This window comes from Pseudoduganella sp. HUAS MS19, from assembly GCF_053615455.1.
The window spans coordinates 1,807,761-2,038,446 of sequence record NZ_CM132133.1; the positions used below are offsets into that span (position 1 = coordinate 1,807,761).

General features: G+C 61.2%; 207 protein-coding genes and 1 other RNA gene (2 of these 208 only partly in view). 105 read left to right on the top strand and 103 right to left on the bottom strand.

Annotated features, from left to right (window positions below):
- The 3 genes from ACWBU6_RS08320 to ACWBU6_RS08330 form a co-directional block, all read right to left on the bottom strand.
- A protein-coding gene (locus ACWBU6_RS08320; RefSeq protein ID WP_452648343.1) for a TonB-dependent receptor crosses the window boundary here: on the bottom strand, positions 1-1,157 show its beginning. 1,639 nt of this gene lie to the left of the window's left edge; the window shows 1,157 of its 2,796 coding nt (coding positions 1-1,157); its start codon is at positions 1,155-1,157; its stop codon lies off the left edge, out of view.
- 182 nt (positions 1,158-1,339) lie between these two features.
- Positions 1,340-4,231 (bottom strand): TonB-dependent receptor, encoded by a 2,892-nt coding sequence (locus tag ACWBU6_RS08325; RefSeq protein ID WP_452648344.1) that lies wholly within the window; start codon positions 4,229-4,231, stop codon positions 1,340-1,342.
- Positions 4,232-4,629: 398 nt separating this feature from the next.
- Complete coding sequence (locus ACWBU6_RS08330; RefSeq protein ID WP_452648345.1) at positions 4,630-7,398, bottom strand: TonB-dependent receptor; 2,769 nt, start codon at positions 7,396-7,398, stop codon at positions 4,630-4,632.
- A gap of 240 nt (positions 7,399-7,638) precedes the next feature.
- On the opposite strand from ACWBU6_RS08330, the gene ACWBU6_RS08335 reads away from it, so the two are divergent.
- The 14 genes from ACWBU6_RS08335 (at position 7,639) to ACWBU6_RS08400 (ending at position 26,107) form a co-directional block, all read left to right on the top strand.
- The gene (locus ACWBU6_RS08335; protein ID WP_452648346.1) at positions 7,639-8,574 is read left to right on the top strand and encodes an ABC transporter permease; all 936 of its coding nucleotides are present in this window, start codon (positions 7,639-7,641) and stop codon (positions 8,572-8,574) included.
- 9 nt (positions 8,575-8,583) lie between these two features.
- A complete protein-coding gene (locus ACWBU6_RS08340; RefSeq protein WP_452648347.1) occupies positions 8,584-9,603 on the top strand; it encodes an ABC transporter permease in 1,020 nt (339 codons plus the stop codon).
- Position 9,604: 1 nt separating this feature from the next.
- Positions 9,605-11,278 (top strand): ABC transporter ATP-binding protein, encoded by a 1,674-nt coding sequence (locus ACWBU6_RS08345; protein WP_452648348.1) that lies wholly within the window; start codon positions 9,605-9,607, stop codon positions 11,276-11,278.
- A gap of 70 nt (positions 11,279-11,348) precedes the next feature.
- Positions 11,349-13,565: a response regulator gene (locus tag ACWBU6_RS08350; RefSeq protein WP_452648349.1), complete on the top strand. Its 2,217-nt coding sequence runs from the start codon at positions 11,349-11,351 to the stop codon at positions 13,563-13,565.
- A 29-nt stretch (positions 13,566-13,594) separates the two neighbouring features.
- Positions 13,595-14,584, top strand: a complete 990-nt coding sequence (locus ACWBU6_RS08355; RefSeq protein ID WP_452648350.1) for a VTT domain-containing protein — start codon at positions 13,595-13,597, stop codon at positions 14,582-14,584.
- Between the two features lie 211 nt (positions 14,585-14,795).
- Complete coding sequence (locus ACWBU6_RS08360; protein ID WP_452648351.1) at positions 14,796-15,806, top strand: glucokinase; 1,011 nt, start codon at positions 14,796-14,798, stop codon at positions 15,804-15,806.
- A 178-nt stretch (positions 15,807-15,984) separates the two neighbouring features.
- The gene (gene scpB / locus ACWBU6_RS08365) at positions 15,985-16,719 is read left to right on the top strand and encodes an SMC-Scp complex subunit ScpB (RefSeq protein ID WP_452648352.1); all 735 of its coding nucleotides are present in this window, start codon (positions 15,985-15,987) and stop codon (positions 16,717-16,719) included.
- Positions 16,706-18,730, top strand: a complete 2,025-nt coding sequence (gene rluB / locus ACWBU6_RS08370; RefSeq protein ID WP_452648353.1) for a 23S rRNA pseudouridine(2605) synthase RluB — start codon at positions 16,706-16,708, stop codon at positions 18,728-18,730. The genes scpB and rluB overlap by 14 nt, the downstream gene beginning before the upstream one ends.
- Positions 18,731-19,059: 329 nt before the next feature.
- Positions 19,060-19,548, top strand: a complete 489-nt coding sequence (gene rimP, locus ACWBU6_RS08375) for a ribosome maturation factor RimP (protein WP_130315189.1) — start codon at positions 19,060-19,062, stop codon at positions 19,546-19,548.
- Entirely contained in the window at positions 19,545-21,110 is a 1,566-nt protein-coding gene (nusA, locus tag ACWBU6_RS08380; protein ID WP_452648354.1) for a transcription termination factor NusA, read from the top strand. Before rimP ends, nusA begins: the two co-directional genes overlap by 4 nt.
- A 50-nt stretch (positions 21,111-21,160) precedes the next feature.
- Positions 21,161-24,052 (top strand): translation initiation factor IF-2, encoded by a 2,892-nt coding sequence (infB, locus tag ACWBU6_RS08385; RefSeq protein WP_452648355.1) that lies wholly within the window; start codon positions 21,161-21,163, stop codon positions 24,050-24,052.
- 209 nt (positions 24,053-24,261) lie between these two features.
- The gene (rbfA, locus tag ACWBU6_RS08390) at positions 24,262-24,663 is read left to right on the top strand and encodes a 30S ribosome-binding factor RbfA (RefSeq protein ID WP_130315186.1); all 402 of its coding nucleotides are present in this window, start codon (positions 24,262-24,264) and stop codon (positions 24,661-24,663) included.
- Entirely contained in the window at positions 24,660-25,595 is a 936-nt protein-coding gene (gene truB / locus ACWBU6_RS08395; protein ID WP_452648356.1) for a tRNA pseudouridine(55) synthase TruB, read from the top strand. Before rbfA ends, truB begins: the two co-directional genes overlap by 4 nt.
- A 38-nt stretch (positions 25,596-25,633) precedes the next feature.
- On the top strand, positions 25,634-26,107 hold the full coding sequence (locus ACWBU6_RS08400) for a hypothetical protein (protein ID WP_452648357.1): 474 nt from the start codon (positions 25,634-25,636) through the stop codon (positions 26,105-26,107).
- A gap of 21 nt (positions 26,108-26,128) precedes the next feature.
- Here the strand turns inward: ACWBU6_RS08400 and ACWBU6_RS08405 are convergent, their stop codons facing one another.
- Positions 26,129-26,509, bottom strand: coding sequence for a hypothetical protein (locus tag ACWBU6_RS08405; RefSeq protein ID WP_452648358.1), 381 nt, complete (start codon positions 26,507-26,509; stop codon positions 26,129-26,131).
- Positions 26,510-26,784: 275 nt separating this feature from the next.
- Between ACWBU6_RS08405 and ACWBU6_RS08410 the strand changes: the two genes are divergently transcribed.
- From ACWBU6_RS08410 to ACWBU6_RS08420, 3 genes are read left to right on the top strand one after another with little or no spacing between them, the layout of a single operon-like run.
- Complete coding sequence (locus ACWBU6_RS08410; protein ID WP_452648359.1) at positions 26,785-28,761, top strand: M13 family metallopeptidase; 1,977 nt, start codon at positions 26,785-26,787, stop codon at positions 28,759-28,761.
- Between the two features lie 16 nt (positions 28,762-28,777).
- Positions 28,778-29,875, top strand: coding sequence for a sensor histidine kinase (locus ACWBU6_RS08415; protein WP_452648360.1), 1,098 nt, complete (start codon positions 28,778-28,780; stop codon positions 29,873-29,875).
- Positions 29,872-30,591, top strand: a complete 720-nt coding sequence (locus ACWBU6_RS08420) for a LytR/AlgR family response regulator transcription factor (protein WP_452648361.1) — start codon at positions 29,872-29,874, stop codon at positions 30,589-30,591. The genes ACWBU6_RS08415 and ACWBU6_RS08420 overlap by 4 nt, the downstream gene beginning before the upstream one ends.
- Before the next feature lie 88 nt (positions 30,592-30,679).
- Here ACWBU6_RS08420 and ACWBU6_RS08425 read toward each other — a convergent pair whose 3' ends face one another.
- Positions 30,680-31,654 carry a GGDEF domain-containing protein gene (locus ACWBU6_RS08425; protein ID WP_452648362.1) on the bottom strand — a complete coding sequence of 325 codons (975 nt, stop codon included), beginning with the start codon at positions 31,652-31,654 and terminating at the stop codon, positions 30,680-30,682.
- 66 nt (positions 31,655-31,720) lie between these two features.
- Here ACWBU6_RS08425 and ACWBU6_RS08430 point away from each other — a divergent pair, with 66 nt between their 5' ends.
- The gene (locus tag ACWBU6_RS08430) at positions 31,721-32,494 is read left to right on the top strand and encodes a helical backbone metal receptor (protein WP_452648363.1); all 774 of its coding nucleotides are present in this window, start codon (positions 31,721-31,723) and stop codon (positions 32,492-32,494) included.
- Positions 32,495-32,497: 3 nt separating this feature from the next.
- Here the strand turns inward: ACWBU6_RS08430 and ACWBU6_RS08435 are convergent, their stop codons facing one another.
- From ACWBU6_RS08435 to ACWBU6_RS08450, 4 genes are all read right to left on the bottom strand, one after another.
- Positions 32,498-32,854, bottom strand: coding sequence for an HPF/RaiA family ribosome-associated protein (locus ACWBU6_RS08435; protein ID WP_452648364.1), 357 nt, complete (start codon positions 32,852-32,854; stop codon positions 32,498-32,500).
- 54 nt (positions 32,855-32,908) lie between these two features.
- Positions 32,909-33,553: a DUF1345 domain-containing protein gene (locus tag ACWBU6_RS08440; protein WP_452648365.1), complete on the bottom strand. Its 645-nt coding sequence runs from the start codon at positions 33,551-33,553 to the stop codon at positions 32,909-32,911.
- Between the two features lie 13 nt (positions 33,554-33,566).
- Complete coding sequence (locus ACWBU6_RS08445) at positions 33,567-34,790, bottom strand: MFS transporter (RefSeq protein WP_452648366.1); 1,224 nt, start codon at positions 34,788-34,790, stop codon at positions 33,567-33,569.
- Positions 34,791-34,854: 64 nt separating this feature from the next.
- Entirely contained in the window at positions 34,855-35,880 is a 1,026-nt protein-coding gene (locus ACWBU6_RS08450) for a CDP-6-deoxy-delta-3,4-glucoseen reductase (RefSeq protein ID WP_452648367.1), read from the bottom strand.
- Between the two features lie 12 nt (positions 35,881-35,892).
- On the opposite strand from ACWBU6_RS08450, the gene ACWBU6_RS08455 reads away from it, so the two are divergent.
- Positions 35,893-36,777, top strand: coding sequence for an SDR family oxidoreductase (locus ACWBU6_RS08455; RefSeq protein ID WP_452648368.1), 885 nt, complete (start codon positions 35,893-35,895; stop codon positions 36,775-36,777).
- Positions 36,778-37,259: 482 nt separating this feature from the next.
- Positions 37,260-37,502 carry a hypothetical protein gene (locus ACWBU6_RS08460; protein WP_130315086.1) on the top strand — a complete coding sequence of 81 codons (243 nt, stop codon included), beginning with the start codon at positions 37,260-37,262 and terminating at the stop codon, positions 37,500-37,502.
- Positions 37,503-37,578: 76 nt separating this feature from the next.
- Here ACWBU6_RS08460 and ACWBU6_RS08465 read toward each other — a convergent pair whose 3' ends face one another.
- The 3 genes from ACWBU6_RS08465 to ACWBU6_RS08475 form a co-directional block, all read right to left on the bottom strand.
- Positions 37,579-38,781, bottom strand: a complete 1,203-nt coding sequence (locus ACWBU6_RS08465; RefSeq protein WP_452648369.1) for a glycine-rich domain-containing protein-like — start codon at positions 38,779-38,781, stop codon at positions 37,579-37,581.
- Positions 38,782-39,118: 337 nt separating this feature from the next.
- Positions 39,119-40,903 carry a CHASE domain-containing protein gene (locus ACWBU6_RS08470; RefSeq protein WP_452648370.1) on the bottom strand — a complete coding sequence of 595 codons (1,785 nt, stop codon included), beginning with the start codon at positions 40,901-40,903 and terminating at the stop codon, positions 39,119-39,121.
- Positions 40,904-41,025: 122 nt separating this feature from the next.
- On the bottom strand, positions 41,026-42,786 hold the full coding sequence (locus ACWBU6_RS08475) for a glutamine--tRNA ligase/YqeY domain fusion protein (protein ID WP_452648371.1): 1,761 nt from the start codon (positions 42,784-42,786) through the stop codon (positions 41,026-41,028).
- Between the two features lie 195 nt (positions 42,787-42,981).
- Here ACWBU6_RS08475 and ACWBU6_RS08480 point away from each other — a divergent pair, with 195 nt between their 5' ends.
- The 4 genes from ACWBU6_RS08480 to ACWBU6_RS08495 are packed head-to-tail and all read left to right on the top strand — an operon-like array spanning position 42,982 to position 45,449.
- Positions 42,982-43,275, top strand: a complete 294-nt coding sequence (locus ACWBU6_RS08480; protein ID WP_426170185.1) for a DnaJ domain-containing protein — start codon at positions 42,982-42,984, stop codon at positions 43,273-43,275.
- 22 nt (positions 43,276-43,297) lie between these two features.
- A complete protein-coding gene (locus ACWBU6_RS08485; protein WP_452648372.1) occupies positions 43,298-43,798 on the top strand; it encodes a hypothetical protein in 501 nt (166 codons plus the stop codon).
- Positions 43,799-43,800: 2 nt separating this feature from the next.
- Positions 43,801-44,577: a hypothetical protein gene (locus tag ACWBU6_RS08490; RefSeq protein ID WP_130315081.1), complete on the top strand. Its 777-nt coding sequence runs from the start codon at positions 43,801-43,803 to the stop codon at positions 44,575-44,577.
- The gene (locus ACWBU6_RS08495) at positions 44,577-45,449 is read left to right on the top strand and encodes a hypothetical protein (protein WP_452648373.1); all 873 of its coding nucleotides are present in this window, start codon (positions 44,577-44,579) and stop codon (positions 45,447-45,449) included. Before ACWBU6_RS08490 ends, ACWBU6_RS08495 begins: the two co-directional genes overlap by 1 nt.
- Positions 45,450-45,570: 121 nt before the next feature.
- Here the strand turns inward: ACWBU6_RS08495 and ACWBU6_RS08500 are convergent, their stop codons facing one another.
- Positions 45,571-46,461, bottom strand: coding sequence for a LysR family transcriptional regulator (locus ACWBU6_RS08500; RefSeq protein ID WP_452648374.1), 891 nt, complete (start codon positions 46,459-46,461; stop codon positions 45,571-45,573).
- A 76-nt stretch (positions 46,462-46,537) separates the two neighbouring features.
- Here ACWBU6_RS08500 and ACWBU6_RS08505 point away from each other — a divergent pair, with 76 nt between their 5' ends.
- Positions 46,538-47,737 carry an MFS transporter gene (locus ACWBU6_RS08505; protein ID WP_452648375.1) on the top strand — a complete coding sequence of 400 codons (1,200 nt, stop codon included), beginning with the start codon at positions 46,538-46,540 and terminating at the stop codon, positions 47,735-47,737.
- A gap of 73 nt (positions 47,738-47,810) precedes the next feature.
- Entirely contained in the window at positions 47,811-48,140 is a 330-nt protein-coding gene (locus ACWBU6_RS08510; RefSeq protein WP_130315077.1) for a hypothetical protein, read from the top strand.
- 152 nt (positions 48,141-48,292) lie between these two features.
- Here ACWBU6_RS08510 and ACWBU6_RS08515 read toward each other — a convergent pair whose 3' ends face one another.
- Positions 48,293-49,519: a CaiB/BaiF CoA transferase family protein gene (locus tag ACWBU6_RS08515; RefSeq protein ID WP_452648376.1), complete on the bottom strand. Its 1,227-nt coding sequence runs from the start codon at positions 49,517-49,519 to the stop codon at positions 48,293-48,295.
- 69 nt (positions 49,520-49,588) lie between these two features.
- On the opposite strand from ACWBU6_RS08515, the gene ugpQ reads away from it, so the two are divergent.
- From ugpQ to ACWBU6_RS08545, 6 genes are all read left to right on the top strand, one after another.
- Positions 49,589-50,341: a glycerophosphodiester phosphodiesterase gene (gene ugpQ, locus ACWBU6_RS08520; RefSeq protein WP_452648377.1), complete on the top strand. Its 753-nt coding sequence runs from the start codon at positions 49,589-49,591 to the stop codon at positions 50,339-50,341.
- Between the two features lie 168 nt (positions 50,342-50,509).
- Positions 50,510-53,122 (top strand): alanine--tRNA ligase, encoded by a 2,613-nt coding sequence (gene alaS / locus ACWBU6_RS08525; protein ID WP_452648378.1) that lies wholly within the window; start codon positions 50,510-50,512, stop codon positions 53,120-53,122.
- A gap of 189 nt (positions 53,123-53,311) precedes the next feature.
- Positions 53,312-53,539, top strand: coding sequence for a sulfurtransferase TusA family protein (locus tag ACWBU6_RS08530; protein WP_090443023.1), 228 nt, complete (start codon positions 53,312-53,314; stop codon positions 53,537-53,539).
- Between the two features lie 147 nt (positions 53,540-53,686).
- Positions 53,687-54,436, top strand: coding sequence for an electron transfer flavoprotein subunit beta/FixA family protein (locus ACWBU6_RS08535; protein ID WP_452648379.1), 750 nt, complete (start codon positions 53,687-53,689; stop codon positions 54,434-54,436).
- Positions 54,437-54,520: 84 nt separating this feature from the next.
- Positions 54,521-55,450, top strand: coding sequence for an electron transfer flavoprotein subunit alpha/FixB family protein (locus ACWBU6_RS08540; RefSeq protein ID WP_452648380.1), 930 nt, complete (start codon positions 54,521-54,523; stop codon positions 55,448-55,450).
- Between the two features lie 123 nt (positions 55,451-55,573).
- Complete coding sequence (locus tag ACWBU6_RS08545; protein WP_452648381.1) at positions 55,574-57,364, top strand: acyl-CoA dehydrogenase; 1,791 nt, start codon at positions 55,574-55,576, stop codon at positions 57,362-57,364.
- Here ACWBU6_RS08545 and ACWBU6_RS08550 read toward each other — a convergent pair.
- From ACWBU6_RS08550 to ACWBU6_RS08565, 4 genes are all read right to left on the bottom strand, one after another.
- Positions 57,361-58,425 (bottom strand): bifunctional transcriptional activator/DNA repair enzyme AdaA, encoded by a 1,065-nt coding sequence (locus tag ACWBU6_RS08550; protein ID WP_452648382.1) that lies wholly within the window; start codon positions 58,423-58,425, stop codon positions 57,361-57,363. The genes ACWBU6_RS08545 and ACWBU6_RS08550 overlap by 4 nt on opposite strands.
- Positions 58,412-59,161: an isocitrate lyase/PEP mutase family protein gene (locus tag ACWBU6_RS08555; RefSeq protein ID WP_452648383.1), complete on the bottom strand. Its 750-nt coding sequence runs from the start codon at positions 59,159-59,161 to the stop codon at positions 58,412-58,414. The genes ACWBU6_RS08550 and ACWBU6_RS08555 overlap by 14 nt, the downstream gene beginning before the upstream one ends.
- 93 nt (positions 59,162-59,254) lie before the next feature.
- The gene (locus tag ACWBU6_RS08560) at positions 59,255-60,184 is read right to left on the bottom strand and encodes a polysaccharide deacetylase family protein (protein WP_452648384.1); all 930 of its coding nucleotides are present in this window, start codon (positions 60,182-60,184) and stop codon (positions 59,255-59,257) included.
- The gene (locus tag ACWBU6_RS08565) at positions 60,181-61,170 is read right to left on the bottom strand and encodes a proline dehydrogenase family protein (protein WP_452648385.1); all 990 of its coding nucleotides are present in this window, start codon (positions 61,168-61,170) and stop codon (positions 60,181-60,183) included. Before ACWBU6_RS08565 ends, ACWBU6_RS08560 begins: the two co-directional genes overlap by 4 nt.
- Positions 61,171-61,230: 60 nt before the next feature.
- On the opposite strand from ACWBU6_RS08565, the gene ACWBU6_RS08570 reads away from it, so the two are divergent.
- On the top strand, positions 61,231-61,851 hold the full coding sequence (locus ACWBU6_RS08570) for a LysE family translocator (RefSeq protein ID WP_452648386.1): 621 nt from the start codon (positions 61,231-61,233) through the stop codon (positions 61,849-61,851).
- Between the two features lie 94 nt (positions 61,852-61,945).
- On the opposite strand, the gene ACWBU6_RS08575 is transcribed toward ACWBU6_RS08570, so the two are convergent.
- Together ACWBU6_RS08575 and ACWBU6_RS08580 are read right to left on the bottom strand one after the other, a co-directional pair.
- Positions 61,946-62,359: a glycine zipper 2TM domain-containing protein gene (locus ACWBU6_RS08575; RefSeq protein ID WP_452648387.1), complete on the bottom strand. Its 414-nt coding sequence runs from the start codon at positions 62,357-62,359 to the stop codon at positions 61,946-61,948.
- 202 nt (positions 62,360-62,561) lie between these two features.
- Positions 62,562-62,978, bottom strand: a complete 417-nt coding sequence (locus ACWBU6_RS08580; protein ID WP_452648388.1) for a hypothetical protein — start codon at positions 62,976-62,978, stop codon at positions 62,562-62,564.
- A 186-nt stretch (positions 62,979-63,164) separates the two neighbouring features.
- Between ACWBU6_RS08580 and rpsP the strand changes: the two genes are divergently transcribed.
- From rpsP to rplS, 4 genes are all read left to right on the top strand, one after another.
- Positions 63,165-63,410 (top strand): 30S ribosomal protein S16, encoded by a 246-nt coding sequence (gene rpsP, locus ACWBU6_RS08585; protein ID WP_057261569.1) that lies wholly within the window; start codon positions 63,165-63,167, stop codon positions 63,408-63,410.
- 15 nt (positions 63,411-63,425) lie between these two features.
- On the top strand, positions 63,426-63,968 hold the full coding sequence (gene rimM / locus ACWBU6_RS08590; RefSeq protein WP_452648389.1) for a ribosome maturation factor RimM: 543 nt from the start codon (positions 63,426-63,428) through the stop codon (positions 63,966-63,968).
- A gap of 14 nt (positions 63,969-63,982) precedes the next feature.
- A complete protein-coding gene (trmD, locus tag ACWBU6_RS08595; RefSeq protein WP_452648390.1) occupies positions 63,983-64,729 on the top strand; it encodes a tRNA (guanosine(37)-N1)-methyltransferase TrmD in 747 nt (248 codons plus the stop codon).
- A gap of 106 nt (positions 64,730-64,835) precedes the next feature.
- Positions 64,836-65,213, top strand: a complete 378-nt coding sequence (rplS, locus tag ACWBU6_RS08600; protein WP_452648391.1) for a 50S ribosomal protein L19 — start codon at positions 64,836-64,838, stop codon at positions 65,211-65,213.
- Positions 65,214-65,262: 49 nt separating this feature from the next.
- Here the strand turns inward: rplS and ACWBU6_RS08605 are convergent, their stop codons facing one another.
- Positions 65,263-65,406, bottom strand: a complete 144-nt coding sequence (locus ACWBU6_RS08605) for a hypothetical protein (RefSeq protein WP_452648392.1) — start codon at positions 65,404-65,406, stop codon at positions 65,263-65,265.
- A 160-nt stretch (positions 65,407-65,566) separates the two neighbouring features.
- Here ACWBU6_RS08605 and ACWBU6_RS08610 point away from each other — a divergent pair, with 160 nt between their 5' ends.
- The 6 genes from ACWBU6_RS08610 (at position 65,567) to ACWBU6_RS08635 (ending at position 76,993) form a co-directional block, all read left to right on the top strand.
- Entirely contained in the window at positions 65,567-66,229 is a 663-nt protein-coding gene (locus ACWBU6_RS08610) for a CoA pyrophosphatase (RefSeq protein WP_452648393.1), read from the top strand.
- Positions 66,230-66,273: 44 nt separating this feature from the next.
- Positions 66,274-67,233, top strand: a complete 960-nt coding sequence (locus ACWBU6_RS08615) for a CobD/CbiB family protein (protein WP_452648394.1) — start codon at positions 66,274-66,276, stop codon at positions 67,231-67,233.
- 82 nt (positions 67,234-67,315) lie between these two features.
- Positions 67,316-67,621, top strand: coding sequence for a DUF3579 domain-containing protein (locus ACWBU6_RS08620; protein WP_452648395.1), 306 nt, complete (start codon positions 67,316-67,318; stop codon positions 67,619-67,621).
- Positions 67,622-67,661: 40 nt separating this feature from the next.
- A complete protein-coding gene (locus ACWBU6_RS08625; protein WP_452648396.1) occupies positions 67,662-70,355 on the top strand; it encodes a M16 family metallopeptidase in 2,694 nt (897 codons plus the stop codon).
- Positions 70,356-70,364: 9 nt separating this feature from the next.
- Complete coding sequence (locus ACWBU6_RS08630; RefSeq protein ID WP_452648397.1) at positions 70,365-71,531, top strand: M48 family metalloprotease; 1,167 nt, start codon at positions 70,365-70,367, stop codon at positions 71,529-71,531.
- Positions 71,528-76,993, top strand: coding sequence for an AAA domain-containing protein (locus tag ACWBU6_RS08635; RefSeq protein ID WP_452648398.1), 5,466 nt, complete (start codon positions 71,528-71,530; stop codon positions 76,991-76,993). Before ACWBU6_RS08630 ends, ACWBU6_RS08635 begins: the two co-directional genes overlap by 4 nt.
- Positions 76,994-76,998: 5 nt before the next feature.
- Here ACWBU6_RS08635 and ACWBU6_RS08640 read toward each other — a convergent pair whose 3' ends face one another.
- Entirely contained in the window at positions 76,999-77,739 is a 741-nt protein-coding gene (locus tag ACWBU6_RS08640) for a GntR family transcriptional regulator (protein ID WP_452648399.1), read from the bottom strand.
- A gap of 278 nt (positions 77,740-78,017) precedes the next feature.
- On the opposite strand from ACWBU6_RS08640, the gene ACWBU6_RS08645 reads away from it, so the two are divergent.
- From ACWBU6_RS08645 to ACWBU6_RS08660, 4 genes are read left to right on the top strand one after another with little or no spacing between them, the layout of a single operon-like run.
- Entirely contained in the window at positions 78,018-80,789 is a 2,772-nt protein-coding gene (locus ACWBU6_RS08645; RefSeq protein ID WP_452648400.1) for a TonB-dependent receptor, read from the top strand.
- Positions 80,790-80,848: 59 nt separating this feature from the next.
- Complete coding sequence (locus tag ACWBU6_RS08650; protein WP_452648401.1) at positions 80,849-81,652, top strand: cupin-like domain-containing protein; 804 nt, start codon at positions 80,849-80,851, stop codon at positions 81,650-81,652.
- Entirely contained in the window at positions 81,649-82,629 is a 981-nt protein-coding gene (locus ACWBU6_RS08655; protein WP_452648402.1) for a glycosyl hydrolase, read from the top strand. Before ACWBU6_RS08650 ends, ACWBU6_RS08655 begins: the two co-directional genes overlap by 4 nt.
- Positions 82,626-83,696 carry an acyltransferase family protein gene (locus ACWBU6_RS08660; protein ID WP_452648403.1) on the top strand — a complete coding sequence of 357 codons (1,071 nt, stop codon included), beginning with the start codon at positions 82,626-82,628 and terminating at the stop codon, positions 83,694-83,696. Before ACWBU6_RS08655 ends, ACWBU6_RS08660 begins: the two co-directional genes overlap by 4 nt.
- Here the strand turns inward: ACWBU6_RS08660 and ACWBU6_RS08665 are convergent.
- The 13 genes from ACWBU6_RS08665 to tssK all read right to left on the bottom strand — a co-directional run bounded on the left by ACWBU6_RS08665 (position 83,686) and on the right by tssK (position 97,414).
- The gene (locus ACWBU6_RS08665) at positions 83,686-84,780 is read right to left on the bottom strand and encodes a M949_RS01915 family surface polysaccharide biosynthesis protein (protein ID WP_452648404.1); all 1,095 of its coding nucleotides are present in this window, start codon (positions 84,778-84,780) and stop codon (positions 83,686-83,688) included. The genes ACWBU6_RS08660 and ACWBU6_RS08665 overlap by 11 nt on opposite strands.
- The gene (locus tag ACWBU6_RS08670) at positions 84,773-85,549 is read right to left on the bottom strand and encodes a hypothetical protein (RefSeq protein WP_452648405.1); all 777 of its coding nucleotides are present in this window, start codon (positions 85,547-85,549) and stop codon (positions 84,773-84,775) included. The genes ACWBU6_RS08665 and ACWBU6_RS08670 overlap by 8 nt, the downstream gene beginning before the upstream one ends.
- A 61-nt stretch (positions 85,550-85,610) precedes the next feature.
- Positions 85,611-86,698 (bottom strand): IS3 family transposase gene (locus ACWBU6_RS08675; RefSeq protein ID WP_452644703.1). Its coding sequence is split into 2 segments (ribosomal slippage): positions 85,611-86,446 and positions 86,446-86,698, totalling 1,089 coding nucleotides; the frame shifts between segments, so codons are not numbered across the junction.
- Between the two features lie 50 nt (positions 86,699-86,748).
- Positions 86,749-87,147: a hypothetical protein gene (locus ACWBU6_RS08680; RefSeq protein ID WP_452648406.1), complete on the bottom strand. Its 399-nt coding sequence runs from the start codon at positions 87,145-87,147 to the stop codon at positions 86,749-86,751.
- 38 nt (positions 87,148-87,185) lie between these two features.
- The gene (locus tag ACWBU6_RS08685) at positions 87,186-88,049 is read right to left on the bottom strand and encodes a hypothetical protein (protein ID WP_452648407.1); all 864 of its coding nucleotides are present in this window, start codon (positions 88,047-88,049) and stop codon (positions 87,186-87,188) included.
- A 1-nt stretch (position 88,050) separates the two neighbouring features.
- Complete coding sequence (locus ACWBU6_RS08690; protein WP_452648408.1) at positions 88,051-88,542, bottom strand: hypothetical protein; 492 nt, start codon at positions 88,540-88,542, stop codon at positions 88,051-88,053.
- 147 nt (positions 88,543-88,689) lie between these two features.
- Complete coding sequence (locus tag ACWBU6_RS08695) at positions 88,690-89,436, bottom strand: hypothetical protein (protein ID WP_452648409.1); 747 nt, start codon at positions 89,434-89,436, stop codon at positions 88,690-88,692.
- Positions 89,433-90,077 carry a M949_RS01915 family surface polysaccharide biosynthesis protein gene (locus tag ACWBU6_RS08700; protein ID WP_452648410.1) on the bottom strand — a complete coding sequence of 215 codons (645 nt, stop codon included), beginning with the start codon at positions 90,075-90,077 and terminating at the stop codon, positions 89,433-89,435. The genes ACWBU6_RS08695 and ACWBU6_RS08700 overlap by 4 nt, the downstream gene beginning before the upstream one ends.
- Before the next feature lie 8 nt (positions 90,078-90,085).
- Positions 90,086-91,804 carry a LysM peptidoglycan-binding domain-containing protein gene (locus tag ACWBU6_RS08705; protein ID WP_452648411.1) on the bottom strand — a complete coding sequence of 573 codons (1,719 nt, stop codon included), beginning with the start codon at positions 91,802-91,804 and terminating at the stop codon, positions 90,086-90,088.
- Between the two features lie 10 nt (positions 91,805-91,814).
- Positions 91,815-92,354, bottom strand: coding sequence for a hypothetical protein (locus ACWBU6_RS08710; protein ID WP_452648412.1), 540 nt, complete (start codon positions 92,352-92,354; stop codon positions 91,815-91,817).
- Entirely contained in the window at positions 92,351-95,302 is a 2,952-nt protein-coding gene (locus tag ACWBU6_RS08715) for a type VI secretion system Vgr family protein (protein ID WP_452648413.1), read from the bottom strand. The genes ACWBU6_RS08710 and ACWBU6_RS08715 overlap by 4 nt, the downstream gene beginning before the upstream one ends.
- Positions 95,302-96,060 (bottom strand): type IVB secretion system protein IcmH/DotU, encoded by a 759-nt coding sequence (gene icmH / locus ACWBU6_RS08720; protein WP_452648414.1) that lies wholly within the window; start codon positions 96,058-96,060, stop codon positions 95,302-95,304. The genes ACWBU6_RS08715 and icmH overlap by 1 nt, the downstream gene beginning before the upstream one ends.
- A 13-nt stretch (positions 96,061-96,073) precedes the next feature.
- Positions 96,074-97,414, bottom strand: a complete 1,341-nt coding sequence (gene tssK, locus ACWBU6_RS08725; protein ID WP_452648415.1) for a type VI secretion system baseplate subunit TssK — start codon at positions 97,412-97,414, stop codon at positions 96,074-96,076.
- Between the two features lie 279 nt (positions 97,415-97,693).
- Here tssK and ACWBU6_RS08730 point away from each other — a divergent pair, with 279 nt between their 5' ends.
- Genes ACWBU6_RS08730 through tssH form a run of 8 tightly spaced genes read left to right on the top strand, consistent with a single transcriptional unit; the run spans position 97,694 to position 106,870 of the window.
- Entirely contained in the window at positions 97,694-98,230 is a 537-nt protein-coding gene (locus tag ACWBU6_RS08730; protein WP_452648416.1) for a tetratricopeptide repeat protein, read from the top strand.
- A 26-nt stretch (positions 98,231-98,256) separates the two neighbouring features.
- On the top strand, positions 98,257-98,760 hold the full coding sequence (gene tssB, locus ACWBU6_RS08735; RefSeq protein ID WP_452648417.1) for a type VI secretion system contractile sheath small subunit: 504 nt from the start codon (positions 98,257-98,259) through the stop codon (positions 98,758-98,760).
- A 1-nt stretch (position 98,761) separates the two neighbouring features.
- Positions 98,762-100,243, top strand: coding sequence for a type VI secretion system contractile sheath large subunit (tssC, locus tag ACWBU6_RS08740; protein ID WP_452648418.1), 1,482 nt, complete (start codon positions 98,762-98,764; stop codon positions 100,241-100,243).
- A 30-nt stretch (positions 100,244-100,273) separates the two neighbouring features.
- Positions 100,274-100,765, top strand: coding sequence for an Hcp family type VI secretion system effector (locus ACWBU6_RS08745; RefSeq protein WP_452648419.1), 492 nt, complete (start codon positions 100,274-100,276; stop codon positions 100,763-100,765).
- 41 nt (positions 100,766-100,806) lie between these two features.
- The gene (gene tssE / locus ACWBU6_RS08750) at positions 100,807-101,268 is read left to right on the top strand and encodes a type VI secretion system baseplate subunit TssE (protein WP_229204772.1); all 462 of its coding nucleotides are present in this window, start codon (positions 100,807-100,809) and stop codon (positions 101,266-101,268) included.
- A gap of 1 nt (position 101,269) precedes the next feature.
- Positions 101,270-103,114, top strand: coding sequence for a type VI secretion system baseplate subunit TssF (tssF, locus tag ACWBU6_RS08755; protein ID WP_452648420.1), 1,845 nt, complete (start codon positions 101,270-101,272; stop codon positions 103,112-103,114).
- Positions 103,078-104,169 carry a type VI secretion system baseplate subunit TssG gene (gene tssG, locus ACWBU6_RS08760; RefSeq protein ID WP_452648421.1) on the top strand — a complete coding sequence of 364 codons (1,092 nt, stop codon included), beginning with the start codon at positions 103,078-103,080 and terminating at the stop codon, positions 104,167-104,169. Before tssF ends, tssG begins: the two co-directional genes overlap by 37 nt.
- A 10-nt stretch (positions 104,170-104,179) precedes the next feature.
- Entirely contained in the window at positions 104,180-106,870 is a 2,691-nt protein-coding gene (gene tssH / locus ACWBU6_RS08765; RefSeq protein ID WP_452648422.1) for a type VI secretion system ATPase TssH, read from the top strand.
- On the opposite strand, the gene tssA is transcribed toward tssH, so the two are convergent.
- From tssA to ACWBU6_RS08800, 7 genes are read right to left on the bottom strand one after another with little or no spacing between them, the layout of a single operon-like run.
- Entirely contained in the window at positions 106,871-107,911 is a 1,041-nt protein-coding gene (tssA, locus tag ACWBU6_RS08770) for a type VI secretion system protein TssA (RefSeq protein WP_452648423.1), read from the bottom strand.
- A 14-nt stretch (positions 107,912-107,925) separates the two neighbouring features.
- Complete coding sequence (locus tag ACWBU6_RS08775) at positions 107,926-108,675, bottom strand: OmpA family protein (protein ID WP_452648424.1); 750 nt, start codon at positions 108,673-108,675, stop codon at positions 107,926-107,928.
- 1 nt (position 108,676) lies between these two features.
- Positions 108,677-109,654 (bottom strand): type VI secretion system-associated protein TagF, encoded by a 978-nt coding sequence (tagF, locus tag ACWBU6_RS08780; protein ID WP_452648425.1) that lies wholly within the window; start codon positions 109,652-109,654, stop codon positions 108,677-108,679.
- Positions 109,651-113,496 carry a type VI secretion system membrane subunit TssM gene (tssM, locus tag ACWBU6_RS08785; RefSeq protein ID WP_452649546.1) on the bottom strand — a complete coding sequence of 1,282 codons (3,846 nt, stop codon included), beginning with the start codon at positions 113,494-113,496 and terminating at the stop codon, positions 109,651-109,653. The genes tagF and tssM overlap by 4 nt, the downstream gene beginning before the upstream one ends.
- A gap of 21 nt (positions 113,497-113,517) precedes the next feature.
- Complete coding sequence (locus ACWBU6_RS08790; RefSeq protein WP_452648426.1) at positions 113,518-114,912, bottom strand: hypothetical protein; 1,395 nt, start codon at positions 114,910-114,912, stop codon at positions 113,518-113,520.
- 19 nt (positions 114,913-114,931) lie between these two features.
- Positions 114,932-115,195 (bottom strand): PAAR domain-containing protein, encoded by a 264-nt coding sequence (locus ACWBU6_RS08795; RefSeq protein WP_452648427.1) that lies wholly within the window; start codon positions 115,193-115,195, stop codon positions 114,932-114,934.
- A 9-nt stretch (positions 115,196-115,204) separates the two neighbouring features.
- The gene (locus ACWBU6_RS08800; RefSeq protein ID WP_452648428.1) at positions 115,205-116,044 is read right to left on the bottom strand and encodes a M15 family metallopeptidase; all 840 of its coding nucleotides are present in this window, start codon (positions 116,042-116,044) and stop codon (positions 115,205-115,207) included.
- Between the two features lie 380 nt (positions 116,045-116,424).
- Here ACWBU6_RS08800 and ACWBU6_RS08805 point away from each other — a divergent pair, with 380 nt between their 5' ends.
- On the top strand, positions 116,425-117,048 hold the full coding sequence (locus ACWBU6_RS08805; protein ID WP_452648429.1) for a hypothetical protein: 624 nt from the start codon (positions 116,425-116,427) through the stop codon (positions 117,046-117,048).
- A 37-nt stretch (positions 117,049-117,085) separates the two neighbouring features.
- Here the strand turns inward: ACWBU6_RS08805 and ACWBU6_RS08810 are convergent, their stop codons facing one another.
- From ACWBU6_RS08810 to ACWBU6_RS08920, 23 genes are all read right to left on the bottom strand, one after another.
- Positions 117,086-118,837 carry a hypothetical protein gene (locus ACWBU6_RS08810; protein WP_452648430.1) on the bottom strand — a complete coding sequence of 584 codons (1,752 nt, stop codon included), beginning with the start codon at positions 118,835-118,837 and terminating at the stop codon, positions 117,086-117,088.
- 445 nt (positions 118,838-119,282) lie between these two features.
- Entirely contained in the window at positions 119,283-119,663 is a 381-nt protein-coding gene (locus tag ACWBU6_RS08815; protein ID WP_452648431.1) for a hypothetical protein, read from the bottom strand.
- Positions 119,664-119,740: 77 nt separating this feature from the next.
- The gene (locus ACWBU6_RS08820; RefSeq protein ID WP_452648432.1) at positions 119,741-120,217 is read right to left on the bottom strand and encodes a hypothetical protein; all 477 of its coding nucleotides are present in this window, start codon (positions 120,215-120,217) and stop codon (positions 119,741-119,743) included.
- A gap of 898 nt (positions 120,218-121,115) precedes the next feature.
- Positions 121,116-121,655, bottom strand: a complete 540-nt coding sequence (locus tag ACWBU6_RS08825) for a hypothetical protein (RefSeq protein ID WP_452648433.1) — start codon at positions 121,653-121,655, stop codon at positions 121,116-121,118.
- A gap of 498 nt (positions 121,656-122,153) precedes the next feature.
- The gene (locus ACWBU6_RS08830) at positions 122,154-122,624 is read right to left on the bottom strand and encodes a hypothetical protein (protein WP_452648434.1); all 471 of its coding nucleotides are present in this window, start codon (positions 122,622-122,624) and stop codon (positions 122,154-122,156) included.
- 642 nt (positions 122,625-123,266) lie between these two features.
- Positions 123,267-123,743 (bottom strand): hypothetical protein, encoded by a 477-nt coding sequence (locus ACWBU6_RS08835; protein ID WP_452648435.1) that lies wholly within the window; start codon positions 123,741-123,743, stop codon positions 123,267-123,269.
- A 13-nt stretch (positions 123,744-123,756) separates the two neighbouring features.
- Positions 123,757-125,796, bottom strand: coding sequence for a LysM peptidoglycan-binding domain-containing protein (locus ACWBU6_RS08840; protein ID WP_452648436.1), 2,040 nt, complete (start codon positions 125,794-125,796; stop codon positions 123,757-123,759).
- 23 nt (positions 125,797-125,819) lie between these two features.
- Entirely contained in the window at positions 125,820-128,912 is a 3,093-nt protein-coding gene (locus ACWBU6_RS08845) for a type VI secretion system Vgr family protein (protein WP_452648437.1), read from the bottom strand.
- Positions 128,913-129,013: 101 nt separating this feature from the next.
- Positions 129,014-129,532 (bottom strand): hypothetical protein, encoded by a 519-nt coding sequence (locus tag ACWBU6_RS08850; protein ID WP_452648438.1) that lies wholly within the window; start codon positions 129,530-129,532, stop codon positions 129,014-129,016.
- Between the two features lie 13 nt (positions 129,533-129,545).
- Complete coding sequence (locus ACWBU6_RS08855) at positions 129,546-129,968, bottom strand: PoNe immunity protein domain-containing protein (RefSeq protein WP_452648439.1); 423 nt, start codon at positions 129,966-129,968, stop codon at positions 129,546-129,548.
- A gap of 95 nt (positions 129,969-130,063) precedes the next feature.
- A complete protein-coding gene (locus ACWBU6_RS08860) occupies positions 130,064-131,239 on the bottom strand; it encodes a PoNe immunity protein domain-containing protein (protein ID WP_452648440.1) in 1,176 nt (391 codons plus the stop codon).
- 164 nt (positions 131,240-131,403) lie between these two features.
- Entirely contained in the window at positions 131,404-132,696 is a 1,293-nt protein-coding gene (locus ACWBU6_RS08865) for a tetratricopeptide repeat protein (RefSeq protein WP_452648441.1), read from the bottom strand.
- A gap of 95 nt (positions 132,697-132,791) precedes the next feature.
- Positions 132,792-133,889, bottom strand: coding sequence for an ABC transporter ATP-binding protein (locus ACWBU6_RS08870; protein ID WP_452648442.1), 1,098 nt, complete (start codon positions 133,887-133,889; stop codon positions 132,792-132,794).
- 3 nt (positions 133,890-133,892) lie between these two features.
- Complete coding sequence (locus ACWBU6_RS08875) at positions 133,893-135,182, bottom strand: MFS transporter (protein WP_452648443.1); 1,290 nt, start codon at positions 135,180-135,182, stop codon at positions 133,893-133,895.
- 15 nt (positions 135,183-135,197) lie between these two features.
- The gene (locus ACWBU6_RS08880; protein ID WP_452648444.1) at positions 135,198-136,685 is read right to left on the bottom strand and encodes a glycoside hydrolase family 3 protein; all 1,488 of its coding nucleotides are present in this window, start codon (positions 136,683-136,685) and stop codon (positions 135,198-135,200) included.
- A complete protein-coding gene (locus ACWBU6_RS08885; protein WP_452648445.1) occupies positions 136,682-137,485 on the bottom strand; it encodes a carbohydrate ABC transporter permease in 804 nt (267 codons plus the stop codon). The genes ACWBU6_RS08880 and ACWBU6_RS08885 overlap by 4 nt, the downstream gene beginning before the upstream one ends.
- On the bottom strand, positions 137,482-138,321 hold the full coding sequence (locus ACWBU6_RS08890) for a carbohydrate ABC transporter permease (protein ID WP_452648446.1): 840 nt from the start codon (positions 138,319-138,321) through the stop codon (positions 137,482-137,484). Before ACWBU6_RS08890 ends, ACWBU6_RS08885 begins: the two co-directional genes overlap by 4 nt.
- Positions 138,318-139,652, bottom strand: a complete 1,335-nt coding sequence (locus tag ACWBU6_RS08895) for an ABC transporter substrate-binding protein (protein ID WP_452648447.1) — start codon at positions 139,650-139,652, stop codon at positions 138,318-138,320. Before ACWBU6_RS08895 ends, ACWBU6_RS08890 begins: the two co-directional genes overlap by 4 nt.
- A gap of 19 nt (positions 139,653-139,671) precedes the next feature.
- The gene (locus ACWBU6_RS08900; RefSeq protein WP_452648448.1) at positions 139,672-140,685 is read right to left on the bottom strand and encodes an SIS domain-containing protein; all 1,014 of its coding nucleotides are present in this window, start codon (positions 140,683-140,685) and stop codon (positions 139,672-139,674) included.
- Positions 140,675-141,787: an N-acetylglucosamine-6-phosphate deacetylase gene (nagA, locus tag ACWBU6_RS08905; protein ID WP_452648449.1), complete on the bottom strand. Its 1,113-nt coding sequence runs from the start codon at positions 141,785-141,787 to the stop codon at positions 140,675-140,677. The genes ACWBU6_RS08900 and nagA overlap by 11 nt, the downstream gene beginning before the upstream one ends.
- Positions 141,784-142,461: a GntR family transcriptional regulator gene (locus ACWBU6_RS08910; RefSeq protein WP_452649547.1), complete on the bottom strand. Its 678-nt coding sequence runs from the start codon at positions 142,459-142,461 to the stop codon at positions 141,784-141,786. Before ACWBU6_RS08910 ends, nagA begins: the two co-directional genes overlap by 4 nt.
- Before the next feature lie 60 nt (positions 142,462-142,521).
- Positions 142,522-143,391 carry a BadF/BadG/BcrA/BcrD ATPase family protein gene (locus tag ACWBU6_RS08915; RefSeq protein ID WP_452648450.1) on the bottom strand — a complete coding sequence of 290 codons (870 nt, stop codon included), beginning with the start codon at positions 143,389-143,391 and terminating at the stop codon, positions 142,522-142,524.
- Between the two features lie 286 nt (positions 143,392-143,677).
- Positions 143,678-145,042, bottom strand: coding sequence for a GIN domain-containing protein (locus tag ACWBU6_RS08920; RefSeq protein ID WP_452648451.1), 1,365 nt, complete (start codon positions 145,040-145,042; stop codon positions 143,678-143,680).
- 193 nt (positions 145,043-145,235) lie between these two features.
- Here ACWBU6_RS08920 and ACWBU6_RS08925 point away from each other — a divergent pair, with 193 nt between their 5' ends.
- From ACWBU6_RS08925 to bufB, 8 genes are all read left to right on the top strand, one after another.
- Positions 145,236-145,421 carry a hypothetical protein gene (locus ACWBU6_RS08925; RefSeq protein WP_057261510.1) on the top strand — a complete coding sequence of 62 codons (186 nt, stop codon included), beginning with the start codon at positions 145,236-145,238 and terminating at the stop codon, positions 145,419-145,421.
- 12 nt (positions 145,422-145,433) lie between these two features.
- Positions 145,434-145,901 carry a hypothetical protein gene (locus tag ACWBU6_RS08930; RefSeq protein ID WP_452648452.1) on the top strand — a complete coding sequence of 156 codons (468 nt, stop codon included), beginning with the start codon at positions 145,434-145,436 and terminating at the stop codon, positions 145,899-145,901.
- A 9-nt stretch (positions 145,902-145,910) separates the two neighbouring features.
- Positions 145,911-147,578 carry an AAA family ATPase gene (locus ACWBU6_RS08935; protein ID WP_452648453.1) on the top strand — a complete coding sequence of 556 codons (1,668 nt, stop codon included), beginning with the start codon at positions 145,911-145,913 and terminating at the stop codon, positions 147,576-147,578.
- A gap of 1 nt (position 147,579) precedes the next feature.
- Positions 147,580-148,398, top strand: coding sequence for a general secretion pathway protein GspB (locus ACWBU6_RS08940; protein WP_452648454.1), 819 nt, complete (start codon positions 147,580-147,582; stop codon positions 148,396-148,398).
- A complete protein-coding gene (gene mobB, locus ACWBU6_RS08945) occupies positions 148,395-148,916 on the top strand; it encodes a molybdopterin-guanine dinucleotide biosynthesis protein B (protein WP_452648455.1) in 522 nt (173 codons plus the stop codon). The genes ACWBU6_RS08940 and mobB overlap by 4 nt, the downstream gene beginning before the upstream one ends.
- A gap of 61 nt (positions 148,917-148,977) precedes the next feature.
- The gene (locus tag ACWBU6_RS08950) at positions 148,978-149,169 is read left to right on the top strand and encodes a YjfB family protein (RefSeq protein WP_452648456.1); all 192 of its coding nucleotides are present in this window, start codon (positions 148,978-148,980) and stop codon (positions 149,167-149,169) included.
- Positions 149,170-149,268: 99 nt separating this feature from the next.
- Entirely contained in the window at positions 149,269-149,532 is a 264-nt protein-coding gene (locus ACWBU6_RS08955; protein WP_452648457.1) for a BufA1 family periplasmic bufferin-type metallophore, read from the top strand.
- Positions 149,533-149,535: 3 nt separating this feature from the next.
- Positions 149,536-151,161 (top strand): MNIO family bufferin maturase, encoded by a 1,626-nt coding sequence (gene bufB, locus ACWBU6_RS08960; RefSeq protein WP_452648458.1) that lies wholly within the window; start codon positions 149,536-149,538, stop codon positions 151,159-151,161.
- Here bufB and ACWBU6_RS08965 read toward each other — a convergent pair.
- From ACWBU6_RS08965 to fumC, 3 genes are read right to left on the bottom strand one after another with little or no spacing between them, the layout of a single operon-like run.
- The gene (locus tag ACWBU6_RS08965) at positions 151,141-151,428 is read right to left on the bottom strand and encodes a DUF883 family protein (RefSeq protein ID WP_452648459.1); all 288 of its coding nucleotides are present in this window, start codon (positions 151,426-151,428) and stop codon (positions 151,141-151,143) included. The two genes, bufB and ACWBU6_RS08965, sit on opposite strands and share 21 nt — an antisense overlap.
- A gap of 25 nt (positions 151,429-151,453) precedes the next feature.
- Complete coding sequence (locus ACWBU6_RS08970) at positions 151,454-151,684, bottom strand: RNA-binding S4 domain-containing protein (protein WP_452648460.1); 231 nt, start codon at positions 151,682-151,684, stop codon at positions 151,454-151,456.
- A gap of 53 nt (positions 151,685-151,737) precedes the next feature.
- Positions 151,738-153,135: a class II fumarate hydratase gene (fumC, locus tag ACWBU6_RS08975; protein ID WP_452648461.1), complete on the bottom strand. Its 1,398-nt coding sequence runs from the start codon at positions 153,133-153,135 to the stop codon at positions 151,738-151,740.
- A gap of 141 nt (positions 153,136-153,276) precedes the next feature.
- On the opposite strand from fumC, the gene ACWBU6_RS08980 reads away from it, so the two are divergent.
- Complete coding sequence (locus tag ACWBU6_RS08980; protein WP_452648462.1) at positions 153,277-154,515, top strand: type IV pilus assembly protein FimV; 1,239 nt, start codon at positions 153,277-153,279, stop codon at positions 154,513-154,515.
- A 388-nt stretch (positions 154,516-154,903) separates the two neighbouring features.
- On the opposite strand, the gene ACWBU6_RS08985 is transcribed toward ACWBU6_RS08980, so the two are convergent.
- Both ACWBU6_RS08985 and ACWBU6_RS08990 read right to left on the bottom strand, forming a co-directional pair.
- A complete protein-coding gene (locus ACWBU6_RS08985; RefSeq protein WP_452648463.1) occupies positions 154,904-155,170 on the bottom strand; it encodes a flagellar protein FliT in 267 nt (88 codons plus the stop codon).
- 162 nt (positions 155,171-155,332) lie between these two features.
- Complete coding sequence (locus ACWBU6_RS08990) at positions 155,333-156,148, bottom strand: HDOD domain-containing protein (RefSeq protein WP_452648464.1); 816 nt, start codon at positions 156,146-156,148, stop codon at positions 155,333-155,335.
- Positions 156,149-156,382: 234 nt separating this feature from the next.
- Between ACWBU6_RS08990 and ACWBU6_RS08995 the strand changes: the two genes are divergently transcribed.
- The 3 genes from ACWBU6_RS08995 to ACWBU6_RS09005 all read left to right on the top strand — a co-directional run bounded on the left by ACWBU6_RS08995 (position 156,383) and on the right by ACWBU6_RS09005 (position 159,344).
- Positions 156,383-158,434 carry a M13 family metallopeptidase gene (locus ACWBU6_RS08995; RefSeq protein WP_452648465.1) on the top strand — a complete coding sequence of 684 codons (2,052 nt, stop codon included), beginning with the start codon at positions 156,383-156,385 and terminating at the stop codon, positions 158,432-158,434.
- 9 nt (positions 158,435-158,443) lie between these two features.
- Positions 158,444-159,058 (top strand): class I SAM-dependent methyltransferase, encoded by a 615-nt coding sequence (locus tag ACWBU6_RS09000; RefSeq protein WP_452648466.1) that lies wholly within the window; start codon positions 158,444-158,446, stop codon positions 159,056-159,058.
- A 79-nt stretch (positions 159,059-159,137) separates the two neighbouring features.
- Positions 159,138-159,344 (top strand): CsbD family protein, encoded by a 207-nt coding sequence (locus tag ACWBU6_RS09005; protein ID WP_055936965.1) that lies wholly within the window; start codon positions 159,138-159,140, stop codon positions 159,342-159,344.
- An 85-nt stretch (positions 159,345-159,429) separates the two neighbouring features.
- On the opposite strand, the gene ACWBU6_RS09010 is transcribed toward ACWBU6_RS09005, so the two are convergent.
- The 3 genes from ACWBU6_RS09010 to ACWBU6_RS09020 all read right to left on the bottom strand — a co-directional run bounded on the left by ACWBU6_RS09010 (position 159,430) and on the right by ACWBU6_RS09020 (position 163,931).
- A complete protein-coding gene (locus tag ACWBU6_RS09010) occupies positions 159,430-160,092 on the bottom strand; it encodes a glutathione S-transferase family protein (RefSeq protein ID WP_452648467.1) in 663 nt (220 codons plus the stop codon).
- A 174-nt stretch (positions 160,093-160,266) separates the two neighbouring features.
- Positions 160,267-162,483 carry a DPP IV N-terminal domain-containing protein gene (locus ACWBU6_RS09015; RefSeq protein ID WP_452648468.1) on the bottom strand — a complete coding sequence of 739 codons (2,217 nt, stop codon included), beginning with the start codon at positions 162,481-162,483 and terminating at the stop codon, positions 160,267-160,269.
- An 80-nt stretch (positions 162,484-162,563) separates the two neighbouring features.
- Positions 162,564-163,931 (bottom strand): MATE family efflux transporter, encoded by a 1,368-nt coding sequence (locus ACWBU6_RS09020; protein WP_452648469.1) that lies wholly within the window; start codon positions 163,929-163,931, stop codon positions 162,564-162,566.
- Between the two features lie 97 nt (positions 163,932-164,028).
- On the opposite strand from ACWBU6_RS09020, the gene ACWBU6_RS09025 reads away from it, so the two are divergent.
- From ACWBU6_RS09025 to ACWBU6_RS09035, 3 genes are all read left to right on the top strand, one after another.
- A complete protein-coding gene (locus tag ACWBU6_RS09025) occupies positions 164,029-164,706 on the top strand; it encodes a beta/gamma crystallin-related protein (RefSeq protein ID WP_452648470.1) in 678 nt (225 codons plus the stop codon).
- 235 nt (positions 164,707-164,941) lie between these two features.
- Entirely contained in the window at positions 164,942-165,808 is an 867-nt protein-coding gene (locus tag ACWBU6_RS09030; protein WP_452648471.1) for a DnaJ C-terminal domain-containing protein, read from the top strand.
- Between the two features lie 3 nt (positions 165,809-165,811).
- Positions 165,812-166,123 carry a chaperone modulator CbpM gene (locus ACWBU6_RS09035; protein ID WP_452648472.1) on the top strand — a complete coding sequence of 104 codons (312 nt, stop codon included), beginning with the start codon at positions 165,812-165,814 and terminating at the stop codon, positions 166,121-166,123.
- 11 nt (positions 166,124-166,134) lie between these two features.
- Here the strand turns inward: ACWBU6_RS09035 and ACWBU6_RS09040 are convergent, their stop codons facing one another.
- Together ACWBU6_RS09040 and ACWBU6_RS09045 are read right to left on the bottom strand one after the other, a co-directional pair.
- Positions 166,135-166,422, bottom strand: a complete 288-nt coding sequence (locus ACWBU6_RS09040; protein WP_452648473.1) for a hypothetical protein — start codon at positions 166,420-166,422, stop codon at positions 166,135-166,137.
- Positions 166,423-166,514: 92 nt separating this feature from the next.
- Entirely contained in the window at positions 166,515-167,432 is a 918-nt protein-coding gene (locus ACWBU6_RS09045; protein WP_452648474.1) for a LysR family transcriptional regulator, read from the bottom strand.
- A gap of 100 nt (positions 167,433-167,532) precedes the next feature.
- Here ACWBU6_RS09045 and ACWBU6_RS09050 point away from each other — a divergent pair, with 100 nt between their 5' ends.
- From ACWBU6_RS09050 to pncB, 3 genes are all read left to right on the top strand, one after another.
- Positions 167,533-168,147 (top strand): FMN-dependent NADH-azoreductase, encoded by a 615-nt coding sequence (locus ACWBU6_RS09050; RefSeq protein ID WP_452648475.1) that lies wholly within the window; start codon positions 167,533-167,535, stop codon positions 168,145-168,147.
- Between the two features lie 138 nt (positions 168,148-168,285).
- Positions 168,286-169,116 carry a cysteine hydrolase gene (locus ACWBU6_RS09055; protein ID WP_452648476.1) on the top strand — a complete coding sequence of 277 codons (831 nt, stop codon included), beginning with the start codon at positions 168,286-168,288 and terminating at the stop codon, positions 169,114-169,116.
- Positions 169,116-170,306, top strand: coding sequence for a nicotinate phosphoribosyltransferase (pncB, locus tag ACWBU6_RS09060; protein WP_452648477.1), 1,191 nt, complete (start codon positions 169,116-169,118; stop codon positions 170,304-170,306). The genes ACWBU6_RS09055 and pncB overlap by 1 nt, the downstream gene beginning before the upstream one ends.
- A gap of 18 nt (positions 170,307-170,324) precedes the next feature.
- On the opposite strand, the gene ACWBU6_RS09065 is transcribed toward pncB, so the two are convergent.
- The 6 genes from ACWBU6_RS09065 to ACWBU6_RS09090 form a co-directional block, all read right to left on the bottom strand.
- The gene (locus tag ACWBU6_RS09065) at positions 170,325-170,624 is read right to left on the bottom strand and encodes a hypothetical protein (RefSeq protein ID WP_452648478.1); all 300 of its coding nucleotides are present in this window, start codon (positions 170,622-170,624) and stop codon (positions 170,325-170,327) included.
- A 56-nt stretch (positions 170,625-170,680) separates the two neighbouring features.
- Positions 170,681-171,112 (bottom strand): DUF4440 domain-containing protein, encoded by a 432-nt coding sequence (locus ACWBU6_RS09070; protein ID WP_452648479.1) that lies wholly within the window; start codon positions 171,110-171,112, stop codon positions 170,681-170,683.
- Positions 171,112-171,411 carry an antibiotic biosynthesis monooxygenase family protein gene (locus tag ACWBU6_RS09075; RefSeq protein ID WP_452648480.1) on the bottom strand — a complete coding sequence of 100 codons (300 nt, stop codon included), beginning with the start codon at positions 171,409-171,411 and terminating at the stop codon, positions 171,112-171,114. The genes ACWBU6_RS09070 and ACWBU6_RS09075 overlap by 1 nt, the downstream gene beginning before the upstream one ends.
- 48 nt (positions 171,412-171,459) lie before the next feature.
- Positions 171,460-173,547: a TonB-dependent receptor gene (locus tag ACWBU6_RS09080; RefSeq protein ID WP_452648481.1), complete on the bottom strand. Its 2,088-nt coding sequence runs from the start codon at positions 173,545-173,547 to the stop codon at positions 171,460-171,462.
- A gap of 101 nt (positions 173,548-173,648) precedes the next feature.
- The gene (locus tag ACWBU6_RS09085; protein ID WP_452648482.1) at positions 173,649-173,927 is read right to left on the bottom strand and encodes a hypothetical protein; all 279 of its coding nucleotides are present in this window, start codon (positions 173,925-173,927) and stop codon (positions 173,649-173,651) included.
- A gap of 58 nt (positions 173,928-173,985) precedes the next feature.
- On the bottom strand, positions 173,986-174,618 hold the full coding sequence (locus ACWBU6_RS09090; protein ID WP_452648483.1) for a hypothetical protein: 633 nt from the start codon (positions 174,616-174,618) through the stop codon (positions 173,986-173,988).
- A gap of 231 nt (positions 174,619-174,849) precedes the next feature.
- Here ACWBU6_RS09090 and ACWBU6_RS09095 point away from each other — a divergent pair, with 231 nt between their 5' ends.
- The gene (locus ACWBU6_RS09095) at positions 174,850-175,134 is read left to right on the top strand and encodes a HigA family addiction module antitoxin (RefSeq protein ID WP_452648484.1); all 285 of its coding nucleotides are present in this window, start codon (positions 174,850-174,852) and stop codon (positions 175,132-175,134) included.
- Here ACWBU6_RS09095 and ACWBU6_RS09100 read toward each other — a convergent pair.
- Positions 175,114-175,359 carry a hypothetical protein gene (locus tag ACWBU6_RS09100; RefSeq protein WP_452648485.1) on the bottom strand — a complete coding sequence of 82 codons (246 nt, stop codon included), beginning with the start codon at positions 175,357-175,359 and terminating at the stop codon, positions 175,114-175,116. The genes ACWBU6_RS09095 and ACWBU6_RS09100 overlap by 21 nt on opposite strands.
- Before the next feature lie 115 nt (positions 175,360-175,474).
- Entirely contained in the window at positions 175,475-175,828 is a 354-nt protein-coding gene (locus ACWBU6_RS09105) for a gamma-glutamylcyclotransferase family protein (protein ID WP_452648486.1), read from the bottom strand.
- An 84-nt stretch (positions 175,829-175,912) separates the two neighbouring features.
- On the opposite strand from ACWBU6_RS09105, the gene ACWBU6_RS09110 reads away from it, so the two are divergent.
- Positions 175,913-177,058 (top strand): hypothetical protein, encoded by a 1,146-nt coding sequence (locus ACWBU6_RS09110; protein WP_452648487.1) that lies wholly within the window; start codon positions 175,913-175,915, stop codon positions 177,056-177,058.
- Here the strand turns inward: ACWBU6_RS09110 and ACWBU6_RS09115 are convergent.
- From ACWBU6_RS09115 to ACWBU6_RS09130, 4 genes are all read right to left on the bottom strand, one after another.
- Positions 177,031-177,465: a hypothetical protein gene (locus tag ACWBU6_RS09115; RefSeq protein ID WP_452648488.1), complete on the bottom strand. Its 435-nt coding sequence runs from the start codon at positions 177,463-177,465 to the stop codon at positions 177,031-177,033. The two genes, ACWBU6_RS09110 and ACWBU6_RS09115, sit on opposite strands and share 28 nt — an antisense overlap.
- A gap of 208 nt (positions 177,466-177,673) precedes the next feature.
- The gene (locus ACWBU6_RS09120; protein ID WP_452648489.1) at positions 177,674-178,099 is read right to left on the bottom strand and encodes a hypothetical protein; all 426 of its coding nucleotides are present in this window, start codon (positions 178,097-178,099) and stop codon (positions 177,674-177,676) included.
- On the bottom strand, positions 178,096-178,275 hold the full coding sequence (locus ACWBU6_RS09125) for a hypothetical protein (RefSeq protein WP_452648490.1): 180 nt from the start codon (positions 178,273-178,275) through the stop codon (positions 178,096-178,098). The genes ACWBU6_RS09120 and ACWBU6_RS09125 overlap by 4 nt, the downstream gene beginning before the upstream one ends.
- Positions 178,276-178,424: 149 nt before the next feature.
- The gene (locus ACWBU6_RS09130; protein ID WP_452648491.1) at positions 178,425-179,120 is read right to left on the bottom strand and encodes an XRE family transcriptional regulator; all 696 of its coding nucleotides are present in this window, start codon (positions 179,118-179,120) and stop codon (positions 178,425-178,427) included.
- A 112-nt stretch (positions 179,121-179,232) separates the two neighbouring features.
- Here ACWBU6_RS09130 and ACWBU6_RS09135 point away from each other — a divergent pair, with 112 nt between their 5' ends.
- The 21 genes from ACWBU6_RS09135 (at position 179,233) to istB (ACWBU6_RS09235) (ending at position 200,717) form a co-directional block, all read left to right on the top strand.
- Complete coding sequence (locus ACWBU6_RS09135) at positions 179,233-179,463, top strand: hypothetical protein (RefSeq protein WP_452648492.1); 231 nt, start codon at positions 179,233-179,235, stop codon at positions 179,461-179,463.
- The gene (locus tag ACWBU6_RS09140; RefSeq protein ID WP_452648493.1) at positions 179,460-180,452 is read left to right on the top strand and encodes a YdaU family protein; all 993 of its coding nucleotides are present in this window, start codon (positions 179,460-179,462) and stop codon (positions 180,450-180,452) included. The genes ACWBU6_RS09135 and ACWBU6_RS09140 overlap by 4 nt, the downstream gene beginning before the upstream one ends.
- Positions 180,453-180,468: 16 nt before the next feature.
- Positions 180,469-181,101: a hypothetical protein gene (locus ACWBU6_RS09145; protein ID WP_452648494.1), complete on the top strand. Its 633-nt coding sequence runs from the start codon at positions 180,469-180,471 to the stop codon at positions 181,099-181,101.
- A 28-nt stretch (positions 181,102-181,129) separates the two neighbouring features.
- The gene (locus tag ACWBU6_RS09150) at positions 181,130-181,711 is read left to right on the top strand and encodes a hypothetical protein (RefSeq protein WP_452648495.1); all 582 of its coding nucleotides are present in this window, start codon (positions 181,130-181,132) and stop codon (positions 181,709-181,711) included.
- Between the two features lie 191 nt (positions 181,712-181,902).
- Entirely contained in the window at positions 181,903-182,262 is a 360-nt protein-coding gene (locus ACWBU6_RS09155) for a hypothetical protein (protein ID WP_452648496.1), read from the top strand.
- 56 nt (positions 182,263-182,318) lie between these two features.
- Positions 182,319-182,510 (top strand): hypothetical protein, encoded by a 192-nt coding sequence (locus tag ACWBU6_RS09160; RefSeq protein ID WP_452648497.1) that lies wholly within the window; start codon positions 182,319-182,321, stop codon positions 182,508-182,510.
- Entirely contained in the window at positions 182,491-183,423 is a 933-nt protein-coding gene (locus tag ACWBU6_RS09165; RefSeq protein ID WP_452648498.1) for a phage tail tube protein, read from the top strand. Before ACWBU6_RS09160 ends, ACWBU6_RS09165 begins: the two co-directional genes overlap by 20 nt.
- 69 nt (positions 183,424-183,492) lie before the next feature.
- A complete protein-coding gene (locus ACWBU6_RS09170) occupies positions 183,493-183,819 on the top strand; it encodes a hypothetical protein (protein WP_452648499.1) in 327 nt (108 codons plus the stop codon).
- Between the two features lie 98 nt (positions 183,820-183,917).
- Positions 183,918-184,199: a DUF1799 domain-containing protein gene (locus ACWBU6_RS09175; RefSeq protein ID WP_452648500.1), complete on the top strand. Its 282-nt coding sequence runs from the start codon at positions 183,918-183,920 to the stop codon at positions 184,197-184,199.
- A 48-nt stretch (positions 184,200-184,247) separates the two neighbouring features.
- Positions 184,248-188,699 carry a hypothetical protein gene (locus ACWBU6_RS09180; RefSeq protein ID WP_452648501.1) on the top strand — a complete coding sequence of 1,484 codons (4,452 nt, stop codon included), beginning with the start codon at positions 184,248-184,250 and terminating at the stop codon, positions 188,697-188,699.
- 53 nt (positions 188,700-188,752) lie between these two features.
- The gene (locus tag ACWBU6_RS09185; protein ID WP_452648502.1) at positions 188,753-190,159 is read left to right on the top strand and encodes a hypothetical protein; all 1,407 of its coding nucleotides are present in this window, start codon (positions 188,753-188,755) and stop codon (positions 190,157-190,159) included.
- A complete protein-coding gene (locus tag ACWBU6_RS09190) occupies positions 190,159-191,709 on the top strand; it encodes a hypothetical protein (protein WP_452648503.1) in 1,551 nt (516 codons plus the stop codon). Before ACWBU6_RS09185 ends, ACWBU6_RS09190 begins: the two co-directional genes overlap by 1 nt.
- Before the next feature lie 304 nt (positions 191,710-192,013).
- Positions 192,014-192,688 (top strand): hypothetical protein, encoded by a 675-nt coding sequence (locus ACWBU6_RS09195; RefSeq protein WP_452648504.1) that lies wholly within the window; start codon positions 192,014-192,016, stop codon positions 192,686-192,688.
- Positions 192,689-192,697: 9 nt separating this feature from the next.
- Complete coding sequence (locus ACWBU6_RS09200) at positions 192,698-193,333, top strand: DUF4376 domain-containing protein (protein ID WP_452648505.1); 636 nt, start codon at positions 192,698-192,700, stop codon at positions 193,331-193,333.
- Entirely contained in the window at positions 193,330-195,396 is a 2,067-nt protein-coding gene (locus ACWBU6_RS09205) for a phage head spike fiber domain-containing protein (RefSeq protein WP_452648506.1), read from the top strand. Before ACWBU6_RS09200 ends, ACWBU6_RS09205 begins: the two co-directional genes overlap by 4 nt.
- A gap of 105 nt (positions 195,397-195,501) precedes the next feature.
- Positions 195,502-195,927, top strand: coding sequence for a hypothetical protein (locus tag ACWBU6_RS09210; RefSeq protein ID WP_452648507.1), 426 nt, complete (start codon positions 195,502-195,504; stop codon positions 195,925-195,927).
- Positions 195,927-196,394: a glycoside hydrolase family 73 protein gene (locus tag ACWBU6_RS09215; protein ID WP_452648508.1), complete on the top strand. Its 468-nt coding sequence runs from the start codon at positions 195,927-195,929 to the stop codon at positions 196,392-196,394. Before ACWBU6_RS09210 ends, ACWBU6_RS09215 begins: the two co-directional genes overlap by 1 nt.
- Entirely contained in the window at positions 196,391-196,915 is a 525-nt protein-coding gene (locus ACWBU6_RS09220; RefSeq protein ID WP_452648509.1) for a hypothetical protein, read from the top strand. Before ACWBU6_RS09215 ends, ACWBU6_RS09220 begins: the two co-directional genes overlap by 4 nt.
- Positions 196,916-197,034: 119 nt before the next feature.
- Positions 197,035-197,547 carry a molybdopterin-dependent oxidoreductase gene (locus ACWBU6_RS09225; RefSeq protein ID WP_452648510.1) on the top strand — a complete coding sequence of 171 codons (513 nt, stop codon included), beginning with the start codon at positions 197,035-197,037 and terminating at the stop codon, positions 197,545-197,547.
- 871 nt (positions 197,548-198,418) lie between these two features.
- Positions 198,419-199,930 carry an IS21 family transposase gene (gene istA / locus ACWBU6_RS09230; protein ID WP_452644063.1) on the top strand — a complete coding sequence of 504 codons (1,512 nt, stop codon included), beginning with the start codon at positions 198,419-198,421 and terminating at the stop codon, positions 199,928-199,930.
- Complete coding sequence (gene istB / locus ACWBU6_RS09235; protein ID WP_452648511.1) at positions 199,923-200,717, top strand: IS21-like element helper ATPase IstB; 795 nt, start codon at positions 199,923-199,925, stop codon at positions 200,715-200,717. Before istA (ACWBU6_RS09230) ends, istB (ACWBU6_RS09235) begins: the two co-directional genes overlap by 8 nt.
- A 539-nt stretch (positions 200,718-201,256) precedes the next feature.
- Here the strand turns inward: istB (ACWBU6_RS09235) and ACWBU6_RS09240 are convergent.
- The 12 genes from ACWBU6_RS09240 to ompA all read right to left on the bottom strand — a co-directional run bounded on the left by ACWBU6_RS09240 (position 201,257) and on the right by ompA (position 214,933).
- Positions 201,257-201,649, bottom strand: a complete 393-nt coding sequence (locus ACWBU6_RS09240; protein ID WP_452648512.1) for an Imm10 family immunity protein — start codon at positions 201,647-201,649, stop codon at positions 201,257-201,259.
- Between the two features lie 26 nt (positions 201,650-201,675).
- Positions 201,676-202,122 (bottom strand): hypothetical protein, encoded by a 447-nt coding sequence (locus ACWBU6_RS09245; RefSeq protein ID WP_452648513.1) that lies wholly within the window; start codon positions 202,120-202,122, stop codon positions 201,676-201,678.
- Position 202,123: 1 nt separating this feature from the next.
- Positions 202,124-207,085 carry an RHS repeat-associated core domain-containing protein gene (locus tag ACWBU6_RS09250; RefSeq protein ID WP_452648514.1) on the bottom strand — a complete coding sequence of 1,654 codons (4,962 nt, stop codon included), beginning with the start codon at positions 207,083-207,085 and terminating at the stop codon, positions 202,124-202,126.
- Positions 207,086-207,103: 18 nt separating this feature from the next.
- Positions 207,104-207,412 (bottom strand): hypothetical protein, encoded by a 309-nt coding sequence (locus tag ACWBU6_RS09255; RefSeq protein WP_452648515.1) that lies wholly within the window; start codon positions 207,410-207,412, stop codon positions 207,104-207,106.
- Positions 207,413-207,637: 225 nt separating this feature from the next.
- On the bottom strand, positions 207,638-208,432 hold the full coding sequence (istB, locus tag ACWBU6_RS09260) for an IS21-like element helper ATPase IstB (protein WP_452644064.1): 795 nt from the start codon (positions 208,430-208,432) through the stop codon (positions 207,638-207,640).
- Positions 208,425-209,936 carry an IS21 family transposase gene (istA, locus tag ACWBU6_RS09265; RefSeq protein ID WP_452644063.1) on the bottom strand — a complete coding sequence of 504 codons (1,512 nt, stop codon included), beginning with the start codon at positions 209,934-209,936 and terminating at the stop codon, positions 208,425-208,427. Before istA (ACWBU6_RS09265) ends, istB (ACWBU6_RS09260) begins: the two co-directional genes overlap by 8 nt.
- A gap of 82 nt (positions 209,937-210,018) precedes the next feature.
- Positions 210,019-210,978 carry a tyrosine-type recombinase/integrase gene (locus tag ACWBU6_RS09270; protein ID WP_452648516.1) on the bottom strand — a complete coding sequence of 320 codons (960 nt, stop codon included), beginning with the start codon at positions 210,976-210,978 and terminating at the stop codon, positions 210,019-210,021.
- Between the two features lie 178 nt (positions 210,979-211,156).
- Positions 211,157-211,517: a transfer-messenger RNA gene (ssrA, locus tag ACWBU6_RS09275) on the bottom strand.
- Between the two features lie 41 nt (positions 211,518-211,558).
- Positions 211,559-212,533 (bottom strand): hypothetical protein, encoded by a 975-nt coding sequence (locus ACWBU6_RS09280; RefSeq protein ID WP_452648517.1) that lies wholly within the window; start codon positions 212,531-212,533, stop codon positions 211,559-211,561.
- A gap of 86 nt (positions 212,534-212,619) precedes the next feature.
- Complete coding sequence (locus ACWBU6_RS09285) at positions 212,620-213,312, bottom strand: HAD family hydrolase (protein ID WP_452648518.1); 693 nt, start codon at positions 213,310-213,312, stop codon at positions 212,620-212,622.
- Positions 213,313-213,358: 46 nt separating this feature from the next.
- Positions 213,359-214,054 (bottom strand): bifunctional 2-polyprenyl-6-hydroxyphenol methylase/3-demethylubiquinol 3-O-methyltransferase UbiG, encoded by a 696-nt coding sequence (gene ubiG / locus ACWBU6_RS09290; RefSeq protein WP_452648519.1) that lies wholly within the window; start codon positions 214,052-214,054, stop codon positions 213,359-213,361.
- Between the two features lie 156 nt (positions 214,055-214,210).
- On the bottom strand, positions 214,211-214,933 hold the full coding sequence (gene ompA, locus ACWBU6_RS09295; protein WP_452648520.1) for an outer membrane protein OmpA: 723 nt from the start codon (positions 214,931-214,933) through the stop codon (positions 214,211-214,213).
- A gap of 263 nt (positions 214,934-215,196) precedes the next feature.
- Between ompA and gyrA the strand changes: the two genes are divergently transcribed.
- From gyrA to aroA, 8 genes are all read left to right on the top strand, one after another.
- Positions 215,197-217,818 (top strand): DNA gyrase subunit A, encoded by a 2,622-nt coding sequence (gene gyrA / locus ACWBU6_RS09300; RefSeq protein ID WP_452648521.1) that lies wholly within the window; start codon positions 215,197-215,199, stop codon positions 217,816-217,818.
- A gap of 86 nt (positions 217,819-217,904) precedes the next feature.
- Entirely contained in the window at positions 217,905-218,435 is a 531-nt protein-coding gene (locus tag ACWBU6_RS09305; RefSeq protein WP_452648522.1) for a DUF2059 domain-containing protein, read from the top strand.
- Positions 218,436-218,444: 9 nt separating this feature from the next.
- A complete protein-coding gene (locus ACWBU6_RS09310) occupies positions 218,445-218,951 on the top strand; it encodes a DUF2059 domain-containing protein (RefSeq protein ID WP_452648523.1) in 507 nt (168 codons plus the stop codon).
- Between the two features lie 19 nt (positions 218,952-218,970).
- Positions 218,971-220,053, top strand: coding sequence for a 3-phosphoserine/phosphohydroxythreonine transaminase (serC, locus tag ACWBU6_RS09315; RefSeq protein WP_452648524.1), 1,083 nt, complete (start codon positions 218,971-218,973; stop codon positions 220,051-220,053).
- A complete protein-coding gene (gene pheA / locus ACWBU6_RS09320) occupies positions 220,053-221,126 on the top strand; it encodes a prephenate dehydratase (protein WP_452648525.1) in 1,074 nt (357 codons plus the stop codon). Before serC ends, pheA begins: the two co-directional genes overlap by 1 nt.
- Positions 221,127-221,147: 21 nt before the next feature.
- Complete coding sequence (hisC, locus tag ACWBU6_RS09325; RefSeq protein WP_452648526.1) at positions 221,148-222,266, top strand: histidinol-phosphate transaminase; 1,119 nt, start codon at positions 221,148-221,150, stop codon at positions 222,264-222,266.
- Entirely contained in the window at positions 222,259-223,230 is a 972-nt protein-coding gene (locus ACWBU6_RS09330; RefSeq protein ID WP_452648527.1) for a prephenate dehydrogenase, read from the top strand. The genes hisC and ACWBU6_RS09330 overlap by 8 nt, the downstream gene beginning before the upstream one ends.
- 9 nt (positions 223,231-223,239) lie before the next feature.
- Positions 223,240-224,571, top strand: coding sequence for a 3-phosphoshikimate 1-carboxyvinyltransferase (gene aroA / locus ACWBU6_RS09335; RefSeq protein ID WP_452648528.1), 1,332 nt, complete (start codon positions 223,240-223,242; stop codon positions 224,569-224,571).
- Between the two features lie 9 nt (positions 224,572-224,580).
- On the opposite strand, the gene ACWBU6_RS09340 is transcribed toward aroA, so the two are convergent.
- The 4 genes in view from ACWBU6_RS09340 to ACWBU6_RS09355 are tightly spaced (at most 1 nt apart) and all read right to left on the bottom strand, a layout consistent with a single transcriptional unit that may run on beyond the window.
- Complete coding sequence (locus ACWBU6_RS09340; protein WP_452648529.1) at positions 224,581-226,248, bottom strand: S41 family peptidase; 1,668 nt, start codon at positions 226,246-226,248, stop codon at positions 224,581-224,583.
- Entirely contained in the window at positions 226,245-228,407 is a 2,163-nt protein-coding gene (locus ACWBU6_RS09345) for a peptidase domain-containing ABC transporter (RefSeq protein WP_452648530.1), read from the bottom strand. The genes ACWBU6_RS09340 and ACWBU6_RS09345 overlap by 4 nt, the downstream gene beginning before the upstream one ends.
- The gene (locus tag ACWBU6_RS09350; protein ID WP_452648531.1) at positions 228,404-229,681 is read right to left on the bottom strand and encodes an HlyD family secretion protein; all 1,278 of its coding nucleotides are present in this window, start codon (positions 229,679-229,681) and stop codon (positions 228,404-228,406) included. The genes ACWBU6_RS09345 and ACWBU6_RS09350 overlap by 4 nt, the downstream gene beginning before the upstream one ends.
- A gap of 1 nt (position 229,682) precedes the next feature.
- Positions 229,683-230,686 carry the 3' portion of a JmjC domain-containing protein gene (locus ACWBU6_RS09355; protein WP_452648532.1) on the bottom strand. 178 nt of this gene lie beyond the right edge of the window, so the window shows 1,004 of its 1,182 coding nt (coding positions 179-1,182); the start codon falls outside the window, past its right edge; the stop codon is at positions 229,683-229,685.

A 230,686-nucleotide genomic window follows, 5' to 3' on the forward strand; every position in this document is an offset into this window, starting at 1 on the left:
ACCACCGAGGTGGCGCCGGCATCCTGTTCGGCGCTCAGGTGCGGCTGGATGTACTTGTTATACAGTGCCGAGCCTTTGGCGATCGAGAAGTCGGCCGGGTAAGGGGCAATCGAAGCGACGATCTTCGCTTCGGTGTAGGCCAGGTCATAGAAACCTTTAAAGCCGGAGTTGCCCAACTTGACGCTGCCGGAAGAGAACAGGGCGTCGCGCTGCGATTCCGGGTTGATCTCGATGGTCGAGGCGCTGTCGAAGTAGCAGTTGCCGTCGCCATAGAAGTCGGCGTTGACCGCGGCGCACTTGCCGCCATGGGCCAGGGCATACGGGTTCAGGTTGACGGTCTTTTCCACCGGCAGGCCGGTATCCGGGTCAATCTCGCTGGAGTTGTAAGTCACGCCGGCATTGGCGGGCAGCGAACGCGAGGAGCCGTTGATGAACTGCAGCTGTTTGCCGTTGGCCGGGTCGGTGAAGTTGATGATGCCGGTCCGGGCGAAGCTGCGCTGGGAAGCCTTGAGCTGTTTTTGCTCGTCGTGGCTGACCGAGAAGAACACGCTGTAGCCGTCTTCATCGATGTCGCCGAAGCCCTTGCTGAGGGAGATGGCGTTGCTGGCGCCACCGCTTTGCTCGGGGCGCGAATACTTGGCATTGAACTCCCAGTCGGTTGCCCCCTTTTTCAGGATGAAGTTGACCACGCCGGCGATGGCATCGGCGCCGTACAGCGCGGAGGCGCCGTCGGTCAGCACTTCGACGCGCTCGATGGCCGACAGCGGAATCGAGTTCAGGTCGATGGTGGTGCCGGAATTGGCCGGGGCGACGCGGCGGCCGTTCAGCAGCACCAGGGTGTAGGCCGCGCCGATGTCGTGGATGGATGCGGTGGTCACGCCGCCGCCGCCGCCGCCGACCGAGTCGGCTGCGACAGAAAAGCCCTGCATGGCCGGCAGTTGCTGGATGAAGTCGGTCACAGTGGAGACGCCGGACTTCTTGATGTCTTTCTGGCTGAACGACTGCACCGGCAGCGAGGATTCGGCTGCAATGCGCTTGATGCTGGAACCGGTAATTTCGACGCGCTGCATCGGCGCTTCCGGGGCGGCTTCCTGGGCCTGGGCGGCGCCGCCGAGGGCCAGGCTGCCGGCGAACATCAGGCGCAGGGAGCGCGACATGGCTTTCTCAATGATCATTGATGAATGTCTCAGTAATAAAATAATGGGACCAGCATCAAACCATCGGCGCAGTGCTTTAGCAATGGATGTTTGATAAGTGAAACAAACGAAACATTAGGCGACAATAAAAAAACCCCGCCGGCTTGCGCGAGCGGGGAGCGGGAGTAGTGCTAAAAGCGGGGTTATTTGAACTTGTAGCTGGCGGTGAGGTAGAAAGTACGGCCCAGCGGATCGGTGTAGCGGCCGTCGTAGCCCACCTGGTTGCCGCCGCCAGTGTCGCGGATCGACAGCGGGGGCTCCTTGTCCAGCAGGTTACGGATACCGCCTGTAACCGACCAGTTCTGGTTGAAGTTGTACTTCGACTGCCAGTCGAGGGTGTAATACTCCTTGACCTTGCGTCCTTTCAGGTCGACGTAACCACCCAGGGTGCCGTCGTCGTTGACCGAGCGCACGCGGCCGTCGTCTGCCGAGTATTCCTTGTCGGCATAGCCGGAACGGTAGTTCACGGTCAGCGAATTGGCCCACTGCTCGCTCGATTTCAGCGAGAACACCAAACGCGAGATCCAGCGGAAAGTCACGTCGTCGTAAGAGTCGAAGCGTGCAATGCTGCTTTCCGTCGACAGGCTGCCGTCTGCTTCAGGCACGGTCTTCTCGGCCTTCAGCATATACGTCGCGGTCCAGTTGGTGGTCAGCTTGCCGATCGGGGTATTGGTGCGCAGGGTTGCGTCCAGGTCGATACCGCGATAGCGCGAGCTGGCCAGGTTCAGCGGCGACTGGGTCATCACCAGCACCTTCGATTTCTGGATCGGGTCGAAGTAGATGCTGGCGTACCTGTCGGCCAGGGCCGGGGTGCGGAACAACATGTCCTGCGACAGGTTCTGGATCTGGTTCTTCAAGCGCACGTCCCAGACGTCCACGCCCAGCGACAGTGCATCCATTGGTTCAAGGCGGATGCCAATCGTTGCCTGTTTCGAGGTTTCCGGCTTCAGCGCATCGGCGCCGGTGCTTGGGTTACCCACGGTCAGCAGGCCGTATTCCTGCACGCCGCGGCAGTACGCGAAGCGCGGATCGGTGGCGTTCTTGATCGGGCAGTCGAAGAAGTTCGAGGAGCCGCCGTTCTTCAGCGGGTCCGAAATATCGTTCATGGTCGGCGCCTTGAAGCCGGTGCCGTAGGAGCCGCGCAGCATCACTTCCTTCGAGGGCTGCCAGCGGGCGGACAGCTTGAAGGTGGTCTTGGAGACGTCCTTGCCCTGCTTGCCGGCCGCTGCCGGGTTGCCGTTCACGTCGTAGCTGGTATTGCGCTTTTCGACGGCGTCGTAGCTGTCGTAACGCGCCGAAGCGGTCACGTCCAGGCCTTTGATCACAGGCATTTGCAGTTCGCCGAATGCACCCCAGTTGTTGCGCTTGGCGTCCAGGGCTTGCGAGCCGGTGCCGCCGCCGATCACGGTGTCGGTCCAGCCCGGGTTGCCAGGGCCGGGGCCTTGCAGGATGCGGCTTGGCGCATCGTTGTAGCGCTGGATGGTGTAGTCGGTACCCAGGCCCAGGGCTGCATTGCCGCCAGGCATGGCGAACACTTCACGCGAAGCGTGGGCGCTCAGCACGTCCAGCTTGGACTTGATGGTCGACAGGTTCTCATGCAGGACTGCCGGCGCCAGGATGGAGGCGGCATTCGGGTCGAACACGTAAGGATTGTAGGCACCGGATTGCACCAGGGCTTCGAACTTGTCGCCGCTCATGTAACCGCCGGCAGCTTTGTCGGTCTGCTTGTTCTCGGAGTGCGTGTACGTTGCGTTCAGGTCCCAGCCGGCGAATTCGGTGTCCAGGCCCAGCGACAGGTGCAGCGCCTTGGTGCCCCAGTCGTCAGTACGGCCGCCAGCATCGCGGGCGCGGTAGTACAGGTAGGCGTCGGTAACCTTGGTCGGGTCGACGCCTTGCGCTGCCAGCAGTGGCTCAACCGACTTCTTGTACGGCACGATGTAGACCGGGCTGACGGTCAGCACGCCGGATTCCGGATCGGTGCTCATGGTGGTCAGCGGCTGTGCCGGTGCTGCGTAGCGGGCGGTGCTCGTGAACTTGGAGTAGACAAACTCGCCGCTCAGGCGGGTCTTTTCGGAGATCTTCAACTGGCCGGAGGTGAACAGGCTGTCGCGCTTCAGTTCCGGCAGCAGTTCTACGGTTGCCGCGTAGTCGTAACGGCAAACGCCGCCGCGCTCGAACGTATTCGGGCCATTGCACTTGCCGGTGTTGACCAGGTCAGGGGTGAAGGTAGCGTTGTTGCCATCGCTGTCGTACACGTCGGCAACTGCCGGGATCGAATTGATCGAATTTTGCCAGGTGGCGTACTGTTTGCCATTGTGGCCGAATTTGACCACGCCGGAGTTGGCGAATGGACGCTGGCTGGCGTTCAGTGCCTTGCTCTGGTCATGGCTGTAAGCCAGCATGACATTGAAGCCATCGGCATCGTAGTTGCCGAAGCCCTTGGTGATCGACACGTTGGAGCTCTGGCCGCCGTCATGCTGCGGGCGGTTGTAGGTGGCGTCGATGCTCAGTTCGTTCTGGTTCTTCTTCAGGATGAAGTTGACGACGCCGGCGATGGCGTCCGAGCCGTACAGGGTGGAAGCGCCGTCGGTCAGGATCTCTACTTTCTCGACTGCCGAAAGGGGAATCGATGCCAGGTTGACCGCGCTGCCGGTGCCGTACGGCGCCATGCGCTTGCCGTTCAACAGCACCAGGGTGTAGTCGGTGCCGATCGAGTGAATGGAGGCGCTTTGCACGCCGCCGCCGCCGCCGTTGATGGACGCGGACGAGGTGATCATGCCTTGCATCGATGGCAGCAGGGCGACCAGGTCGGCCACGTTTTTCACGCCGGTCTGATCGATGTCCTTGCGGCTCAGGGTCTGGATTGGCAGGGCGCCCTCCTGGGCGATGCGCTTGATCGACGAACCGGTAATTTCAACGCGCTGCATGGTGGTGTCTGTTTGCTGGGCGAATACGGGCGCACAGACTCCGGCTGCCAGCAGGCCGCTGGCGCAAGCCACCCGGACTGCGTACGACAGGATGCTCTCTTTCATCATGATTCTTGGTTCTCCCTGAAGGTAACTGTTCTTTGCATTTGCGCAAAACCTAGCAATAGGCTGTTCGTACTTTCTTGCAAGTGTTCTTGGCTTGCAATCTTTTTGAAACAGAACGTCACAACCTGTTACGAAATCGCAACAACAGGACTTTCGTTTACCTAGGCTAGATGAATGGAGAAGGCGGCAGTTTGATGGAAGTAGGGCGAAGTTGCGCGAGGCTTGTCGCGTAAAACGAAAGTCTTTTGCTAATGTATCTTTCGTTTTGTAACTATTTTGAAACAAGCGACTTGTGTACACAAGCCGGACAGCCCGCCGCTTGCGGGCGGCGACGGAAGGAGCCGCCGGATAAAAAAAAACGGCACCGAAGTGCCGTTTTTGCCTCCGACAATCCAGCCGATTTAGAAGAACTTGTACTGGGCGCCCAGCTTGAAGTAGCGGCCAATGGCGCCGGAAGCGTCCATCGGGTTATAGCTCATGCCGCCATAGGTCAGCGGATCCAGTGGAGCGATCTTGTCGGTCACGTTGTTGATCGATGCGAACACGGTGAACTGCTTGTTCACGTTGTAGCGCGCCGACAGGTCCAGGGTGGTGAACGAGGCGATCTTGCAATCCTTGGTGCCTGGCTGGCCATTCGCCAGGTTGGAGGCGCACAGGTCGCCGGCGAACAGGACGTTGTCCATGCTGTCGCGGTAGTTGACGATACCGGCGAGGTTCAGGTCGCGGTAGTCCCACGATGCATTCAGGTTCATCTTGTTCTTAGGCGTACCGGCACAGTTCGAGGTATCGCAGTTGCCGTGGGTGCCGTTGAACTGGTACACGGTGGTTGCGGACTCGTGACGCTTCCACGACGCGGTGTGGGTCCAGACGAAGCCCAGGGTTGCGCGGCCGTAGTCGCCCAGGCGGATGCGTTGCTTGATGTCGAGGTCCACGCCGCTCACTTCGGTGAAGCTGGAGTTGCGGTATGGCGCCTGGGTCAGCACCAGGGTGCCGGTGCCAGGGATGGCGACGCCGTTGACGATCAGGTTGTTGTCGTTGCGGATGGCGGTCGGCAGGGCCGCCGCTTCGTTGTATGGCAGCGGGTTGATCTCGTCGCTGCGCTTGATCTTCCACGCGTCCAGCGCCAGGCTGGTGCCGTCGAACGGATCCCACACGATGCCCAGGGTCGAGCCCTTGGAGGTTTCCGGTTTGAGCGAAGCGCTGCCGACCTTCACGGCCGCCACCGGGATCGCGCAATCGGTGGCGGTGGCGCCGCCGGCCGCCGGGGTGCCGCCCGGGCAACGCACCGGATCGCGCACGGTCGAGGTACCGGTCGATTGCGACAGCGGCGAGCCTTCAGCCGGGCCAGGGGCGCGGAAGCCCTCGGTGTAGGTGCCGCGCAGGGCGAAGGACTTGACCGGGGTCCACTTGAAGCCGGCTTTCGGGGTGGTGGACTTGAAGTTGTCGTACTTGTCGTAACGTACGGCAGCGCTCAGTTCCAAGCCTTTCAGCACCGGCGCGACCAGTTCGGCAAACACTGCCGATACCTTGTTGTCGCCGAAGGCCGCGACGTAGGAAGAGTTGATGGAGCCGTCGATGGAACCGGATAGCGATGGGTTTTCCAGCTTTTCGCGGCGGTGCTCCGCGCCGAGCGCCAGGCCCAGGTTGCCGCCTGGCAGGGCGAATAGTTCACGCGAAGCATGGAAGTCGATCACGTCCAGCTTGGTGGTCGAATCCGAAGTTGCGCTGGTGACCATGGCAGCGTACAGCGAGGCCGGGTTCCTCGACGCTTCCGCACCGATGTAATACGGGAAGTACTGCGAGGTCGGGTCGCTCAGCGCCGCACGCACCACGTTCATGTTCAGCATATTGCTGTAGTCCAGGTGCAGCTTGGACTTGGAGTGGGTCAGGCCGCCGTCGTAATCCCAGCCGGCCAACGTGCCCTTGACGCCGACCACAAAGCGGGTGAATTCGTTGTTGGCCGAACGGGTGCTTGGGCCGACGTCGAACGCAGAGTAGCGGATGCGGGTCGCCACGCCGTACGGGTTCTGCGGGTGGGTGGCCGCCATCAGCGGCAGGTTGCCGTAGTTGATGAAGCCGAGTGGATTGGTCGTATTGGGCGGGAAGGCCACGGTCGGCGTGACCGATGGCGGGACCAGGGTGAAGGCAGTGTCGCGCTTGGAGTAGCCGGCTTCGGCATACAGCTGCATGCTGTCGTTCACCTGCCAGGTGCCGCGGGTATACAGGTTGACCGATTCGATCTCCGGCTGCATGTCGCGGAACTGGTCCTGGTGCCACAGGCAGCCGCCGTTGGCGCCGGTCTGGTCCGCGGTCTGCGACAGTGCGGCGCAGCCTGGCAGGCTGCTGTAGGCGGTGGTGGCAGGATTGCGGATCGAGCCGGCCGGGTTCGGCTGGGCGCTGTTCAGGCCGGCGATATAGCCGCTGGCGAACTGGGTGCCGACCGGGAAGCCGTATGGGCGCAGGTCGCCCTTGCCGATATGGCCGCGGTCGCGGCGGTCGCTGTTCTTGATGCGGTCGGAATCGAAGAACTCGGCATTGACGACCCAGTTGTACTTGTTGTCGTCCAGGTTGCCCAGGCCGTAGGTGATGGAGGCCTTGTTCTGCTTGCCGTCGTCGTAGCGCGACCAGCCGGTATCGCCTTTCAGCTGCAGGCCTTCGAAGTCCTTGCGCAAGATGATGTTGACCACACCGGCGATCGCGTCTGCGCCGTAGGTGGAGGACGCGCCGTCTTTCAGGATCTCGATGCGCTCGACGATCTGCATCGGCACCGTGGACAGGTCGGTGAAGCTCTTCTGGCCGTCGTCGGCACGCGCGAACGGCGCCATGCGGCGGCCGTTCAGCAGTACCAGGGTCGAGGTCGCACCCAGGCCGCGCAAGGAGATCGCAGTGGAGCCTGCGGCGAAGCCGTTGCCGAAGCCGGTCGGCAGCGAGCCGGCGCCGTCCACGGTCAGGGTCTGCAGGTATTCGGCGACAGTTGACTTGCCGGACTTCATCAGGTCTTCCTTGCTGATGACCTGGATTGGCGATGCGGTTTCCTGGGTCGCGCGTTTGATGCTCGAACCGGTTACTTCCACGCGCTGCATTGGTGCCGGTGCTTCCTGGGCGAAGGCCGGGGCGGCCATGGTGGCGAGCATGCCGCCGGCGCAAACGAGCCGGACGGAACGAGCCATGATTTTTTCCATCATGTTGCTATCTCCAATCATATGCAATAAAAAGACGAGCTACAGCTATTGACTACTGCTTCGGCGCTCCCATTCGAAGGTGCCATCATGTGATTCCCTCGCGGAAAGATAAGAGCATTTGGGCTAACATTGCGTCAATTAGAAATTGGTACCCGATACATATTTACGAAAAAGCGTCTCATTTATGAAACGTTGCTACGTGAACCACTTATAGAACGCTTGCAAGGGATGATTTCATATTCGATACGCCGCATCTGGCAAATGGTGCCGACCTTGCTGGGCGTGGTGTTGCTCGTGTTTTTGCTGTTCAACTGGGTGGGCGGCGACCCGGCTTTTATTCTCGCGGGCAAGATGTCCGACGCTGCCGGCATCGAGAATATCCGCCGCCAGCTCGGCGTCGACCAGCCTTGGTATGTGCAACTGGGGATCTTCCTGAAGCAGGTCGCGACCTTTGACTTTGGCCAGAGCTGGGCCACGGGGGAGGCGGTGGCCGACATCATCACGTCCCGCCTGGGGCCGTCGCTGGCGGTGCTGGTGCCGCTGACCTTGCTGGAAACCGTGCTTGGCATTGCGTTGGCGTTGGCGCTGGCCTTTGTGCGCGGCTCGCTGACCGACCGTGCCGTGATGCTCGCCTGCACGATGGGCATGTCGATTTCCATCCTGGTCTACATTATCGTGTTCCAGTACTGGCTGGCGTATAAGGCGGGCTGGTTCCCGGTCCAAGGCTGGGGCGCCGGCTTGCAGGAAAACCTGCGTTACGCGGCCCTGCCGGTCCTGATCGGGCTGGCCGTCTCGCTGGCGCCCACCTTGCGCCTGTACCGCAGCTTCGTGCTGGAGGAGGCGGGGCAGGACTATGTGCGCACTGCGCGTGCCAAGGGCCTGCCCGAACGGCGCGTGATGTGGGTGCATGTGCTGCGCAATGCGGCGATCCCGATCATTACCCATGTGATGGCGAGCCTGCCGGCGATGCTGATCGGGGCTTTCCTGCTGGAGCGCTTTTTCGGTATCCCCGGCATCGGGCGCGAAGTGATCCTGGCGGTGGAGCGCTCCGATTTTCCCGTCATCAAGGCAATTACCGTCTACGTTGCCGTGGCCACCATGGTGTTCAACCTGCTGACCGATTTGCTGTACCAGGCTGTCGATCCGCGCGTTCAGCTCAAGTAAGGACAATGCATGCACGCAGTTCATGATTCGGCCGGCCTGTGGACGCTGGCGTGGCGCCGCCTGCGGGCCGACCGGCTCGCCATGGTGGCGCTGGCCGTGGTGGCAGCTTTCCTGCTCCTGCTTGCCGCTTCCGCCAGCGGCATGGTGGCCGCAGACTGGGAAGAGGAGGTCGCGGTGAACTACGCGCCGCCGACGTTTGCCGCGCCGCGCGCCCTGCAGGCGCCGGGCAACATCCATGCCGCCGCGCCGGTCATCCCGCCCGCCAACGAATTCGACCCGCTGGCCGACGACTTGCGCGAACTGCGCGCCACACTGGGCAAGGCGGTGGCCGAACCGGCCGCCGGGCGGGCGCAGAGCCTGCCGTTCGGCGCCGACAAATGGGGCCACGACATCATCCGGAAAACCATCAAGGGCGGCGAGACATCCATCGTGGTGGGTCTGGCCGCGGCCACGCTGGCGGTCGGGCTGGGCACGCTGCTGGGCGCCGTTTCCGGCTTTTACGGCGGCATGGTGGACGATCTCTGCAACTGGTTCTACAACGTGTTCACCTCGATCCCTTCGATTCTCATGATACTGGCCGTGGCCGCGGTGCTGCAGCAGAAAGGCGTGCTGACCATTGTCCTGATCCTGGGGCTGACCGGCTGGACCGGCCCTTACCGCCTGATCCGCGCCGAGTACATCAAGCACAAGGCGCGCGAATACGTGATGGCGGCCGATGCCATCGGCGCCTCGGCCTGGCGCAAGATGTTCAGCCACATTTTCCCCAACGTCAGCCATGTGGCGCTGGTGCAGCTATCGATCCTGGCGGTCGGTTTCATCAAGGCCGAAGTGATCCTGTCCTTCCTCGGTTTCGGCGTGCCGGTCGGCGTGGTGAGCTGGGGCTCGATGCTGAACGAAGCCCAGAATGAACTGATCCTTGGCAAATGGTGGCAACTGACGGCGGCCGCCGGCGCCATGGCCCTGCTGGTGAACGCCTTCTCCCTGTTTGCCGATGCACTGCGCGACGCGCTCGACCCCAAGGTGAAATGACATGCTGCTACAGGTCCGCAACTTGCGAATCCGCTTCCGCACCGACAAGAAAAATACGGTCGAAGCGGTAAAAGGCATTTCCTTCGACATTCCGCATCACCGCACGGTGGCCCTGGTAGGCGAATCGGGCAGCGGAAAATCGGTTACTTCGCTGGCCGTCATGGGCCTGTTGCCGCCACAGACGACGCTGATCGATGAACGAAGCAGCGTCCTGTTCGAAGGCCGCGAAGTGCTGCACCAGCCGGCCGCCCGGCGCCGTGCCATGTGCGGCAAGGATATCGCGATGATCTTCCAGGAGCCGATGTCCTCGCTCAATCCGGTGTTCACGGTCGGCGCCCAGATCGGCGAAGTATTGCGCTTGCACATGGGGATGGACAGGCGCAGCGCCCGTGCCCGTACGCTCGAATTGCTGGAGGAAGTCGGCATCCCCGACCCGGCGGCCAGGATCGACGCCTACCCGGGCCAGTTGTCGGGCGGCCAGCAGCAACGCGTGATGATCGCCATGGCCATTGCCTGCAGGCCAAGGCTGCTGATCGCCGACGAGCCGACCACAGCGCTGGACGTGACGGTCCAGAAGCAGATCATGGAACTGATTGCCGGCCTGCAGAGAAAGCACCAGATGTCGGTGCTGTTCATCACCCACGACCTGGGACTGGTGGCGGAAACCGCAGATGACGTGATCGTGATGCGCCACGGCGAAGTGCGGGAGACGGGGGCTGCGCGCGCGGTGTTCGCCGAACCGAAAGACTTGTACACGCGCGCATTGCTGCACTGCCGGCCATCGCTCGATGCGCGCCCGCTGCGTCTGCCGGTGATCCAGGACTACATGGAAGGGCGCCTTGGCGCTGCCGGACAGCAGCCGCAGCGCGTGCGCGGCAGCGCGCCGGATGACGCGGTCGTGCTCGATGTGCGGGATCTGAAAAAGAGCTTCTGGCTGCGCGAAGGCCTGTTCGGCAAGCGCGAATTCCAGGCGGTCAAGGGCGTGTCGTTCAAGCTGGCGCGCGGCAAGACGCTGGGCGTGGTCGGCGAATCGGGCAGCGGCAAGTCCACCGTCGGCCTGACCCTGCTGCGCCTGCACCAGGCCAGCGGCGGCAGCGCCCTGTTCGAAGGACGCGACCTGCTGGCCATGAGCGCGAAGGAATTCCAGCCGTTCAAGCGCCGTATCCAGATCATTTTCCAGAATCCGTATGCTTCGCTGAACCCGCGCTTCACGGTGGGACAGATCCTGCTGGAGCCGATGCGGCTGCACACGATAGGCGCCAATGACGAACAGCGCACACAGTTGGCGCTGGCGCTGCTGGAGCGGGTAGGGCTGCCGCAGCAGGCCTACCATCGCTATCCGCACGAGTTCTCCGGCGGCCAGCGGCAGCGCGTTGCCATTGCGCGCTGCCTGACCATGAAGCCGGAAATCCTGGTGTGCGACGAATCGGTATCGGCGCTGGACGTGTCGGTACAGGCACAAGTGCTGAACCTGCTGCAGGACCTGCAGGACGAACTTGGCCTGTCCTATATCTTCATTTCGCACGACCTGTCCGTGGTGAAGTACATTTCCGACCAGGTGATGGTGATGCGCCAGGGCGAGGTGGTGGAAATGGCCGATTCGGATGAGTTGTACCGCAATCCGCAGCATTCTTATACGCGCTCCTTGCTGGCGGCGATTCCGCGGGCGGCTTGATCGGCCCTTGTAAAGCTGGCAAACTGGTTATCCGCGCCGCACACCGTGGCGCACCGGCCGGAGCAGGTCTTTGCGTTCGAACAAAGTTGCCTCCATCGCATTACTGGTCAGCGTGGCGTTGACGACCATCGTCAGCGCCGTGCTGCTGGTGTTTGCCGCTTATTCCTACTCTTCCGAGAGCAGCAAGCGCTGGCAGGAGTTGCAGCGCGTGCTGAATATCAGCGCCGACCAGCTTGCGCTGGGCGTGGCCATGCCGGCCTGGAATTTCGACGACAAGCAGGTGTTGTCCATCATGCGCGCCAGCATGAACCAGCGCGACTTGCATGCCATTGTGTTGTACGGCACCGGCAGCAAGCGTGAGCAGGTAGTGCAGCGCGGCGCCGGCGACAAGCTGGAAACCAGCCTGCCGCTGTCAACCACGCCGGACATGCTGGTGGCCCAGCGCCCGATCGTGGCCGATGGCGCCACGATCGGCACCGTCAAAGTCTTTGCAACCCCGGCCTATTTGCGACAGGACCTGCAGGACCAGCGCCGTGCCAACCTGATGGCAATCCTGGTGCTGGCAGCGGTGCTGGTCACCAGCATGTATGGCCTGCTGTGGTTCCTGATCCTGCGGCCGCTGAAGGCGGTCGGCCAGTACGTCATGGGCGACACGCCGCAAAAGGCCTGGTTTTACGGCGAGCTGCGCACCCTGAAGGAATCCATCCACAAGATGTGGGAGCTGCTCGATAGCCGCTACCGCTCCATGCGCGAAAGTGAGGAGCGCCTGAGCGTCGCCACCCGCGCCGCCTGCATCGGCATCTGGGACTGGGATGTGCCGCATGATGAACTGATGCAGGACGATGAGATCATGCGCCAGTATGGGCTGGGGACGCGGCTTGGCGGCGGCAACTACAAGGCCTGGCTGGAGCGCGTGGTGCCGGAAGACCGCGAGCGGGCGCGCCGCGAAGTGGCGGCCGCGCTGAACGGCGAACGAGATTTTTCGCTGCAGTTCCGCATCCGCCGGCCCGACGGTACGCTGCGCCACCTGCGTTCCATGGCGCGCTCTTTCCGCGACCTGCAAGGCAAGGTGGTGCGCATGGTCGGCGTCAGCATCGACGTGACCGAGGCCATGGAGACCGAGCACGAACTGCGGCGCCATCGCAGCCACCTGGAGGAACTGGTGAGCGAGCGCACGGCAGCGCTTTCGGTCGCAGTGACGGAAGCGCAGGCGGCCGGCCGCGCCAAGAGCGTGTTCCTGTCGACCATGAGCCATGAATTGCGCACACCCCTGAATTCGGTGATTGGCTTCTCGCGCCTGATGGCGCATTCGACCACCATGTCGGCCGATGAAAAGCGTAATATGGCGATCATCCACCGCTCCGGCCAGCATTTGCTGGCGCTGATCAACGATATTCTTGAGCTGTCCAGGATCGAGGCGGGCGGCGTCAGCCTGCATCGGGAAGCAGTCGATGTGGCGCAGATGCTGCGCGATGTGTGCGATATGGTGGCGGAGCGTGCGGCGCAGGCCGGGGTCGGGCTGAAGCTCGAATGCGGTGCCCTGCCGCGCGCATTGACAATGGATGGCGCCAAGGTGCGCCATGTGCTGCTTAACCTTGTTGCCAGTGCGCTCAAGTATGTGCGCGATGGAGTGGTCACGCTGTCCCTGCGCCCGACGGTCTTGCCCGGCGGGCGGCACGGATTGGCCTTTGCCGTGCATGCCGGCATAGCCGGCATTCCTGAAGATCCCGGCCTTGGCCTGGCCATTTCGCGCCAGTATGTGCGCATCATGGGCGGTGAGCTGGAGAGGGAGGCGCAGCCGGGCGAAGGTACGGTATTCCGCTTCACCATCGAGGCTGAAGAAGCCGATTCCGGCGCGCCGCTGGCGCGCCTGCCGCAACTGGCGCCGATGCACCAGGGCCGGCGCATCCTGGTGGTCGATGATGGCGTCGACGGCCGCCACCTGCTGCGCAGCATGCTGGTGCCGGCCGGTTTCGATGTGCACGAGGCGTCGGATGGGGTGGAAGCACTGGACGCGATCGCCGCAACCCAGCCGGAACTGGTGCTGATGGAGTGGCGCATGCCTGTGCTGGACGGGCTGGAAGCGACGCGCCGCCTGCGCGCCGACCACGGCTTGCCGCAGCCGCGCGTGGTGCTGATGACGGCGTCGGCTTTCGGCGGCGAGCGGCAACAGGCGCAGGCGGCCGGCGCCGACGACTTCCTGCATAAGCCGGTGGAACAGGACAAGCTGTTCCGGATGCTGCAGCAACAGCTCTCCCTGCAGTATGTGGAGGGGGCCCTGCCATAGCCCCCGTTTTGCGCTACCATAGACGAACTATGGCTAACCTAATTACCTTGTTGCAGCAGTATGGTGTCCTGATCGTCTTTGTCGTGGTGCTGGTCGAACAGATGGGGTTGCCAATCCCTGCCTATCCGGTGCTGATCGTGGCCGGTGCCCTGGCCGTCGATAACAGCCATAGCGCGCCATTTCCCGTGGTACTCGGGGTTGCCATGCTGGCATGCCTGCTCAGCGATTTCTTCTGGTTCCGTGCCGGGCGCCGCTTTGGCAAGCGCATCCTCAAGCTGCTGTGCAAGATCTCGCTGTCGCCGGACTATTGTGTCAGCCAGACGGAAGACAATTTCCGCAAATGGGGACCGAAGTCGATGGTGGTGGCCAAGTTCATCCCGGGCTTTAACACCATTGCGCCGCCCATGGCCGGGGCGCTGGGCACGGGCGTGCCGACTTTTCTCGGCTTCAGCCTGCTGGGCGGTTTGCTGTGGAGTGCGACCGGCCTGCTGATCGGCGCCTACTTCCATGCCGATGTCGACAAGGTGCTGGAAGTGCTGTCGACCATGGGTTCGACCGCGCTGACCGTGCTGGCCGTCCTGCTTGGCTTGTTCGTGCTGGCCAAGTTCATCGAGCGCCGCCGCTTCCAGAAGGCGATGCAGACCGAACGCATCAGCATCGCGGAGCTGAAAGAGCTGCTCGATTCGGGCGGCGACCCGGTCATGGTGGATGCCCGCAGCGCCACTGCGCAATTGCTCGACCCGCCGGTGCCGGGCGCCTTGCTGGTGGGGGCGAGCGACCCGCTGGCGGTAATCAAGGCCTTGCCGAAAGACCGCCACATCATCGTCTATTGCAGCTGCCCCAACGATGTTACCGCCGCCAAGGTGGCCAAACAGCTCCATTCCCACGGCTACAAGCGCGCCAAGCCTTTGCACGGCGGACTGGAAGCCTGGAATACCGCTTTCCGCAGCGCGAGCGAATCTGCCGTGATCGCAGAACAGGCGCCGGACGGCTTCACTCCTGCAGATTCCCGCCATTAATCATTGAAGGCAACCCGCCGCGCGCCCTGCCAGGCGGGATGGCGCGCGCCCGTTTCTCGGGTGGTGGAGTAGTCATACTACTGCATGGATATCTCGCAATGTAGCATTTCAACCTTGGTTTTATGGTTTTTGTACTCAAACTACAAAGAATTCCTTGCGCATCGGCTAACAAATCCCTTAGCATTAAGGCTCAACTTAACTGCTTGCGCCCATGACCGTCCAGACCACCTCCGCAACGCCTGCCATCTTCCCAAGCCCGCGCCTGCTGGCCGATGTCGGCGGTACCAATGCCCGGTTTGCGCTGGAACTGGCGCCCGGCAGGATCGAGAATATCCATGTGCTGTCCGGTGCGGCCTATGCCACCCTGGCCGATGCGCTGAAGGCTTACCTGGCCTTGCCGGATGTTGCGGCGGCCGCCGGCCTGGGCGTGCGCCATGGTGCGATTGCAATCGCCAATCCGGTCAATGGCGATTTCGTCAAGATGACCAACCACCACTGGGAGTTTTCGATCGAGGCGCTGCGCCTGGAAGTCGGCTTCGAGGTGCTGGTGGTGGCCAACGACTTCACCGCGCTGGCGCGTTCGCTGCCGCTGCTGGCGGACGAGCAGAAGCGCCAGGTCGGCGGCGGCACGCCGCAAGCCGGTGCGCCGCTGGGTCTGATCGGCGCCGGCACCGGCCTGGGCGTGTCGGGCCTGATCCCATCGGCGTCGGGCTGGACCGCGCTGCTGAGCGAGGGGGGCCACGTCAGCTTCCCGCCGATGAATCCGGAAGAGGTCGCGATCCTGCAGTACGCCTGGACCGAATTTCCGCATGTCTCGGCGGAGCGCTTGCTGTCCGGCGTCGGCATAGAACTGATCTACCGCGCGCTGGTGGCCCAGCGCGGCCATGAGGAACCGGTGCTGTCGGCGCCGGAAATTGCGCGCCGCGCGCTGTCGGGGGAATGCCCGCTGTGCGACGACGTGGTCGAGCACTTCTGCACCATGCTTGGCACCATCGCCGGCAATCTCGGTGTGACACTGGGCGCGACGGGCGGCATCTATATTGGCGGCGGCATCGTGCCGCGCCTGGGCCAGCGCTTCGATCGCTCCGGCTTTCGCGCGCGCTTCGAGGAAAAAGGGCGCTTCAACAAGTACCTGGCCGCGATTCCTACCTATGTGATTACTGCCGAGTACCCTGCCTTTGTTGGTGTTTCGGCAATCCTGGCCGAGCGCCTCGCGGACTGAGCGAAACAGGCTTTTACACTTCTCTCCGGTTTTATCAGGTACAATTGCCCAAGTTGGATGAAGCGGCGCCTGTCGCCCGCCTTGTTTTCGCCCTGAAAACGCTCTCCACCTGAGACTCTCGCCCCGGCGCGTAGCGGTCCGGCGCCTTCTTACATAGTTACACAACCAAATGTAGTGTATGGATAATGCAGAGGCTAAGAAAGTCCTCGAAGCTGCGCTGCTATGCGCCCGTGAACCCTTATCGATCCACAGCCTGAAAAAGCTGTACGTCGAAACCGACGACCAGGGCAATCCGCTCGGCGCCGGTGTTGGCGCCGATACGATCAAGGAATTGTTGGAAGAGTTGCGTCAGGATTGGCAGGGGCGCGGCATTGAGGTGGTCAGCCTGTCCAGCGGCTGGCGCTTCCAGAGCCGGCCGGAAATGAAGATGTACCTGGACCGCCTGAATCCGGAAAAACCGCAGAAGTATTCGCGCGCCACGCTGGAAACGCTGGCCATCATTGCTTACCGCCAGCCGGTTACCCGCGGCGATATCGAAGAAATCCGCGGCGTGGCGGTGAACTCGCAGACGATCAAGATGCTGGAAGACCGCGGCTGGGTCGACACTGTCGGTTACCGCGATGTACTGGGCCGCCCGGCTTTGCTGGGCACCACGAAACAGTTCCTGGACGACCTGGGACTGGAATCGTTGTCGCAACTGCCGCCGCTGCAGCAGATTAGCGATACGCAGAATGAAAATCCGCTGGAAGTACTGGAGGCCCGCCTGACGGAGAACTTCGAGAAGGCGGCGCAGGAAGCACAAGCAGCAGAAGAAGAGAAAGAGGCGACGCCGGACGTGGCGCCGTCTGTAACAGACGACCCGGCGCCCGATAACGTCGAGCCCTTAGCAGAAACGAATAATGAACAAGCCTGATAACACCCCAGAGACCGGTACCCCGGCAGCCGCCGACACCGCACCCGCCAAACCGAAGCGCCGTACCAAGGCCCAGATCGAGGCCGATAATGCTGCGGCATTGGCGGCCGGCGAGACGCCGAAGCCCAAGCGCCGTACCAAGGCTGCTGCCGAAGCTGCAGCCGTAGCGGTCGAACAGCCTGCTGCAGGCGCCGAAGCGGCTCCGGCCAAGAAGCCGCGCGCCCGGAAGGCTGCGGCGACGGAAGCTGCGCCGGCGGTGGAGGCGGCTCCGGCATCGGCGGCATCGGCGCCAGTGGATGCTGCGCAAGGCGGCGAGGGTGGTGAAGGCCAGGGTAAGGATCGCGGCCGCGCGCCGCGCGGCCCGCGCCAGATGCGCGAGCAGCGCGCGCTACGCCAGGCTGAGAAGGCGGCGGTGGCTGCAGCTGTCGCGGCCGAATCGGCAGGCGCGCCGGCTGAAGACGCGGCTTCGGCTGCGGCCTCGGGCGGTGAGGCCGGTGAGGGTGCGAGCCCTTGGCCAGCCGCTGTCCCGGCTGAAAAGCGCCACGATAAGCATGGCAAGCACAAGGGCAAGAAGGGCAAGCACGGCAAGCAGGCGCATGGCGAAGGCCAAGGCCCGCAAGCCGAGGTCGGCCAGGGCCAGGGCGGCCAAAATAAGGCCGTCCAGGGCAAACAGCGCGTGCCGGGCGCCTTCGGCAACAAGATGAAGGCCAAGGACAAGTCGTCCGAAGCCGATGCAGTGTTCTCCTTCGTGACCTCCGACGCCTTCGACCGCGACGAAGGCGGTTCCGGCAAGCCGGTCAAGGCACGCCGCGACCTGACGGCGGAAGATGACGCGCCGAAGCTGCACAAAGTGCTGGCGGAAGCGGGCATGGGCTCCCGTCGCGATATGGAAGAGCTGATTATTGCCGGCCGCGTGTCGGTCAACGGCGAGCCGGCCCATATCGGCCAGCGCATCCTGCCGACCGATGCGGTGCGCATCAACGGCAAGCTGGTGCAGCGCAAGGTTTCCAAGAAGCCGCCGCGCGTACTGGTCTATCACAAGCCGGCCGGCGAGATCGTGTCGCACGACGACCCGGATGGCCGCCCATCGGTATTCGACCGCCTGCCGACCATGAAAACCGGCAAATGGCTGGCCGTCGGCCGCCTGGACTTCAATACCGAAGGCTTGCTGCTGTTTACCACCTCCGGTGACCTGGCCAACCGCCTGATGCACCCGCGTTACAACATCGACCGCGAATACGCTGTGCGTACCCTGGGCGAGCTGGAAGAGGGCATGCGCCAGAAACTGCTGGCCGGCGTCGAGCTGGAAGATGGCATGGCGCAGTTCACCAAGATCGCCGATGGTGGCGGTGAAGGCGTCAACAAATGGTACCGCGTGGTGATCGGCGAAGGCCGCAACCGCGAGGTGCGCCGCATGTTCGAGGCGATCGGCCTGACCGTGTCGCGCCTGATCCGTACCCGTTATGGTGCGCTGACCCTGCCTAGCAACCTGAAGCGTGGCCGCTGGGAGGAGATGGAAGAAAACTCCGTGCGCGACCTGCTGTCGGCAGTCGGCTTCAAGAAGGAAGGCGGCGCCGGTGCCGGCGAAGGCAAGAAGCCGCAGGGTGGCCCGGGTCAAGGCCAGGGCAAGCGTGAGCGCGAGCCGAATGGCAACCGCATGGATGTGAGCAACAAGAACGCCGACCCGTTCCCGCAGGCGCCGCGTGGTGGCCGCAACCAGGGCCAGGGTGCGTTTTATGGCGCACCGCGTCATGGTGGCGCTGGCGGATTCGCTGGCTTTGGCGACCAGCAGCCGGGCGGCCATGGCCGGGGCAACGCCGGCGGTGCCGGCGGTAAGGGTAAGGGCAAGGGGAAGGGTCAGGGCGGTCCGCGCCAGCCGGATCCGCTGATGACTACCTTTGGTTTTGCCGGCCAGGGCCATGGCCATGGCCAGGGGCAGCAGCGCCGCGGCGGCCACCAGCCGCGCGGCGGGGCGTCCGACCACGGCATGCCGCGCCGGCGTAAGGGCTGATTAGTGCCGGAAACCGGTGAGCCGGATCGAACCCGCAGGGTCTGACACCCGGCCTGTAGCCGCCGCGTAACGGGTGTCCGACCCCGAGGGTCAGACCCGGGTGCCGGTTCGCAGGTGTTGGTTTTAACGCAGCTTGCTATTGTTACACCTGCTCCCGATGTGGTATGCGGCATTGCAGCGAAGTCAATAAGGCGCTATAATGAGCAGCCTAGTTAAAGTTCTTCGCAGGTATTTTTGCCGAGAGTGCTTTCATCTGGCTGCAGTAACGAAAGATGGGCAGTTGCCCATTTTTTTTTGGTTGAATCGTTTTAAGTATCTGGAGATTTCTTTTGCAACTGCCTGAATTGATTGAAAAAACCGTCGCTGGCCTTGGCTACGACCTGGTCGATTTCGAACGGGCCGAACGCGGACTGCTGCGGGTTTATATCGACTTCACGGCGGAAGATGCAGAAGAGAAGGGCCCGATCACGGTTGAAGACTGCGCCACGGTGAGCCACCAATTGTCGCACGTGCTGACGGTCGAGAACGTTCCCTACGAACGCCTCGAAATCTCGTCGCCCGGCCTGGACCGTCCGCTGCGCAAGTTCAGCGACTTCGTCCGCTTTGCCGGCAGCGAAGCCATCGTCAAGCTGCGCATGGCCATTCCAGGCACTGCGAATCGCAAGTCCTACCAGGGCATCCTGACGGAGCCTGAAGGCGATCAACTGGGTATTGAATTTGAAGGTAAAGAAGGTCCGGCGGTGCTGAATTTCACGCTCGCGGACATTGATAAGGCACGCTTGGTGCCGCAGGTGAATTTTGGGAGCCGCAAAGCATGAGTCGCGAAGTATTGTTATTGGTTGATGCGCTGGCGCGCGAAAAGAACGTCGACAAGGAAGTCGTGTTCGGCGCGCTCGAGTTCGCACTGGCGCAAGCCACGAAGAAGCGCTATGAAGGCGAAGTGGATATTCGCGTTTCGATCGACCGTGAAAGCGGCGAGTTCGAGTCGTTCCGCCGTTGGCACGTAGTGCCGGACGAAGCCGGCCTGCAGCTGCCAGACCAGGAAGTGCTGCTGTTCGAAGCGAAAGAGCAGATCCCTGACATCGAAGTCGACGAATACATCGAAGAGCCGATCGAATCCGTGGAATTCGGCCGCCGCTTCGCCCAGGACACCAAGCAAGTGGTCCTGCAGCGCGTGCGCGATGCTGAACGCGAACAGATCCTGCAGGACTTCCTGGAGCGCGGCGACGCGCTGGTCACCGGCACCATCAAGCGCATGGAGCGCGGCGATGCGATCGTCGAATCCGGCAAGATCGAAGCGCGCCTGCCACGCGACCAGATGATCCCGAAAGAGAACCTGCGTATTGGCGATCGCGTACGTGCCTACATCCTGCGCGTTGACCGCAATATGCGCGGCCCGCAAGTGATCCTGTCGCGCACCGCGCCAGAGTTCATCATGAAGCTGTTCGAACTGGAAGTGCCAGAGATCGAACAGGGCATGCTGGAGATCAAATCCGCTGCGCGCGACGCCGGCGTCCGCGCCAAGATCGCCGTGCACACCAACGACAAGCGCATCGACCCGATCGGTACCTGCGTCGGCATGCGCGGTTCGCGCGTGCAGGCCGTGACCGGCGAACTGGGCGGCGAGCGCGTAGACATCGTGCTGTGGTCGGAAGATCCTGCGCAATTCGTGATCGGCGCGCTGGCTCCTGCCAACGTGTCCTCGATCATGGTTGACGAAGACAAGCACGCGATGGACGTGGTGGTCGACGAAGAAAACCTGGCAATCGCGATCGGCCGCTCCGGCCAGAACGTGCGCCTGGCTTCCGAGCTGACCGGCTGGAAGATCAACATCATGACCGCGGAAGAATCGGCCGACAAGCTGGCCGCCGAAACCGCAGCCGTGCGTGCACTGTTCATGGAAAAGCTGGATGTGGACCAGGAAGTGGCCGACATCCTGGTGGAAGAAGGTTTCAGCAGCCTGGAAGAAATCGCCTACGTGCCGATCTCCGAGATGCTGGACATCGAAGCGTTCGACGAAGACACCGTCAACGAACTGCGTACCCGTGCCCGCGACGCCCTGGTGACCGAAGCCATCGCTTCGGAAGAAGGCCTGGAAGGCATGGAAGAGTCGCTGGTTGGCCTGGAAGGCATGGACCGCATCACCGCGGGCAAGCTGGGCCTCGCAGGCATCAAGACCCTGGCGCAATTCGCCGGTCTGGCTTACGACGAATTCGGCGCCATCCTGGCCCTGTCGACCGACCGCGCACGTGAACTGATTTCGAATGAGTTTGAGAATGTGACCGACGATGAAATGAAGCTGGTCGACGGTAAGTACGATGATCGCGCCAAGGCCCTGCAAGCCAAGGCTTGGGCGTCGTCCGAAGCCGCAAAGGCCTGAGTAGTAAAGCAGCTTTAATTATCATCGAGACACATAGAAAAGAGGACTGAATGGCGAGTAACAACGTAGCCCAATTTGCCACCGAACTGAAGATGCCTGCAGATTTGCTGCTGTCGCAGCTGCGTTCTGCTGGCGTCGACAAGAGTTCGGCGTCAGATCCATTGTCAAAAGATGATAAGGACAAGCTGCTGGAACACCTGCGCCGTACCCACGGCGCAGGCGCAGAGCCGGGCGAAAAGAAAAAGATCACCCTGACTCGTAAAGAGACCACGGAGATCAAGCAGGCCGATGCCTCCGGCAAGGCCCGCACCATCCAGGTCGAAGTGCGCAAGAAGCGCACCTTCGTGCAGCGCGACGACCTGACCACCGCGGCAGCAGCCAAGCCGGCCGCCCCGGTGATCGACGCCGCCGAACAGGCGCGCCGTGAAGAAGAAGCCCGCCGCCAGGCCGAGCTGATCGCCCGCCAGGAAGCGGAACTGAAAGAAAAACAGGAGCGCCTGGCCAAGCTCGACGAGGAAAAGGCTGCACAAGCCAAAGCCGCCGAAGAGGAAGCCAAGCGCGTAGCGGAAGAGCAAGCCAAGAAAGCTGCAGCCGACAAGGCCGCCGCCGAGAAAGCCGCTGCCGCCGCTGCAGCCGGCGCCGCGCAGAAAGCCGCCGCCGAAGAAGAAGAGAAGAAGCGCCTGGCCGAAGCCGAAGAATCGAAGCGCAAGCACGAAATCGCCGCCAAGGAAGCCGCCGAGCGCGCCGAAGCGACCGAACGTGCCCGTAAGGCAGTTGCCGACGAAGTGGCCCAGATCAAGCTGATGATGAGCCAGCCGCGCCGCGTGATGAAGGCTCCAGAGCCGGCACCGGCAGCTGCTGCCGCCAAGCCGAAGGTTGCCGAAGGCACCCTGCACAAGCCAGCCGACAAGAAGCCTGCCGCTACCGCCGCAGCGCCAGCCGGCGAGAAGAAGGACGACAAGAAGGGCGGCGACAAGAAGTCCATCAAGTCGGCCAACGTGGCCTCGACTTGGCAGGATGAAAAGCGCCGTGGCGCCCCAGGCGGCGGTGCAGGCAAAGGCCGCGGTGGCAACACCGGCGCCAATGCAGGCGGCCGCGATGGCTGGCGCGCTGGCGGCAAGGGCGGTCGCCGCGGCGGCCACCATGAAGATCGCGAAACGAACTTCCAGCAGCCGACCGAAGCGATCATCCATGACGTGCACGTGCCGGAAACCATCACCGTGGCCGAACTGGCACACAAGATGGCAGTCAAGGCATCCGAGGTGATCAAGCAGCTGATGAAGCTGGGCCAGATGTGCACCATCAACCAGGTGCTGGACCAGGAAACCGCGATGATCGTGGTGGAAGAGATGGGCCACAAGGCCTTCGCTGCCGCTGTCGACGATCCGGAAGCGCTGCTGGCCGACCAGGGCGAACACGCCGAGTACGAAGCAACCCCGCGCGCACCAGTGGTGACCGTGATGGGCCACGTCGACCACGGTAAAACCTCCCTGCTGGACTACATCCGCCGCGCCAAGGTCGCGTCGGGCGAAGCCGGCGGCATTACCCAGCACATCGGTGCATACCACGTGGACACCCCGCGCGGCACCATCACCTTCCTGGATACCCCAGGTCACGAGGCCTTCACGGCAATGCGTGCCCGCGGTGCGAAAGCAACCGACATCGTCATCCTGGTGGTGGCAGCCGACGACGGCGTGATGCCGCAGACGAAGGAAGCTATCTCCCACGCCAAGGCAGCAGGCGTGCCGCTGGTTGTGGCGATCAACAAGATCGACAAACCGGGTGGCAACGTTGACCGCGTGACCCAGGAACTGGTGGCCGAGCAAGTGGTGCCGGAAGAATACGGTGGCGATTCGCCATTCGTGCCGGTATCGGCGAAGACCGGCCAGGGCATCGACGACCTGCTGGAGCAAGTGCTGCTGCAAGCGGAAGTGCTGGAACTGAAAGCACCGGTCGAAGCGCCTGCGCGCGGCCTGGTGGTGGAAGCCCGCCTGGACAAGGGCCGCGGTCCTGTGGCCACCATCCTGGTGCAGTCGGGTACCCTGAAGCGCGGCGACGTCGTGCTGGCAGGTTCGTCCTTCGGCCGCGTTCGTGCGATGCTGGACGAAAACGGCAAGGCCATTTCGGAAGCCGGTCCTTCGATCCCGGTCGAGATCCAGGGCCTGACCGAAGTGCCGGCCGCCGGTGAAGAAGCCATGGTCATGGCAGACGAGCGTAAAGCCCGTGAGATCGGCCTGTTCCGTCAAGGTAAGTTCCGCGACGTGAAACTGGCGAAGCAGCAGGCCGCGAAGCTGGAGAACATGTTCGACCAGATGGCCGAAGGCGAAGTGAAGAACCTGCCGCTGATCATCAAGACCGACGTGCAGGGTTCGCAGGAAGCGCTGGTCGGCTCGCTGCAGAAGCTGTCGACCTCCGAGGTGCGGGTACAGATCGTGCACGCAGCGGTGGGTGGCATCTCGGAATCGGACGTCAACCTGGCGACCGCTTCCAAGGCAGTCATCATCGGCTTCAACGCCCGTGCCGATGCACAGGCGCGCAAGCTGGCCGAGACCAACGGCGTCGACATCCGCTACTACAACATCATTTACGATGCGATCGAAGAGGTCAAAGCGGCGATGTCGGGCATGCTGGCGCCGGAGAAGCGCGAGCACGTCACCGGCCAGGTCGAGATTCGCCAAGTCATCCACGTTTCCAAGGTCGGCGCGATTGCGGGCTGCCTGGTTACCGACGGTGTGGTCAAGCGTTCGTCTTCCGTCCGCCTGCTGCGCAACAACATCGTGGTGTGGACCGGCGAGATCGACTCGCTCAAGCGCTTCAAGGACGATGCGAAGGAAGTTCGCGCCGGCCTGGAGTGCGGCCTGAACCTGAAGGGCTACAACGACATCGAAGTTGGCGACCAGCTCGAAGTGTTCGAAGTGCAGGAGATCGCCCGTACCCTGTAACAGCAGGACGGCGCGATACACGGCGGGTGCTTCCCGCCTCGCGAGAGCGGGGCAGGGCACCCGCCTTTTAGTTTGTTAGAACCGGTAAACCAGCCGGGCGGCCGTCCCGCCTGACCCGCAGGGTCAGACACTCGGCGCGCAACTGCGGCGTGTCAGGTGTCCGACCCTGCAGGTCAGACACCGGGTTACCGGTTTAAAAAGGAATCATCATGGCAAAACACAGCAAATCCATCCCCCAGCGCGGCCTGCGCGTGGCGGATCAAATCCAGAAAGACCTGTCCGAGCTGATCGCCTTCGAAGTGAAGGACCCGCGCGTGGGCATGATCACCCTGTCCGAAGTGCAGCTGACCCCCGACTATGCGCACGCCAAGGTCTTCTTCACCACCCTGAAGGACGACCCTGAGTCGATCAAGAACACCCTGGCCGGCCTGGCCGCCGCCGCCGGCTACCTGCGCAACCAGTTGGGCAAGCGCCTGCACATCCACACGCTGCCGCAGCTGCACTTCCTGCACGACATGTCCGCCTCGCGCGGCATGGCAATGTCGGCCCTGATCGACAAGGCCAACGCCAGCCGCGCCGCCGATTACGACGAGAACGCAGACGAAGAATGACCGAAGCACGTGTAAAGCGCGTGCGCGATGCCGTAGACGGCGTGCTGCTGCTCGATAAGCCGGTAGGCCTGTCCAGCAACGACGCCCTGATCAAGGCCAAGCGCTTCATGAACGCGAAAAAAGCCGGCCACACCGGCACGCTCGACCCCTTCGCCACCGGCCTGCTGCCGCTGTGCTTCGGCGAAGCGACCAAGTTCTCGCAAGACCTGCTGGAAGCCGACAAGACCTACCTGGCTACCGTGCACCTGGGCGTGCGTACCGACACCGGCGACACCGAAGGCCAGGTGCTGGAAGCGCGCGAGGTGTCGGCCACGCAAGCCGAGATCGAAGCCGTGATGGCCCGCTTCCGCGGTCCGATCAAGCAAGTGCCGCCGATGTACTCCGCTTTGAAGCGCGACGGCAAGCCGCTGTACGAGTATGCCCGCGAAGGCGTAACGCTGGAGCGCGAAGCCCGCGACGTGGTAATCCACAAGCTCGAGCTGGTGGCGTACGAGGCGCCATTCCTGAAGATCGAAGTCACCTGCAGCAAAGGCACCTACATCCGCGTGCTGGGCGAAGACATTGGCGCAGCGCTCGGTTGCGGCGCCCACCTGAACGCCCTGCGCCGCACGCAAGTCGGCGCGCTCACCACCGACAAGATGGTCACGCTGGAAGACCTGGCCGCGCACGCGGCACCGCGTGAGCTGCTGGCGCCAGTGGACGCGCTGCTGTCCTCCTTCCCGCGCATCGTGCTGAACGCCGACCTCGCGAAGCGCTTCCTGCACGGCCAACGCCTGCCGCTCGGCAAAGAGCCGAACATCGCAGTGCCGACGCCATACGAAGGCCGCGTGCGCATCTACGCCGACGACGGCCGGCTGTTAGGCACCGGCATCTTCGGCGAATACGCCATCCTCGCCCCCGAGCGTTTGATCGCTGCAGCCAGCGGCAACTAAGCGTAGCAAGGCGGCATCTTGGGCACGTATGTCTATTTTTGGCGAAGCTTGAGGAACTTTCCGTACGAGGGGCTGATGCCCTCAAGGCGAGCGATCATGATGACGCTTACCTAATCGACTGCATCGTGCACGAATACTGGAGCTTCTGCGACATCACCGATCGTCATGGGGATAAAGACATTACCCCTAAAGAGCATAAGTTATACCGTTATGCGCAAGAGCTCTCGGCGGTGCTTCCGACTGCGAGCGATGAACTGTGCCGTTATTATAAAAGGCTGTTTGCGGGCAACTCCTTGGCCGAATGTGATGGCCATTCTTATCGATCGGTCGATGGCGTCTTTTACTGGTCATGGCTGTTGCCGCACGAAGTCGAGGACTTCCATGACAAGCTGCAGAACTATGCGGGCTTCCTTGATAGCAACGACGATTGGCCTGCTGGCGTACGTTGGGTACTTGAAGCACTTGGGCGCGCGAAAGCAACAGGAAGCAGCCTGCTAGTATCCATTGCCTGACCGCGATGCAAGCTGAAGGACTCATACGCGAAACACGTTGGCAAGTGTCGGTGCATCGCACAGATTTCTGGTCCATATCGCAAGCTCGTCCAGGGACGACTCACGAATTCTTTTCAATGCCTCACCGGGAAGTTTGCCGAAACGGACGGTAAGCACGCGTTCCACCGTTTGGCGCTGCCCGTCCAGCACGCCTTCGCGCGCTCTGTCGCGGATCTTCTCGGCAAAACCTGGCATCAGTTCCATGGCAATGTCCATGTTGCTCCTCCTTCTGTCCATCGCATGCATTTGATCTTGGAACTGGGATTGAAGTTCCATTGGTAGTTCAATTATTTGATTGAGCAGGCCCAGCAACAGCCATGTTGTCCGGCGGGACCAGTCTGAATGCTGAAAGACCGCTTGCATGGCGCGGCACTCCAGGGATTGCCAGGCTGAGGACAGCGCAAGTGTATTTCTTGCAGGCGACGGAGGTGGCTGAACATGCGGCGTTCGAAATTGCTGTCGTAGCGATGCTGCACCTCGATGTAGGATTAGCTTGTCGCCGTCCTTTGCAGCTAGCCGTACGACGTGGCGCCGCGTTTTTGACCACCCATCCCCACGCATCGCCGTTCGGCACCTTATTTTCCGCGCCGACTGGTTCGGCCCGAGAATGAATCATCCATTCATTCGAAAGGCCCACCATGAAACTGATGAAGCTTGCCAGCCTGACTGCGCTGGTTTTTCTCAGCTCCCACGCAGCTTCGGCTGCGCCGCGTATCCAGGACAACTTGTACCGCGCCGTCAACGGGGCGTGGTTAGAAGCCACCGTCATTCCCGCGAACCGCTCGGAGTCGTATGGCGCAGAATTGCCCGACATCGTAGATCAGCGCGTCCGCAGTATCGTCGAGGAGCTGTCCTCCAAGCCGCAACGTGCCGGCAGCATTGAACGTAAGATCGGCAGCTATTACGCGTCATACCTCGATACTGTGCGCATCGAGAAAGCCGGCTTGGCGCCGCTGCGCCCCCTGCTGGCCGAGATCGATGCAATCGGCAATCGCCGCCAGCTGGCGCAATGGATGGGGCGCGTGCAGGGGCGCATCGAGACGCCGCTGTGGCTGTGGGGTGGCTTTGCCGACTTCAAGGACCCGACGCTGAATCGCGTCATGCTATGGCAGGGCGGGCTTGGCATGCCGAGCCGTGATTACTACCTGACGCCGGACGGGCCGATGGCGACGGCGCGAACAGCTTACCAGGGTTATCTTGCCAAACTGGCGGCATTGGCGGGCCAACCGCGGCCCGTCGCGATGGCGTCGCGCGTGGTTGCGCTTGAGCGGCGAATCGCTGCAGTCCAGCTGCCGCTGGCGCAAGCGCGCGATCCGGCGCTGATGTACAACCCGATGAACGCTCAGGAGCTGATGCGCCACGCGCCGGGCATCGATTGGCCGGCATTCATGCAAGCCGCCAGCATGCCTGCGGACGAACGCGTGACGGTGGCGCAGCTTGCAGCGGCCAAGGCGATCGCCGAGCTGCTTGCCGAAGTATCCCTGGATGACTGGAAGATGTATTTCAAGCTGCGTAGCCTGGACGAGGCGGGGCCGGTACTGCCGAAGGCTTTCCGCGACGCGCGCTTCGCTTTCAGGGGAAAGGTGCTTGGTGGCTTGAGCGCGGAGGCGCCGCGTGTCGAAGCCGCGGTCATCGAAATCAGTTCGGCCTTGAGCGAGCCATTAAGCAAAGCGTACGTCGAACGTCATTTCCCCGCCGCGCATAAGGCCCGCGTCGGTGCCATGGTAGAACATCTGCTCAGCGCCTATCGCGAAGTCATCGTCGAAAGCAGCTGGATGTCGGCGGCGACACGTGAGCAGGCCTTGCTCAAGCTATCCAAATACACGGCCAAGATCGGCCATCCGGACCAGTGGCGCGACTATTCCGCGCTTGAGGTGCGCGACGGCGACGCGCTTGGCAATCGTCATCGTGCGCGCCGTTTCGAATGGGAGTTCAAGGCGGCGCAGGCAGGCAAACCAATGGACCGTAAAGCTTGGGCCATGTCCCCAATTACCGTCAACGCCTTCTATGATCCAATGCTTAACGAAATCAACCTGCCCGCTGGATTGCTGCAGGCGCCATTGTTCGATATGGCGGCCGACGATGCGGCAAACTACGGCGGTATCGGCGTCCAGATCGCCCATGAAATCAGCCATGGTTTCGACACGATGGGCGCGCAGTTCGATGGCGATGGCGTCATGCGCAACTGGTGGACCGATGCCGACCGGAGAGCCTTCGAGGAGATCGGGCAGCGCTTGCAGGCGCAGTATTCCCGCTACGAGGTACTGCCGGGAAAATTTGTCAATGGCGCCATGACGCTGTCGGAGAATATGGCCGACCTGACCGGCTTGCAGGTGGCGTTCCGGGCCTTTCAGCTTGCGTCGGCCGGCAAAGCCGTTCCGCTGGTGGATGGCTATAGCGGTGAGCAGCGCTTCTTCCTGAACTATGCGAAAAGCTGGCGCAAAAAGGCGCGCGACGAACGGGTGCTGCAGTTGCTGGCGTCCGACCCCCATGCGCCTAACGAATTCCGCAGCAACGGGCCGGCGGTGAACTTCGATGCATTCCACCATGCGTTCGACACCAAGCCGGGCGATGCCATGTTCAAGCCGGCGAGCGAACGCATTCGGGCGTGGTGAGATAGAATCCTGGCCCATGCCCCCACACCATTTTTTCCCGCGCGACAGGCAGTTCTGGATCTTCCACGGCAGCGCGCTCGCCCTCGGCTTTGTGGTGACGGCATTGATGATCTATTTCACCGGCTACCGCGTCGTCAGCAAGCTGTCGGCAAGCGCGGTGTGGATGCCTGTGTACACGGTGGTGGTGCTGTGTTTTCGCTGGATTTACCAGCAACGCGCCTGGAAGCGACTGTCGATGGGACGCCTTGTCATGATCGCCGTCGGTTACAGCGCCGTGGCGGGCATCGCGATGGCGCTCCTGATCGTGTCGCTTGTTGCTCCGCCGTTCATCGGTGAGGTGCGCGCCCAGTACCACGCGCTCGGGATGTCTTTCGACCCGTGGCGATATTACTTCGACTCGTTCGTTGAACAAGCGGTACAAAGCCAACTCTTTGTCTGCATCTGGTGTTTTATCTATACCAGCGTCACCTCGATGCGTCACATCCGGGAAACCGAATTGCATACCTTGCGCCTGCAGAATGGCTTGAAGGAGGCTCAGCTAAGCAGCTTGTCGAACCAGTTGAATCCTCATTTCCTGTTCAACGCCTTGAACAACATCCGTTTTATGATGCATGAGGACGCGCAGCTTGCGGACCGCATGATGACCTCTCTTTCGGAAATCCTGCGCTATTCGCTGGAAAGCAGCCGGCACGACAAGGTGAGCTTGCGCCGCGAACTGGCGATCATCCACCAGTACGTGGACATCGTAAAGATCCACTTGGAGGAGCGGATTGATTTCACGATCCGCATACCAGCCGAATTGCAGGGAATGTTAGTGCCGCCGATGGTGCTGCAGATGCTGGTTGAGAATGGCGTCAAGCATGGGCTTGAGAAGCTTCAGCGCGGAGGAAGACTGTCGGTAGAGCTGGCCGAACGTGAAGATTGCCTGGTGTTCGAGGTGTGTAACGACGCGCCGCATCAGGCGCCCGGCAAGGCGCACGGCATTGGCATCGGTCTGCAAAATATCGAGCGGCGTTTGCAGCTGCTGTATGGCGAGCTGGCGGCGATGCTGGTGGAACCCGGTGCCGGCGAGTTCAAAGTGACTGTGACCTTACCAAAGGAGTATGCACATTGAAAGCGGTTGTAGTAGAAGATTCGCGTCTCGCGCGTGAGGGACTGGTGCGCATGCTGCAGGCCTTTCCAGAAATCGACGTCATTGGGCAGGCGGACCATCCAGGCACGGCGCTGGCCTTGATGCAGGAGTTGCGGCCGGAAGTCGTTTTCCTCGACATCCATATGCCCGGCGCCACCGGCTTCGACCTGCTGGAGCAGCTCGATTATGTGCCGCGCGTGATCTTCACGACCGCATATTCGGAGCATGCCATCCGTTCCTTCGATTTCCATACCGTGGATTACCTGCTCAAACCGATCAGCATGGAGCGCCTGGCGGTTGCCATCGGCAAGCTGACGGGAGACCCTGGAGCAGTGGAGGCGGACGAGGCGCAAAAGCCGGAACTGGAGTTCAACAGCAAGGTTTTCATCAAGGATGGCGACCGTTGCCACCTGGTGTCGCTCGATTCAATTCATTACATCGAGAGCTGCAAGAACTACGTACAAGTGTTCTTTGGCGATAAGCGGGCCTACGTCAAGAAGTCGCTGAACAGCCTTGAGGCGCGCCTGCCCAGGAAATTCTTCTTCCGCGCCAATCGCCAGCACATCGTCAACCTGCAGTCCATTGTGCGCATCGAAGAATCGATGAATCTGGGCTACGACGTGACGCTGACGGGCGGCAAAGTGCTGGAAATCTCGCGCCGCAATGCCGCAGAGCTGAAAGAATTGCTGAGTTTCTAAAAAAGTCGGGGTCAGCTCCGGCAATCGGACACGGGCTCAGCCGCGAGCGGCTGAGCCCGTGTCCGATTGCCGGAGCTGACCCCGACTTTCACTTTGCGACTTCGACGCGGTTGCGGCCGGATTCCTTGGCGCGGTAGAGGGCCGCGTCGGCAGTGGCGATGAGGGCGGTTTCGTCGTGGACGGCGCCAAGGGCGGCGACGCCGAAGGAACTGGTGATGTGCGGCAGCGGTTGCCGCATGTCGCTGAAGACGATGGCTTCGCGCATGCGCTGGCACAGGCGGGCGGCGACTGCTTCGGCCACCTGCACATTCGTGTCGGGCAGGACCACCATCATTTCTTCCCCACCGTAGCGGACCGCGAAGTCGGTCGGGCGCAGGGCGCCGGTCAGCACTTGCGCCGCGGTGCGCAGGGCTTCGTCGCCTTGCAGGTGGCCGTGGCTGTCGTTGAATTTCTTGAAATGGTCGATGTCGAGCATGATCAGCGACAGTGGCTGGCCGGTAGCCTGGGCGCTGGCGATCAGTTGCGGCAGGAAGTCGTTCAGCCAGGCGCGGTTGTACAAGCCGGTCAGGCCGTCCACCATCGAAAGCTGCCGATAGAACTCGCCAAGCTTTTGCCGGCGCCGCAATTGCGCGTTGGCGGCGCGGATGCGGAAGGACAGCATGCGCAGCAGGTTGCGGGCGACGCCGTTGGCGGCATCGATCAGCTCCCACGCGAGGTCCGCTTCGATCACCAGCAATTGACTTTGCTCCAGCGCGGTAATCGTGGCCTGGTTGGCTTCTTCGTCGAGCACGGCCTGTTCGCCGACACTCTCGCCGGGCAGGACCTTACTGATGGTGCTGCCATCGGACATGCCGGTGCTCATATCCGCCGCCACCGACAAGGCGCCGCGCAATACGATATAGAGGCGGGCGCGTTGCGGGTCTGCGACCACCTCGCCTTGTTCAACCTGCACAACCGGGCAGTTTTTCAACAACGGTGCGATGCGCAGGCTGTCGGCGCCGCGGAACAGTTGCAAGGCCTGGATCTGGTAAGCGGATGCGCCGAAGGTGCCAATCGGTTTCAAGATGAACTTTCTTACTACGGTATCAACAGGTGTTAATGATAGCCTAAGTGTGGTTCAATATCGCCCATGACTTTTACCGACATCCTCGGCCAGCAACATGCGGCCGCTCCAAACGCGCGCATCGTGTCGCTGGTGCCTTCGATTACCGAGCTTCTTTGTGACCTGGGACTGGCGCCGCAACTGGTGGGCCGTACCGGTTTTTGCATCCATCCTGCGCAGGTGGTGCGCGATATACCGAAGGTGGGCGGCACCAAGGACGTGAACATCGAGAAGATCCGCAAGCTGGCTCCCACCCACCTGGTGGTAAACATCGACGAAAACGAAAAGCCTACGGTCGACAAGCTGGCGGAATTCGTGCCGAACATCGTGGTCACCCATCCAATCGAACCGCGCGATAACCTGGCGCTGGTGCAGTTGATGGGTGGCGTGTTCTGCGCGCAGGAGCGGGCGCATGCCTGGTGCAGCGAGTTCGAACGCGAGCTGGCGCAAGTGCGGGCGGGCCGTCCGCAGCGCGTGCTGTACTGCATCTGGAAAGACCCGTGGATGACCGTGTCGCGCGATACTTATATCGCCCGCATGCTGGCGCTGATCGGCTGGTCGATTCCCGGGATCGGCGACGTGCGCTATCCGAGCTTCCAATGGAGCGATGCGCTGGTGCAGGATGTGGACCAGGTGCTGCTATCGTCCGAGCCTTACCGCTTCACTGAAGAACACGTGGATGCGCTGGAGCGTCAGATCGGCAAGCCGGTGCAGTTGGTCGATGGGGAGATGATGTCCTGGTACGGCAGCCGTGCCCTGCAAGGTATCCGATACCTGAAAGGCCTGGCCGCCGCGGGCTAGGGATTATTCCTCAGCCTCTTCGAAGTTGGGCTGGGAGGTGTGGCGTTTGCTATCGTTCAGGCGGCCCAATGCGCTTTCGATAGCCCGTTGCAGCTTGTCTGCTGCGCCGTTGATGGATTGATGCAGGGTTGCGTCGTGGTCGGTGACGGCAATCGGCTGGTAGCCGTTGACGCGTGCCTCGATCATGCAGCGGATATCTCCGTCGGAGGACTTCTGTGCATTGCCTTCGCTGAGGTGGACGTCGACGCGTCCGATGTGCTCGCCGAACCGGTGGAGTGCAGTCCTGACCACTTCCTTCACATGGTCATCCAGGCCTGCAGTACGTTCGATGGTTTTGTCGGTGTTCACACTGATTTGCATATGCTGCTCCCGTTTGTTAACCAAAACGTGTTGCCACGCGATTTCATCTTACTCCTACATTAGCGAAGCCGCCATATTCACAAATAAACCCAGGATAAGAAGATTGAAGAAGAAGCTCAGTACGGATTGGCCGAGCACCAGCCTGCGCATGGCGGACGATTGCACCGAAACGTCCGAGGTCTGGGCGGCGACCGCGATCGTGAACGAGAAGTACAGGAAGTCCCAGTAGTCCGGCTGGGTCTCGCCGCCGGGGAAGGTGAGAGGACGCTGGCGTCCCTGCGCGTTGTAATACAGGTGGGCGTAGTGGAAGCAGAACAGGGTGCCGACCAGGAACCATGAACCCACCAGCGTCAGCACCACGAAGGCGTAATGCAGCCCGCGTTCGCTGGCAGGCATGACGCGCAGGCTGGCCAGTTCGCTGCTGATGGCGATGATACTGGCGACCGTGGCGACTACCAGGCTGGCGAGGATGGTCGCAGCGCGTTCATCCTGCCGTGCGGCGATGCGCTTTACTTCGCGGTGGTCGGCGCGCATCATCATCCAGCCCACCGTGACCAGGTAGGTCCAGACCGCAATGTCCCATGCCGACAGCACGCGCACCAGCAGTGTCCAGTGCGAAGGCAGGAACGCCCCGGCCAGTGCGCCGACTGCGATGGCGGCGCTTAGGTGAGGGCGGCTGCGTACGATGTGGTAGCTCATGCGGCCAATCTTACTACTTGTCGTGATGGGGGAAACGGTCCATGCGCGACAGGATAGGGAAGCGCCAGGCCCAGATGGCCGTCACGGCCAGCGTGGCGACGCCGCCGAAGATCACGGCGCGTGTAAGCCCGAGCCAGCCGGCGGTGACGCCGGATTCGAATTCACCCAGTTCGTTGGATGCGCCGATAAAGACGGCATTCACGGCGCTGACCCGGCCCCGGATCTCGTCCGGCGTTTCGAACTGTACCAGCAGGTGGCGCACGTAGACGCTGATCATGTCGCCCGCTCCGAGCACCAGCAGGCAGGCGAGGGCGATGATGAAACTGTCGGTGAAGCCTACGATGACGGTACACACTCCGAAGACCGCGACGCCGCCGAACATCCATGCGCCAACGCGGCGTGTGATCGGCCAGAATGCCAGCGCAATGGAGGTGATTGCCGCGCCGGCACCGGGGGCGGTGCGCAGCAGGCCAAGGCCGGTAGGGCCGACGTGCAGCACGTCGTGCGCCAGTGCAGGCAGCAGGGCGGTCACGCCGCCAAACAGCACGGCGAACAGGTCGAGCGAAATTGCGCCCAGCATGATCGGGCGCGACCAGACAAAGCGCAGGCCTTCCAGCACGCTGTGCCAGGTGGCCGGTTCTTTGCGCGTGGCCTGCGGGGCAGGGCGGGTGAGTGTCATCAGTACCACGGCCAGCAGCAGCATGAGCGAGGTGACGGTGTACACCGTGCCGGGACCATAAATATAGAGCAGGCCGCCCAGCGTCGGGCCAAGAATTACGGCAACCTGGAAAGTGGAGCTGGAGAGGGCCACGGCGCGGCTGAAATCCTCGGTCGGCACCATGTTCACCAGCACCGCCTGGGTGGCGGGACTCATGAATGCGCGGGCGCTGCCATACAGCACCAGCACGGCGAAGATCGGCCACACGGCGCTGAAGCCGCTGTGCGTGTAGCCAAGCAGCGCCAGCCCGCACACTAGTTGCGCGCCGAGGCAGGTGGCGATGATGTTGCGGCGGTTATAGCGGTCGGCGGCATGGCCGGCGTACAGGATCAGCAGCAGGAAGGGCGCGAATTGTGCCAGGCCGATCATGCCCAGATAGTACAGGTTTTTGGTCTGTGCATAGACTTGCCAGCCAATGGCGACGTTCTGCATTTGCACGGCGATGGTGCCGAGCAGGCGGGCTGACAGGTAGAAGGCGAAGTTGCGGTGGCGGAGGACGGAGAAGCCGTTGGATGGCATACGTTTGCGTGCTTGGGAACCGTGGAGCGCCGCGCGCCCCACGGCACGCAGCGCAGGGAATGGCTTAAGGTTGCTGGAGGTCGGCTTCGGAAGTGAAGGCGTCCGCGTAGAACTCTTCTTCCGGCAGCTTGCAATCCTTGACGAAATCGCGTTTGGCCGATTCAACGACGATCGGGGCGCCGCAGGCATAGACCTGGTAGCCCGACATGTCCGGCAGGTCGTCGATGACGGCCTGGTGGACGAAACCGGTGCGGCCGCTCCAGTTCTCTTCCGGCAGGGCGTCGGAAACGACCGGCACATATTTGAAGTTCGGCAGTTCTTCCGCCCATTGGCGGCACAGCGCGTCCATGTACAGGTCCTGCGGGCGGCGACCACCCCAATACAACGTCATCGGGCGGCTGGAACCGCTGGCGCGTTCATGTTCGACGATCGCCTTGATGGGCGCAAAACCGGTGCCCGACGCCAGCAGTACCATCGGCTTGTCGGAATCGTCGCGCACGAAGAAAGTGCCCAGCGGGCCTTCAAAGCGCAGGATGTCGCGCTCTTTCATGGTGCTGAACACCTGGTCGGTAAACAGGCCGCCCGGCATGTGGCGGATGTGCAGGGTGATTGCACCGCCTTCCGGTGCGGTGGCTATCGAGTAGGCACGGCGCTTGCCGTCGCGCAGCAGGAATTCGATGTACTGGCCGGCCTTGTACTGGAAGGTTTCGTTGGCTGGCAATTGCAGCGTCAGTACCATGACGTCCGGCGCCATTTTTTCCAGCGCATTGACGCGGGTCGGCATTTTCTTGATCGGGAATTCGCCGCTGCCTACCACTTCGCGTGCTTGCAGCACCAGGTCCGAATGCGGAATCGCGCAGCAGAACAGGGACATGCCGGCCGCTTCTTCTTCCTCACTCAGCGCGCGGCGCTGGTGCGCCTTGTGGCTGACGGCGCCGGAGACGACCTTGCCTTTGCAGGAGCTGCAGGCGCCATTCTTGCAGCCGTACGGCAGGCCGACACCGGCGCGCATGGCGGCGGCCAATACGGTTTCGTCGTCTTCGCAGGTGAATTGGTGGCCGCTGGGCTGAACAGTAATTTGGAAAGACATACAATCTTGAAAATGGAAATCAGTAAAAAATTCAACAAGCCGCGCCTGCTGGTCATTGGTTGCGGCGATGTGGGCATGCGTTTGCTGCCCTTGGTGCGCGCCCATTACCGCGTATTTGCCGTGACCAGCCAGCGCGAGCGCTTTGCCGAGTTGCGTGCGGCGGGTGCGGTGCCGGTGCTGGCCAACCTGGACCAGCCCGCATCGCTGCGTCGCCTGGCCGGGCTGGCGCACCAGATCGTGCACCTGGCTCCGCCGCCGGGCGAGGGCGTGCTGGATCGGCGCACCCGCAATGTGACAGCCATTTTACCTGACCGGGCGCAAGTGGTTTATGTGAGCACCACCGGTGTGTACGGCGACCTGGGTGGGCGCTGGGCCGATGAGACGCAGGCAGTTGCGCCGCGCAATGCGCGGGCCTTGCGGCGGGTCGATGCGGAACAGGTGATGCGGGCCTGGGCGCGCCGTGCGCAGGGGCGGCTGTCCATCTTGCGCGTGCCGGGCATTTACGCGGAAGACCGGCTGCCGCTCAAACGCCTGGAGCAGGGCACGCCCGCGCTGCGGGTGGAAGATGATGTTTATACCAACCATATCCACGCCGACGACCTCGCACGTGTTGTTTTGGCGGCGCTGCGCAAAGGAATTTGTAACCGTGTGTATCACGCAGTGGATGACACGGAGCTGAAAATGGGGGACTATTTCGACATGGTGGCCGATCATTTCGGCTTGCCGCGCCCGCCCCGCCTGGAGCGTGCTGCGCTGGCGCAGGCCGTGGCGCCAACCCTTTTGTCCTTCATGTCCGAGTCGCGCCGACTGGCGAACCGGCGCTTGAAGGAGGAATTGCAGGTTCGGCTGCTGTATCCGGATGTCGCAGCTGCCTTGAGATGCATCAAGCGCCCGTGATGCTGCCGGCGCTATCTTGTGCCAATGTCTGCCAAGGAGGCGCCATGTACAGCCATCCCACCAAGGAGCAAGTCCGTGCTTACCTGGCCCAGCGGGGCCATGCCCATCTTCCCCCGCCCTCGCCTGAGGAAATCAGGCGCCGCCTCGACTGGCGTTCGGAGTACACTCCCATGCCAGCGGCCCTGATGTACCTTCCTCCCGCACTGGTCTGGATCACCTTTGCCTGGCTTTGTTTGCCATTTACTTTAGCAACAAACGTCCAGAAGTAGTCTTTTTGTTAAACTATTTGAATTCCTAGCACAGCTTTGTGCGCTAGAATCTATCAAAATCCCACACCATTAAGCGAACGGCAATAAAACGGTGTATGATACCGTCCGTGTGCCGAAAATTGCGTCAATAACGGCTTTTTCTGGCGCTCTTTGTCGAAAATTCCGCCAATAATTTTGTTGCGACCACGCGACATATTGAAAAAGTACCTAGTCATGAGCTCTCTGAAAGAAATTACTGCATCGTCGACCTACAATCCGAACCGTGTTCTGGACGCCATCATCGAAAAGCTGCAACTGAAAAATGACGCGGCCCTGTCCCGCGCGCTGGAAGTTGCTCCACCAGTGATCAGCAAGATCCGTCACAACACCTTGCCGATCGGTGCAACCATCCTGATCCGCATGCATGAAATCAGCGATTTCAGCATTCGTGAATTGCGCGAACTGATGGCGCATTAAGCATTCATTCGGACGTAAAAGAACGGCCGCACCTGCTTGCAGGTGCGGCCGTTTTCATTGCTGCACTCAGTCAGGCTCAGGCGGCTGCCAGGCGAGGGCGGGCGGTGTAGAACAGCGATTGCGATGCCGCCTGGGCTTCGGCACTGACACGGCCGGAGTAGGCGGTTTGGGCGCCGGCTGCGACACGGCCGGAGTAGGCGGTCTGGGCTTCAGCGGCGACACGGCCGGAGTATGCCGTTTTCGCTTCTGCCGCTACACGGCCCGAGTATGCAGTCTTTGCTTCGGCTGCCACGCGGCCCGAGTAGGCCACTTGCGGTGCGGCCTCGGCTGCCACGCGGCCGGAGTAGGCAACTTGCGGCGCAGCTTCGGCTGCTACGCGGCCCGAGTAGGCAACCGCAACACGGCCGGAGTAGGCGACTTTTGGCGCGGCTTCGGCGGCGACCCGGCCCGAGTACGCTACTTGAGGCGCGGCCTCCACTGCGACGCGGCCGGAGTAGGCGACCTTCGGCGCGGCCTCGGCGGCAACACGACCGGAATAGGCGACTTTTGGCGCAGCTTCGGCAGCGACCCGGCCCGAGTACGCTACTTGGGGCGCGGCCTCCACGGCGACGCGGCCGGAGTAGGCGACCTTCGGCGCGGCCTCGGCGGCAACACGGCCGGAGTAGGCCACTTGCGGTGCGGCTTCCGCGGCAACACGGCCGGAGTAGGCCACTTGCGGTGCGGCTTCCGCGGCAACGCGGCCGGAGTAGGCCACTTGCGGTGCGGCTTCCGCGGCCACGCGACCGGAGTACGCGACCTCCCGGCCGGCTTCGTCGGCAACGCGGCCCGAATAAGCTACCTGGGCGCCATCTGCAACAGCTTCGGCAGCAACACGGCCCGAGTAGGCAACCGCGCTACGGAAATAGTCTTCGCCGAAGGTTTCCTCATACAGTTCCTTCATGCGATTGCCGACGCGCTCATGCGCTTCCTCATCGTCTTCGCCGCGCAGGCCGATGTATGGGAAGTGATGCAGGTAATAGCCGAACACATTCTCGCAGTCGATGAAGTACTTCATCGTATCGAGGATGTGGTAGTGCCAGAAAATGTCCACGTCCATCAGCGGAGCAGTCTGCTCGTTGGGGAACGTTTTCATCAGGTACAGGAAGCGCCGATATTCGAATTCAACAGCGTTGACCTTTTCCAGCGACCAGCCTTCGCCAGATTCCACGTGCATCAGTTTCACCTTGATAGGTTCCAGGTCGAGGTCGGCAATAGCCTTGAAGCTTTCAGCAGAAATCATGAGTGACAATCCCTTTAAAAGTAAGCGAATTTAAAACTGTCTGAGAGAGAGGAGACGCCGTTCTTGGGGGCTGGAGTTGTGGTGCCAGGCATCTGAGGCGTTCGGAGTTGGGAACGCGTGTTGATGTAGATCAACTAGCTCAAGTATAGACAGAGCCCCCGCCAATGCAAGTAACAATTGATGCGTGCGCGGTATAAACAACACAGGATAAGATCCTTTCAAATCAATAGCTTGTCGCGCAGTCAAATGTTACAAATGCATTTTTGCTGAGCTGCGGAAAGGGAGTTTGATTTGGATCAACATCGGCAGGTAAATTCCTACCGAGTGGTAAAAATGCCTAAGCGCTGAGGCGCATATCGTCGGTCGGGGCGACGCGATAGCCGACGGGCACCGCAATGCTGACCGTGGTGCCGCCGTGGGGAAGGCTGTTGATCGAGCAGTTCCCGCCGAGCAGGCTGATACGCTCCTCGATCCCGACCAGGCCGAAAGAGCCGGCCTTGTGCCGGTTGGCAGTATTGATGCCGATGCCGTTGTCGCTGATGGTCATGCGCAGCATGCCATGCGACTGGTGCAGTTCGATCCGCACCACGGTGGCCGCCGCATGCTGGTGGATATTGCTCAGCGATTCCTGCAGCACGCGGAAGAAAGCGGTCGCGCAATGGTCGTCCACGCCGTGGTCGGCCACCGCGTCTTCAATGAACTCGCATTTGATGCCGGAGCGGAGGCGAAACTGCGCGATCTGCCATTCCACTGCTGCCGACAAGCCCAGGTCCAGCACGTTTGGCCGCAAGTCGTTAATGATCTGGCGAACGCTGCGGATGGTGTTGTCGATCTGGTGCAGCGTGGCGCGCGCCCTGGCGTGCAAGCGTGGGTGGGACTTTTCGGTGCGCGTGGCAAGGATGTCGGCTTCGATCCGCAAGGCCAGCAGGTTCTGGCCCAGGTCATCATGGATCTCGCGCGCGATGCGCTTGCGTTCTTCTTCCTTGATGTGGTCTGCATGCGCGGCAAGGCGCCGCAGGCGATGGTGCGACAATTGCAGGCGCGCCTGGCTGTCGCGCAATTCGCGCGTCATGGCGCGCGCCATCTTCACGGCACGGCGGCGCGAAGAGGCCAGCGTGACGAACAATGCATAAATCAGCACGCTCGCGCCGAAGCCCATGCTGCCAGCCAGCGCGGGCAGGAACTGGTCGAAGTTTGAATACAGCTCGCGTTTGGGTACGCTGAACTGGGCGTACCAGGTGCGGCCATGGAACTGCACCGGCAACTCGGTGGAGAAATGATCCCGGCTCGCGCTGGGCATGCTGGGCTGGCTGTCAAATAGCAGGGTGGGCGGCTTGCCGATGCTGCTGCTATCACGCAGCGTCACGCGCACCGCACGCACCGGCATTTCACCCAGTGCTGCACCGACCAGGCGCGGCACACTGAAGCCCAGGCCGACCGAACCGATACAGGCCGCGCGCCGTTCTGCGATGGTGGTGACCGGCATCTCATTCCGGTAAATCGGAATGCGCATCGCCATGCCAATGTGACTGGGGGCGCTGCGCAGGGGGATCGGTTGCCCTGAGCTGCTCATGGCGCCCTGGTCGCGCGCGGTGAACAGCGCGTCGGCCACGCCGGGGCGGGCCGCGATGTCCAGGCCGTAGCGGTCAGCGAAACCCTCCAGCGGCTCGATCAGGGTCAGCACCGCATATTCACGCCGCTGGCCGGCGGGGTGGAGCTGATAGGGAGGATACAGGCTGCCGGCAAGCTGGCGCTGGCGGGCTTCCGCTGCCGGGCGCTGGGCGTCTGTGTAGTATTCGGCGAAATTGATGTTGTCTATGGCCGGGTAGTTGTGTTCCAGGTCCAACCCCTGCACATAGCGGTGAAAGGATTCGCGGGTTACTTCGCCGCCGGCCTGGAAGTAGCTGGCGGCGGCGCGCAAGACATCGGTGTAGGCCTTGATGCTGGCATTGATATTGAACTGGATATTGCGGGCCTGGTTCTGGAAGCGGCTGCGTGCTTCGCTATCGACGGAGCGGTTTGCCACCGTATACAGGCCGATGCCCACGCCCAGCGACAGCACGATGCCCAGCCACCACAAGGGTTTGGCGGGAGAAAACAGGCTGAGCTGTAGGCGTGTCATTGCCCGACTATAAGAATTTCCATGCTTCAAGGTCAAGTTGCAAAAACACCACTTTGATTGAAATCAAACTAACAATAAAAAACCGCCCGAAGGCGGCTTTTTTGACACAGTTTTTTGCGAGTTTATTTCGCCCAGCTATCTTTCAAGGTAACGATGCGGTTGAAGACAGGCTTGCCTGGTTGCGACAGCACGCGGTCGGCTACGAAGTAACCGTGGCGCTCGAACTGGAAGCGCTGCTCGGCGGCGGCGTCCTTCAGGCCCGGCTCCAGGTAGGCTTTCACCACTTCCAGTGCTTTCGGGTTCAGGAACTCCTTGAAATCCTTGCCGCCGGCGTCCGGCTTTTCTTCGGTGAACAGGCGATCGTAGAGGCGCACTTCCGCTTCCAGGGCCGCTTCCGCGCTGACCCAGGTGATGTTGCCTTTTACCTTATAGGTATCGGCGCCCGGGGTGCCGGATTTGGAATCTTCGAAGTACTTCACGCGCACGGCGGTGACCTTGCCGTTTTCATCCTTGTCGTAGCCGGTGCATTCAGCCACGAAGCCGTACTTCAGGCGCACGCGGGCGCCCGGCTGGTCGCCAACCGGAGGAGTGAAGCGGAAGTAGCCTTTGGCCGGCACTTCCATGAAGTCTTCTTCTTCGATCCACAGTTCGCGGGTGAACGGGAAGGTGCGGTGGCCCAGTTCCGGGTGGTGCGGGTGGACCGGGGATGTGCATTCGACCGACTGGCCCTCAGGGAAGTTCTCGACGATCAGCTTCAGCGGGCGCAGCACGGCGATGGCGCGTGGCGCTTTCGGATCCAGGTCTTCACGCACGGCGCCTTCCAGCACGCCGAAGTCGATCCAGCCGTCGGATTTGGTCACGCCGGTGCGTTCGCACATCAGCTGGATGCCTTCCGGGGTGAAACCGCGGCGGCGCATGCCGGCCATGGTCGGCAGGCGCGGGTCGTCCCAGCCGTCCACGATGCCTTCTTCCACCATCTGGCGCAGCTTGCGCTTGGAGGTGACGATATAGGTCAGGTTCAGGCGCGCGAATTCGTACTGGTGCGGCACCGGTTTCTTGAAAAAGCCACCTTCGGACAGGGTTTCCAGCAGCCAGTCGTAGAACGGGCGGTGGTCCTGGAATTCCAGGGTGCAGATCGAATGGGTGATGTTTTCCAGCGCGTCCGAAATGGGGTGCGTGTAGTCGTACATCGGGTAGATGCACCAGTCGTCGCCCGTGCGATGGTGGTGCGCGTGGCGGATACGGTAGATTGCCGGGTCGCGCATATTCATGTTTGGCGAGGACATGGCGTCTTCGCTGATCTTGGCGCGCAGTATGTGCTCACCATCTTTGAATTTGCCGGCCTTCATGTCGCGGAACAGCTGCAGGTTTTCGTCCACCGAACGGTTGCGGAACGGCGAGTTGGTGCCCGGGGTGGTGAAGTTGCCGCGGTTGGCTGCCATATCGGCGGCGCTCTGGCTGTCCACGTAAGCCTTGCCGACCTTGATCAGGTATTCGGCCATTTCATACAGCTTGCCGAAGTAATCGGAGGCGTAATACAGGTGGTCGCCGGCGCCGACCGGGCCTTTGTAGTTCCAGTCGAAACCGAGCCAGCGCACGCTGTCGATGATGGAGTCGACGTATTCCTGTTCTTCTTTTTCAGGGTTGGTGTCGTCGAAACGCAAGTGGCAGCGGCCGCCGTAATCGCGCGCCAGGCCGAAGTTGGTGTAGATGGACTTGGCGTGGCCGACGTGCAGGTAGCCGTTTGGCTCCGGCGGGAAGCGGGTAATGACCGGCGGCAGGCCTTCGCGGGTATGCGCGCCGGAGGCCAGGTCGGCTTCAACGATATTGCGCAGGAAGTTCGGCGCTGGGGCCGGGGCAGCAGTTTTTTTGTCGTTGCTCATGTATGTTCGTGGTTTAAAACCGGTAAACCCGGGCCAGACCCAAGGATCCGACCCGATCTGCGCCGCCGCCAGCGGCTTTGGTTAGGCGGGGTCTGACCCCGGTTTACCGGTTTTAGCGGTGAAGTTCAGCGTAAACAGGGCATTTTATAGGATAATTCGTCCTTACGCGTTTAAAAACCGGCCCGGAGTTGCAATATGGAAAATTTATATAATGTGCTCGGTGTCGCGCCCAATGCCTCTGACGAGGAAATCAAGAAGGTCTATCGTTCCCTGGCCATGCGCTTCCACCCGGACCGCAACCAGGAACCGGGCGCTGATGCCCGCTTCAAGGCCATCGTCAAAGCTTACGAAGTGTTGTCCGATCCCGAAAAACGGGAAGAGTACAACCAGAGTGTGCACCACCGCATCATCATCGACCCGGAAGCGGAAGCCTACCAACAGTGGCGTTCCATCTTCAGCGTCAACGGCGTGACGATCCCCGCCGCCTGAATCAACGGAAAGACAGCAGCAAATGAGAAAAGTACACCCAGAGTTCGCCTACCAGGCGCGCGAACTGGAAGGGCAGATCGAGGGCATCCTCGGCGATCCGCCTGACCATAAGAACTACAAGAAGATGGTCGAAGCCCTGCGCACCGAATACCTGAACGGCGGCGGCATCGACGATTTGAACATGATGGCTTTCGCCCTGGTCGATGTGATCGAATTCCACGACCCGAAGGCAGCGTTTGCCGACGCCGAAGACTTCGAATACGGCGACCCGGCCCGCGTGTTCGGCGCCGCCACCTGCCCGAAGGCGGAAGGCTTGCTGGAAGCGCTGGAAGAGAACCACCCGGATCTGGCACGCCAGGCCATCATCACCGCGCTGCTGCACAAGCACCCGCGCATGTGGGACGACGAGGACACTTCGCTCGACCGCCTGGCGGAGGGCGACGATGGCGATGATGAAGACGATTACTCGGACGAAGTGGTCAGCGACGACTTCTCCGGCATCTTTGACCAGCAGGAGGATTGAGCATGTCCGACAAGAATCTGCCAGCAATTCGCAAGCAGGTCACCGAACTCGTTCTGGCCGGCTCCCTGGAGCACGCCGAACGGGCCTTTGCCGAAGCAGCCGATACCCATGGCGACCTGGCCGTGGTGGAGGTGCTGCAGGAGCTGCCGCCGCACGTGACGGCGCTGCACATGTCCGGTTTCGACGGCGGCAAAATGTCGCTGGCGACCCTGCTGGTGCCGCCCAAGCAATGGGCCGAAAGCCTGGCCTACATCGCCGCCACCTGGCCGGACGATATGATCGAAGACGACCCTGAGCGCATCGCCGAATCGCTGTTCGCGCACATGCACGGTGTAATCTTCGGCACCGAAGACGAGGAGCGCCGCGCCGAGCTGCTGAAGGAAGCCTCGGCTACCGACTGGGGCTGCACCGCTTTCGCGATCCTGTTCTCGCTGGCGCCGAAAGAGGTGCTGGAGGTCGCGGGCGAAGTGATCTCGAAGGGCGCTTACCTGACCGGCCAGACATCGTCGGACAACGACATCGTGCCGATCGCTGTCGCCCTGGCGCAAGCCAATGAAGACGGCTGGGACCGCGCCCTGTTCGAACTATTCCCGGAATTCCGCCATAGCGCCGACCTGGCCGACGCGGAATTCAGCGACGATCCGGACGAAGAGCCTGAGCACCTGCAGCGCTCCACCAAGGAGCTGCTGTACCGCCTGCGCAAGCAAGTGCCGACCACCCGCAGTGGCACTGGCCGCGAACGCGCCCGCCGCTCGATCGGTACGGGGATCTTCGGCTGATGCTGCCCGCACTCGTCAAAGAAAGCCTGCCGCGACTGACCCGCGCCATCAAGCTGCTGCCTGGCGACGACCGCGAAGAGGCGGCCGTCATCCTGGCCGAAGAACTGAGCGGCATCACGGCCATGGTCGCGGACAAGTTCACCAACAACCGTACTGCGGAAGGCATCCAGAAGGCGGTCAACCTGACCGTCGGCGGCGTGTCGCTTGGCCTGGAGCAGGTGCTGACCGTCGATTCCGACGAGCTGGCACTGGACTTCCTGGTGGAGCAGGGCGCGGAGCTGGCCTTCCAGGCGGGTTTCCGCCAGTTGAAGGACCTGGCCGCCATGCCGGAAGATACGCTGATCGGTGAGTACGACAACGACCCGATGTATGCGCAGCGCCGCCTGCGCGACCTGTTCTTCGACATCTGCTTTACCGAGCCGGGCGCCAACTGGGATGGCCCGTCCAAATACCAGACCCAGCTGAAGCAAAGGCAGGAAGTACAGGCCGTGGTGCGCCTGGCGAACTGGCTGCGCCGCCATAACCAGGAAGGCGCGATCAAAGACCCGGACCTGAATGCGGAAGGCGTGATCGCGCTGGCGATCATCTTCGCAGTGGAAGGCGGCGGCCGCATCGTCGCCCGCACCGGCCAGAAGGAGTTCGAGCGTTTCGTCAAGGCTGTGCGCAAGGCCAAGCCGGATTACGCAGCGGGCTGGGAAGCGCTGGTTGCAGCAGTGCCCGAGCAACATCGTGCCGTGCTGCTGAACCGCATCGACCTGTATCGCCGCACCTGCACCGTACTGCAGAAGCTGCCTGGACGCTTCGCCATGAAGACGCTGTGGACTGAGCTGGAAAACTACGCCGGCTCAGAGCTCAACGCCGATTACGACTAAAACCGGAAAACCCATGTCTGACCCACAGGGTCAGACACTGTACGGCCTCCCGGTCAGCCCTTTAGAGTGCACCAGTGGCAGCCGGGCAGACGGTGTCTGACCCTATGGGTCGGACACCGGTTTACTGGTTTTCTTCAAGCGCCACCCGCACAAACGCCTCCACCAGCGCTCCACCATCGCCCCGTCGCTGCGCCAGTTGCAGCGAAGTGACCGCCCCCGCATCATCCAGCGGCCGGAAAACCACGCCCTCCAGATGCATCGATTGGAACGGCGACGGCAGCACCGACACCCCGATCCCCGCCGCAACCAGCCCGATAATGGTCGCCGCCTCGCCCGCCTCCATCGCCACTTGCGGCACGAACCCCGCCGTCCGGCACATGCCCAGGATAGTGTGGTTGATGCCCACGCCCGACTCCTTCGGATACATCACCCAGGGAAGCTCCGCCAGGTCGGCCACCTTGACCTTGCGCTTACGCGCCAGCGGCGCATCGCCGGCAAGCACCAGCATCAGCGGGTCGCGGCGCAAGGTGGTCAACTCCAGTTGCTCCGGCAACGCCACCTCCGGCGGCCGCACGAAGCCAAGATCGAGCTTGCGCGCCTCAAGCGCTTCGATCTGGGGCAGCGTGGCCATTTCATGCAAGGTAAGCGCCACATCCGGATAAAGCTGGCGGTAACGGCGAATCGTTCGTGCAAACAGCGGTGTGAAAGGCGTGGAGAACGTAAAGCCCACGCGCAGTTCTCCCGCTTGCCCGCGCTGCGCCCGGCGCGCCCTTTCCGCCGCGTGCTCAGAGTGCGCCAGGATCGCCCGCGCATCTTCGAGAAACAGCTTGCCCGCCTCAGTCAATCGCACCCAGCGCTTGCTGCGCTCGAACAGCCGCGCACCCACTTCCGCTTCCAGCGCCTGGATTTGCTGCGACAGCGGAGGCTGGCCGATATGCAGCCGCTCGGCCGCGCGAGTGAAGCTCAGCTCCTCGGCCACAGCCACGAAATAGCGCAGGTGACGCAATTCCATAATATGTTGAAGCGATTAATAACGCCTCAAATATATATTGGACAGTAATACAGGGCAATCCTAAGATCAATTCATCATGAAAGCCCTCCGCCACCCCACCAACCGCGCCATGTTCTTTGGCGGCTTCTCCTGTTTCGCATTGTTGTACTGCGTACAACCGCTGATGCCGCTTCTGTCTCGCGAGTTCGCGCTGACGCCGGCGCAGAGCAGCCTGTCCTTGTCATTGGCGACAGCCGCTATGGCAGTTTCGCTGCTTGCATCGAGCGCCATCTCCGACCGTTTCGGCCGCAAGCCTTTGATGGTTGGCGCGCTGGCCGTCGCCGCCCTGATGACGCTGCTGTGTGCTCTCGCAGCCGGCTATGACCAGTTGCTCGCCGCACGCGTCTTGCTGGGCGTCGCGCTGGGCGGCATGCCGGCTGTCGCCATGGCCTACCTCGCTGAAGAGATCGAGCCTGGGTCCCTGGGGCTGTCGATGGGGCTCTACATCAGCGGCAGCGCATTTGGCGGCATGGTCGGGCGCATGGTGGCTTCCGTGCTGAGCGACTTTTTCTCCTGGCGCATGGCATTGGTGGCGATGGGCGTGGCTGGCGTGCTGGCGGCCGCCGAGTTCTGGCGCAGCCTGCCGGCATCGCGCCGCTTTCAGCCTTCATCCGGAGGCTGGCGCGCGTTGCCGGAACATGCGCGCCGTCACTTGAGCGACGACGGCCTGCCATGGCTGTTCGCACTGGCTTTCCTGTTGATGGGCTGCATGGTCAGCGCCTACAACTACATCAGCTACCGCCTGCTGGCGACGCCGTTCGAGCTGCGCCAGAGTGTGGTCGGCGGCATCTCGCTACTCTACCTGCTTGGAATTTTCAGTTCGGTCTGGGCCGGCAAGCTGGCTGACCGTTATGGCCGCAAGGGCGTGCTGTACCTGGTGCTGAGCCTGATGCAGGCAGGCATTGTACTTACCTTGTCGAGCAGGCTGCCGCTGGTGATCGCCGGGCTGGCCCTGTTCACATTTGCCTTTTTCGCGGCGCACTCGATGACCAGCAGCTGGGTTGGCCGGCGCGCCCGCGGGGCGGCCCTGGCATCGGCGCTGTACCTGTTCTTCTATTACCTTGGATCCAGCGTGGTTGGCTGGGCGGCGGGGATATTGTGGGGACGGGCAGGGTGGGCTGGCGTGGTCGGATTGCTGGGATGTTGTCTGCTTGGCGCCGTAGCGATTGCAATCCACCTGCGCCGCTTGACGCCCATTGCACCAATGTTGAGCCAGATCAAAGCTGAGGCAGGGTGATTGAACCGCCGGGTGCGAATGTTCTCCAAGTCCGACCGGCACGCTGGGTGCCGTTTTGAGCGAGGAGATCATCATGATGCACGATCGAGAAATCCGTATCAGGCTCAGCAACATCCAAATGGCCGTCAGCCAGGCCGCGCAAGCCCTATCGGCCGAGCGCCACCTGACCGGCGAGCTGCGCGACACGATCCAGAAGCTGGATCGGCGCTCCGACGACATCAGCGAAATGCTGGTGAGTGAAGACTACGCCAACGTACCCAAGTTGGTGGACGACATGGAGATGCTCGGCGCCCGGGCCCGCCGCGTCTGCGCCAGCGAGCGCATGCAAGTAACGCCCGAGATGAAGGCCGCAGTCAACTTCATGCACCGCGAACTATTCGACTTCAAACAGCACCTGCATTGAAAGACGCACCAGCCGAGCCCGTGTCACCCCATGGGGTCACACCCGAAGTGTGACACGGGCTCATCGTTTAGTACGGCCGGGTTCGTGTCACACTCGGGGTGTGCACACTCGGGGTGTGACCCCAAGGTGTGACACGGGCTCGGCCGTGTCGGTTACAGGATGCCTTTGCTGCGGAGCTCGGCGATGTCGGCGTCGCTGCGGCCGAGAATTTCGCGCAGCACTTCGTCGGTGTGTTGCCCAAGCAGGGGCGGAGCCAGGTCGGTTTCGGCCGGGCTGGCGCTCAGGCGCATTGGGTTGCGGACCAGTTTCACTTTGCCGGCGGTCGGGTGGGCGGTTTCGACCATCATGCCGCGTGCTTGCACTTGCGGGTTCTTGAATACGTCATGCAGGTCGTTGATCGGGCCGCAGGGAACGCCGACTGCCTCCAGTTTTTCGATCCACCAGTCGCGAGGCTGCGACTTCACCATTTCGGCCAGGATCGGTACCAGTTCGTCGCGGTTCTTCACGCGCAGCGGATTGGTGGCGTAGCTTTCGTGGAAAGCCAAGTCGGCACGGCCGCCCACTTCCACAAACTTCTGGTATTGGCCATCGTTGCCGGTAGCGACGATGATGTAGCCGTCGGCGCAGGCGAAGGTCTGGTATGGGACGATATTGGCGTGGGCGTTGCCCCAGCGCTTGGGTGCTTTGCCGCTATTTAGGTAGTTCGATCCCATATTGGCCAGCATCGCTACCTGCACGTCCAGCAGCGCCATGTCGATGTACTGGCCTTCGCCGGTGCGGTCGCGGTGGGTGAGGGCGGCCAGGATGGCGATGGTGGAGTACATGCCGGTCATCAGGTCGGTCAGCGCCACGCCTGCTTTCTGCGGGCCGCCGCCCGGCAGGTCGTCGCGCTCGCCTGTCACGGACATCAAGCCGCCCATGCCCTGGATCAGGAAGTCGTAGCCGGCGCGGTGCGCATAGGGTCCGTCCTGGCCAAAGCCGGTGACGGAGCAGTACACCAGGTCCGGCTTTACCAATTTCAGCGACTCATAGTCCAGGCCATATTTTTTCAGCTGGCCGACTTTGTAGTTTTCCAGGACGACGTCGGCGTGCTTCGCCAGTTCACGGATCAGGGCCTGGCCCTCCGGCTTGGAAATATCGCAGGTCACCGAGCGCTTGCCGCGGTTGGCGGACAGGTAGTAGGCTGCTTCTGTAGTGTCGGCGCCGGAGGCATCCTTGGCGTAGGGAGGTCCCCAAGCGCGTGTATCGTCGCCGCTGCCGGGACGCTCGATCTTGATCACGTCCGCGCCAAGGTCGGCCAGGTTCTGCGAACACCACGGGCCGGCCAGCACGCGGCTCAGATCCAGTACGCGAATGTGTCCAAGGGCCTTCGGGGTCATGTTGTCTTCTTCCTACTGTTTTCAGGGAGCGTTAGCTTAACGCATCCAACCGTGTTAGTGTCTTAATCCATGTGGCCCTACCCAAAAATCGTTGCGCATCGCGGAGGCGGTACGCTGGCTCCGGAAAACACGGTCGCCGGCCTGCGGGCCGGCCTGGCTTATGGTTTTCGCGCGGTGGAATTCGACGTCATGCTGTCATCTGATGGCATCGGCGTGGTGATGCACGACCCGCATTTCGGGCGCACGGTGTACGGCGATGGCTATGTCCCCAACTTCACGGCGGCGGAATTGGCGAAGATGGATGCCGGCCGCTGGTTTGGTCCGGAGTTCCGCGGCGAGCCGGTGCCGCTATTTCTGGAGTGGGTCGACTACTGCAAAGAGCACAAGATCTGGATGAATATCGAGATCAAGCCGGCAGAGGGGCATGACCAGGCGACCGGTCGCTGGGTGGCGCAAACGGCGCGTGCCCGTTTTGCTGCGGAAGTGGCGGCGGGCGATCCGGCGCAAATGCCTTTGCTGTCGTCCTTCAGCATGTCCGCTTTGGCGGCGGCGCGCGATGCGGCCCCTGAGCTGCCACGTGCTTGCCTTTTCGATAAGATTCCTGCCGATTGGCTCGAAACAGCGCGCGAACTTGAGGCCGTGGCGATCCACACCAACCACAAATACCTTTCAGCGGAACAGGCGCGGGCAGTGAAGGCAGCGGGCTATGGCCTGTTTTGCTACACCATCAATACGCCGGAGCGCGCGCGGGAGATTCTTTCCCTGGGCGTGGACGGCTTCTGCACTGACCGCATCGACCTGATTGGGCCGGACTTCACCTGAAAACCGGTAAACCAGTGCCAGACCCGCAGGGCCTGGCACTTTTCGTTTATGCGGCTCTGGTGCTGCGGGTGTCCGACCCTATGGGTCTGACATCGGTTTACCGGTTTTTATCCATCTGTTCACGTATAATCAACCCTTTGCACCAGCCTGCAACCTACCTTTTACGACATGAAATCTGCTGAAATTCGCGAAAAGTTCCTGAAATTCTTCGAATCCAAGGGCCATACGATTGTCCGTTCCAGCCCGCTGGTGCCAGGCAACGACCCGACCCTGCTGCTGACCAACTCCGGCATGGTGCAGTTCAAGGATGTGTTCCTGGGCCAGGACGTGCGCCCGTATTCCCGTGCCACCACCGTGCAGCGCTGCGTGCGCGCCGGCGGCAAGCACAATGACCTGGAAAACGTCGGCTACACCGCCCGTCACCACACCTTCTTCGAGATGCTGGGCAATTTCAGCTTCGGCGATTATTTCAAGCGCGATGCGATCCAGTACGCCTGGGAGCTGCTGACCAAGGTCTATGGTCTGCCGCCGGAAAAGCTGACCGTCACCGTCTACATCGAGGACGACGAAGCCTACGACATCTGGGCCAACGAAATCGGCGTGCCGAAGGAGCGCATCATCCGTATCGGCGATAACAAGGGATCGCGCTACGCTTCGGATAACTTCTGGCAGATGGCAGACACGGGCCCATGCGGTCCTTGCACCGAGATCTTCTACGACCACGGCGCCGACATCTGGGGCGGCCCTCCAGGCTCGGCCGAGGAAGATGGCGACCGCTTCATCGAGATCTGGAACCTGGTGTTCATGCAGTTCAACCGCGACGAGGCAGGCGTGATGCACAAGCTGCCGAAGCCTTGCGTCGATACCGGCATGGGCATGGAACGCCTGGCCGCTGTCCTGCAGCACGTGCATTCGAACTACGAGATCGATTCCTTCCAGGCCCTGATCAAGGCTGCCGCCCGCGAGACCGGCGCGACCGACCTGGAAAACAAATCGCTGCGCGTGATCGCTGACCACATCCGTGCTGCTGCTTTCATGATCGTCGACGGCATCATTCCTGGCCCTGAAGGCCATGGCTACGTCCTGCGCCGCATCATCCGCCGCGCGCTGCGCCACGGCCATAAGCTGGGCCAGACCAAGGCCTTCTTCTACAAACTGGTGGAAGACCTGAATACCGAAATGGGCGTTGCCTATCCTGAGCTGGCTGAAGCCAAAGGCCGCGTGGCCCAGGTGCTGAAGGCGGAAGAAGAGCGATTCGGCGAAACCCTGGAAAACGGTATGAAGATCCTGGAAGCCCAGCTGGCCAAGGATCCGAAGAACCTGGACGGCGCTACCGCCTTCACCCTGTACGACACCTACGGCTTCCCACTTGACCTGACCGCCGACATCTGCCGCGAACGCGAAGTGACGCTGGATGAAGAGGGCTTCAATGTGGCGATGACGCTGCAAAAGCAGAAGGCGCGCGAGGGCGGCAAATTCAAGAAGATGGCTGCCAATGTCGAATACTCCGGCGAGAAGAACAAGTTCGTCGGCTACGACCAGCTGCAGCACAACTCGAAAGTGATCGCCCTGTACGCCAACGGTGCACCGGTGCAGGAACTGAAAGCAGGCGAGCAGGGCATCGTCGTCCTCGACACCACCCCGTTCTACGCAGAATCCGGCGGCCAGGTGGGCGACCAGGGCCTGATCCAGTCCGCCGGCGCCAAATTCGAAGTGGAAGACACGCTGAAGATCCAGGCTGACGTGTTCGGCCACCACGGCGTGCTGGCATCCGGTTCGCTGAAGGTTGGCGACGCTGTCGGCGCGGAAGTGGACCAGCATGCGCGTGGCCGCACCATCCGTAACCACTCGGCGACCCACCTGATGCACAAGGCCCTGCGCGAAGTGCTGGGTTCCCACGTGGCGCAGAAAGGCTCGCTGGTCGATCCGGACAAGGCACGTTTCGACTTCTCCCACACCCAACCGATGACCGCCGAGGAAATCGCCAAGGTGGAAGCGATTGTCAACGCCGAGATTCTGGCTAACGCAGCGACCCAGTCGCACCACATGTCCTTCGACGACGCCGTGAAGCACGGCGCGATGGCGCTGTTCGGCGAGAAGTACGGCGACGAAGTGCGCGTGATGGACATCGGCTCCTCCAAAGAGCTGTGCGGCGGCGTGCACGTTCATCGCACCGGCGATATCGGCCTGTTCAAGATCGTGTCGGAAGGCGGTGTTGCTGCCGGCGTCCGCCGCGTGGAAGCCGTGACCGGCGAAGGTGCGCTGGCGCTGGTGCAGGGCATGGCCCGCAAGCTGAACGAGGCCGCCGCTGCGCTGAAGTCGAACCCTGAAGAACTGACCTCCAAGATCACCGCCGTGCAGGACCAGGTGAAGTCGCTGGAAAAAGAACTGGCTGCGCTGAAGTCGAAACTGGCTTCCGGCCAGGGCGACGAGCTGGTGACCAAGGCTGTCGACGTCAAGGGCCTGAAAGTCCTGGCTGCAAGCATGGAAGGCGCCGACGTTACCGCGCTGCGCGAAACCATGGACAAGCTGAAGGACAAGCTGAAGTCTGCCGCCATCGTGCTGGCTTCCGTCAATGACGGCAAGGTGAGCCTGATCGCCGGCGTGACCGCCGACGCGATCGCGAAGGTCAAGGCGGGCGAACTGGTCAACTTCGTTGCACAGCAAGTGGGCGGCAAGGGTGGTGGCCGGCCTGACATGGCGCAGGCTGGCGGCACCAATCCGGACGCACTGCCAGGCGCGCTCGGTGGCGTTGCAGCATGGGTGGAGTCGCGTATCTAAGAGCTGGTGTGGGCCCGCGCCTCCTAGGGCGGGCCTTTCCGACACTGCAATGTCGTTGTGATTTTGCAACGCAATATTAACTATTTTGGTGCAGTGCGTCAGACGCCCATTTTTGGAGTAGTATGTCGGAACCAGTAGTACAGAAGCGAGATATTGATGAGCGAAACTCTTACTCTCGAGTCCGAGACCATGGAATTTCATAAGGACCTCGACGCGCGCGGCCTGAATTGCCCGCTGCCTATCCTCAAAGCCAAGAAAGCCTTGGCGGAATTGGAAAGCGGCCAGGTATTGCGTATTGTGGCGACCGATCCAGGGTCAGTGCGTGACTTCCAGGCCTTTGCCAAGCAAACTGGCAATGCACTCTTGTCCCATGTCCAGCAGGGCACTGAATTTACGTTTTTGATGCGCCGCAAGTAAAAACTGCGGTATGCTACCGGTTGCTGATTTTCGGCGCCGGATTGTACTTAAAAAACGCACGACCGTGCTTTTATTCGATAAGTGATATCGAATTCCAATATAATCTAGCCCACTAATTTTACTTATCTCTTTTTCAAAGGCACACCTATGAAAGTCCTGGTACCTGTCAAGCGCGTCGTCGACTTCAACGTGAAAGTGCGCGTCAAATCCGACGGCACTGGCGTAGATATCGCCAACGTCAAAATGTCGATGAACCCGTTCGACGAGATCGCACTGGAAGAAGCGACCCGCTTGAAAGAAGCTGGCAAAGTAACCGAAGTGGTTGCAGTGTCCGCCGGCGTGACCCAGTGCCAGGAAACCCTGCGCACCGGCATGGCGATCGGCGCCGACCGCGGCATACTGATCGAAACCGCCGTGGACCTGGAGCCGCTGGCTGTGGCCAAGCTGCTGAAGGCCGTTGCCGACAAAGAGCAACCGCAACTGATCATCCTGGGCAAGCAGGCAATCGACGACGACTCCAACCAGGTTGGCCAGATGCTGGCAGCCCTGCTGGGCTGGCCGCAAGCGACCTTCGCATCGAAGGTTGAGCTGGGCGACGGCAAAGTCACCGTGACCCGCGAAGTGGACGGCGGCCTGGAAACCCTGGCACTGCAACTGCCAGCCATCGTGACCACCGACCTGCGCCTGAACGAGCCGCGTTACGTGACCCTGCCTAACATCATGAAGGCGAAGAAGAAGCCGCTGGATACCGTCAAGCCGGAAGACCTGGGCGTCGACGTGACCCCACGCCTGAAAACCCTGAAAGTGGCCGAGCCTGCCAAGCGTTCCGCTGGTATCAAAGTGCCTGACGTAGCGACCCTGGTGTCCAAGCTGCGCACCGAAGCTAAAGTCATCTAATTATTTGCTAAAACCGGAACTGCAGGTGTCTGACCCGTTGGGTCGGACACCGGCCTGCCGGTTTTCACTCAAGGAAAAAATATCATGGTCGCACTCGTAATCGCAGAACACGACAACGCATCCCTGAAGGGCAGCACCCTCCACACCGTTACCGCCGCCGCCAAGTGCGCAGGCGAAGTGCACGTGCTGGTTGCTGGCTCCAATGCCGGCGCCGCAGCTGCCGCCGCCGCCAAGATCGCCGGCGTCACCAAAGTGCTGCACGCTGACGCAGCCCACTTCGCCGACGGCCTGGCCGAAAACGTCTCCGAGCAGATCCTGGCGATCGCTGGCGGTTACACCCACATCCTGGCTCCGGCAACCGCCTATGGCAAAAACATCCTGCCACGCGTTGCAGCAAAACTGGACGTGGCACAGATCTCCGAAATCACCAAAGTTGACGCGCCTGACACCTTTGAGCGCCCAATCTACGCCGGCAACGCGATCGCCTACGTGCAATCGTCGGACAAAGTAAAAGTCATCACCGTCCGCACCACCGGTTTCGACGCTGCTGCCGAAGGCGGTTCCGCTGCTGTGGAAACCGTGGCTGCGGCCGCCGATTTCGGCAAGTCCGCTTTCGTTGGCCGCGAGCTGGCCAAGTCGGACCGTCCGGAACTGACCGCTGCCAAGATCATCGTTTCCGGTGGCCGCGGCATGGGCTCCGCTGACGCCTTCAAGATCCTGGAACCGCTGGCCGACAAGCTCAACGCCGCCATGGGCGCATCGCGCGCTGCAGTGGACGCAGGCTTCGTGCCGAACGACTGGCAGGTTGGCCAGACCGGCAAGATCGTTGCTCCTTCCCTGTACATCGCTGTCGGTATCTCCGGCGCGATCCAGCACTTGGCTGGCATGAAGGATTCCAAGGTCATCGTCGCTGTGAACAAAGACCCTGAAGCCCCGATCTTCTCCGTTGCCGATTACGGCATCGTGGGCGACCTGTTCGAGGTTGTTCCTCAACTGGTCAAGGAACTGGGTTAAAACCGGTAAAACAGTGTCAGATCCATGGGGTCTGGCACTGGCCCGCGACGGCCGCCTGATCGGGGTCTGACCCTGTGGGTCAGACCCCGTTTTACTGGTTTCTGGAGATTTGTGGAGATATAAATGAGCTATCAAGCCCCAATGAAAGACATGCTGTTCGTGATGAACGAACTGGCGAACCTGGCTGGCGTATCCGCACTGCCAGGCTGTGAAGATGCAAACGCGGAAACCGCGGAAGCCGTACTGGAAGAGAACGCGAAGTTCGTGAGCGGCGTGATCGCCCCGCTCAACCACGCGGCAGACAAAGAGCCAAGCTCCTGGGCAGATGGCAAGGTGACCACCTCCAAAGGCTTCAAGGAAGCCTTCAAGCAGTTCGCTGAAGCTGGCTGGCAGGGCCTGCAGCACCCGACGGAGTTCGGCGGCCAGGGCTTGCCGAAGCTGATCGGCACCCCCTGCGTGGAAATGCTGCACGGCTCGAACCTGTCGTTCGCGCTGGTCGCATTGCTGTCCGATGGCGCGATCGAAGCGCTGCTCACCGCCGGTTCCGACGAGCAGAAGGCGACCTACCTGGAGCCTCTGGTGACCGGCAAGTGGACCGGCACCATGAACCTGACCGAACCGCAGGCAGGCTCCGACCTGGCCGCCGTGCGCACCCGCGCCGTGCCGCAGGGCGACGGCACCTACAAGATTTTCGGCACCAAGATCTTCATCACCTACGGTGAGCACGACATGGCCGAGAACATCATCCACCTGGTGCTGGCACGTACTCCCGATGCGCCTCCAGGCGTGAAGGGTATCTCGCTGTTCATCGTGCCTAAGTTCATGGTCAACGCCGATGGTTCGCTGGGCGAGCGCAACGACGCGCACTGCGTGTCGATCGAGCACAAGCTGGGCATCAAGGCATCCCCGACCGCCGTGCTGCAGTTCGGCGACAACGGCGGCGCTGTCGGCTATCTGGTGGGCGAGGAAAACCGCGGCCTGGAATACATGTTCATCATGATGAACGCAGCCCGCTTCGGCGTCGGCATGCAGGGCGTGGGTCTGGCGGAACGCGCTTACCAGCAAGCCGTAACCTTCGCCAAGGACCGTGTACAGTCGCGCGACCTGAACGGCTCGCCAGCCGGCGTGGCGATCATCAACCATCCGGACGTGCGCCGCATGCTGATGTCGATGCGCGCCCAGACCGAAGCAGCGCGTGCGCTGGCTTATGTGGCTGCCGGCATCCACGATGTGGCACACCACCATGCCGACGCAGAGGTGCGTGCCGCCAACCAGGCTGTATACGAGTACCTGGTGCCGATCGTGAAGGGCTGGTCGACCGAGATGTCCGAGAACGTGACCCGCGACGGCGTGCAAGTGCACGGCGGCATGGGCTTCATCGAGGAAACCGGCGCGGCGCAGCACTACCGCGATGCCAAGATCCTGACCATCTACGAAGGCACTACCGCGATCCAGGCCAATGACCTGATCGGCCGCAAGACGGTTCGCGACGGCGGTGCGCTGGCCAAGTCGATCATCGCGCAAGTGCGCGCGACCGCCGGAGAACTGGCTGGCGTGAACAGCCCTGACTTCGCTGCGATCCGCAGGCACCTGGTGCAAGGTGCGGACGACCTGGAAGCGGTGGTGGACTTCGTTGTCAACCACGCCAAGTCGGACATCAAGGGCGTGTTCTCCGGTTCCGTGCTGTATCTGAAGCTGGCCGGCATCGTGTTCGGCGGCTGGCAGATGGGCCGAGCCGCGCTGATCGCGCAGTCCAAGCTGTCGGCAGGCGAAGGCGATGCATCGTTCTACCACGCCAAGATCGTGACCGCGCGCTTCTTCGCCGACCACATCCTGTCCGGCTCCTCCGGCATGCGCGCCGCCATCGTTGATGGCAGCGCAGGTGTGCTGGGCCTGGACGTCGAGCAGTTCTAAGCTGAACTGGGGCGGCCTTCGCGCCGCCCTTCATGCGCAAGGAGCCATTCCTTGCGCGCCAATCCTCCGCCATATCCTGTCAGCGATCCATCCTTGCCGATAATCCTATGGCAGGGAATGATGATCGCAATGCGGTTTGCTCCGTTTGCTCCGGCCACGGCCCGCACCGAGTTGGGCGCCCCCAGGCGCGCTGCCAGGTCGGCGTAATGCGTCACTTCCCCGAACTTCATTCCACGCAGGGCATTCCAGACGCTGCGCTGGAAGTCGCTGCCCGGCGCATCGAGCGTCACGCTGAACTGCTGGCGTTTGCCATCGAAGTATTCGGCGATCTGGGTCTCTGCCTCCCGCGTATGCACGTTTTCGCCGGCCAGGATGCGGGCCTTGAATAGCCGTTGCAAGTCGCGGAACTCGGTTTCCAGCATGCGCCGGTCTGTGAACTCCAGTAAGCACACGCCATTCCCGCTGGCGCAAACGAACATTGGCCCCAGCGGCGTGGTAAAGCGGTGCAGTACGAGTTGCTGCGCGGCGTGGCTAGGCGCACTGCCGGTCATCTTCTTGTAGGTATAAGCGAAGCCGCTGAGCGATTCATAGCCGCTGTCGAGCGCCACGTCGGTCGTGCTGCGGCCTTCCTTGAGCTCCGTCATGGCCAGGTTGATGCGCAGCATGCGTTGATAAGCCTGGAAACTGAAGCCGTGGTGTTTCTGGAACCAGCGTCGTACCAGTTCGGGGCTGATGCCCAACTCGCGCAGTTCGGCATCCTGGATGCGCCGCTTGGGCTGCTCGCGCACCAGCGCGACCGCTCGGGCGACCTGCGGCGGCACGTCCGGCGCGTTCTCGGTCGGCCGGCATACCTTGCAGGGACGGAACCCCAGCGCCAGCGGTTCCTTGATGTCGGAAAAGAAGTCGACATTTTCCGCCTTCGGCTTGCGTGCACGGCAGGTGGGCAGGCAGAAAATGCCGGTGGTCCTGACTGCCGCATAAAAGGCGCCGACATGCTCGGGTGAGCGTGCGACCAGGGCCTGGTAGCAGCGCTGGATGTCGGCGGGATCAGTGAATTTCATCGGCAAAGAGGGCGGTGAAGGATTGCTGGTTGCGGATCGTCTCGAACATGGCATGCGCCTGGCGCGCCATGACACCGTGCACGAAGTTGCCCATGCTGATGCGGCGCACACCGAGTTTGGCCAGCGTGGCGAAATCGGGAAGGCCGGGCATGCACATCACGTTGACGGCGCAACCAATTGTACCTGTCAGTTCGCGGATGTCCGCGGGTGTCGTGATCCCAGGCACGAACAGGCCGTCGGCGCCGGCGGCCGCGTACAGGCGGCCGCGCGCAAGCGTCTCCTGCAGCGCGGCGTTGTGGCCGAGCAGGAAGGTGTCGGTACGGGCGTTGAGAAACAGGCGGGGAAAGGCCGGGCGCAGCGCGCGCAGCCGTTCGGCCAAATGCGCAGCAGGCAACAGTTCGCGGTGCCCGCCCAGCACTCGGCTGTCTTCGATATTGATGCCTGCCACGCCCAGTTCCGCCAACCGCGCGATATTGGCGATGACCGCATTATTGCTGTCGCCGTAGCCAGCTTCGATGTCGACGCTAAGTGGCAGTGCGGTGCTGGCAAGGATGCGGCGCACGATGTACAGCAACTCGTCGAAAGGCAACTGCTCGCCGTCCTGGTAGCCCAGCATGGCAGCGATTGCTGCACTGGAGGTGCCGATGGCTTTATAGCCCGCTGCTTCGGCGGCCTGCGCGCTGGACGCGTCCCAGGCGTTGGCCAGCAGCAGGGTAGGGGAAAAGAAGGGAGACATGAAATAGATTCCGGTTGCTGTGATGACAGGAGCTTAGCGAGGAGCCGGCCAGACCGGCAACCGAAAAACGGACGACTATTTTTCTGCCGGGTGTTACAGTCCCTTCTTCGCCAGCTCGGCGATCTCGTAATCGCCGTCATCGACCAGGCGTTCGCCGCCTGGCATTGAGCCCAGCCCCAGGATGCGTCCCAGCGACAGCAGCAAGCTCTGTCCCGCAGCTTTTCGCACCGGCTCCAACCTGTATATCGGATCGGAAAATGCCTCCGCCGGCGTGATGATCTTCCAGCCCATTTGCTCAAATTGCGTCAGCACGTCATCCAGCCATAAAGCGTTGAGCAGGTTGTGATGCAGCAGCAGCACTTGCGCGATCTCGCGCCCCTGCAGTTGCTGCGACAGCTCGCGGTATGCCAGCGCGCGTTGCTTCACGTGGGCCAGGTAAGCGGTGCGGATCGCGCTGACGTCGGCCTTCGGGTCTTTTTCCAGCGTCTGCTCCAGCTTCTCGTTCAGGCGCCAATCGCTGGTGTCCAGGCTCACTTGCGCATTGCGGTAGCCATGCTCGCGCAAAAACTTGCGCATGCCGTCGATCTTTTCCGGGGTATTGCCTTCGCGCAGATAGGTAAAGCGCAGCCATTTCTGGTAGCCGGGCTGGGTGCTGATCAGGCGGTCGCACTCCATTACCTGGCGCTGGTACTCGGCCAGCGTGACTTTTTCCAGGTCGGGATGGCTGACGGTATGGTTGCCAATCGCATGGCCGGCTTTGCTCCAGGCTTGCAGCAGGGGCAGGCCCTGCGGCGTGTTGGCGCCGTAGCCGGCGGTGACGAACAGTGCGGCCTGCACGCGGTGCCTTGCCAGCGCATCCAGTATGGCCTGATTGCGCTCTTGCGCAGACATGCGCGGCGTGTCGCCCGCGTTCGGGCCATCATCGATCGTAACCGCTACCGATTGCGCATGTGCGGCGCCAGACGTCAGCCCAGCGATGGCGGCAGCGGCAAACGTGGTGGCGGCAAGCCAGCGGCGCATCATGCTGCACCCAAGGCGTCTACGACCGCCTGGTAGACGCGGACAGGTTCTTCGGAAATGCGGTTCAATACGTACAAAAAGTAGTCCATTCCAAAGACCGCATACTCGCGCGTGGCAAATCCCGCGTCGCGCAGGTCGGCGATGTTCTGTTCGCCCAGGCCGATAAGGGACTCGAATTCGTAGGGGCCGCTGGCGATGCCCTCAGCGCGCACCATGGCCACCAGCTCGTCCTGGATAGCGCGGTCATGCGTGGCGATCGAGCATTTGTGGCCACTGCGCAGCAGCAGTGCCGCATAGCGGCGGTAGGCCGACGCCAGTTCGGGGCTGTTGCGGGCATAGGCAATGTCAACCGGTTCGAACATCGCACCCTTGACCAGGCGGATGCGGCCTGGGTGGCGCAGCAGCGCCGGCAAGTCGTTGGCAGTACGATGCAGTTTGGCAGGCACGGTAATGCCGACGTTCGTCAGGCCATCCTGATCATGCAGGCGGCTGTAAGTTTCGTAAATGCCGGACGTGCGGTCCGACGCCTCCATCGAGATCATGACTTCCTGCTCGATTTCCTGGGCCGCACGGGCGATGCGGCGCGCGTTGCGATAACCCAGTTCCGGATCGACCAGTGAGCCCACATGCGACAGGTCGAACGAGATCGAGCAGTCGAGGCGCTGCTCGCCAATGGCCTGCACCAGTTGCAGGAAAACGCCGGTCTCTGCGTTGGCGAAAGCCTCGTCGCGCACACTCTCGCCCATGTATTCAGCGGAAGCGCGGTGACCGTTCTGGTTGATCATGGCGGCGCGCACGACCACGTCCGCCACGGTGCTGCCTGCAACATAGCGCTTGGATACGCGCTCCATATAGGGGCGCAGCATCGGATCTTCGAGGAAGCGCGCCTTGGCAGCTTCATTGACGGCCAGTTCGCGCAAGGCGCTTGCGGCGCGATCGACCAGTGGCTGCCACTGAGGCGGGAAGTATGGCGTGGTATTGTCTGTCACGATGTCTCCTTGCGCGTTTTGACGTTGTATATTATCTAAAATTTCAATATGGAGCCGGCCATGGACGCTTCAACCCTCATGCTGTTCGTACCAGCTTGTTTTGCGCTGAACATGGCGCCGGGCCCGAACAACCTGCTCTCTGTCAGTAATGCTACGCGCTATGGCTTTCGCCGCTCATGCCTGGCGGGCGCCGGACGGCTGGTGGCCTTTGCGGGCATGATCGCGCTGGCCTCGGCCGGGCTGGCGGCGGTATTGCATACTTCGGAATTGCTGTTCTACGTGATCAAGACCTTCGGTGCGATCTATCTGTTCTACCTGGCGTGGCAGCTCTGGCACGCCGAGGCAGGCGGGCAAGCCGCTGGCGCAACGCCGGCGGCGGACTGGTGGCAGTTGGCGCGGCAGGAGTTCTTTGTGGCAGCGGGCAACCCGAAAGCGATCCTGATATTCACCGCATTCCTGCCGCAATTCGTCGATCCCGCGGGGGCGGTGGGCGCGCAGTTCTTCGTGCTCGGCGTCTTGTTTCTGCTGCTGGAAGTGGTGGCGCTGGCGGCTTATGCCTGGATGGGCGCCCGCATGCAGAAGTGGTTTGCGCAACCGCGCGGCAAGGTGGTGTTCAATCGGACTTGCGCCGGCTTGCTAGCCGGCGCGGGGGCGGGATTACTCTTTTCGCGACGGGCATGAAATTGCCCGCCTGATCATATGCGCCCAGGTTGAGAATCGCTTGCCCTGAGCGCTGCCGACGGTTGCGGCTTGCGCCGTAACGGGGTGAGCAGAATCAGATGCGGTTCAGGCCGCCGTTTTGGCGCTTGACGTGGTCGCCGTTGCGCAGGTTAGGATCATTCTTTAGTACGACGGTGCCGACCTTGCCGGTTTCGTACTTGACGGTCACGTGCCATTCCTTGACCTTGTTCATTTTGCCTTCGATCTTCTTGCCGGCATAGGCGCCGCCGGCGGCACCCGCCACGGTGGCAAGGGTCTTGCCGGTGCCGCCGCCTACTTGGTTGCCGAGCAGGCCGCCAGCGATACCGCCGGCAATCATGCCGGTCGCGCCGCCTTCGCCGTCTTTTTCAATGACCTTAACCGCCGTCACGGTGCCGCAATCGGCGCACACGTGCTTCTTCGGTTGCGCGTGGGCGCCGGTAACCGTTACGGCCAGGATTGCTGGCAAGAGGAATTTAATTACTTTCATTTGGTTCTCCAAAAGCGGTTGTGGTGCTAGGGAGTATAGGTCAATAGTTGCCGAATGGAATGGTAAATTGTGACAAGACGTTATCCGCACATGAGGCCGTGTCACACCTTGGGGTCACACCCCAAGGTGTGACACGGACTCAGGCGCAATGTGGCAGAGTTCGTGTCACATTTCGGGTGTGACCCCAGGGTGTGACACGGGCTCAGCCGTAGATGCCGCCGGTGTAGAGCAGGTCGTTCAGGCGGGCGATGGCGGCAATCAGGCCGAAGGCGCCGAACATCAGGGTGGTCACCAACACAACGGCCAGTGGCCAGCGCGAATTGGATTGCTTGCCTGAGCCGGCGTTGAATGCGGCGTCCCATTCTTCATCGGGCATCAGGCCCAGCACCAGGGCTTCGAGGATGGCAGCCAGGATGGACAGGGTCAGGGGCAGCAGCAGGAAGTAGGGATCGGCTTTCGGCCACACCGCAAACACGGCGGCGCAGCCAAGCAGGCTGGCGGCATGCAGCCAGCCCCATTTGTCGGCCAGGCCGCGCAGGTAGAAGCGGTGCAGGCCGATGCCGCCGGTGACGGCGGCAAGCAGGGTGGCGAAAGTTTTGTTCTTGTGTAAAACAGACATGATTGCTGCCGAAAAGTCCGAAAAACCGGCAGTATCGCACAACAAAGCTGTTGCCGCCGAGGCCAGTTCAGGGGATAATCCCGGATTGTCCAATTCCCCACCAATTTGATTAATCTTGCCGGTTGGAGTTAAAGCGCGCTATAATTTGCGGCTTTTTCCGACTCAGCACACTTTTTTGGAATTATTATGGTCGTTATTCGTTTAGCTCGTGGTGGCGCCAAGAAGCGTCCTTTCTACAACATCGTTGCAACCGATTCCCGCAATCGTCGTGACGGCCGTTTCGTAGAGCGTATCGGCTTCTTCAACCCAATGGCTACCGGCCAGGCAGAAACCTTCCGCGTTGCTGCTGACCGTCTGGCTTACTGGCAAGGCGTTGGCGCTCAGCTGTCCCCAGCTGTTGCCAAGCTGGTTGCTGGCCAGAAGGCTGCTTAATAGTAGCTTCAAGTTTTGAGCAGCAAGACCGCATCTGGGGCGCAAGCCCCGGCTGACCTGGTTCAGGTCGGCTTTGTTTCAGGTGCCTATGGCATCGCCGGCGGGGTCCGTGTCCGACCCTTCTCCACCGAAGCAGATGCGCTGCTGCATGCCACCACCTGGTGGCTCGACAAGCCAAGCCTGCGTGACGTTGAAGTCAAGCGGGCTAAGCTGCATGGTGGCGACGTCGTCACCCAGATCGTCGGGATGACGGACCGCGACGAAGCGGAAGCGCTGAAAGGTGCATCGGTGTTCGTGTCGCGTGCCGATTTCCCGCAGCTGGAAGAGGATGAATACTACTGGGGCGACCTGATCGGCCTGGCAGTTGAGAATCAACAGGGCGAAAGCCTTGGCACAGTCGCGGACATGATGAGCAATGGACCACAATCCATCCTGCGCGTCGAATACGAGGCTGAAGGTAAGGCGCAAGAGCGCCTGATCCCGTTTGTAAGCCAGTTTGTTATCAAGGTGGACAAGGACGCGAAGCAGATCATCGTGGACTGGGGCCTGGATTACTAATCCGGAACCGCACAATGCAATTCGACGTCATTACCCTGTTCCCCGAGATGTTTGCTGCCCTGACGCAGTCCGGCGTTACCCGCCGTGCGTTCGAGCAGAAGCGCTGGGGCCTGTCGTTGTGGAATCCGCGCGATTTCACCACTGACAATCACCGCACCGTGGATGACCGCCCTTACGGCGGCGGTCCGGGGATGGTGATGCTGGCCAAGCCGCTGGAGCAGACCATCGAGGCCGCTAAGCAGCGCCAGGTGGTTTCCGGCCTGCCGGCGCCGCGCGTGGTGTACATGTCGCCGCAAGGCAAACAGCTGACGCATGAACGGGTGATGCAGCTGAAGCAGGAACCCGGCCTCGTGATACTGTGCGGCCGCTACGAGGCGGTGGACCAGCGTTTGCTGGACCGCTGCGTCGATGAAGAAATCAGCCTCGGCGATTTCGTGCTGTCCGGCGGCGAGCTGCCTGCCATGGCCCTGATGGATGCCGTGGTGCGCCAACTGCCGGGCGTGCTGAATACCGATGCTTCCGCAGTCGAAGACTCGTTCGTCAACGGCTTGCTGGATTCGCCGCACTATACGCGGCCTGAGATTTACGAAGGCGAGGCGGTGCCACCCGTGCTTTTAGGCGGCAACCACGCCGAGATCGAGAAGTGGCGTCGTGAGCGCATGCTGGAAGCGACAGCGCGCAAGCGTCCCGACCTGCTGGTGAAGGCGCGCGAAGCCGGCCTGCTCTCGAAGAAGGATGAAAAGTTTTTGTCGGGTTTATAAAAATCCGTCGTAGTACCGTGGCAGGCATGTTGCCTGCCGTGTTTCAACCCCATCCTCTACCGGGCATCCTTGATCGCGCCGGCAAGATGGTAATAGGAGTCATACAATGAACCTGATCCAGCAACTGGAACAAGAAGAAATCGCTCGCCTGGGCAAGAACATCCCTGAGTTCGCACCTGGCGACACCGTGATCGTCAACGTAAACGTAGTCGAAGGCACCCGCAAGCGCGCCCAGGCTTACGAAGGCGTTGTTATCGCTCGTCGTAACCGCGGCCTGAACTCGAACTTCATCGTTCGTAAGATCTCGTCCGGCGAAGGCGTTGAACGTACCTTCCAGCTGTACTCCCCGCTGATCGCTTCGATCGAAGTGAAGCGTCGTGGTGACGTGCGCCGCGCCAAGCTGTACTACCTGCGTGAGCGTTCGGGCAAGTCCGCACGTATCAAGGAAAAGCTGCCAAACCGCAAAGCGGCTGCAGCAGAGTAATCCATACCCCGGTATTGGATTCGGAAAGGACGCTTTCGGGCGTCCTTTTTTATTTGAACACTTGCCTCAACGTTTCGGCTTCGAGGATGGCCTGGCTCCATGCTCCAAGCTGTTCCAGGTCCGCCGCGGCCAGCTTTTTCTTCACAGTCTTGGGTAGCGGGCCAAAGCGCCGAGTCAACAGGCCTTCCAGCAAGAGCGCTGCCCAGCGAAGTCAGTGCGGCCTTCCAAGGGGAGTCGTAATGGGCAGGCGGCGAGTGCGAAGGCATCGGTCAAGTCTAGGCCGCTGCAACGCGCGCACGTTGAGCCAGCGCAATACGCGTGTGCGCAGGAGGGCAGTTGGTACAATGCCGGGTATGGCCAAAACACCTTTCGACCCGACCCAGTTGCCGATTGAAGCGATCGCCGGCGAAGCGGCCGTGCTGCTGGAGCGCCTGGCACCGGATTGGCTGCGCCAGCGCTTCGCTGCGCCGCCCGAATGGACGCCCGAACCGTCCGAACCGCCACTTGGACTGCATCGCGGCGAGCCGACGCCGGCCGCGGTACTGGTGCCCCTGGTGCTGCGCGATGACGGCATCTACCTGCTGCTGACGATGCGCACGGCGCATTTGAACGACCACGCCGGGCAGGTGGCCTTTCCCGGCGGCCGCGCCGAACCGGCCGATGCCGATGCCGTCGACACCGCGCTGCGCGAAACGGAGGAGGAGATTGGCCTCGATCGCCGGCACATCGACGTCATCGGCACGCTGCCTTTGTACTACACGGGCACAGGCTACGCCGTGACGCCGGTAGTAGGCCTGGTGACGCCGCCGTTCGCGCTGAAGGCCGACCCGTTCGAAGTGGCGGAAATCTTCGAAGTGCCGTTCCAGTTCCTGATGGACGGCGCCAACCACCAGCGCCTGGCTGCCGAGCTGCCGAACGGGCGCCGCACGTTCTACGCGATGCCTTATCAGAATTATTTTATCTGGGGCGCAACGGCTGGCATGCTGCGCAACCTGTTTCATTTCTTGCGCGCATAAGCTATCGTAGCGGGCATTGTGGTACTGCTAATCAAAGGATTTAGATGACTTTTCTCTCCATTCTCGTGGCCTTGCTGTTTGAGCAACTGAAGCCCCTGCGAGCGGACAACCCGATCTGGGCGGAAATCAAGAGCCTGGCCGTGCGCATGGAGCAGTGGTTCAATGCCGGACACGCGAGCCATGGCCGCATTGGCTGGTTCCTCCTGATGGGCGTGCTGACGCTGCCCGCCGGCCTGGTGTACTGGCTGCTGCTGCGCTACAACCTGGTGCTGGCCGCCTTCGCCTGGAATGTGCTGATCGTCTACCTGACGCTGGGTTTCCGCCATTACAGCCATTACTTCACCTCGATCCAGCTTGCCCTGAACGCCGGCGACGAAAGCCAGGCGCGCGCGCTGCTGGCCGAGTGGTGCAAGATAGACACCGTCGGCATGGAAGTGACCGAAATCTCCCGCGTCGCCGTGGAAAAGGCGCTGATCACCACCCACCGCAATGTGTTCGGCGTGTTCTTCTGGTTCCTGATGCCGCTCGGTCCCTGCGGCGCCATCCTGTACCGCGTGTCCGAATACCTGGCCCGCGCCTGGAATGAACCTGAGCACATGCGACAGGAGGCCTTTGGCATCTTTGCCGCCAAGGCCTTCTACTGGATCGACTGGATTCCCGCCCGCCTGACTGCCGTGGCTTTCGCCGTTGTCGGCAATTTCGAGGATGCGATCTACGCCTGGCGCAATTTTGCCCATCGCTGGAAGGACGAGGCGATCGGCATCATCCTGTCGGCCGGCGGCGGCGCCATGGGCGTGCGCCTCGGCACGCCGAACGAAAACGCGGCCAAGATCATTCCATCCGATGCCGCCACCGTTGATATCAGCGACATGGAAGTGGACCAGTTGCCGGGCGACGAGCCGGGTGTGCGCGCCCTGCAAAGCACCGTCGGACTGGTGTGGCGCGCGTTGCTGCTGTGGATGATGTTGCTGCTGTTGCTGTCCGGGGCGGTGTGGCTCGGCTAAAATGAGCTGAACCCGGCACCCCGTTCAAGTCTTCTATAAGATATAATACTGGGGTTCCTTACAGCAACTGGGTTTCAGGTATATGGCCAGCGAGTTTTTCATTCTTGGGCTGACGACCGACGGCAAACAATTCCGTCCAAGCGACTGGGCGGAACGACTGGCCGGTGTCCTGTCGTGCTTCCGCCCGGAAGGCTCAGGCGGGCGCCACGCCCACCTGCAGTTCTCGCCCTATGTTACCCCGACCGTCGTGAATGGCATCAAGGCCGTCGTCGTCAACGAAGGCCTGCGCGAAATCCAGCCGATGGCTTACAACTTCGTTAAGGAGTTCGCCAAGGATAACCAGTTGCAGGTGGTCGAAGCCTGCCTGATACCTGACGAAAAGGCTTAAGTGTCGTAGGATAGGGTTTTGCCAACATGAGCAGAACCCTATGCAAATCAGATATGTCGCAGCACTGCTGCTGACCGCTTCTTCCGCTCTTGCCCAGAGCTTGCCCGCTGGCGTCGCCAAGGGTCCCTCCGTCGAAGGCATTACCGAGTACCGCCTGCCCAATGGACTCAAAGTCCTGCTATTCCCGGATGCGTCGAAACCGACGGTGACCGTCAACGTCACCTACCTGGTCGGATCGCGCCACGAGAACTATGGCGAGACCGGCATGGCGCACTTGCTGGAGCACCTGATGTTCAAGGGCGCGCCAAACCATCGCAATATTCCGCAACAGTTCTCCGAGCGCGGCATGGAGTACAACGGCACCACTTCGCTGGACCGCACCAATTACTACGAAGTCTTCCAGGCCAGCCCGGAGAACCTGAAATGGGCGCTGGGCATGGAAGCCGAACGCATGACCAAGTCCTTCATCGCGAAGAAAGACCTGGATTCGGAAATGACCGTCGTGCGCAACGAGTACGAGAGTGGCGAGAACAGTCCTTTCGAAGTGCTTTACAAGCGCATGGAAAGCATCGCCTACGACTGGCACAGCTACGGCCGCTCGACCATTGGCAACCGCAGCGATATCGAGAACGTCAAGATCGAGAACCTGCAAGCCTTCTACCGTACCTACTACCAGCCGGATAATGCGGTGCTGCTGGTGGCGGGCAAGTTCGACCCTTCGCAAACGCTGGCCTGGATCAGCAAGACCTTCGGCGCGATCCCTAAGCCGAAACGCAAGCTGCCGCAGTTCTGGACCGTGGAGCCGACGCAGGATGGCGAGCGCCAGTACGCGGTGCATCGCAAAGGCGATGTGCAGATCGTCCTGGTGGGCTACAAAATCCCGTCGGGCCTGCATAACGATGCCGATCCGCTGGCCTTCATGGGGCAGGTGCTGGGCGACACGCCAAACGGGCGCCTGCACAAGCAGCTGGTCGAAACGGGCAAGGCGGCCCAGGTGTTCGCCATGAGCCAGCCTGGATTTGCGCCAAGCCTGCAAATATTCGGCGCAGTGGTGAAGGTGGGCCAGCCGATCGCGCCGGTGCGCGATGAGTTGATCGCGGCGGTGGAGGGCTTTGCCAAAGCTCCGCCGACCGAAGAGGAGATGGAACGCACGCGGCGCGAATACAGCAACGCGATTGAAAAGGCGCTGAACAATCCGCAGCAGGTAGGCGTGGCCCTGAGCGAGCATATTGCGCTGGGCGACTGGCGCCTGCTGTTCCAGGGCCGTGACGGGCTGCCAACGATCACGTCGGCGCAGGTTGCGCAGGCGGCGGCGCGCTACATGAAGCGCGACAACCGCACCGTCGGTACCTTCATCCCGGATGATGCGCCGCAGCGTGCGGAAATCGGTACGGCGCCGACCGCGGCGGAACTGCTGAAGGATTACAAGGGCAAGGCAAACGCGCTCACTTCGGAGAACTTCGATCCGAGCCAGGACAACATCATGGCGCGTACGGAATTGAGGGAAGTCGGCGGCCTGAAACTGGCGCTGCTGCCGAAGAAGAATCGCGGCGAGACTGTGGCGGTCGACATGCGCCTGCACTGGGGCGACGAAAAGAACCAGTTCGGCAAACAGATCGTGGCGGCCGCGGCGGACCAGATGCTGGCGCGCGGAACCAGTAAGTATTCGCGCGCCCAGCTGGCCGATGCGATGTCGAAGCTGAAGATGTCCGGCAGCCTGTATCATTTTGAGACGACACGCGAGCACCTGTCGCCGGCGCTGCGCCTGGTGGCGCACGTGCTGAAGGAGGCTTCGTTCCCCGAGGCGGAATTCGAGCAGATGCGCCAGCAATGGATCGTCGGCATTGAAGCTTCGCGCAACGACCCGCAGGCAATGGCGGGCAGGAAGCTGGCCGAGTACTTCGACCACTGGCCGAAAGGCGACCCGCGCAGCGTGATGACGCTCGATGAACAAATCGAGGCGGTCAGGTCGATGAAGCTGGCAGACGTGAAGGCTTATCATGCCGCGTTCTATGGCGCCTCGCGCGGCGAGCTGTCGGTGGTCGGGGACTTCGACAAGGCGGAGCTGGTCAAGGTGGTTGGCGAGGAATTGGCGGGCTGGCACAGCAAGGCCGCTTATGCGCCGATCCTCGACAAACATACCGAAAAGGCCCCGACCCGCATCACGCTCGACGCGCCGGACAAGGAGAACGGCATGTTCGCCGCACGCCTCAACATTCCACTGCGCACGGACGATGCGGATTATCCTGCGCTGGAACTGGCGAACTACATCTTCGGCAATGGCGGCCTGAAATCGCGCCTGATGGACCGGATTCGCCAGAAGGAGGGCTTGTCCTACGGCGGCGGCTCCTCGCTCGATGCGGGCGACCTTGACGACGCGGGTGGTTTCACCGTTGAGGCAATTGCAGCGCCGCAGAATATGGTCAAGCTGGAAGCTGCCATCCGCCAGGAACTGGAACGCGCGGTGAAGGGCGGATTCACGGCTGCCGAAGTGGCAGGTGCCAAGTCGGGCCTGATGCAGCAGCGGGTGCAGAACCGCTCGAAGGACGACGTGGTGGCCGGCGCATGGTCGCACTTCCGCTACCTTGGCCGCACCTTCGTGTGGAGCAAGGACTATGAAGCGAAACTGAAGGCTTTGACCCCGCAGCAGGTGAGTGCGGCGTTCCGCAAGCATATCGATCCTGCGAAATTGTCCGTGGTGATCGCCAGCGATGTATCGAAGGCCAAGCGCTAAGGGGAAAGCATGGAGCTGCAGCCACTGGCCTATCACGTGAAGGTAGTCGACTACCTGCGCCGTCACGAACCCGACGTATGGCGCTGGGCCAGCGCGCGCCGCTCCGATACGGAGCATCGCGAATCGCTGCGCACGCTGCTGTTGCGCGACACTTACCGCATCGAGGAGCAAAGCCACGCCGGTGTTCACCAGATCCTGGCGCAAGCCATGGTCAGGCTTGGCATCCTGGCACCGGCCACGCTGTACCAGTCGCCCGGACAGGAAATGAATGCGGCGCTGGTGTTCGTGCCCGATGAGGTGCACATCGTCTTGCAGGGCCCTGTGCTGGAGCGCCTGTCGCAAGACGAATTGCTGGCGCTGTTCGGGCATGAGCTCGCGCATTACCTGCTCTGGTCGCAGGACGATGGCAGCTTCCTCATTGCCGACCGTATTCTCTCCGATGCGCTGGCGTCGCCCGGCGCCAGCGCGAGCCAGCGCGAAACTTTCCGCCGTTTTGCCCTGCATACGGAGCTGTTTGCCGACCGCGGCGGCGCCCTTGCAGCGGGAGCCGTGGGGCCGGCAGTATCGACGCTGGTAAAGGTGCAGACCGGGATCGGCACCGTCGATCCGGTTGCCTACCTGCGGCAGGCCAGCGAGGTCGAATCGAGCGAGGCCGGCGCAAGTATGGCGCACAGCCACCCGGAAACCTTCATCCGGGCCCGCGCACTGTCATTGTGGTGGGAAGGCGCCGCGGACCTGGATGACTGGATCGATTCGCGCATGCACGGCCGGCTGGCGCTGGCGCAACTGGACTTGCCTGGGCAGGTGCGCCTGCAGGAAATGACGCGCGGCTTCCTTGCCTATTTCCTGGCTGGCGAGTTGGCAAGCGACGCCGTGCTGGCGCAGGTGCGCATGCTGTTCCCTGACTGGAGCGAGGATGAAGCCGCGGTCGGGCCCGAAGCGTTTGGCGAAAACGCCGTCGACGGCGCGGTGCGCGATTACCTCAATGCACTCATGCTGGACCTGGCACTGGCTGATGCCGACCAACGCGAGCAAGCGCTGTTGCGCGCCGGCCAGGTGGCGCAGCGCTTGGGCAGCCTGGAAGGCCTGCGCCGCAACCTGCGCCGCGACGCCGGCTTCGGCAAACGAGAGCTGGACCGCTACAACCGTCTGCTGGACAAGGAGCTGAAAGAATGAGCGAGCGTGGCACGACGACGCGCACCGTGCGCCAACTGATCGAGGCGCAGCAAGGCGCGGCACTATCGACTGACGATGTGCTGGTGCTGCTGTTACCCCTGTTTAACCAGGTCGCCGCGCTGCACGCGCAAGGGAAGGTTGCAGCGCTCGATCCGGACAGCGTATTGGTCGGTGACGCCGGCGCCTTGTGCCTGCGCCAGGCAGGCGGCCAGGCGCCGCGCATGGACCTGGCCGCGGTCAACAGCGTGCAGCCGCATCCGGCGTCCGGCTTGAACATCGTCGGCGCGCTGGAGCAGCGGCATTCCGACGCCAAGGGGTTTGAAACCAGCAACCTGGAGGTTCAGCTGGACCTGGCTGCGGCCATCACGCGGCCGGTCCACCTGCCGGGGCCAGGCAGCTGGGAAAGCCTGGCCGGACATCACGACGAGATCAGCGACGTGTACATGCTTGGCATGCTGCTGGCCAGCCTGGCGTGCGGGCTGGACTTCCAGGACGAACATGACCTGCAGCAGTTTGCCGACGCGCGCCGCAACTTGTTCCTGCTGCATGACCGGCTGCATCCGGTTGTCGCCGCAGTCATTGTCGAGATGACGGAAGTGAACCGCCATGAACGCGCTACCGATGTGGCTGCGCTGGCGGCGCGCCTGCGCACCTGGCGCGACCAGCCGCAAGTGCTCGATGTGGCGCGTGCGCTGGCGGGCGCCAACGGTGCGGCACCGCGCCGCACGGCAGTGCTGCATCACTTGCGCGACCGCCTGTTCGACCTGTCGCGCCGCAACCGCCTGCTGTATTTCCGGCCGACGGCTGCCACCGTCAACCTGACTGTCGCCAGCGTGCCGCTGATGCTGCAGGTCGACAGCATCAGGGCAGAGCAGATCTGCACCTGGGGCGGCCCTTTCGCAGCCGAGCTGGCGGCGGGCAAGCCGGTGGCCCTGCAAAGCTGGCTGCGTTTCGACGACCAGCCGTACTTGCCGGCAGCCCTGGACCAGTTGATCAGCGAAACGCGGCGCGACCGTGCCGAATACGGTTTCAGCAACCTGCGTCTGGTGCTTGCCTTCCTGCGCTGGCACAACCTCAAGGACGCGCCGGACGAACGCATCACGACGCCACTGCTGTGGCTCCCGGTCGAACTGGTGAAACGAAAAGGGGTACGCGACCATTACGTCATACAGTGCAGCGGCGGCGAGGCGGAGTTCAATCCTGTGCTGCGACACCATTTGAACCAGCTTTACGGCATCCGGCTGGCGGAAACCGTGGACCTTGCACGCACTTCACTGGCGCAGGTGCATGCCGATATCCTGGCCCAGATCCGCCAGTCGGAACCGGCAGTCGAACTGCGCCTGGTCGAAAAAGCCTCCGTGCGCTTGGTTCGCCAGAAAGCCCTGCAGCGCTTGCAGCAGTACCAGCGCCGCCGTCCAACGGGCGCCGCCAGGCGCAGCGAAGGCTGGCTGCCGCCGTACAGCTATGCTGCCGACGACTACCGGCCGCTGGGCCGCGCGCTGTACGAACACTGGGTGCGCCCGAGTGAATTGCCGCAGCGGTTCGAGGCCGGCGCGGCGCCGTTGGCCGCGCCGCGCATGCCGCACATGGGCGAACCGGTGGTGGAGGATCGTGCCGGCTACATGCTGGAAGAAACGGAAGGCCACCGCTATGCATGGGACCTGGACCTGACCCAGGTAACGCTTGCCAATTTCAATTACCGCAAGATGTCGCTGGTGCGCGATTATGCCCAGCTGCTGGACGATCCGGCGCCGAACCCCTCGTTCGACCGCATCTTCTCGATCGAGCCGCGCGCGCTGGAGGGTGGCGTGCCGCCGCCATTGCCGCCCGTCGAACAATGGAACGTGGTAGCGGCTGACGCGACGCAAAACGCTGCCGTGCGGCTGGCGCGCACGCAGGGTAGCTTCATCATCCAGGGACCGCCCGGCACCGGCAAGTCCCAGACCATTACCAATCTGATCGCCGATTTCGCAGGCCGCGGCAAGCGCGTGCTGTTCGTGTGCGAGAAGCGGGCCGCGCTCGACGTGGTGTTCCATCGCCTGAAGCAGAGCGGGCTCGATTCCCTGTGCTGCCTGATCCACGACTCGCAGGCGGACAAGAAGGCCTTTATCGCAGACCTGCGCGGCTGCTATGAGAAATGGGTGGCGCAGCCGCCCGCCAGCGAGGCGTTGGCGGCGCGCCGTGCGCAGCTTACCGATGCCATGGCAGCGCAGCAGGCCGGCATCGACGCTTTTGAAGCGGCGTTGGCCGCTGCGCCGGCTGAACTGGGCGCCACGGTGCGCTCGCTGCTGCGACGCCTGGCGCAATCCCCGGCCGTGCCGGAAATCTCCCATGCATGGCGCGAGCGCCTGCCTGCGCTGGCATCGTGGGACCAACAACGTGACCTGGTGCAGCGCCTGCACCGCGCCATGCGCGAGCGCTTCGGCCTGGACAGCCTGGCTGCGCATCCGTTCTCGCACCTGGCGGGCTCCGTGCTCGCTGGCGAACACGCGTACGGCGGCGTGGAGAAACTATGCCATCAGGCAGAGGCCCTGCTTGACACGCTGGAGCCCTTTTTCACAGCGACGCTGCAGCAGGCGCTGCGCGATGCCACCGACAGCCAGTGGCTGCTGGATACCGGCATCGCAGGGCACCTGACCCTGCTCGACCACGCTTCGCCGCAGTACGCTGGCTTGATGACCGTGCGCAGCGCCCTGGCAGGCCACGTCCTGGCCCTGGCAACAGCGCAGGAGGCAACAGCAAACTGGCGTGACAAGCTGACCCCGTCCGACACGGCGGCGGCCCTCGAAACGGCAGTGCGCATGGAAGGCTCGGTGCTGCGCTGGCTGCAGCCGGCATGGTGGCGCATGCGCGGCGAAGTGCAGCGGCGCTATGATTTCAGCCGCCATGCCGTGCGCCCAAGCTACCGCCAAGTACTGGAAGCGTTGGCGGCGGAGCATGCTGCCCAGGCGCAGCTGGCTGCGTTTGCTGCGGCCAGCCAGCAGCAATACGGTGTGGGCGAGATGCAGGGTTTCCTGCATGCGCTGGATGAACTTGAACAGCGGCTCGCTTCGCCTGCCGGGCCGGGGCCGCTGCTGGCGCGGCTGCGCCTGTCGGCCGATCCTCTTGCTGCGGCACGCTCCGAAGCGGCTTTAAGGCAGCCATTGGCCAGCCTGGCGCATTGCGTTGCGCAAGGCCTGGTCCTGGACGCCGGCATGCCATTGGGTGAGATGGCCGAGCTGCTGCGGGACCTGCGCGAAGCGCTGGATGATTTGCCTGACATGCTGCCTTTGCTTCGCGCGGCACATGCCGCCGACCCGGCCTGTACCGAAGCACTGCAAGTCCTGGACTACGCGCCGCCAATCCTGGATGCGCTGGTAGCCGGCGAAGCATTCCGCCGCATGTTGCGGGCTGACCCGGTGCTCGCCGCTTTCAACGGCGCGGCACTGGCGCAAGCGGCAAATGCTGTGGCATCGCTGCAGCGCGAGTTGCTGGCACTGAATGCGCAGGTGGTGCAGGCCACGCAGCACGCGCGCTTCAGCGAGCACGTGCGGGTCTCGGCCACATCGGCGACCCAGCTGGATGATGATGCGAAGGCGTTCAAGAAGCAATATGCGGCCGGACGCCGTGAGCTGGAGCATGAGTTCGGCAAGAGCATGCGCCATCGTTCGATCCGCGACTTAAGCGACGACGAGACTGGCCTGGTGGTAAACGACCTGAAGCCGATATGGCTGATGAGTCCATTGTCGGTGTCGGACACGCTGCCCTTGTGCAAGGACTTGTTCGACGTGGTGATTTTCGACGAGGCCAGCCAGATACCGACCGAGGAAGCGGTGCCGGCGCTTTGCCGCGCACGCCAGGTGGTGGTAGTGGGCGATGAAATGCAGCTGCCGCCGACCAGTTTCTTCAGCGCGGGCGCGGGCGAAGGCGAAGACGAGATCATGGTGGAAGAGGGCGGTGAACGCATCGCCATCAACCTCGATGCGGACAGCCTGCTGAACCAGGCGGCGCGTAACCTGCCGGCGACTTTGCTGGCCTGGCACTACCGCAGCCGACACGAATCGCTGATCAGCTTCTCCAACGCCGCCTTCTATGAAGGGCGCCTGGTGACGATTCCCGATCGGGTGCTGGAACAGGAGTCCGAACTGGCGGCACCGCGTCGCTCCGACGATCCCGACGCCGGCTTTGCCGGGGTCGAAGCGCTGATGGCGCGCCCACTCAGCTTCCACCAAGTGGCAGACGGCCTTTATGCCGGGCGCCGTAACGAACCCGAGGCACGCTACATTGCGCATACCGTGCGTGAAATGCTGCGGCGCGAAACGGGAATGAGCCTGGGCATCGTGGCGTTCTCGGAGGCGCAGCAGGGGGCGATCGAATCCGCATTGGAGGCATTGGCGGAAGAAGATGCCGACTTTGCGATGCGCCTGGAGCGCGAGTTTGTGCGCGAAGACGATGACCAGTTCAATGGACTGTTCGTCAAGAACCTGGAGAATGTGCAGGGCGACGAACGCGATGTGATTATCTTGAGCATATGCTATGCGCCGGGCCCGGATGGAAAGATGCTGATGAATTTCGGTCCGATCAACCAGCGCGGCGGCGAAAAGCGCTTGAATGTGATCTTCAGCCGTGCGCGCCATCGGATGGCGGTGGTGTCGACCATCCATGCGGAAGCGATTACCAATGTTCACAACGACGGCGCGGCGGCGCTAAGAGCCTTCCTGCAGTTCGCACAGGCCAGCGCCACAGGCCGGTTCGAACGTGCGCAAGCGGTGCTGGGCGCGTTGAACCAGGGCGCGCGGCGCGCATTCAGCCGCGAAATCCCGCAGGACAGCATCCGGGATGCAATGGCTGCGGCCTTGCGAAAGCGTGGGCACCAGGTACACCTGGATGTCGGCCGCTCCCAGTTCCGCTGCGACCTGGCCGTCGCTGATGCAAAGGGCGCCGGTTATGCGCTCGCGATCCTGCTGGATAATCCCGGCGAAACGGTCAGCGACAGTGCAGAGCGCTATGTGTTCCGGCCCGGGGTGCTGCGCAGTTTCGGCTGGCGCGTGCTCGATATTCCAGGAAAGGACTGGCTGGATAATCCAGCCGCGGTACTGCTGCGTATCGAGGCCATGTTGTCGGCAGGGGAGGACCGGGCTTTGGACCAGGTGGTTGATCCGGTGCCGCCCGCGCCGCAGGCCTTGCCGGCCGCTGCAGTGGCAGCGGCGCCGGAGGCAGAAGCGGTGCACGGGGCTGATGCGGGCGAAGCGGCAATCGGCGCCGCAGCTGGTGGGCTGGTGCGCAGCCTGCATTTCGAACAGGGCGCTTCACGCAAGTTCTGGCGCGCTACGCTGCGCGGCCAGGAGCTGACCGTGTCCTATGGACGTATCGGCAGCAGCGGCCAGTCGCTGCTCAAGCAATTAGAAACACCGGAGCGGGCCATGCGGGAAATGGAGAAGCTGGTCGACGAAAAGCTGCGCAAGGGCTACGTCGAAGACTGAAACGCCTAAGGTGTCGAGAGTTCCGCGACGAAGTCATACATGTCGCCGCGGAAGATCGAACGGCAAAATTCCACCGCGCGGCCATCGCGCAGGAAGCCCAGGCGTTCGACGGCCAGTCCGGCATCGCCTTCCTTCGCCTGCAGCAGCTTGGCCTGTTCGCCCGTGAGCAAGAGGGCGGACAGGCGCTGCAGTGCGCGCACCGGACGGTGGCCGGCAGTCTCCAGCGCCTCATACATCGATACGTCCACCGACTCCAGCGACGGCAGCGCATCGGCCACGATGGTCGCATACTCCACGCACATCGGCACCTCGTCCGCAAAGCGGATGCGGTGGTACCGGTACACCGGCGCCCCCGGGCTTAGCCGCAGGCGCAGGGCTTCCTCCGGCGTCACGGTCCCTTCCGATTTCTTCAGCCAGACGCTGCGCGGCGTGCGTCCGCGCGAACGCATATCTTCCGAAAAGGAGGTCAGCTTGGCGAAGTTCTTTTCGATGCGGGTGTTGATGAAATTGCCGGAGCCGGGGCGCCGCACCAGCAAGCCTTCCTCCACCAGGCCGTCGATGGCCTTGCGCACCGTGATGCGGGAGATATTCAGGTCGGCTGCCAGCACGCGCTCGGCGGGCAGGGCCTCGTCGGGGCCAAACACGTGCAGGTCGATCGCTTCCCGCAACGCACGTTGCAGGAGCTGGTAAAGCGGCTGGCTGCTGGTCTGCACCAGGTCTTGCATGATCTGCGCGAGCGTTGCCATTTAGTCTCCCCTGTGTGCGGCTGATAATACCAAAAAAAGACCTTATGGCCAGCGGTATGCTGCCACTCGCACGCCGCTTGCCCTTGGGGTAGCGCTAACAGTGGGCCTTTCTAGGCAAAGTGGTATGTCTTTTCAGTACAACATGTGAAAAAAATATGAAAATTGGTAGTGATCTGGTATTCAATCGCGGTATATTGGCGCTCGATTGGTTTTGTAGTGGAGTAGCCTTTTAAAGCAGAGACCGGATCCGGCAAGGATCCACACCATTGGGGGAGTAAATGAAACACAATCAGGAAGCAGTCAAACCGCGTAACCTCACCGTGCTGACGCCGATCGCCGCTGCGACCGCGGTACTGGTACTGGGCCTGGCGGCGCCGGCCCATGCGCAGCAGCAGGACGCCAAGGAAGAAAACGTGGTGGTCGTTACTGGTATTCGTGGTTCGCTGCAGCAGTCGCTGTCGGTGAAGCGCAATGCCGCCGCCAACGTGGAGGTAATTACCGCCGAAGACGTGGGCAAGATGCCGGATAAGAACGTGGCCGACTCGCTGCAACGCCTGCCGGGCGTGAACATTTCCACTTCGGCTGCCGGCTCGGGCGGCTTCGACGAGAACGACCGCGTCAGCCTGCGCGGCACCGCGCCTTCGCTGACCCAGACCACCATCAATGGCCACAGCATTTCGTCGGGCGACTGGTTCGTGCTGGACCAGGTGGGCGGCGCTGTGGGCCGTACCGCTTCCTACTCCCTGCTGCCGTCCGAGATCGTGGGCCAGGTGGTGGTGCGCAAATCGCCGACCGCCGATCTGGTCGAAGGCGGCGCTGCCGGCACCGTGGACGTGATCACCCGCAAGCCGCTCGACTTCAAGGAGCCGCTGGTGCTGGAAGGTACCGTGCAGGCCGTGCACTCCACGCTGGCCGGCAAGACCGATCCGCAAATCTCCCTGCTGGCCAACTGGAAGAACGAGACCGGCACCCTGGGTGCCCTGGTGCAGTTGTTCTCCGAAAAGCGCAGCCTGCGCCGCGACGGCCAGGAGCTTCTGCAATGGAGCCAGATTTCCCCGACCAGCGACCTGGCCAAGGCCAAGCCAGACCTGGCGAACGTCTGGTACCCGCGCCTGATCGGCTCCTCCCTGTTCGAGCAGGAGCGTGAACGCAAAGGCGGCATGCTCAGCTTCCAGGTCAAGCCTAGCCGCGACTTCTCGCTGGAGGCTACTTATTTCAACTCCAAGCTCGAAGCGTCGAACTACAACCGCAATTACATGTCCGACATGAATGCCAACGGCACCATCGGCGGCAATGTCATTCCTGAGTCCTACACTGTACGCAACGGCACCCTGACTTCCGTAGTGTTCCCGAACAAGGGCACCGCTGCCGCTCCGCTGCGCTACGGTATCGTCGACGACATCGTGCGTGAGGGGGCCTTTGCCAAGACCCAGTTTGGCGACATCGCTGCCAAGTGGCGTCCGAATAACGACTGGACCATCAGCGGCTCGATCGGCAAGACCAAGGGTACCGGCGAGACGCCATCCCAAGGCGTGTACGAAGGTGACGTGAACAATTCGGGTGTGAGCTACCAGTTGAACGGGCTGGGTTCGCCAGCGACCGTGAAGTTCCCGAGCATCGACACGTCCAAGTTCACTGGCACCATCCTGGATTGGGTGTTTGGATACAGCCCTGCTACCACCAAGGACGAAGAAACCTATGGCCAGATGGATGCAGCGTTCAAGCTGGAGGCCGGCCCACTGCGTGAAATCAAGTTCGGCGTGCGCGGCACCAACCATAAGCGCAGCAACTTCGCTATTTCGCAAGGCCCGAACTGGGCCAACACCGAACCTGGCACCGCCAACACCAACCCGGCATGGAACGGCAACACTTACCCGAGCGACTTCGGTAAGGACCTGGGCGGCGACTTCCCGCGCAATGTGTGGGAACTGGATCGCTCCGTTTTGCAAGAGTGGGGCAACCTTCACTCCAATCGCAGCCCGGAACGCATCTACTATCCGGACATGTTCAACCTGACTGAAAAGACCAAGGCGGTCTACGCCATGGGTGAATTCGAAGGAGACATGTGGAGCGGCAATGCCGGGGTGCGTGTGGTGCGTACCGAAGGCGTATCGAACGGATACCAGATCCTGCCAAACCAGCTGCCAGGCGGTAACCTGCCGGCCTTCCCATGGGGCGGCTTCGTGCAGCAGACCCGGATCGAGAACAACGGCACCGAAATCCTGCCAAGCGCCAACCTGCGTGTTGACGTGAGTAAGGACGTGGTGGCGCGCTTCGGCATCTCGCGCACCATGACCCGTCCTGACTTCGGCGCCTTGGGCGGCACCGTGTCCCTGACCGACGAGACCCACACCGGCAACGGCGGCAATGCGGCACTGAAGCCAACCAAGTCGAACAACCTGGATGCGACCCTGCAGTGGTACTTCGCGCCGCGCGCCCTGGCATCGGTCGGCGTGTTTTATATGGGCCTGAAGGACTATGTAGGCTACGGCAGCAGCACCGGCACTTTTATCGACAGCCGCGCATCGCAGCAGACCGGCCAGCCGGTCTTCGCACAATACGTCATCACATCGCCTGTCAACGTCGACGCGAGCGTGAAGGGTATCGAGATGAACCTGCAGATGCCGCTCGGTTCGGGCTTCGGTTGGGATGCCAACGTGACGCTGGCGGACTCCAAGCAGAAGTTCGGTTCCTGCCCGGCGACCCAGACCTCTACTTCCTCTGATCCATGCGACATGCTGGGCGCGTCGAAGACCACTGCCAACATCGGCGCGTTCTATGAGAACGACAAGTTCAACGTGCGCGTGAGCTACGCATGGCGTTCGTCCTTCCTGGCAGCCCAGGACCGCGGCACCCCGCTGTACATGGATTCGATCGGTCAACTGTCGGCGTCGTTCAACTACCAGATCACGAAGAACCTGATCTTCACGCTCAGTGGCCAGAACCTGAACGATCCGATCCTGAAGAACTACGTCTACAATAAGGATCAGCCGGCACGCTTCTACGCCAACGGTGTGCAGTACTACGCAGGTTTGCGCTTCAAGTATTGATCTCTGGGCGCAAGACCGGAACCCCGCCACGGCGGGGTTTTTTCATGAGGGGGATGACGATGGATGCAGTACGCTTCCAGCAAGAGATGGTGGCCCGGCAGCGGCCAGCGGTGTTGCGTGGACTGGTGCGTGACTGGCCTGCCTTGCGGGCTTCACAGCAGGGACCGGAGGCGCTGTGCAGCTACCTGATGCAGTTCGACAGCGGGGCCGCCTGCGATGCGGTATTGATGCCGCCTGAAGCGCATGGCCGGCTGTTTTACTCGCCTGATATGCGTGGCTTTAATTTCGTGCGCAGCAAGCGAACGGTGTCGCAAGTGATCGAGCAGGTGGCGCGCTATTCGCAGTTTGAAAACGCGCCGGCGGTGGCGATGCAGAGTGCCCTGCTTGACGAATGCCTGCCGGGATTCGCGGCGGCAAATCAGCAGCCTTTGCTCGATGTGGCGGCCAGGCCGCGCCTCTGGCTGGGCAACGAAGTGGTGACGCCAGCACATTTTGATGAGTCCCATAACCTTGCTTGCGTAGTCAGCGGAAGACGGCGGTTCACCCTGTTTCCACCCGCGCAGGCAGCGAATCTCTATATCGGGCCGCTGGATTTTGCGCCGACGCCGACGCCCATCAGCCTGGTGGATTTTGGTGCGCCGGACTTCGTGCGCTTTCCGCACTTCCGCACCGCGCTCGAGCATGCATTCGTTGTCGACCTGGAGCCAGGCGATGCGCTCTATCTCCCCTCGTTCTGGTGGCACCACGTTGAATCAATCGGGGTGCTCAATGTGATGGTCAATTACTGGTGGAGCGCGCCGGCCGCTGCGGGGCTGGATAAAGCCTCGGTGCTGGCGCTGGCCACCGGGGGAAGTAACACATGAAACAACTTATCCCGACAGCGCTCCTGGTGGCTGTGGCCTGCGTTTCCGGAGCAGCTTTCGCGGCGCATCCAGGGCCGCGTGTGGCGTCCGGTCCATACCAGTTCTTCGGCATGGCGCCGGCCGGTACGGTGCCGCGCGCAAGTGCGACTGCGCCCGATGGCGGCGCGCTCGCTCCCGGTACTGTCCTGAGCTGGGCTTTCGCCAACGGCGAATGCGGAGAAGAGCTTTGGCCCGGCAGCGTTCCCGGGCAGGCTGTAGCGGACGCCAACGTCGCTGGTGCGTCAGCCGATTACATCATTTCAACGGGCGGGCAGGGTGGAGTGTTTACCTGTTCCAGCGATGCCGGTATGGAGCGCTTTGTGACGCGCTATATGTCGCAGCGCCTGGTGGGATTCGACTTCGACATCGAAGCCGAACAAAGCGCCGAGCAGATTGAATCGCTGGTCAAACGTGTGCGTTATGTGCAGCGCAAGTATCCTAAACTGCGCTACAGCTTCACCGTGGCGACGCACGCGGCTTCGGATGGCAGCAACCATAGCCTGAACAAGACCGGCGAGACGGTGCTCTCCATGTTGCGCCGCCATGGCGTGCGCGACTACGTCCTGAACTTGATGGTGATGGATTATGGCCCTGCTGCCACCAAGGTTTGCGTAGTGCGCGAGGGGCGTTGCGACATGGGCGCTTCCGCGCTCCAGGCGGCGCGCAATGTGGAGCGTAAGTACAAGGTTCCGATGGCGCAGATTGCGCTCACTCCTATGATCGGCGTGAACGACGTAGTTGAAAATGTCTTTACGCTGGATGATGCCCGGTTCACGGCAGACTCGGTTCGCCGTTTCGGCATGGCGGGCCTGCATTTCTGGTCGCTGGACCGCGACAAGCCATGCAAGCAGGCAGTGGCAGGCGCTGATGGGAATTGCAGCACAATGAAGAATGTGTCCGCAGCGGCCTACCACCGGGCGATGGCGGCCTCGCGATGAGGGCAGTTGCGGCCCGCTATCAGTCGCTTGACGTCCTGCGCGGCCTGACGGTTGCGCTCATGATTATCGTGAATACGCCGGGCAGCTGGAGTCACGTCTACGCGCCGCTCCTGCACGCGCCCTGGCACGGTTTCACGCCGACAGATTGGGTCTTCCCAAGCTTCCTGTTTGTGGTGGGCAATGCCTTGGCGTTCACGCTGCCGCGCTATGAGGACATGGGCGGCAGCGCGGTGCTGGCGAAGATCGCCAGACGCGCACTGACCATCATAGCCCTCGGCCTGCTGTTATGCCTTTTGCCGAAACTGGGCGGGACATTGAGCGAGATGCGCTTGCCCGGTGTGCTGCAGCGCATTGGCCTCTGCTTTGGCATGGCCGCGCTGGTGCTGCATTACCTGGGCGCGCGCGGCGCAATGGTGTTCAGTGCCGTCGCGCTGCTCGGACATTGGCTGGTCTTGGCACTGTTCGGCGATTATAGCCTGCAAGGCAATGCCGGGCGGACCATCGACCTGTGGGTGTTCGGCGCCAGCCACCTGTACAAAGGGGAGGGCATTCCCTTCGATCCCGAAGGCTTGCTTGGTACATTGCCTGCCACGGTGAATGTCATAGCCGGCTACTTCGCGGGCCGCTACTTGCGGGAGAATGGTGCGACCGCACGCGCGCTGGGGCTACTGGCCGCTGCCGGTGTCGCGCTGTCTGTGCTGGCGCTGTGCTGGGCACCTTTGCTGCCGATCAATAAGAAACTGTGGACTGGCAGCTACGTGCTGCTCTCGACCGGTATCGCGCTGCTCGTGCTCGCTGCGCTGGCATGGACTATCGAAGTACGCGGCGCGCGGCGCTGGACCTATTTCTTCGAGGTCTTCGGCAAGAACACACTGTTCATCTACATGCTGTCGCAAGTGGCGGTGATTGCACTGGACAAGACCGGCACATACACCCTGCTGGCGTCGGCCCTGGAGCCGGTTGGCAGCCCCGAAGCCGCGTCGCTGGCGTTTGCGTTGCTGTTCATGCTTGCCTGTTGGCTGGCCGGTTACTGGTTGGACAAGCGAAGAATCTACATCAAAGTGTAGGGTCCAGGAATTCGATACGATTGTTCTCGTAATCCCATTTGTCGTACGGCCCGGAGATGCGAACGCTTTCCGGATCAATGGAGTTTTGCTGCGCGCGTTCAAATCGCCTTGCCAGCGTTGCATCGCTTGGCGGGGCGTCGGTTGGCACGAACAAGTCGACCCCATATGGCGTCTTTCCATCGACGCTAGTCATGGCGATGGCTATCTCGCGGGATGTGGGGCTGAAGAACATGCGTATGACTGCAGTGTTCTTGTCTTGAAGGTAAACGCCATCATCGCGCCATTTCGCAAAGAAGTGATTGTCACACGGAGTCTTCGGTGCGTGCTTCCATTCACAGGCAAGTACGATTACCACGTGGCGGACGTCCAGCCTCTTGATCGAGATGCGCGCCTTGCTATACCCCCATTTGCCGGTTGAATCCCGAAGGATGTAGTTTCCTTCCATCGCCTGCAATGGCGATTGCCATGAGCCCTCGCTCGCGAAATGCTGGGAGGCTTTGTTCCACAGGTTGCCCAGGTGATTCAGGAAAGCCGCATTCATCGGCAGCAATAAGGCAGCGTCTGGCTTTCGCATTCCGCCACGTAGCGGCCTGCCGGGAGTATAAACCAGCGTCTGTCCCCGCATCGCATACTTGTCTTCACCTTGGCGCATGATGGCTTTGACTTCCGTCGGCTCCGAACCTGTTCCGCAGGACAGGCTATATGCGACAGTGATCTCGGCCTTGCCATCGTTGTTCAGGTCCGTGGCCGGGGCAGCAATAGGGAAGAACGTTGGCTTTGCGGCGGAACCAATTGGACACTCCGCACCATCGCGAATGACCCATTCACGCGCTCCGTTCTTGTCGAACGAAATGGCCGCAAGGTTGAAGGATTTTCCGGTGCCGCTTTTGGCCGCGACTATCTGTTCGGACAACATGAGCGTGTGGTCGCCATGAGCGTCGTCGTAGCGAACGAGCGAGATGACTTGTTCCCCAGGCGCCAGGCCAGCTTTGAGTATGGCCGGGACCTCAGTTGAAGGAAAAGGCGTGCTCGCCTCGCATAGATTGCAGCAGGCGAGCAGTAGAAGGATCCAGCGACTATTCATCAAATTCGAGTGTGGTCAAGTCGTGGGAAAGCGTGGCCGAAAGTCCGCAATAGAACACATTCAGCCTGCCGCCATCGTCAACCGCATAGACTGAGAAGTCAGCTGCGCCGCCCTTCAATTCATCGGGGGAGCGCTGCCACGGGCAACTCCTGAGATTCATCTTACCTATCTGCCGTGGCAGAGGGGGATTGATGTCGACGGAGTGCAAGTACATTGCGTACTCCCTTTCGCACTGACCAGGGTCGTTCGCACAGGGACGACGGGCCGCCGTGTTCAACAGGAGGATGCCGCGATCGCGGTATGGCTGCAGTTCCTCCGGAAGGATGCGGATATACTCCTCCATGCCGACCAGCTCCGGCGCTTCGTTTTCAGCCAGGTGTTCAAGAACCAGGGTCTTGCCATTGGCAGTCAGCGAAATGGTTCGATTCGTTTTGTCGTACTTGATGCCGGGCGTGGCAGCAAGCGCCAAGTCGATCACGTACTCCTTTTGGCATATTGACGCGGCTTGAAGGAATTCCGGGACAAGGATGATGCCCTTGTCTTCTATCCAAGCCACATAGGATGCGCCTTTCAAGTAGTACTCGCAATTATCAAGGAAGTCCTTCAGAGTGGTCTTGCTGTCACGCAGAAGCGCCGCGCTCATTTCTGCGTTCAGTCCTATGCGCCGCGTGTTGTAATCACGAACCTTCGGTGTTGTTCTTCCTGGAAAGCTCTTTTCGAAGAGCTCTGTCACCGAAACGACTTTTCCGTCCTTAGTCGAGAAGACCAATGGATCTTTCTCGAAATCCGGGGGTAATCCCCCCATTTTTGATGCGCGCCAGAAGTAGGGGTTAGTCGGCGAGAGCGAGCTTCTGTTTTGGTGTTATCCCGCCCAGGCCCATGTTGGGGCGCTCGTGATTGTAAGTCCAGAGCCAGCCGGTGGCAAAGTCCTGGATCTCGTCGAGCGATTCAAACAGGTGCTGCGCAAGCCAGTCGTAGCGTACGGTGCGGTTATAGCGCTCGATGTAAGCGTTCTGCTGCGGCTGTCCAGGCTGGATAAACGCAATCTCAATGCCATGCTTCTTTGCCCATTGCGCCGTAACGCCGCTTATGTACTCCGGGCCGTTATCACAGCGTATCGCTCGAGGCTTGCCACGCCACTCAATGACTTGGTCCAGCGCCCGCACAACGCGTTCCGATGGCAGCGAGAAGTCCACGTCGATAGCCAGTCCTTCTCGGTTGTAATCGTCGATCACGTTGAACAATCTGATACTGCGACCGTCGGCAAGTTGGTCATGCATGAAGTCCATCGACCAGGTCTGGTTGATGGCCGTCGGCACGGACAACGGCACTGGCTTTTCCCTCATGATGCGCTGTCGTGGCTTGATGCGCAGATTCAGCTCCAGCTCGCGATAGATTCGATACACACGCTTGTGGTTCCAGCCGAAGCCCTTCACGTTGCGCAGGAACAGGAAGCACAAACCGAAGCCCCAGTTGCGCTGGTTGTTCGTCAGGCGAACCAGCCAATCGGCTATGACCTCATTCTCGGCATTGAGCTTTGCTTGATAACGGTAGCAAGTCTGGCTGATGCCGAAGGCCACACAGGCGCTCTTGACGGTCATGCGGCCGGCTTCGACGTAGTGTCGTGCCATCTCACGTCGGCGAGATGGCTTCACCACTTTTTTGCCAGCGCCTCCGCAACAATCTCCGCCTTCAGGCGCTCCTCCGCGTACATCTTCTTCAACCGACGATTTTCCTCCTCCAGCTCCTTCATTCGGGCCATCAGGGAGGCGTCCATGCCGCCGAACTTGGAACGCCATTTGTAGAACGTGGCACTGCTCATGCCATGCTCGCGGCACAGCTCAGGAACTGGGGCACCGGCCTCGGCCTGCTTCAGGATGGCGATGATCTGGCTTTCAGTAAAACGGGACGTCTTCATGCGGTAGAACCTTCAATTTCAAAGTTAGAAAATTCTACTTCCTGCGGCGATCATTTGGTGGGGGGATTACCCGGGGATCCCGCGCAAACAGTTTCCCGCGCAAAGACAAAGCTGATGTACTTCCTTGTCAGCATGATCTTCTCGATTTTTGATTCATAGCCCCAGGGATTCCCATGGACGTAGCTATGACATTCGTCCGCGTCTCGCTTGAATTCCTTGACTGCCCGCGCTAACTCCTGGTTGATGGCTTTAATGGCGTCCTTGCCGATTCCCGCGGCTGCATCGAGTTGCACTTTTTGAATCAGGATCTCTTTCGTGACCCGCTTTCCGTCGATTCGCTTGACTGGCGACACCCGATACTTGACCGATGGTGAGACGGTGACGCCGGCTGAAGCGGATGAATGAAGGCAGCCCAGAATGGCCAGGGCAAAAGCAATTTTTGAGAGCATATCGGGTGTGGATGGATAAGCGGAAGGCGCGCGGACAACTAGTTGTTTTTCACGTTGTAGTCGACCATTCCATTTGGCTTTGGCGCCAGGTAGAGGCTGACGATTGCGTTCTCGTCGGAGGAGGAGCTTTTCCAGGAAATGTACTTGATCTTCGCTTCCTTTCCTGACTCGTTCCTCAGCGTGACCTTGCAGGTAGAGCCGGGATCGAGAGCAATGTTCTTGCATCCTGCTGCATCCAGGGTGATAGTTTCGTCTTCTACATACTCACGATCCCAATCGCGCAACCTAAGTGGGAGGTTTCCATTGTTTACCAGTTCCAGTTCAACGGTGCGGCGCTTCCCATGAACAAGATCAGCGACTTCGCCCGAGTTGGATTTTGGCTTTAGCAATTCTGCCCATGGCATATGGAACTTTCCGTAGATCTTTCGCTCAGGGGAGAGAGGGGAGGAGTCGTGGACCCAAGCCTCATACTTGCTATCGAACAGGCGAAGATCGATGGTCATATCGAAGTCGCCGGCGACGAACTTTCTCGGGTTGACGGCGAATGTTACAAGGTACTCGCGCGAGCCTGGACATGTAGGGGGGACCGAGACCGGCTCTGTGCAGGTAGCCAGCGAACACTCCTCTTTGAGCTGAATACTTCTTGGGCGGATGATCAACCTGTACTTGATTTTTGAAGTGATGAAGTCACCTCCATTCCTGTCACTGAAATCGAACGCACCAAGCTGGAGATCCGTAACAAACTTGTCGCCTTGTTCGGTGAGGAAGGTGGCGGTCTCTTTGTGTTTTTCGACGGTGCGGCAAATCTCTTGCTTCGAAAGCCCAGCGGAGACTGTGCTGCCACTTGCGGAAATCAAAAAGAGAACGACGGTGAGGCGCTGTGCCAGAGGCGATCTTTTCATGTCAGTTGGAAGGAGGATCCAGCGGCAGGTACATCAGTATTCTTTTAGAGGATCTGCAGACAAAGCCATCAAGCGGCCGGCCGGACTGCGTAACCGTAGTGGAGTATTTGCGGCAATCGGCCTGGCTGGAAAGGTTTGCTCTCGAGGTTTTGTTCTTTTGCAGGAGCTCGCGGAATTCCCGGGAGAGCCAGGGGCGCGCCGCTTCGGGAACAATGAAAATGTCTCCGGTTGGTTCTTTGAGGGGGCTGAACCAGTCTTCGTCCTGGTCTAGTTCCGCAACTAAAGTATGGAAGTCGGTTGGGCCGGGGATGGTCCAGCCAGTCGTCTCGGGGGTACCAAAGATATCCCAGCGGGCTGATTTAACTGCGGGCGGAATATTGATAATTGCGCGCAGCGCAGCTATGTCTTCCGACTTCGGTTTGGGGGCTTCGAAAGAGCAACCGCCAAACATCACGATGGTAGCGGCAACCAGAATTCGGATTAGGGTTTTCAATTCTGGATCTCGATGTGGTAGTTTTCGTACTTCGACCGGAGTGCAAGCGATGCATGGCTGGTTTGCTTCACAGTCGAATTCGCGTTCATTGAGAGGCGTTCTTTGGGAAAGCACGGACGGGTAAGTAACGCGAAAATCCCCTGGTCTTCATTGGCCCGTTTGCGAGAATTCAAATTGGCGAAAGTCCCTGGATAGTATGCCTGTCGGAGAGCCTTCGATCTCCGGGTAATTGCTGAACCTGACCGCCAGCCTGCCATCGAGGACCAAATATGGGGAGAAGGCTGTCTCGTTCCCCGAGCGGTCGGGAACAATCGAACGAGAGCAGCTCTCAACTTGTACCTTGCCGAGAACTTTGACTTTTGCACCGCTAATGCTCAGGGCATTCACAAACACCTCACCCCCTGACCCGCACTGGCCCATGCCATCGCCGCCGCTGCTGCGAACGACGGAATTGAACAGGACCACGTCGCGTGACAGGTAGGGCTGCAATGGCAAGGGCAGGAAGCGGATGTACTTTTCCATTCCGATCAACTCGGGGCCATAGTTCATATCGATTCGTTCGACTGCTTGTGTGCGTCCGTTGATGGAGATACTGACCGTGCGCGCTTTCGGCAGGTAGCCAATCTGTAGTACCTTTCCGGGCAGGCATAGTGAGGCTCCCGGACGAAGTGTGCTGGCGCCTGGCGGGCATCCGAAGTTCTCGTCACCGCTATCTCTCAGGTGTCCAACTCTCGGCATGCCTTCCCGAACAGCCCGATCTTGTGCTTTCTCATCAGTGGACGGTGCGGCAACAGCCAGGGTGACCGGCAAGATTGCCGCCATCAGAACCATCAGCGTTGATGTCAGCGCAAATAAACTTGGCAACGCGGGGAAGCTAGCTTGGTAACGCGTCATCCATCGTTCCGCTCGATATAGACTTGCTGCCAGACTTTATCCATATGGCGCTTGAAAACGGCTTTATCGCTTTCCTGCAGCGCTTTATCTGGTTTGTTCGTGCCGCCCATCGGATCCTGGCCCTTGAACTTGATCAGCGACTCGCCGCGGATGGCGTACTTCTGTTTGCCTTGGCGCAGGATCACCTTGACGACCGATGGATCGATGCCGCCGCCGCAGAAGGTCTTGTAAGCGACAGTGACTTCTGCCTTGCCGTCCTTGTCCAGGTCAGTGACGGTGGTTGCGTCGGCGAAGAACGAGGCCGCACTGTCGAGCCCGGGGCAATCAACGCCATCCTTGATGGTCCATGAAGGCGACCACTTGCCGGCCGCCTGGTCGAAGTAGGTTGCCACCAGTTCGATATGCTCGACGCGTCCGTTCTGCGAAGCAGTTGATTTTTCGGTCAGCAGAAGAATGTGTTCGCCGAGCGAGTCTTGAACCTTCTTGCCCAACACGACCTTGCCTTTGGTTTCAACCTGGAGCCGGGCAATCTCAGAGGCAGGGATGGTGGCGGAAGTCAGGTCGCTGGCCTGGCCGCTATGACAGGCCAGCACAAGCAGGGAGCAAGCGGAATAGGTGAGGGTGATGGCAAATCTGTTCATAGTCATGCTTATCGGGTCGCGTCGCCTTCTTTCTTGTGCAGCGAAATGCCAAAGGCCTTATTCAACTCAGCGCAGGTATGATTGGCCAAGCTCTTGCCGTCCTTGATTTCCTTCTTCGCGAATTCAGAGTATGCGAGCGGAACAAAGAAACGCAAACTTTTCTTGAACGGCGTGAAGTTGATCTGGTCGGACTGGTTGCCGCCAAGACAGGCATAACTGTCACCGTCCTTGGCGTAGACAAAGGAGACGTGGTGTGTACCCTGAAGCATGATCGCACCGTACACGGGTTCCTTGATCTCGACGAAAGTCGCATCCAGCGCCACGGCTCGGGCGCGGAACGAATTCTTCCATTTGGAGTATGCCGGCTGGGCGTTGATGAGGCAATACGAGACGAAGGAGGCACACCAGGCGTTGTCCTTGCCCTCCAGGGAGGTCAGGAAACCGCCCCCCGTCAGCTTGTGGTAATTGCTGGTCTTGGTAATGGTGCTTTCGGTCTTGCCAGCCCATTTCTTCGCTTCTGCAATTGCGACTGCCATCCACGGTGCGCGCTTTTGGTCGACCGGTATCAGGGCCAGCGGCGAGCCACTGCCTTCCTTGCTGCGTGCTGGCTCGGCAGGTTTGGCTGCGGGTTGCTGCGGCTGTTGCTGTTTCTTTGCTGGCGGCGCAGCCTTCTTGGGCGCCTGGGCCAGGGGCGTCGGCTTGGTGGCTCCTCCAGCCTTCGCCTGCTTTGCGGCCGCTTTTCCATGAATGGAGAGCTTATCGCCGGGGAAGATACGAGCGATATTCTTAATGTGCGGATTGTCGCGCTGGATTTCAGCGACAGTCGTTTCGAAGTCTTTGGCAATCCGGCCAGCGGTGTCACCGGGCTGGACTACATACAGCGTTGGCGTGCGTGCGGCTGGAGCGGCAGGGACCTTGGTTTCTGCCTTCTTCTTTACTTCCGTCGTGGCCGAAAAGATGTCCAGCGAATGGATCAACGCAAGGGTCTTCGACTCCTGCTCCATGATGAATTCATGGGCTTTTTTCCACTGGCCGTCAAGCGCGGTAAGGAAGACCTTGACCTGTTCGCCTGGAGTCAGGTGGACAATGGTGGGCACGCGGCCGCTCTTGTCCGTTTTGGTCTCATGGGTCTTGCCTGCGATTTCGACTTTGACTGGCAGGTCGGCCTTCGGCTTTGCGCCATCGGTGATCACGATATTGGTGGCCGGGACCAGCTTCTCCTTGCGCGTCTCCTTCTTGCCATGGAAGCCTTCGTGCTTCTCCATCGCGTCCATCATGCTTTCGAGCTGCGCGTCCGTCATGCTGGAGAGCTTGGTGGTCGTCGGCAGGCCGGTGTGCTTGGAGATGACAGCCGCGTACTTTTCCGGATCGTTGCTGTCGGTCTTGGGGGCATAGCCGTAAATGAGCTTGCCCTTGCCGTCATCGATACCGGTCAGCATGGTATAGATCGTGCGATCGTTATAACGGCTGCGCAGCAAAGCCTTCTTCTGCTTCCGGCCCTCTTCATAACTGGAAAAGATCAGAAACGACTTGTTGGTTTTGGTATCGCCGATGCCGATTGCGCCATAGATCAGCACTCCTTTTTTGCCGGGACGCAGGTTGCCTGGGTTGTTGAAGCGCCAGGCGACGGTGCCGCCACTGCGAAGCAGATGACTGCCATCGCCAGCGACATAATCCACGGTCAGGGTGTCGGCGTCGTACTTCGCGCTCAGGTACTCTTTCGTCATGATGGTGTTCTCAACGCGTTGGCTTCAGGAGCGCTTCCTTGGCGAGAATCTCCTCGACGCCATTTTTGACCTTGCCGTACGGGCGGGTAAACACCGGCTGCAGCGAATAAGCAGGTAGCTCCGGATTACTGCCATCGGTTTCGACGAACTTGTACCAGGTGGCGCTGGCAGTGCCTGCTTCGCTATACCCTTTGTCGGAGTTCCTGCTGGCGATGACGAAGAAGGTGCCTTCCTTGCGCGAGACGACGGTGGCGTCGGCCAGGAGTACATCGCCTCCGCTTGCACTTTCCCAGCTAAATTCCATGCCGCCGTTCTTTGGCATCAGCGGAACCTGGTTCCAGTCCTGGTCGCCGTTGGCCTTGAAATAGAAGCTGTAGCTGCGGTGGAAGGACGTGACGTCCTGGAAGCTGCCGACGACCAGGATCAGCTTGCCGGAACCGGTGGGCCACTCGTGCAGGCCTTGGCTCATTGGTACAACGTCTTTGGCGGCATATGCCGACATCGTCATGCTAAAGGCTAACAGGACGCCCAGGCAAAGGCGTTTGATCATTCATCATCTCCAATAGGGGTGCCCATCAGATGGGCGATCATGTCGGAGTCCAGGAACTGGACGTCATCGTCATGCGGCTGCGAGGAAAAGCTCACCAGCAGCGCGGGATTGTTGTGCATTTCCACGTAATGGTCGAAAGGCGTTGGCGGCACATCGGCCGCGGCGACATTCGGCTGCTCGCGCCAGGCATCGTCGCCGATCAGTAATTGCAGGTCTTCCTTCTTCGGGAAATCCTTGCGTGGTAAGCGGCCGTCCTTTGGCACTGTTCCTTCAGCAAGCACCTTGCCCTTGCTGTCCACCAGTTTGTAGGGCTGGTCGGTAATCCCCATCAAGTCACCCAGCTTGTCGCTGCCGGCAAAGGCAAAGCGCAAGCTGTGCGGGCCAGCGTCGGACTTGAATGCCTCCGGCATGGTGACCAGCCCGTTTGGCAAGGGGGGCAGCTCGGCCGCTGCGGACCCTGCGCCCTGGAAGTCATGCTTGGCTGCCTTGACGGTGAAATTTCCCGGGCAGGCGAAAGTGATGTTGCCGCCCTCGAGAACGATGGAGGACTGGCCGGCGTGCAGCACGATCTTCTTGTTGGCCTTGATCTCGATACCGTCGTTGACCGACAGGACCACGACTTCCTTGTCCGCCAGGATTTCCAATTCGCCGGTGTTGGCTTGCAGCGAGACGTCGCCATTGCCGGCGATGGCCTTGATACCACCTTCACGCGTGAACAGGGTGGCGGCGTTGCCGGCCACGCTGGAGTAGGTCTGGCCGGCTGTCAGGTGCAGGTCGGAACCGCTGGTCCAGTGCAGTTGCTCGCCGGCGAACAGCAGGGTGGAGGCGGGCGTGGCGAGGTTGATGCTGTCCACGCTGTCGATCACGGTAACGGCGCTGCCGAAGCGTTCCACCGGCTTGGCCGAATCGAGGTCGCGAGCGCCGTCCTGCGCACGCTGGGCGGTGTGGCCGTTGACCGCACCGGCGTATTTGCCGTCCTGTTTCGGGTCAAGCTGCTTGAGCATGTCCTGCTGCGCCTTGATGGCGTCGGCGCTGTACAAAGCGTGCTGCTGCGCGGCGGGCTTGGCCAGGCTGTCGGCCAGCTTCTGACTGGCGCGCAGGCGTTCCACCGCATCGTCCGCTTCGAGCTGGGTCGAACTGATGCCGCTGCCCTGCGCGCCGCGGCGGCTGGTGGTCAGCAGCAGGCCTTCGCCGGAGCGCAGTACGGCCCAGGCGTCGGTGCGCAGCTCGAAGCCGGTGCCGCGGTGCGCACCGCGCGTGGCCGAATCGGGCGCCTGGTGCACGATGTGGCCCAGGTTCAACTGGCTGGCCGCCGTGCTGCTGGCAAGGCGCATGCGCAATTGCTGGCTGGTGTCGTCCAGCACCCATTGGTTGTAGCCATCGCCGTCGAGGGCGTGGCTGTGGATGCCGGAGATGACGCCGGCGTGATTGGCACTGGAGTCGATGCCGGCCGAGAAAGGCGGCCGGTCGCTGCCGGTGTAGAGCTGGGCCACCACGACAGGGCGGTCGATATCGCCTTCAATGAAGTCGACCAGCACTTCAGTGCCGATGCGTGGCGTGAACTGGCTGCCGAAATTCGGGCCGGCCAGCGCTTCAGAGACGCGCACCCAGGTGCCGGAGCTGTCGTCGCCTGGCGCATTGCCTTTGGCGTCCGTATTGTGATTGGCGCCACCCGGATTGGCGCCAGGGCCGCGCTGCCATGGGAACTGGATACGGATCTGCTGTCCGCGTTGCGTGGTGTTGGCTGCATTGGGCAGGCCGACCACCAGCGCCGTTTGCGCGCCGAGCGCCGCACCCTGCACCCGCAGGGCAGTGGTCGGCGGCACCAGGGGCACGGCGGAACGCACGCAGGCGAAGCGGTTGCGATAGGTGCCGGGAGCAACGCCAGGGCCGGCTTTCAGCGATGGCGTGAAGTTGTTGCGCGCTTCGTGTTCCACCCACAACGTGGTGAACTCGTCGCCGTCGAAGCGTTCATGGCCAGTCAGCGCGAAGTTGCTGCCTGCGGCCAGGCGGCGTGCCGAGCCTTCTCCGGTAAACTGCTTGTTCGCCAGTTCGGCGGCCTGCAGCATCAGCAGGCTATGGCTGTCCGCTTCGCCGCTGGCGGTGTAGCTGCGCTCTTCGCTGCCGTCGTAGATGGACATCGATGGCAGTTCGCCGGCATCGAGGTTGCTGGTCTGTTCGGCTGCTGGCGCCGACACCTGCGCCGGGTCCCAGCTTGCGATGCTGATGGCGTTCGGCGCAATGGCGCGGCGGGCGGAGAACTGATCGATCGAGTCGTCCCGTTCCGTTGCGCGCACGCCGTGGAAGCGCAGGGCTTGCACGGCGGGGCGTTCCGCCTGGCTGTCGAAGACCACGACGCGGTGGCGCGACTGGCCGTCCCGCGTGGCTTCCTCGTTCTGGTCGTGTTCGAAGCGCCAGTTCAGGCCTTCGGATGCCAGAATGCGGCACAGGAACTCGAAATCGCTTTCGCGGTATTGGGTGGTGGTGGGGCGCGGCGCCAGCTCTTGCGTGACGTTGAAGTCGAGCCGCACCTGTGTGTAATCGGCCAGCAGTTCCTGCACGATGTCGCGCACGGACTTGTCCTGGAAGATGTAGTTGTCGCGGCGCAGCCGCAGCAGGGCCAGCGCCGGTTCCAGGCGCAGGCGGTAGCGTGCTACGCCACCGTCGGCGCCAAGCCAAGCGGCTTGCGTGCAGATGCCGTGCCAGGAACGGCGGCTGCCATCCGGCTGCAGCAAGCGCATGGTCAGTTCTTCGCCGATGAATTGCCCGAGATCGAGGCTGGTGGACGTGCTCAGTGCATCGATGTCGAAGCAGAACAGTTCATTCACGCCTTCGCGGCCGACCAGGCGTTCCGCCATCAGGCTTTCCGGCAAGCCGGATTCCTGGGCGCTGGAGAGCGTCAGCAGGCGGCCATGCTGGGCCAGGCCTGTCCCGAACAGCGACCGCATCACGGCAGTGTGATGGTGACGTGGGCCTGGCGCGGCGCCATGCGCACAACGTCGTTATAGGCGCTCACCTGCTTCGCCGTATGGCTGGAAAGCGAGGTGCGCAGGCCGATATATGCCAGCGCTGAAATCAGTGCGAACACGGAGCACAGCACCCACAGCGGCAGGTCGCTGCGCAGTTTGTGCATCACCTGGTCGGGGCGTTCGGCATGCGGCGCGAAGCCGGGACGGCGGCCCTTCATGTGGGCAATTTCATCGCCCAGGCGGCTGGTCAGGTAGCCGAGCTTTTCCGAGCCTTCCAGGATGTAGCGGCCCTGGAAGCCAAGCAGCAGGCACATATGGAACACTTCCAGCGCTTCCACATGCTCGCTGCTGCGGGTGCGCAGCGCATCGAGGCGGTTGAAGAAATTTTCACCTGCCAGTTGGTCGCCGAACATGGTCAGTTGCAGCGGCTTCAGTTCCCATGCGTCGCGGATGGAGAAGTGGGAGCGCAGGATGATTTCGTCGACTGCGGCGCAAAAAGCGTACTTGGCGGCGTCGATATCGTCCGCAGAAGCGTTCTTCTTGCGCGCATTGCGGCCGAAGTCGTCGAGGAAGCGCGCCATGCGTGACTGGAATTCCGTGTGGTCCTGCGGGGCGCTGCCGTTCTTCAGCATGAACAGGGCGTAGAAGCCGTCGTACATCAGGTCCAGCAGGGTGGCGTTGGCGGCCGGTGCGGCGATCGGTTCGGCGATAAGTGAAGGTGGGGCGATGGTGTTCATGTTCTACTCTGGTTCAGGAGTTCACGGCAATCAATTCGAGTCGCAATTCACGCATGCCGGAAGGGGCATAGATTTCAATAGACTGGGCCTGCAGCATGCGTTCGTACAGCGGACCTTTGGAGTCCAGCGTGAAGTAGCAGGTGTCCGGGCGTACCGGCACCGCAGCCGGAACCTGCGGCGCGTGCGTCAGGCGCACGCCCGGCATGGCCGACAGCACCAGCTTTTCGACATCGTCCGGCGCGCCGACCTTGAAGCGCAGCGGCACCACTTCCACCAGCTCCACGGCCGGCATTTCGGCGCCGACGGCGAGGTAGAAGGTGGTGTCATCGCTGATCTTGCCGGAATCGAGCATGCCGCGGTGGTGTGCCGGTTTCGGCTGCGACAGGGCGATGGCGAAGTAGCGCGAGGAAATCACGGTGTCGAGCAATTCGCGCACGATCATGTAAAGCTGCGAAAACGCCGGACCCGGATCGTCGTGGCGGTACGGCGGCAGGTCCGACAGCGACCAGCTGCGCGAATACGTCATCAGCGCGCCTGCCAGCGACAGGAGCTGTTCGTACAGGCGTTCCGGGTGCAGCTCCGGGTTATGGTAGTAGTGCGACAGCGATGCGAACGCAGTGCTGGCGGTGTGCAGCAGCCAGAACGTGGACATGTCGCCGCTGCGGAACTCGATGACGTTGCGGCTTGGTTCGCGGTGATGCCCGTACAGCGCATTGACCTTGGCCTGCAGCGCATCGAGCAGGCGGCGCAGTTGCAGGAACAGGGGCTGCGCGGTGCGGATGGTCAGGCTTGGCGGCACGAAGCCGGGATCGAGTTCAAAACCGCCGGTGGAGAGCCGGCGCAGGCGCAGCAGCGGCAGGCACACATAACCTTCGCGCGGTTCTGCGTCCGACACCAGGCGCAGCGATTTTTTCAGGAAGGCCAGCTCGGCCTGCGCTGCTTGGGTGTACAGGTCCGGCGTTTCGGCATTGGCCTGCGAAAAGCGGGCGCCGTTCGATGGCTGGCCAGCCTGCGCGAAGTTGCCGCCGAAATGCTTGAACACGGGCAGGGCGGCATACCAGGTCACGCTGTGCTGCGATTGTGCGAGCTGGCCCAGGTCGATCGCTTCCGGCAGGTTGTCATGGCCCGGCGCCTCGATCAATTCACCATCGGGCAACACCAGCGACAGGTCGAGCAGGCGCAGCGTGTTGTGCGCCAGGGCTTCCATGTCGATCGTCAGGCGGTCGACGCCCCACGCATACGGGTGTACGGCTTTTACGCTGCGATGCAAACGGTGCTCGTGATAGCGGTCCTGTTGCTGGAAATGCTGGGGGCGCAGAAATAAGCCTTCCCCCCATAACACCTTGCTGGCCATCAATGATCCTTCTGATAATTGTTTTCTGGTAAGTGCCAGAACAATAACACTTCCTGGGAAACCCTGTACACCAAGGCTCAATCGTGCGCGGGGGTGTGAATATTGGTGAGATTCAATTGTGCGTAGGTAATATTTTTTTTCTGCTAACGTTCGTCCGACGCAACTATTGTAAAAAAGCTATTTGTCCGTTCGATGAGGTTAGTTATGAAGAAAATCACTGTTATCTCCCGTGTTTTGTGCATCGCAGCAATCGCTGCTTCCCTGTCTGCTTGCCAGACCATGGATACCAAAGTCGCCGCTCCGGTAAAACCGAAGCTGGAAGACATGCTGGCCAGGGCTACCGAAGCCAAGGTGGCCGGTAAACAAGAGCAGGCCATCACCCTGTGGAAGGAAACCGCCAACGCCTACCCGGCCGATAAATCGCCTTGGGTCAACATCGCCCAGTCCCGCTATGACGCAGGGCAATATGGCGAAGCGATTGTGAGCGCCCAGGAGATCCTGGTGCGCGATCCGTCCGACCAGCTGGCCAATAGCATTATTGCGATTTCCGGCCTGCGCCTGTCCACCCGTGCATTGGGCGACCTGAGCCGCCAGAACAACCTGTCCGGTTCCATCCGCACCGAATCGCAGGACCTGGCCAAGCTGCTGCGCGAGAGCCTGGGCGAAACCGTGCTGGTGCCGACTGCCGAGAAGAAGCCGGCGAGCCGCAGCAATGCCGCCAACGCCGCTGCCAACGCCGTTCGCAACCGGGTCCAGTCGGCAAAACCGCCTGCTACGACCAATACCAGCGCCGACCCATTCGGCGCACTGAAATAACCACCAAGTCCAAAGAAGGAGAAGCCATGTCCAAAAGCGAAAGCGTCCAGAAGCGCCTGCAGAAAATCCGTCCGCCACGGGTCCAGATGACCTATGACGTGGAAATCGGCGACGCAATCGAAAACAAGGAACTGCCCTTTGTGATGGGGGTTGTCGGCGATTTCGGCGGCAATTCCGAGGTGGAGAAAAAACGCCTGAAGGATCGCAGCTTCGTCAACATTGACCGCGACAACTTCGACGAAGTGATGAAGGGCGTGGAACCGCGCGCCGCCTTCCGCGTGCCCAATGAGCTGGGCGGCGAAGGCCAGTTCGGCGTCGACCTGAAATTCAAGGCCATTTCCGACTTCCGTCCGGAGGCGGTGGTGGAGCAGGTGGAGCCGCTGCGCCAGCTGCTGGAAGCGCGTAACAAGCTGGCTGACCTGCGCAACAAGCTGGCCGGCAACGACAAGCTGGAAGACCTGCTGAACGACGTGCTGCGCAGCACGGAGAAGCTGGCCGAACTGGGCCAGAAGCCTGAACAAGGAGAATAAGATGTCGGCACAACTGAACGCCGCCGGTGCATTGGCCACCGCAGAAGTAAACTTGCTCGACCAGATCGTCGAGCAGAGCAAGGTCGCCAAATCGACCAGCGAGCACGCCCGTGCGAAAGACATCATTTCCGAACTGGCGCAGCAAGTGATGGCCGGCACCGTGGTGGTGTCGGACAACCTGGCCGCCACCATCGACGCCCGCGTGGCGGAGCTGGACCGCCTGATTTCCTCGCAGCTGTCGGTCATCATGCATGCGCCGGAATTCCAGAAGCTGGAAAGCAGCTGGACCGGCCTGCATTACCTGGTGAAGAACACCGCCACCAGCACCGGCCTGAAAATCAAGATGCTGAACGCGACCAAGAAGGAACTGGTCAAGGACTTCCAGGGCGCGCTCGAATTCGACCAGAGCTCCATGTTCAAGAAGGTCTACGAAGAAGAATTCGGCACCTTCGGTGGCGCTCCCTTCGGCGCCTTGCTGGGCGATTTCGAGATCACCCGCCAGCCGGAAGACATGTACTTCATCGAGCAGATGTCGCACGTGGCCGCTGCCGCCCACGCGCCTTTCATCAGCTCTGCTTCGCCTGAGCTGTTCGGCCTGGAAACCTACGCCGACCTTGGCAAGCCGCGCGACCTGTCGAAAGTCTTCGACACCGTGGAATACGCCAAGTGGAAGTCGTTCCGCGATTCCGAAGATTCGCGCTACGTCGGCCTGACCCTGCCGCGCTTCCTGGGCCGCCTGCCGTTCAATCCGGCCGACGGCGCCACGGTTGAAGGCTTCAACTACGTGGAAGACGTGGACGGCACCGACCATGAGAAGTACCTGTGGTGTAACGCCGCCTACGCCTTCGGCGTGCGCCTGACCCGTGCGTTCGAGGACTTCGGCTGGTGCGCCGCGATCCGCGGCGTGGAAGGCGGCGGCCTGGTGGAAGACCTGCCGACCCACACCTTCAAGACCGACGAAGGCGAAGTGGCGCTGAAATGCCCGACCGAAATCGCCATTACCGACCGCCGCGAGAAAGAGCTGAGCGACCTTGGCTTCATTTCGCTGGTGCATTGCAAGAATACCGACTACGCAGCCTTCTTCGGCGCGCAGTCCGCGCAGAAGGCGCGCAAGTACAACACCGACGCTGCCAACGCCAACGCCGTGCTGTCGGCCCAGCTCCAGTACATCTTTGCCGTATCGCGCATCGCCCACTACATGAAGGCCATGATGCGTGACAAGATCGGCAGCTTCGCTGCTGCTTCGAACGTCGAGGATTACCTGAACCGCTGGCTGACCCAGTACGTGCTGTTGGACGATAACGCCAGCCAGGAGCAAAAAGCGCAGTTCCCGCTGCGTGAAGCTAACGTGCAAGTGTCCGAAGTGCCTGGCCGTCCAGGCGTGTATCGCGCTGTGTCCTTCCTGCGTCCCCACTTCCAGCTCGACGAGCTGTCCGTTTCACTCCGTTTGGTCGCGGAGCTGCCGCAATCGACCAAGTCGTAATTTTTATTTTTCAACACAGAAAGGAATACCATGGCAATCGACGTTTACCTGCAAATCGACGGTATCAAAGGCGAGTCCACCGATACCGCCCACAAGGATTGGATCGAAGTCAAGTCCGTCCAGTGGGAAGTCCTGCAGCCAAAGTCGGCCACCGCATCTACTGGCGGCGGCCACACCGCGGAACGCACCGAGCACCGCGATATCGTAGTTTCCAAGCTGGCCGACCTGGCTTCGCCACTGCTGCTGCAGAATTGCTCCTCGGGCAAAACCCTGCCAAAAGCGAAAATCGAATTCATGCGTGCTGACGGTCAGGGTGACCGCGTCAAGTACTTCGAAATCGAACTGGAAAACGTGCTGATCTCCAGCGTGGCTCCAGAAGTTCGCCAGGGCGACATCCTGGGCGAAGACGTTTCGCTGAAATACTCCAAAGTGAAGTGGAAGTACACCCAGCAGAAAGTCAACGGCGGCACCGGCGGCAACACCTCCGGCGGCTGGGACTTGTCGACCAACAAAGTAGCTTAAGCGGGGACTGAATGACGGTAAGGGGATTTGCACCGGGGCTGATGGACCGGTTGCTCCAGCCTGGCGACGGCTCCGGCAGTGCGGCCGTCTACCGCATGTCGCTCGACGAGATGAAAGACTCCGTCGCGCGCGACCTGGAAGCATTGCTGAATACCCGGACCGTCATCCCTGAGCATCTGCTCAAACGCTTTCCGGAGTGCGGTCGTTCCATCGTCAGCTATGGGCTGAACGATTTCGCCGGCATGTCGCTGGCGAGCCCGGACGACCGCGCTGCCATTTGCCAGGGGCTGGAACGTGCCATCGCACGGCATGAACCGCGCCTGCGCAATGTACGGGCATCGCTTGAAATGCAAGAGGGCGGCATCGACCGCCTGAATTTCGCCATTACGGCACTGCTGGTGCTGCACGCAGCACAGGAACCGGTCAACTTCGACGCGGTCCTGACACCATCCAGCCTGCAATACACGATTAGCAAGGCACGCCGCGCGCTGCCGGGAGCATGATTTGGAAGAGTTACTGCCGTATTACGAGCGCGAACTGGGTTTCCTGCGGCGCTACGCACGCGAATTCGCCGAGCGCTATCCCAAGATTGCTGGCCGCCTGCTGATTGGCGGCGAGGTATGCGAAGACCCGCATATCGAACGCATGATCCAGTCTTTCGCGCTGCTCAATTCGCGCGTGTCGAAACGGCTGGACGACGATTATCCCGAATTTACCGAAGCACTGTTTGAGGTGCTTTACCCGCACTACCTGCGCCCGTTTCCGTCGTGCTCGATCGCACGCATGGATTACGCCGCCACCGCCGCCCAGTTGACGGCGGCCAGCGAGATCGCGCGCGGGACGGTGCTCAACACGCGGCCCGTCAATGGCGTGGCCTGCACTTTCCGCACCTCCTATCCGGTAACGGTGGCGCCCCTGGAACTGAGCCGCGCTTCGTTCACGGCCGCCCTGGCGGCGCCGGAAGCGGTGCAGTTGCCGCCCGGCGCCGGCGCCGGGCTGGCCATCACGATCGATTCGCTGTCCGAGCAGATCGGCCTGCCCGCGATGGGCGTTTCCAGCCTGCGCGTCTTCATCGATGGCGAACCTTCGTTCTGCGCGGCCATGCGCGATGCGCTGTTCATGCGCAGCGCCAAGGCGTGGGTGGAGTGCGACGGCAACGGACGCTGGCTGCCGCTGGCGCGCATTCCTGTCGCTGCCGCCGGCTTTGAGGAAGACGATGCGCTGATCGACTTTTCGGCGCGCTCGCACCAGGCTTACCGCCTGCTGACAGAATATTTCTGCTTCCCGGAGAAGTTCAATTTCTTCGATATCGACCTGGCGGCTCTGTGTGCGCTGCTGCCGATCGGCGCCAAGCGCCTGACGCTGCATATTGCAATGAGCGGACTGCGCCCTGATTCCCATGTGGCGCGCATGCTGTCGACGCTGACCACCAATAACCTGCTGCTGGGCTGTACGCCGGTGGTCAACCTGTTCCGCCAGCGCGGCGAACCGATTCGCATCTCGCATACCGCTGCCAGCTACCCGGTGCTGGCCGACGCGCGCCGCGCCTACGCCTACGAGGTGTATTCCATTGACGCGGTGCGCATGGTGCGCCAGACGCCGCAAGGCGAATCGGTCGTGGAATTCCGCCCGTTCTATTCGCTGCGCCACGGCGAAACGCCGGAAAAACATGGCCATTACTGGGTCATGCGGCGCGATGAACAGATGGCGCACAAGAGCCCCGGCTATGAAACCGAGATCACCGTTGTCGATATCGATTTCGACCCGGCGGAGGTGGAAACCGATACCCTGAGCCTGCAGCTGACCTGTACCAACCGCGACCTGCCGGCTTCCCTGGCCTATGGCCTGCGCGGCGGCGACCTGTTCCTGGAGGGTGGCTCCAGCGTGCGCAGCATCAGCTTCCTGCGCAAGCCGACGCCTTCCCAGCGCTTCGACCGCGGGCACGGGGCGCACTGGCGCCTGGTGTCGCACCTGTCGCTGAATCATTTGTCGCTGTCCGGCGGCGGCCTGGAGGCGTTCCAGGAAATGCTGGGGCTGTACGACCTGCCGCGTTCTGCCTCTACCCAGCGCCAGATCCGCGGACTGGAGTCGGTCGAATACAAGCCGGCCAACGCCTGGCTGGCGGGAAATCCGTTCGCCTGCGTGGTGCGCGGCATGGAAGTGCGCCTGACAATCGACGAGGAAGCTTTCGTCGGCAGCGGCATCCATGCTTTCGCCCAGGTGATTGAACGCTTCCTGGGCTTGTACGTGCATGCCAACAGCTTTACGCAACTGGTCGTCGTGGCCGAGAGGACTGGGGAGGAGCTGTTGCGATGCACACCGCGAAGCGGCGATTTGAGCCTGCTGTAATCGAGCGCCTGTTCGCCGAGCCGTACCGCTTCCAGTTCTTCCAGGCGGTGCGGATGGTGGAACTATGGCTGCGCCGCAACGGGATTACGCAGGAGGGCGCGATCGCGAACTTCATGCGCTTCCAGAACCCGGTGACGCTGCGCTTCCCGGCCAGCCAGCTCGAGACGCTGCACCCCGAGCCGCGCGAGATCCTGCCTACCGCGCCGGCGCTGGCGGATGCCCTGCAGAACAAGCAACTGCGCTACTTGCGCATGACGCCCAATTTCATGGGTTTCCTGGGCAGCTCGGGGGCCTTGCCGGCGCATTACACGGAATCCATCGCAGCGCACCAGTTGTATGCGAAGGACGAAGGGCCACGCGCCTTCCTCGATGCGTTTTCCACGCGTTCGCTGTCGCTGTTCTACGAGGCCTGGCGCAAGTACCGGCTGGAACTCAAGTACCAGGTCGACGGGCAGGACCGTTTCCTGCCGCTGCTGCTGGCGCTGGGCGGGCTTGGCAACAAGGGGCTGACGCAAAGGCTCTCGGGCCGCGAAGCCCAGGCTTCCGGTGCGGTACGCGACGAGTCGCTGGCCTACTTTGCCACGGCACTGCGCCAGCGCCCGGCCTCCGCGTCGACCATGGCGCGCGTGCTGGGCGAGTACTTCCGCGTGGACATTACTGCCACGCAGTTTGTCGGCTGCTGGTGCGAGGTGCCGGCGCAGCAGCAGACCGTGCTGGGCGGGCCACAGGGGCAGTTGGGCGCCACCGCCATGATTGGTTCGCGCGTCTGGCAGCGCGACTTGCGCATGCGCCTGACCATCGGGCCGCTGCGGCGCGCCGACTTCGACGCATTCCTGCCTGGCGGCAGCGCGGCGCGTGCGCTGGAAAAGCTGCTGTCGATGTTCACCGGCGTGACGCTGGAATACGAAATCTGCCTGGTATTGCGCGCCGAGGACGTCTGCGGGGCCTCGCTTGGGGCTGGCGCGCGGCTGGGCTGGGACAGTTTTATACCGGACGAGGGTGCAAGCGAAGACCGCACCGACGTCCGCTACTTCATCCATGGATTAACAATGTGAGGACCGCTCGATGAGCATCAACCTGAAAACCCTGATCGGGAAACTGAATGACACCTGCCGCAATGCGGCTACCCGCGCGGCCAGCATTTGCGTCGGCCTCGGCCAGTATGAAGTGGACCAGGAGCACCTGCTGCTGGCGCTGCTGGAGAATCCGCGCAGCGACATGGTGGCGCTGGCGCGCCACTTCGAAGTGGACACCAGCCGCCTGCAATCGGACTTGCAGGCCGAGATTGCGCGCTTTCGCAGCGGCAACGCACGCACCCCGGTGTTCTCGGCGCGCCTGCCGAAGCTGTTCGAGCATGCCTGGCTGATTGCCTCGCTCGACCTGCAGGCCGGCCAGCAAGTGTTCATCCGCAGCGGCCACTTGCTGCAGGCCATGCTGACCGATGCGGAGCTGTCCCAGCTGGCATACCGCAGCTCGGCCCTGTTCCACCGCTTTGAAGCGGACGATATCAAGCACCACCTGGACAAGCTGGCCGCCAATTCGGAAGAGGCCGAGGCGGCAGCCGCCACGCGCGCCGCCGGCGCGGGCGGCGAGGGCGCCCTGGGTGGCGATCCGGTCGGCGAAATGCAGCAGCCGGCGGGCAAGACCCCGGCGCTGGACCAGTTCACCACCAACCTCACCGAGCGCGCGCGTGCCGGCAAGGTTGATCCGGTGATCGGCCGCGACGCGGAAATTCGCCAGGCCATCGACATCCTAATGCGCCGCCGCCAGAACAACCCGATCCTGACCGGCGAGGCCGGTGTCGGCAAGACCGCCGTGGTGGAAGGGCTGGCCTTGCGTATCGCGCAGGGCGACGTGCCCGACGTGCTGAAAGGCGTGGCCATCCACACCCTGGATATGGGCCTGCTGCAGGCCGGCGCCAGCGTCAAGGGCGAGTTCGAGAACCGCCTGAAGAACGTGATCGACGAGGTGCGCAAGAGCCCGACGCCGATCATCCTGTTCATCGATGAGGCGCACACCATGATTGGCGCCGGCGGCCAGGCCGGCCAGAACGATGCGGCCAACCTGCTCAAGCCGGCACTGGCGCGCGGCGAACTGCGCACCATCGCGGCCACCACCTGGGGCGAATACAAGAAGTACTTCGAGAAGGATGCCGCGCTGGCGCGCCGTTTCCAGGTGATCAAGGTCGAGGAACCAAGCGAGGAACTAGCCTGCGCCATGCTGCGCGGCATGGCGCCGCTGATGGAGCAGCACTTCAATGTGCGCATCTTCGACGAAGCAATCACCGAAGCGGTGCGCCTGTCGCATCGCTACATCATGGGCCGCCAGTTGCCCGACAAGGCGATCAGCGTGCTCGATACCGCTTGCGCCAAGGTGGCGCTGGGCCAAAGTGCCACGCCGGCCCTGATTGAATCGCTGCAGCGCCGCCTGGAGCGCATGGCCGCTGAAACGAGCGCGCTGGAGCGCGAGCTTGCTGGCGGCGGCGCGCACCAGGAACGCCTGCAGGAGCTCGCTAGCCTCCGCTCCGCTGCCCAGGAGGAGCTGGCGGCGTTGCAAGCGCGCTGGGAGCAGGAAAAGGCCATCGCCGCCCAGATCGGCGAAGCGCGTGCCAACGTCGAGAAGGCTGCCGCCGGCCAGGCGGGCGACGACGCCGGCGGCGCCGCCAGCCAGGCACACGACATCCAGGCCCTGCTCAAGGAACTGCGTGCGCTGCAAGGCGAAGCGCCCATGGTGCCGGTGCAGGTCGACGGCAACGTGGTGGCGGAGATCGTCGCCGGCTGGACCGGCATCCCGCTTGGCAAGATGGTGAAAGACGAAATCCAGGCTGTGCTGAAACTGCGTCCGGCGCTGGAAGAGCGCGTGATCGGCCAGCCACATGCCATTGAAGCGGTGGCGCAGCGCGTGCGCACTGCGCGCGCCAACCTGGACGACCCGAACAAGCCGAAAGGCGTCTTCCTGTTCGTCGGCCCATCGGGCATCGGCAAGACCGAAACCGCATTGGCCCTGGCCGACGCGCTGTACGGCGGCGAGCGCAAGATGGTCACCATCAATATGAGCGAATACCAGGAAGCGCACAGCGTCTCCGGCCTGAAAGGCTCGCCGCCAGGCTATGTCGGCTACGGCGAAGGCGGCGTGCTGACCGAAGCGGTGCGACGCAACCCGTACAGCGTGGTGCTGCTGGACGAAGTGGAAAAGGCCCATCCGGACGTGCTGGAACTCTTCTTCCAGGTATTCGACAAGGGCGTGATGGATGACGCGGAAGGCCGCGAGATCGACTTCCGCAACACCATCATCATCCTGACTTCCAACGTCGGCTCGGCTACCATGATGCAGGCATGCCTGAACAAGGAAGCGGAAGAGATGCCGTCGCCCGAAGAGCTGGAAGCGGCAATCCGCCCGCAGCTGGTGAAAGCGTTCAAGCCGGCCTTCCTGGGCCGCCTGAAGGTGGTGCCGTACTACCCGCTGGGCGACGATGTGCTGGCCAGCATCATCACCCTCAAGCTGGACCGCATCGGCCAACGCGTGGCCGCCAATCACAAGGCGGCCTTCCATTACGACGAGACGCTGGTGGAAGCCGTGCTGGCGCGCTGCACCGAAGTCGATTCCGGCGCCCGCAATGTGGACAATATCCTGAATGGCACCCTGCTGCCTGAGATTGCGGAAGCGGTGCTGGCGAAGATGGCGGAGGGAAGTGCGATCGGCCGCATCGAAGTGGCGGCCGACCAGCAGGGCAATTTCAGCTACAGCGTAGTCTGATCAGTTGGACGAGGAGATGCCCAGCATCTCCTCGATATGCTGCAGCGAGCTGGAATCCTTCACCACGCTGCGCAGCCAGGTATGCAGGTCCTGTTCACCGGCGTCGGCAGCCTTGTCCGCGAAGTACGAGACAGGACTGTGCGGCTCGGTGCGGCGGAAGAAGCTGGCAATCTCGCGCAACTGCGTGATGGCCTGGGCGCGCGAGGTGACCGGCCCGCTGGCTTGCTGCACGACCCCGGCCACCGGCTGCGCGATGATGATCTGCTCGCCGACAGGCGCCACGCCCAGCGGCGTGCCGACCGTCGCTGGCAAGCCCGCATGCGATGGCATCGCATCGATCATCGCCTGCACGGCGTCGCGCGCTGCGGCAAAACCCGGGCTGTCATTGCCCAGGAATTCATCGGACACCTGTTCCAGTTCTTTCAAGGCATCCATGCAGTAACGCGCATCGGTCGCGAACTGTTCGCGAAAACGCGGCGAGTTGCGCGCGCGCGCGGTTTCCATATCGGCCAGCTTCGGCCAGTCCGGGTTGCGCGCATGCTCCGGCAGGCTGGCCTGCTTGCGTGCCATGTCGAAATCGATGGCGGAGAACGCGGTACCCTGGCCTTCGGTGAGCGGCATTTCGCGCAGCAGGGTAGGGGTGCGGCCCAGGATCCAGGCCAGGTTGCCCACGCGCTGCTCCATATCGTCGCCATCGGGCTCCGGATACAGGCCGTTGTTCCAGAATTCGCGGATCAGGCCAGCGAGCAGGCGGAACGATTCGCCCAGGCCCTGCATGCGGTGCTGCTTGGCCGCCGCTTCCGCCAGCCACACCGCCACCCGCAAGTCTTTGCTCTTTTCGCCCAGCAGGGTGCTGCAGCGCTTCACCACGAACGACCAGTCGGCCTCTTTCAGTTCGGTGACCCATTCGCCCTGCTCCAGCGATGGGTCGTCAAAACGGCGGGCCTGCGCGATGGCGTCGAAGTCGCTGGAAAAGGACAGGTCGTCGCCGGCCGGTTGTGCCGGCGAAATCGGCGCCAGCAAGGTGTCTGCGTTAAACATGGATATCTCCTCGGTTACTGCGCCATGCGGAATTCAATACGGCGGTTGCGTGCACGGCCCTCGACGGTGTCGTTGCTGGCGATCGGGCGATCCGGGCCGGAACCCGACGCCACCAGGGTTTCGGCTGGAATGCCCTTGCCGGCCAGGTAGTTGCGCACGGCTTCGGCGCGGGCCTGCGACAGGTTCTGGTTGCTGGTGCGCAGGCCGACATTGTCGGTGTGGCCGATGATCTCGACCTTCTGGCCTTTCAGCTTCAGCATGGCCGCGCCCATCTCGTCGAGGATGACCTTGCCGGTCGGGGTCAGCACGGCCTGGCCGCTCTCGAATTCGACGATACGGTTGGCCAGGGTGCGATCGAGCACACCCTGGTCGGCCGCCGAGACGCGCAGGCCGTTGGTGACGGTATAGGTCGGATTCAGGCGGGTGGCAAAGTCGCTGGCAATGCGCTGGCGCTGCGCTTCGTTGGCGACTTCGCCGCGCACGCTGACGGTGGTGCCGTCGATCTTGAGCTGGCCGCGGCTGACCTGCTTGAGGTCCGGCGTAATGAGCTTTTGCACATAGTCGTTCCAGTTGGCCGGGGTGGTGACCTGGCCGATGGTGATCTGGTCCAGCACCTTGTCGGCGCCATAGACTTCGCGCAGCTTGGCCAGCAAGGCGGTCTTGCTCGCTTCATCGGCCACGGTGCCGCTGGCGACAACCTGGCCGGGTACTTGCGCCTGCACCGCAAAGGCGGCGCACAGCAGGATGAGGGGGAGGTAACGCATATCAGTTTCCGATAAAGGAAGTGCGCAGCGAGTCGTGCGCAGATTTCAGGGAAAGTCCGGGATTGGCGAGGTAGGCCGACACCTTCTGGATCGCATAGTCTTCATTGACCTGGTCTTCGACCCATTCGACCTCGTCGAAGGCGATGTGGTGGCCTTCGCCCACTTGCGGGTCCATGATGCCCAGCAGGGTTTGCGGCGAAGCGCCGCTGAAACCAAGCACCAGCACAGGCTTGCTGTCGAGTCTGGTCACGAACAGCGACAGTTCGAAGTCGGCGCGCGCCAGGAACGGCGTGACCACGTGCATCCAGAACGCCGCCACCAGGTAGCGGTACATCGGGTCGGTGGGCAGCGGCAGCACCAGGCTCTTTTCCAGGCGGCTCGAGCTGCTTGCCATGACCGGCTGAAGCAGGATGCCCAGCGCCAGCAGCACCTGCCGCACGCTGCCGGTGAAGCCGGCCTGCGCCAGCATGGCATCAAGGCCACCGACAGTCTGCAGTTCGAGGAAGTCGGCGAATGCCGCATCGTAGGCGCTGGCACGGGTGTCCAGTTCCACGGTGTTGCCGTTCAATGCCTGCAAGGGCGCGGCCGCGTCCTCGGCGGACAAGACGCCGCCGCTCAGGTTTTCCAGGCGGTTCCACAGTCGCGTCAGTACCAGCGGGCTGTTGGCAGCGAAGGATGTCGGTTCGTCGACGTCGATGCTGCCCGCCATCAGGAAGGGGAAGCGGCGGCTGGACTGGTCGCTGCTGGCCGCGATATGGCCCGCGATCGCCGCGCGGCGGCGCGGCCCGAACAGGGCGAAGTGCAGCGGCTGCACGGCGTCGTACGTCAGCTTCCAGCGCGCGTCGGTGCTTAGCATGTCCATCGAGCGGGCCATCCAGTCGTCCATCATCTGCAGGATCTTCGGGTCGCTGCCGCCTTTTACAAAATCAGCGCGGCTTGGAATTTTGCCGAAGTAACCGATAGCAGCAGCGCGACTCATTGCGCACCTCCTGCTGCGGCGATCGCAGGCTCGCCACCGGCCGGCGCCGGGGTGCCGACCACGGTGTCAGGCAGGCGCAGCTTGCGGAAGCCCTGGCTGGCCTGGACCGGCGCGGCAACCGGAGCCTGCACGGAAGGCAGGATGCGCAGGTTGGCCGCGACAGTCACGCCGCCGTTGGTCCAGTTCAGCTCAAAGCTGCCATCCGGACGGCGCTTGCGCTGGGCCGCATCGATCATCTTCTTCAGGCCGAAGTGGCCGTTTTCCTCCAGTACGACCACCTTCCTGCCGTCCGGCGTGAAGGCGGTAATGCGCGAACCGGGCACGCCTTGAGGGTTAGGCCACACCATCGGCACCCAGGGCTGTTGCTGGCCTTTCCAGCGTACCGACTGGCCGTCGATCTCGATGGTGTATTCGCTGACACCGCTCACGGCCACGGTCTGCAGCTCGAAGCGGGTTTGCGCTTCCTCGCTGCTGGCGGCCTGGTTGGCGACGCCGTTGGCGCTGAGCGGAGCGATCCAGCCCGGGAAGGCGGTGGCGACGGAAGGCGACAGGGTAATGCCCATATTGGCCCAGGTCTTGGCGCTCAGCGAGTCGCCGCGCCGAACCACCAGAGGGCCGATGGTCGTGTTGAAGAACTTTGCCACCGCGCCTTCGGGGCCGAACACCTGGCCGATTTCGGCATTGCTTGCTTCCTGCCTCGATTCGGTTGCGAACGGGTACTTGGTCTGCAGGTCGCGGCGGAACGGCTCCAGCACCTGCGCCGCCCACACCTTATTGATCTCGGCTTCGGTCGGCTGCACGATAACTGCGAAAGTCTGCATCAGCGGGCGTACCAGCAGCGGACGGATAGCCTGTTTCTGCGGATCGCTCATGCTGACCAGCATTTGCTCGTCGACATATTTCAGGGCGTCGGCCAGTTCGGAGCCGCTGCCATCCAGCGTCTGCTGCATCAGCTGTTTGGCGCCGGGACCGGGGTCGCCCTGGTTGCGAATCAGGTTGAAGCGGGCGCGCAGTTTGCCAAGGCTGTCCATATAGCCGCGCATCAGTGAGGCATTGTTGTCCTTGACGACCACCAGTTGCGCCACGCCGGAGAATTCGCGGCCGACAGGACCGAGCGGCAGCGCTGCGCCTGGCTGGCCTTGCGGATTGGCCGGCAGGTTGATGTTCACTTGCGAAGGCTTCTGGCGCAGGATCGTTTCGCGGAACCAGTCGCCGATGCCGCGTTTGGCGCGCTGCACGCCGCTATCGAGCAGGGAAGGGTTGTCCCACGAGGTTTCCTGGTACACGGTGGTCATCAGCTTGGAGATCGGCGAGGTCACCGGATCGCCCAGGCGGTTCATGGCGGCCGCTGCCGCTTCAAAGCCGTTCAGGTCCTTGATTGCCACGCCCTGCAGGAACTTCTGCCATTCCTTGGCATAGTCGTTCTTGTACAGGTCGACCAGGGCTTTCTGGATCTGCTCAGGGCTGCCTTCCAGCGTCAGGTCGTCCTTGGCGGCGGTTTTCAGCACCCAGTCGGCGCTTTGCAGCTCGTGGTTGGCGGCGTCCTTGAAAGCGTCGCGCACATAGCCTTCCCAGGCCGCCCGGGTAAAGGCACCGGAAATCGAGTAGCTGCCCAGGACCAGTTCACGATCCTGGTCGCCCACGATGCGGGCCACGGTCATGGCAGGGAAGCGGGTTGCCGCACGGGCCTTGACGTCGGCGTAGACGCGTTCGCGCGCCGGCATGCCGCGCACCACGCCGCGCAGCGTATTGCGCGACTGGTCGACCAGGGCCAGGCGGTTGTCCACGGTTGGCCAGGACGGATCATTGATCTCGGACAGGTAGAAGGCGATCAGGCGTTCGGCGCTGCGGATCATCTGCTCGCGCGGCATGGCTCCGCGGTTCGATTCCAGCCATACGCGCCAGAAGCGGGTCAGCTGGTCGTTCAGGTGGCTCGCTTCGGCGCGCGATTTGTCGCCCAGCATCAGGTAGGTCTTCAGTGCGTTGTAGGCGTCTTCCACGTTTTCCGGCGAGGCATCCTTGAACTGCTGCGGCCCGGCAGCCGCGACAGCCGGCGCCGGCGTTGCCGCCGCGGTTGCGGAAGTGGCTGCAGTGGCGGTGGCCGTTGCCGCGCCTGCCGCTGCCGCCGGCGTTGCAGCGGCATTGCGCACCTGCGGTTGCAGGCGCTCGGCATTGGCATTGACTTCGCCGAGGAAGGTTTCCAGCGACTGGCCGACAGGTTTCAGCATTACTTCGCGTACGCCAGCGAAGTATTCCTCGCGCAGTTTGCGTTCGAGGTAAGCGCCCTGGTACAGGCCCAGGCTGACCGACAGCGGGCGGTTGTCGCGGAAGCGGTCCAGTTGCTCGATGCGGTCCTGCAGGATTTCCAGCGCTTCCAGTCGCGCCGCCAGGTCAGGGCGCTGCTTTTGCAGCTTGACCGCCTTATCCAGGTCGGCCTGTACATTGGCCACCAGGGTACGGTTGCCCATGTACGACCAGCTCCAGCCGCCCAGCAACAGGCCGCTCAGCGCCACTGCGCCGAAGAAGGCGGCATAGCGCATGCGTACCTTGGCCGGGCTGGCGTACTGCGCCACCAGGTTCTTGTCCGCAAAGATCACGTTACGGAACAGCTTGAGCAGGAAGTAGCCGTGCTGCTGCTCGCTGCCGTGGTGCTCTTCGCGTTGCAGGCTCAGGTCGAAGCGCTGCGCCACGCGGTGGGAGGTGGCGGAAACGCCTTCGCCTTCCTGCAGGGCGCTGGTGAAGTAGAAGCCGCGGAACACAGGCTTGAACTGGAATGGATTCTCTTCGAACAGCGTGGCGATAAAGGTGCGCAGCGGCGCCTTGACCGAGTTGAATTCCAGCGGGAAGGTGAACACGCCGGACGGCAGGCGCTCGCGCCATTGCAGGGCCATATTGGCCAGGCTCATTTCCTTCAGGCCTTCGTACAGCTCGTCGAAGCGAGCATCGAACTGGCGCAGCAGGTCTTCGTTCGGCTGGTTCTTGTGGTAGGGCAGGGTGGCGCCCCAGACGCGGTCGCGCTCACCGATTTCGGTGTCGTGGAAGAAGTCGGTGAAGCCGTTGATCAGGTCCGCCTTGGTGAAGACGATGTAGACCGGCGCATGCACTTCCAGTTTTTCGGTCAGTTCCTGCACGCGCTGGCGCAGGTTCTTGGCCAGTTCGATGGCAAATTCAGGGCGCTTGCCGGTCAGTTCGGCGATGCTGACGGCGATGATGATGCCGTTGATTGGCGCCTTCTTGCGGTACTTCTTCAGCAGGCCGAGGAAGCCGAACCATTCGGCGCGGTCTTCGTCGTTGACCGCATAGCGGCCGGCGGTATCGAGCAGGATGCCGTCGGTGGTGAAGAACCAGTCGCAGTTGCGGGTACCGCCCACGCCTTGCACGATGCGGCTGCCGGCCAACGGGAACTGCAGCCCGGAATTGGCAATTGCCGTGCTCTTGCCGGCGGCTGGGTTACCGATGATCATGTACCAGGGCAGCTCGTACAACGCTGCGCTGCCGGAGCGCAGGCCCAGCTTGGAGGTCTTGATGGTCTGGATCGCATCCAGCATGCGTTTGCGCAGGGCTTCCGTTTCGTGGCGCGGCGCCGGTTCGGCCTTGGACGGCGTGGCGGCGGTCTGCTGTTCCAGCATGCTGCCCAGCTGGGTGGCCGCGCGGCGCGCGCGGTAGCGGCGCCATGACCAGACCATTATGCCAAGCAGCAGGGCGGCTGCCAGTACGGCAAAGGCCAGGGTGTATGGCAATTCCAGCAATACCGCCGCTACCAGCAGGAATGCCGCGAAGGCAAGCCAGCCGTAGATCAGGAATGCGGTGCGCGAGGTCAGGATTTCCCGGATTCTGTGCATCATTTTTCTACTCTTGCAAGGTTAGCTAAGGGATGGCGCTTTACTTGCCGGGGCCGGGAGCGGGCCGACCAGCAAGGCGTAACGTTGGGTTGGGTCGCTGTTGGCCAGCGCCAGCGCGAGGCTGCCGCTGTCCATGGCCTGTGCGTGGGCCAGCGCAATGGCGGCCAGGGAGCCGACAGCACCCGTGTGGCCGCAGGCTGCGCCGACGCAGGCCAGCGAAGTGTTGGCGTCCAGGCCTGGGACAGTGGCCTCGACGCATTGCATCAGGTCCGACATCAGGGCGGCGCGGTGGTCGGTATCGGCGGCAACATAGGCGGGCTGCCCGCCTTTGGCCTGCGCCAAAGCCTGTTCGGCCAGTTCGCGCAGCGTTGCATCGGGCTTGGCGTGCAGTGCAAGCAGGCGCAATTCTTCGCCGCCTTCCTTCTGCGACTGCAGCAGGATACCTGCCGCGCCTTCCGCCGGCATGCGGCCATTCGGATTGCGCGGACCATACAGCTTGCCGTTGAGGGACAGTTGCTCGATGGCTTCGGCATCGATATCGGAGCCGCAGGCAAGCAGCAAGTTCAGTGCTGGCGCCTTGCTGTTCGCCGCCTGGACCGATACATCGCGCAGCGCGGCAAGCGTCGTTGCCGGGGCTGGCGCTATGGGGCTTGTGGAGGCATGTGCCGCCGCGGCAGGCTGGCGCACGAGCAGGCGCTCTTGCGGCCAGCCGGCTTCGATGACAGAGAGTTCCAGCCAGCGCGTAGCCAAGACCTGGGTGGTGGCCGGCCAGTCCGGGGGCAGCAGCGGGATCAGTTGCAGCACGCCCTCGCTGCCGGACTCGCTGGCCCGCGTGGCGAGGTTGGCTGCAATATCGGCGCCCAGCGCCATCGCGCGCAGGTGCTGCGCCGATGGCGTGCGCGGCGCAGGCTGCAGGGTGGACAGCCATTCCTCCAGCGGCCCCAGGGCAATGTCCGCGACGCGGCCGGCGAGCAGCGGGAAGCCTTGCATATCGGTGAGTTCAGGATCGAGGTCAAGGCGCGCTTCCCCCTCGGCGATGGCGGCCGCCAGTTCCGCCGGCGAATCTCCGTGCGCCATGCGCAGCGCGGTGCCTGCGACGGCAAACTGGGTCCATGATGCGGCCGCATCCGGCGTGCCCGCTGCGCCCTGAGCGCCGGCCGCCCCTTCCTGCCCGCCACTGGCTTGCAGTCCGGGTGCTGCTGGAGCTTGTGCGCCGCCAGCACCGGCGGTGGCTGCATCCGTGCCGGCAAACGTTTTGCGTGCCGCTACGAAACCCAGGATGAGCGTCAGCGGCATGACCAGCATGGCCAGCGCCAGATCGCCCGTGTCGGGCATGCGCGTAGTGCTGCGCCAGTACCATACCGCACCAATCCAGCAAAGAGCGAATACCCCAACTACCAGCAAGCTGCGTTTCATCCAATTCTGCATGCTTGCCTCACACTGCGTCCGTCGTATTCTGCTGGCTCGCGATCAGCGTAGCGCCGCAACTGGTCTTGTCGCCATGGCGCGCCACCGGCTTGCCATCGACGATCAGGGTCTGGTCGCCGCTGGTGATGGTGGTATCGCCATGCACCGGGCAGGAGACCTTGTGGCCCATGCAGGCGACCGGCTTGCCGCCGCTATCGCTTTGCTGCGAGGCTTCGACCACGGTACCGTTATGTGTCGTCTTATCGCCTAAAAGGATCAGTGCTCCCGGCATTTCCTACTCCTATTTCTTTCTCACGCCGTCCACACGCAACTCCGTATGGCCGAAATCCATCATCTTCCAGCGGCCGCCCCAGGTCAGACCCAGGCTTTCCGCTACTTCACCGAACAACTGGTAGCCGCGCATGGCCCACGGGTCCCGCTCCGAGATCACCAGCTTGCCGTCGCGCAGGAATGCGCAGTCGGCGGCCAGGCCATACTGGTGCCAGCTCTGGAAGGCCTTGGCATTGGTCACGTTGCTGCCTTGGGCCGCCAGCGCATCCTGGCGCTCAGGGCTGCGGTAGCCTTCCAGCAGCGCCATGTCATAGCCATGGCGCTCCTTCATGATGCGGAACGCCTGCAGCAAGCGCTGCGAATATTCCTTGTCCAGCAAGGCCCAGTCGCGGCTTGCCGACACCAGGTTAGGACGCACGACTTCCACCTCCGGCGTCATGAAAAGCACTGGCGGCAGGGCAGGTGGCGGCACCAGCTGCTCGCCCTGCAGCAACGCCGACACTTGCTGGTTCGCTTCGCGTACCGGTGCATCGAAGCCGCCCACCATGGTGCGGCTGCTCGCCATCCACGCTATTCCCGCCGGCAGCAGCATGATCACCAGCGCCGCAATCGCGGTCCATTTGTGCTCGCGCAGGAAGTCGCCACCCTGGCGCACAGCCATCGCCGATTCCGATCCCAGAGCGCCGGCCTGCTGACCGCTGCGGCGCGCGATGCTTTGCACCCGGCGCTGGAAGCGGCTGCCCACCAACTCCAGGCGGCGCGAGACGTAGGCCCGCCCGGCAGGGAACAGGACCATCCAGCTCAGCGCGCAAGCGAGCAAGAAATACAGCACAACGGCAACGAACACCACAATTGACCTCTGGAATCTAAATTACCAATTTGATAACATCGCGGGCGTGTGTCGCCTTAGCAATAAATTATTTGCGGGAAAGTATATCTTGAAGTTCTGATAATCCGCTTTTACCTTGATTTCAATCGTGCGCACCCCCGTTAAAGGGGGATGCCCTAGAGTGCGCACCTTTTCTCCAAGGATAAAGTATATTAATGATAACCTTTGCCAGGAGTAATCCATTGTCATCAAGCAACGAAACCCGGAAACCGGCAGGCCGTCCAAGCCTGCTTTCGGCTGAGCAGCAAAATGCTCTAGAGAATCAACCAGCTTCCCCGGCAGCAATCGAACCGCCGGCTGTGGAAGCACCGCGCCGCAAACACTGGTGGATAGCGGGCGGCGTGAGCGTGCTAGTCGTCGGCGTCGCCCTGGCGTTCCTGTCCCTCGGCGACAGCGAACCGGCGCCCGAAGCGCTGGCTGCAGCAGCCGCGCCGCTACCAGCACCGGCAACCCCGCCTGTCGCAGCACCGGCCGCTGCCAACGCAGTTGCGGCGGAGATTGTGCAACCTGGGGATAACTCGCCACTCGCCGCATTGAACGCGCCGTCGCCGCAAGCCGCGGCCATCATCGACGAAGCTTTGCCGCCGGTTGCCGCCAAGCCGAAGGAATCGTTGAAGCAGATGCTGGAGGGCGGCACGCCTGCCGCGGCCAAGCCAGCGGTAACCAGGACCGTGCGTAAGCCAGCGAAAGAAAAGCCGGCCAAGGAAGCGGAGCAGGGGGGCGCGCAGCCATCCGCGGAAGAGGAGAATGACCTGCAGTTGCTGGCAGCCCTGGTGGCCCACGCCAAATACGACACCTCGGCAAACGCCCGTACATCGCTGCCGAAGGCGCTCGAGCAATGCAAGAAGCAGGGCAAGCAGGACGCCGCCCGCTGCCGTATCCGCGTCTGCGAGGGACGCTGGAAGAAAAACGAATGCCGCGTCTATAGCCGCAGCAAGCTTGAAAAAACTGCGAAGGGCGCATGACTCCCGCCGCCGGCTGGCGCTGTCGCGCGCCAGCCACTTACTGGGCTGCTTTGCGTTTCTGCCCCTCCAGCCAACCCGCCGGCACCTTCGCAAGTAGTGGATCATCCTTCTTCAGGTTGGTCCACGTGGCACCGCCGTCGGCCGAGTAGATCAGCAAATTCGGATAGAGGTCGGAACTATCGAGAATGCCGGCGAGCCAGATTTGTTTGCTATCCACGACGTAGCTGCTCACCAGCGACGACAACCCATCCGGCAACTTCGCCTTCTTCCATTTCCTGCCATCCTTTGATGTCAAGAGAGTTTGTTCGATAGACCCGGTGATCCACCAGCCGCCACGCTTCGACTGGCCTAGTTCCACCAGCAAATCCGGATCGCCGAGCTTCGCAGCCAGGCTTACCTTGCAGGTTCGGGGATCGATAGAACGCACGTGATACCTGGTGCTCTGGCCATCACTTAAAAAGCTCGTCACCAGGGCGAGGATCTGGTCTTCCGATGCGGCCAGCTTGATATTCGCGACCTGCAAGGCCTCGAGCGGCGACCTGCCACGAGGAGCGCCAAGTCGTCGGTACGGCAACGTGCATTGGGTTTGATGATGGCGTATCTCATAACCTTGACTTGTCGGCGTCACGGAAAGGTCGTTTGGGTAAAGTACCCTGTTGAGAGTATCAGCCCTGAGTGGAACGGCGTGTTCGCCGGTCGCAGGATCAATGGCGGTACGTCCGGCGAGAATTCGGCCCGATTCGTCGAGTTGCAAGAGGGGCCAGGTATGCCCTCCCGGCAGCACCTCGATTCCTACCTGCGGTTTGCTCAGGATCATGATGTGATCCATGTCCTCGGCAAATGCGACGTTGCCCACCTTGTAGTGTTGCGTCGGCATTGCGCGACTTTCACTCTCATTATCGGGAGCGCTTGCGAGCAAGGACACCACCAGTATGGAAAAGCCGTTGTTGGCGCCTCGAACCACACCATCTGAGGGTAACGCCAGTGTCCCGTCAAATCCACATGCTGTTGCAGCGACCGCCTGCGGTTTCATCCAGCGCCTCTTGGGCTTTTCGATCGTCACGTGGGCCTGTTCCATTTTCAAGAAGGGCAGCGGAAACTCAAAGACTTCCGCCAGCACGGCCGTTTCCGCCGGCGACGCTCGACGGACTAACTCCTTCAGCTTTTCCGCATCGCCGCAATGCTGCTGCACCAGTCGCGAAAAATTGTCGGAATCAAGCAGCTCCATTCCAAACTTAGGCATTGCCGAATACGTGACCGTTCCAACTGTGGTCGATTCTGGCGCAATGCGCGCGCTCCAGCCGAAGGACACCTGGCTTTGCCAGTTGTCGATGCGGATGTTTTGCAGCAGTGGCAGCTTCTCGAGCATCTTCCAGTGGATATCGTTCGAGTAGATCGGGCTAATGCCAGCCTTGCGCAGGGTAGGGGTGATGTCCTGTCCGAGGAAGTAGGCGCGTCGAGCGCTCGTTACCCGCAATGGCTCGCCGTCCTGGAGCGCCTTCAGTTCGCGAAAAGTCTTGTCTGCATACTCCTCGCCCTCACCCAGGTAATCGAACAGTGGAGTCACTGCATAAAAGCCCGCGTGCTGGGGGCGTTTCGACGAGTTGTTCAATGAAACCGCCAGCTCAACCTCGTAGCCGTTCAAGCGAACTCGAACGCCTTCCAGCCTCGTCTCACCCAAATGGACACCCACCGTCAGTGGAACAGCATTCTCGAATTCGTAGGCGAAACCTGTGCTGACAAAGCAGGCGGAAATGATGAATGCCAGTGTAGATTTAAGTTGCTCCATACCTTGGTCTCCAAGTCATAGCCAAGGGCAGAGGTATTGCCACGCAAGGAAGGTATGTTTGCGCACTTTGTAACCCCGCCCGACTATTGCTTTCTGGGGTCGTAAATTTCCCCCACAATTCTGGCATCAAAACGATATCTTAGGTTGACATTGTCAGATTCAGGATCGATGACGATAAACACATTTGTTGGCCTATTTTCTTTCCATGGCAGCCAAGATCGATCAGATTCACTTCGCGGATCGTCCCGCATTGCAAATCCTATCGAATAAGTTTTTGAGTTCTTGCACACTGGGGCTACGTTGGCTAATACCATACAGCCTTCTGAGCAAGAATCTAATTCCAGTCTCGCCGGAGTTACAACCAAACGGTAATTGGTAGGAATGACATAAGAATCGCGCTTGGAATATCGGTAGGCAATACGACCGAAATCGATTGGCCCTTTACTCAGATTTCCGAACTGATCATTGTGATAGGTTTAACTAGCATGTTATTTTGATAATAATTCATTTGCGAAAATGCTGTGGCGTGCCATGACATCTCATGTCGGTAAATTTTCCCACGCCTTTCCTTTGAAATTGCATCGCACCCAGCCATCTTCGCTGTGGCCGAGGCAGGAGCAAAGCCGCCAGTTCCGACCGCGTAGTAAGTCAGGTTCTTGAATTCAGCAAGCGGCAACTTGTCGTTTTTAGCCTTGTAGACTTTCAAAGTTCCGTTCTGCGGAAAAATAGGCGTTTTGAGATCGAGGCCGAATAGGGTGTATGCCTGCGCGGCCGGTACTAGGGCCGCGGGCGCAAAGGCAATGGCTGATAAAGCTGCAATTTTCATTTGCTTAAGGTGGCGGAGATCTACGTAGAAGATTAAGAACCTCTCCACGGTCGTGATAGTAGCGCTAATAATCTCAACTAAATCGGTCGCTTGATCCTAGGCATCAACTTGCAGAATTCCTCCCATTGCGCAGACTCTGAAGCTTTTGCAGGTAGCTTGGTGTCGATTGTGTACTTTCGGCCACGAACTAGGTTCGTTAGGCGGGGACCCGCGATTTCGTCGTATACCATGATTCCATCAAAGCCATCATAGATATAGTCGTCGTACCGTTTGCGCATCAGCGTGTCCAGCTTGGCAATTGCACCCTTATCATTCTTTAGAATTCCCTTCTTAATAAGATCAATAGAAATCCAGCCCGGCAGACGGGTAAATGAAGCACTCGGTGATAGGCAGTCATCCTGTTCCGCCATTCGTTTGTTTATGATGGCTTCAAAATACTCATTCTGCGAGAGATTAACCCATATCACATGAGGGCCTGAGCGAGATCCCGCAACTGCTGGCAAGGCTAATAGAGAAAAAACGGCAATGGCCGAAAGTCTGGTGAAAAGGTTCATGTTGAAAATGTAGTGAAACACGAATTATCTCAGTCAATTATCCCAAAAGGCTTTTGTTGATATTTCAGCCTTTTTTATCAGTGCCGCCGTCCCCACCGTCGCCCACATGGACCTCATCAGGGACGTAATACGTCAGACCGGTAGCGCCGTCGCCCCCATTTTAGTAAAACTAGATTGGCCTAGTGATGGGAGGGACCAACCCACAGAAAATCCTCCAGGTAGCCTGCACGTTTACAGACTTATCCAAAGGAACCTTTGTAATCACTTTTCTACCACGTACAAAATTTGAGAGCTGCGGGTTGGGGTTCTCATTATAAACGATGATCCCGTCCAGGCCCTTTTCGGTATAGCCGGGATATTTTCGTCTTATTAAAGCATCTAACGAGGCTAGAGAGCGTTTATCGCCCTGGACGATTGCCTTGGTAATTAGTTCTCGCGATATCCAATCGGGAGCCGGGAAGATTTGCATGTCTGGCCTGGAGCATACTTCGCCCTCGGCCAATTTTTTATTTATTATGTGCTCAATACGTTCATTTCCGGATAAATTAACCCAAAGAAAGTAAGGGCCTCCGGCGAATCCGGCATAACTGGCCCTGCTGGCCATAAGTAGCGTTATGGTCAGCAGGAGTTTACCAGCGAATCTCATATTTTCTTCTCTATAATTAAGTTGCCGACGATTTTTTCTTCACGTTGACCTTTATTCCACATTCCTTGTTCAGTGTGGCGGGATCCACGTTGGGTAATTCTTTTGGCCCCTTTTCGTAGGTGTCCATGTAGATGGTTGGCATATAAAAAGCTAGATGTTTGCTTTTTGAGCGAATAGTGCGATTCTTTCCGTAGTCGCAGTCGCTATTGGAATTTATCTGCGATCCGATAGCTTCTCACTGATTGGGAGCGGCTATTTTTTTGATAACGGCTTTTCAGCATCAAATATTTCACCAACCATCCTCATTTCGAACTTGTACTCCAGATCCCTTAGGTCGCGATCTTTCGGATCGCCTATTTCGAAAATCGAAACAGCCTCATTCTCCTTCCACGGAAGCCACGACCGATCAGTAGCATTCAGTTTGCTATCAGTCATCGCATAGCTGATAGCGTAGGTTTTTGAGTTTTTACAGACGGGAGCAACTTCCTTGAGCAGAATGCAGGCCCCGGGGCAGTTTTCAATTCTAATTGGTGCCGGAGATATAATCATCTGATAATCCGTCGGTATAATGTAACGCTCGGTATGCGTGTACTTATATCCGTATCTGCCAAAATTAATCGGACCTTTGCTCATCTTTCCGCTAGGATCCAGTAGAAATGCGACTGGCTCTTTTTCTTTCGCCAGTACCTTGCAGATTTCGTTTTCTCGTGCTGTTGCGCTCTTAATGCACGCGGCGCCTGTAAGCGCTATAGCCACGATCGTGAAATACTTTTCGTGGTTTTTGGTGTTCATTTTTATTTTCCGGTAAGCTCAAGAATAAATGTGTTGTATCTGGCAATCAGGCCTTTGATCTGCAGATATGGCACTAAAGCGAGAAGCGAAGTAGCTTCCATCGTTTACTTGCAATCAATTATGCAGAACGGCTTCTCTCGATTCTTCAGCCTTTTTTTGTCAGTAGCTCCGTCGCCATCTGCGGCCATTTCAATGTCGTCTGGAACGTAGTACATCAAGGGTTTGACAGGATCCGAGAAGCGGGCGAAAGCCACTTCCTCGTAACCAAACCAGCGCGCGTTCTCTTTCTCTTGACGTTCGTCGCTGTATGCGAACTGCGGGGCGGGGGATGTGTGCAACAGTTCAGCTACGTGGCCTACATGGTCGCGGTGCACGTTAAGTGAACTGCAGAACCGTGAATTTCTTGCGGATATCGACTTTTGGAACTTTCCATTTTCCGACCTCCAAGGCTGATATTAAGCTCAATTCTGAATGCTGGCTTCATTAGTCATGCTTCAGTTAGAGGCCCGACCTGCCAACTGGTGGCACCATGCTGCAAAATAAATCCCATTGGGTTTGTTCACTTGAGTTCGGAGCCACTTTCTCGCTGATTACCTTTGGCCATACTAATGCTGCGGTCGAAAATTTCGGACCGTTGGTCTCATCGTAGGCAATTAGTCCGTCAAATCCATCAGAAATCAGGCTGCTGTGCGGCTTCTTGAGCTGTGTTTTCAGGTTTTTTAGTGATTTCTTATTCTTATCGACTATTGCACTTTTCACGAGATCCTTAGATATCCAGTTTGGTAATGAAACTATCACCAAACTCGGATAATCACAGTCGTTCCTAGATTCTATTCTCGATCCAATCGTTTTTTCAATAATTGTATTTTCGGATAAATTTACCCAGATAACATAGGGGCCTCCTGCTGAGCCCGCTCTTGCGTTTCCGATTGACAGGAAGACGGCGAGTGCAATAATGATATTTTTCAAGAATGTATATCTGCTGTTTTGGACTGACAGTGAATTAAGTTGATCAAAGTGTGCTCAAGTCCTCTTTTTTGTCCACGGTAACTCCTATTTCCGAATTTAGAGCCATCCAGTCAACACTCATAAGCTTTTCATTGGTTTTTTTATATTCGTCTTCTTAAATCGTCGGCAAATAAAACTCCAGATGATCATCTTTCGTCTTTATGCTCTTCCCGTCCTTAGTGTGCTTTAGTTTTAGCTGCTCTTTCTCTGTATAAGGTAGGAAGCTGATCTTACTGCCTTGATTGCCGCCTAAGACGCAAATTTTCTTATCATTATGTTTGTCTCGGCCATACACAAATCCAACGTGATGTCCATGCCCATCCTATCGAATAAGTTTTTGAGTTTTTGCGCACTGGGGCTACGTTGGCTAATACCATACAGCCTCCTGAGCAAGAATCTAATTCCAGTCTCGCCGGAGTTACAACCAAACGGTAATTGGTAGGAATGACATAAGAATCGCGCTTGGAATATCTGTAGGCAATACGACCGAAATCGATTGGCCCTTTACTCAGATTTCCGAACTGATCAATCAGACAGGCGGCCGGCCCTTTTTCTTTCTGAATCTTTGTGCACGCGATCCGATAGCTTTCTCAATACAGTTGCTTAAACTGGTCTAGTAATTGGTGGAACCATCAGGCAAAACGCACTCCATATGGCTTCATCGTTTGCGGATTTGCCCAGGCGGTCCTTCAGGATCACCTTTCTGCCTCGCACAAAATTCGAAAATTGTGGCATCGGATTTTCGCTATATAAAATAATGCCATCCAATCCTTGCATGGAATAATCTGGATGCTTTTTTCTTATCAAGGTATCCAATTTTGATATGGCCTTCTTATCACCGGCTACCATGGCCTTATTGATCAATTCTTGAGATATCCAATCTGGAGTATCGATGATCTGCATATCTGGCTTACTGCAATCTTCCTTTTCTGATATCTTTTTGTTGATTATCTCATCTATTTTTTTATTATTTGCGGAGTTGATGAATAGGAAGTAAGGCCCTCCTGCGAAGCCAGCGATACTATTGTTAGATACAAGAAAAATGGTTAAAAAGAAGGCGAATGTAAAGGGCGTTTTCATGTTATCTCTTGTTTTATCTTGTTGAGTTCTTGGATTTCTTGTTAATTTTTATATCGAATTCTTTGTTAACGGCATCTGGATCGACTTCAGGTAACTCTTTGGGGCTCTTTTGATAAGTCTCCATGTAAATAGTTGGCATGTAGAATGCGAGATGTTTCGTCTTTTTCCTTTTCACGTATTGCTTACCGTCTATCCCTACAGCGTTCTCCTGTTCAATTTCCTCTTTTTCGTGAAAGGGCGAGAAATTTATTTGTTGTGCTTGGTTGCCTCCAAGCACGCAAATCCTGTTCTTCGCTGAGCGACCGTACACGAATCCTACGTGCGTGCCGTAACCTCCTGGATTTGAGATGATGGCGATTGCGCCGTAAACTGGAGTATCGATCTTCGTGTACATTGGATTGGTTACCTCAATTATCTTGAATTTCGGTTTCCTGTTCTTTGTTGTGATCTCGTGCCCATCTTCAACTATTTTTTGCTTCATATGAACAACGCGAAAGCCGTTGGCACGGCTGGTATCAGGTCCTTGATCCGTATAACCTTGCTCGGATGGATTCCGGATCGGAAAGCCGGCCCGCATGAGGCACCAATTCGCAAATGCGGCACACCATGCTTCAGTATCCGCAGTCATATTGACCTGGTTAGTTTTCACTATTTTATGATAGTTTCTTTCCTTCTGGATTTCGCCTTCTGTAGCTCCTTTGAACCGCTTAGCCTCTGCAAGGGCGTATTTCATCCAAGGGACCGTCCCACTTTCTGGTGCAATCAAGGCAAGAGGTTCACCTTTACCTTCTTTCGAGCGGGCTAACGTTGTGTTTGCAATAGGAGGTGTTGGGTTTGGATCCGTTCGCTTTGCAGTGAACGTAGATTTCTCACGGTTCGACGCATTTACTTGCTTTTTCGGCGCTGTTTCCTCGAGTGGTGGAGTCTTAGCTGCGGGGAGCGTGAATGACTCATCCTTCGCTTTTTGATTAGGCTTCGTGCTTGCGCTTGGCTTTGTTGGCGTCGATGTGGGCGATGCTGCGGTCTCGGGATTTACCTTGGGAGCTGGGCCTGGTAGAGGCGCCTTCTTTTCTGTTTTAGGGGGCGTGGTGCCTGGGGGCGGCATGTTGATCCCTAGGATTTGACCCGGATGAATGGTGTCTGTTTTAAGTTGATTGTCCTGCTTGAGGCGCTGGACGGTAACATTGCGGTCTTTGAACTTCGCCGCGATATGGCCAAGGGTGTCTTTAGGCTTAACTTCATACAGAAATCCCTCGCTTTTGGAGACTGGGTTTTCCGGAGCTTTGACAGGTGCCGTCGTACCAAAGAACTCCGCCAACTTGTTTATTAAGGTGAAGCGCAGTCCTTTTTCAGGATGCAGGTCAGCTAGTTTCTTCAAGTTACCGTCGGCAGTCTTGTGAAGTATCTCAGCGGGTTTTTTGCCATGAACGATTGGTGGAAAGAGGCCAGCAGCGTTGGAGGTATAGGTGGACTCTTTCCCTTCGCTACGGACAATAATTTGCTCGCCTTGGACTGGTTGTGTTCCGTTGCCGGCCTGGATCTGCGTGATCGGGAACCACACTTCTTTACGAGTGTCTTTATCCTTATGATAGCCTTCTAGTTTTTCAATACCATCCATGAGACGGGCGAACTGTTTTTCATCCATGTGATCCAATCGGAACTCCTTGTTGAATCCAGTCTCATTGCAGAGGTCCCTAATGTACTTTTCGGTATCGTTGCCATCCGATGGAGGAGCAAAGTCGTAGACCATTTCTTTGATAGTCTTCCTGATATGTTTACGTTGGAGGCTGGCCTTGAGCTCGGCGCGTCCTGTCTCATAATCGGGAAAGATAAAAAAATGGAGTCTACTTTTCTCCGGCTTAGCGAAGCCAATAAAGTTCTTTGTCTTACGAGGTGCCGGCTTCCCATCTTTTATGGGCGATGCGAGATCTCCGGCGTTAGAGATACGCCATTGCAGTGATCCGCCTGAACGTATGAGTACGCGATTATCGTCGGTGATGAATTGGGCGATTTTTAATTTTGCGTTATACGAAGCCTTAATAAATCGAGTCATAGCTAGTGCAAGTACAAAGGAAATCAGGACGCTTCATTAATCAAAGCGAGGAGAACGGACTCGGGAAGGAATTCGTCATTATGGTGTTCTGTCGCTGCCACTATTTCGCGGTAGTAGCGATTCGACGCCAGAGCTTCGGTGTGGATTGGTTCATCGACTTCTGGAAGGTGTTGTTCTTCTTCGGTGGAATCATCAACATGTTCAAACACACGCTCGCTTGTGATCATTTTTTGCTCAACGAGCTCCGCACCTTGCGAATCGCCCAAGCGAAGCTTCAGCATCTGAGGACCATCCGTAGTCACGCGCGGCAGCCGGCCATTTTCAGCGACCGTACCCTCAGCAAGTACGTTCCCATCTTCGTCGAAGATCGCGAATGGTTCGCCAACCCATATCCCAGTTCCGAGCAGCTCGTCCGAGCCCATAGTAGCGAATCGAAGACTGTGTGGGCCTGCGGCGTCTAGGGCTGGCCATTCTTTTGGAACAGGCAATGCGGCAGGTGCCATGGTCATGTGCGCGGGGCCACCCAATTCCTTCATGCTGGCTTTGAATTCGATCTTCCCCGGTGCGGATAATTCAATGTTTCCATCTTCTATCCGAATTGCTGCTCCTTGTGTGGTTAGCAGAACGTGATTTCGCGCGCCAACAACTACTTCCTTGGTGGTGCTGCTTACCACGATATTCTTATCGGCCGTTAACGTTGTCGCGGCAGTGTGGCTTTGGCTGCTGAATTTGCCGCTCGCTGCATGCAGGTGCAGACCAGTTTCTTGGTTCGGCTTTTCTTTGGCGCTGGCTTTGCCGTAGGTGAACAGGCTGATGCCGCCGGCCGATGAATGCAGCAGGTTCGCTTGGGCGGCGAAGTTAATGTCCTGACTGGCGGTTACGCTGCTAGCAGTTTCGGAAGCAAGCAAAGCGTCAGCTGGCGTGGCCACGACGATGCCGGATGGGCTGTCGAGCTGCAATAGCGGGGCGTCGAAGGCTGGCGCGCCGCTGTTGCCGCATATGGAAAGGCTGTCGGCGGTGCGTTGCAAGCCTTCTGTTACGGGCAGCTTGTCGGCTTCCGCTTGCTTGGGCAAGTCGGCTTTGTGGGTCTTTGCCTGCTCGGATAGGGAAACTTGCAGTTGCTTCGCGCTTTGAACCTGATTTTGGGCGGAACGGGCATCCAGCACATTGCCGCTGGCACCGCGCGCCGCGTGCGTAGAGAGCAGCATGCCCTGGCCGGCGCGCAAGGCGAGCGCGTGTTCGGTTTTCAGTTCCGCGCCGAAGCCGACTGCATGCAGCCGCTGGTTGTCGCTCTGATGGCGCAGGTGGCCGAGGTTCAGTTCTGCGGTGCCCTGGTGCGGTTTGGCGTGGCGTTGCAGGGCCACGCGCGACTGGCCGGGCGAGTCGTCGAACACAAGCTGGCTGTAAGCGCCTGCGCCGGCCTGGCTGCTTTGCATGGCCTGGCTTTTCAGGCCGGACAAGGAAGCAGGGTGCGCGTGGCCGCCGGATTCGCCGGGGAACCATACCGGGGCGTTGCCTGTAGCTGCACCGGTGCCTGCGCCGATCCGGTTATGTTGGGCGTCGGCCTGGCCGTCGCCGTTGTACAGCGCGCCAATGACGACGGGGCGGTCGATGTCGCCCTCGAGGAAATCAACCAGTACCTCCTGCCCCACGCGCGGTAGCGCATTGCTGCCCCAGTTGGCGCCTGCGACAGGGGCCAGCGGCGTGGCGACGCGCACCCAAGTGCCGGCGCTGTCGTCGGCAGGAGCCCCAGTATCGCCCGCTTGCAACGATGGCGCCAGGCGGCTATGGCTGTTGTCGCCGCGCTGCCAATGGAACTGGACCTTGACGCGGTGGTCGCGGTCAGTGTGGATTGGCGCACCGGAAGGACCGACCACGATGGCGGTTTGCTGTCCCTGCACGGTGGGACGCTTCCAGGGCGCCGCGCTGCGGTAGGGCAGGGCAGCATCGATGGCGTCGATACGGTTGCGATAAAGCGGGCGCTCGGCGATGGCATTGCCGACCGCGTGACGGCGCTCTGCCAGGTCACGGTCGTTCAGTAACTGCAGCGCCGCCTGTCCCAGCTCGCGCTGGACGTTCGAGCGCATTTGTGCGGCCAGGTTGTTGTGCATCATGTGCAGCACGCGGGTGACAACGAAGTCGCCGCTGTCGCCCGTTACCGGCTCGCCTTGCAGGGCGAAGCGCGTGGCAGGCGCCATGGTGCGCACGGTACCTGCGCCGGTGAGGTTTTTGCGGGCCACATCGAGCGCCTGCAGGCGGCGTTCGGCCAGCCGCTGGCCGTGCTCGCGGCTGGCATAGGCGTAAGCTCCCGGTATTTCGCGCGCAGATAGTGAAATGCCGCTATCGTCGGCGCTACCGGCATTGGCTGCGCGCTGGTCCAGCGTGCGGTAATCCCAGCTTTGCAGCGAGACTTCGCCGGTCAGCAGGCTGGCCTGCATGCGCCAGCGGTCCATGCTGTCTTCACGCATGACAGCACCAGCCTGCGTGAAACGCACCGTTGCCTGGGCGTTCGGCTGGAAGGCGCCATTATGGTCGGCGATCACGAGTACGTGGCCGTCGCTGCGATGTTCAAAGTAATAGAACAGGCCTTCTTCGGCCATCAGGCGTTCGGCGAAGGCCCAGTCGCTTTCCTGGTATTGGGTGCACAGGCTGCGCTTGGGATAGGCGGAGCGGTCTGCCAGTTCGAACCGCCACTCTGGCACCAGTGTCCCCTGGCCTTGCCAGCTGCCCAATACTGCATCGAGAATGTCGCACACCGACAAGCCCTGGAAAACACGGCTGTCACGGTTTTGCGCAAGGAAGTCGGTCCATGGCCCCAACCGCACCGCGTAGCGCGCCAAGCCGCCGTTTGACCCGCTCAATTCGATTGCCGTGATATGACCGTGGAATGGGCGCAGCGCTGTCGGGCCGGCGGCAGTCACCAACTCCAGCAAGGCCGGTTGGCCAAGCAGGGATTTGAGCGGGATCTTGGCGTCGGCGGAGAGCGTTGAAATGTCGAAGACGAAAGGCTTGCCGATCGCTTCCTCTCCGCGCACGCATTCGACTAATAACTGCGCGGCGCCTTGCGGCGTGGTCAGCCGCAGCAGGCGTGTATCTTGGGTTAGACGGTCCAGCATTGGATTGCATTTTCGATAATTGCACGGACCGCCATTACAGCTTAGATGTTCTCTAGAAGCAAGAGAGTTTCAATCGAATCGCCATACTTGCAATGTGCAAGTTATCTGCGCAGTCGGGCCATGTCGGCGTCCATTGCTTTGTTCACGTCGCAGAATTTGCGCTGGCTTGTGAACTTGTTGACCTGCCGGAAGGACAAGGGAGGCGCCGATTCCGTCTCAGGATCATCATTTTCTTTCAGCTCCATGACCGTAAAAGTCACACTGCGATCGTCAGCCCACATGCCTTCCCGCTCAGCAAAGATCACGCGCAGGCCAGCCTTTGACTTGAAAGCGCGGAATCCGCTGAGGGCGCAGTCGGCGCCGGAATTCAGTTGGAGCGTAGGCACGAACCTCTCATCGATCTCAAATGGAATCTGCTCTGCCGGGCCCTTGTCATTGGCGCGGAAGAAGGTAATTGTGCGCAAGGTGTGATTACCCCGGTCGATATCCGTGTACAGCATTTTCAGTTCGATGCCGTTTGCCGAAATGCTCGTAATGTCGCGTTGTGGGGTGATAAATTGCTGCGCGTGCAGCGGCAAGCCAATGGCGAGCAGCAGCGCGCCAAGAAAGTGGGCTTTCAATTGGATCTCCGGTTTATGCGGCGCGCGAGCGTGCGAAGTCGGCCAGCTCGCGCGGGTAAAAGATGTCGTCGCGGTAGGACGTGTCGTCGATGCCGAGTACGAAGCTGATCGCCGCTGCTTCCAGTGCCCAATAGCCGAAGAACTGGAAGCCTTTCCTGTTAGTGCCGAAGTAGGGTTCGTCTTCGCTCATGTCGTACCATGATTGCATGTAACCGGCCATCATGGCGGGGCGCTTTTCGGGGGCTGCAGCGAAGATCGGCAGGGTTTGCGAGTAGGGCTTGCCGCGCGTGCATTTCTTCGGTGGCGCTGCGCGGCCGGCAACCCATGGTGCAACCAGTTGTTCCAGCAACGCGTCGCGGCGACGGTTGCCGTAGTCGAGGATAGGCATGATGCGGGCCAGCTTGTCCTGGTGGCCCAGCAGGATGGCGAAGCACACCAGCGACAGACCGGTGTGGTAGTCATCTCCTTGCAGGTCCAGCCAGTGCTTGTAGCAGTCCTCGTCCTCGTCGTCCTCCGGCGCTGTAAATGGCGTTAGGAAGCGCGCGTAGTTTTCCCAAAAGCTGAGAGCCAGCGGAAAAAAGTATTGAGGTCCTCCAGTGCGTGGCCGGCGCTGTAGCAGTTGCGCAGGTGATTCACGGACTCCCACGCCAGCCAGCTTGCACCGTCATAGTGCTCCGGGTCGGCGCAGTCGTAGCAGACCTTGTCGGTAAAGAGCACCAGGTTTTCTTCGTAGCTTCCATAGCGCATGCGGCTGGAGCGGCGCCGCTGTTCGAAGTCCGCAGGCGAGAGCTTCTTGTGCCGCCAGTACTCCGCCAGGTCGCCGACCGTCTCGGGCAGCGGCAGTTCCGCGCTCGCTTCAAGGGCTGGCGCGGCATAGACCGGCATTTTGCCGGCATTTGCCTGGCGTGCGAAGGCAGCCATGTCCGCCGGGTAGTAAGCAAGGTGACGATAGCTTGTATCGTCGATGCCAAGCACCAAGGTGATCGCGGCGGCTTCCCACGACCAGTAGCCGACGAACTGATAACCCGATTTGTGCAGGTCATAGTAGCTTTCCCGGCGGCTGGCTTCATACCATTCGGCGAGATACTGTGCCATCAGTGCCGGCCGCTCGGACGGCTGCGCGGCAAAGATCGGCAGCGCTTTCGAATAGGGCAGATTGCGGCGGCAGATGCCGACCGCAGCGTCGCGACCATCGACGCAGCAACTGAGCAAGCGCTCGATCAGTGCATCGCGCTTCTCATTGCGGTAATCGATCAATGGCACCAGGCGGTGCAGCACATCCTGCTTACCGAGCAGGATGCCAAGGCACACCATGGTCAGCGCCTGGTGGTATTCCGGGCCGGCGAGCGCCACGTGCGGCCATGGGGCTTCGCGATCGTTGCTGTCGTTATAGGCCTGGTTGTAGTGGGCGTAGGTTTCCCAGTGTTCGACCGCACGGTCGTAGAATGCTTGCAGTTGCGCGATATCGTGACCGCCGCTGTAGCAATTGACCAGGAATGCGCTTGCATCTGTCGCCAGGCGCTTGGTCGTGTTCATCAGGTTATAGAGCGGAATCGCCGAGATCATTTCCGGCGGTTGCTGCAGGCGTTCCTTCACATGCTCGAACGTGTCGAGCTGTTCCAGGAAGTTCTCTTCGTAGCCGTAATACCTAAGCAGGGGTTCGCGCAGGGACTGCTGAAAGTCGCTTTCTGACAGCGGGGCATGCATGGGTGTTGCTCTTTCTGTAACGGTGCGGACCGCCATTACAGCCTAGAATTTCGCGAACGGCAAGAGTGATTCAATTGAATCGGGGGGGGCAGGCAAAAAAAAGCGGGAATGGCCCTGAAGCCATTCCCGCTTTGTTGTATCGCTTAGACGTTCAGGCGATTTGCTTAGCCTTGCTTCTCGTCGTCGCCGGCAGTTGCTGGATATGGACGGTTGATCCACAGAATCCAGTAGCGGGCCAGGTCGGCACGGCCGTCGGCGCCTTGCACGGATTCCAGGATCTTGATGGCTTCATCCTTCTTGCCTGCCATCGCGTAGGAGTAGCCCAGGCGCAGCTTGGCGTCTTCCGCATTTTTCAGGCCGCCCTTGGCGATGCCGTCCTGGATCAGCTGGATGCCTTTGTCGTACTGGCCCATGGTCACGAAGGCGTAGCCCAGGTTAACCAGGCCGGTACCGTTCTTGGCTTTGCGGGCCGAAGATTCGGTGGAAGCGATGTTCTTCATATCGTCGGCAGCCTGGCGGTCCAGTTCGGACTTCAGCTTCTTGACCTTGGCGTTCTGGGTTACAGCGCCATTGGCGAGGCCAGCGTCCAGCACTGCCTTGCCTTCGATGAACTGGCCTTCGAGCTGGTCGACTTCGGCCAGTTCCAGGTAATCCTGTTCTTCCATCTTGGTGGTTGCCATTTTCTGCAGGCGGATGATGTCAGCCGAGAAGCGGGTGGAGTAGTTTTCCTTGCCGCGGGTGCGGTACAGCATATCCGACCAGTAGCGGTCGCGCGGATGCCAGCGCACCAGGCCTTCCAGCGCGGTCAGGTAGGTAGCCTTGTCTTTCAGGCGGTGCGAAGCGTCTGCCAGCATGTGCAGTTCTTCGCGGGTCATCGGCTGGTTGGCCTTGATGCTGTCGTTCAGCTTCTTCAGCAGATCGGCCTGCACGCCCTTGTGGTCGCCGGATTCGAAGCGGATCGCCATCACCTGGCGCGCCACTTTCGGGTCGCCGGTCATTTCACCGTACTTCTGCAGGTTTTCGATGGTCTTCGGGTAGTTCTTCTGTTCCTGATAGTAGCCTGCCAGCGCTTGGGTGAACTTGGCTTTCTCGTCTTTTTCCAGACGGCCGGAAGCCAGCACGTACTCCAGCATTTCAATCAGCTTCGCCTTGTCGTTCATGCCCAGCGCCGTCGCCAGGCGCATGCGGTTGATGAAGTACTGCTCGTAGCTGGACTTGTTGGGCATGGCGTCTGCCTGGTCCAGCAAGGCGTTCACTTCGCCAAACTTCTTGGCATCCAGCAGAGGGCCCAGGATTTTGCTGTCCAGGAACTTGACCATCTCTTTGCGCACAGTCTCTTGTGGAGCGGCGGCAGCCTGTTTGTCTTGCGCGTGTGCGGTCTGGACCAGCGCCGGGACGGCGCCCAGGCCAATAGCTGCCAGCAGCAGGCCGATACGTGCGAAACGGTGTTGGGTCATGGTAGGTGATCCTTCTTGTGGTTGAGGCAAACGTCTATTCTCCCATAATTTCGTCATGGGACCGTTTTTCTGAAGTAGACAATTGTAACGATTTCTTATGGCCGGCCGAAAGCCGCGCCATCGGCCGAAAACAGCATGCAGCGCTCCGGCGGCAGGAAGATCATGGCCGGCGCACCGGGCTCGGGCACCGGCCATTCCTGCGCCAGTTTCACCGCCAGCGCTTCCGGCATGCCGGGCAAGACAGCGTAAACAATCGATTGATCGCCAAGGTACTCCACATGGCTGATCGCTACAGCGGCCGCATTGTAAGCCTCTTGCCGCAATTGCAGGTGTTCCGGACGCACGCCAAGCATGACGCGGGCGCCGCGTTCCACGTTTCCGGGCAGGGCAGCCACTTCCACGAGGGCGCCGCCCGGCAGCAGTACCGCTACATGGGTGGCACCCAGGGCCATCACTTCGGCCGGGATGAAGTTCATGCGCGGCGCGCCGAGGAAACCGGCCACGAACAGGTTGGCCGGGCTGTTATACAGTTCCTGCGGCGTGCCGGCCTGCTCGATCCGGCCACCATTGAACACCACGATGCGTTGTCCCAGCGTCATGGCCTCCACCTGGTCGTGTGTGACGTAGATGGTGGTTGTGCCCAGCTCTTTGTGCAGGCGGCCGATTTCCAGCCGCATTTGCACCCGCAGGCCGGCATCCAGGTTGGACAACGGCTCGTCGAACAGGAATAGCTGCGGCTTGCGCACAATGGCACGGCCGATTGCCACGCGCTGGCGCTGGCCCCCGGACAGCTCTTTCGGCTTGCGTTCGAGCAGGTGGCCGATCTGCAGTGTGGCGGCAGTGCGTTCGACGGCCGCGCGCAACTCGCCGGATGGCGTGCCGGCCAGCTTCAGGCCGAAGGCCATGTTTTCGTATACCGTCATGTGCGGGTACAGCGCATAGGACTGGAACACCATCGCCAGCCCACGCTGGGCCGGCGGCACACTGTTGGCAAGCTTGCCGCCGATATGCAGTTCACCTCCGCTGATCTCTTCCAGGCCGGCAATCATGCGCAGCAGCGTCGACTTGCCGCAGCCGGACGGACCGACAAACACCGTGAATTCCCCGTCCGCGATATCCAGGTTAATGCCCTGGATTACCGGGGAATTGTCGCCATAGCGCTTGGCGATTTTGCGCAGCGAGACCGATGCCATGTATCAGGCCGCCTCGGGCACGGGGGCGCCCTTGCCTTGTTCGCGCGATTCCATCGGGATGAACTGCGACAGGATGGCAACCGGGAGGGCGGCGAGCAGAACCCACAGGAAGAAGCTCTTGTAGCCCAGCGCCATCTGGATATCGCCGCTGATCCAGCGGAACAGCACAAAGCCAAGCTGCATCACACCGGTGGAGAATGCATAGTGCGCCGTAGTGTACTTGCCGGGAGCGACCACCTGCATCATGTACAGGATCACGCCGACGAAGCCGAAACCATAACCGAACATCTCCACGCTGAGTGCGATGCCGATCAGGGTCAGGTCGGCCGGCAGCGCGTGCGACAGGTAATAGAACACCAGGTTCGGCAGGTTCATCGCCAGGATCAGGAACAGGATGGCGCGGCGCAGGCTAAGCCAGGAAGTGAAGTAGCCGCCGGCGATGGAGCCGATGATGAAGGCGATGGTGCCGCTGGTGCCGTACACGGCCCCGACTTCGGCGGTGCTAAGGCCAAGGCCCCCCGCTTCGCGCGCTTCGCGCAGGAACAGCGGACCGATGGTCTGCACCTGGGCTTCGCCGGCGCGGAACAGGATGATAAACAGGATTGAAACCCAGATGCCGGGCTTGCGGAAGTAGTCGACGATCACTTCCTTCAGCGTGCGCGACACGCCCGCCACGGTGTGGTCGTCCATGCGCGCATTGGGGCTGAGCGGCAGCGCCCAGAAGTTGTAGGTGCCCAGGGCGCACATGGTCAGGCCGATGATGCCGAAGATGACAGTCCACGCCGAAGTGACGCCCTGCGTCTTTTCCAGGTAGCCGGCCAGCGTCAGCAAGCCGCCTTGCGCCAGCAGGCGGCCGGCGTTGAAGAACGTCCCGGTCCAGCCGGCGTATTGCGCCTGCGCCTTCTTTGACAGGCTGGCGATGTACAAGCCGTCGCAGGAAATGTCGTGCGTGGCGGATGCGATCGATGCCAGGAACAGCACTGCCACGCTGGCGCTCAACCAGAACGGGAACTGCAGCGCCAGCGCGACCAGGCCAAGGCACACGCCGCCGAATAGCTGCAGGCTGACCACCACCAGCTTCTTGCTCGACGCCAGTTCGAGGAAGGGGCTCCACAAGGGCTTGAAGATCCAGGCGCCACCAAGGAAAGCCAGCCAGTGGCTGATCTCCGCGTTCGACATGTTCATGCTCTTCATCATCTGGCCGAAGACAAGGGCTATGGCGAAGTAGGGCAGACCCTGCGCCAGGTACAGCGTGGGGATCCACTTCAGCGGGTTGTGGCGTGCGGCGTCCATCTTGTCTCCTTAACTTCAAGCAAAGCCGGGAACCGGGCAGCGGCCGGTGGCTTCCAGGTCGCCTGACAGCCAGGCATTGATGGCTTCCAGCGCGGGTGCGGCAAAGCCGTAGGTCATCAGGGCGGGGGCTTGGATGTCGAGCGCCTGGTAGGGATTCCACAGCGCCAGGTGCAGGTCCGGCCTCCAGTTGTTGCGGGCATTGTCGCCGTAGCGCAGGCGGGAAGTGGAGGCCAGTACGGTGAAGCGCCCGTCCTGCGGTAGCGAGGACCAGGCGAAGGTATTGGCGTCGGCGAAGGTGACCAGCTCCACGTCGTACAGCTTGCCCAGGGAGGCGGCGACGGTGGCCGCCGGCACGCCGGCCTCGGACACGCCGTCGCTCACCACGTCCTGCCGCACCACCAGGCGCAGCTTGCCGCCCGCCGCCGGGCGTTGTGGATTGCCGCGTGCCGTCAGGGCACGGCGCCAGCCTTCGGCCATGATTGCGCGGTCGGCAGCATCTTCTTTATACGAGCGCTGCTGGCAAGGGTAAGCTTGCGCCAGTGCGTTCAGGCGCGCCAGGCGTTCATCGACGGCCGCCTGCGGCAGGGAGCCGTCGGCCAGGGCGGCGGCGATGGCATCCAGGGTTTCGTTCTGGGTTTCCGTGGTGCCAAGCGCCATCACCATATCGGCGCCGGCCAGCAGGGCGCGCACGGCGGCGTTGCCCACGCCATAGCGGCCGGCGATGGCGTGCATGTCCATGCCGTCGGTAATGATGATGCCCTTGTAGTTCCATTGCTTGCGCAGGATGCCGTCCAGGATGGCGGGCGACATGGTGGCCGGGTTGTCCGGATCGATCGCCGGGTAGACGATGTGGGCGGTCATCATGGCCGGCGCTACAGGCGCGGCGGCGCGGAACGGCGCCAGCTCCAGCGCGTCCAGCTCGGGCAGCGCCTTGTCGACGGTCGGCAGGTCGCGGTGGGAATCGACGTGAGTGTCGCCGTGGCCGGGGAAGTGCTTGACGCAGCACGCGACACCCTCGGCGTGGCTACCGGCCATCCAGGCCATGGCCAGTTCCACTGCGCGTGCCGGATCCGCGCCGAAGGAACGCTCGGCGATGACCGGATTGTTCGGATTGTTGTTCAGGTCCAGCACGGGCGCAAAGTTCCAGTTGAAGCCGAGCGACTTGGCAGCACGCGCCACGGCGGCGCCGGTGCGGTATGCCAGGTCGCTGTCGTCGGCGGCGCCTAGGCCCATGGCCGCTGGCGGCGCCGGCACCCAGGTCGAGCGCACCACGGCGCCGCCTTCCTGGTCGATGGCAATCAGCGCATTCGGACCCATTGCATCGCGCAGGTCGGCCGTCAGCCTGGCCAGTTGCACGGAGTCGGTCATATTGCCGCGAAACAGGCACACGCCGCGGATGCCGTTGGCGCGGATGAAATCGGCCGTTGCCTGCTCCAGCACCGTGCCGGGGAAGCGGATCATGATCAGTTGTCCCGCGATTTTGCGTAGTTCTTGTGTGCTCATTTGACTGCTCCGTCCATGCCGCGCATGAAGTAACGTTGGGTGAAAAGGAATGCCGCCAGTGTCGGCACGATGGTGATGATGGTACCTGCCGCGATGACGCGGGTGCTGCTGCCGAAGGTGCCGCGCAAATACAGCACGCCCACCGACAGCGGGAATTCGTCCGGCTTGCTCATGACGATCGACGGCCAGATGTATTCGTTCCAGGCCTCGACGGCGGTGAGAATGCCGACCGTCGCCAGCCAAGGTGCGATCAGCGGCAGCATGATCTTGGTGAAGATGATCCATTCCGAGGCGCCGTCGACGCGGGCGGCATCGACCAGGTCTTGCGGGATCTCCTCGAAGGCCTGTTTCAGCAACAGGATCGCGACTGCGTTCACCACGTTGGGCAGGATCACGCCGGAATAGGTATCGACCAGGCCCAGCTCAGTCACCGTGATGAAGTTGACCAGGAAATTGACCTCGGAAGGCAGGACCATGGTCGCGACGATCAGGCCGAACACCAGCTTCTTTCCCTTGAAATGCAGGCGCGCCAGCGGGTAGGCGGCCATGGAGCACAGCACCAGCTTCCACAGCACGGTGAAAACGGTGATCAGGATAGAGTTCTTCAGGAAAGACCAGATCGGGATGACGCGGAATACTTCCGCGAAGTTTTCCAGCGATGGCTGCTTCGGCCAGAAAGTCGGCGGGTAGGAGAAGATGTTGCCTTCGGTGGAAAGCGCCGTCACCAGCGTCCACCAGAAAGGAAAGACGCACAGCAGCGCGACGGCAGCCAGCAGCAGGTATTGTGCCGTTTTCTTCATCGGTGCTTCGGCTTCAGGTAGCGCAGGCAAAGCAGGGCGATGCCGATGCAGATCAGGGAGACGACGAAGCTGGCTGCCAGCGCACGCGGCAGCTTTAGGTGCTTCAGGCCCTGGTCGTAGGCGTAGTACAGGGCGGTGAAGGTGGAATTCATCGGGCCACCCTGCGTCAGCACGTCGACTTCCTGGTAGGCCTTCAGCGCGCCCAGAACGGAGAGGATGGTGCAAACCATGATGGTGGGGCGCAGCATCGGCACGGTGATGTGCCAGAAGCGTTGCCAGCGCGAGGCGCCGTCCAGGATGGCGGCTTCCTGCATTTCCTGCGGCACCGATTGCAGGGCGGCCAGGTACATCACCATATACCAGCCCAGGCCGCGCCACAGCGTGACGAACATGATCGCCGCCAGCGCAAAGGTATCGTCCTGCAGCCAGCCGATATTGGTGCCAAGGATGTAGTTCAGCGCGCCCTGTTCATGAAACATGAAGCCCCACATGATGCCGACCACCGAAACCGTGGTCACGACCGGCACGTAATAGGCAGCACGGAACATCCTGATGCCAGGCAGCTGGTTATTCACCATCACGGCCAGCGCAATGGCGCCCAGCTGCACGCAGGGAACGATCAGCAGGAACACCAGCGAGTTTTTCAGGCCGGTGACAAACATCTCGTTATTGAAGATATAGCGGAAGTTGTCGATGCCGACCCAATGCGTCGGCCGCACCAGCGAAAAATCGGTAAAGGCCAGCACCGACCCGAACAGTACCGGCCAGAATGCGAAGACGGCCAGCAGCGCCAGCGCCGGCGCCAGGAACAGCCAGGCCGCGAGCGAGCGCCTCATCGCGCATTCCCCTGTGAAATGTCCACCTTGGGGTCAGGAACGATGGCGGACATTCTTTGTGGAATGTCCACCATCGTTCCTGACCCCAAGGTGGACAATTTGCGATTCCAGATCGCGACGGCGGCGTCGAGCGCTTGCTGGATGTCCTCGCGCCCGGTAACGCCGGCTTCCACGGCCTTCACCAGCGCGCGGCGCAGTTCATCGTAATCTTCAATGCCGGCGACGTACATGGTGCGTGAGTATGGCATCGAGACCGCGCCTGCGGCGACCGCCTTCTCCGCCGCACCGGCATTCGGCGGCGCGGATGTGAAGAAGGGATCGTTGGCGGCGCGCGCCGATGCGGGAAATACGCTGGCCTGCCGCGCAAACGCAAGCTGGTTCGCGTCGTTGGTCAAAAAACGTGCAAACTTACCGATTCCCGGCAAATCCGCTGCCGGCACCGGCGCGGGAACGCCAAAGTGGATCAGCCACCCGCCATCGGCAATCCCGGTCGGCCCAAGCGGAGCGGGCGCCACATCGGTTACGGCGTACACCTCGCGGGCGTCGGCCTGGATGCGCTTCAAGGCCGTCGGCGGCGCCAGCAGCATACCCAGGCGCCCGCTCTTGTAGGCTTCCACGGCTGGCGGGAAATTGTCCTCAGCAAACAGGCCGTCCTTGAGCAGTCCGCCGGCGCGATAAGTCTCGGCCAATTTGCGAACTAACGCGACGTGCGCTGCGGAATTGAACACCGCGCGCCCTCCTGCCAGCACCGGCAAGCCTTGCTGCAGCATCAGTCCGTCAACCTTGGACAGGGCAGGGCAAAGTCCGGCCTTGCCGGTGCGCTGTGCGATCTGGCGCGCGAAGGCCAGTTGCTCGTCAAGATTGCGCGGCGCATGCGCGATGCCGGCCGCGCGGAAGATGTCGCGGTTATAGGCGATCACGGCGACATTGCTGTACATCGGGAAGCCGTAGATCTTGCCCGCGAACGACAGGTCGCGCAGGGCGCTTTGCAGATAGCGCCCGCGATCAGCGCCCAGCAGCGCATCGACAGGCGTCAGCAACCCGTCGCGCGCAAATTCCTCGGCCCACGGCACGTTCAGGTTGACCAGGGCCGGCGGCTTGCCAGCCACAATGCGCGTGACCAGCTTGGTCTGGATAATGTCCCACGGGAAGTCGACCCATTCCAGCTTGACGCCGGGATTGGCCGCTTCGTAGCGCTTCACCACGTCCTCGAAGTAGGGCGTAAAGCGCGGCTTCATGCTGAAGGTCCAGAATTCGATATGCTGCACCGGCGCTGCGTGCGCAACGCCGGCAACGGCCATCAATGCAGCAAGCAGGAGACTGTTCTTCATCGATGGCCGCGCGCGGGGATCAGTGGGTCTTGGTGACTTTGTTCAGGTGGCGCGGGCGATCGGGGTCCAGGCCGCGCGCTGCGGACAGCTTGGCCGCCATCACGTAAAACGCCTGGATCGCGACGATCGGATCGAGGTCCGGCGTCGCCGCCACCGGCAAGGTCAGGTCGCGCGTTGCGATGTCCTCCGGCGCGGCCAGCAATACGCGCGCACCGCGGCCGCGCATCTCTTCGGCCAGAGCCAGCAGGCCGGCCTGGGTCGGGCCGCGGGTTGCGAAGATCAGCAGCGGATAACCTTCTTCGATCAGCGCCATCGGGCCATGCTTGATCTCCGCGCCGGAGAAGGCTTCCGCCTGCAGCGCCGAGGTTTCCTTGAATTTCAGCGAAGCTTCCAGCGCGACAGGGAAGCTGATGCCACGGCCAACGACCATGATGTTGCGCGCCGGCGCCAGGACTTCAATCGCGGGCGACCAGTCGACGTTGCAGGCCGCGCGCAGCGCATCCGGCAGTGCAGCCAGGCCTTCCAGCAGTTCCGGGTCGTTCTGCCAGTGTGCAACGAGGCGCGCGCCGGCAACCAAGGACGTGATGAAGCTCTTGGTTGCAGCCACGCTTTGCTCCTTGCCTGCGCGCAGCGGCATGGCCCACTCGGCGGCATGCGCCAGGGGCGAATCCGCATCGTTGACCAGTGCCACCGTGGTGGCGCCGCCGTCGCGGAAGTAGCGGATCGGTTCCACCACATCAGGGCTCTGGCCCGACTGCGACACGGCGATGGTCAGCGTGTCGCGGGTAATCAGCGGCGACTTGTGCAGCGTCACCAGCGACATCGGCAGCGAGGCGACCACGCGGCCCAGGCGCGACATGATCAGGTAAGCAATGTAGTTGCAGGCATGGTCCGAGCTGCCGCGTGCCACGGTCAGCGCGGAGTTGAACGGAGTGCTCCTCAGTTTGCGGCCCAGTTCCGCGTAGCGGTCGGTGTCGTTCGCCAACTGCTGTTCCACGCAGTCGGCGGCAGACAGGGCTTCTTTAAGCATCATTGAGGTCACAACGTTCTCCTTCGATATAAACGGCTTTCAGTTTCAAGTCCCGGTCCATCACGACCAGGTCGGCATACGCGCCGCGTGCCAGGCGGCCGCGGTCCTGCAGGCCGAGGTAGTCGGCCGCATTGGTGGAAACTCGTTTGGAGGCGTCGGCCAGGTCGAGGCCCAGCCCGACCAGGTTGCGCAAGGCCTGGTCCAGCGTAAGCGTGGAGCCGGCCAGGGTGCCGTCGGGCAGGCGCACGCCGCCCATGCATTTATGGACGATGTGGCGGCCCAGCATGTACTCGCCATCGGGCATGCCGGTGGCAGCGGTGGAATCGGTCACGCAATACAGGCGCGGGATGGCGCGCAGCGCGCCCTTGATCGCACCCGGATGCACGTGCAGAAGATCGGGAATCAATTCCGCGAATTCGGCGTGCGCCAGCGCCGCGCCGACCATGCCGGGCTCGCGGTGGTGCAGGCCGCTCATCGCGTTGAACAAATGCGTGAAGCCGGTGGCGCCATGGTCCAGGGCTGCGACGCCCTCTTCATAAGAGCCGAGCGTGTGGCCGATCTGCACCCGGACGCCGTGATTGGCCAGGTCGCGCACCAGTTCCAGGTGGCCCGAAATTTCCGGCGCCACGGTGATCACGCGCATCGGCGCCAGCTTTTCCAGGCGGTGGACTTCTTCAACAGTGGCGGCGCGCGCGAAGTTCGGCTGCGCACCCAGCTTGCCGCTATTGATATACGGCCCTTCCAGGTGGGCGCCCAGCACGCGGGCCTCGCCCTTGCCGCGCTGGCGCGTGGCCTTGCCGATGGCTGCCAGCGCCACGTCGATGTCTTCCGGCGGGGCGGTCATGGTGGTCGCCAGCATCGAAGTCGTGCCGTGGCGCGCATGGATCGCGGCAATCTTATGTACCGCATCGCCGCCTTCCATCACGTCCTTGCCGGCGCCGCCGTGTACGTGCAGGTCGATGAAGCCAGGCAGGATATAGTCGTCGCTGTTCGATCCCGGATCGGCGCTGCCGCCCGCGACTTCCTCGATCCGCTCGCCGAAGGAAATCGTTCCGTTCAGCCAACCGGACGGTGTCAGGATATTACCTTTGATTGCCTCGTTCATCGACGCGACTCCGCTACAAATTCATAATAGTCACTCCGGCAGAAGGAGTGGGTAAGTTCTACCGCAGCGCCGCTTTCCAGGTAGCTCACGCGCGTAATGTGCAGCATGGCAGTGCCGGGTGAAATATTGGCCAGGCGCGCTTGCTCGGCATTGGCATTGATGGCACGGATGTGCTGCAAGGCACGCATCGGCACATTGCCGGTGGCTTCCAGGTAGCCGTACAGCGAGCCGTTCACCGTGCCGGGATCGGGCATGTACATGGCGGGGATGGTCGAGGTCTCGATGGCCATTACCACGTCGTCGGCAGTGCGCAGGCGCTTCAGGCGCGCCACGGGCATATTGGGCGACAGGCCGAGCGAGAGCAATTCCAGCGGCGCCGCCACCCCGATTTCGCGCTGCAGCCAGCGCGAGCCGGCGGTAAAGCCGCGCTGGCGCAGCTCTTCCGAGAAACTGGTCAGCCGCGATAGGGGCTGTTCCAGCTTGGGCGTGATATAGGTCCCGGAACCGCGGCGGCGCGTCAGCATGCCGCGTGCGCACAGCATGTCGATCGCTTTGCGCGCGGTCACCCGCGAGATATTGAGTATTTCCGACAGCACGCGTTCGGACGGCAGCGCTTCGTTGGCGCGCCAGTCGCCGCTTGCTATGCCATCGGACAGCTTGTTTGCCAACTGCATGTACAGAGGGGTGTCGCTGTCGGCGTCGGGCCGGAAATCGCTCAACTGGGATAGCACGGGCTACTCCTTCAAATGTTGTTGGATCAGGCGCAGGCCACCCGCGGCCGAATCGCCCTTGGGTGGAACAATCCGCTGCAGCAGGTCAGGCGGCAGGTAGGCACGCAGCGGCTCACCGAGCCCGCCGCACAGGGCGATCGGCAGCGTGCCGCTCGGGTCCAGGCCATGTGCAATGCGTGCCACTTGCCGGCCCGCTTCCGACAGGATGCCGCGCGCGGTTGCATCGCTCTCGGCAAACTGCAGGACGATGCGCGCCAGTTGCGCGAAGGCGGTCTGATTGGCGTTCGCCAGCCAGACCTGGATGCGGTCACGGCTGCCGCCGCAGGCATCGGCCACTGCCCGGGCGAAGGCGCTGCCAGGCACACGGCCGTCGACCACCTGCTGCACATGGTTGATCGCCTTCATGCCGATCCATGCGCCGCCAGCTTCGTCGCCGGATGGGAAGCCCCAGCCGCCCACTTCATGGCGTGAACCGTCGGCATTCAGGATCTCGCCCACGCTGCCTGTACCCAGCGCGATGATGGCGCCGGGCTGGCCTTCATGTGCGCCGAGCACCGTGGTGAAGGCATCGGTTTCCAGCGCCACAGCGGCAAAGCCAGGGTTGGCCGCCACGAAATTGGCGGCCCACTGTTTGTTATGCACGCCGGCCAGCCCCAGGCCGATCGCAATGCGTTCGCGCGCCGGCTGCGCCACGCCGGCAGCGGCAAAGGCGCGCGCCACGGCTTCCTCAACGGCGGCCCACGCATTCTTAATACCGTGCAGCAAGGCCGATGGACCGGCTTGGCCTTCGCCCAGCAATTGCCCGTCGGCACGCGCCAGGCGTACGCGTGTACCGCTGCCGCCGCCATCGACGCCTATCAGGAATTCGATCATTTTTTCAAGGGATGAAAAGAACTGTGGCGACTATATGAGGAGCACACCAGCTTGTCAACAGGTATTTAACTGGTATTGTTTAGGTCTGCGGCTAAACGCTTCATGAAAAGTTCAAGTGATTGAATTTAAAGGATAATTGTGCTGAATGGAATGGTATGCACTTTGGTATGGACTGTGGTGCCAAAGTTGCAATGCAGGCGTAAAAAAGCCCGGCGCGATGGCCGGGCAATAGGGAGAAAAAGCTAATCGCTGCCGGCGCCCCAGGCGTCAGCAGCGATGTCGTCAATCATTCAGTGTGGGCGCCGCGACGGTCGACCGTTACCACACGCTGTTTGTCGGAGATCAGTTGCTGGCCCTGTGCGGCGACTTTGCCTTCCACATTGACCGTCGCGTTGCCGGGGCCGCGCACATTGACTTCGGCCTGCTTGGCCAGCATGCCGCGCGCATCCAGGCTGCCGGGACCTGTGACCTGCGCGTTCAGGGTGCTGGTCCAGCCGCGCAGCTGCACGGCGCCTGGTCCGCTCATGGTGACCTTGACGTCCTTGCATTCAGGTTCGGCATGCAGGTCGCCCGAGCCGCGCACGTCGGCATCGAGCGAATCGCTTACCTTGCTCAGGTAAATGTTGCCGGGACCCTTGCTGCGGGCTATGGCCTTGGCCACCTTGAGCTGCTTGGCATCCAGGTCGCCCGAACCGCTGACATCGGCGCTCAGGGTGCCGCTGCTGCCGGACAGGTTCATACCGCCGGGACCGCTCAGGCTCACGCGCGTGTTCTGGGCTTGCAGGCCGCGTGCTTCCAGGTCGCCGGAGCCGTGCACTTCGGCGTCGAACTTCTTGATCTGGCCGTTCAGGCAGGCGCTGCCGGGGCCATTCAATATGGCGCTGACATTTTCCACCTGCATGCTGCAGGCTTCCAGGTCGCCAGAGCCGGAAATCTCCACCCGGAGGTCGCGGCTGCTGCCGCGCAGCTCGACCGAGCCCGGTCCGCTCATCGCAGCGTTCACTTTATTGGCGCGCACATCGCCCGCTTCCAGGTCGCCGGAACCGGACAAGACCGCATTTAAGTCGCCGGTAATGGCCGGTGCGCTGACGTCGCCAGGACCGGTCATGACCAGATTGAGGTTGGCGGTACGCATGCGGTGCAGGTGCATGTCGCCGCTGCCGCTGGCTTTGACGGTCAGTTCGGTGGCTGTGCCGGAGGCGCTGAAGTCGCCCGGGCCGGTGGCGATCAGTTTCAACTCGCTGCTGTCCACGCGTTCCAGTTCAACGTCGCCGCTGCCGCTATTGCTCAGCGCCTTCAAGCCGCTGGTGCTGATTTTCACGATCACCGGTTCGCGCTGCTTGCCGAAGCTGAACACCCAGTGGTTGCGGCGCAGCGGCCGCACGTGCAGGGTGTCGCCCTGGACCACCGTTTCAAGCTGCTCGACCTGGCGCTTCGGTCCGCTGACTTCGACCGCCGGTGCACCCTGGGCATTGATCAGTACCCTGTAAGGGCCGTCAATCTCAATGCGCGAGAAAGCCGTCACCGGGCGGTTTTCCCTGGTGGGGGAGAGATCGGCCTTCCTTTCGCTTTCCGAAGGGCTGGCATGCAGGGCCGTGGCGCCCAGCGCGATAAGGGAAGCAGCGGCGCCGCAGGTGATCAGCTTATTCATTTTGATTGTCACTGTTCAGGATTGGTGATGTTGGAACGATATGCCAAGCGGCGCCGCCGCCGGGCCGGAAAAAGACAGACGCGCAAAAACTGGGAGTCAACTGCATTTTTCCGATACTGAAATGCACACGGTACCAGCCAAAAAGTTGTGATTTCGCCTTGAAATGTCATAATGCTCGTCAGGAGAGACACTTATGATCAAGTACTTGGGAACCAAAAAGACCGACCAGGGTGGAACGGTATACGTGTTCCTGATCAATGGTTTGCAGAAGGAGGTCCGCGAGGGTTCCCTGAAGCAATATCCTGGCTGCTACGAAGCGTTGCCTCCCTCGGCCAAGGCCAAGATCAGTGCGAACCGCGCCTGGTTCCAGAAGTTGTAGGTGATGCCCGGAATGCGCTTCCTCGCAGCGGCAGGCTTGCTGGCTGCCAGTCTGGCGGCGCAGGCGGCGCCGCCTTCCCATTTTGGCGTTGTGCTGGGCAATGGCCTGCTGTGCCGCGACCAGACTTCGAATCGTTATTATTTCGACTACTTCAGCCAGTACTTCGGGCGGCCCTACAAGCGTGAGGGCGGGGCCTACTGGTTCCGCACCAATGATGCGATCCTGTGGGGCTTTCCCGTGCTGGAAGTGATCATCAGCGACGAAAGCTACCCGTACAGCTTTGTCGGCGCCGTCACCGATACCACGCCGGAGGAGCTGGAAAAGGCCATCCTCCGCCAGGACGGGCAAGCCTATGCGAAAATCGACACGTCGCGCTACCCCGTGCGGGAGTCCAAGCCGGGCAGCCGCATCGTCTATTTCAACACGCGCTCCAAGATATACTGCGCCAAATTCAAGCAACTGCCGCCCGCGCTGCGCTAGGCGCCCACCATGTACACGCAATACTTCAACCTCAAACAGCTGCCGTTTTCGATTGCCCCCGACCCGCGATACCTGTTCATGAGCGAACGGCACCGCGAGGCGCTGGCGCACCTCCTGTACGGCGTGGGGAGCGGCGGCGGCTTCGTGCTGCTGACCGGCGAGATCGGCGCCGGCAAGACCACGGTGTGCCGTTGCTTCATGGAGCAGATCCCGGCCGATTGCCGCCTGGCCTATATCTTCAATCCCAAACTGACAGTGGAAGAACTGCTGCAGACGGTGTGCGATGAATTCGGCGTGGCGCCGGAAGGCGCGAGCGTCAAGTCCTATGTGGATGCGGTCAACAGCTATCTGCTGGAATCGCACGCCGCGGGCCATCACAATGTGCTGGTCATCGACGAGGCCCAGAACCTGTCGGCCGATGTGCTGGAGCAGTTGCGCCTGCTGACCAACCTGGAAACGAGCGAACGCAAGCTGCTGCAGATCATCCTGATCGGACAGCCGGAACTGCGCCAGATGCTGGCGCGTCCGGAGCTGGAGCAACTGGCGCAGCGTGTCATTGCGCGTTACCACCTGGGGCCATTGTCCGAAGCGGAAGTGGGCAGCTATATCCGGCACCGGCTGGCGGTAGCTGGCGCTGGTGCGGTGGAGCTGTTCCCGCGCGGGCTGCTGCGGCGCATCCATCAAATGAGCAAAGGCGTGCCGCGCAGGATCAACCTGCTGTGCGACCGCGCACTGCTTGGCGCCTACGTCGAAAACCGCGCGCAGGTGAATGCCACCATCCTGCGCCGCGCGGCGGAGGAAGTGTTTGCCGGCGAGGCCGCACCAGCCAAGGCGCGGGCATGGCGGATGGCTGCCGCTGGTGTATTGGCCGGGGCCGCGCTGACAGCGGCTGCGGCGTGGCAAATGATGCCGTCCGGGCGCGCGCCAGCCGCTGCCTCGCAGGCTTCTGGCCGTGTGACCCAAGCGGCCGCGGTTCCTTCCGCGTATGCTGCTGCGCCGCAGGGCGCCGCTGCTTCCGCCCACGCGGCGGCCGCAGCGCCGCCGCCCGCAGCTTCGGGCTCGACGCCTGCCGCATTGCCAACGCCTGTGCCGACCTGGCTGACAATGGACGCCGCCCTGAACCAGCTGGCCGCGAAGTGGGAGGTGAAGCTTGCTGAGGGTGAGGGCTGCGATGAAGCAGCCAAGCGCAACCTGCGCTGCATGCAAACCAAAGGCGGCCTGGAGGAGATCCGCAAGCTTGACCGCCCCGTCATCATCAAGCTGCGCGACGGCCAATCCCTGCCGCGCAACGTCCTGTTGACCGCTATCGATAACAGGAACGCCACGCTGGTCGGAGCACGCGGTAGCGAAACGGTGCCGCTCGATGCCTTAGATGCCCGTTTTGACGGCAGCTTCACCACCTTCTGGCGCGCGCCGCGCTCCTGGCGCGAAGAAGTCAGGGAGGGCGACAAGGGCCCGGACGTCGATTGGCTGGCCCGCCGCCTGGCACAGATGAACGGGGTCAAGAAACCGCGTGAGAACCAGCCACTGGCCGGCGAAACTTTGCGATACTTGCGCGAGTTCCAGCTTGCCCAAGGCCTGAAGGCCGACGGCGTGGCAGGGCCACGAACTTTCATCCGCCTGTCGCAGCCGGGCAGGGAAACCGAGCCGCACCTGTTGGCCGAGGCGGGTAAATAATATGTCCTATATTCTCGAAGCACTGAAAAAAGCGCAGGCTGAACGCCAGATCGGCAGCACTCCGACCATCCATGCACCCACGCTGGCCAGCGCGCCGGTGGGGCAGGGCGCGCGCGGCAAGCGCGCGCCAGTGATCGTGGCGATGGTCCTGATGGCCGCCGCCATTGCCGGCCTCGCGACCATGCTGGTGCGCCAGCAGCCAGGCGCCAGCCAGCCGGCAGCCGCCATCGCACCGGCCGCGGTTGGCCAAGCCCCTGTTCCCGCGGCCGCCGCTCCTGCCCCGGTAGCCGCCGCCCCCGCCGCGAGCGTCGCCAACAACGCTGCGCCAGCGGCCACCGCTGCAGCGCCAAGCACAGCGCCGGCAGCAACCGGCCAGCCCATCCTCCCGCAACCGACAGCAACAACGGCGCAGGCCCGCGCGGCAGAAGCGCCAACGGCGCAACGAGGCAGCGTTTCCCAGCCGACTGGGCCACGCCCTGCCGGCGCCCGCGTCGCGGAAGCCCCTCAACCAGCCCCTCAAAAGCAGGCCGTAAACGCGACGCTCGGTGCAGGCATGGCGCCAGCCTCCCCGCCGCCCGCGCCGATGGAAGAACAAGTGCAATCCCTGCGCGAGCTCCCTGAGCCGATCCAGCGCGCCATTCCCCAGGTCACCCTTGGTGGCTACATGTACTCGAAAAACCCCGCCGATCGCCTGCTGCTGATCGACAAAGTCCTGCGCAAGGAAGGTGAAGAAGTCGCGCCCGGCCTGATCCTGGACAAACTCCAGCCCAAGCAAGCGATCTTCAGCTTCCGCGGCTACCGCTACCGGGTGCCGCTATGACCGGCAGGCAGAACGTCGTCGGCGTCACCGGCCCCTCGGGCAGCGGCAAAACCACTCTGGTCGAATACCTGGTCGCCGAGCTGGCTGGGCGTGGCTGGAAAGTCAACGTTATCAAGCACAGCCACCACGACTTCGAGCTCGAACCGCCGCGCAAGGACAGCGCCCGTTTCCGCCACGCCGGCGCGGCCGAAGTGATGATCGCTTCGCCTTATCGTTTCGCCATCATCCACGAATTGCGCGGAGCCGATGAGCCTGGCGCAGACGAACAACTGGCCCGCCTGCAGCCGGCCGACCTGACCCTGGTCGAAGGCTTCCATGCGTGGCAAATCGACAAGCTGGAGGTTTACCGCGCCATTGCCGGCCAGCCGCCGCGCTACCTGGACGACCACACCATCGTGGCCGTCGCTTCCGACCAGCCGGCCCCGGACGGCCTGCCGCCCCGTTTGCAATGGCTCGACCTGAACCGCCCAGACACTGTGCTGGCGTGGCTGATCAAAAAAATCCCGCGCCAAGCCTAAAGTTCGTCCATTCCCATCCGTAAATCAGGATAGATATATCTGGGAGTTTCAAATGGATGCAATGAGCATTGCAAAAGCAGCAACGACAATCGCCGAGACAAGCAATCGGGTCGAAGTCGGTTACGCCGTGATGAAAAAAGCAATGGACGTGCAAGCTTCCAGTGCCCAGGCCCTGATCGAAGCGATCCCGCCAGCACCCGCAGCCGCCAACCTGCCATCCCACCTCGGCCGGAACATCAATACCACTGCCTGAACGCAGGCTGCACCGCGCAAACCCGCCGCACCGGCATCGGTGCCAGCGGGTTTTTTTATGGTCTAATCGCACACCTGCAAACCTACTAAGGAGACCCGCATGAAAAACCGCCAAGCCCTGATCGCCGCCGCCCTGGCCACCGTCTGCGCCACCGCCAGCACTGTCGCATCCGCTGCCCAGGAAAAACCGGCGGAAAAGGAAAAGTGCTACGGCATCGCCAAAGCCGGCCAGAACGACTGCGCCACCGGCACCCACGGCTGCTCCAACCAGGCCAAGGCTGACAATATGGATAGCGAGTGGAAGTTCGTTGCCAAAGGCACTTGCGAAAAGGCCGGCGGCAAGACCACCCCGCCAGCCAAGTAAGCGATGACCCAGGCGGCCGCTGCTCGTGGCGTTGGCGTTGGATTGCGGGCACCGCATTACCGCCAGTTCCTCGAGCAGCGGCCACCCGCCGCCTGGCTCGAAGTCCATACTGAGAACTACCTCGACCAGGCTGGCGGCGACTTCCACGTATTGCAGGAACTAAGGCGCGACTATGCGATCAGCCTGCACGGCGTTGGCCTCGGTCTCGGTTCCGCACGCGGCTTCAGCGCCGACCACCTGGCGCGCGTCGCCAGCCTCGTACAACGCATCGAACCTGCACTCGTCTCCGAGCACCTGTGCTGGGCCGCCGTCTTCGACCGTCACCTGAACGACCTGCTTCCGCTGGCGCTGAACCACGCCGCGCTCGACTTGCTGGAAGAGCGGGTAGGGCGCATGCAGGACGCGCTTGGCCGCGCCATCCTGCTGGAAAATGTGTCCAGCTTCGTGCGCTTTGCCGACGACGCGATGAGCGAAGCCGAATTCCTGGCCATCCTTGCGCGCCGTTCCGGCTGCGGCCTGCTCCTGGACGTGAACAACCTTTACGTCAACCAGTGCAACCACGGGGAAGATGCGATGGCCGCGCTGGCTGCGATCGCGCCAGGTACGGTGGGTGAGATGCACCTCGCAGGGCACCTCGTCACGCCCGATGCCGTAGTCGACCACCATGGCACTGTCGTGGCCGATCCAGTCTGGCGCCTGTACGAAGCGGCGCTAAACCGCTTCGGCGCAGTCCCCACGCTGATCGAATGGGACACCGACGTCCCGCCGCTGGAAGTGCTGCTCGGCGAAGCCGGAAAAGCCGCCGCCATCGCCACCCGCTTCCCACCACCCGACGGCCGCCTTGGGGGCGGACAGTCCGGCGCGCCGCACGAAACCGTCCAATACCCGCGCGGCAGCCACGAATCGCTGGCCGCGCAACAGCAGTCATTTTCGGACGCCCTATTCCTGCCCGCCGCCGGAGCAACCCTGCAACTGCGGCAAGCCGAACGTTTCGCGCTGTACCGCGGCAACCTGGCTTCAACCTGGGCCAAGGCCCTTGCCGCAGCCTACCCCGTGACCGCGCAACTGGTCGGCGAGGAGTTTTTTGCCGCCCTGGCCCGCGAGTACGGCCGCGCCCACCCTTCCGACAGTGGAGACCTGAACCGCTTCGGCGCCCATTTCGCCGCCTTCCTGCGCAGCTTCCGGCACGTCAAAGACTTGCCTTACCTGCCAGACATGGCACGCCTGGAATGGCAACTGCACCGTATCCACTACGCCGCCCATGAACCCGCGCTGCAGCCACAGGACATCAACCCGCAAACTGTGGAGGGGCAACGCTTTTCCTGGCAGCTTACCGCCCAGCTATTTGAATCGGAATGGGCAGTCGTGCCGCTCTGGCTCGCGCACCAGGGCATGCCATTCCCGCACAAGATGGATGAAGCAAGCTGGGCGCTGCTCAGCCGTCCGCAATGGACAGCGCAGGTCACGCCGCTACAGGCGCCGGAACACGCGGCGCTGCAGGCACTAAAGGAAGGGGAAACATTGGGCGCCGCCCTCGACGCCGCCTTTGCGCTGGATCAAGACTTCAATGTCGCGGCCAGCCTCCAGCAATGGCTGCAGCAGCAAATCCTATTGAAACGCCCGCATTAACCTGTCCTCGCCGGACGCGTCACGGTACAGCAGATTGGCGCGGTGGGTGGCTTCGATCATGCGCAAGAGCTGCGCATCCTCGCACCGTTCCAGCTCCTCGTTGGCGGCTAGCAAAGCCTGGGCCAGCTTGGCCCGCGCCGCCTGATACAGCACGCTGGTGTAGTGATCGGTATTCTTGAGCAGCTCCTCGGCATTCTCGATGACCTGCCGCAGGTCGCCGATCAGTTGTTCCTGGGACTGCACTTGCTTCTCGTCGGGACCATTCATGGAGCTAACCCTCCGTGCGGTTCAATCAGGCCGCACCGCCCTCGGCATGAACGTCGATCTGCACGTCGCCCAGGCGCACCTTCTGGCCCGCCCGGATCTTCGCCGTCTTGCGCAACTCCTGTTTGCCGTCGACCTTGACATCGCCGCTAGCCACGATCTGCTTGCCGGCGCCGCCGCTGTCGCACAGGCCAACCACTTTCAGGAGCTGGTTCAGCTCGATGTACTCGCCTGTCAATTCGAAATCTACTTTCTGCATTTTAATCCTCTTTCTGTTGGGTTGGCACAGAGGTGTTGTATTCCTACCGGGCATTAACCTTTGCCGCCAGGCTTGGTCATTTCCAGCGGAACAATCCACGCATTGAACTGGCTTTCGTTCACAAAGCCAAGGGCTAACGCCGCTTCTTTCAGGGTAGTGCCCTCATGCTGTGCCTTCTTCGCAATTTGCGCGGCGCGATCATAACCGATATGCGGAGCCAGCGCGGTCACCAGCATCAGCGACCGTTCCATCAGCTCTTCGATGCGGCCGAGGTTTGGCTCGATGCCGTGGGCACAGTGTTCATCGAAGCTGCGCATGCCATCGGCCAGCAGGCGGGCGCTTTGCAGGAAGTTGTGGGCGATCAGCGGCTTGAACACGTTCAACTCGAAATTGCCGGACGAAGCGCCAATGGTAATCGCCACGTCGTTGCCGAACACCTGGCAGCACAGCATGGTCAGCGCTTCGCTCTGGGTCGGATTGACCTTGCCGGGCATGATTGAACTGCCCGGCTCATTCTCGGGAATGCTGATTTCGCCGAGGCCGGAACGCGGGCCGGAAGCCATCCAGCGCACATCGTTGGCCAGTTTCATGAGGGCCGTGGCGAGCGTCTTCAGCGCACCGTGGGCCGATACCAGGGCGTCGTGCCCCGCCAGCGCGGCGAATTTGTTGTCGGCGGTGCGGAATGGCAATTGCAGGCGGTTCGCCAGCTCGGCGGCAATACGCGTCGCGTACTCGGGATGAGAATTCAGGCCAGTACCGACCGCAGTGCCGCCGGCGGCCAGTTCCAGCATGGCGGGCAGGGTGGCTTCGATGGCTTTTTCGGCGTAGGCCAACTGGGCGACGTAACCGGAAAACTCCTGCCCCAGGGTCAATGGCGTGGCATCCTGCAGGTGGGTACGGCCGATCTTGACGATGCCTTCGAACGCCTGCGCCTTCTGCTGCAGCGTAGTGCGTAGTTGGCGCAGGGCCGGCAGCACCTTGTGCGCGACAGCCTGTGCCGCCGCCACATGCATGGCGGTAGGGAAGATGTCGTTCGACGACTGCCCCTTGTTGACGTCATCGTTCGGGTGCAGCTTGCGGCCCTCGCCGCGTGCGCCGCCCATCAGTTCGGAGGCGCGGTTGGCCAGCACCTCGTTCATATTCATGTTCGACTGGGTGCCGGAACCGGTCTGCCACACGGCCAGCGGGAATTCGCCCGGATGTTTGCCATCCAGGACTTCATCGGCAGCCTGCATGATGGCTGTGGCTTTGGCGCCATCGAGCACGCCAAGGTCGACGTTGACCTTGGCGGCAGCACGCTTCACGCTGGCGAGGGCGGCGATCAGTTCGGCCGGCATGCGTTCGCTGGAGATGCGGAAGTGCTCGAGCGAGCGCTGGGTCTGGGCGCCCCACAGCTGGCTGGCTGGCACTTCGATCGGACCAAAGCTGTCGCGCTCGGTTCTGCTGTTCATGTACGGCTCCCTGGTTGGAAAGTGATGTCTGGATTCTAACGCCAATGCTACTTACTCTGCCGAGGGCTACAAAATCGGGATATTCTGCCGTTAATTGAGTACGTCGAAGAAATAGGCCTGTCCTCCATGCTAAGCAAACGATTGACTACTCGTGCCCTTGCGTTGCCGCTGCTTGCCGCCGTCCTGTGCGGTTCGCTGCGCGCGGCAGAACTGGGGGAAATCAAGGTCAATTCCCACATTGGCCAGCAGCTTTCGGCGGATATCGAACTGGTGGACCTGACTGCGGCCGACCTGGCCGATATCCAGGCAAGACTGGCCAATCCGGACGTTTTCAAAGGAGCCAATGTAGCCATGCCGCCGGCGCTTGGGGGCCTGTACATTTCTGTCGCAAAGCGCGATAACAAACGCTTCCTGCACCTGACCACGCTGCAGCCGGTGAACGCAGACGCTTTGCATCTGTTCCTGGAGTTGAATAGTGGAGGCAGGCAGATCATCCGTGCGGCATCGCTCTGGCTGACGCCGGAGCCACCAGCCCAGCGCACCGCGCGGGTTGCTGCGATGCCGGCATCGGAGCCAATGCCGCCGCTCGTTGCGGCCGCGAAGCCGCCAGCGCCAGCGGCCGCGCCGCCCGTATCGGTTGATAGCGGCGAGGCAGGGTTGAACGAGGCTGCACGGCGCGCATTTGCGCATCGCCAGCAAGTCGCCATGGCGAACGCCAGGGAGCGAAGTGCAGATCCGGCGCCGCAAGCCGTATCTGCCACTGAAGCGAAAGTGGAGGCAGCCCGGAAAGCCGAGATGACGCCTTCTCCGCGCAAGTCGGCGGCGAAGCCTGCCGCCGCGGACGCAGCAGCGCCAGCTGCAATGGCCGCGCCCACGCCGGCCGGCCCCACGCCCCGTGCGCCCGCGGTTGCCGCCGCGTCCACGCTGTCTTGCGCTCCCGCGAAGCAAGTGGAAGCCCAGCGGCGTCAATGCGAAGCCATGACAAGCAAGCTGGCCGATATCGAGGGCAAAGTGCGGCGCCTTCAAAACGCCATCGTGACGCCCACCCCGGTGCCCGCACCAGCCGCGCCGAAGGACGAAGCCGTTCCTGCCATGCCCGCCGCTGCCCCGGTCAAGCCCGGCGCGGCGCCAGTCAAACCGGGCGCTACGCCGGTCAAGCCCGCTGTGGCGGCCGACCTTGCCGCCAATCCGCGCCAGCGGCTGATCATGATCGCCGGTGGCGTGTTCGTCGGACTGGCGGCGCTCGGCGGCTTGATCTATTTCCTGCGCAAACGGCAGGCAAAAGGCCCGCTGAAGATCTGGCAATCCTTCCGGAAGAAGAGGAAGGCCGAGGATGATGTACCGACGCTGGAAGACGCGGTGGAGGTAGCTGCACACTAGTAACTAGCGTTGCATTGCGGCGCTGGACAAGAATTTTTTACCTGCGTTATACTGGGCTCACACGGACCGGGTTCTGCCGCAGCCACCACCGATAGCGTGGCGCGAACCGCAGAGTGACGTTGACGAAACGACCCCGTCTGGAAGCAGTTCATAGCCGACTGAGGCGATATGAACGCCGGGTGCAACCGGCGCTGAGGCGACGCCAGGAGATACCTGGTGCTCGCCCCTCCGAATTCCAGGGCGCCCCAAGTGGGCGCCTTTTGTTTTGTCCACCTTGGGGTCAGGAACGAAAGTGGACATTCTTGCAGAAATGTCCACTTTCGTTCCTGACCCCAGGGTGGACAAAATAAAAAAGCGCCCGTAGGCGCTTTCGCTGAGGTTGCTGGAATCAGCCGTTCAGGCGATTCTGCCAAGGGTCGGTCAGGTCGCGGATGGTGCGGTCGTTGACCATGATCTGTTTCAGCAGTTCGATCTTGCGCTTGCGGGCTTCGCCCTGCAGGGGTGCCGCGCCGCCCATCAGGGCTACCGAAGCTGCCGCGCACTGGTTTTCCATGCTGTCGAGCGAATCCCAGTCGCTGGCTTGCGCGGCACCCACCATCTGGCTGGTCAAACCGGCAACTTTTTCGTACGTAGCGAGGACTTGGGTCGAGGACATGTTGGGCCTTGGATTCTGTGCGCGGAGTACCGCATGTCAGAATTAACGTCAGGCCCGGAAGGAACTTTAGGGTCTTTTTGAAAAATATTTGAGAGTTTTCCAAAAAAATTGCCGTTGCGCCCCCATCCCAAGGATCACAACGGCAAATCTCAAGCGAAGCGGTCAGGAGATCAGCTCATCAAGGCCCGCGCTCAGTTCGTCCAGCGATGGCATCTGGTCAATCAGCGCATTTTCTTCCAGGCCCAGGCTTTCGGCTACTTCGGTCGGATAGCAGGCGGCGATTTGCTCCGGCGACAACTTGTTCTCGTCGATGCGGGCGCGCCAGGCGGCCAAGTGGATCACCGCAGCCAGGTCGTTTTCACCTGGATTGGGGATGGCGGCAATGGTTTCAGCGAAGGTCGGGGGAAATTTCCAGCGGCTGGCCAGTTCGGCGCCGACATCGGCATAGGTGTAGCCCAGCGCAGTCTTTTCTGTTTCCAGCCGGCGCTCATCCAGCGGGCCGGCCACCTTGTCGAGCGCCTGCGCCTGCTCCGGCATGCCGGCATGGATCACAAGCTGGCCGATTGCATGCATCATGCCGATGGTGAACGCCAGATCGGTGTTCTGTTTGCATGCCTTGGCAATGAATTTGGCGCCCACTGCGGTGCGCAGACTGTAGCGCCAGAACTGGCGCAGATCCATGCCGGGCACGGTCTTGAAACCGCTCACCAGGCCGGAACTGATCACCAGCGTGCGCACGGTGACAAAGCCCAGCATCAGGATCGCATCTTCAACGGTGCCGATCGAGCGCGACACGTGGTAATAGGCGGAATTGGCCAGGCGCAGCAGCTTGGCACTTAGTACCGGGTCGGCCGACAGCTTCTTTGCGATTTCCTCGGTGGAGACGCTGGCCTTGTCGAAGCTGCTGATCAATTCGTCAACAACCTTGGGGGCGGTTGGCAACGCAGTTGGATTCTGGAACAGTGCTTCGAGCTTCATGAAAAATTCTCCTCAAAATTCGGCGTTGCTGTGGGTGAAACTATATAGCGATTCCAGAGGGGAGTGCAGCAAGTTTTTGGACATTCGTTGACGGCGCCGCACAGTATTCCCAGCTTTCTGCAGTTGATCCCCGAAATTTGCAGCCTGTCGCAATCGGACCATGTCGCGATGCTGTTGCAGTTAGAGTGCAGCCTGGCTCATTCCGCCGCTTATAACTAGATAGGGATACAAAAAATGCAAGCATCCACTCGCGTCACGCCGCTCAAGCTGGCCCTTACCCTGGCCTTCTGTGGAGCCGCCTTCGGGCTGGCCCCGGCGATTGCCCAACAGGCGGCCCCGGCTCCAACCGCGCAAACGCAAACCGCCGTCCCGCTGGCGGGCGACGATTTCTTCGGCCACGTGAATGCCGAATGGCTGGCCAAGACCCAGATCCCGGCCGACAAAGGCAGCTGGGGCGCCGGCTCGGCCTTGGGCGACGCGACCAACGAGCGCATCGTCAAGCTGATCGAGGAAACCGCCGCCAAGTCGCCAAGCGGCGACACCCGCCGCGTGACCGACTTCTACCGCAGCTTCATGGACGAAGCGGCAATCGAAGCGCACGGCCTGGCATCGCTCAAGCCTGAACTGGAAAAGATCGACACCATCAAGGACAAGGCGGGCCTGGTGCGTGCGCTTGCCGCGTCCATCCGCGCCGACGTGGACCCGCTGAACGCCACCAACTTCTACACCGAGAACCTGTTCGGCATCTGGATCGCGCAAGGCCTGACTGAGCCGAAGCATTACGTCCCTTACATCCTGCAGGGCGGCCTGGGCATGCCGGACCGCGCCTACTACCTGGACGACAACCAGCGCATGCACCAGCTGCGCACCGCCTACCAGGCCCACATCGCCGCCATGCTGAAGCTGGCCGGCTACAGCGAGCCGGAAACCCGCGCCGCCCGCGTCTATGAGCTGGAGCGCAAACTGGCCCAGGCCCACGCCAGCCGCGAAGACTCCGCCAATATCCAGAAGGCCAACAACACCTGGACCATGCGCGACTTCGCCGCCAAGGCGCCGGGCATGGACTGGCGCGCCTTCTTCCGCGCTGCCGGCCTGGGCAAGCAGAACAAGTTCATCGTCTACCACCCGAGCGCCATTACCGGCAGCGCAGCGCTGGTGAACGAGATGCCGCTGCAGGCCTGGAAAGACTTCCTGGCCTTCCACACCGTGAACCATTTCGGCGGTTTCCTGCCGAAAGCCTTCGTCGACCAGCGCTTCGAGTTCTACGGCCGCACCCTGAACGGCACGCCGCAGCTGTCGCCGCGCTGGAAGCGCGGCCTGAGCGCCGTGAATAACGCCGTACCTGATGCCGCGGGCAAGATGTACGTCGAGCGCTACTTCCCGGCCGAAGCCAAGGTGCGCCTGCAGACCATGGTCGCCAATATCGTCGACTCTTTCCGCAAACGCGTCGATGCGCTGGAATGGATGGCCCCGGCCACCAAAAAGGAAGCGCAGGAGAAACTGCGCACCCTGTACGTGGGTGTCGGCTATCCTGACAAATGGACGACCTACGAAGGCCTGGAAATCAAGCCTGACGATGCAATGGGCAACGCCCTGCGTGCTGAAAAATTCCACTACAAGCAGGAACTGGCGAAGCTGGGCAGGAAAGTCGACCCAACCGAATGGTGCATGCCGCCGCACGTGGTGAACGCCGTGAATATGCCGATGCAGAATGCACTGAACTTCCCGGCCGCGATCCTGCAGCCGCCGTTCTTCGACATGAAGGCCAGCGATGCCTTGAACTACGGCGCCATCGGCGCGGTGATCGGTCATGAGATCAGCCATAGCTTCGACGACACGGGGGCCCAGTTCGACTCCAAAGGCCGCCTGCGCGACTGGTGGACCAAGGAGGATGGCGAGCATTTCAAGCAAGCCTCAGCCAAGCTGGTGGCGCAGTACGACGCCTATGAAGCCTTCCCCGACCTGAAGCTGAACGGGACCCTGACCCTGAGTGAAAACCTGGCCGACCTGGCCGGCCTGGCCGCAGCGCTGGATGCCTATCATGTTTCGCTGGGCGGCAAAGCCACCCCGGCGCAAGACCGCGACTTCTTCAACGGCTATGCTGCGAGCTGGGCCAACAAGGCGCGCGACGCATCCCTGCGCAACCAGATCATGACCGATGGCCACGCGCCGGCCAAATGGCGCACCTACACCGTGCGCAACCTGGATGCCTGGTACCCGGCCTACGACGTGAAGCCGGGCCAGAAGCTATACCTGGCGCCTGAACAGCGCGTGCGCGTCTGGTAAAGTAGGGCGATGGAGGACATCGAGCAGATCACCCGCCGCACGCTGCAGCACTACGAGCGCAATGCGCAAGCCTTCCTCGAAGGCACGCGCGACCACGACGTAAGCCAGAACATTGCGGCGCTGCTCGATGCGATAGAAGGAACGCCTCCGTTCCGCATCCTTGATTTGGGTTGCGGCCCCGGCCGCGACCTGCGCGCCTTCAAATCGCTTGGCCATGAGCCGGTCGGCCTCGATGGCTCGGCCCATTTTGTGGAGATGGCGCGAAACTGGAGTGGCTGCACCGTCCTGCACCAGGATTTCGTTGCGCTTGACTTGCCGCCTGCATCGTTCGATGGCATCTTCGCCAATGCGTCACTGTTCCACGTTCCAAGCGCCGTGCTGCCCGAAGTGCTGGCGCGCCTGCGTGCTGCTTTGAAGCCGCGCGGAGTCCTGTTCAGTTCCAATCCGCGCGGCCATAACGAAGAAGGCTGGAACGGCCCGCGCTACGGCTGTTACTTCGATTTCGAAACCTGGTCCGAAGTGCTTACTGCAGCCGGTTTCGAAGCAGTCAGCCACTATTACCGCCCGGCAGGTTTGCCGCGCGAACAGCAGCCATGGCTGGCTTCAGTCTGGCGTAAGGGTTAGTTCTGTTAGCTTGCGTACAGTAGCTGTCGATGCCTGTTCGTATGATTTGCTCGTCGCACTTTTTAATGAGGAGCGCATCATGAACAAGGACCAAGTGAAGGGCAAGGCCAAGGAAATCGGCGGTAAGATCCAGGAAGAAGCTGGCGAACTGGTCGGCAGCTCGAAACAGCAGGTGAAGGGCGTTGCGAACCAGGTCGAAGGCAAGCTGCAGAAGCAGCGCGGCGACCTGCGTGAAGCAATCGACGACGCCACGGACGAGCTGATCGACCGCGGCAACCGCCAATAAGGTAGTTGCTGGGGGCCAGGATGCACGGTGTGCACCCTGGCCCTTTTCTTTTTGGGGTTCCAGCGCGTCCGAAGCGCCACCGGCATTACGACTCGCCGGCGGGCACACCTAGCGGGAACATGTGACGATATGGCTTGGCTTCGGCCCAGCAGCGGGCGAACGATGGTCGTTCGCGCAGGCGGCGCAGGTAGGCCATGACATGTTCATGCTTGTCGGGGATCGGGTGCGACCAGTGTGCATACAGCAGGAAGGGCGCCGCTGCGCAGTCGGCCATGCTGAATGCATTGCCCGCGGCCCAGGTGCGATTAGCCATGATCTTGTCCAGCCAGGCGTAAGCGGTATCGAGCTTGCGGCGCGCTTCGGCCGTACCGTAGCCATCGCGCTCGCCCTCGGGGCGCAGGACGTCTCCCACCAGCTTTTGCTGCGGCGTGGCGACGTGGTTGTCGAAGAAGCGGTCCATCATGCGCACTTCCAGCGCGGCTTTGGGGTCGGCGGGCAGCAGCTTGACCGGGCCGGGATAATGCAGCGCCAGGTGTTCGATCACGATGCTTGCCTCCACCATCATGCGCTCGCCATCTAGCAGGATAGGAAACTTCTGGATCGGCCACAGCCCGGCAAATTGCGCGCAGTTCTCGGGATGTTCAGGCGACAGCATGCGGTATTCGAATGGCGTACCGTTCTCATACAGCGCGATCAGCGCCTTCATCGAATAGGAAGAAAGAGGATGGTAGAACAGTTGCAAGGACATGGTGCCTCCGTCGGTGATGGTTGATCGTATCATTACGACGGATGATGGGCGCCGAAATCGACGGCTTCACGCGGAAAACCTGGTGCGCTGGCTACATGCGCGGCGCGGCGCGGCAAAGAAAAAGCCCGCCGGCTTGCGCGGGCGGGCTGGAAGGCGAGGGCGGCTGCACCGGCCTTAGTTCGATTCCGGTTTCAGGTGCTTGCGGAAGAAGGCGTCGATGTAGGTCTGCACGTGCCGCTTGGCCAGGCGGTTCGACACGCCATGCTTGGCGCCCGGATAGGTCATCAGTTCGAACTGCACGCCACGGTTCACCAGTGCGTCGATCATCTTGGTGGTGTTGGTGAACAGGACGTTGTCGTCCGCCATGCCGTGGATCAGCAGCAGGTTCGACTTCAGGCCATCGACGTGATGGAACACGTTCGATTGCTTGTAGCCTTCCACATTGTCCTTTGGGTGATCCATGAACTGCTCGGTGTAATGGGTGTCGTACAGGCCCCAGTCAGTCACCGGAGCGCCCGATACCCCGGCTGCGATCTTGTCCGAACCTTGCGACAGCAGGCGCAGGGTCATGAAACCGCCGTAGCTCCAGCCGTACACGCCAATGCGCTTGGCGTCGACGAAGGACTGCTTGCCCAGCCAGTCGATGCCGGTCAACTGGTCTTCCACTTCCACCTTGCCCAGGTTGCGGTAGATGGCGTCGGTGAACACGCGCTCGCGGCGCGAGGAGCCGCGGTTATCGAGGCGGAAGACCACATAGCCCTGCTGCGCCATGTACTGGTCGAATTGCTGGCCATCCCACCTGCGGGTCACGTGCTGCGCGTGCGGGCCGCCATAGGTGGACAGGTAGACCGGATACTTCTTGCTGGCGTCGAACTTGTACGGCTTGATCATCGAGAAGTACAGGGTCTGGCCATCCTTGGCCTTCATATTGCCGAATTCGACCGGCAACTGGTCCGATTTGTACTTGAAGTATGGGTGAGATTCGTTGACTTCATTCTTTTCCAGCCAGCTGACGAGCGTGCCGTCCGGACGGCGGATCGCCACCTGCGGCGGGGTAGCCGGATCGGACCAGGTATCCACGAACACTTCACCATGCTTGGAGAACGAGGCATCGTGCCAGCCGTCAGCCTGGGTGATGCGCTTTGGCTTGCCGGCGGTGGAGCCGTCCAGTTTCAGTTCGTAGACCTGCTTGTCGTAGACCGCATCCTTGTTGGAGGAAACGAAGACCTTGCCGGCTTTCTCGTCCACCGCCAGCACATTGTCAAAGCCCCATTCGCCTTTGGAGATAGCGTGTTTCAGCTTGCCTTCCATGCTGTACAAGTACAGGTGGTTGCGGCCGGTACGCTCGGACGACCAGATGAAGCCTTTGCCGCTTTCCAGGAAGCGCAAGTCATCGTTGATGGTGGTCCAGGTTTTTGCGGTTTCGGTCAGCACCGGGCGCTGCGCCAGGGTGGCTGCATCGACTGCGATCAGTTCCAGCGTCTTCTGGTCGCGAGACTGGCGTTGGAAGAACAGCGACTTGGAATCCTTGCTCCAGTCGGCACGCACCAGGTAGATATCCTTGTTGGCGCCCAGGTCCACTTCGCGGATTTCGCCGCTGGTTGGCGACACGATCTTCAGGCCCACGATCGCATTCGGATCGCCTGCGGCAGGGTAGCGCTGTTCCACCACGTCGGTGCGGTCGGCGTAGATCTCGAACCGGCGTGCCACCGGCACTTGCGCTTCATCGTACCAGCGGAAGGCAATCGCGGAATCGTCCGGCGCCCAGTAGTAGCCGGTGAACTGGTGCATCTCTTCCTGCGCCACGAATTCGGCTTCGCCGTTATGCACGGTGCCCTTGCCGTCGGTGGTCAGCTGGCGCTCCTTGCCGGTGGCCAGGTCGATTACGAACAGGTTCTGGTTGCGGACGAACGAGACGTATTTGCCCTTGGGCGAAATCTTCGGATCGATCACGCTGCCCGAAGCCACCAGGCGTGCGCTGTCAGGCCTGGACAAATCGACCAGGTACAGGTTGCCGGCCAGCGGCACCAGCAGCTGCTTGCCGTCCGGCGACCAGTTATAGGAAATGATGCCTTTCAGCGCAGCGGTACGGGCACGTTCGCGCAGCGCTTTTTCAGCGTCGGACAGGTTCTCGACCGGAACCAGGGCCTTGGAGTCGACCAGGCGGCGCGTGGTCTTGTCCTTCATGTTGTATTCCCACAGGTCCATCTGGAACTGGTCGTCCGGACGGGCGCGCAGGAAGGTGACACGGGCGCCGTCCGGCGAAACTTTGAGGGAGCGCACGCCAGGGCCGGACAGGGCCGGGTCGGCGTACAGGCGTTCCAGGGTCAGGCGTTCGGCGGAAGCGGTGCCGGCAGCCAGGAGGGCTGCCAGGGTGAGGATAAGGCGCATTGTTTGTCCCGGATTGGTTTGCTTACGAATCGCAAGACAATACCAGAACCCGTTCCCGCTGATATTCGGAATGCTACGCCCTATGCCGTTTTTCCTTCGGTCACGCGCGAATTTGACAGTGTGCGCAAGTAGGCTGTGAGCAAAATGGCAGCAATCGTCAAGCCGAGCACAAGGCCGATCCAGAAGCCGGCTGCCGCCATTTCCTGCCACAGGCCCAGCAGGCAACCGACCGGCAGCGCAAACACCCAGAAGGCCAAAAGCTGGATCAGCATCGGCCCGCGCGTTACCTTGTAGCCGCGAATCGCGCAAGCCGCCGCCACTTGCGTTGCATCGGATAGCTGGAACAGCGCGGCAAACAGCAGCAGTGTGACGCAGGTCTGCTGCACGGCGGGATCGCTCGTGTAGGCAGCCGCAATTTCATTGCGGAACACTGCAATGAAAGCTGCCGACACCACCGCGAACGCCAGCGACATGCCCAATCCGACCCATGATGCCGACCGGGCGCGGCGCGCATCGCCTTCGCCTATCGCCTGTCCTACGCGCGTCACCATGCCGATGCCAAGGCTAAGCGGCACCATGAACACCAGCGATGAGAAGTTCAGCGCAATCTGGTGCGCCGACTGTTCGATCACGCCAAAGCGCGCCACCAGCAACGCCACCGCCCCGAACGCACTGACCTCAGCGAAGTAGGTCACGCCGATCGGCAGGCCAAGCCGCAGCATGCTGCGGATTTCCGGCCAGTGCGGCCCCTCCCAGTGGGTGAAAGGGTAGGTGGCGCGATAGGCGCCTGAAATGCGCATCCACAGCAGCATGGCGCCCAGCATCAGCCACATGCAGATGCCGGTCGATACCGCACAGCCCACGCCGCCCATCGCCGGCAAGCCCCAATGGCCGAAGATCAGCAGCCAGTTCACCAGCACGTTGACGGCCAGCCCGATGAGGGCGATCACCATCACCGGCTTGGTCTGGTTGATGCTGGCGCTGTAGCCATACAGCGCGCGGTAGCAAGCGAATGGCGGCAGGCCGAAGCTGATGATGTGCACGAACAGCGAAGCGCGCTGGTTCACTTCCGGCGCCAGCTGCAGGTGGTCGAACAGCAAGGTGCAAAGGTTGGCCAGCAGCATGGCCACCAGGCCGACGCCCAGGCCTTTCCACAAGCCCTGGCGCACCAGGTGTGGAATGCGTTCGTAACTGCCGGCGCCCACTTCATGCGCCACCAGCGTGTTCATGGCCATCATGGTGCCCATCACGGTCACCAGCACGATGGACCAGATCGCAGCGCCGGTCGACACTGCCGCCAGTTCGGAAGCCCGGGTGTGGCCGGTCATTGCCACGTCCGCCACCGCCATGCCAACGGTAGCGAGTTGCCCGATCAAGACTGGCCAGGCCAATTTCCATAATGCTGTTGCTTCTCTGCGTAAGTTGGAGGTCGAAATTGTCGTCGGCATGTGTTGCACAGTAGGAATTTGTTACAAGGTAGGGTAGTCTAACGGCCTTTGCGCCGCGTTAGAGCGCTTAGGATGCCTGAATATCGGAGATTTAGTAATGAAGAATACCTTGACCGCCGCTTTCCTGCTGGCAGCTTCCCTTCTCGGCCAGGCCGCATCGGCCGGCGAACTGCAGCTTTTCTCGCGTGAAGACTTCCGCGGCCAGCGCGTGGTGATTGCCGACGGCGCGGCCAACAATTTCCGCGACTTCGACTTCAACGACCGCGCTTCAAGCCTGGTGGTGCGCTCCGGCACCTGGGAGTTGTGCGAGCACGTTAATTTCCAGGGCCACTGCGCTGTGTTCGAGCGCGGCGAGTACCCAGACCTGCGCCGCTTCAACAATCACTTCTCGTCCGCCCGCGAAATTGAGCGCCGCCGCGATCGCGGCCAAGGCTGGGGCTGGGGCCGCGATAATCGCGACGACCGCGACGATCGCTGGCGTGACGAGCGCCGCGAGGAACGCCGCGAATACCGCGAAGAGCCGCGCGGCCCGGCGGTGGAGCTGTTCAATGACAACGGCTTCCGCGGCCGTATCGTCCAGATCAATAACGATATGGACACCCTGCGCCATGCCCATTTCAACGACAACGCCAACTCGATGGTCGTCAACTACGGTACCTGGGAAGCCTGCGAACACGCCGATTTCGGCGGCCAGTGCCGCACGTTCGGTCCGGGCCGTTATCCGGACCTGAGGGACTTCAGCGACCGTATTTCGTCGATCCGCCGCGTGCGTTGACCGTCGCATGCGCCGCAAAAAAGAACGCGCTGCACAGCGCGTTTTTTGTAACCTGGATTTGTAAAGTCGCCCCCACTGGCTGCAATATTATTGCTAAATGGCACTAAAATTTCCTTGGTTGCCGCGAGCAAATACAGACTTATATAAGCGCTAAGCTGAAGCAATCCCCAAAGAGGGGCCGTTCGTGCGCCTTTTCCGCTAGACTGGCGATGACGCCATTTCGGGAGCACGCGACGTGGAATACAAGGATTATTACGCCACGCTGGGAGTCGCCAAGACTGCCAGCGAAGAAGAGATCAAGAAGGCTTACCGCAAGCTGGTCCGTAAATATCACCCGGACGTCAGCAAGGAAGCTGATGCCGATGCCCGCACCAAGGAACTGAACGAAGCTTATGGCGTGCTGGGCGATCCCGAAAAGCGTGCTGCCTACGATTCGCTGGGCGGCGGCCAGTACCGCGCCGGCCAGCAATTCCGCCCACCACCCGACTGGGGCGCCGGCTTCGAAGGCGGCAGCGCCGAAGACTTCTTTGCCGACCTGTTCGCCCATGTCGGCGGGCAGCGCGGCCGCCGCCAGGGCTTTCGCATGCGCGGCGACGATATCCATGCCGTTCTCGAAATCAGCGTGCTCGATGCCTACAGCGGCGCGCAGCGCGAGATTTCGCTGGGCCGCGAGCGCACACTCAAGGTCAACATTCCAAAGGGCGTGACGGCCGGCCAGCAATTGCGCCTGGCCGGACAGGGCCAGCCCGGCATCAATGGCGCCGAGGCCGGTGACCTTTTCCTCGAGATCGCATTCCAGGCCGACGACCGCTATCGCGTCGAAGGCCGCGACGTCCATGAAAAAGTGCCGATCCCGCCATGGCTTGCTGCACTGGGCGGCGAGCGTGAAGTGGGCACGCCCTCGGGCCGCGTGACCGTGACCGTGCCGCCCAATTCCCAGGGCGGCCGCAAGCTGCGCCTGAAAGGGCGCGGCATTCCCGCCGCCAGTAGCTCCGGCTCGGCAGGCGACCTCTATCTGACGCTGGAAATCTTTGCCCCGCCGGCCGATACTCCCGAGCGGCGTGCGCTATACGAACGGATGCAACGCGAAATAGGAGGATGAGCGATGCCAAAGGAAGAGATTGTGGAAGGCGTGCCGCTGGAGTACCAGGCGCTGACGCTGGATGAGCTGGCACGCGCATGCGCCGTCGAGCCGGAATGGGTCGTGCAGCACGTGCAGCGCGGCATCCTGCTCGGCCGGCAAGAGGCCAGCATCGAAACCCTGCAATTCACCAGTGTGGACCTGGGGAGGGCGCGTCGCCTGGCCCAGCTTGAACGGGATTTCGATGCGGACGAAGACTTGGCGGCGCTGGTGGTGGACTTGTGCGACGAAGTCCGTCGCCTGAAATCGCGCCTGCGCGCCGCCGGGATGGCTTAGCCGCTTGGGGCTTAGCGTTGCTGGTCACGGCCGCCGCGATTGCCGCGGTTGCCGGTGTTGCCCTCTTCCTCATCCAGCAGGTCATCGCTGCTGCCTTGGCGCTGGCCCTGGCCAACATCGCTCTGCTTGTTGCCACGGTCCTGGTCGGATTGCTTGTTGCCGCGCTCCTGGTCGGATTGCTGATTGCCGCCGGTCAAGTTTTCGCGCTGGCCCTGTTGGCGATTACCGCCGCTTTGGCCAGCTTGACCAGCCTGGTTGCGCCAATCGTCCGATTGTTCAGTGTCCTTGCGTGGTGTCATGATCGCTCTCCTTTGTGGTTGAAGCGGTTCCATGCTAGGCCGATGCCGCAGACTAGCCTGTAGGTGCACACGCCGCTAGCCTGTAGGAATGCTTAGAAAGCCTCTTGCGGCAATGTATGGTCGAGGTCGATGAATTTCTGCCGCAGCCATTTGCCGGCCGGGCCCAGTTCATCATCGCCGCGGTGGATCACGAACAGCGGGTATTCCAGCTCACTGCCTTCCTGGGTATGCAGGCGCACCAGGCGTCCTTCCGCCAGGTCGCGCAGGACCGTGTGCTCGGGCATATTGCCCCAGCCGAGTCCGCCTAACAGCAGCGCATGTTTGGAGCCGAGGTCGCCCAGGCGCCAGTCGCGCAAGCCCAGTACGCCGAAATCGCGGCCCTCGGTCAGCGGGCTGCGGTCGGTCACCACCAGTTGCAGGTGCTCGCGCAACACCGAGGTCGGGATCGGCGCTGCTTCGCGCGACAATGGATGCAGCGGCGAGCAGACCGGCATCATTTTCACGAAGCCTGCCGCATGGCGCTCGATATTGACGGGCGCGGTCGCCGCCATGCCCGCCACGCCCAGCTGGCAGCGGCGGTCGGCCACCATTTGCGCCACCGCGCCCAGCGCTTCGGTATGCAAGCGCAGGGAAACGGTCGGGAATTCGCGCTGGAAGTGTTCGAGCGCTCGCACCAGCACGCAGGCCGGGAACATCACGTCGACCACGATGCATAGTTCCGCCTCCAGCCCCAGGCCGAGCGCCTTGGCACGCGACCGCATGCCGTCTACTTTGCTGGCCACCGCGCGGGCATCGGCCAGCAGCGCCTTGCCTGCTTCAGTCAGGGTGGGCTTGCGCGTGCTGCGGTCGAGCAGGGCAATATTCAGCTGTTCTTCCAGGTTGGCGATGGTGTAGCTGATGACCGACTGGGTACGGTGCAGGGCGCGTGCCGCATGGGCGAAACCGCCATGGTCAATCACCGCGATAAAGACGCGCAACTGGTCGAGGGTGGGATGGCCGGGGTCTCGCATATCAATAAAATCGATATTTTCTATCGTTATAAAACCTATTTCGTCGATAATAAACCCGTTCTAAGATGGCCGCAATCACCACCTTTCTTGGAGCAAGTCCATGGCAAACGTTCTCTACATCAACAGCAGCGTTCGTAGCGCGGGTTCCCTGTCGCGCCAGCTGTCGTCCGCATTCATCGCCAAATGGAAGGCCGCCAACCCGGCCGATACCGTGATCGAGCGCGACCTGGCAGCCAATCCGGTGCCGCACCTGAGCGAACAAATGATGGGCGCCTTCTTCACGCCAGCCGAAGCGCGCAACGCCGAGCAGGCGCACGTCGTCAAGGTCTCGGATACCCTGGTCGACGAACTGATTGCAGCGGACGTAGTGGTCATCGGCGCCCCCATGTACAACTTCTCCGTGCCATCGTCGCTGAAGGCCTGGATCGATCACGTAGCGCGCGCCGGGCGTACCTTCCAGTACACCGCCAACGGCCCGGAAGGCCTGCTGAAAGGCAAGAAGGTCTACGTCTTCACCGCCAGCGGCGGCGTGTACAGCGAAGGTGCAGCCGCAGCCTACGACCACCTGAGCACCTTCCTGCGCACCGTGCTGGGCTTCATCGGCCTGACCGACGTACAGTTCATCCGCGCCGAAGGCGTCGCGATGGGAGAGCAAGCCGTCGCCGCCACCCTGGCTAAAGCCCAGCAGTCAATCGAACAACTGGTCGCCGCCTGATACAGCCCAGCCCGTGTCACACCTTGGGGTCACACCCCAAGTGTGACACGGGCGCGGCCATTCACTCTCGCGTAGTGGACTTGGCAGCATTGGCCCGCCGGCCGTGCTGCTTTTTTTGTCATTTGCTATCATTGCACAATGAAACGCCACTACCACTTGCTCATCATCGATCCGCAGAACGATTTCTGCGACTTGCCTCCACCTGCCGCGCCGGCCTTGCCGGTGCCGGGCGCCCATCAGGACATGCTGCGCCTTGCCAGTCTGATCGAACAAGGCGGCGCCGGGCTTTCGGCCATTACCGTCACACTCGACTCGCACCACCGCTATGACGTGGCGCACCCGACCTTCTGGCGGACGGCCGATGGCGCAGCGCCCGGGCCGTTCACGCAGATTGCCGCCGCCGACGTGCGCGCGGGCCGCTTCGCGCCGCGCGACCCTGCCGCCTTGCCGCGCGTGCTCACTTATCTGGACGCGCTGGAAGCCGCCGGCCGCTACCAGCTGATGGTCTGGCCCGTCCACTGCGAAATCGGTAGCTGGGGCCACAATGTGCACGATGCGGTGCGCGCTGCCTACAATGCCTGGGAAGAGGGCCGCCATGCCGTGGTGGCCAAGGTCGGCAAGGGCGCCAATCCCTGGACCGAGCACTATTCCGCCGTCATGGCCGAAGTGCCTGATCCGGCCGACCCGGCTTCGCAACTGAATCGCGAACTGATCGTCAGCCTGTCGCAAGCCGATACCATTTACATTACCGGTGAAGCCGGCAGCCACTGCGTGAAGGCGACCACCGAGCATATTGCCGATCACATCGATCCGCGCAAGCTGGTGCTGGTAACGGACTGCATGAGCCCGGTCTCCGGCTTTGAGTCCCAATATCTCGAATTCGCGCAAGCCATGCAGCGCCGCGGCGCGCGCCTGGCCACTTCCGCTGAAGTGCTGCCGGAACTGTTGGCCAATGCGGAGAACAACTGATGACCCCTGTCGTACGCAGTCTGCTTGAAACCGACCTGTATAAGTTCACGATGTGGCAGGCCTTGCTGCATAGCCATCCGAGCGCGCATGCCGAGTATGAGTTCGTGTGCCGCAACCAGACCGTTTTCCCCTTGTCGGAAATGAAGGAAGAAGTCGAGGCGCAGCTTGACCACCTGTGCGGCATGTCCTTTACCGAGGACGAGTTGAATTACCTGCGTTCCCTGCGCTATATCAAGAGCGACTTTGTCGATTTCCTGACGGTGTTCCGCTTCCAGCGCAAATTCATCGAAGTGCGTGCGGAAGGCGACACCCTGGTAATCCGTGCCGAGGGTCCGCAAGTGCACATCATGGCCTATGAGATCTTCGTGCTCTACATCGTCAATGAGCTGTACTTCCGCCGCGTGGGTACGCAGGCCGCGCTGGACGAAGGGCGCAAGCGCCTCGGCGAAAAGATCGCGCAGCTAAAGGCTTTTGCCACTACTCCCGCATTGCGCCATCCCTTCGAGTTTTCCGACTTCGGCTTGCGCCGCCGTTTTTCGGCGGCCTGGCACGACGAGGTCGTCGAGCGCCTGGCGCGCGAGGTGCCAGAATGCTTTAAGGGTACCTCCAACGTCTACATCGCGAAAAAGTCCGGACTGATCCCGATCGGCACCATGGCCCACGAGTACATGCAGTCCTTCCAGGCCTTTGGCGTGCGGCTGCGCGAGTTCCAGAAAGCTTCGCTCGAGGCGTGGGTGCAGGAGTATCGCGGCGACCTTGGTATCGCGCTGACCGACGTGGTGGGCATGGATGCCTTCCTCAACGATTTCGACCTGTATTTCGCCAAGCTGTTCGACGGTTTGCGGCACGACTCCGGCGATCCTATCGTGTGGGGCGAGAAGGCCATCGCGCACTACCTGGCCTTGCGCATCGATCCCAACACCAAGCGCCTGGTGTTCTCGGATGGGCTGGATTTCGAGACGGCGTTCCGTTTGTATCGCCAATTTGCCGACCGCATCATGGTCGGCTTCGGCATCGGCACCTGGCTGACCAACGATGTCGGCATCAAGCCGCTGAATATCGTGATGAAGCTGATCCGCCTGAACGGGCAATCGGTTGCCAAGCTGTCCGACTCACCGGGCAAGACGCTGTGCAAGGATGAGACGTTCCTCGCCTATCTGCGGCAAGTGTTCAACCATCAGGCCTCCTGAGTAGGGAGGCTTGTCGTATCAGGCCTCCTGGCCGCCGAAACGCGACATGATGCCGTCGGCCTGTTCGCGCTGGGCGTCGTCGTCGACGTCCACCGACAGCAGTGCGGCAGGGCGGTCCGGCTTGTCGGTATTGTCGACGTCGTCCGGTGTCAGCGAATCCATGATGTTCTGCACGGCCGATGTGGTGGTGTTCAGCGGACGTGCTTCATGCAGGTTCAGTTGCACGGCCGAATTGGCAAAGCCTTCGGCCAGCAGGGCGCTGCGGGCGCCCTCGGCATCGGCGATCTGGCGGAAATTACGGTAAATGGTGCTTGGCATGATAGGTCTCCTGTTTGACGGGATTGTCGCGTAAGGCGCCGCAAGGCGGCGCGCGTTTACTTCGCCTTGGCCTTGCGCGACGACCAGTGCAGATGGACGATCTGCCAGCCGTTCCCCGCCTTCTCCAGCACGGCCGTTTCGAGCCCGAACAGGTGAACCTCGGCATCCTTGTAAGTGCCGGTGGTTTCCGTCTCACGCAGCACGATAGCGGTCGCGCCCGCACGGCGTTCTTCATGCCGGATCAGCCGCGCTTTGGTGCTACGCAGGAAGTCGATATCGCCGTCGAGATGATTTGCCGCATATTCGTCGCGGCTATTCTCGGTATAGCCTGATTCGAATATCCTGACATGGGGACTGAGCAGCGCCAGCACCGCATCGCGCTTGCCCTCGGCCAGCGCGCGCTGGAAGGCGTCCATGGTTTCAGCCGGTGTGGCTGCCAAAGCGGGAAGGCTGGCCGCAGCCAGCAGCAGGCAGGCAAGGATTCGCATCAGAATCCCGCAACGACGTTGCTGGTGTGCTCGACGCGCGGAGTGTTGGCGAAGTATTGGCCAACCATGCTGCGCCAGGTCTGGAAGTCCTCGCTGCCGCGGAAATCGACGGTGTGGTTTTCCAGCGTTTCCCACACAATGACCAGCATATAGGTATTGGCGCGCTCGATCACGCGCTCCAGCCGCATTGACTTGCAGCCTTTCGCGCGCTGGAACAGCGGCACAGCCTTCTGCACCGCTGCTTCAAACCCGGCACCCTGGCCATCCTTGATCTCAAATTCCGCCAGCTCGTAAATCATCGGGACATTCCTTTCGCAAAGTAATGTCCCGATTGTGCCTCAGATGGATCAGAAGCGGTAGCGGGCCGTTACGCGGACATTGCGCGGTGCGCCCGGCAGGTTAAGCAGCTTGCTTGACCCGTGGCCGGAAACGATGTAGTCCCGGTCGAACAGGTTGTTCACGTTGAGCTGCACATCGAAGGCGGTGGTACGGTAGGCCACCATGGCATCGACCACTGTGTAGCCAGGCAGGGTGGTGGTGTTGCCCGGATTGGCAAAGCGGTCGCCCTGGTAGTTCACGCCGGCGCCGGTGAACCAGCCGCCGCCCAGTGCCTTATTCAGCCATACGTTCGCGCTGCGCTTGGGCGTCAGCGTTGGTTGCTTGCCTTGAACGTTCTGGCCGTCGTCGCGGGCGATGGACTTGATGATCTCCGCGTCCATCAGGGCCAGGCCGGAAGCGATTTGCCAGCCCTGGCCCAGTTCACCCGTGAAGGTCAGTTCCAGGCCGTCGGTACGCTGGGTGCCGACCGGCATGACGATGCTGGTGACCGGGTCGGTGGCTTTGATGCCGGTGCGCTGCAGGCGGAACAGCGACGCACCAACGGTCGCCTGGCCGCCAAACAGGTCGATCTTCGCACCCACTTCCTTGTTGGTGGTTTCTTCCGGCTCGATGGCGGCGTTGTTGGCCGCCAGCGCGAAAGTTTCACCCGAGGGCTGGAAGGACTTGCTGAACGAAGCATAGTAGGAAACGTTGCCGCTTGGCTGGTAGACGATGCCGGCGCGCGGGCTCCAGGCGCGGTCGGTGCGCTCCAGGTCCTTCTGGCCTACGCGGCGCTCGCGCGTCTCCTGGCTAAAGTCATCGTAACGCACGCCGGCCAGCAGCTTCCACTGCGGCGTCAGCGTCGCCAGGTCCTGCACGTAGACGCTCTTGTTCTTCATGATGCCCAGGTTGTCGGTGCCTGGCGCGACGTTGGCTTGCAGCTGCAGCACCGGCAGCACCGGCTTGAACAGGTTGACCGTCGCTACATTGGTCTTGGAGCGGTTGACCTGGTCCTTGTCCTGCTTGCTGAACTCCACGCCGTACAGCAGCTGGTGCTGCATGCCGAAGAATTCTGCGCGCTGGGTCAACTCGGTCTGGTTGAAATAGCCGTCTTCCTCGCGGCGCACATTGCCGTGGGTGAGGGAAGCGGTTTGCGCCGCCTCATTGACGCTGCCCACCAGCGTGTTATTGCGGTTCAGCGAATAGTCGTAGCGGCGGAAGGCATTGCGCAGCGACCAGCTGGCGTTGATGCGATGCTCCAGCACTGCGGCCAGCGATTTCACGCGCGCCTGGCTGAAGTCCACGTCGCGCGCATTGGCGGCGCCGAAGTAGGTGCCGGGTTCAACGTCAACCGGCCTGCCCTTGTAGGAAGGGATGCCAAAGTCGGTCAGGCGGCGGTCGGACAGGTATTCAGCCTGCAGCAGCAGGGAGGTGTCGGCATTCAGCTTCCACAGCAGGGAAGGCGACAGCGCCTCGCGCTTGAGGAACTGCTGGTCGCGGTAGCTGTCCGAATCTTCCTTGGCGCCGGTGACGCGGAAGGCGACGCCGCTATCCTTCAGGTTGCGCGCCACGTCGAATTCGCCGCGCTTCTTGCTCCAGCTGCCGAAGGTCACACTGGCCTCGGTGCGATCGATGCCTGGCTTCTTGGTAATGCGGTTGATCATGCCGCCCGAAGAACCACGGCCATACAGCACCGAGGCAGGGCCTTTGATCACTTCAATCTGTTCGATATTGGACAGGTCGCGGAAATACAGCGAGTCGTCGCGCACGCCGTCGATGAACTGGTCGGCAATCGCGGTAAAGCCGCGAATGGTCACCTGGTCGCGCTGGCCGTCGCCGTGCGACAGGCCGACGCCCGGAATGCCCTTCATCACGTCCTCCATCGAGCTCGCGCCCAGGTCGCGCATCAGCTCCTGCGGCACCACATTCACGGTTTGCGGAACGTCGCGCAGCGGCGCGTCGATCTTGGTGGCGCTGGTGGCGGTGCTCGGGTTGTAAGCGGCGTCGCGTGCTGCGGTGACGGTAACGGCGGGGAGGGTGGCTTCTTCGGCGAAAACTGCGAAGTGCGGCAACGCCAGCGTAATGGCGAGCGCCAGCGGGGACTTGTTCAACGACATGCTATTTCCTAAGTGGCTACGTAATGAGAATTGTTATCATTCGCAATTATGCGCCACCCAGGAAATTTGTTCAACGGAAAAACTTGTGCTGGATCAAGAATTTAGCGTTCGCTGCGCCGGACGGTATCGGGACCTGTATCCCGTTGTTCGCCCTGCCGGTACTGGGGCCCGGTCTGAAACCCGTGCTCGCGATCGCACTCTTCGACGCCACCCGATAGCAGGTCGTCGGTGCGGCCCGCCGATTCTGCCGACTGCTGGTTGCCTTCCTGCGATTGGGATAAGGTGCGGCGGCCGGTGCAACCGGCGCCCATGGTCGCGATGCTGCTGGTGCCATCGTGGGTTTGCTGCTCCAGGCTGCGTCCCCTGTTGAGTGTGGACATGATTGCCTCCTTGTAGCTACGGCCAGTAGTCTATTTTAGGCCTGCACCAAGGAATATCCTAATTCTCGGTGTACTTGCGGAGCAGCAGGTTGAAACGTTTGTTGCCTTCGGTGCCGAGCCAATTCCAGAGGGTATCAACCTCGTGGCGGTGCGCTTCATAATAGGCAGGGCTGGTCGCGAGCCAGTTATGGGATCTCAGCACGGGTTTTCCCAGCCGGACCAATTGGCCTTTGTAGCGGTCGGCCACATACTTATCAAGGTCCGAGGCCGAAATCATCGGCACGACGAAGGCATCGATGCGGCCAAGCTGCAGTTTGTCGAAGTTGCTGGGCACGGTGGGCGCGCCCTGGTCAAGGATGGCCCCGGCCTTTGCCAGCCGCGCGCCGTAGGAAGAGCCATACATCACCCCGACTCGCTTGCCGCGCACCATTTCCATCGGATCGAGGTTGCGCGGATAGCCGTCACTGGCGCGCACAAAGGCGACCACGACCACCGAGGTGGCGCGCCTGGTATCCGGTTTGCCTTGCGCGTCGCGCGGAATGACGACGCCGGGCAGTCCATCGGCCGAGATATCGACAGGAATAAAGTCCACCGCACCGCTAGCGAGGGCACTGCGCAAGCGCATCACCGGCAGCCGCACCAGTTCCAGGGCGCAGCCGCCACTGGCGGCAAACTCACGGACCCATTCCACACTGGCTCCCGCAGGCTCCGGCACTGAGGGCCCATTCCCCATCCAGTATGGCGGGCGATGCTGGTCGGGATAGGCGAATCGGATAGTGCCGCAGGCGGCATGGACGTTATGGGCAGCGAACGCGAGAAGGGTGGCCGCAATGAAAGCTGTGCATTTCATACTGTCGCTATTCTAAGCCAACAGTATTGCACGCGACAGCACAGGAGTAAAATCGGAAAGAAGGAGGCGATTATGGAAACCACAATGCGCCCGATCCATCCGGGCGAGGTCTTGCTGGAAGAATTCATGGACCCGATGGGCTTGACCGCGAGTACGCTGGCCGGTGTGCTGCACCTGGAACCTGGCTACCTGACAGGTATCGTGCGGCAGGAGCGCAGCATCTCTCCCGCCACCGCCCAGCAGCTCGCCAGCTATTTCGACACCACGCCGGAATTCTGGCTCGACCTGCAGTCCACCTATGACACGCGCCGGGCCTTGCTGAGAGGGCGGCGCGCGCTAAAACGCACGCTGCATTGAGTCGCTGCGGCGGTCGCTGGAGTGCCAGGGCAGGGAGGCCACTGACCGTACCTGGGTCGGAAAGCGCTCGGCGAAGGAGCGGATCAGCATGTGCTCCACTCCGCAGATGGCGAGGTAGGTGTAGGCCGCTCCCTGGTCGAAAGCCAGGGCCGTGCGCACTGCCATGTCGAATCGCTCGGCGGTGCCGCTATCGCTTCGTCGTTCCTTGTTGCTGCGTTGATCCACGCTGCCTCCTCAAGTCAGCGAACATGCTACATCGCGCAGGTGAAGTCGTTCTGTGCGTCAGTCCACATCGAGGACGCAATAGCCGTTCACGCTGGGATCGTGTTTGAAAGCTGCTTCAATCCGGGTCGCGGGCATCCACATAGGCCCACGCAACAGTTCCGGATGCCAGCGTAATGCTGCGCCGCCTATACGCGGCCACCTCGTATTGGTCCGCCTGCCGCAGTTCCTCGGGTGTGACCAGGAGCACCGAGCCAGCCACGGCATCCTGCTCGCTGCTGCTGCGTGAGATGATCGGATGATGCGTCTTGCCGCTGGTCGCAACAACTGCGGGATCGTCAATCTCCAGCAGCCCAAGCTTATATCCATTCAGCCGGTCTGGCATGCCATCGAGCTTGCGTCCGAACGTCGCGAGCTGCACGCCTTCCTGCTGCAAGGTCCCGTACGAAAACAGCTTGTCGAATTCCGGCATTGCAGCTCCCATGTGATCACACATTGGTTTAATGATAATGTATCTCGGCTGTCTTCCATTCAAACACCTATACCGGAGCAAAGAATGCGACAAGATACCCAGCCACATTTCCCAAGCGTCCTGCGCCTGTCCGGCGGCCTGCTCCTGGCAGCAGCGACAGGCTTCGCGGCCGCAGAGCCATGCCGCCCTGTCAGCACGGACGCGGAGCTTTCCAGCTACACCCAGGCGCAGGGAACCCAGGCCACGGTTGCGCGGGACATCTGCTACGCCGAGGGCACGGCGTGGGAGGAGAAGTCGCCAGCCGGCCCATACGATGTAACGCTGGACCAGCGCTTCGATTTCTACCGTCCCGCCTCCCTGCCCGCATCGCAGAAGTTGCCTTTGATCATATGGGCGCATCCGAATGGCGCCACCGATAATTTGCCGCAGCAGGGAGAGCTGTATCCGAAGCTGGTAACGCCGGCGCTGGCGCTGGGCTTTGCATTCATGTCGATCGAGTTCCGCCATCCAGTGGCGAGCCAGAAGGTTGGCCAGCCGCCCAATCTCGATGTCCCAAACACAGACATCGCCCGTGCCGTGCAATGGGCGCGTCACCGCTCCGGCATGCTCGGAATTGATGGCAGCAATATCTTCATCGTCGGCCAATCGCGCGGCACGCTGGGTCTGATGAATGCCTTGTCGAAGAACCTGGCCGATGACCAGAGCCCGTTCCCTTACCAGGCCAGGTCTTCCCGCGTCAGGGCCGTATATGCAGTGCAAGCGCAAACCACCTATGAAAAACAGCAGGTAAGGCAGACCTTCCTCCACCCGGACAGTTGGCCAGCATTCGATCAGCGCTATGCCGACTTCCATCAGCCAGGCAGCGCAATCAATGAAATCACAACCGACGACCCGCCAATTGCAATGCGCTACGAGCGGCAGCCGACGGACCAGTCGCTGCAAACAGTCATCCCCTTGCGTCTACCGGCACAAAACGGAAGCTGCGCCTATCCGGAGGGATGCTTTGACTTTCATCATCCGAACTTCGGCTTGAAGCTGCACCTCGCGTTCAAGGCTCTCTCACCAGCGCAACCGGCTGCGAAATTCGACATCGCGTATGGTGTGCAGACCGCATACCTCTACGTTGATCAGGCAACAGGAAAGCCCTATGCCTGCTTCTTCGCCAAGAACCTGACGCTGGAGGGGCGTGCGAACCTTAGTCCTTATGCCATCGAGGTTTGCGGACTGTGATGCGGGGGGAGATGGAGCGCTATCCACGCTTCCAGCTTTTCGATCTGGTCGGCCGCGTCTAACTCCAGGGCGGAAGGTTCGGCGCGACGCTGGCCGGCCAGGCTACGTAGCCGGCGGATCAGGTCCTGGCTTGTCAGGAGTGAAGGGGCCGGCGACGGAAAGCCTCCGGCCATGGTAATCACAGCGGTGCGCTCCTTGCTTCGAAGGGTGTTCGCAGCCCCTTCGGCTGCGCGCTCCTTATTCCCGTGTGGCCGTTGGTTCTGAGGCGTAAGACGATCTAGCGCCCGGATGATCGCATCTGCTGCGCGAAGCTCGGTTATCAGAATTTGAATCGCCATATGTGCTGTGAGCCGGCCGGCGGTCACGGATGTGTGGCTTTGAAACGCGTTCATTAAAATGTCCTTCATGCTTGTCGGCTAAGGCGTTGCGCTGCATTCATCAGGGTGGGGCGGCCATGCCGGCGCAAGTATGCTCCGCTTCTTCTTGACGGTGATGATGGGGCCGGCCGTCCTCCCGATTTCATTCGATGCGAGTCCAGACTTGCGGGGCAGGGTAATCACCCTCCGGCGGGAACTTCCCGATGGTTTATCCGATGCGTTGGTCATGATGTCGTGTTCAATCAAGGTCGTTCGCTTGAGCTTTTCGCCAGTCAAAACGGTCGCGCTCCTTGCGCGGCTTCTGCAAAGCGACAATGGCAAGGGTCTTTGCCAGTGCGGGCTGTTTAAGCATTTCGTCGAGAGGCATCGAGGTGCGCAGGGCGCGATGCGCGCGTTCCAGCGCCGCACGGTCCGGCACTTGGTGATTTGCCTTCCCAGGCGCGACCGCTATGACGCATGGAGCCTCGCCAGGCAATTTCACTGTCACGGAGAGCCGCATCATCGCCTCTTCGTAATTTGCAATGGCGATTCGCAGATTGTCGCTTGTGTTGCCGCCGTCCCGCGGACCATTTGACTCAAGCAGATCGAGGGCCCTCGATGCGGCGTCGCGAAGGCATTGCCCTGCCGAGGCAATACTCCCTGGACGGAAGATCGCCTCATTCATTCGCGGAAATCCTTTGAATGCTCTTGTATGGACTGCTGCAAGAGTTTGCCGATGTTGCGGGCGGTAATGTAATCGCGCCCCTTCATGCCCGCATGGCAGTCCAGCACCCGGGCGCGAACGACGACGCGATACGCAAGGCTGTTGTCTTCAAGATGGCAGGTTTTTTTCACATCCATGTTTGCTCCATCGCAGAAAGATCGTTGATAGTGCATTAAACACGGTGTGTAGAAGATTGTCAAACAATTTGTTTATTGTGCGGGCCGCATCTAAACGTGATGTGAAAAAAAACCCGCTTCAGCGGGGATCTGCCGGCTTGCTAGCCGGGTCAAATGCGATCGGTTTCGCGTCTTACGATGCGCCCAACAATGATGCATTCGCCACCACGGCAACTCTTGCGGCGGTATTTGACCTGGTCGGGATTGTCCGAAGCGAGCCACCATTGTCCTGCATCGCGTGAAAGGCGCTTGATAACAGCTTCACCTTCGTAATTGAAAGCGTACACCGCGCCATCCGACATCTTCGTATCGGCAGTATTGATGATCACCATGTCGCCCTCGTACAGGTTGGGCTCCATACTGTCACCCTTTACGGTGACTGCGATCAGCTGGTTCGGGTGGTAGCCATTTCGGTCCACCCAGTTTTTGGCCACACTCAACGTGCTGCCATCGTGAATCTCTGGCACGGTTTGAAATCCTGTCACGCCGGCGCGCAACTGCAGCTGCACCTTAGGCACATGGTAAAAGTTCGGATCGTTTGCTTCAGCGACGACAACGGACATTACGTTCGAGTACTGGGGCTCGGCATCGCAAACTGTCATCGGGCCGAGTCCGGATTCAAGCCATGTGGCCGAACAGCCAAACACCGCTTGCGCCTTCAGAAGGCCAGGCTTGGAGATGCCTCTGGCTTCCCAGTTGTTGATGGTTTGCGGCGATGCGTTCAGTGCGCGAGCCACGTCGGATTGCCCGTCGATCCCGCGCAGCGCTTTCGCAGCCTCGTATAGCCGTGTCATTTGGATATTCATGGGCGCAATTGTCGCTCGTGTTAAACAGAATGTGTTACACAATTTGTTTAATGTGGCTTGACTTGTTTATAAACATGTTGTTTAATATGGCCTTCCAACACATGAGGGTGCTATGGCAAGTGACAAGCAGGTGATTGCGGCTCTCGGTGGGCCAACCAAGGTCGCCGAACTCCTGGGCTACCCCAAACACGGTGGCATCCAGCGTGTGCAAAACTGGATCACTCGAGGCATACCGGCCAAGGTAAAGCTCGCACATCCAATTCTTTTTCCGCATACCAATCAAGAGGTGTCCGATCCAGTGTCAGCGCAGGCATCGAGGATGGGATCGAAAGACTCCGCATGAATTACTACCCGCATCATATCGGCGACTTCAACAGTGCTACGCGACATCTTACGCGCCTTGAACGAGGCATATACCGCGACATGCTCGACCTGTACTACGAAAAGGAGCACCCGCTGCCAAGTGACCAACGAATTTTGTTCCGGCGTCTCTTGATTATCTCGCCCGAGGAGGTCACGGCGGCCAAGCAGGTCCTGGAAGATTACTTCGTTCTTACGGAGGCTGGCTGGCATAACAGTCGCTGTGACCGCGAGATCGAAGAATATCGCGCCGGCGTTCGCAGTGGCAATGCAGGGGCGCGTATGCGCGCATGGGGAGCGGCAGAGAAGTTCATTAAGGCGAACATTGAGGGGGGCGATGTTGGGGCGGCTGAAACGAAGCTGGCTGAGTTTGTGCGCAAATGGGGCGACACAGCTGAAAGCCAGGCATGTGCCGATCTGATCGCGCGGAGCAATCGCGAAGCGGTTGCTGAAGGGGCCCGATCGAATCGCGGAGTATCCGCGGATGGTTCGCGGTTACCTAATGCTGAAACCAACCAGAACCACAACCAAAAACAGAACCAGAACCAGAACCAAGTTAACCCCCAGCGAGGGTCAACTCTGGGCGACGGCGAAAGCGCACACGGGGCGGCGATGCTTAGTGTTGAGTTTCGAAAGCACGGTGTGCGCGCTCAGCCTGCCGATCCACGTCTGATCCAGATGGCAGCACAAGGTGTGACTGCCGCGACGGTCGCTGCTGCTTGCGAGGAGGGCCGGCGCAGCAAGGGCGAATCAATTAGCCTGGGCTACGTGAAAAGCATACTGGAGCGCTGGTCGCGCGAGGCGGCGCAAATGACAGTGAGCGGGGCTCGCGCACCCAAGCCAGGGCATGCTGGCGGGATCAAGGCGGCCCGCATGGCAACGATTACAGGTTTGACGGGAGGAAGCGGCAATGAGGGAGTCCACAATATCATCGACATCACACCGGCAGGCACTGCCTATCGCTTGGGTTGAGTCGCTCTTTAGGCGGATGCACTTCGCCTACGGAACGCGCTTCGTCGACATGTGGGCGGGGGTTAACCCGGATGAGATGAAAAGCTACTGGGCGCAGCGCCTGGGCGAGTTATCCAGGTCTGAGCTGGCAACAGGTTACCGGATGCTGGAGTCACGGGACTGGCCACCGACGCTGCCGGAGTTCATCAAACTCTGCCGGCCGAACCTGGAGCCCGAACCCGCTTTTCATGAAGCTCTGCTTCAGGGCATTAAGCGCGAAAGGGGTGATCCGGACGATCCCGATATTTGGTCCCACCCGGCGATTTACTGGGCGTGGGTAAGAGTCGGCGCGTTTGCGATGACGAATCAAGGATACGAAGCCCTGCGACCGCGTTGGATCGACGCCTTGCGGCACTTCGCCGAACAGCCGGAACTAGCGCCGGTTCCAGAAAAGCGCAGGGAACTTCCGGCGCCAGGTAAGGCGAGGCTGCGGCCGGAACGGGCACGGGAGCTTCTATCGCAATTAAAGGTGAAAGGCATCCCGCAGCGTGCCGGCATGACAGGGCAGACCGGTTGGGCGCATGCGATCCTAGAGAAGTACGAACGTGGTGAGCGGGTGTGTATTGCGTCGATTGAAATGGCGGAACAGGCGCTGGGTTTGCGAGCGTAGGATTTAGATTAGAAGAAAGGGAGAATGAATGAGTGCAGTGCTGATGGTTGAAGGATTTGTTTTCGTTGAGGAGTCGAGCCGCGGGCGGTCGCCTCTCGTGCAGGCGAAACCGAACGAGAGTGAGCGGCCAATGCCCACGGCGCGCCAGGAGTTCCTGGCGCGTATGGATAACTGGCGCAAAGTCGTATACGGGAAGGTTAGCGCAGGCGCCAACTCGCAATACTGTGCGAGCTGGGCCCGAGCATACGTACAGCGCCGCGTTGCAGAAGAACCACCAGAGAGTGACGTGATTGAGGCGCGTGTGCGGCCACTCAGTCCTTTGGTGCCCGCGGATATGCTTGACGGTTGGCTGGTAGAAGCTGCGTGGCGTTCGATGGGGTGCTATAACGAACGCCAGGCGCTAAAAGCGCTGTACATTCAGCGCTGGCCTGCAGATCAGATTCGACGCTTCCTGCGCGGAGTACGAGGTTCGCACGTGCCACTCGTGATCGCAAAGGCTGAAAGAAATTTGCAAAGCATCTTGAACAAATTGGACGACACCGTTATAATTCCATCTACAACTTGTCTGCCGGGGCGTCCCGAGCCTTCAGCCGAAACGGCGTCTCCTTGATGGAGGCGCGTGTTCGACTGAAGTGAGGCAAGCAGAATAAGCCCGCACCAGCGGGCTTTTTTATTTTCAAGCCCAGCATGGCATCCCGCCATCGCTGGGCTTTGTCGTTTTCGGCCATTGCATTTGCATGGCGGCGTTGGGCGATAACGTAAAGCGCACCTTAATGCAGCGATCAGAAAGGCGAATGGAACATGACCATTTCGAACAGGACCATTGAAGAGATTGTGTCCGCGGCATTGGTATCAGTGCTGCCAAATACCCATGCCGTGGCATTGCCTGCGTCCGTGACCTGGCCCGCCTTGGTGTTCAAGATTGATACGGCGCCGGAATCCAGGTGGGTGCTTGGCGGTGGCTATGCGCAGCATGAAGTCAAGGTCAGTACTTTCGCCCGCAGCCGGAGCGAGATCAATGACCTGAAGGAACGAAATCTCGCCGCGTTGGAAGTATTGGATGAATTCCTGGGCGACGGGCTTTCCGGCGATGCGGAGTACCAGCTCGAGACGGGAGTGTACGTTTACGTGCAGAACTTCCGGCTTCGAACACGGCGTTAGGCATCACTTTTTCAACTGGCCCGCTATCGGGCCATTTTTTTTTGGAAGGAAGCAACGTGAAAAAACGCATTTCCCCGCCTGTAGAACTGGCGGGCGAGGCGCAGTCGGCATCCGCTCCCGATCCCTTTGCGGGACTGGGCGGCAGCTATGTACGCGAGTCGGGATCCGACAAACGTGTGCCGACCGCAGAAACCCTGATTCATCACAAACAACAACGAAAGGAAGTCAATGGCCAAGAAATCGCGTAACGCAGTGCTGCTGGTGAAAATCCAGCCGGTCGCTGGGACCGATGCTGCCCCAACCGGCGCCGCAAACGCCATTATGGCGATGAACATCTCCGCCCAGCCTGTCACGGCGGAGTTCGCTAAGCGCAACAACATCAAGCCTTACCTGGGCAATATGGGCAGCGTGCCTGTCGCCATCCACGCCGAGATCAACTTTGAGGTCGAGATGGCTGGTGCCGGCGCCGCCGGTACCGCACCGAAGTACGGCCCGCTGCTGCGCGCCTGCGCCTTCAGTGAAACCATTACGGCAGGCACCAGTGCGGTCTATGCACCGGTCTCCAACGCCATGGAGTTCGCGACCATCTACTACAACCTGGACGGCATCCTGTACAAGATGACCGATGCAAAAGGCACCGTCAGCTTCGAGCTGAACGCCAAGGGCATCCCAGTCATGAAGTTCAAGTTTATCGGCATGTACAGCACCCCGACCGATACTGCGTTGCCGACCGGTGTCGACTACTCGGGCTTCAAAGACCCGGTAGCGGTGAACAAGGACAACACGCCAACCGCGTCCCTGCACGGCGTTGCCGGCAAGGTGCAGTCCATCAGTGTGGATATGGCGAACCAACTGGTTTACCGAAACCTGATCGGCACCGAAAGCATCGAGATTCCAGATCGCCAGCCGACCGGCTCGTTCGTGATGGAACTCGACTCGGTCGCAGCCAAGGACTGGTACACCACGATCAAGGCCGGAACCCTGGGCCCGCTGTCGGTCGTGCACGGCCGGACCGCCGGCAACATCGTCGAGCTGGCCGCGCCGAAGGTCCAGGTGCTGGACCCGTCCTTCAGCGACAGCGACGGCATCGTGATGCTGACTACTAAGCTGGAAATCCAGCCGAACACCGGCAACGACGAGTTCGTCCTGACCGTGCGCTAAGCCGGTCATATAAACGACCCCAAGGCCCGCATGCGCGGGCCTTTTTCATTTCAAATAGGATTAAGCAACATGGCATTCAAAATCGCTCTGACCCCGACCTACCGCACCAAAGTATCCGTTGAACTCCCTACTGAAGGCGGCCGCATCGAGAAATCCGACTTCACCGCCGAGTTCAAGCGCGTCAACATGGACCGTATCGACGAACTGCGCAAGCTGCCGCAAATCGACGTGCTGCGCGAGGTTGTTGCAGGCTTCAGCGGCTTGGTCGACGACAACGGTACCGAGGTCAATTTCAACCAGGTGAATCTGGAAGCGCTGCTGGCGATCCCACACGCGATGTTCGCGATGGCCGACGCTTTCTGGACCTCGATCTACAAGGCGAAGGAAAAAAACTGATCGAGGCGGCGCGGTACTGGGCGGGGGAGCGTCCCACCGCGCGCCAGATCAATGCCGATGTCGTCGAGCAGCTCAAGGCGCTCGGTGCGCCGCAAGAGGTGGTCGCCCAGGCGGAGGACGCGGCGGCGGCGAAAACCGTCGACGACGACTGCCAGGTGTTCGAGGACAACTGGCTGGCGGTGACCACATTCTGCACGTTGGCGACCCAGTGGAAGCTCCTCCTGGGCGCTGCAGACGTTCTGTACGTCGGCCTCGATTACGGGGCCGTCGAAACCGTATTCCGCCTCGAGCAAGTACCCGCTGCCGACTGGCGAGCGGTGTTCCAGGATTTGCGCGTCATGGAGCGGGCGGCGCTGCCGCTGCTGAACGAGCGCTCTTGATTTCCCGTTTTCAGCCCGCAAGCGGGCATAGTCTTCTTTGGAGTTTTTATGTCCGCACTTGGATCTTTGGTAGTTTCGCTCGCGCTGGAAGATTCCGGGCCCGCGCCGCGCCTGAAATCTTTGGCAGTTTTGCTCACGCTGGAAGATGCCGAGTACACGCAGGGCCTGAAGCGGGCCGAACAGGCCTCGCAAACTTTTGCGCAACGCGTGCAGAAGTATCTTGAAAATTGTTCCGGCCCAGGCGCCGATTTCATGCGCAGCATGGTGAAGGGGGCATATGGTGCAGTCCAGGCGATGGCGTCGGTCGGCAGCGCGATCGAGTCGCTGAGCAGTTCCACATTCGATGCGCTGAAGGACGCCGTGAACAGCATGGCGGCGCTGGATGACCTGATGCAGAAGACCGGTTCGTCTGTCGAAAACCTGTCGCGCCTGCAGCAGGCGGCCAGCGCCTTTGGTCAAGACTTCGGCGACGTCGACGCCGCCTTGTCACAGCTGGCCAACGGAATGGCTGGGGTCCGGGGGGATAGCGATAAGGTCACCAAGGCTCTGAAAGCCCTTGGCATCTCGGCGAAAGATGCAGCGGGAACGATGCGCGATCCTTCCGAGGTCTTTATCGAGGCGTCAAAGAAGCTGGCGACCTACGGTGACAGCGCAGATAAAACGCGCCTGCTCAACGACCTGCTCGGACAGTCGGGTGCAAATCTGCTGCCCTACATGAATGACGTTGCCGAGAGCATCGACAAATTCCAAGGCGTGAATGCCGAGGCGGCTGCCAACGCGGCGCATCTCCAGGATCAGCTCGGCATGGCACGCGCGAAGTTCGAGGAGTTAGCGATGCAGATCGCGGCCGGTGCGTTGCCGGCATTGAATGACCTGGTCTCGGTGTTTCTCGAATCCGCAAACGAGGCGGATGGCCTGACGGCCACCGACGTGTCAGGCTGGGCCGATGACGCGGCAATTGGATTCGCCAAGGTGGTGGACTTTGCCAAGCTGACGGTACGGACAATTTCGGCCATTGGCGGAAGTTTCAAAGTCGTTATGGCAGACATTGCGACGGGTGCCAAGTTGGCCTTTAACGCTCACCCGGTAGTCGCCATCACGAAACGCGCGTTGGGCGGCGATCCCGCAGAAGATGCCCGTAAGGCGCTGGCCGAACGCAGGGCGGTAATTGAAGCAGCCAATAAGGAATGGGCTGACCTGGCAAACAAACCCACCGACGAGTATGAGCAGGCCATGCGGAAGCGCATTGGCAACCGCAAAGCTAGTACGGCCGGTGGTGGCGGCGGGAAAAGCGGCAAACCCACCCTGAAATACAGCGGCAAGGACGGCTCTTCGAAAGAGGCCAGCGATTACGCAAACCTGAACAAGTCGCTGCAGGAACGGATTGCCTTGGGCGAACGCGAGCTTGCGCTGGGGAGGCCCCTGCAGGAGTCCGAAAAGGAATTGGCCGCCATTCAACGCGGTCGCGCTCAAGGTACCGTCAAGTTGACTGATGACGAGTTTGCGAAGCTGCAGGTGAGCATTCAGCAGTTGGAGGTCAACGAGCGCCTTATCGCAAGTCAGAAAGAAGCTGAGACGTTAAGGAAGAAGCGGTTAGAGGAAACCCGCAAGGCGATCGAGGATGCGACCAGTGAGGCAGAGCGCAATGAGAAGCTGGCCGAGACCATCGGAAAAACGACTGCGGAGTTGAATGCTGCGAGCATTGCGCGTACGCAAGAGCAACTGGCGAAGCGCGATGCAAGTAAATTGAACCAGGAGGAAGTCGACGCGCTGGAACGCCTGATTGAAGCGAAACGAAGGAGCAATGCGGCTGCGGAGCGGGTCGATGAGTTGCAGGGCGCGAAAAAGGGTCTTGACGACCTGGATGCCTACCTGAAGCCGGAAAAGGCCAAGCGCTTCGGCGATGCTTTGCGCGATGCGTTTGGCTCGGCTGCTGCCCCATTGGCGGCCTTGAGCGACTCCCTGGAGGACTTCGTTGACAACCAGGATGCGATTGCCGATAAGCGCGAGGCCGCCGCGCAGGCCCTGAAAACCGGCCTGATCGACCAGAAGAAGTACCAGCAGTACATGTCTGATCTGAACGACAAGGAGGCGCAAGATCGGCTGGCCGGCTTCAGTAGGATGGCGGGCGCGGCAAAGGGCTTCTTCGGCGAGCAATCAAAAGGCTACAAAGTGCTTCACGCTGCCGAGCAGGCCTTTCACGTAGCCCAGCTGGCGATGTCGGCGCAAACGATGGTCAAGAAGTTGTTCTTCAAGCAGACCGAGGTCGCTGCGACTGCCGCGGCAAACACGACCAAGCTGGCCGGCGAGGCGACTACCACCGCCGCGTCGACCGGATTGGCCGCGACCGAGGCCAGCGCCTGGGGCGTAACCGCTGTCGTTAAGGCGATCGCGTCGTTGCCATTCCCCTTCAACCTGGCTGCCGGCGCCGCAACCTTGGCTGCTGTGATGGCCTTGGGTGCCAAGGTGACCGGTGGTGGTGGCGCGGCAGGTGCCGGTGGCAAGAGCATGGCGGAGCAGCGTCAGGCAGAGAACGGCACCGGATCGATCCTCGGTGACCCTACTGCCAAATCGGAATCGATCGCCAAGTCACTTGAAGCGATCAAAGACAACACTTATCAGGATCTGGCGATCAGCCAGGGAATGCTGACCGCGCTGCAGGCCATCGCCACCAGCATCAGCGGCTTGAGCAGCCTGCTGTTCCGAACGGATGGATTCACTGCGGCGGTATCGGGTGGGGTTGCGTCTGGCGGCATCCTCGGCAAGATGAAGAGCTCGATCTTCGGTGGAAAGACGACCGTTGAAGACATTGGCCTGTCGATCGGGAAGGAGTCGCTTGCGTCCCTTCTGGCGAGTGGAGCAGACGTCAGCAGGTACGTCGACACGAAGAAAAGCGGCGGTTGGTTCCATAGCGATAAGCGTTCCAGGACGCAAAACGCGCTCGGTCCTGAAATCAATGCCCAATTCACCAAGGTGATTGGCGGTCTCAGCGATGTAATCCTCGCCTCGGCAGATGCCCTTGGCTTGTCGGGTGACGCTTTCGCTGCCCACCTGAATTCGTTCGTCGTGGACATCCGTGAGATCAGCACGAAGGACATGAAGCCGGATGATGTCGAGAAGGCCCTGAATGCTGCGATGAGCAAGTTGGGGGACGACATGGCGAAATATGCCGTGAACGGCCTTTCCGGCTTCCAGAAGGTCGGCGAGGGCTACCTCGAAACCCTGACCAGGATTGCGAACAATTACCAGACTGTGGACGTCGTGCTGGCATCGCTGGGAATGACGTTTAACTCCGTTGGCACAGGTTCGATCGGTGCTCGGGAACGTTTGATTGAGCTGGTCGGAGGCCTTGATGACTTCACGTCCAAGAGCGAACGCTTCCTGGGCGACTTCTATAGCGACGATGAAAAGGCCGCGTCTTTGCGGGCACGCGTCAAGCCGACGCTGGATCAGTACGGATTGAGTGCCGATGGCGAGGACGCCATGAAGAAGTTCCGGAACTATGTAACAGGCCTGGATCTGACGACGGCATCGGGCGCGAAAGCGTACGCAACCTTAATCGGCATCTCCGGCGCCTTCAAGGAAATCGTGGACGCTGGCCAGGACGTGCTGGACGAACGCCGCGATCTGCAAGAACAGCTGGACGAGCTGACGATGACATCGTCGCAACTGCTGAAGAAGCAGCGCGACGCTCTGGACGGAAGCAATCGCGCCCTGTTCGACCAGGTGCAGGCGGCGCAGGCTGCAAAGGATGCACAACAGGAAGCCAAGGACAGCCTGGGCAACTTCATCAGCCAGATGGAGTCGTTCGCCACCACGGCTGCGGGCTTGAACAGCAGCCTGGTGATGGGTGAACTGTCCATGCTCACGCCGCAGCAGCAATATGCTGAGGCACGCAGGCAGTTCGAGGAAATCCGCAGGCTGGCCGCTGCTGGCGACACGACTGCCCAGGGCAAGTTGAGTGGCGCCGAGCAGACCTTCCTGCAGATGTCGCAGAAGATCAACGGCAGCGACGCGCAGTATTCGTCGGACCTGGCCTTCGTGATGCGTACCAATGACGAGCTGGCGCAATGGGCGATCAATTCGGTTGACGTTGCCAAGGCAAGCCTGGATGCGCTGAACGATTCGGCGGCTACCCTGGCGGACATCAGCGCTACGCTGAAAGAGATCGCCCAGAAAGGCGTCTTGCAGCCGGTGTTGAATAACCGGGCCGAAAAGCCTGCAACGATCCAGGCGTCCAATGCGATCGATTACTCGGTCATTGGAACGAGCAACATGGTTTCGCTGGTTGAGGAGATCAAGACCCTGCGTGCGTCGAGCCAGGCAATGGCCGCTGAACTGAAAGGCCTCCGTGCCGATCAGCAGCAGCAAACGGGCGACCTGATCACTTCTGGCGCCGCGGCCACGCAGCAAGCTGCAGCGACGGTGGTGGAAGGCGTTCGCAGTGCCGTAACCGATGCCGCGTATATCGAGGCAAATTCAAGGAGGGACTTATCCTGATTACAGATGCACAATTTTCCTCATGGCTGGAAGACGCCGGTGCGCACCGCGTGATGCTGTTCGAAGTCGGCGTCAAGAGCGCCGGCGCCGATACCATCCGGTATCTTTCGAACAAGGCATACATCGGGTCGGCCACCACGCCATACCAAGCGGTTGTGGCCGGCGGCTTGAAGATTACCGAGTCGATTGCGATGGACGCTGGCGCCAGCCTGTCCGCCGGCGATATCGAAATCTTTAACGCCGATGGCGCGCGTGATTCCTGGTTGGACGACACCTGGGCCAATCAGCCGGTCAATGTATTTGTCGGCGACGTGCGCTGGGAGCGGGCGGATTTTCGTCAGGTGTTCAGCGGCGTCATCATTGACATCGGCTGCAAGTCGCGGGATCGGCTGAACCTGCGGCTGGCCAACAAGCTGGAGCGCTTAAACACTCCGGTGACCGACACCAAGATCGGCGGCAACGCGACCAATCCTGATGCATTGGTGCCAGTGCTGCTTGGTGAATGTCATAACATCAGCCCGGTTCAAACCAATCCGGTCACACTGGAGTACGCCTTTGGCGACGGCGTGAACGAAGCTGTTGCGGAGGTGCGCACGGAAGGCAAGCCGCGCGGGGCTGTGACCGTAACACCCGGCACCGGCAGGATCGTGTTCAACCAGGCAGTCGGCACGGGTGTGGTGACCTGTTGCGCCCAGGGGGCGAAGTACAACGGCAATTACGTCAATACCATTGGTCAATTGGTTCAATACCTGGTGACCCAGCGCGGCAAGGCGACCACCCGCTTTAGCACGGCGGACCTGGACAGCACGCAGTTGGCTGCCTTCGAAGCGAAAAACCCTCAGCCAGTCGGTCTGTACCTGACCGATCGCACCAACGTGCTGGTGGCCTGCCAGCAGCTCGCCAGCAGCGTAGGCGCCCAAGTCGTGGTGTCGATGGAAGGCAAGTTGCGGCTGATCCAGTATGCGATTCCGACCGTGGCCACGACCGAGATCCGCCAGTCGCAGCAGATTGACCGAAGCATCACGATAGTCAACCGCGGCGAGGTTGCCGCTGCGGTGAAGGTTCGGTACTGCAGGAACTGGACCCCACAGGCATCCCTGCAGACGTCCTTGCCTGATGCGCACAAGGAGCTGTATGCGCAGGAATGGCAATCTGTCACCGCCGTCGATCCAGTCGTTCAAGCGGCATACAAACTCGACGCCGAGCCGAGGGAAGTAGATACGTGCCTGCTGAGGAAATCTGACGCCCAGGCCGAGGCAGGCCGGCGGTTGGCGATCGTCAAGTCGCCGCGGATGACCCTCAGGTTTGACGGCACGCCTTCGCTCCTGCTGATCGAGCTGGGTCAGGCCGTGAAGCTATTCAGCAATCGCTTCGGCCTGGCGGCAGGCAAGGTCGGCCTGGTGACTTCGCGTACGGTTGATTGGGAAACGCTTCGTTCTACCTTGGAGGTAACTGTCTAATGGCAGCCTTTGTAAATGATCGTACCGTGTTGATCATGGCAGCGGTGCCGCGCTACGCACCCCCCACTGACCGGGGGATGTTCCTCACGCCATCGTCTGCCGTGTTCAAGATGGCACCGGATGGACAGTCTGCGTCGCCGGCGTCGTTCACGTTCAAGGCGAATCTGCTCAACATGTCTGGTACCGTGGCGTTCAACTGCAGCGCCGGCATCACGCCGAACGTGAATGGAAATGAGGTGACGGTGACATATGCGAACTTCGCGGCTGTCACCGGCACAATTACTGCAACGATCACCGTCGACGGCGTGCAGTACACGCAGGTAGCCACGCTGACCAAGGTGGCGGACGGTGCGAATGGGGCGCCCGGAGCTGCCGGAGCCGCCGGCGCGCGGGGTAACGTTGATATCGCAGCGGTGACGACTTCCAGCGTGTGGGTCGATGCCGAAGCTGTTAATGCGCTGCAGGCCGCTGGCTACGGTGCTCCCAAAGCGCGCGACATGGTGACCTTGTACAAAGCCGACCGGACGTTCGGCGTTCAAAAGATGTACAACGGTAGCAATTGGGTGATGGTGGACTACGTCTACAACGGCAACATGTTCATCAAGGGATCGATTCTGCCCGAGTCGATCGATACGCGCGGCCTGACCGTCAAGGATGCTTCAGGCAATGTGATTCTGGGTTCCGGAACGAATCTCGACAAGTCGCGCATCAACGCCAACTTCGGGTCAAACCTGCTGTACAACGGCGACTTCAGTTGTGGACTCGACGGGTGGGGTTTTTCCGGTAGCACCGGACCGGCTGTTGGTGCATCGGGCGTCAACTTGGGTGGTTGGTGGCCAGCTTTGGCGCAGAACCAGCCGGGCGCCAACGTGATGTGGGCAAACCAGACAGACGCATACCGGAGTAGTTCTCTTAGTGATGGGACTCATTACTTTGAATATGGCGCTCCCATAGTTCAGGTTGAGCCGGGCAAGAACTACATTGCGAGCGCAAGCACCGGCGCGCATCGCTGTGTTTTGAACCTCTTCATGTATTTTCTGAACAGTTCGCATCAGGTGGTTGGCGTTAGCTCCGGTGCAGGATCGACGTCGGGAGCCGGGACAAACGCAAATGAAGCTAGCGGAGGCACGGCCCTCTCCGGTTACAAGCGCATCTACTCGTCAGGGATTGCCCCTGCAGGCGCGGTGTACTGTAGCGTGCGGCTGCGGAAGTTCGCAACGCTGGCAGGGCATAACGACTCGTACATGTTCGTCGGCCGGGTGATGGTAGAGGAAGCGCCAGCAGGCGTGACGACCCCTGGCGTATGGTCTATTGGTCAATCGGTCACGCCGATCACACCGGGTAACGTCTCGACCTATATCGCGGGCGCGGCGATCGGCGTCGCACAGATTAACACAGCCACTATCGGGCGACTTTCGGCATTGAGTGCCACGATTGGCACGCTTCGCACAAGTGCGAGCGGGGCGCGCACGGAGCTGTCGGACAACGTGTTCAAGGTCTTCGACGGAAACAACATGCTTCGAGTAAGAATTGGAGATTTGTCGTTATGACGATGGGATTGCAAGTGTGGGACGACCAAGGTCGGCTCGTGATTGACCAGTCGACTGTTATGGGGAGGGTAATCGGGATGATCGACGCCAGCGCCGTCAGCGGTTCCGCCTACGTTCCGGGCCTCGATCAGGGAACGCCGTTTGCTATTCCTATTTTGCAGCAGGGTAGTAACAGCTTCGTACAGTTCGGAACGAATACATATCCCAATTGTACTTTCAGCGGAAATACTGTTTCGTGGACTCGCCAAGCCTATCCGTATGGTGTTCCTCTGGCGGCATGTAGGCTAGTTCTCGGGGTGCGCTGATGCTGGCCGGATTTCAGTGCTTCAATGATGCTGGGTCATTCCAGATTGACGGGGTCTACCCGCAATTCGTACTGCGCCGAAAATTCGATGTCGCCACAAACTATTGGGTTAATGGTGAGACGATCGGCTACTCGGGTGTGGCTGTTGCCGTTGGCGACGATGAGATCGTAGCATTGTCCAGCTCGACACCATGTGGGATCACCTACAAGCAAGGCAACTCCATCTACCTTGTATCCAAAGGATACGTCGGGACAGCTATCAGAGTATATGTTTTCGGCCCGATTGCTTCTGCTTCCGGTGGCGGGATGGGGGTACAGGTTTTCAATGGTAGCGGCTCAATTATCTTCGACTCCGCACAAAAGCCACTCATCATGGTTGGCTTTCCGACGGGGGAGGGCAGCTTCACGTATGACGGCGCCCGCAATTACGCGGCGATTTGCATCAACCAGTATCTGACTTTGCGCGATACGCGATTCGGTAGCGGTGGATATGAAACGCAGCAGTTGGAAATTACCCAGGGAATGGTGAAGTCAATTCCAGGTGGTGTGAATATTTCGAACGTCAAGATTTACGATGCCATTAACACTTTTGATCCGAACCAGACTGACGTCGATCAAACGGTTCCGGCGGGGACTCCTAACCGCCACATCATTGTAGACACAACTTATCTTTGAAAGGGCACTATGCCAATCGTTAAACCTACTAAGGCAGCAAATGGTGTCGCCGTGGCGTATCACACGCCGGTCAAGCTTGAGGTCGACTTTCGGACCGCAACGGCAGCCATTGTGGTTTATTCCCACGCGGACGAAGCTGCCGCCATTACTGGGCTGCCGGTTGCGTGGGCCTGGAACGTCCCGATCAATACCTGCGCACTGTCGGGTGAGGATCTGCAGGGTTCTATTGAAGCCGCACTGGTTGCCGTAGGAACGCCATTTGAGGGCGGCAGCATCGTGGCTGAGCGGTCGGATACTCTTTCCGGCGCTCGCGCCCGTGCATGGGCCGCTGTAAAGGCCGCGCGTGCTGTTGCAGAAGCGGGCACCTTCACCTACGACGGCGGGATTTATCAAGCCGATTTGGCGCGTGTAACCAGCTCGACGACGGCGGCTGCATTGAGTAAATCGCTCGGACTTCCCTACAGCGAAACATGGACGCTGGCCGACAACACGACTCGCTTGCTCGATGGCGATCAGGTGATTGCTCTTGGCTTGGCGCTGAACCAGCATATATCGCGTGTCTACGCCACCGGGCGCGAGCTGCGTGAACAGATCAACCAGGCTGAAACTATTGAAGCCGCGAACGCAATCAGGTGGCCAGCATGAGCAATATGCGTATCGTCTACGACAATGCAGTGAGCCGCGCGGTGCTGACCGCATCGAGTACCGCCGGCGCGCTGGCGCCAGCAAATCTCCAGGTCGACAGTAAGGCAAGCGTGTGGCGTTCTGTAGGCAAGACGGCCAGGCTGACGGCAGTCTGGCCGGCAGCCGAGGAGATTGCTGCGGTTGCGCTTCCATTCTGTAATTTGTCGCCCAGCGCCACGATGCGCGTGCGAATCTCCAAGGAGAGCGGCGCGACGAATCTGCTGAGTTTTCCATTCAATTTCGACCGCGCGCCATGGTCTTCCGGGAACACGGCGATTATTCCGAATGCGGGCCTAGCGCCTGACGGTACGATTACGGCGGATGCGATGGTGCGCCTTGCGCCCGGCAACCATTACCTGTTCCAGAATACGGCGACGCCTGCGGCCGGCAACCCATTTACGGCATCTGTCTATTTGAAGTCGGGATCGTACACAGGCGGCGTCAGGATCTGGCTGAAAGATGGCGCGAGCGTGAGTCTCGTTGCGAACCTCGTGCAGCCAACGGGCGCCTGGACACGCTTTACCTGCAGCGGAACTTTTCCCGCGAACGCAAGCGGCAATGTCGCTCTCTATATCGATCCTGCGGATGATGCCGGGGTTGCGGGCGAGACGTTCTATATCTGGGGCGCGCAGCTCGAAGCGGGATTGGTGCGGACATCCATGGTGCCGGACGCTACTTCGTTCACTTCGCGGGCATCGCCAAAATGGGTGTTCGACCAGGGCGGGGTGCTTAACCAGGTTGCAGCGAACGTCGGGACGTACGACTTTGATCCTGCGACGTTCGCCAGTCGTGGCCTTTGTCTTGAGGCGGCGGCAACGAACAGCATTCGCAACAACACGATGACCGGCGCCGCCGTCGGAACTCCCGGTGCTGTCCCGACAAACTGGGCCTGGTCGTTGTCCGGCGGCCTGACATCATCCGTGGTCGGGACTGGTGTTGAGGCCGGGATTGACTATATTGATTTCCGTGTCTTTGGCACGCCCACAGGTGGGTCGAGCGGCATTCGGTTTGAGACAGCGAATGGTGTGGCGGCTGCATCCGGGCAAACATGGGCGGCCTCCGCCTTTGTGCGACGCGTTGCGGGTTCGGAGGCAAACTTAGTATCGATCAGGTGCAATTTCCTCGGACATACGACAGGAGCAACGGGGACGACGGATAACTTTAGCGGGTCTAGCGTAATGGGGGCGTTGAGTGGCGCCAGCCTGGCGGTTACGCGCGCATCCCTTGTGGCTACGCTCGCGGATGCAACAACGGCCTATCTGCGCCCTCAGCTCTTGATTGAGCATGCGACGGGTTCTCCGATTGATATCACGCTGCGTATCGGCCTGCCTCAACTGGAGCAGGGCCGCGCGCCTACGTCGCCAATTAAAACCAGCGGTGCCGCTGTAACGCGCGCGGCCGACCTTGCGACCAGCCCTCCGAGCACCAGGTCTGCTGGATATATCGATGCATGGCAGTCATACGATTATGACAGCGGGATCGTGCCTGCATGCCCGGCGCCAGCGAAAAAGCTTCGGGGCTGGAGCGCTGCCCAGGCAGCAAGTGCCTACGCTTTCGGTGGCGGTGCCTATGCCAGGCATTGGCTCCCTTCGGCGCTGCAAGGTGTAGGCATGGCCATCGATATCGCAGATCCGGGCAACCTGCAGGGTTACATCGAGGCGGCGTGCCTGGTTGCCGGGCCATGCTGGTCGCCGAAGTACAACGCTTCCGAAGCGACCTTCAGCAATGTGGATACGACAGAGCTTTACCGGAACGCTGCCGGTGGCCAGGAAGCAGAGGCCGGCTACACCTACCGCAAGGTGCCCGTCAGCCTGGAGTTGATGCCGCCTTCCGACCGCTCGGCGTTCGTCAACATCATGCGCAATAGCCGGGCCTACCCGATCCTGCTCAGCGTGTATCCCGAAGTGGCGGACCTCGCCATCGAGCGAGATCACATGATCTATGGCCGACGTGCAAAGGATTCGGACGTCGCCATTCAATACGCGCAGGCCTATTCAACCAATATCGACGTAGAGGAGATCTGAAGCAGATTGCAAGCGGGGCAGGTACGTGATCGCGAAGCTGCGATCACGTACCTGCGGCTCAAAGGATCCTCAACAACCTGTTCCAAAATTTCTATGAAAGAGAGTATGTCAATCGAAGCTACCGCAGGCGGTACACTGATTAAAATTTTCGGCGTTCCAGTGCTGGCCGGCGCCGCCGCAACAAGCCTGGCCTTTCTGTTTATGTGGCCCAAGTCGCTCAAAGAGGCTGCCATCCGTTTTGCGTGCACACTGCTTGCCTCGGCAATCGGTGGCCCATTCCTGGTGATCGCTGCGCATAGTTGGTGGCCCAGCCTCTTTTCATCGGCAGGTCAAGTGGCAGTCATGTATGCGCTGCCGGCTGAAATGGGCGTGCTGTTTGTAGCGGCGCCATTTCTTGTCCTGGCTGGCTTGCCAGCTTGGTGGATCATCGGCGGCTTGGTTCTTTGGTTTGATCGCCGGCGCGGTAAAGATCTGGCCGAGATCGCGCACGCTGCGGCTGCAGCGGTCAAGGATGTAAGGGGAGCACTCTAATGGCGCCGGCTGAATTCATCGAGAAGATGTTGCCGGCAGCGCAGGCCTGCCAGCGCGTAAGCGGAATCCCTGCCAGCTTTACCTTGGCGCAGGCAGCGTTGGAGTCGAGCTGGGGCGCACGCGCACCAGGGTTCAATCTGTTCGGCGTGAAGCCTGGTCCGTCCTGGAAAGGGGCGACTGTGCTCGTGGATACGCATGAGTTCGTCAGAGGTGTGCGTACCGCGGTCAAGTGCGCATTCCGCGCATATGACAGCTGGGCGCACTGCATGCAGGACCACGCTGCGTTCTTCCAGCAGAATCCACGCTACAGGAAGTGCTTCCTCGAACGCACGGGGGAGGGCTGGGCGCGCGCCGCCGCAGCAGCAGGCTATGCGACAGACCCGGGCTATGCGGATAAGCTGATCGCCATCATGCGTGGCCGGAACCTGGCTCGTTTCGACGCTTTGCCCTCCCCGGTGCAGGCATGATCGCGGCGCTTTGGCGTTTGCAGGATGTTGTTTTGCCGCCGTGGTTCAAGTGGGCCGCGATCGCTGCCTTGTGCATTGCCGCGTATGGCTTTGGACGGCTGCAGGAGGCGCGGCGTGGCGCCGATGCGATGGCCGACTACCTCGCAGGCCAGGCCGCCCGCACCGTTTCGATCGCGCGCGCGCAAGCCAAGGTGGTGGTGCAGACCGAAATCAAGTACCGCGACCGTATCCAGAAAATTTACTTGAAGGGAGACGTCATTGAGAAACAAGTGCCGGTCTATGTCACAGCTGCTGATAACGCTGAGTGCCGTATTAATGCTGGCTTCGTGCGGGCACATGACGCCGCCTGGGCAGGCGAGCCTGCCGGACCTGCCGCCAGTTCTGACCGCGACCCCGGCGGAGTTCCGCTTGCTGAAGTCGCGGAAACCAGCGCCCACAACGCCACAGTTTGCCTCGCCTGGCGCGAACTAGCATTGGGGTTAAGGGAGCATTATCAAAAGCAGCAAGCTATGCTGAGATGAGGTGTAGACGTCCGGTAGATGGCGGCGAGGCAGGAGATGCACGTGAAGCTCCTGGCAGCCATTTGAGTTATCCTTTAATGCTGCCACTAAATAAGGATCCCGTGATGCACCGATATCTTATGATGATGTTGCTGTCCGTTGGCCTTCTGCTTCAATCCGACGCCCGGGCGCATTCACCAACACCTCCATCCCAACCGAGCCAGACTTTGACCGTCAGCGGCAATGTGTCGAAGAGGTTGGTTCTCGATGTGGCAGCGTTGAGAAGCCGCGAACCTTCGCAAATATTGGCGGTGCCACAAGGCGACAAGGAAGGCAACCCGGCCAGCATGGTTCACGGGATTCGGCTGCGTGACCTGCTCGAAGAGGCCAGGCTCGTCACGCAGGATCAACACACGTTGAGAAAAACGATCGTTGTAGCGCGTGCGGCGGATGGCTACAAAGTGGTTTTCTCCTGGAGCGAACTATTCAATTCACTGTCGGGAGACAGCGTGCTTGTTCTGTTTGAGCGGGATGGCAACCCGCTGGCAAAGGACGAAGGGCCGATTGCGCTGATTTCAGCAAAAGACTTGAGAACCGGGCCGCGCCACGTTCGATGGTTGAAAGAGGTTGAAGTCCGCCAAGTCGTTGACTAACTGGCGGCAGTGGCCCCGTCACGCCAAGCTGGGTAGCGCCAGCAGAATATTGCGGTCGCCGCAGCCATGCCCGCCAGTTGCGCGAGGATGAAACCCGGCGCGCGTCGGATGGACGGATGCCTGCAAAGGTATTGCTTGCAGCGCGAGCGAGGGTCACCGCCGGATTGGCGAACGAGGTGGACGCGGTGAACCAGTACGCCGACGTGATGTATGCAGCCACGGCAATTGGCGTGATCGCAGGGGCGGCTGCGCAATTCGCTCCACCATTGTGCCACGCCGTTGCGAACATGCATCTGATGCGAAGAGGGCCAGCAGCGCAACGGCCATATTTCCGTCGGCAAGGCGTTCGGCCATGATGCCCGAATTACGGACCCCAATGCTTCCGCAACGAGGTGTCGAGACAGCGTCATCGCACCACTTCGCCGATGCGGTCCGGCTCCGCTTTCATGCGGGCCCGGTCGTGTTTGATTTCTTCCAGCGGCAGGGTGTCAATTTCCGGCATTAAGGCGCCACCCATTTCCGGCGTAATGGCGCCACTTTGACCACCGATTTCAGAGGCTCATACTGGGTTGCAAGAATGCTCGATTTCGCGCGTATTTGCAACATCGTTTTTTGATGTAAATGGCGTTTGCGTCTGTCAATTTGTTACCCGGAATGCCGCCCAATTGCCCGGCGTCGAACCAGCGTGGGGAGCACCACACTAAGACCGCTGCCCTGATATTGCCGATGCGTTGACCGTGCGAGATATGATTCGTCTGTTGCCGCCGACCGAAAATTGACCCACTTTGAGGGCTGATGCCGACTGAAAATTGACCCAGGTGTTCTACTACTCCCGCCTATTTTTTGGGCAGGAGATAATAAGGTGATCACCATGGAAATGTTAGGTAAAGTTCGACGGATGTACCTGCGCGACAAGCTGTCGCTGCACGAGATCGCGAAGCGCACGGGCCTGTCCCGCAACACGCTGCGCAAATGGCTACGCAAGCCGGAAGACGCGCCACCGCCGCGCTATCGGCGAGAATCGGCACCCACCAAGCTGAGCGAGTTCCACGCCACACTGGAGCAGGCGCTCAAAGCTGACACCCACCGCAACAAGCAGAACCGGCGTACCGGGAAAGCGCTGTTCGCCCAACTCAGGGCCGAAGGCTACGTCGGCAGTTACAGCCGGGTTACCGACTTCATCCGGGAATGGCGTGGCCGCGAAGGCAAGGCGGCAGAGGCTTTCGTCCCGCTCAGCTTCGAGCTGGGCGAAGCGTTTCAGTTCGACTGGAGCGAGGAAGGCATGGTGGTCGGCGGCATCTACCGGCGTCTGCAGGTGTCGCACATGAAGCTGTGCGCCAGCCGCGCCTTCTGGCTGGTGGCCTACCCCAGTCAGGGACACGAGATGCTCTTCGACGCCCACACCCGCTCGTTCACAGCGCTGGGCGGCGTGGCCCGGCGCGGCATCTACGACAACATGAAGACGGCGGTCGACAAGGTCCAGAAAGGCAAGGGCCGCGTGGTCAACACGCGCTTCACCGTCATGTGCGCGCACTACCTGTTTGAGCCCGATTTCTGCAACGTGGCCTCAGGCTGGGAAAAGGGCGTAGTGGAGAAGAACGTGCAGGATAGCCGGCGCCGGATCTGGATCGAAGCCCAAGACCGCCAGTTCGCTTCCCTCGCTGAATTGAACGCTTGGCTCGGAGAGCGCTGCCGGACGCTGTGGGGAGAATTGCAGCACCCGGAGTACGAGGCGCTGAGCGTGGCCGACATGCTGGAACAGGAGCAGGCCCACCTGATGCCCATGCCCACGCCGTTCGACGGCTACGTGGAAAAGGCGGCGCGGGTGTCGTCCACCTGCCTGGTCACCGTGCACCGCAACCGTTATTCAGTGCCGTGCGAGCTGGCCGGGCAGATGGTGAGCACAAGGCTGTACCCGACCCGCGTGTGCGTGGTGGCCGGCGATGCGCTGGTCGCCACCCATGAACGCATCGTCGATCGCAAGCAGGTGTGCTACGACTGGCAGCACTACATCCCGCTAGTGCAGCGCAAGCCCGGTGCGTTGCGCAACGGCGCCCCCTTTGCCGACATGCCCGCGCCGCTGCAGCGGCTGCGGCAAGGCTTGCTGCGCCACGCCGGCGGCGACCGGCTCATGGCGCAGGTGCTGGCGGCCGTGCCCGGCGCCGGCCTGCCGGCAGTGCTGGTGGCGGTGGAGCTGGTGATCGAGTCCGGCGTGCTCAGTGTCGAGCACGTCGAGAATGTGCTGGCCCGCCTGAGTGCCGCCCCGCCGCCGGCACATGCCGAGACCAGCCTGGTATTGAAGGAGGCGCCGGTAGCCAACACCAGCCGCTATGACAGCCTGCGCGAGACGGCTGGCAGCAGCGCGGAGGTGAACCATGCGTGACCTGATCAAGGAATTGAAGGGCCTGCGCCTGCACGGCATGGCCGACGCTTGGACCGATCTGGTGGCGCAAGGAGAGCACGCCGTGTCGTCGTCCAAATGGCTGATTGAGCACCTGCTGCGCGCCGAGCACACGGACCGCGCCATGCGTTCGGTGAACCATCAGATGAACGCCGCCAAATTCCCCGTGCACCGCGACTTGGCCGGCTTCGACTTCGCGGCATCCAGGGTCGATGAGGCCCTGGTGCGGCAACTGGCCACGCTGGCCTTCACCGATACGGCGCAGAACGCAGTGTTCATCGGTGGCCCCGGCACCGGCAAGACGCATTTGGCGACGGCCATCGCGGTGGCGGGCATTGCCTCAATGGGCAAGCGGGTGCGCTTCTACTCGACGGTCGATCTGGTCAATGCGTTGGAGCGCGAGAAGCGGGAAGGCAAGGCCGGTCGGCTGACACAGTCGTTGATGCGGATCGACCTGGTCATCCTCGACGAACTGGGGTATCTGCCGTTCAGCCAGGCCGGCGGCGCGCTGCTGTTCCACCTGCTCTCGAAGCTGTACGAACATACCAGCGTGGCCATCACGACGAATCTGAGCTTTGCTGAATGGTCCGCCGTGTTCGGCGACGCTAAGATGACCACGGCGCTGCTAGACCGGCTGACGCACCACTGCCACATCGTGGAGACTGGCAACGACTCCTACCGCTTCCAGCACAGCAGTATGGCGGCCAAGGGGCGGATCAATGCGCGGGAGCAAAAACAGAAGGCCGGGAAGGCGGACTTTCCGGTGTAGCTTTGAAGACAGGATGTATAACGATATAAATCGTTTACTCCGTTAATTAACTATTGAACTGACTAAGGGGGGATTCACGGCGGGCTGCGCCCACCGCGAATCCCCCCTGTCTTTGGTACACTTATCCACAGACGCCGGCTCCCAAAGCAGCGTCCCGCCCTGGGTCAAAATTCAATCGGCAGGGTGGGTCAAAATTCAGTCGGCGCCAACACAGCGCACGCATGAGCAGGTACGAGAGCGGCGTTCATGAGCCACCGTTGAAGTTTGTCGACGCGATTGCGCGAGTACTTGGAGTTCCAAGCGCCTATTTTTACTGTACAGATGATCGCCTAGCGGAGATCATTTTGCATTACGCGGAAATGTCGGAGGCAAAGCGCGAACAACTAAAACAAGCGGCCCGAGAATTTTCAGCATGACGGGGCGGACTCATCCCCGAGTCGCTGATGATCCTGAGGCGCTGGCGAAGAACTCCGGTCTTTGCTCGAACATGGTCATGTTTTGTACCGAAAAACGAGCCATTTCGATAATCACGTAGTTCACTAGACAATGTTCAGGGCACAGTCCGAGCCTCGCAAGATTTGCTCAAGCTGCCTGGCCAATCGCTCCCTTCCCTCTTGAAGCAAATTGAAGCGGACAATGATCCGCTCTACTCGGCCGGCATAGTCACTTGGTTGCCTAATGTCTATCTCGATTTGGTCTTGCTTCAGGGTCGCGGTATTGATCCCGCCGTACCCCGATACTGCTGGATCACCTATCTCCAAGAAATAAGTGTTGAGTCCTAGTTCATCTTCCTGCTCATCATCTTCGATAGAGCGCTGCAAGATTATGTACTGAGTCGGCTCCATTTCATCGTCAGCAAAGCCGACGATGTAGGCCTCATCTTGCTCGTCTACAGAAACGACGCTCGCTTTGAATACTAAATGCTTACTCATAGCTACTCACATGACAGTTGGCATTTTCATGTCCGAAAGAGTGTCTTCTGAAAATGCGATATGAATTCAGGCTCAACATCTGGAATTACTTCAGTTAACGGCAGAAGACAGTAATAGATCGGAGAGTCCTGAGCGGTTTCCCAATCGCGCGGCTCACCGTACAGAATAATTACGCAGCGCAACAAACTGTACAAACCATTATTCGTTTTCCGGCAAGCATCCGCAAACGACCAAAGTTCAACACGAATTTTCTCTCGCTGGTCATCTGACATCGATAGAAATACCTTAACTGAATTGGTCAAATAGTTTTCAACGCGTTGAATGTCGGATGAAGTGATGCCCGTGAATCGCTTGGTCGCAATGAGCTGCAATAAGAACTTCCTGTACGCTTCCAATATGCGCTCAACGGGAATTCCCAGCTCTTCGATTGTATCTTCCAGTGCATCAAATTGTTCTGTAGGTTGCAAGCTCATCTTAGTCTTTCAGTTTGTCTCGGATATTAAGCCGTTTTGTTACGTGGGCACATGACGAACAACATTCCATCAGCTTCCCATCATTGCGTGTTGTTTCAGTTGTTGCACCGCTCGTGATGCTACCCAGCTGCTCAACGCTCTCAACGTTATGTGCCGTTGCGATCTTACTCAGTGCATCGGTTTCGCCGCACCAACTATGAGTTACAGATCGTTGGTCTTCAGGGACGGCGTCGTAGAGGTCGCGGACAACGGGGTGAGATGCCCCGTTCCCGCCGGCCCGTTGACTGTAACCGGTTGTGGCTTCCGACATCCCCTTGCCACCTTCGATGGTCGTGCGAGTCCCTTTATTGTTTGGCGTGATACCCTTTATTCGTGCCAAACCAAGAGGGTCGATCCATCCTGTCGGATTCGCTGCATATTGATGCAGATTGACTCCCCCTGCCAATCTGATCGGATCAGGTGTCAAATAACGCGCTGTGTCCGGGTCATAATAACGGAAGCGGTTGTAATGCAATCCGGATTCTTCATCAAAATATTGTCCTTGGAAGCGCAATGGCTGATTAACGACATGCACGTCTTCGCGAAGAGTCCTGCCCCAAGCGCGATAGCTCGCAGCCCAAGCAAGGGCGCCATCCTCACGATGCAGCTTGAGCGGTGTTCCAAGCTGGTCGCATGTGTAGTGATAGATGCGGTCTGTAGCACTTAAATCAGACGCCAATTGGCAGCGCGCACTCCGTCGTGCTTGATGCCGGGCCTCCTCCAATTCCATCTGGTGCTGTCTCCATGCAGCCAAATGACTTGCAGCGTCCCCAGGCCATTCTGGTATGCGCCAAGTATCAATTGGAGCGAGGAAAGCATTCGCCGCAACATAGTCCTTGCTGCCTTCGGAAGTCTCGATCAGCGCCAGCGGAATGAAGCTGTCCGGTTCGTACAAATAGCAAATCGATTTGTTGTCCTGAACCTCTTGAAATAACACATCGCCGTCCCAGACATAGTAAGTGATGGCTTCAGAAGTACATGAATTGCCAGTATCGGAAAGAACCCGTTTTGAGATACGACGTCCGAAGCCATCATATCGATACAAGGTAGTGCTGGCTGCGCCGGTAACATATTTGCGAGTGGAGCGCACCAAACGACTTTCGGCATCGTATGCCAGAATTAGGTCCCCGGCGTCATTCGCGCTGTGGCGTTGGGCGATGGATTTCAGAACCGTATTACCTTGCACATCATATTCATAGGCAAAATCCATGTAATGACGCAGCAGGTCATGCGTGACTTTGGGCAGCCTTGGCCGTGCCATTTCCATTATGGGCTGGTCCTGCATTGGTCGCGCAGAATCCTCGGACGCCCCATCCAGCAGATTCCCGGCTGGGTCAAAATCAAACAATTCCGTGAGTCCTGGCTGAACTGCAGAACGAAGTTGGCCGATGGGGTCGTAGGTATACCGTGTAACGCCGCGCAGGGCATCGTTCACCTCGCTCAGATGTCCCGCCAGGTCATAGCTGTACTTCTGGCTATGCAGTAGCTGTTGACCTTTGTGTAGCGTGACGGCCTTAAGGCGCGACTGCGGGTCGTAGTGTTTTTCCGTCCGCATCCGCTCTTTACCACCGCCAGCCATACGCTCAGTTTCACGGTGCAGTTCATCGCGTTCGACATCGACGATAGACATGCCATTCCAGAGCGTCCCGTGCCAATGACCCGAACCATATCGCTGCGTCGACAGCTTGCGGCCATTCGGCAAGATTGTTTGAATGCGATTACCCAGCTCATCATAAGCGTGGTTCATCGTAAATGCGACAGTGTACTCAACCGCTTCTTCCGGCGAGGCAACGTCATTTAGGGCATAGGCTACGCGTTCGTCAATTAACTGCCCAGCCGCATCGTAAGCGAAGCGCAAGTCTGCAGCAGAATTACGCAAGGCCGTCAAATTTCCGAGCGCATCATGAGCGTAGCGTACACTGCCGTCGATGCTAACAATCGCATCCAACTGACCAATCGAATCACGCGCAAACGTGGTGCGTTGCCCAGCAACTTCACGCGCTATTAAGTGACCAGCACGGTCATATGTGAAGGCCGTCTTCTTTCCATCAAAGCCTGTTTCACTCGCCAGGCGCCCTTCTGCATCATACGTTAGATGGTAGCTTTCGTCGTTGCCGTTGACCAGTTCAATCAAGCGTAGAGCATTATCGTAACGATAGCGCATCACCTGGCCCTTAGCATCGATGCGCTCAATGGGCATTCCATGGCCGTTATAGGTATAGCGGGTGCGCTGACCCTTTGGGTCAACGTATTCAGTCAGCCGGCCCTCGTAATCGTAGTTCCGCTTTTCCAAGCCTCCGTCGCGTCGCATGACTTCGATCAGATGGCCACACTGGTTGTAACGGTAAGTGGTACTGTATCCGGTGGCGTCGTTCACTTGAGTCAAGCGACCACACTGGTCGTATCGGTACTCCGTGGTCTGCTGCGAACAATCGATATGGGCAGCGAGTCGTCCGGCGCTATCGTAGATCAGTCGCTTGGTGCCGCCGCGTGCATCGATCACTGTGGTAAGCCTTCCACCAGCATCGTAACGATAGCGGGTACTGCGGCCTAGCGCATCAGTAGTTTCACAGAGATTGCCTTGGCCATCATACGACTTGGTGATACTGTGGCCGAGGGCATTAGTTTCGGAGATAAGCCGGTTCTGAGCGTTGTAAGTTCGGCTGGTAACATGACCCAAGGCGTCCGTCACCGTGGCCAGGTTTCCGCTCGCATCATAGGTATAGCGCGTTGCATTCCCTGCACCATCGATATCGGCTAGGAGCTTGCCGTCCTTATCCCATTCACGCTTGCCAAGCGATACGGCCATGCCGCTGACATCTAGACGGCGGACTTCCGTGATCAGCCAATTGTGATCGAAACGGTACTCTAGCTTGCCACCATTTGCCTCGGTGACAATGGTGGTGTCGATGTCTCGGTATTCCATGACGACTTCGTTGAGGCCGTCAGCTGTGGTGGTGCGCACAGCGCGTGCGCTATAGCTATTGTCCTGGCTGATAGGGTTTCGCTGCCGTAGCTCAATGTCGCTGAGTGAACTGCCAGCCCAGCGCTCTCGCAGCTGTGCCAAACTGACCCATTCCAGGCCATAGGCGAAGCCAGTATAGTTTGTGCACGCTGTAAGCAGGCTGTATTTGTAGGCGTATGTACGTTCAACGTTGAGGATGTTGGACTGGCGAACGAGGTTGAAGCGTTGCGGCAGCGACGTAAAGCTTCCGGGCGCGTCTGGCCCCTCCATTTCAGCTTCTTCTGGCTCATACTCGTAGCGCACATGGCATAGCCTTGAACCGTCTTCCAAAATCTGCTCGACGCGACCCACACGTGGGCCAATATCGCTTTCTCCCGGCATCAACGATGCACGGATCGCTTCAACTCTTAGGCCTTCATCCGTCTTTGCACGAAGCAGTAGCTCACCGGGACGTGCGTCGTGGAAACGCTCAATGCTAATGCCGCGTCCGCTGGGTGCGGCCGCACGTACCAGATAGTACCGCTGCGTGAGCATAGGCGCCTGCGGCTTAAGCATGGCGTTCACCCCTTGATAGCCGTGCGGCAGGATGCCGTCAGGTCCACGCTGGAACGTATCGGTGCTTCCATCGCGCCACGTCAATGTAAATGCCGATTCACTATCTCGACGCAGAACGAAACCTTCCCCGCAATGGTCATGCACTCCACCGATAGCCACCGTCGGAAGACGCACGCAACGACCGCTGGCGTCGTGGTAGACAATACCTTGCTGGCAAACAGAGACACTGGAGTTAAATGACAAAGTCCAGCGGGCACCTATCATGCTCCAGTCTTCTGTTTCTGATCCGGACCGGTAAGTGCGCCCCCAAACGATGGGGGTTGGTCCATCCAATACAAAGTCCTCCTGGTATAGGATTTCTTCACCAGTACCAAAATGCACAGGCTTGGTACTCGTAGCGCTCTTGTTGGCAGGCCCCATATCCTTGGGGCAGCAAGATGCCGGCTTGTCTTGCTTTTGGGGCTTCTCTTTCTTGGTCTTACCGCCGTCCCTACCATCGCCCTTTCCACCTCCGCTTTTATCTTCAGCAGGCGGTTTCTTAGGCGGCGGCGTTGCCTTTCCCGGAACTTCTTTCTTATTGAAGAAGCGTTTCAGGAAGCTCCCAGCGCTCGACAACTTCTTAAGCGCAAAGTTTTCAACTGCGTTGACCGCTATTCCGCCAACGGTTGCTAATACGTCGGGTGACTTACCGGTCAGGATATAGTCAGCCGCATTATCGAGTAGCCGAGCGGATGAATCGGCTGCTAGGCCGGTACCAGAAACCACGGCTGCCGTAGTGCCGCCAGCTGCGGCTCCCACCTCCATGACAGCCGCCGCTGGCGCGCCAATGCCGGTCGCCGCCACACCAACGCCAGCCACGCCCAAGGCCGCACTTCCCGCGCCGATCTTGCCGCCGACATCCATAGCGTTGTTGCCGAATTGGTGCAGTGGTTCGGAGTATTTATCCCTATACTCTTGCGCAGCTTCCTTGAGTGTTGGAAGCTCAACACCAAGGATCGTCAAGCGGGCACGGGGTGCTTGCACCTGGCGTTCGTAAATACGTCCCACCGTATTCTTGTCATTCATGTAGATCAGCCGGGATTCCTGGATAGTCTGGGCACCGTTCGACCCTTTGGTCGAACTGAACTCCATCGGCTGCGCTCGCTTAAGGTAGGTCTGGCTCTTAATGCCGCCCAGCGTCCCACGCTCATCCCCCTTGATACTCGGGATGAAACTTTTGTTATGAAGCAGGACCGGCTCACCATGGGTTTTGACATTGCTGGAGACATTGGCCGCATCCTTGAATTCGCCCTTGATGTTATAAGGGAGGATGGCAACACTGCTACCTACGGGGGTCTTGCAAAGATCGGGGCTGAGGCTGACGCAATAGAAGCGTTTTGACTTGGTGACTGTTTCGTGAGCCATGGTGTGTTTCGGTGCAGGTTACGCGGTTTGTGCGGTGTTAGATTGAGGCACTGCTTTTAGTTGGGCGGCCAGCCAATCGTTCAGGCGTGTCAGTTGCTCTGGTTCTGTCGCGTGGATCAGCCGCACTTCCTCGAAATCCCCGCCTGCAACGATGGCTAGTCGCCAAACCAACTCAAGCTGCTCCGCTTCCATATCGATGATGACGGTATCGATCACCAACGGCAGGCAAAAAACTCCGCCCTCCTCCGTTGTACCCATCACGAAAAGCGATTGTTGGGGAAGCGCGAACTTCAGTCGGCGGTTGCCATGCGCGTCGGCGCTCCCCAACCTGGAGCCAGGTCTGTTGGCGCCGACTGAATTTTGACCCACCCTGCCGATTGAATTTTGACCCAGGGCGGGACGCTGCTTTGGGAGCCGGCGTCTGTGGATAAGTGTACCAAAGACAGGGGGGATTCGCGGTGGGCGCAGCCCGCCGTGAATCCCCCCTTAGTCAGTTCAATAGTTAATTAACGGAGTAAACGATTTATATCGTTATACATCCTGTCTTCAAAGCTACACCGGAAAGTCCGCCTTCCCGGCCTTCTGTTTTTGCTCCCGCGCCTTGATCCGCCCCTTGGCCGCCATACTGCTGTGCTGGAAGCGGTAGGAGTCGTTGCCAGTCTCCACGATGTGGCAGTGGTGCGTCAGCCGGTCTAGCAGCGCCGTGGTCATCTTAGCGTCGCCGAACACGGCGGACCATTCAGCAAAGCTCAGATTCGTCGTGATGGCCACGCTGGTATGTTCGTACAGCTTCGAGAGCAGGTGGAACAGCAGCGCGCCGCCGGCCTGGCTGAACGGCAGATACCCCAGTTCGTCGAGGATGACCAGGTCGATCCGCATCAACGACTGTGTCAGCCGACCGGCCTTGCCTTCCCGCTTCTCGCGCTCCAACGCATTGACCAGATCGACCGTCGAGTAGAAGCGCACCCGCTTGCCCATTGAGGCAATGCCCGCCACCGCGATGGCCGTCGCCAAATGCGTCTTGCCGGTGCCGGGGCCACCGATGAACACTGCGTTCTGCGCCGTATCGGTGAAGGCCAGCGTGGCCAGTTGCCGCACCAGGGCCTCATCGACCCTGGATGCCGCGAAGTCGAAGCCGGCCAAGTCGCGGTGCACGGGGAATTTGGCGGCGTTCATCTGATGGTTCACCGAACGCATGGCGCGGTCCGTGTGCTCGGCGCGCAGCAGGTGCTCAATCAGCCATTTGGACGACGACACGGCGTGCTCTCCTTGCGCCACCAGATCGGTCCAAGCGTCGGCCATGCCGTGCAGGCGCAGGCCCTTCAATTCCTTGATCAGGTCACGCATGGTTCACCTCCGCGCTGCTGCCAGCCGTCTCGCGCAGGCTGTCATAGCGGCTGGTGTTGGCTACCGGCGCCTCCTTCAATACCAGGCTGGTCTCGGCATGTGCCGGCGGCGGGGCGGCACTCAGGCGGGCCAGCACATTCTCGACGTGCTCGACACTGAGCACGCCGGACTCGATCACCAGCTCCACCGCCACCAGCACTGCCGGCAGGCCGGCGCCGGGCACGGCCGCCAGCACCTGCGCCATGAGCCGGTCGCCGCCGGCGTGGCGCAGCAAGCCTTGCCGCAGCCGCTGCAGCGGCGCGGGCATGTCGGCAAAGGGGGCGCCGTTGCGCAACGCACCGGGCTTGCGCTGCACTAGCGGGATGTAGTGCTGCCAGTCGTAGCACACCTGCTTGCGATCGACGATGCGTTCATGGGTGGCGACCAGCGCATCGCCGGCCACCACGCACACGCGGGTCGGGTACAGCCTTGTGCTCACCATCTGCCCGGCCAGCTCGCACGGCACTGAATAACGGTTGCGGTGCACGGTGACCAGGCAGGTGGACGACACCCGCGCCGCCTTTTCCACGTAGCCGTCGAACGGCGTGGGCATGGGCATCAGGTGGGCCTGCTCCTGTTCCAGCATGTCGGCCACGCTCAGCGCCTCGTACTCCGGGTGCTGCAATTCTCCCCACAGCGTCCGGCAGCGCTCTCCGAGCCAAGCGTTCAATTCAGCGAGGGAAGCGAACTGGCGGTCTTGGGCTTCGATCCAGATCCGGCGCCGGCTATCCTGCACGTTCTTCTCCACTACGCCCTTTTCCCAGCCTGAGGCCACGTTGCAGAAATCGGGCTCAAACAGGTAGTGCGCGCACATGACGGTGAAGCGCGTGTTGACCACGCGGCCCTTGCCTTTCTGGACCTTGTCGACCGCCGTCTTCATGTTGTCGTAGATGCCGCGCCGGGCCACGCCGCCCAGCGCTGTGAACGAGCGGGTGTGGGCGTCGAAGAGCATCTCGTGTCCCTGACTGGGGTAGGCCACCAGCCAGAAGGCGCGGCTGGCGCACAGCTTCATGTGCGACACCTGCAGACGCCGGTAGATGCCGCCGACCACCATGCCTTCCTCGCTCCAGTCGAACTGAAACGCTTCGCCCAGCTCGAAGCTGAGCGGGACGAAAGCCTCTGCCGCCTTGCCTTCGCGGCCACGCCATTCCCGGATGAAGTCGGTAACCCGGCTGTAACTGCCGACGTAGCCTTCGGCCCTGAGTTGGGCGAACAGCGCTTTCCCGGTACGCCGGTTCTGCTTGTTGCGGTGGGTGTCAGCTTTGAGCGCCTGCTCCAGTGTGGCGTGGAACTCGCTCAGCTTGGTGGGTGCCGATTCTCGCCGATAGCGCGGCGGTGGCGCGTCTTCCGGCTTGCGTAGCCATTTGCGCAGCGTGTTGCGGGACAGGCCCGTGCGCTTCGCGATCTCGTGCAGCGACAGCTTGTCGCGCAGGTACATCCGTCGAACTTTACCTAACATTTCCATGGTGATCACCTTATTATCTCCTGCCCAAAAAATAGGCGGGAGTAGTAGAACACCTGGGTCAATTTTCAGTCGGCATCAGCCCTCAAAGTGGGTCAATTTTCGGTCGGCGGCAACAGACATACCCCTTACCGCCGACGGCCCCGCGCCATTCTCGGAGTTCGGTGACAAGCGACGGCGCCAGTGGGATGCGCAAGTCCGGAAAGCGAGCGTCCTTCTTTTTCAACTTGGTACGCGGAATGGTCCATACGGGCACTTCGCCGTCGAGGTCGAACTCAGCCCACTCTGCCTGTACGACGTTACTGATGCGTGCCGCTGTGAAAGCGATCAGGCGGTGCGCCATCTTGACGGATGGCGAGGCGGAGGCGGCTTTGGCGGAACGCAGTAGATCGCCAAGTTTTGGCAGCTGGAGCAGCGCGGACATCAACTTCTGATCTTTTTTCCTTGGCAGGATTTCGCGTGCGGTCGTGGCAGGATTGTCCTGGCACAGACCTTTAGCTTGCGCATAGCGGAAGACCCCATTGACGTGCTGCAGGATACGCGATGCCGTTTCGAGTGCCCCGCGTTGGCTGATTCGTTCGACGGCCCTGGCAGCCATTGGACGGGAAATCCGCGACACCGGCAGCTCGCCCAAGTAGGGGAAAACGTCACGTTCCAAGGCGCGGACCGACTTGGTGTAGTGGACGCTGCTCCACTCGCGCTTTTTCATCGCCAGCCACTCTTTGGCGACCTCTTTGAACGTGTCGGCACTTGCGCACTGCATGGCTGCTTTGGCCAGTTTTCGTTCGGTCACAGGATCTTTGCCGAGGCGGAGCAGGTCTTTGACCTGCCTCATCTCGGTCCTGGCCGCCAGCAGCGGCACGTCGGGGTAGGCGCCAAACGAAATGGTGCGTTCTTTTCCTGCGAAGCGGTATTTGAGGCGCCAGAGTCCAGTTCCTGCTTCGGACTTGATCAGGTACAGACCATGTCCATCGGTCAGTTTCTTGCCAGGCGTCGCCGAAACCAGCCACTTCTTGATTTCCAAATCTTTCAGTGCAGCCATCATACCCCCATTGGTCGGTGATGCTTACAGCATGATATTCAGAATACCCCTTGGTATACCCCCATTTCAAGGCGGATTTTGGCGGCCAAACTCACGTAGGTTGGCGGACAACCAAAGTGACGCCCAAGAATGGAAAACGCCATCACTTGGATGGCGTTTTCGTCTTACTCAAGAGTTCAGTTGGTGGAGACGGCGGGAATCGAACCCGCGTCCGCAAGCACTCTACAGACAGTTCTACATACTTAGCACTGTCATTTAATTTAACCCGTACGACGCGGACGTGCACGCTGCGTACAGGCGATTCACCTTAGATTTAGAACTACTCGAAGTGAACCCTCGTAGTTCGATCCCTTATAAATGACCCAACACGGCCTTGCGGCCACACCCTAAGGGCGAGGTGTTGTCGGGCAGGCGCAATTAAGCAGCCAGTGCGTACGAGTTATCGTTTGCAGTTAGTTTGTTTCTGGGTGTATTTACGAGGTAACCAGCCCTCGGTATGCCCTGTTCTGCTTTGCAACCCACGTCGAAACCAGGTCGTCCCCACAGAAGGAAGCTGTATTTTACCTGAATCCTTTGTGCTGCGTCACGCTTCGAGCGAAACAAGTGGGCGGGCGTCGTCGGCAAGGCGCGTGGCGTGGATCTCGCCGCCGGGTCCAAAGGTGAATTCGACCAGGTGGCGGCGCGACACCGGCACGATGGCAGACTTGAGGTCGTGGAAGCTGTCGGCTTCCTTGAAGCCCAGATCGATGGTCAGGCTGTCAAGCTGGTAAGTGTCGACCAGCCCGGCCACGCGGTCGCGCCGGTTGTTGGTTTCGATGGTGCCGTGGTGGGCCGGCTTCTCGCCTTCGAAGTAACGGATCAGCGCGCCTTCCATGACTTCGACGTGCGAGCGGGTAGAGGCCTCGCCGAGCGGGTCCTGGACTGCGGTTTCCACTTTCACATCCATGCGCTTGACCAGCAGGAAGGTGTCGAGCGTGCCGTCGTTTTCTTCGACAATGCGGTTGACCGAAGGCAGCCGGCCTTTGGCCAGGCGCGATTGCGGGTCGCGCGTGATGCCGATGTATTGCACCGTGCTTTCGTACTTCAGTTCGCTGGGGAACTTCTGCAGCAGGTCATGCGCGGAATAGCATTCCGTCAGCGCGCCCCAGTTCAGCGTGATGTACTTGTCATGCAGGGTGACGATCGGCTTCTTGAACGTCGCTTCGAACGGCACTTCCAGTTCGAGCGTGATCGATTCCTTGCGGTTGTCGGTGCCGACCAGCAGCGGCACGGTCAGCTTCAGGCCGAAGAAGCCCCAGCTCGTGCCTTTCTTGATGTCGAAGCGCAGGCGCGGGCGGGCGATGACGAAGAACAGGAGCTGCTTTTCCATGGTCGCGTCGAGCGCGAACTGCATGCGGCGCTGATAGCGGCCGATCGGGTCGCGGAAGTCGGGCACCAGCGGGTCGTTGACCAGCAGGTCGTACCAGTAGAATCGGCTCTCGGCAACGGAGGCGTCCCAAACCTGCGGCGCACTGCTGCGTGGTGGGAGCGCCGCCTCGATGTTGTCGTCCCCGTCCATAAATTCTCCAGAAGCCTTTTCTCGGTCAATCGCTACTGACTATAGTATAGAAATTTATTGCCGTTGGGCAAGTGATAACGTAGTTTCTAGGCGGCTAACGGTGTCGGGGATGGTACGGTTGCGCGAATCAGGGCCAGCAAGTCGGCTGGCGAGGCCAGCAAGTGGTCGGCGCCCCAGGATGCCGGTTCGACCGGGCCGCAATAGCCCCATTGGCAAGCCACCGTGCGCATGCCGGCGGCGCGGCCGGCCTGGATGTCGCGCAGGTCGTCCCCGACATACCAGCATTCTTCCGGTGCCAGGCCCAGACGGGCGGCCGCTTCCAGCAGCGGGGCAGGGTGGGGCTTGGCATGCGGCGTGGTGTCGCCGGAGATGACGCAGCTAGCCAGCGCCAAGCCGATTTGCGGCACGAGCGGGTCGGTAAAGCGGGCGGGCTTGTTGGTGACAATGCCCCAGCGCAGGCCGGATTCGGCAATGCCGGACAGCAGTTCACCGATGCCGTCGAACAGGGTGCTGTGCACTGCCATCGCCGCTTCATAGTTGGTGAAAAAGCCATCGCGCAGTTCTTCAAAGCCTTCATCCTGCGGCTTCAGGCCGAAGGACACGCCAATCATGCCGCGCGCCCCGTGCGATGCCTGCGGGCGCAGCACCTCATATGGCGTCGGCTCCAGCCCGCGCACGGCGCGCAGCAGGTTGATGGCGGCGGCCAGGTCGGGGGCGGTGTCGGCCAGGGTGCCATCCAGGTCAAATAAGATGGCGCGCGGGGCTGGGAACAGGCTCATGGTCGGAGGGGGCTTTCGAAGCCGGCGGCGCGCAGGCCGCCTGGCTTTATTCAGGGCGGGTGCAGGCCACCAGGTAATTAACGCTGGTGTCGTTGTTCAGGGAGTAGACCTTGGTGAGCGGATTGTAGCCCATGCCTTTCAAGGCATCTACTTGCAAACCAGCAGTGCGCACATATTGCGACAGTTCAGCTGGAGTGATGAACTTTTCGTAATCGTGCGTGCCCTTGGGGAGCATGCGCAGCAGGTATTCGGCGCCGATCACCGCGAACAGGTAGGCTTTCGGGTTGCGGTTGAGGGTTGAGAAAAATACATGGCCGCCCGGTTTTACCAGGGTGGCAGCCGCGCGCACGATAGCGCCTGGGTCCGGCACGTGTTCCAGCATTTCCATGCAGGTCACCACGTCGTACTGGCCGGCTTCCTGCGCTGCCATTTCCTCGGCGGCAATCAGCTTGTAGCGCACTTGCACGCCGGATTCCAGGCTATGCAGATCGGCTACTTTCAAGGCTTTTTCGGACAGGTCGATGCCGGTGACCTTGGCGCCTTTGCGGGCCATGGATTCGGACAGGATGCCCCCGCCGCAGCCGATATCGATCACGTTCTTCCCGGCCAGCGGGGCGCGGGCGTTGATCCATTCCAGGCGCAGCGGATTAATTTCGTGCAGGGGTTTGAATTCGGACGTGGGATCCCACCAGTGATGGGCCAGTTCGCTGAATTTTTGCAGTTCTAATGGGTCGGCGTTCATGCCGGGATGATACTGGAAAAATGTCCACCCTGGGGTCAGGAACCAAAGCGGACATTTTCCCAGGTCAAGGAAAATGTCCGCTTTGGTTCCTGACCCCAGGGTGGACAAAAAAGCCCCGCTCAAGGCGGGGCTGCGATAGCGCTGATGCGCCGGGAATTACTTCTTGGTGCCGACAACCTCGATTTCCACGCGGCGGTTCTGGGCGCGGCCTTCGGCGGTCTTGTTGTCCGCTACTGGCTGCTTCTCGCCCTTGCCTTCGGTGTACACGCGGTTGGCTTCAACGCCTTTGCTCAGCAGGTACGCTTTCACGGCTTCCGCACGGCGCAGCGACAGCTTGTCGTTGTACTGGTCGGTGCCCATGGAGTCGGTGTGGCCGACGCCGATGATCACTTCCAGGTTAATGCCGTTCAGCTTGTCGGCCATTTCGTCCAGTTTTTCCTTGGCTTCCGGCTTCAGCACGGCCTTGTCGTAGTCGAAGAAGGCGTCGGCCGCGAAGGAAACTTTCTCAGCGGTCGGTACTGCGGCAGGAGCTGCCGGGGCCGCAACTGGCGGTACGGCGACTGGTGGTTGCTCAGGTGCCACTGGTGCTGGCGGCAGCACGCATTTGCCATCTTTCAGCTCTTCCGGCGGGGTGCAGATCGGCAGGTCGCAACCTGGCACGGCGTCGGCCGGGGTCCAGTAGCCGGTGCGCCAGCACAGGCCAAATGGATTGCGGGCGATAACGCCGCGGGCATCCTGCACATAGGCGCTCTTAGGCGTCGCGGTCTTGATGTCCTGGGTTACTGGTGCGAACGGAGGAGCGGTTGGCTTGTCTTGTGCTAGCACAGGGCCGGCCAGAACGGAAGACGCAGCAAACACGGTGGCGAGGAGTTTCTTCATATTGGTCTTTTCCTTAATCGGGGGGTAACGCTAATAAAACTAGGTATTTCATTAGTTTCTCGACCATTTTGCCATATTTCGCAAAACTGCATCAAAACTGGAGGAAAAGGCCAGTTTCGCGCATTTGACCAAAATGTTGTTTTGTTGCAACGCAAGGACCATAATACGGTGCATTTGTGTCAACCCAATGACTTTCGTCCGGCAGCCTTGGCGCCATGCTAAAATCGCAGGCTTGTACGCCTAGACACTAGATCGACCCGCCAATGGATCAATTCGCAAAAGAAACAATCCCAATTTCCCTCGAAGAAGAGATGCGCAAGAGCTACCTCGATTACGCCATGAGCGTGATCGTTGGCCGAGCTCTGCCGGACGCTCGTGACGGTCTGAAGCCTGTACACCGCCGCGTCCTGTTCGGGATGCACGAACTGAACAACGTGTGGAACCGCCCTTACGTGAAATGCGCCCGTGTTGTGGGTGAAGTCATGGGTAAGTACCACCCGCACGGCGACGCGTCGATTTACGACACGCTGGTGCGTATGGCGCAGGACTTCTCGCTGCGCTACATGCTGGTCGACGGCCAGGGCAACTTCGGTTCCATCGACGGCGACAACGCCGCGGCGATGCGTTACACCGAGTGCCGCCTGGACAAGATCTCGACCGAGCTGCTGGCCGACATCGACAAGGAAACCGTCGATTTCGCCCCCAACTACGACGGCAAGGAGAAAGAGCCTACCGTCCTGCCGACCAAGATTCCTAACCTGCTGATCAACGGTTCCTCCGGTATCGCAGTGGGCATGGCAACCAATATCCCGCCGCACAACCTGACGGAAGTGATCAACGGCGCGCTGCACGTGCTGTCCAATCCCGATTGCTCGATCGACGAGCTGATTGAACTGATCCCGGCGCCGGACTTCCCGACCGGCGGCATCATCTACGGCGTGTCTGGCGTGCGCGATGGCTACCGCACCGGCCGCGGCCGCGTGGTCATGCGCGCCAAGACCCACTTCGAGGAATACGGCAAGGAAGGCGGCCGCACCGCGATCATCGTGGACGAGCTGCCATACCAGGTCAACAAGAAGTCCCTGCTGGAGCGCATCGCCGAGAACGTGCGCGACAAGAAGCTGGAAGGCATTTCCGACATCCGCGACGAGTCCGACAAGTCTGGCATGCGCGTGGTGATCGAGCTGAAGCGTGGTGAAGTGCCGGAAGTGGTGCTGAACAACCTGTACAAGCAGACCCAGTTGCAGGACACCTTCGGCATGAACATGGTCGCCCTGGTGGACGGCCAGCCGAAGCTGATGAACCTGAAGGACCTGCTGGCCACCTTCCTGTCGCACCGCCGCGAAGTCGTCACCCGCCGCACCATCTTCGAACTGCGCAAGGCCCGCGAGCGCGGCCACGTGCTGGAAGGCCTGGCAGTGGCGCTGGCGAACATTGACGAATTCATCGCCATCATCAAGGCTGCGCCGACGCCGCCGATCGCGAAGCAGGAACTGATGAACAAGGCCTGGGATTCGTCCCTGGTGCGCGAGATGCTGAAGCGTACCGGCGAAGAAGGCCAGGGCGGTATCGAAGCCTTCCGTCCTGAGCACCTGCCGAAACACTACGGCATGCAGCCCGATGGCCTGTACAAGCTGTCCGACGACCAGGCAGGCGAAATCCTGCAAATGCGCCTGCAGCGCCTGACCGGCCTGGAACAGGACAAGATCGTCAACGAGTACAAGGAAGTGATGGCGCTGATCGCCGACCTGCTGGACATCCTGTCCAAGCCGGCCCGCGTGACCGCGATCATTACCGACGAACTGAACGCCTCCAAGCTGGAGTTCGGCGAGAAGGATCCGCGCCGCTCGACTATCGAGAACAATGCGACCGACCTCGAAACGGAAGACCTGATCACGCCGCAGGATATGGTGGTGACCCTGTCGCACATGGGCTATATGAAAGCCCAGCCGCTGTCCGAATACCGCGCCCAGAAGCGCGGCGGCCGCGGCAAACAGGCTGCGGCAACCAAGGATGAAGACTGGATCGACCAGCTGTTCATCGCCAACACCCACGACTATATCCTGTGCTTCTCCAACCGCGGCCGCATGTACTGGCTGAAGGTATGGGAAGTGCCGCAAGGCTCGCGCACCTCGCGCGGCAAGCCGATCGTGAACATGTTCCCGCTGCAGGATAACGAGAAGATCACCGTGGTATTGCCGCTGTCGGGTGAAAACCGCACCTTCCCGGAAGACCACTACGTCTTCATGTCGACCAGCCTGGGTACCGTGAAGAAGACCCCGCTGAAGGACTTCTCCAATCCACGTAAGGCCGGCATCATCGCGGTCGACCTGGATGATGGCGACTTCCTGATCGGTGCTGCGCTGACTGACGGCAAGCACGACGTGATGCTGTTCTCCGATTCCGGCAAGGCAGTGCGCTTCGACGAAAACGATGTGCGCCCGATGGGCCGTACCGCGCGCGGTGTGCGCGGCATGAACCTGGAAGAGGGCCAGAACGTGATCGCGCTGCTGGTGGCTGAGAACGAGCAGCAGTCGGTACTGACCGCAACCGAGAACGGTTTCGGCAAGCGTACCCCGATCACCGAGTACACCCGCCACGGCCGCGGCACCAAGGGCATGATCGCGATCCAGACTTCCGAGCGTAACGGCAAGGTGGTGGCGGCGACCCTGGTGCAGGCGACCGACGAGATCATGCTGATCACGACCGGCGGTGTGCTGATCCGCACCCGTGTGTCGGAGATTCGCGAGATGGGCAGGGCGACCCAGGGCGTGACCCTGATTGCGGTGGAGGACGGCACCAAGCTCTCGGGCTTGCAGCGCATTGTCGAAGCGGACGCGGACGAGCCGGAAGCTGAGGCGGAAGGCGGCGAAGCAGCCGAATAAGGCTGACCCGCAACGGGCCCCGTCTGAGCGATCAGGCCGGGCCCGTTAGTTTTTATAACCTACCAAACTCGGAAAACGAATAAACAATGAAGAAAATCGTCGTAGCCTTGATCGCTTCCTTTGCCCTGGCTCAAGGCGGATTTGCCGCTGACCAGGCGCCCGCGCCGGCCAATGCCGCTGCTGTACGCGAGCTGCTCGACGCGATGAACTACCGCACCATGTGGAAGGCATCGATGGACCAGATGTCCAAGACCTTGCCGGGCATCATGCGCCAGCAGGTCGAAGCCACGGTCAAGGCCGACACCAGCCTGACCGATGCCCAGCGCCGGGAAGCGCTGCTGAAAATGGAAGGCGAACTGCCCAAGATGGCGGAGGCGGTGGCTGGGGTCCTGAGCGATCCTGGCCTGATGGCGGATATGGAGGCCGAAATGATCGCCCTGTATTCGCGCCATTTCACCGCCGACGAACTGAAACAGATCGCAGCCTATTACCGCACGCCTGTCGGCACGAAGAGCATGCAGCTGATGCCGCAAGTGATGGCGGAATCGATGGCGATTGGCCAGCGCGTAACCATGCCGCGCATTCAGAAAGCAATGGAGCAGTTCCGTAAAAAATAAGGAGCAAGCATGAGGAAGATCGCCTTCGCCGTTGCAGGTTTCGCTTTCGCTGCCGCCGTCCAAGCCGCGCCGGCTAGCGAAGCTTCCATCCGCGAACTGATGGAAACCACTGGCGCGCGCGCCAATATGGCCACTTCGCTGCAAAACCTGGCGAAGGCTTTGCCCCAGGTCCTGCGCATGCGCGCGGAAACCATGGCGCGCAATAATCCGAAACTCAACGACGAACAGCGCAAGGCGGAACTGGCCAATGTGGAGCGCCGCATGCCGGCAATCACCGCCGCCCTGCAAAAGGATCTGAACGATCCAAAGCTGGTCGATGAACTGTACAAACAGGTGGTGCCGCTGTACGCACGCCATTTCACGCAGGAAGACGTGAAGGCCCTGACGGCCTTCTACCGCAGCCCGGTCGGCAAGAAATCGTTGGAAGTCATGCCAGTACTGATGGGCGAAAGCGCCCAGGCGGCGCAAAAGCTGGTGCAGGAGCGCGCCAAGCGCGTGGTTGAGCAAACTAAGTGAATAAGTAAGGAGTCTTGACGTGGCGAACATCTACAATTTCTCTGCCGGCCCGGCCGTGCTGCCAAAGGAAGTGCTGCAACAGGCGGCTGCTGAAATGCTGGACTGGCAGGGCAGTGGGATGTCCGTCATGGAGATGAGCCATCGCGGCCCTGAATTCATTTCCATCTACAAGGCAGCCGAACGCGACCTGCGCGAGCTGCTGTCCGTGCCGGATAATTACAAAATCCTGTTCATGCAGGGTGGCGGCCTGTCGCAGAACGCCGTGCTGCCGATGAATCTGTGCGGCGGCGCTGACAGCACCATCGATTTCATCCAGACCGGCTCCTGGTCCAGCAAGTCGATCAAGGAAGCGGGGCGCTATGCCCGTGTCAACGTGGCGGCCTCGTCGCAGGCGACCGGTTTCGACCGCGTGCCGGACCAGGCGGACTGGAAGCTGACCCCCGGGGCCTCCTACCTGCACGTCTGCACCAATGAGACCATCGATGGCGTTGAGTTCAATTTCGTGCCGACCGTGCAGGGCGATACCGATATCGTGGCCGACATGTCGTCGCATATCCTGTCGCGCCCAGTGGACGTCAGCAAGTACGGGGTGATCTTCGGCGGCGCGCAAAAGAACATCGGCCCGGCCGGCGTGACCGTGGTGATCGTGCGCGCTGACCTGATCGGCAAGGCACTGCCATTCTGCCCATCCGCCTTCGATTTCAAGAACGTGGCAGATAATGAATCGATGTACAACACGCCGCCGACCTACGGCATCTATATCGCCGGCCTGGTGTTCCAGTGGCTGAAGAAGCAGGGCGGCGTGGCCGCCATGGAAAAGCGTAATATCGAGAAAGCCGAGCTGCTGTACCAAGCGCTCGATGCCGACGACTTCTACCAGAACCGCGTCGCAAAAGAATACCGTTCGCGCATGAACATCCCGTTCTACCTGCGCGACGAATCGAAAAATGAAGCATTCCTGGCCGGTGCGAAGGCGCGCGGGCTGTTGCAGCTGAAGGGCCACAAGTCCGTCGGTGGTATGCGGGCATCGATTTATAACGCGATGCCAATCGAGGGCGTGCAAGCGCTGGTCGACTACCTCAACGAATTTGCAGGCAGATAATGAGCGATAAACTGAAACCTTTGCGCGAGAAGATCGATTCGATCGACGCGCAAATCCTGGCGTTGCTCAACGAGCGCGCCAAAGTGGCGCAGGAAGTCGGACACGTCAAGGCCGAGACCAACGCGCCCGTGTTCCGCCCCGAGCGCGAAGCCCAGGTGCTGCGTGGCGTGGCCGACCGCAACCCGGGCCCGCTGGGTGGACGCGAAGTGCAGACCATCTTCCGCGAAATCATGTCGGCCTGCCGCGCGCTGGAGCGCCGTGTGACCGTGGCCTATCTCGGCCCGGCCGGCACCTTCAGCGAGCAGGCCGTGTACGCGCAGTTCGGTACCGCAGTGGACGGCATTCCATGCGCCTCCATCGACGAAGTGTTCCGCGCCACCGAAGCCGGTACCGCCGATTTTGGCGTGGTGCCGGTCGAGAATTCCTCCGAAGGCGCCGTGAACCGCACGCTGGACCTGATGCTGGCGACGCCTTGCCTGATCTCGGGCGAGATCGCCATCGCCGTCCACCACAGCCTGATGACCAGGACCGGCACCATGGAAGGCGTGCAGGTGATCTGCGCCCATTCGCAGGCGCTGGCCCAGTGCCAGGTGTGGCTGAACCAGAATTACCCGCATATCGAGCGCCGCGCCGTGGCCTCGAATGCCGAAGCGGCGCGCATGGCCGGCGACGACCCGACGATCGCCGCCATCGCCAGCGAGCACGCCGGCGCGCAATACGGCCTAGGCGTTGTCAACGCCCACATCCAGGACGACCCGCACAACCGCACCCGCTTCGTGGTGATCGGCAGCCTGCAGACCAACCCGTCCGGCCGCGACCACACCTCGATGGTGCTGGCGGTGCCGAACAAGGCAGGCGCGGTGTACCAGCTGCTGGCGCCGTTGGCCAAACACGGCGTGTCGATGACCCGTTTCGAATCGCGCCCGGCCCGCATCGGCACCTGGGAATACTATTTCTATGTAGACGTAGAGGGGCACGTACAAGACCCGTCCGTGACAAAGGCATTGGCTGAACTCAAGGACAATGCTGCCTTCTTCAAAGTGCTGGGCTCTTACCCGACCAGCCTCACCTGACCTTTAAAAGAGATTAGATCCATGTCCAAGAATTACGGCCCTGAATACGTTCGTGCAATCGCCCCATACCAGGCTGGCAAGCCTATTTCCGAAGTGGCGCGCGAATTTGGCCTGAAGGAAGAGTCCATCGTCAAACTGGCATCGAACGAGAACCCGTTCGGTGTGCCGGAATCGGCGCAGAAGGCCATGGCCGCTGCCGCCGCTGAACTGGGCCGCTACCCTGACGCTAACGCCTTCGACCTGAAGACGGCCCTGTCCAAACGCTACGATGTGCCGATGGATTGGATTACCCTGGGTAACGGCTCCAACGACATCCTGGAGATCGCCGCCCACGCTTTCGTTGAGCGCGGCCAGTCCGTGGTCTACTCGCAATACTCCTTCGCCGTGTACGCGCTGGCGACCCAGGGCATCGGCGCGCGCCACATCGTTGTGCCGGCCAAGAATCACGGCCACGACCTGGACGCAATGGCTGCCGCGATTGAAGCGGACACCAAGCTGGTGTTCATCGCCAACCCGAACAACCCGACCGGCACTTTCGTGACCGGCGCCGAGATCGAGGCCTTCCTGCAGAAGGTGCCTGCGCACGTGGTCGTGGTGCTGGACGAGGCATACAACGAATTCCTGAAGAAGGAAGACCAGTACGAGTCCGCAGCCTGGGTCAAGAAGTACCCGAACCTGCTGGTGTCGCGTACCTTCTCCAAAGCGTACGGCCTGGCCGGCTTGCGCGTGGGCTTCGCGCTGGCGCAGCCGGAAGTGACCGACCTGATGAACCGTATCCGCCAGCCGTTCAACGTCAATTCGCTGGCGCAGGCTGCGGCGATTGCGGCGCTGAACGACAAGGAATTCCTGGACAAGTCGGCGGCCAACAACGCTGCCGGCTACCAGCAGTTCGTGGAAGCGTTCAAGGACATGGGACTGGAGTACGTGCCGTCTTACGGCAACTTCGTGCTGGTGCGCGTGGGTGCCGATGATGCGGCAGGTGCGCGCATCAACCTGGCGCTGCTGAAGCAGGGCGTGATCGTGCGCCCGGTGGGCAACTATGGCTTGCCGCAGTGGCTGCGTATTTCCATCGGCCTGCCGCAAGAGAATGCGGTGCTGATTTCTGCGCTGCGCAAGGCGCTGGCGGAGGACCGTGCTTAATAAGGTTGTTATCTTTGGCGTTGGCCTGATCGGCGGCTCGTTTGCGCGAGGGCTGAAGCAGGCTGGCGCTGTTAAGCATATCGTAGGCGTCGACCGGTCGGAGGCGTTCCTGTCTCGGGCTCTCGAGCTGGGCATCATCGACTCGGCCGCGCAAACCGGTACCCCGGCCAGCGGCCGCCGCGTACCGGTGTCTGACCCTGCGGGTCAGACACCGGTTTCCCGGTTTGAAGAGGCAATCGCCGGCGCGGACCTGATCCTGTTGGCCGCACCAGTCGCGCAGACATCCCGCATCCTGACATCGATCCTGCCGCACCTGGACGCCGCAACGGTCATCACCGATGCCGGCAGCACCAAATCCGACGTGGTCGCCGCCGCCCGTGCCGTCATGGGCGAGAGGGTCAGCCAATTTGTCCCCGGCCACCCCATCGCCGGCCGCGAAACCAACGGCCCCGACGCCGCCATCGTCGACCTGTACAAAGGCAAAAAAACCGTCCTCACGCCTCTTGCCGAAAACGCACCAGCCGCCATCGAGCGCGTAGCCGACGCCTGGAAAGCCTGCGGCGCCGTTATCCACACCCTGACCCCGGAAGATCACGACAAAGTGTTCGCCGCCGTCAGCCATCTTCCCCACCTGCTGGCCTACGCGCTGGTAGACGACATCGAGCGCAAGCCCCACTCGGATTTGCTGTTCCAATATGCTGCCAGCGGATTCCGCGACTTCACCCGCATCGCCGGCAGCTCGCCTGAAATGTGGCGCGATATCAGCCTCGCCAACCAGGCCGCACTCCTGACTGAGCTGGATGCCTATCTGGCACAATTAACCCGTTTGCGCGCCAGCCTTGCCGCTGGCGACGCCGCCGCCCTGGAAGCCACCTATGCCAACGCCCAACGCGCGCGCCGGCAATGGATCGAGACCATCGAGGCGGCTGAGCCGCCGCAGCCCAAAGACGCGGCGGCAGAATAAGGAACACGCATGACTGATTATCCGCATTACCTCGACTTGCTGCCGGTTGCCCATGCCGAGGGCACGGTGCGCCTGCCCGGCTCGAAATCGATCTCCAACCGCATCCTGCTGCTGGCCGCGCTGGCCGAAGGCGAAACCCGCGTCATCGACTTGCTGGCTTCCGACGATACCGCCGTGATGCTGGCCGCACTGCGCTCGCTGGGCGTGGAGTGGACTGAACACCGAGAAGGCGAAAGCACCGTGCACGTGGTGCAGGGCGTGAAGGGCAGCTGGCCGCTGCGCAGCGCCGACCTGTTCATGGGTAACGCCGGCACCGCGATCCGCCCGCTGACCGCGGCGCTGGCCGTGATCGGCGGCGACTACAAAGTGCACGGCGTGCCGCGCATGCATGAGCGCCCGATCGGCGACCTGGTCGACGCGCTGAACGCCGCCGGCGCCGACATCGAATACACCATGAACAAGGGCTACCCGCCGCTGCACATCCGCACCGGCGAATTCAAGTCGCAGCGCCTGTCGGTGCGCGGCGATGTGTCGAGCCAGTTCCTGACCGCGCTGCTGATGGTGGCGCCGCTGATGGCGCGCGAACATGCCGTGACCATCGAGGTGCAAGGCGAGCTCATTTCCAAGCCTTACATCGAAATCACCCTGAACCTGATCCGCCGCTTCGGCGCTGTGGTGGAGCAGGACGGCTGGTCCTCGTTCACGATCCCGGCTGGCCAGACGTACCAGAGCCCCGGCACCATTCACGTTGAAGGCGATGCTTCCAGTGCCTCCTACTTCCTGGCTGCCGGCGCCATTGGGCGCGGCCCGGTGCGGGTGCAGGGCGTGGGACGCGACTCGATCCAGGGCGATGTGCGTTTCGCGCAGGCGCTGGAACAGATGGGCGCGACCATCGTCATGGGCGACAACTGGATCGAAGCCAGCGCCGCCGGCCCTCTCAAGGCAATCGACATGGACTTCAACCACATCCCGGATGCGGCCATGACCATCGCTGTCGCCGCGTTGTATGCCGAGGGCACCACCACCTTGCGCAACATCGCGTCCTGGCGCGTGAAGGAAACGGACCGCCTGTCGGCGATGGCAACTGAACTGCGCAAGCTGGGCGCGAAGGTGGAAGAGGGCGCCGACTGGCTGTCCGTCACGCCACCGGCCACCCTGCTGCCGGCCGCCATCGATACGTATGACGACCACCGCATGGCCATGTGCTTCTCGCTGGCGTCGCTGGACGGCTTCATCCGCCAGGGCACCAAGGTTCGCATCAACGATCCGAAATGCGTGGCGAAGACCTTCCCGGAGTACTTCAGGACCTTCGCTACCATCGCCGGCAGGCGCGTGGGCTGAGGCGCCAGCCTAACGTTTGGTGCGCAATATGGATGCCGCCCGCTCCAGGGCGGCATCCCGCCCGTGGCGGATATCGTCCTCGCTTTGGGCTACCGGTACGTCCGGTTCCACGCCTTTGCCGACCAGTTGGCCGCCGTCCGGCAGGCGGTTCAGTTTGACGCACAGTTGGGCCAAGCCGCCTCCCGGCAGGGCGAAGCTGAGCGATGAACCGGTGCTGCCGCCGGTCGCTTCCCCGACCAGCATGCCCCGTTTCATGGCCTGGAACGACACCACAAAGTCTTCCGCGGCGGACAAGGTATGTGGTCCGGTCAACACGACGACGGGCCCGTCGAAGACATGCCGGCGCGGCAGCCGGTAGGCGTCGCCGCGGTCCAGCCGCTCCCAGTAGATCGCCGGTTGTCCGCCGGCGCGCGCCATGCTTTCGCCGCGGCGGGCGTAAGCCTGCTCCAGCGGGATCGCGCGGCGCGTCAGGTAGCTGAGTACTTGCAGTGCCTCCAGCCCTGATCCGCCACGGTTGCGCCGCAGGTCGACGATCAATCCTTTGGCGCGCAGGATCTGCGGCAGGAATTGCTCAAACAGCGCCAGGCTCTGGCCGTCGGTGAAACTGTCGATGGGCACATAGGCCAGCTGCCCCGGCAGCATGACAGCTTGGCGAACGGCGGGCGCCGCTTGCTGCTCCGGACGGCGGCGGGCCAGCACTTCCTCGTACTCCCGGCCCTGGCTGTCGCGCAGGCGAAGGCGCAGCGGCTGTGCGGCGTCGCCATCGAATGCATGGTCGGCCAGCAGGCTGCGCCGCGCGTGTCCGGTGGATGCGCTGACGAGCGGGGCCACGGTTTCGTCCAGGTAGCGCAATACAGGCACGGAATCGATCGCCAACACTTCGTCGCCGGGCCGCAGGCGGTCAGCCAGGGTCTTGTCGCCCACCTCGGTAATGAGCAGGCGCGCGCCGACCAGCGCGGCGTGCAAGGGCGGGCGGCTGAAGAAATGCGCGGTCAGCTCGCGCGGTGGCAGGACGCTGGTATGGCCATCGCGTAATTGGGCCGCCATGCGCATCAGCAGGCGGTAGTAGGCCGCGCTATCCCCGGTCTCGAGCACCTGCTGCAGGGTGTCGCGATAGAGCGCATCCCAGTCCAGTTCCGGCACGTTGCCGAAATGGGCAAAGCCATGGCGTGCCTCCGACCATAACAGCGACACGCCGGCCACCCGCTGTTGGGCATCCAACTGTTCACTGTAAGGGCTGGCCAGCGCCACGCCGCCATACAGGCGCTGCGGCATGGCGCCGACAGCGAGCAGGCGCGCGAAGCGCGGCTCTGCGCGCAAGGCGGAAAAGTCCGGATCGGAGGCATATTCGTTGCCGAACTGCGGCAGCCATGCCACTTGCTGCGCCTGTTCAAGAAGGTCCAAGGCGCTCTCCTTCTCGCCGAGCCGCGCGTACAGGCTGGCCAGTTCCCAGCGCAAGGCTGCCGCTTGCCATTGCCAGCCGGGTTCCGTGGCCTTGTCGGCCAGGCGCACGGCACGCTCCAGAAACCGGGTGGCCCGGCGCAGGGCCGCTGGCGTGGCGCGATCGGCACGCGAGTCGGCCAGCAGTTTGTCGATGGCCGCTTGCGGCAGCGCGCCGGCACAGGGCGTTGCCAGTGCCAGCAGGAGCGCTAAGGCGCTGATGGCGAGCTGCTTCATGCGGCCTGTCCTTGCGCGTTTGCTGGCATCAGGGCCGCGGCGGCGCCGGCTGCGTTCGACAAGTCCTTGAACTGCACGACGCGGTCGGCCGAAGCCAGCGTGTCAGGGCGGTGCGCGACGATGATACGGGTGATGCGCAGCGCGGCAATCGCGTCGTTGACCTGCCGTTCGCGCATGACGTCCAGGTGGCTGGTCGCCTCGTCCAGCAGCAACAGCGTCGGCCGCTTGTACAGAGCGCGCGCCAGCAAAATCCGCTGTTTTTGTCCGCCGGACAGCACGCTGCCCATATCGCCGATGAAGGTGTGGTACTTCATCGGCATGGCTTCGATCTCTTCGTCCACGGCGGCGAGGCGGGCACAGTCGGCGACCCATTCCATGTCCACCTTCTCGTCGAAGAAGGAAATATTTTCCGCGATGGTGCCGGCAAACAGGTCGTCGTCCTGCATCACGGTGCCGACCATTTCGCGCAGGCGGCGCATGCCAAGCGTCGCGACATCGATGCCGCCAATGCGCACGCTGCCCTTGGTCGGCCGGTAAACGCCGAGGATCACCTGGATCAGCGTCGACTTGCCGCAGCCGGAGGGGCCGGCGATGGCCACGAATTCGCCGGCCGCGACGTTCAGGCTGACGTCGGACAGCACTTCTTTTTCATGCTCGCCGTAACGGAAACTCAGGCCGCGCACCTGCACGCTGGCATCGCATGGCGGCGTTGTGGCCTCGTCGAAGGGCGGGGAGGAAGGTTCCGGTTGCTCGTTGATGAAGTCCGACACCCGGTCCAGCTGCAGGTTCAGCATCTTCAGGTCGAAGTACTTGTTGACCAGGGAAGTCAGGCGGCCGCCGAACTGGGCCTTGTAAGTCAGGAATGTCAGCAGCACGCCTGCCGACATGGCCCCATCGAGTACCGCCATGGCCCCGAGGTAAATCACCAGGACCGTCTCAAACGTGAAGAGCACATTGTTGGCGCTGCCATACAGCATGTGCAGGTATTGCGTGCGCAAGTCGGCATTGATCTGGCGCACCAGCAGGTTCAGCCAGCTGGCGTGACGCTGTTCCGTGCGCGCGAACAGCTTGACCGCGCGCACCCCGCGCAGCGACTCGAGGAAGTGGGTGTTTTGCTTGGCGGCGCTGACGATCTGTTGCTCCGTCGCCGAGTGCAGCGGCCAGTACCACAGCAGCCGGCCGCCGATGTAGAGGGCCAGCGCGCTCAGCGAGATGGCGGCCAGTTGCGGGCTGTACAGCAGCATCAGCACCAGGGTCGCCACTGCCATCAAGCCGTCCAGTACGGATTCGATGAAGGCCGAGGTGACGGTGCGCTGGATCACGTCGACCGAGGCGAAGCGCGACGCGATGTCGCCCAGGCTGCGCCGCAGGAAAAAGCCGACCGGCAGGTTCAGCACGTGCTGGAACAGGTTGGCGCGCGCCTGGATGCTGAACAGGGTATTCGCGTGCAGCAGGACGGCCGAGCGCATCATGCTGAGCAGGTTCTGCGTCAGGTACAGGAGACAGAACATCACGGCCAGCAGCACCAGCAGCGCCTGGTCGTGGGCCGGGATCACTTCGTCCAGCACGAACTGCATGAACAGCGGCGACAGCAGCGCAATGACTTCCAGCGCCAGGGCCAGCGCGATGACGATGGCAAAGGGGCGCTGCCAGCCATGCAACTGGCCCAGCACGGCGCGCAGCGGCACGCGCGGTTTGCGCGGCTTGGCGGCAAAGCCCGGATTGGGCCACAGCTCGACGGCGTAGCCGGTGAAGGAGGCGGAGGCTTCCTCCAGCGTCACGCTGCGCGCGCCGATGGCCGGGTCATGCAGGTAGAGCCGGTTGCCCTTGATCTTGCGCAGCACCACATAGTGGTTGAAGTTCCAGTGCAAGACGCAGGGCAGCTTCAGTTGCGGCAAAGCCTCCAGCTCCAAGCGCAAGGGACGGGCCGCCATGCCCATGGCGTTGGCGGCGCGGATCAGGCCGGCCAGCGGCATGCCCTTCATCGATACGCTGAAGCGCTGGCGCAACTCGATCAGGTCGACATGGGCGCCGTGGTAGCTGGACACCATGGCCAGGCAAGCCAGGCCGCAATCGGCCAGCTCGGATTGGTGCACCATCGGCAAGCGCCCGAAGGCGCCAAAATGCAGTTCGCCGATGGCTTGTGTAATGGAACTCATGAATTGGCTCGTGCGGCAAGTTTGTCCAAGGGATCGAGGATCCAGCGGTACAGGGGTTTACGGTCCAGGGTGATGTCGGCATCGAGCAGGGTGCCGGGCAGCAGGCGTATGGCATGGCCCTGCGCCTGGACGGTCTGGCTGGCCAGCGCGACGCGCACGCGGTACACCGGTTCGCCGCTGCTGGCGCTGGTGAGCTCGGCCAGGCGCATGCGATTGTCCAGTTCATCGGCGCGCAAGGGGCTGGCTGAAATGTCGAGCACGGTACCCTTGGCCAGGCCGAACTTCTGGTGCGGGAAGGCACGGTAGCGCAGGTAGACGGCGGCGCCCGGCTTCAGCAGCCCGATACCCTGGCTTGGCACGTACAGGTTGGCCTGCAGCGTGGCGTCCTGCGGCACCAGGGTGGCGATGGCCTGCCCTGGCGTCAGCAGGTTGCCGGCGGCGCCAATGATGCCGGTGACGGTACCGGCCATGGGCGCCACCACGGTGGCCCGGCGCTGGCTCTCGGTGGCCACCAGCTGCTCCTCGATTTCCTGGTAGCTGCGCGCCAGGGTGGCTTGCTCCTTGTCGTGCTGCCAGGGCAGGGCGGCCAGCTGGCGCCTCGCGCCGGCCAGTTCGTCGGCGACTTCCTGGCCCTGTTTCTGCAACGCGGCAACGGCCATCGCGTCGTCCAGCTCTTCCTGCTTTTTCACGCGCCGCTGTTCCGGAGAAGCGAAGCCGCTGCCGGACAACTGTTCAAAGCGCGCGGCCGCCTGCTCGCTCAGGACCAGCCGGGCACGTGCCAGTTGCAGCTGGCGCTGCAGAATCTGGCCACGCTCTTCCAGTCCGGCGATGCGGCTGCGCAGGCTGGCCGCGTCCTGGCCGCGAATGGCTTTGCTGGCTGCGATCTCCGTCTGCAGGGCGCCGCGGCGCGCTTCGATGGCCTGGCGCAGGCTGGCCACCGTTTCGCTGCCATTGGCGGTATAGCGCGCGTCGGCCAGTGTGAACAGCACGTCGCCGGCTGCCACCTGCTGGCCATTGCTCACGTGGCTGGCCAGCAGCGTACCGCTGAGCGGGGCGGCAATGCGCACCAGGCCCTGGGCCGGGAGCAATTGGCCAGCCACCGTGATGCGCTGGCCATACTGGCCGAAGACCAGCGACAGGAGCAGTGCCAGCGCCACGGCCGCGCCGCCGATGCCGAAGACACGGTGGTGCAGGGGACTATGCAGCACCACTTCGCCGAAGATGTCGGCCGGCCGGCGTTGCGCTTGCAAAGCCTGATGGCGGAACTGCGCCATCTCAGCCCGCCGTGCCGGTGACTTGCACCAGGTCGAGCGCCAACAGTTCGCGCACCACGTCGCTGGCTGGCCGTTCGCCGGCGTCCGGCAGTTGCGAGAGCGGCAGGCAGTGGCCCGCGGCAGCGGCCAGCGCCGACAGCACTGGCCGCAGCGAATCGCTGAGCGCGACCTGTTCACCGTTGATGATCAAGCCGCCGGCGCCATCTGCCCGGCGCGGATAGACCGCGTTCAGGCGTACCAGGCTGTCCGCTGTGAGCGCCGGGCTGACCTGGCCAATCGCCGCGGCCAGGTTGAACGGGGTCTGGACACGGTCGGAGGCGCCGATCAGGCCGAGGTATTCGGCCAGGTTGGCCGCGTCGCGCGCCTCGTGCAGCAAATCCTCCAGCGCCGCCAGCACATGGGCGTGGTTATCCTCGGTGAACGACAGGCTGCGGCGGCAATTCAGGTGCTCGGCCAGCTTGTTGCCGCACACCCAGCTCAGGTATTCGCTGACGACCGGCGGATGGACGCCGATCGCAACGTGGAAGGTGGGTTCGCCGATCGGCGTGGCGCAATGCCACCAGCCGCGCGGGATGTACAGCACGTCGCCGCGTTCCAGGATGATGTCCAGTTCAGCTTCGGTCGGGCAGTCGGCCTTGGCGTGGGCGCTGGTCTGGTGCGACAAGGGCAGCTGCATGGTGGGCTTGAACAGTTGCCAGCGCTTGCGGCCATACAGCTGTACGGCGAACACATCGTGGCAATCCCAGTGCTTGCCGAACGAAGCCTTGTGGCCGAACGCGGCATAGCCGTTGCCCAGCGTATTTTGCGCAGTGAACTGCGCCACATCGAGGCACAGGGTGCGCAACAGCGGGTGGCGGTTGTCGACACGGTTCAGTATCAGGGTAGCGCCTTCGCGCAGCATGCCGTACAGGCGCGGGCGGATGATGCGGCGGCGCGTGCTGCCGATGTCGTTGAAGACTTCGACGAACTGGTCTTCCGGCACGAAGCCGCCGCCGCTGTGCAGGC

Coding starts and splice junctions, on each gene's coding strand:
- ACWBU6_RS08840 (WP_452648436.1), bottom strand. CDS start 125,796: ATGACTCGATTTATTAAGGCTTCGTATAACGCAAAATTAAAAATCGCC.
- ACWBU6_RS08355 (WP_452648350.1), top strand. CDS start 13,595: ATGGCTAACCTAATTACCTTGTTGCAGCAGTATGGTGTCCTGATCGTC.
- ACWBU6_RS08790 (WP_452648426.1), bottom strand. CDS start 114,912: ATGAAACGCAGCTTGCTGGTAGTTGGGGTATTCGCTCTTTGCTGGATT.
- ACWBU6_RS08885 (WP_452648445.1), bottom strand. CDS start 137,485: ATGAAGAAAACGGCACAATACCTGCTGCTGGCTGCCGTCGCGCTGCTG.
- trmD (WP_452648390.1), top strand. CDS start 63,983: ATGCAATTCGACGTCATTACCCTGTTCCCCGAGATGTTTGCTGCCCTG.
- ACWBU6_RS08700 (WP_452648410.1), bottom strand. CDS start 90,077: ATGAACAGATTTGCCATCACCCTCACCTATTCCGCTTGCTCCCTGCTT.
- ACWBU6_RS09040 (WP_452648473.1), bottom strand. CDS start 166,422: ATGACACCACGCAAGGACACTGAACAATCGGACGATTGGCGCAACCAG.
- rluB (WP_452648353.1), top strand. CDS start 16,706: ATGAACAAGCCTGATAACACCCCAGAGACCGGTACCCCGGCAGCCGCC.
- ACWBU6_RS09115 (WP_452648488.1), bottom strand. CDS start 177,465: ATGAAGGACATTTTAATGAACGCGTTTCAAAGCCACACATCCGTGACC.
- ACWBU6_RS08530 (WP_090443023.1), top strand. CDS start 53,312: ATGGAATTTCATAAGGACCTCGACGCGCGCGGCCTGAATTGCCCGCTG.
- ACWBU6_RS09240 (WP_452648512.1), bottom strand. CDS start 201,649: ATGAGTAAGCATTTAGTATTCAAAGCGAGCGTCGTTTCTGTAGACGAG.
- ACWBU6_RS09340 (WP_452648529.1), bottom strand. CDS start 226,248: ATGAAGCAGCTCGCCATCAGCGCCTTAGCGCTCCTGCTGGCACTGGCA.
- ACWBU6_RS08550 (WP_452648382.1), bottom strand. CDS start 58,425: ATGAAATTCACTGATCCCGCCGACATCCAGCGCTGCTACCAGGCCCTG.
- ACWBU6_RS08500 (WP_452648374.1), bottom strand. CDS start 46,461: ATGGAATTGCGTCACCTGCGCTATTTCGTGGCTGTGGCCGAGGAGCTG.
- ACWBU6_RS08990 (WP_452648464.1), bottom strand. CDS start 156,148: ATGAAGCTCGAAGCACTGTTCCAGAATCCAACTGCGTTGCCAACCGCC.
- ACWBU6_RS08665 (WP_452648404.1), bottom strand. CDS start 84,780: ATGAATAGTCGCTGGATCCTTCTACTGCTCGCCTGCTGCAATCTATGC.
- ACWBU6_RS08705 (WP_452648411.1), bottom strand. CDS start 91,804: ATGACGAAAGAGTACCTGAGCGCGAAGTACGACGCCGACACCCTGACC.
- ACWBU6_RS08510 (WP_130315077.1), top strand. CDS start 47,811: ATGATGCACGATCGAGAAATCCGTATCAGGCTCAGCAACATCCAAATG.
- alaS (WP_452648378.1), top strand. CDS start 50,510: ATGAAATCTGCTGAAATTCGCGAAAAGTTCCTGAAATTCTTCGAATCC.
- ACWBU6_RS09195 (WP_452648504.1), top strand. CDS start 192,014: ATGCTGGCCGGATTTCAGTGCTTCAATGATGCTGGGTCATTCCAGATT.
- ACWBU6_RS08515 (WP_452648376.1), bottom strand. CDS start 49,519: ATGACCCCGAAGGCCCTTGGACACATTCGCGTACTGGATCTGAGCCGC.
- ACWBU6_RS09285 (WP_452648518.1), bottom strand. CDS start 213,312: ATGAGCCTGTTCCCAGCCCCGCGCGCCATCTTATTTGACCTGGATGGC.
- ACWBU6_RS08445 (WP_452648366.1), bottom strand. CDS start 34,790: ATGCCATCCAACGGCTTCTCCGTCCTCCGCCACCGCAACTTCGCCTTC.
- ACWBU6_RS08865 (WP_452648441.1), bottom strand. CDS start 132,696: ATGACCCAACACCGTTTCGCACGTATCGGCCTGCTGCTGGCAGCTATT.
- ACWBU6_RS09035 (WP_452648472.1), top strand. CDS start 165,812: ATGCCAAAGGAAGAGATTGTGGAAGGCGTGCCGCTGGAGTACCAGGCG.
- istA (WP_452644063.1), bottom strand. CDS start 209,936: ATGGAAATGTTAGGTAAAGTTCGACGGATGTACCTGCGCGACAAGCTG.
- ACWBU6_RS08685 (WP_452648407.1), bottom strand. CDS start 88,049: ATGAAAAGATCGCCTCTGGCACAGCGCCTCACCGTCGTTCTCTTTTTG.
- ACWBU6_RS08875 (WP_452648443.1), bottom strand. CDS start 135,182: ATGGACGCCGCACGCCACAACCCGCTGAAGTGGATCCCCACGCTGTAC.
- ACWBU6_RS08910 (WP_452649547.1), bottom strand. CDS start 142,461: ATGCAGTTGGCAAACAAGCTGTCCGATGGCATAGCAAGCGGCGACTGG.
- ACWBU6_RS08415 (WP_452648360.1), top strand. CDS start 28,778: ATGCCCCCACACCATTTTTTCCCGCGCGACAGGCAGTTCTGGATCTTC.
- istB (WP_452648511.1), top strand. CDS start 199,923: ATGCGTGACCTGATCAAGGAATTGAAGGGCCTGCGCCTGCACGGCATG.
- ompA (WP_452648520.1), bottom strand. CDS start 214,933: ATGAAGAAACTCCTCGCCACCGTGTTTGCTGCGTCTTCCGTTCTGGCC.
- ACWBU6_RS08970 (WP_452648460.1), bottom strand. CDS start 151,684: ATGCAGAAAGTAGATTTCGAATTGACAGGCGAGTACATCGAGCTGAAC.
- ACWBU6_RS08470 (WP_452648370.1), bottom strand. CDS start 40,903: ATGACACGCCTACAGCTCAGCCTGTTTTCTCCCGCCAAACCCTTGTGG.
- ACWBU6_RS08935 (WP_452648453.1), top strand. CDS start 145,911: ATGTACACGCAATACTTCAACCTCAAACAGCTGCCGTTTTCGATTGCC.
- ACWBU6_RS08955 (WP_452648457.1), top strand. CDS start 149,269: ATGAAAAACCGCCAAGCCCTGATCGCCGCCGCCCTGGCCACCGTCTGC.
- ACWBU6_RS08890 (WP_452648446.1), bottom strand. CDS start 138,321: ATGAGGCGCTCGCTCGCGGCCTGGCTGTTCCTGGCGCCGGCGCTGGCG.
- ACWBU6_RS08580 (WP_452648388.1), bottom strand. CDS start 62,978: ATGTCTGTTTTACACAAGAACAAAACTTTCGCCACCCTGCTTGCCGCC.
- tssA (WP_452648423.1), bottom strand. CDS start 107,911: ATGTTTAACGCAGACACCTTGCTGGCGCCGATTTCGCCGGCACAACCG.
- ACWBU6_RS08475 (WP_452648371.1), bottom strand. CDS start 42,786: ATGAGCAACGACAAAAAAACTGCTGCCCCGGCCCCAGCGCCGAACTTC.
- ACWBU6_RS09095 (WP_452648484.1), top strand. CDS start 174,850: ATGGAAACCACAATGCGCCCGATCCATCCGGGCGAGGTCTTGCTGGAA.
- ACWBU6_RS08480 (WP_426170185.1), top strand. CDS start 42,982: ATGGAAAATTTATATAATGTGCTCGGTGTCGCGCCCAATGCCTCTGAC.
- ACWBU6_RS08570 (WP_452648386.1), top strand. CDS start 61,231: ATGGACGCTTCAACCCTCATGCTGTTCGTACCAGCTTGTTTTGCGCTG.
- ACWBU6_RS08440 (WP_452648365.1), bottom strand. CDS start 33,553: ATGAGCTACCACATCGTACGCAGCCGCCCTCACCTAAGCGCCGCCATC.
- ACWBU6_RS09250 (WP_452648514.1), bottom strand. CDS start 207,085: ATGGCTCACGAAACAGTCACCAAGTCAAAACGCTTCTATTGCGTCAGC.
- ACWBU6_RS09050 (WP_452648475.1), top strand. CDS start 167,533: ATGGCAAACGTTCTCTACATCAACAGCAGCGTTCGTAGCGCGGGTTCC.
- istB (WP_452644064.1), bottom strand. CDS start 208,432: ATGCGTGACCTGATCAAGGAATTGAAGGGCCTGCGCCTGCACGGCATG.
- ACWBU6_RS09215 (WP_452648508.1), top strand. CDS start 195,927: ATGGCGCCGGCTGAATTCATCGAGAAGATGTTGCCGGCAGCGCAGGCC.
- ACWBU6_RS09070 (WP_452648479.1), bottom strand. CDS start 171,112: ATGCGAATCCTTGCCTGCCTGCTGCTGGCTGCGGCCAGCCTTCCCGCT.
- ACWBU6_RS08450 (WP_452648367.1), bottom strand. CDS start 35,880: ATGTCTTTCCAAATTACTGTTCAGCCCAGCGGCCACCAATTCACCTGC.
- ACWBU6_RS08680 (WP_452648406.1), bottom strand. CDS start 87,147: ATGCTCTCAAAAATTGCTTTTGCCCTGGCCATTCTGGGCTGCCTTCAT.
- ACWBU6_RS08915 (WP_452648450.1), bottom strand. CDS start 143,391: ATGATCGAATTCCTGATAGGCGTCGATGGCGGCGGCAGCGGTACACGC.
- ACWBU6_RS08335 (WP_452648346.1), top strand. CDS start 7,639: ATGATTTCATATTCGATACGCCGCATCTGGCAAATGGTGCCGACCTTG.
- scpB (WP_452648352.1), top strand. CDS start 15,985: ATGGATAATGCAGAGGCTAAGAAAGTCCTCGAAGCTGCGCTGCTATGC.
- ACWBU6_RS09170 (WP_452648499.1), top strand. CDS start 183,493: ATGGCATTCAAAATCGCTCTGACCCCGACCTACCGCACCAAAGTATCC.
- ACWBU6_RS09155 (WP_452648496.1), top strand. CDS start 181,903: ATGACCATTTCGAACAGGACCATTGAAGAGATTGTGTCCGCGGCATTG.
- ACWBU6_RS08490 (WP_130315081.1), top strand. CDS start 43,801: ATGTCCGACAAGAATCTGCCAGCAATTCGCAAGCAGGTCACCGAACTC.
- ACWBU6_RS08795 (WP_452648427.1), bottom strand. CDS start 115,195: ATGCCGGGAGCACTGATCCTTTTAGGCGATAAGACGACACATAACGGT.
- ACWBU6_RS09140 (WP_452648493.1), top strand. CDS start 179,460: ATGAATTACTACCCGCATCATATCGGCGACTTCAACAGTGCTACGCGA.
- ACWBU6_RS08730 (WP_452648416.1), top strand. CDS start 97,694: ATGGATACCAAAGTCGCCGCTCCGGTAAAACCGAAGCTGGAAGACATG.
- ACWBU6_RS08345 (WP_452648348.1), top strand. CDS start 9,605: ATGCTGCTACAGGTCCGCAACTTGCGAATCCGCTTCCGCACCGACAAG.
- ACWBU6_RS09225 (WP_452648510.1), top strand. CDS start 197,035: ATGATGATGTTGCTGTCCGTTGGCCTTCTGCTTCAATCCGACGCCCGG.
- ACWBU6_RS08620 (WP_452648395.1), top strand. CDS start 67,316: ATGGCCAGCGAGTTTTTCATTCTTGGGCTGACGACCGACGGCAAACAA.
- ACWBU6_RS08430 (WP_452648363.1), top strand. CDS start 31,721: ATGACTTTTACCGACATCCTCGGCCAGCAACATGCGGCCGCTCCAAAC.
- ACWBU6_RS09310 (WP_452648523.1), top strand. CDS start 218,445: ATGAGGAAGATCGCCTTCGCCGTTGCAGGTTTCGCTTTCGCTGCCGCC.
- ACWBU6_RS09205 (WP_452648506.1), top strand. CDS start 193,330: ATGAGCAATATGCGTATCGTCTACGACAATGCAGTGAGCCGCGCGGTG.
- ACWBU6_RS09105 (WP_452648486.1), bottom strand. CDS start 175,828: ATGCCGGAATTCGACAAGCTGTTTTCGTACGGGACCTTGCAGCAGGAA.
- ACWBU6_RS09350 (WP_452648531.1), bottom strand. CDS start 229,681: ATGGCGCAGTTCCGCCATCAGGCTTTGCAAGCGCAACGCCGGCCGGCC.
- ACWBU6_RS09045 (WP_452648474.1), bottom strand. CDS start 167,432: ATGCGAGACCCCGGCCATCCCACCCTCGACCAGTTGCGCGTCTTTATC.
- ACWBU6_RS09055 (WP_452648476.1), top strand. CDS start 168,286: ATGAAACGCCACTACCACTTGCTCATCATCGATCCGCAGAACGATTTC.
- ACWBU6_RS08860 (WP_452648440.1), bottom strand. CDS start 131,239: ATGCATGCCCCGCTGTCAGAAAGCGACTTTCAGCAGTCCCTGCGCGAA.
- mobB (WP_452648455.1), top strand. CDS start 148,395: ATGACCGGCAGGCAGAACGTCGTCGGCGTCACCGGCCCCTCGGGCAGC.
- ACWBU6_RS08555 (WP_452648383.1), bottom strand. CDS start 59,161: ATGTCTCCCTTCTTTTCCCCTACCCTGCTGCTGGCCAACGCCTGGGAC.
- ACWBU6_RS08695 (WP_452648409.1), bottom strand. CDS start 89,436: ATGACGCGTTACCAAGCTAGCTTCCCCGCGTTGCCAAGTTTATTTGCG.
- nagA (WP_452648449.1), bottom strand. CDS start 141,787: ATGAACGAGGCAATCAAAGGTAATATCCTGACACCGTCCGGTTGGCTG.
- tagF (WP_452648425.1), bottom strand. CDS start 109,654: ATGAGTCGCGCTGCTGCTATCGGTTACTTCGGCAAAATTCCAAGCCGC.
- ACWBU6_RS09280 (WP_452648517.1), bottom strand. CDS start 212,533: ATGGACGGGGACGACAACATCGAGGCGGCGCTCCCACCACGCAGCAGT.
- tssK (WP_452648415.1), bottom strand. CDS start 97,414: ATGGCCAGCAAGGTGTTATGGGGGGAAGGCTTATTTCTGCGCCCCCAG.
- ACWBU6_RS08920 (WP_452648451.1), bottom strand. CDS start 145,042: ATGAATAAGCTGATCACCTGCGGCGCCGCTGCTTCCCTTATCGCGCTG.
- ACWBU6_RS08845 (WP_452648437.1), bottom strand. CDS start 128,912: ATGCTGGACCGTCTAACCCAAGATACACGCCTGCTGCGGCTGACCACG.
- hisC (WP_452648526.1), top strand. CDS start 221,148: ATGTCCAAGAATTACGGCCCTGAATACGTTCGTGCAATCGCCCCATAC.
- ACWBU6_RS08710 (WP_452648412.1), bottom strand. CDS start 92,354: ATGATCAAACGCCTTTGCCTGGGCGTCCTGTTAGCCTTTAGCATGACG.
- tssM (WP_452649546.1), bottom strand. CDS start 113,496: ATGCACAGAATCCGGGAAATCCTGACCTCGCGCACCGCATTCCTGATC.
- ACWBU6_RS08650 (WP_452648401.1), top strand. CDS start 80,849: ATGGATGCAGTACGCTTCCAGCAAGAGATGGTGGCCCGGCAGCGGCCA.
- ACWBU6_RS09145 (WP_452648494.1), top strand. CDS start 180,469: ATGCACTTCGCCTACGGAACGCGCTTCGTCGACATGTGGGCGGGGGTT.
- ACWBU6_RS08895 (WP_452648447.1), bottom strand. CDS start 139,652: ATGAAGAACAGTCTCCTGCTTGCTGCATTGATGGCCGTTGCCGGCGTT.
- ACWBU6_RS09345 (WP_452648530.1), bottom strand. CDS start 228,407: ATGAGTTCCATTACACAAGCCATCGGCGAACTGCATTTTGGCGCCTTC.
- ACWBU6_RS08505 (WP_452648375.1), top strand. CDS start 46,538: ATGAAAGCCCTCCGCCACCCCACCAACCGCGCCATGTTCTTTGGCGGC.
- ACWBU6_RS09065 (WP_452648478.1), bottom strand. CDS start 170,624: ATGCCAAGCACCATTTACCGTAATTTCCGCCAGATCGCCGATGCCGAG.
- ACWBU6_RS08545 (WP_452648381.1), top strand. CDS start 55,574: ATGAGCTATCAAGCCCCAATGAAAGACATGCTGTTCGTGATGAACGAA.
- ACWBU6_RS08900 (WP_452648448.1), bottom strand. CDS start 140,685: ATGATGCTTAAAGAAGCCCTGTCTGCCGCCGACTGCGTGGAACAGCAG.
- ACWBU6_RS09180 (WP_452648501.1), top strand. CDS start 184,248: ATGTCCGCACTTGGATCTTTGGTAGTTTCGCTCGCGCTGGAAGATTCC.
- ACWBU6_RS09075 (WP_452648480.1), bottom strand. CDS start 171,411: ATGATTTACGAGCTGGCGGAATTTGAGATCAAGGATGGCCAGGGTGCC.
- ACWBU6_RS09000 (WP_452648466.1), top strand. CDS start 158,444: ATGGAGGACATCGAGCAGATCACCCGCCGCACGCTGCAGCACTACGAG.
- ACWBU6_RS08485 (WP_452648372.1), top strand. CDS start 43,298: ATGAGAAAAGTACACCCAGAGTTCGCCTACCAGGCGCGCGAACTGGAA.
- rplS (WP_452648391.1), top strand. CDS start 64,836: ATGAACCTGATCCAGCAACTGGAACAAGAAGAAATCGCTCGCCTGGGC.
- tssC (WP_452648418.1), top strand. CDS start 98,762: ATGTCGGCACAACTGAACGCCGCCGGTGCATTGGCCACCGCAGAAGTA.
- ACWBU6_RS09015 (WP_452648468.1), bottom strand. CDS start 162,483: ATGCGCCTTATCCTCACCCTGGCAGCCCTCCTGGCTGCCGGCACCGCT.
- ACWBU6_RS09270 (WP_452648516.1), bottom strand. CDS start 210,978: ATGATGGCTGCACTGAAAGATTTGGAAATCAAGAAGTGGCTGGTTTCG.
- ACWBU6_RS08660 (WP_452648403.1), top strand. CDS start 82,626: ATGAGGGCAGTTGCGGCCCGCTATCAGTCGCTTGACGTCCTGCGCGGC.
- ACWBU6_RS08610 (WP_452648393.1), top strand. CDS start 65,567: ATGGCCAAAACACCTTTCGACCCGACCCAGTTGCCGATTGAAGCGATC.
- ACWBU6_RS08465 (WP_452648369.1), bottom strand. CDS start 38,781: ATGATTTCTGCTGAAAGCTTCAAGGCTATTGCCGACCTCGACCTGGAA.
- infB (WP_452648355.1), top strand. CDS start 21,161: ATGGCGAGTAACAACGTAGCCCAATTTGCCACCGAACTGAAGATGCCT.
- pheA (WP_452648525.1), top strand. CDS start 220,053: ATGAGCGATAAACTGAAACCTTTGCGCGAGAAGATCGATTCGATCGAC.
- pncB (WP_452648477.1), top strand. CDS start 169,116: ATGACCCCTGTCGTACGCAGTCTGCTTGAAACCGACCTGTATAAGTTC.
- ACWBU6_RS08405 (WP_452648358.1), bottom strand. CDS start 26,509: ATGCAAGCGGTCTTTCAGCATTCAGACTGGTCCCGCCGGACAACATGG.
- ACWBU6_RS09025 (WP_452648470.1), top strand. CDS start 164,029: ATGAAGAATACCTTGACCGCCGCTTTCCTGCTGGCAGCTTCCCTTCTC.
- ACWBU6_RS08615 (WP_452648394.1), top strand. CDS start 66,274: ATGACTTTTCTCTCCATTCTCGTGGCCTTGCTGTTTGAGCAACTGAAG.
- ACWBU6_RS09080 (WP_452648481.1), bottom strand. CDS start 173,547: ATGTCGTTGAACAAGTCCCCGCTGGCGCTCGCCATTACGCTGGCGTTG.
- tssE (WP_229204772.1), top strand. CDS start 100,807: ATGGACCGGTTGCTCCAGCCTGGCGACGGCTCCGGCAGTGCGGCCGTC.
- ACWBU6_RS09010 (WP_452648467.1), bottom strand. CDS start 160,092: ATGTCCTTGCAACTGTTCTACCATCCTCTTTCTTCCTATTCGATGAAG.
- ACWBU6_RS09305 (WP_452648522.1), top strand. CDS start 217,905: ATGAAGAAAATCGTCGTAGCCTTGATCGCTTCCTTTGCCCTGGCTCAA.
- ACWBU6_RS09185 (WP_452648502.1), top strand. CDS start 188,753: ATGCTGTTCGAAGTCGGCGTCAAGAGCGCCGGCGCCGATACCATCCGG.
- ACWBU6_RS09120 (WP_452648489.1), bottom strand. CDS start 178,099: ATGAATGAGGCGATCTTCCGTCCAGGGAGTATTGCCTCGGCAGGGCAA.
- ACWBU6_RS08325 (WP_452648344.1), bottom strand. CDS start 4,231: ATGATGAAAGAGAGCATCCTGTCGTACGCAGTCCGGGTGGCTTGCGCC.
- ACWBU6_RS08435 (WP_452648364.1), bottom strand. CDS start 32,854: ATGCAAATCAGTGTGAACACCGACAAAACCATCGAACGTACTGCAGGC.
- gyrA (WP_452648521.1), top strand. CDS start 215,197: ATGGATCAATTCGCAAAAGAAACAATCCCAATTTCCCTCGAAGAAGAG.
- tssG (WP_452648421.1), top strand. CDS start 103,078: ATGCACACCGCGAAGCGGCGATTTGAGCCTGCTGTAATCGAGCGCCTG.
- rbfA (WP_130315186.1), top strand. CDS start 24,262: ATGGCAAAACACAGCAAATCCATCCCCCAGCGCGGCCTGCGCGTGGCG.
- ACWBU6_RS09085 (WP_452648482.1), bottom strand. CDS start 173,927: ATGTCCACACTCAACAGGGGACGCAGCCTGGAGCAGCAAACCCACGAT.
- ACWBU6_RS09005 (WP_055936965.1), top strand. CDS start 159,138: ATGAACAAGGACCAAGTGAAGGGCAAGGCCAAGGAAATCGGCGGTAAG.
- ACWBU6_RS09125 (WP_452648490.1), bottom strand. CDS start 178,275: ATGGATGTGAAAAAAACCTGCCATCTTGAAGACAACAGCCTTGCGTAT.
- ACWBU6_RS08995 (WP_452648465.1), top strand. CDS start 156,383: ATGCAAGCATCCACTCGCGTCACGCCGCTCAAGCTGGCCCTTACCCTG.
- ACWBU6_RS09210 (WP_452648507.1), top strand. CDS start 195,502: ATGTCAATCGAAGCTACCGCAGGCGGTACACTGATTAAAATTTTCGGC.
- ACWBU6_RS08825 (WP_452648433.1), bottom strand. CDS start 121,655: ATGAACACCAAAAACCACGAAAAGTATTTCACGATCGTGGCTATAGCG.
- ACWBU6_RS08745 (WP_452648419.1), top strand. CDS start 100,274: ATGGCAATCGACGTTTACCTGCAAATCGACGGTATCAAAGGCGAGTCC.
- ACWBU6_RS08925 (WP_057261510.1), top strand. CDS start 145,236: ATGATCAAGTACTTGGGAACCAAAAAGACCGACCAGGGTGGAACGGTA.
- ACWBU6_RS08820 (WP_452648432.1), bottom strand. CDS start 120,217: ATGAACCTTTTCACCAGACTTTCGGCCATTGCCGTTTTTTCTCTATTA.
- tssH (WP_452648422.1), top strand. CDS start 104,180: ATGAGCATCAACCTGAAAACCCTGATCGGGAAACTGAATGACACCTGC.
- fumC (WP_452648461.1), bottom strand. CDS start 153,135: ATGAACAGCAGAACCGAGCGCGACAGCTTTGGTCCGATCGAAGTGCCA.
- ACWBU6_RS08835 (WP_452648435.1), bottom strand. CDS start 123,743: ATGAAAACGCCCTTTACATTCGCCTTCTTTTTAACCATTTTTCTTGTA.
- ACWBU6_RS09150 (WP_452648495.1), top strand. CDS start 181,130: ATGAGTGCAGTGCTGATGGTTGAAGGATTTGTTTTCGTTGAGGAGTCG.
- bufB (WP_452648458.1), top strand. CDS start 149,536: ATGACCCAGGCGGCCGCTGCTCGTGGCGTTGGCGTTGGATTGCGGGCA.
- ACWBU6_RS08655 (WP_452648402.1), top strand. CDS start 81,649: ATGAAACAACTTATCCCGACAGCGCTCCTGGTGGCTGTGGCCTGCGTT.
- istA (WP_452644063.1), top strand. CDS start 198,419: ATGGAAATGTTAGGTAAAGTTCGACGGATGTACCTGCGCGACAAGCTG.
- ACWBU6_RS08930 (WP_452648452.1), top strand. CDS start 145,434: ATGCGCTTCCTCGCAGCGGCAGGCTTGCTGGCTGCCAGTCTGGCGGCG.
- ACWBU6_RS08635 (WP_452648398.1), top strand. CDS start 71,528: ATGAGCGAGCGTGGCACGACGACGCGCACCGTGCGCCAACTGATCGAG.
- ACWBU6_RS08940 (WP_452648454.1), top strand. CDS start 147,580: ATGTCCTATATTCTCGAAGCACTGAAAAAAGCGCAGGCTGAACGCCAG.
- ACWBU6_RS09220 (WP_452648509.1), top strand. CDS start 196,391: ATGATCGCGGCGCTTTGGCGTTTGCAGGATGTTGTTTTGCCGCCGTGG.
- ACWBU6_RS08880 (WP_452648444.1), bottom strand. CDS start 136,685: ATGAGCACACAAGAACTACGCAAAATCGCGGGACAACTGATCATGATC.
- ACWBU6_RS08815 (WP_452648431.1), bottom strand. CDS start 119,663: ATGAAAATTGCAGCTTTATCAGCCATTGCCTTTGCGCCCGCGGCCCTA.
- rpsP (WP_057261569.1), top strand. CDS start 63,165: ATGGTCGTTATTCGTTTAGCTCGTGGTGGCGCCAAGAAGCGTCCTTTC.
- ACWBU6_RS09165 (WP_452648498.1), top strand. CDS start 182,491: ATGGCCAAGAAATCGCGTAACGCAGTGCTGCTGGTGAAAATCCAGCCG.
- ACWBU6_RS08965 (WP_452648459.1), bottom strand. CDS start 151,428: ATGAATGGTCCCGACGAGAAGCAAGTGCAGTCCCAGGAACAACTGATC.
- ubiG (WP_452648519.1), bottom strand. CDS start 214,054: ATGAACGCCGACCCATTAGAACTGCAAAAATTCAGCGAACTGGCCCAT.
- ACWBU6_RS08575 (WP_452648387.1), bottom strand. CDS start 62,359: ATGAAAGTAATTAAATTCCTCTTGCCAGCAATCCTGGCCGTAACGGTT.
- ACWBU6_RS08985 (WP_452648463.1), bottom strand. CDS start 155,170: ATGTCCTCGACCCAAGTCCTCGCTACGTACGAAAAAGTTGCCGGTTTG.
- nusA (WP_452648354.1), top strand. CDS start 19,545: ATGAGTCGCGAAGTATTGTTATTGGTTGATGCGCTGGCGCGCGAAAAG.
- ACWBU6_RS08775 (WP_452648424.1), bottom strand. CDS start 108,675: ATGCGTTACCTCCCCCTCATCCTGCTGTGCGCCGCCTTTGCGGTGCAG.
- icmH (WP_452648414.1), bottom strand. CDS start 96,060: ATGAACACCATCGCCCCACCTTCACTTATCGCCGAACCGATCGCCGCA.
- ACWBU6_RS08460 (WP_130315086.1), top strand. CDS start 37,260: ATGAGCTCTCTGAAAGAAATTACTGCATCGTCGACCTACAATCCGAAC.
- ACWBU6_RS09020 (WP_452648469.1), bottom strand. CDS start 163,931: ATGCCGACGACAATTTCGACCTCCAACTTACGCAGAGAAGCAACAGCA.
- ACWBU6_RS08560 (WP_452648384.1), bottom strand. CDS start 60,184: ATGATGCGCCGCTGGCTTGCCGCCACCACGTTTGCCGCTGCCGCCATC.
- ACWBU6_RS08640 (WP_452648399.1), bottom strand. CDS start 77,739: ATGGCAACGCTCGCGCAGATCATGCAAGACCTGGTGCAGACCAGCAGC.
- ACWBU6_RS09190 (WP_452648503.1), top strand. CDS start 190,159: ATGGCAGCCTTTGTAAATGATCGTACCGTGTTGATCATGGCAGCGGTG.
- aroA (WP_452648528.1), top strand. CDS start 223,240: ATGACTGATTATCCGCATTACCTCGACTTGCTGCCGGTTGCCCATGCC.
- ACWBU6_RS08625 (WP_452648396.1), top strand. CDS start 67,662: ATGCAAATCAGATATGTCGCAGCACTGCTGCTGACCGCTTCTTCCGCT.
- ACWBU6_RS09200 (WP_452648505.1), top strand. CDS start 192,698: ATGCCAATCGTTAAACCTACTAAGGCAGCAAATGGTGTCGCCGTGGCG.
- ACWBU6_RS08630 (WP_452648397.1), top strand. CDS start 70,365: ATGGAGCTGCAGCCACTGGCCTATCACGTGAAGGTAGTCGACTACCTG.
- ACWBU6_RS08715 (WP_452648413.1), bottom strand. CDS start 95,302: ATGCGGTCGCTGTTCGGGACAGGCCTGGCCCAGCATGGCCGCCTGCTG.
- ACWBU6_RS09135 (WP_452648492.1), top strand. CDS start 179,233: ATGGCAAGTGACAAGCAGGTGATTGCGGCTCTCGGTGGGCCAACCAAG.
- ACWBU6_RS08645 (WP_452648400.1), top strand. CDS start 78,018: ATGAAACACAATCAGGAAGCAGTCAAACCGCGTAACCTCACCGTGCTG.
- ugpQ (WP_452648377.1), top strand. CDS start 49,589: ATGTGGCCCTACCCAAAAATCGTTGCGCATCGCGGAGGCGGTACGCTG.
- ACWBU6_RS08330 (WP_452648345.1), bottom strand. CDS start 7,398: ATGGCTCGTTCCGTCCGGCTCGTTTGCGCCGGCGGCATGCTCGCCACC.
- ACWBU6_RS08540 (WP_452648380.1), top strand. CDS start 54,521: ATGGTCGCACTCGTAATCGCAGAACACGACAACGCATCCCTGAAGGGC.
- ACWBU6_RS09130 (WP_452648491.1), bottom strand. CDS start 179,120: ATGAATATCCAAATGACACGGCTATACGAGGCTGCGAAAGCGCTGCGC.
- ACWBU6_RS08455 (WP_452648368.1), top strand. CDS start 35,893: ATGGAAATCAGTAAAAAATTCAACAAGCCGCGCCTGCTGGTCATTGGT.
- ACWBU6_RS08535 (WP_452648379.1), top strand. CDS start 53,687: ATGAAAGTCCTGGTACCTGTCAAGCGCGTCGTCGACTTCAACGTGAAA.
- ACWBU6_RS08870 (WP_452648442.1), bottom strand. CDS start 133,889: ATGGCATCGGTCTCGCTGCGCAAAATCGCCAAGCGCTATGGCGACAAT.
- ACWBU6_RS08950 (WP_452648456.1), top strand. CDS start 148,978: ATGAGCATTGCAAAAGCAGCAACGACAATCGCCGAGACAAGCAATCGG.
- ACWBU6_RS08810 (WP_452648430.1), bottom strand. CDS start 118,837: ATGGAGCAACTTAAATCTACACTGGCATTCATCATTTCCGCCTGCTTT.
- ACWBU6_RS08410 (WP_452648359.1), top strand. CDS start 26,785: ATGAAACTGATGAAGCTTGCCAGCCTGACTGCGCTGGTTTTTCTCAGC.
- ACWBU6_RS08495 (WP_452648373.1), top strand. CDS start 44,577: ATGCTGCCCGCACTCGTCAAAGAAAGCCTGCCGCGACTGACCCGCGCC.
- ACWBU6_RS09245 (WP_452648513.1), bottom strand. CDS start 202,122: ATGAGCTTGCAACCTACAGAACAATTTGATGCACTGGAAGATACAATC.
- ACWBU6_RS08360 (WP_452648351.1), top strand. CDS start 14,796: ATGACCGTCCAGACCACCTCCGCAACGCCTGCCATCTTCCCAAGCCCG.
- truB (WP_452648356.1), top strand. CDS start 24,660: ATGACCGAAGCACGTGTAAAGCGCGTGCGCGATGCCGTAGACGGCGTG.
- ACWBU6_RS08340 (WP_452648347.1), top strand. CDS start 8,584: ATGCACGCAGTTCATGATTCGGCCGGCCTGTGGACGCTGGCGTGGCGC.
- tssB (WP_452648417.1), top strand. CDS start 98,257: ATGTCCAAAAGCGAAAGCGTCCAGAAGCGCCTGCAGAAAATCCGTCCG.
- ACWBU6_RS09110 (WP_452648487.1), top strand. CDS start 175,913: ATGCGACAAGATACCCAGCCACATTTCCCAAGCGTCCTGCGCCTGTCC.